Source organism: Pilimelia terevasa (assembly GCF_014647915.1).
Taxonomy (GTDB): domain Bacteria; phylum Actinomycetota; class Actinomycetes; order Mycobacteriales; family Micromonosporaceae; genus Pilimelia; species Pilimelia terevasa.
Genome location: NZ_BMQC01000001.1, coordinates 1 through 230686, shown reverse-complemented (window position 1 = coordinate 230686; position 230686 = coordinate 1). Strand labels below are relative to the sequence as shown.

Here is a 230686-nt window from a genome sequence, read left to right as displayed (position 1 = left end):
CAGGGCGAGGCCCTTCTTGACCAAGCCCAGGACACCGATGTTCAGTGCGGTCTGGACGATCCCGACGATCAGGTCCCAGACCCCGGAAAAGAGCTGCTTGATGCCGTTCCACATCCGGCCCCAGTCACCGGTGAACAAGCCGGCGAAGGTGTTCCAGATGCCCATCACGATGTCGACCGCGCCGCGGAAGACCCGCGTCACGCCGTTGATCGCGCCGACGAGGCTCTCGACCAGGATCTTGGCGATGAACGTGATGACCGGGGCGAGCTTCTCGGCCAGCCAGGTGACCACTGCGGCGATGGCGTTGATGACCGGCATCAGCGCCGGCACCAGGGCTTCGATCGCGGCCCGAAGGGGCGGCAACGCCGCTGTCACGATCTTGATGACCGCATCCAGCAGCGGTCGCAGGACCGCCATCACCAACGACAGCAACGCGGTGATCAGCGGCGCGACCGCGGACACCAGCGCACCCAGCGTCTGACCGATCAGGGTCAGCACCGGCGCCAGCGCGGTGAACGCCTCGGCCAGGAACCCGCCGACAATGCTCGCCACCTGCGTGATCAGCGGCACCAGCGCGGCCAGGATCGGTGCGAGGGCCTTGACCGCCGAGGCCAGCAACCCGCCGATCGCCGGAGCTAACGCTGCGACCACCGGGCCGAGCGCCGACAGCGCCGTACCGAGGGTGGTGATCAGTCCGCCGGAGACCACCGAGCTGAACGCGGCCACCACCTGCTGGAGGGCCGGCGCCAGTGCGGTGAACGCGGCGCCCAGCCCGCCGGCCAGGACGGTGACCAGTGGCTGCAACGCCGGTGCGACTGTGCTGATCGCCGAGGCGAGCGCGGTGAACAGCGTGGCTAGGACCGGGCCGACCGACGCGGCGAACGTGCCGATCAGCGATGCCAACGCGCCCAGCGCGGCGCCGATCGGGCCGAACGCCGGGGCGAGGGCGTCGATGCCGGTCTTGAGGCCGGTGAACATGGCCGTTAGGCCGGTTTGCAGCGCCGGCTGCGACAGCGCTTCAGCGACCGACTTGAGCAGGGTGCCGATGGCGGCCCCGGCTAGCGGCAGGATGGTCTGGAGGGTCGTGGCCAGGGTGGCGAACATCGTCGACACCGCGGGGCCGGACGTTGTCGCGATCAGGTCCATCGCCTGGTGCGCGGCCCGGAAGACGCCGACCAGCAGGGTCTGGAACACCGGCCCGTTGACCGTGTCGGCGATGCTGTTCAGCGCCGCCGAGAGGCTCGACAGGGTCGAACCGCCGGCCTCGGTAGCCGCCTTGCCGACGCCGGCGAAGATCCGCACCAGTCCGGTCAGGACACCGCCGAGGTCCGCCAGCGCGGTCAGGCCGGTGTCGATCCATGCCTTGAGCCGGCCGTCGGCCGCCGTGGCAGACAGCCAGGCGTCGAACCGGTTGGCAATGTCGACGAACCACTGCGCGAGCCGGGGCAGGTAGCCGGCGCCGACCTGGCCGAGGGTGGCCAGGATGCCCGCGTACGCGCGGGTGCCGGTCGAGGCGATGGCAATCGACGAGGACAGGTCGGCGAACATGCCGGCGAGCACGCCATTGAAGGCGCCGGACAGGGAGCGGGCGAGGGAGCCGAAGAAGCCACCGAGGTCGGTGGCGGTGCGGCGAAGGCCGGCGGAGAGCTGCGGGAGCAGCGTGGCGACGAGGTCTTTGATGGGTTGCTTGGCGACGGCCCAGAAGTTGACCGACATCGCCTTCTGTAAGGCGCCGAGCTGGGCTTTGACCTCGGGCAGGACCTTCTTGAAGTCCTTGAACACCACGACCGTGGTGGCCAGCCCGATGGCCAGACCGCCGAGGATGCCCGGCAGCACCAGCGCCGCTGGCGCGATGCTCGCCAGCGATACCGACAGCGCGGCCAGGTTGCTGGCCGCCGACAGCCCCCACCCGGCCAGGCCGGCAATCGCTAGCGCCAGCGTCCCGATCAGCGGGACCGCCTTGTCCAGGCGCATAAGCTGGCGGGCCAGATCCCGGATGTAGCCGGCGGCCAACCGCGCCCCGGACAGGGCGCCCAGCGCGGCGGCGGCCTTGGCCAACGCTCCCGTGTTGACCGTCGGGAAAATCGGCACCCGACGCGGGCGGGTCAGGTAGTCAAGGCGCTTCTCGATCACCGTGAAGGCGCCCAGGGTCAGGTCCGGATGCACCCGAACCTTGACCGGCGACACGCGACGCCGCCACCGGTCGAGCTGCCGCTCGACATCGTCGAGGGAGTCCTTGCTCAACTCCAGATCGGCAGTGGCCGCGACCAGGTCCGCCCGGATCTTGATCTTCTCGTTGTTCGCGCGGCTCTGGAGCTGCCGGACCGCGCGTGCGATGGCCTCGCGCATCCCGTCGGTGGAGATCGTGGTGTGGAACCTGATCTTGCGGGAGTCCAGCACCCGGTTCCGCTGGTTGATCTTGCGGACCTCTTGCAGGAACTCCCGGCTCGCTCCGCTCATGTCGATCGTGGTGCCGATCTCGATGCGGAGCTGCTTCTCGATCACCGACAGCTTGCGTTCGGCGTCGCGGCGGAAGTCGCCGGTATCGGGCATGACCTTGACCGACACCCGGCCGATCACCTGTCCGGCAGCCATCCGATCACCTCCGCAGACGCTGATAGATGTCGGCGACCGACACTGGTCCGTTGTGCTTGGTTTCGGGTTTGGCCGGACGCGGCCAGGCCGGTAACTTCGGCGCCTTGCCCTTGGCCCAGTGGCCGGTAGCGCGGGTGTTGACGTTGAGCGCGTCGAACAGATCCGCGGCCATATGCCGGTCCACTCCCCAGCCGAGGTGCTCCCGCCCACCGGAGGCCAGCGCCACGGTCAGGGACGTGTCGGGGAGCCTCTGCGCGAGTGCGATGATCAGCGAGGGCGCCGGCCCGCGGCCGGCGATGACCTCACCGAGGTCGACGCCGTAGTAGAACCGCAGGTCGGCGTACAGGCCCTCGCCGTAGTCGTCGATTAGTCGCGCGAGGCTGAGGCTTCCCCCGCCTGCGTGCCCTCCGCGTAGGTGGCGAAGATCTGTGCCAGCACAGCCAGGTCATCACCGACCGCGCGCAGCAGGGCGGTGGCCTGCTTCGGCGTTTGCGCCACCAGCCGAATCGCCTCCACCAGCAGCGCCTCCTGGTCGGCGTCCACGGACTCGTCGTCCATCCGCTTCTGGATGTCCACCAGCGCCGTACGCGACTTCTTCGGCAGGCGCAGTGGGTTGAGCAGCCGGACGGTCATGCCGTCAACTTCATTGATGTCGGTCGAGCCGTACTTCGCCTCCGCGGCAGCGCGGATATCGTCGAGGGTGTAGTTCGCCAACGTGGGCCTCCGTAGCAGGGGTTGTCACCGGCGAGACATCTGTGACCTCGAAGGACCGATGCCGTGCCGGACATGAGCTGGGAAAATGCGATCAGCCGTCTGAAGGATCACCGGACGTAGGCGTACCAAGTGGAGTTACGGCGTAAGTCCACGCATTGCTGCCGTCGATCATCGGCTTGACGCCAAGCGGCAGGCCGGCAAGCGTTTCGGTGTCAGCGATAGTCATGTCGTCGGCGCGGTAGATTTCGGCCTTGGGCGCATAAAAGCCGAAGTGGTTGTCGCCGTCGATGAACACGACAAGAAACGCGCACACGGTGGGCTTGGGGTTGGCCGGGACGCCGATGAGGCCGTTAGGCAGCAGCGGGGCGTTCGCGCCGTAGTACAGGCGCAGGCCGGCGGTGTCGAACTGCTGGAGGGTGAACGTTAACGTCTCGGTGCGCGCGCTGTAGTTGGTGCGCAAGCTCTTGTTCTGCAAGGTGCCGACGACGGTTGCCTCGCCACCCTCGGAGGTTACGCCGAACAAATCTTCCAGGGACGTGTGTCCGACATTGGCCCAAGGGCTCGGGGGCACCAGGATGTCGCTGGGCATCGGGGTGCTAGTCGGTGCAGTGAAGTAGTTCCCGGCTCCGACGATGAGCGTCGCCAGATCGTTAACGGGCAAGGCGGATCTCCTCAGTGGGCAGGTGGCCGCGCCATCGGCCGCCGGATGCGAATGCGGTAGGTGGTCTCATAGCGGACGACGCCGGTGGGCAGATCCGCGTACTGGACTGGGCCGGTGGCTGTGGCCCAGTCGGGCGCCCGTCGAGGCGCAGAGGTCATTTCGACGCGGGTGATGTGGCCGCGTCCGGGGACGCTGGCCTGCTGCATGGCGGCGTCACGTAGCACCACGCGGACGGCCTCGGAGAGGATCGCGGCGTCTTCGTCACCGTCGGGGTCCTCGGCGAAGCAGTGGATGTCCACGTCGGCGGAGTCGACGAATCGGGGATCGCCATCCCAGAGTCCAAACTGCGGGGCTCGGCGCACGACGACCAGCGGGAACGTCTGGTGGGCGGCGATGAGGCTGCGGATCTGAATTCCGTTCAGCTTGCGGCGCAGGACAGCCAGCAGTACGTCCTCGACAGGGCTTAGCTCGGCCAATGCCCGCACGGCTTCTGGTAGTCCGGCCATCATTTTTTGATCTGCCGGCCGCGTCGGATTGGCAAGTGGGTGGCGCGGTGAAGGATGTAAAGGCCCTCCATGGCGCCCTTGCGTTCGCCGGTCTTGGGGTCGATGTGGGCGGCGCGGCCGTACTCGATGGACAGGGCGGCCTTCTGGCCGCGTTCGTCGGAGAGGACCACGTACCAGTCGACCTTGCCGTGGTCGACCTCGATGGTGGCGTGGCCTTCGGCGCGGTGCTCTTGCAGCGCGACATCGGCGTTGGCGGCCACCTCGAACGTGATGCGTTCCAGGGCGTCTTGGACGCCAGCATTCTCGGCGAGGACTTTGCTGGTCTTGCGTCCGCCAACGCTGTGGTAGATCTTGGCCATCAGAGGCGCTCCCGAATGTCGATGGACCAGTGACGGGTGCGCCGGGTGCCGTGGTGATAGGCCGGCGGGGTGACCACGTCCCAGTCCCGGCCGCGCCAGCGCACCCGCGACCACAGGTTCACCTCTGGCAGATCGGCGGCGACGATCATGCGGGTGACGTTGATCTGCTGCTGGCCGGGGACCTCGGCGCGTGCCGAGCGCTGCGGAATGAACGCGGCGCGGACCTCGTGCGGTCCGTCGGCGTCGGCGACCACGACAGTGTTGCCCCGCTTGTCGATGGCAGTCTTGGTGCGCCAAATCAGGGCGGTCTGGCCACGGCGGCGTTGCACGCTCACCGCTGGTGCTCCTCAGGGTGGAACATTGGGAAGTGCTTGCCGCCGCCTGCGACCGGCACGGTGCCGTCGTCGGGTCGGGCCTTTGTCTGCCACGCGGTGGCGGGCACTGAGGTGAGGCGGTGGTTGCCGGCCAGGCGGGCAAGTAGAGCCTTCTCGGGGCGGGTGAAGTACGGAGTACCGGCTTCGGCGCCGAGGTCCGACCAGGTCAGCGCCTCGTCGCCGGCGCGGGAGGTCACGTAGCCGTCGGGGTTGCGCATGTACCGGGCGGCTGAGCGCAGCACCAGCGTCCGCACCAGCGCGGGCACAGTTGCGACGGGCCAGTTGCGGCCGTAGCCGCGGGCCAGGTCCGAGGCGTCGACCAGGGCGGTGCCGGCGATGCGTAGCTCGTCGTCGTCGAGGGTCCAATCCAGTCGGCCGGTCAGTTCCTTGATGGTGGCGTAGGGCTCCATCTCCATGCGTCACCTCCCTCTGGTGGGCGGGGCCGGGAGACGAGGGCTCAAGGCACAGCTCGTCTCCCGGCCCGGTTCAGGTGCGGCTACTTGGCCGCGCGGGCGTCCGCCGGCTGGCCGCTGGTCGGCGGCCACGGCGCGGCATCGGAAATGCCGGTGATCTTTGCCAGCTCGCTGTCCTTCGGCGGGTAGGTCGAGGTGCCGCCGAGGGTGAGCTTGATCGCGCGCACGAAGTGCTCTCCCTCGGAGACGATCTCGCTGTTCTTGGCCTCGTCCCAGCCGACCAGCGGGTCCTTGACTGTGCGGAAGCCGGCGTAGGTGTTGACCACGCTGCGGTCGTGCATGTAGGCGGGGTCGTAGTCGCGGACCCAGCGCAGTGCGATGGACTCGTGTGACTGGGTGGCGCCGAAGGCGATCGACTGCGGCACCGCGGGCGCGCCAGAGAGGAAAATGAACGCGGAGGTGACCATCGCGTAGGCGGCGTCCGACGGGATGGTCTTGTCCACGACGATCCGGAAGCCCCACCGGTCGGCGATGAGCGCGTTCCGCAGGGCGCTTTGCGCCTCGGCGTCGCCGACGTTCTGCGCCAGGTTCAGCTTGTCGTCGCCGAGCAGGGCGGCCTCGAAGTCGGAGCCGACCAGCAGGTAACGCTGCTCGTCGGGCACGTTGAACTTGTTGACTACGCGGCGGGCCTCGATGATGGCGCCGCGCAGGTTGCGGGCGGCCTGACCGATGACCACGTTGTACGTCTGGCTGGTGAGCGTCTTGACCGCCCGCCTACCCAGGCCGCGGGCGACGGCCTTGACCTGTGGGTTGAGCAGCTTGGCCCAATTCTTCAGGTCGAAATCGTTCTGCTCATCGGTGACCTTGACTGCCGAGTAGACGTTGCCACCGAAGGTGACCGGGATCTTGCGTTCCTTGTACTCGTCGAACTCGATCGGCTTGGACCGGTCGTTGCGCCACGCGTAGTCGTGGAACGGCAACACACCCTCGACGGGAACGCTGATGGTGTCGTTCTCGGCGCCCTTGAACTGGTCGATCCCCTGCTTCTGGAACAAGTTCGGGACGACGAGTTCCTGCTCCAGCATCCCGACCGCGGTCGCGGCGAGCTTTTGCGGTTTGACAATTTGATGTTCAGGCAACGAAGCTCCCATCTGGTTCCTAAAAAGAAGTTTATGCTCACATGACCAATCCCAGCCGGCCAGTTGCCGCATAAGGCAATCTAAGACGGCATAACTGCGCTACCTTCGGACGTAAGTCGTAGCGAGGGATCATGATCCGGACGTTCGCCCGAAGAACCACTAAACGGTCGATGGACTGGCTGGCGGGCAAGCCTGGCGTGTGGCTGGGAAGCATCGCGTTCGTGGTCCTCGCCGTTTCCGGCATGGCAATTGAGCTGGCCGACGAGACTTACCAAAAGCTCGCGCTCCTAGTCGGTGGTTGCGCTGCGCTATTTCTGGCGCTTCAGAACGCAATCCAGGCGTTGGGCATTCGACTGCTCGAACGAGACAAAGAACGCTGGCACCGAATGGCAGCCGTCGGGCTACCCCCTAGCCTCAAGGGCCTCAATCATCTCGCCAGCACCAGAGGTGCCGCCGAGCTAGCAGCATTGCAGCAAGCGATCGTGAAGGTGTGCTCAGACGTTTTCCAGCCTTCAGCACACGACGAGAACCTCACGCGCGCCACTCTCTACCTCGTGGAGGAATCGTGCTTGGCCGGCGGGCAGCTCGGGCAAGGACAACTAGAGTTGCGACACATTCGCTCCGCAAATGGCAGCGGACGACACGATAACGCCCGAGCTTGCTTTCATTGGGAACCCGAGGGGCGAAAGGACCGCTTTGCAAACTTCCTTAAAGGTGACAAAGCGGAGATAGTTAACAACATTAAAGATCTACCCAAGACACATCCTCTGGCCAGGGAGAAACGTCCCTATGAGTCCTATATGTCTCATCCTGTGAGAACCATGGATGAGACGTACGGATTCCTAACGGTTGATCATCCTAAGCCGAATGTCTTCTGTGAGGCCGACGGCGATTTCCTTAAGATCTTGGCCACGGCCCTCGGAACCGGGCTGGCCTTCGCAGACGGACTGACTGTTACATCGGCGACAAACGGCTCTAAATGGGAGGATAACAATGCCCGCGGAGGGAACGCGACGGACACCAAGTCGGCGGGTCAGTCGCCCCAGCCTCAAGAATCCGGCTCCGCACGACGAGACTGATGAGTTCCTTGAGGCGCGCATCGATGTCGTGGAGTATGCGCGCCGGCGACTGAACGCTACCGAAGGGGCCGAGAAGGGTTCGGAATCAGCCCAACGCTTAGCCCGTTCCTAGCCGGGCCGAGTGAGGTTTGCCATGAACCCTGCCCATAGCTAGCGGCGATCACCTCACCCTGTGCGTCAGCGGCGCCGCCCATAGCAGCGGGCCAGCTCACCGGGGTCGTCCGGGGTGGTGTCCTCGTCGGTCGGGTCCAGACCGCCGCGCAGGTCCGCCGGCGTGCGGTCGGCGACGAGCTTGGCCAGTTCCTTGGCGTCGGCCTCCAGCTCGGCGCGGGTGCTGCCGCGCAGCCTCCCGGCCAGGGCCTTGGGCAGCTCCTGCTCGTAGGCGACAGTCAGGCGCAGTACCTCGGCCTCCAGGTCGGCGTTGCGCTGCTTGAGGTTCGTCGCCGCATCCGGCTTGTCGTCGCCCGTCGGGGTGTCGGTGTTCTTGGCCTCCAGCTCGCGCAGCTTGGTGCGATAGCCAGCCGCTTCAGCGTTGGCCTTGCTCAGGGCCTTACGCGCCCACTCGGGGAGTTCGTCGGTACGGTCCTCGCCGTCAATGCCCGTGTCCTGCGCTACCTGGCCGGGGCCGGACCCAGGCTCACCGTCGGTCTCCGGTTTGCCGCCGTTCGCTGGCGTGCCGTTGGTCTCGGGGTTGTCGGTGTCGGCCGTGGTGGTGTCGCTCATCGGGTCACGCCTCCTGGACGCTGGTGCGCCGGGCCTCCTGGGCGCGGCGTTGCTGTTGTCGGATGTGGCGCCGCCAGGCCGACAGTGCGCGAGCGCCGGACAGACCGCGGGTGACGCGGGGCCAGTCGGCGGCATATTGGCGGTTGAGGTCGAACAGGTCTGAGCCCATCTGCTGCCGGCTGTAGAGCGGTTCGGCGTAGCAGTGGCAGTTGTCGTGGTACCGGTCTCCGTCTGCGTGGGTGGCCGAGCGGCGCGACCGGTACACCGCTCCGCGGGAGATCAACATGGCGCACCAGCCGCACGGGGTGCCGCTACGTGAGACGCGGGCGTAGCCGATGACGCGTCGGTCGGTCTCGGTCAGCGTCCACAGCTGTCCCCTGCCGCCGTCCAGAACGATCCGCTCCGCGGTCGCCGCTTGGCGGGTGCCGGCTTTCCGGTGGGCCTGGTCGCGGGCGGCGTCCACGTCATCGCCCGAAGCCGATGTGTCGGTCTTGCCGAGTTTTCGGTCGAGGTTGCCGGTGCCGAGTTGCTCCAGCGCCGTCTTGGCTTCGGCCTCGGCCGCGCGTTCGCGTTCGCGCTCGCGGCGGTCGAGGGCGGCGATTTCCTCGACGAGGATGCGGTCGGCTTCGGCGTCCTCGCCGCCTTCCTCAATCTCGATGGCGGTGTTCGCGTCGTCCCGGCCGCCCTCGTCCTCTTCTTGGTCTTGGTCCTGGTCCTGGTCCTCGTTGTCGTTGGGCTCTGGCGCTGCCGGTTTACCGGACAGGGCGTTGAATTCGCGGCGCAGCATGTCGAGGGTGACGTAGCGGGGCTCCGGCCGCCGGGGGTCGGCGACGGTGCGGCCGGTGCGCAGTGCCCGCGCCAGCCGGTAGTAGGCCATCGCGAGATCGCGGGCGCGGGCGCGGCGGGTCATCACCAGGTGGATGGCCTGCCGCAGCCACGTCGCACTGACCGCTGCGGTACGGGTCGGTGGGACGTTGGTCCACAGCCGCAGCGCGTCCGCGATGGTCTTGGCGCCGATGCGAGTCAGCGCCAGATGGAAAGCGATTGAGGCGCGGTCGGCCTCCTGCTGCCTGGCCGACGTGCTCACGCCGACTCCGACTGGCCGGGCTCGGGTTCGGGTGCGGCGCGGCGCAGTGTGCGGGCGAGCTGGAGATCCGGGTCGTCGGCTTCAAGCAGGTCTTCCCACTCGTCGAGCTCGTTGCGCGTGACACCCGGCACCCGCGCCCACAGGCCACGCTTGGGAATGCCGAGCGCGGCAGCGAGCTTGCCAAGCGCGTCAGCAGACTGCGCGAGGCTCTTGCCTTCCAGGTCCCGCCACAGCACCTCACCGGCGAAGTCGCCGGCCGCGCCGGCGTCGCCGGACAGCTCGGCGGCCAGCCGGAACACCCGCTCCCACGATTCGCCGAGCAGCGTGCGGAAGTCGGCGATCTTGCGGGCGAGCGCCGTCTCCGCGGCGAGGAGTGCCTCGGCGGAGAGGTTCGCGATCTGGCCGAGCAGGTGGTGCGGTGGGGTCTGCGAGATGGCCGACAGGTGCCGGATGCTCATATCCAGGCTGGCGATGAAGCCGGCGAGCGGGGTCTCGTCCAGGGACCCGAACTTCACGTCGGGGTCCTCAGCGAACAGGAACCGCTTGGCATTCACGTTGATCGGCAGCGGGATCGGCTGTCCGCGTTCGTCGAGGACGGGGTTGCCGTCTGCGTCGAGCTGCACCGGCGGCGCCATCCCGGTGGCGGTGCGGACCTTGAACGAGCCGTAGGTCTGGGCCACGAGCAGGTCGAAGACGGTCTGGTTGATGCGGTTCTGGAGCGGGATCATCGGCTCGACCACGCCGACGGTGCGGCCATCGAGGTCTACCGCGGCGGCGAACCGGGTCACGGGGCATTCGGTGGCGCCGTGGGCGCCGGCCTTCTGCACGGTGACCTTGGACTTGTCGGTGTAGGAGGCGAAGGTGACCCGGTACTCGTTGCGGCCGTCCCACATCCGGGCCTGGCCCGGCTTCTTGTCAGCCGGGCGGCGCACCACGGTTAGCGCGGCCTGCGGCGTGTCGTCGTTGGCCGGGTCGGCGAACAGCGCGGCGGTGCGCAGCGCCGACAGACCGCGCGTACGCACACCCGCCCTGGTCTTCTCGGTGATCGTGAAGCTGTGGCCGTAGGTCAGTGCGCCACGGTGTACCGCGGCCTGGCGGGCGTCCAGCCGGGAGCGCTGCCAGTGCTCCCACTCGGGCAGGTCCCCAGCGGTGCGGGCGCCGTCGCCGGTGCCGCGGCGGAAGCTGTCGACGAACAGGGCCTGGCCGGGGGTGTTGACCAGCAGGGGCATCCAGTTCGACACCGCCCGGCGAGCCAGCAGCCGGTACTCATCGTCGGCCTTGGCCGGCATGTACGGGTCGTCATGGCGGCCCTGCATGTAGGCGTCGATGCGCTCCAGGCGCGGCAGGTCGCGGTCCAAGACGGTCAGCAACTGCACGGCCAGCACGCGCGGGGTGGAGCTCGATTCGGGTTCGGGCATGAGCGCACCCCCATTTCAGAGGAAGTAGCCGCGGCCGGTGCGCCGCCTGGTCTTGGTGCCGCGAATACGCAGGTCGTGGAGTGCCTCGTGCGCCAAGAGCAGGGCGGCGTAGGCGTCGACCTTGCGCGGGGACTCCCGACTCTCCTTGCCAAAGGAGATGCCGTAGTTGTTGCTGCGCCGGCGGGCGTTGAGGACGTGACGGCGCAGGGCGAGGTCGCCGTCGTGGTGGAGCTTGCTGTCGAAGATCGACCGCATGAGCCGCTCGTGGGCGCGGGTGACGCGCTGCAACGACTGGCGCATGTCCCAGGCGATGGCGTTACGCCCCTCGGCGCGGACGGCGAGTCCTTCGCCATAGGTGGCGGCCCAGTCGGCGATGTGCGACTCCCACAACGCCACGTCGGCGAAGAAGCCCTGCACGGTGAAGACACGAAACGCGTCGTGGACAGCCGAGTCGACAGCGTCGCGGTCGACTTCCCAGCCGTCGCCTGCCGGTCCGTCAGGGCGTTCCCACAGCCCGAGGACGAACGCGACCATGTCGGTAGTGCGGATGGCGACCAGCGCGGTCGCGTCGTCGGTCTTGCCGCCGTCGAACCCGAGGGTGATCGGGTCGCCGGGGGCGAGCGTGGCGCCGGGAACCTCAAGCGGTGCCCACTGCGCCGGCCCATACAGGGCGTCCTCGTCGGCGACGATCTGGTTGAGCCACATCCGCCGCGACCGTGCCGGCGACAGGGTGGTGTCCAGCACCGACTTGATGATCGTTTCGACATTCAGCCAGACCGCGTCGCCGCGGATCTTCGGCAGCACGATCCGCAGCGCCTCCGGCGTCAACGGCGTCGTCGGGTGCGCTTCGATCGAGTCGTACAGGAAGCCGATGTCGGCGGCTCGGCCCTCGACGATCTTCTCGTACGCCTCGCGCATCCGCTCAGCGACCGAGTCCTCGCCCGGCAGGTAGGCGTTGGTGATCGCCAGGTAGCGCGAGTCCTTCTTCGTGGCGTTACCGTCGATCGTCTCGTACATCCGATCGCCGTTGTTGCCCCTGATCCAGTGGTGCGTCTCGTTGAGCACGACGAACGTAGACCGGCCGCCCTCCAACGCCCGGTAGGAGCTGGTGACGGCCTCCAATCGCTGCCGGCCGCCGTTGGCGCGGATCAGCTCAGCGCCGGCGGTGATGTTGTAGGTGGCGATGAAGTGCTCGCTCATCAACGCCGGGATGAGCGTCATCGTGTTGCGGGTCTGGTCCCGCGACACGGCGGCGACCTGCACCCACGCCTGCGGGTGCGCCATCCCGACCGGCTCCCCGGTGCGGTCGAGGTGCGAGAACCGCGACGGGCCGGCAAGCTCGATCAGGCACATCACCGCGGCGAGCGGGTCCTTGCCCCAGCCCTTGAGTCTTTGGAGGACACCCTTGCGGTAGATGAACCGGCCGTACTCATCGACGGCGTACCACCACAAGATGAAGCGGAGCTGCTCGGTGGTGAACCGCCACGGACCGCCGTCCTCGCCGCGCAGGTACTCGGCGCACCAGCCGACGATCTGCCAACCCAACGTGCGCTGCGGCAGCAGCCACGAGCCGTTCTCGGTGCGTGCCCAGGTGGGGCCGATGAAGGAAGGCGTCAGGGCGTCGACCGCGACAGCGTCGATGCGGCTCACCTCCCGAGCCGAGCGGCCCCGCCGCAACTGGCGACTTGCTCAAGTTGCCTACCGTGGAGTCGGCAAATCGACACGGGAGGACGAACGGTGATGTCGACAGTGGCTCAGCAGGGCTCTTGGCTGAAGCTGACCGGTTACGCCGCTCTCGCGGTGCTCAATGTCTCGCTCCTGGTTATGGAGCTCCTGCGCGATGATCCACGGTGGTGGAAGATCGGCATTTCAGTGGTCCTTCTCCTCGTAGGAGCCGGGGGTGCAGCGGGTCAAGGCCGTGCATTGAAGCGGCGGCGCACCGCCACGGGCTGACTCGCGGCGGCCGGGTGATGGGCGCAGGGACCGGACCCACGCGATGAGCTCGCGGTCGGCGTCGGTGAACGTGGGCTTGGCGCGACGGGATCGGCCGCGCCGCCACCTCACGGCAGCCCCAAATCCCGCCGATAGTCGGCGATGGCCAGCACCGAGGCGGGCTTCTCGTCGGACTCAGGGGCGTGCAGCTCGATCCGGACACGCCGACGGTCGCCTTCGGTGACCAGCAGCCGCTCCATCGCCGAGTAGATCGACTGGAGCATCTGCCCGGAGCGCTTCGTCGCCCGCTTATAGTGGCTCAGGTCGTCGCAGACGCTGAACGCGAACGCCCAGTCGGAATCCTGATAGAAGTCGGCCTGCCCCGAGGTGCGCAGCGCCTCATACAGCCGGCAGGCGATGGGGTGCCAGTCGGGGTCCGGGTCCGGCACCGTGACCGGTCGCAGCTCGCCGCGGGTCGCCGGTGCCTGCTCGCGGCCGTTGCGGTGCCGCGGTCGGGCCAGGTCGTCGTCGCGGTTCGGGATGGGTCCGCGGGCCAGTGCCATCGGTCACCTCCTTGCCGGGGTCGGCGCTCAGGTCAGACCGCTCCCCCGCTGAGGAAGTGCGCCACCAGCCATGCCAGGAAGGCCAGCAACGCGAAGCGGCGAAACTTCACCCAGCCGGAGAACTTCGGTCGGTTTCCAGGTCGGCCGATGCCGAACCACTTCCAGACGTGCTCGGACAGGGTGTCGTCGGGAGCCTTGCGGGCCAAGGCGACGCCTTCCAGCACGACGAACAGACCCAGCCAGGCCAGCCAGCCGATGGTCCAGATGTCCACGCTCAGCTCCGAGAGGTCGGGCCAGGCCCCGCCGGTGAGGGGTGATCGCGGCGGGGCCTGGCGGGCGGGCATCGCGCCTGCGGCTGCGCGCCTCGCCTATTCGAGAAGTCCTGGATGTGGGTCGTCGCGGCGGAACCTGTTGCGCTGGCGGTACCGGGCCGCGCGGGCTCGTCCGCCCTCCTGACTCGACTTGCGTCGGTGGTGCCAGGTGCACAGCGCCCGCAGGTTCGACGGGTCGTGGTTGTCACCGGGCTCGATGTGGTCGACCTCGGTCGCCGGCTCGTCGCACCGCTGCCCGGTACTACTTACAGCAGTGCAGCGGTGTCCGTCACGATGCAGGGTGCGTCGCCGCAGCATCTTCCAGTTGGGCGGAAGCCGGCCGTGCCGGTCCGATCCAATCCAGTCCGGCACAGCCGACCTCCTCTCCAACGAAGTCCCCGACGGTGTTTGCGCTATGCGCTACCGACCCGGGGTAGTCATTAAGAGTGAAAGGCAAATGGTGATATACCTTTTCCGTGACTCAGTCACCTCAAATAGATCTGGAAGAGCCCACCCGTCAACTCGGTATCAGCATTTCTCTTAAGCTCTACATATAAATACGATCCCAGGCCAGACCAATGTCAGGTTCTATGACCGGCGTCACATCAACCGACCGATCTGGGCGGAAGTTACCAGGTCAGAGTCTTCATCGCCGTCCACCTGCCGCCGCAGAACGGCCTGGAAACTGTGGCGCAATCTCCGCTGCTACGACGAGGCGGTCTCCCCTTTCAACGCTTAGGAGTCACCCCCCACCCGCCGCCGAAAAAGGTTTCTTGTGGACTTGCGCAATCGACAGCCGACCGCCTAGCGTTTGTCCCGTCACCGCAACACAGCGACAAGCAACACCAGCGCAGCGACGCAGTGACACGCAATGCGCAACACAGCAGTACGCAAGACGTACGGCTACCCGATTCGCGTTAGACCGGTACGGCCGCAGCGCACTAGATCGGGACGGACGCCAGTGGATCACAAGATCCACATACAGTCCGAGTCGGAACAACTTGCAGACATGGCAGTGGAGCGCTAGCGTAGGGAAGCACCGCGACGACCGGGACGCACAACCGTGATGGGGTGCGGTCCTGCTCGGACAGCTTGATCATTGAGAACTCCATAGTGGAAGCGGCTGATACCTCTGCGTGACGCCCCTGCGATGACCCTGCGATGCGAAGGCAGGCGAGAACGGGACCGGCGAGCGTGGTAACGGGAAACCGAATGGAGGCTCCCAGGAACGGGCCGCTAGTCGTGCCAGCGCGCACCATGCGCTGACGCACGACCCCCGCCCGCGATCCGCAGCGCCACAGCGTGGCGCCGACGGCGTCGGCTCATGACCGATCGCGGGCACGTATCTGTAAGTTGTACCGATGCGATCGGTCGGGCATCCGCCCGACCTGACGTGGGATCACCATGCGGCCGGACGACCGGGCGATGTGCCCCCACATCTGTAAGTTGTTCCGATCGCGTCGGCTGATCTGAGAAGGGGTGAACGAGTGCGACAAACGCTAGACCGCCCAATCGTGGGCAACCACGCGCCTCCGCCGTTGACACAGCCACAGCCGCACGACAACACGTCTGACTACGTGATGGCTCAGGTACGGCGTTGGTGCGAGACAGGCGAGCACCACGGGCAGGCTTTGGCGCCGGTGGTTCACCTGGAGTCCGCTCGGGAGATTGCCGCATGGTGGCAGGCGCTGGACAACGACTTCACGGCGTTCGCGTCTACCGGCACGATCAGGGACGACTTGGCGCTAGACATCCGTGCGGAGCTTTCGTCGCCGCTGAATCGAGCGTGGGACGACGACGACCGTGAGCGCAACCTCGACGCTCTGCGTGCTTTGGAGGCGTACCTCAAGGCGTGCAAGGTCACCGTGTGGTCCGTGGGTCAGAACATCGCGGGCTACCTGCCGCAGTCCGACATCTTCCGGACGCTCGACTACGCCGACGCACTTGACGAGTACCGACGCGTCCTGACCGAGGACGCACCGGAATGTGTCGCCTGGACCGACGAGTGCGAGTGCGAGTCCGACGACTCGGAGCTCTGCGAGCTCTGCGCGACGGAGGCTCTGGTGGCCGGATACCTACGCGACGACGTGCCGGACAGCGCCAACGTTCGGTACGGACATCCCGCTGCCGAGGAGCACGGGCTCGTGATCAGTGCCGAGTCGTGGGCCGGGTCTATGTCGTACTGGCTCCGCCGTGTCGAGATGACGTACGGCGAGTTCCTGCAAGAGCGGGAGTCCTGATGCACCGGCGTAGCTGGCTAGACCCGCTGGAAACTGCCGTCGTCGGCGGCAAGCCGGTCTACGTAGCGCGGATCGCGGTTTGCCAGTGCTGCATGTTGATCCACGCCAACGGTGAATGCTGCGACAGCGACGACCACGGCGGCGACGGATGCGAACCGCTCAATCTCCTTGAAGGCCAAGACATCGCACTCGGTGGGGAGCACGAACCGGGCTGCCCCAACGGGCCGGACGGACCGCGCGACACCGACTGCGCCTGCGAGATCGACAACCACTCCACGTCGTCATGCGATGGATGCGGCAGCACGCTGCACGGCGAACGCCACGCCATGACCGTATTCGAGCCCATGAGCGACGCTCAGGCCACGCCTGTAGCGCCGTCGGGGGTCGAACAGTGAGCGGGTCGACAGGCCGGGTTCGGAGCCTTGAGGCCATGGCGGCTCGGGATCTCGGCCAGCGCATCCGCGATATCGCATCCGAACTCAGGCTAGCCGCCGATGGCCTCGACATCGAGGCGGCGACCATAGCCGACATCGCGGCCGGCAATCACGACGCCGAGTACGCGTCGGTGGCGAACGCCGTCATTCAGAGGCTATGCAACCTCATGCCGAACCTTGGGCTCGGCCGACTTGCCACGCACGCCGCAACCGCCGATGTCGGGCGCGCCACGGGCGAGTAGTCCACAGGCGCACACCGTCGCCGTGCGTGGTCGACCCGATTTCCAGAGATGCCGAAACCCCTTCGGGGGTTGGGTGGGCTGGCATCCCACTCCTGACGAGGCTGCCAGAAAGAAGGCACGGAAACTGTGGCCGAAAGAGTAGTAATCGAAAAGGACGGGCACGGCATGGGCGGTTTTCTCAGCCCGCCTGGCGATCCGGCGCACACGTACCGAGTCGTCACCTACGCCGGCCCACGCAGCAACAAAGCCATCGGTTTGGCCGGACTGTCTTATGCCGCCGACGCCGCTAATTCCTGGATACCCGAACACGTTCGTCGCCACGCACAGCAGTTGATCCGCGATGCCGACCGTACGCCGTCCGAACTGTGGGTGCGGCACGTATACGGCTACTTCCGCAACATGTGGACGCACGACGGTCGTCCCTGGCAGTCGGTCAGCTCGCTGATCAGCGGGCGTCCCGTCGATGCACCAGAGGATCACCACGCGGCGTGCGTGTTCGTCCGCCAGTTCTTCCCCGACCACCAGCCGCGCACTGACCTCATCGCGGACCCCGGTAAGGGCTACGGCTCCTGTCCATGCACCAAATGCGGGCAGCGCGTGCAGTACGAGGCCCGTCATGACGTGCTCTGTGTGGTGACGACCCGCCTAACGGGCTCCGGAATCACGATCTGGTCGTACTCCTCGGTCTGCGGTGCTGGTGGAAAGCACGAGAACTGAGCGCGGGCCGAAACCCCTGCGGGGGTTGGGTGGGTTGGCATCCCACTCCTGATGAGGCTGCCCCGTGAGGACGTGAACCCTCACAACTTATCGCGTCCGTGGGGCGCCTTTTTGTTGCCCACCAACGGAAGGAAGAAGATGGGCGAGTACGGCACGTACAAGGGTCAAGAGATCAAGATCGGCACGTGTGAGGACATGCTGTATTTGCGGCCCGACCAGATCAATCTGGTAACTGGCGCCGCTGTCCTCAATCACTTGAAGGAGCTGCGGTTTCGATTTCCGTTCCCCGAGGAGGACAGCATCGAGCCGGGCGGGTTCGACGACTTCGACAGGGGCCTGTCGGTATGGGGCTACGAGGTGCCGGCCGAGGTCCGGCACTACAAGGTGCAGTTCGCTTCCAACGGCAGGGGTAAGGGCATCTTGGTGATGTTGCCGTGTCCGTACTCGCAGGAGGCCAAGGACAGCGGACTGAAGTACATGTACAACGGCTTCGGCGGTCCCGCGCGAGTCGTGCAGCAACGCATCTGGGCCGGCGTGTGGGTCACCGTGCTCGATTGTGGCGGGTGTGGTGCCCGGTTCCGCCTGCCGGACCTGGATTCGGCACAGCCGTTGATTCTGGCCCTCCTGGAGATGGCCAAGCAGGCCGGACTGGACGACCGGAAGGCCGCTGCAAAGACGCTGATTGAGGTGACACGCCGGGTTGAGGCCGGCTACTCCACTCCCGCGCCGGGCGCAGGGCGTGCCTCGCCGCGCCTGTAGCACCGAGCACAAGCGACCCCGTAATTCGGCTCTTGATGTGACGCCGAAACCCCTCCGGGGGTTGGGTGGGCTGGCATTCCACCCCTGATGAGGCTGCCATTACACAGGAGTAGTGAATGTCCGACGACGACGAGCGAATGGTGTCCATCACCTTCACTGAGACGATCGAGTACACGGCAGACATGGAGGTTGACGAGGCCCGGCGTGTCCTCGGACTCAGGGAACCGGCATTGCGCCGGGCGGTTGAGGAGGGAGCGTTGGACGACCTGTCCGAGGCCGCGATGAAGCGGCTGAAGCGTGCCGCCGAGGTGGTCAGCGAGGACGTGACCATCGACGAGGTCAGCGGTTCAGGGGATGGCTGGTGACCGGCAGGTACGTCGCGTCCATCCACGTCCCCGGCCGGCTGCCATCGCACGTCGCGGTGTTCGACAAGGCGCGGCAGGCGTGGGCTCACCTCGCCCACCGGTACGGCCAGCGGGACACAGTCTCCGGACAGGTCATGGCACAGATGATCTGGCTCGGACGGGGCGCCTTCCGGACCGACGGCCACGGAAAGGTCATCGCCCTCGACGCGACCGGCGAGGCGACCGTCTACGCGGTCAACCTGGTCTGCGGTCACCAGACGATGTCCGGCACGACCGGACCGGCACCGGCTGGCTCGGTGCTGGAGCCGCCGTCCTGGTCGGCGCTATGCGCCGGGCGCCGGTTGCCGGGCTCGTCGTGGTGCGGCGAGCACACCACCGACTGCCAGCACTGCGGCGGACCGGCCCTGAACTGGGGCGGCGCGCCGGACTGCGGCTGCCGAACCAATCGACCGAGTACCGAAGGGAAGAGGGACCTGTGATCAGTCACGCGATGGCACAGCAGATCGTGAAGGCGGAGCTCGCCGCGCAGGGTGTGCGGTACGCCTGGGTCATCACGCAGGAAGCCGACTGGGACTCCGACAAGGACGTGATGCCTGTCCGTCGGCTGCCCGACGATGAGGTGATCGAGGGACTGTCGGGCGCCACGGCCGAGGAGTTGGCGAAGGCCCGCACGGGCCAGCGGTTCCGGCTGGTCGACGACGACAAGCAGGTCTGCGGTGTCGGCACGATGTGGGCCAGCGATTTTCCCGACGACTGGACCCAGAGCGCGGCGTGCTGGGCGCCGATGGATGACTACGGGCGCGGCGGGTATGGCGCCACCGTCCTGGAGTACGTACGAGATGACCGGTGGATGGTGCTCTAGCTGGCGTCTGGCTAGGTCGGCATCTGGTCCTCGATTCTGAATCGCGTTGTGAGGGTCTAGAATGCAGTGTCCTCAGGCGGCAGGCGGACGCGTCGCGGTTCCCACAGCCCGCGCCGGCGCAGGATGCGCCGGAGCTGTCCCGGCCACAGCAGGTGGCGTCGCCAACCGAATCGGTATGTCATCGCCTCGCTGAACGCCTGAACGTATACCCAGCTCGGCGCTCCGGTTAGGGAGATTGCCGGCATGGCGTCCAGGATATTCATCTGCGCGGCGCTCTCTCGCGGCGGCTGCTGCCAGGCCGAGCGGGCGTGGTAAGCGACCTCCGCTCGAAGGCTGGCAACAAGCGCCATGTAGAGCTCGCCCATGACCCGGCTCTCCGCCGTCACCCAGCCGGTGTAGTAGCCCAGACGCTCCTTGATGTCCGCTCCTCGGACGGCAAGCTCAGCCCGGGTTGCGGGATCGTCATCGACCCGCCTGAGGATGCGGTCGGGGAACTCCGCCCATGCCATGAGGGCCTTGGTGGCCTCAGCGTACTGGTCGCGCACGCGGTCGAGGTGAACGGCGCTGCGATCCATCAGTTTGCCAGCGACCGCGGCGATCACCGAGGAGGTCAACGCCAACCCAAGCAGCAGAGCCCAAGAACCCAGGCCAGCTAGCTCCTTTCCCATCCGCACACGATAGGGCCGGAGCCTCACGCAAGCTAGCCCCAGCGGGCGTACGGGCACTGTCGACAGAGCAGGCGTGGGCGGCTCTGGTTGGTCGGATGCCACCGCCTACCGACACACGACGCCATCGCGGCGAAGGCGTTCGCGAAGCGGGACGAGACAGAAGGAAGCTGCCTCGTCCCATCACCAAGGGTAAAGGGGCGCACGGCTGCGGCTGTGCGCCCCTTCGCCGTTTGCAAGGGAAGGGAGGCCGGCGATGGCTGGCGACGACGGCAAGGTAGTCCGCTACGAACACTCCGAGGGAGGCATCGTCTACGTCCGTGCGGTCCTGGCGATTCACGCAATCGTGCAGCACCGCTATCAGCAGCGCGAAGGGCACGACCCGCGAGTGCCCGCGCTGCGCGTGTCCACCTACCTCGACGGGCAGCCCGGCTGCGAGCAGTCGCTCGTCAGGATGGGCAGCCACCGGTACAGCATTGACCAGGTGTGGGCCTGGCCCGAGGCCAGCGACGGAACGCGCTGGTGGGACCCGGACCACACCCAGTACCGGGCACGCGGGCTCCGGACTGAGCACGGGATACAGCTCAAGCGCTCCACCGAGACGGGCAAGATGCTCGCCCATCTCGCCCGCGATCTCCGCGACCGGTTCACCGTCGACCGACCGGGATGGGCGGCCGAGTCGCAGCGCCTGCGGCTGGCCAACGACATCGCCGTCAACGAGACCGAGGCCCGGCAGCACCGCGAAAGCGCCGAACGCCGTGACGCCGACGCGGCTCGTCTACGGGTCCTGTTGGAGGCGCTGCGATGAGCGATATCAACAGGCTCGACGCCGCCGCGTTGGCTGCCATCGCGGTCGACGACATCACCCGCGCCGCCCGTGACAGCGGGTTCGAGCCGACTGCGCCGACGGTCCAGGCCATGACGCTGCTCTCGCACGTGATCACCTCCCGGCTCTACGCCATCGACGGCACGGCGCCCACCGTGTACGCGGTGATCCGCGAGGTGTACGACGTGGAGCCGGACACGGTGTTCGGCTGGCTGGGTGGTGACACCGGTGGCTGAGTCGATCCCCGAAATCGCGATCCCACCCGCCGACCTGATCAAAATCCGAAAGCTGTGCCGGCTCGGCCGCGAACAAGCGGACGGGCAAGCCGAGTGGCGGCTGCGCTGGCACATTCAGAGCCTCGACTATCGGATGAGGCAGCACAGCACCTGGCACCAGGACGGCGAAGGCATCCTCCGCGGCGGCCCGGTCGGCGGCGACGGCGCCGGGCCTTCGTCAAGCCTGCGGCTGATCAATTCGGCGTTTCCGCTGCACACCATCACGATCCACGGCTACGCCTATGACCCGGCCGCGCGCAGTGAACCGTGCGAGCCGGGGCAGTTCGACGTAGAGATCATGATCCTCTACGAAGAGTGGTCCGGGCTGCCCGGACCGAACAGCGATGTCATCCACGCCGAGATCGAGTACAGCCACCCTTACGACATCGCGTTCCCGACCGAGGACCGCGCCGACGGCGCGGCGGTCCGCAAGCTCGACTCGTACAGCGTCACAGCCGAACGGGACTTCACCTGGAACCCCATCGATGACCCGTACCGGCTGAGCAACCACTAAGCGGAACCCAGCACGCCGGTGGAGAGGCTGACACACGCAGCCCTCCGCCGGCACCCCGCTAAAGAAGGAGGGATGCAGCCACGGTGAGGATTACTCCCCGGAAGGAAGAAGTCAGCCGCGTCGTCGCCATCCTGGAAAGCGACGGCTTCACCGACGCCGACCAGATGGCCAAGGCCCTGATCAAGGAAGTCGCCGACATCCTGGCAATGCGCGACTGGTACGCCCTCGTCCACACCTGGAACAGCGGCGAGCGCGGCCTGAACTGGGCGCCCTTCGCCAGCGAATCCGAAGCCCTGCGCACAGCCGCACGCGTCGGGATCGGCGGCCGGTACGGCGTCGTCAAGCTCTACAGCCCCGGCGCCCTGGTCGCCAACCACGAAGGCAAGAAAGGCTGGCCCGGCTACTGCCAGACCTGCGGCCACCCACCCTTCACCCACAGCATGGCCGGCAACGCTCGCGGCAAATGCCTCTTGGGCACCTGCGACTGCACCCGACTGGTCAAGTAGCACCCGCTTCATCGCGCCCGCAACTCTCCGGAGGATGCGGGCTTTCTGCTGTCTGCACACCCGGCCGCCCGGCAGTACGCCACGCCCGGTCTCGCCTACATACGACAACGGGGGATGCCTATATGCCAAGCCGTGCCAGGAATCAGCGAACCGAAGCCAATGCCCACGCAATGGAATTGCTGACGATCGCCGAGTTCAGGGCCGAACTGAAGATCTCAAAGTCCACTTACTACCGGTGGAAGTCACTGGGCCGAGTGCCCCGCACCATCCGCGTCGCCGATGGGAGCCCACGCCACCGCCGACGTGACATTGAGAAATGGCTTTCAGGGTTCGAGGAGGCCCCTGCCCGATGAACACCACATACGACGTTCGGATCTTCGCCATCGATGAACGCCCACGCCGAGACCGTAAGACCGGCAAGCCGGTCAGCTCCTGGCGGGTGCGCTGGCAGGTCGGCGACCGTGTCTTCCCACGAGAGTTCGCAACCAAGGCGCTGGCCGAAGGGTTCCGGTCGCGGCTGCTGACCTTTCAGCACCAGGGCGTGCCGTTCGACCTCGACAACGGATTACCGGAGCCGATGGCTCGTCAGGCTCGTGCCTGCTCCTGGTACCAGCACATGATCGCGTTCATCGACCACAAGTGGCCGGGCGCCTCAGCCAAGCATCGCCGCGGTATCGCCGAGGCGTTGGCCGCGGTGACGCCCGCGCTGCTGTCTACCGCCAAGGGTGCGCCGTCGGTGGCGGAGATCCGCGCAGCCGTCTACAGCTATGTGGCCAACACGACTCGGCGCGGCGCCGGTCCGCCTCCGGCGAAGTTCGCCGCTACAGTCGCGTGGCTAGAGGCCCATACTCTCGACATCACGGCACTGGCAGACGGCGAGATTCTGCACCGCGTCCTGGACGCCATCGGCTTGAAGAAGGACGGTACGCCGGCTGCGGCCAGCACCGTCGTCCGCAAGCGGACCATCTTCTCTCACTGCCTGCGGTATGCCGTTGAGCTGAACCGGCTTCAAACGCATCCGCTCCGGAGCGTCTCGCGTCCCCGCCCGAAAACGCGTCGGCGGGTCGAACGATCCGTCCTGGTGAACAAGAAGCAGGCCGGCAAGCTCCTCGCGGCGGTAGCCGAGAAAAACCCGGAGCTGGAGGCATTCTTCGCCTGTCTCTACCACGCCGGCCTGCGGCCGGAAGAAGCTCTGCGGCTTGAGGACAGCCACTACCGGCGGCCCACCGAGCCGGATGGGTGGGGAGAACTGCTCCTGCCCGGGGCGACGCTGCTCGTGGGCGCAGGCTGGAGCAACGACGGCAAGGCCGTTGAGGACCGGGGGCTAAAACACCGGGACGAGGACGCCACGCGTCCAGTGCCCGCCTCCCCGACGCTGTGCCGGTACCTCGACAAGCACTTGGAGGTTTTCGGGGTCGGTCCAGGGCGGCGCCTGTTCGTGGTCCGGCGGGGTGCTGGTGGCCGACTTCTGCCCGCGGGCAAGGCCCGGCCCGTGTCCCAGAGCGCTTACGGCACCGCATGGGACAAGGCCCGCAAGAGGGCGCTAACGCCGGCTGAGTACGCCTCACCGCTGGCGCGTCGCCCATACGACCTGCGCCACGCCTGCCTCACCCGCTGGATCAACCTGGGGACACCGCTGGCAGACGTAGCGGACTGGGCGGGCAACAGTCCGGGCGTTCTGCTCGCGGTGTACGCCGGCTGCATCGACGGCGAGCGCGCGACGCTGTTGAAACGGATCGCAGAAGCCGACGAAGGTGACTAAACGTCCACCCAAAGAGTGAACTGAGTCACATCCAAGCCCGATAGGAGCTTCTACAGCACCAATGTCCGGTTCTGGGTCACCACGATCGCGTCAGTTGATCTTTTCAATCGATGTCTATCGATCGATCCGGGACACACATCGGACAGAGACGCCGGGATTTCGTGGCTCCGAGTGGGACTCGGCGAGACCAACAAGATCAGCCCCTGGCCGGCATCACTGCTGGCCAGGGGCTGTTTTACCTGCTGGTGGCGGGTAGAGGATTCGAACCTCTGTAGCTTTCGCGACGGATTTACAGTCCGCTCCCATTGGCCGCTCGGGCAACCCGCCGGGCAGTGCACCCCCGCAACGCGACGGCGACCGCAAGGATAGCGGTACGTCGGGTCTGTCCCGCAACCGGGTACCGTTTCGGCGTGCCGGCGAGGGCCACCCCCGCCCGCCGCGCGCACCCCGTCCGGTCTACCCGCAGGAGTACCCATGGCAGCCAACCCGTCGTTCGACATCGTCAGCAAGGTCGACCGGCAGGAGATCGACAACGCCCTCCGGCAGGCGGAGAAGGAGCTGTCCACCCGGTTCGACTTCCGGGGTACCGGCACCGAGATCGCCTGGGCCGGCGAGGAGGCGGTGACGCTGACGTCCGAGACCGAGGACCGGGTGAAGGCCGCCCTGGAGGTCTTCCGGGAGAAGCTGGTCAAGCGGAACATCTCGCTCAAGGCCCTGGACGCGGGCGAGCCGCGCAGCTCCGGCAAGACCACGAAGATCGACTGCAAGATCGTGCAGGGGATCGACCAGGAGAAGGCCAAGGCGATCAGCAAGAAGATCCGGGACGAGGGCCCCAAGGGCGTACAGGCGCAGATCCAGGGCGACCAGCTCCGGGTGACCGGCAAGAAGAAGGACGACCTCCAGGCAGTGATCACGCTGCTCAAAGGCGCGGACCTCGACGTCGCCCTCCAGTTCACCAACTACCGCTGAGGAGGCGGAACCGGGTCGGCTGCGGCAGCCGGATGTGACGTCCTGTCCGGCTGCCCTGCGCGGTCCAGGTCGGCGTGGGCCAGGTCGGCGCGGGCGACCGGGCCGGCGCGCAGCGCCGTGATGCCCGCCGAGACCGCCACCACCGCCCCGGCGACCACGAACATCCACGTCACCCCGCTCCCCCGCTCGACCACCAGCCCGGCGAGCGCCCCGCCGATCGCGCTGCCGCCGATCGTCAGCGTCGTGGCCCAGGTGTACGCCTCGTTGCGCATGTGCGGCGGCGCCAGTCGGCCGACCAGGCTGTTCTGCACGGTCAGGGCGGGCGCGATGGCGGCGCCGCCGACGGCCAGCGCGATTCCGAGCGGCCAGATGTCCGGCATGAGGGCGCAGGCGGCGGTCGCCGCGGCGAGCAGCACGCCGTACCAGCCGTACTGGCGGGTCAGCGGCGCCGCGGGCGGGCGGACGCCGTACCAGACGCCACCGGCGGCGCTGCCGATCCCCCAGACGGCGAGCAGCACGCCCGCGGTGGTCGCGGAGTCGCCGGTCACGTGCTGGGTGGCGAACGCCGGGATGGTGACGGCCATCGCGCCGAAGGTCAGGCCGAGCAGGCCGACGGAGGCGAGCAGGGCCGGGAAGCCGGGGCTGGCCAGCGCGCCGATGCCGCGCGCGCGGGCGGCCTCGGGGTGCGGGCGCCAGCCGCGCATGACGCGGCCGCGGGCCAGGACGAGGGTGCCGACGAGGGTGCTGCCGGCGGAGACGTGGACCGCGAGGGCCGGACCGTCGAGGAGGGTGAGGCCGGCCAGCAGGAGCGGGCCGAGGATGAAGACGACCTCCAGCAGGGACGTCTCGGCCGCGAGGGCGGGGGCGCGCAGGTCGGCCCGGCCGGTGTGGGGTTCGGTGAGGTCGTTCCAGGCGCCGCGCAGGGCGGCCGTGGACGGGGGGAAGGTGCCGCCGGCCGCGGCGGCCGCCAGGAAGATCAGCGGGAGCTGGTGGGTGTCGACGGCCCAGAGCAGGGCCAGCAGGGCCAGCGGGTGGGCGATGCCGCTGGCGAGCAGGACGCGGCTGGGGCCGGCCCGGTCGGCGAGGCGGCCGAGGACCGGGCCGACGGCGGCGCCGGACAGCGCGGCCAGGCCGTCGGCGATGCCGGCCGGGGTGTAGCTGCCGGTGCTCTGGTGGATGAGCAGCAGCATGGCCAGCGGGGTCATGCCGATGCCGAGGCGGCCGAGGACGCCCGCGACGAGCAGGGTGGGGGCGCCGGGGATCCGCCAGAGGGCCAGGTACGGCCGGAGTGCCGCCACGGTGCTGTCCTCCTCGCGTCGCGTCCGAGGCGGCCGGGCGGTCAACCGGGCGCGGGGTCGCGGGCGGGACTCGGGAGGTGGCCGCATGATCGTCGGCCCGGGTGGGCCGCCGCCAGCGTATCGACGGGTAGGGGCGGCGTGAACCGGTTTGCCGGTGTGGCCGGTCACAGGCCGCCGGCGAACTGCTCCAGGCGGCGGACCCGCTCCTCCATCGGCGGGTGGGTGCGGAACAGGCGGGCGACGCCCCGCGCCGACAGCGGGTTGGCGATCATCAGGTGGGCGGTGCTGGCGAACGGGCCCGCGGGCCGCAGGGGCAGCCGGCTCGCGCCGTACTCGATTTTCCGGAGGGCGCTGGCGAGCGCCAGCGGGTCGCCGGTGAGGGCGGCGCCGGAGGCGTCGGCCTGGTACTCCCGGCTGCGGCTGACGGCGAGCTGGACGACCGAGGCGGCGAGGGGGCCGAGCAGCAGCGTGACCAGCAGGGCGACGGGGTGGGGGCGGTCGTCGTCGTCCCCGCCGCCGGAGGGCAGGAAGAGCGCCAGGTTGGCGAGTGCGGTGATGATGCCGGCGAGCGTGGCGGCGACGCTGGAGATCAGGATGTCGCGCTGGTGGACGTGGGAGAGTTCGTGGCCGAGGACGCCGCGCAGTTCGCGCCGGTCCAGGAGCTGGAGGATGCCGGCGGTGACGCAGACGGCGGCGTGGGCGGGGTCGCGGCCGGTGGCGAACGCGTTGGGCTGGAGGGCGGGGCTGACGTACAGGCGGGGCATCGGCTGGCCGGCGCGGTCGGCCAGGGCGCGGACCATCTGGTACAGCTCCGGCTGCGCGGCCTCGGTGACCGGCTCGGCGCGCATGGCCCGCAGGGCGATCCGGTCGGACCAGAAGTAGCTGGCCGCGTTCACCGCCAGCGACACGACGACGGCGAGAGCACCAGGCCGGTACCGCCGCCCAGCACGTAGCCGGCGGCGAGGATCAGGGCGGTGAGCAGGCCGAGCAGGGCCGCGGTCTTGACGCCGTTGTGGTACCGGTGCACCCGTACTCCCTCCGGTTCTCGGCGGGTCCGCCACCCACAGCAAACACCGGGTGGCTGCGAGCCCGCCGGGAACCGGCCGTGAACTGCCTGTACCTGGCGCTGCGCGGGGTCAACCCGCTGGCCGGACTGTCCGCCACCAGGTTGCCGCGCGCCGGGCCCGCCGACGGGTGACCGTCACCAGCCGGCGGCGGCCAGGTCCAGGACCCATTGCGGGGCGACGCCCGCGGCCACTGCCGCCAGCGCCGCCGCGGCCGCCACCCAGCCGGCCGCCCCGACGGGCCGGCGGCGCCCGGGCGCGGCGACCGGCGGCGGCTGGTACAGGGTCGTGGCCAGCCGCAGGTAGTAGACGAGGGCCACGACGGCGTTGGCGGCGACGAGCAGCGCCAGCCAGGTGAGGCCGCCGTCGAGCAGGGAACGGGTGACCGTGACCTTGGCGAACAGGCCCGCCAGGCCGGGCGGGAGGCCGGCCAGGCCGACCAGCGCCAGGGCCAGCGCCGCGCCGCACAGCGGGTGGGCGCGGCCCGCGCCGACGTACGCGGCGACCGAGCCGCCGTCGCCGGTGGCGCCGCGCAGCCCGACCACGGCGGCGAACGCGCCGAACTCCACGACCACGAAGAAGATGAGGTACGCCAGTGCCGCCGCGCCGGCCGCCCGGACGGCGGCGGGGTCGCGCCGGCCGGCGTCGAGGACCACGGCCAGCGGCGCGAGGACGTACCCGAGCTGGGCGACCGAGGACCAGGCGAGCAGCCGGACGACGCGGGTCTGGCGCAGCGCCGCCAGGTTCCCGAGGGTCATGGTGGCGGCGGCGAGGACCGCCAGCGTCGGCCCGGCCCACTGGCCGGGCAGGGGGCCGCGCCACAGGGCGAGCAGGGCGACGACGCCGCCGACCTTGGCGGCGGTGGACAGGTACGCGGCCACGGGCAGGGCGGCGCCGTCGTAGACCGTCGGCGCCCAGGCGTGGACGGGTACGGCCGCGACCTTGACGGCGAGGCCGGCCACCAGCAGGACGGTGCCGACGGCCGCCAGCCGGGTGTCGGCGACCGGTCCCGCGGCCAGGGCCGCCAGGTGCAGGGTGCCGCGGGTGGCGTAGAGCAGGCCCACGCCGAGCAGGGTCACCGCGGTGGCCACGACGCTGACGACGAAGTAGGTCAACGCGGCCTCCACCCCCCGCCGCCCGGCGTCGGCGTCGGCGTCGGCGGGAGGGTCGGGGTCGGCGGGGGTGGCCGCCCGGCCGCGCAGGGCCACCAGCAGGTACAGCGGCAGGGTCAGCGTCTCCACCGCCACGAGCAGCGTGACCAGGTCGGCGGCGTACCCCAGGACCACGCCGCCGGTCATCGCCGCCGTCAGCAGGAAGCACCACTCCCCCGGCGCCGCGCCGCGCGCCCGCAGCAGCGGCCCCGCCAGGGCCAGGACGCCGAGGGTGAGCAGCGCGAACAGCACCGCCACGACGGCGGCCTGCCCGGTGGCCCGGTACGCGCAGAGGTCCGCGCACAGCGTCTCGCGCGGGCCGCCGAGCCCGACCGCCGCGGCGCCCGTCGCCGTGGCCGCGGCGCCCGCGGCGGCCACGGCGACCGACGCGGCCCGCCGGCCGAGGAGCACGTCCGCCAGCAGGACGAGCACGGCGGTACCGGCGGCCAGGTACGTCGGCAGGAGCGCGACGTGGTCGAAGCTCATCGTCACTCCCCGGTGAACGGGATCAGCAGGTACCGCAGCGGCGCGTGCCCGGGCGTGAGGACCAGCGCCGGGAGCACGCCGAGCAGGAGGGTCAGGCCGACCAGCGGCGCCCAGCTCCACCAGTGGGCGGCGGCGGGGCGGGGCATCGCGGCGACCGCGGTGCCGGCCGGGCCGTGGCTGACCAGGCGCAGCATCCGCAGGAACGACGCGGCGGCCAGCGCCCCGCCGACGGCGGCGAGCGCGCCGAGGGTGCTCCAGTACGCCCCGCCCACCTGCCAGGCGGCCACGACCGCGAACGCCTCCCCCCAGAATCCCGCGAGCCCCGGGAGGCCGAGGGAGGCGACGGCGGCGAAGCCGAGCACCCCGGCCAGCGCCGGGAACCGTTCGCGGAGGCCGCCGAGGGCGGCCAGCTCACCGGTGCCGGCGCCGTCCTTCACCGCGCCGACGAGGAAGAACAGCAGGCCGGTGACGACGCCGTGCGCGACGTTGCCGAGCAGCGCGGCGTGCAGGCCGGTCTCGGTGAGGGTGGCGACGCCGAGCAGGACGAAGCCCATGTGGGCGACGCTGGAGTAGGCGACGAGCCGCTTGAGTTCGCTCTGCGCCAGGCAGACCAGCGTCCCGACGAGGATCGCGGCGGTGGCGAGCGCGGCGAGCACGCCGCGGAACTCCGCCGCCGCCTGCGGCGCCACGCCGACGGCGACCCGGACGAGGCCGTAGGTGCCGAGCTTGAGCAGGACGCCCGCGAGCAGGACGCTGCCGACGGTCGGCGCCTCGGTGTGCGCGGCGGGCAGCCAGGTGTGCAGCGGCCACAGCGGCGCCTTGACCGCGAAGGCGAGCGCCAGCAGGGCGAACGCCGCGTACTGCGCGCCCCGGCCCAGGCCGGCGCCGCCGGTGAGCACGGACAGGTCGCCGGTGCCGGCGGCCACGACGACGGTCAGCACGCCGACCAGCAGCAGGACGGAGCCGGTCAGCGTGTAGACGGCGAAGAGTCGGGCCGCCCGGCGCCGGCCGGGGCCGCCCCAGAACGCGATGACCGCGTACATCGGCAGGAGGACGACCTCGAAGAAGCAGAAGAACAGCAGCAGGTCCCAGGCGAGGAAGGTCCCCACCGCCCCGAGTTCCACCAGCAGCAGCAGCGCGGCCAGCAGCCGGCCCCCGGACGCGGGCGGGCGCCAGCACAGGTGTGCGCAGCACAGCAGGGTCAGCAGCGCGGTGAGCAGGACCAGCGGGTAGGAGATGCCGTCCACGGCCAGGTGCAAGCGCAGGTCCAGGGCCGGTACCCAGGGCAGGTCGAGGTCGTGCCAGACCGGCGGCCCGGCCGGCGGCGGCGGGCCCGGGCGGCCGAGCAGCGCGGCGGCGGCCAGCGTCAGGGCGGCGACGGCGGTGGCCAGGATCCGGGCGGCCCGGTCGCGCCGGAGGCAGGCGGCGGCCAGCGCGCCGCCGGCCGGCAGGGCGAGGACGGCGACGAGCGCCGCGGTCCCCGCGCTCACCGCGCGCCGCCCAGGGCGCCGGCCGCGACGGCGGCGACGAGCAGGCCGCCCAGGGCGATGCCGAGGGCGCGGGGCAGGGGTCCGCGGTGCCGGGCGACGACCCAGTCCCCCGCGGCCCGGACGGCGCGGCCCAGGCCGGTGACGAGGCCGCCGACGCCGACCTCGTCCGCGGTCCGCGCGGCCCCGGCCAGGGCCAGGGTCGGCCGGACCACCAGCGCCCGCTGCGCGGCGTCCACACCGAACCCGGCGGCGGCCGCCCGGGACCAGGCGCCGGGCCGGCCGGCCGGCCCCCGCCGCCAGTGCCACCACGCCAGGGCCGCCCCGGCGGCGGTCAGGGCCAGCGGCAGCGCGGCGGCGGCGTCCAGGTGGGGCGCGGCCAGCCGGATCGCCCGGCGGGCGTCGCCGTGCAGGGCGCCCAGCCCGAGCAGGGCGGCCGGGACCGCGAGCAGCAGCAGCGGCGCGCGCATCGACCACGGCGGGTCGTGGGCCCCCGCCGCGGCCGGCCCCGGCGCACCGGCGAAGGCGCGCAGCAGCAGCCGCAGGGCGTAGTACCCGGTCAGGGCGACGCCGCCGAACGCGGCCGCGGCGAACACCCGGTCCGCCCAGCCCGTGCCGGCGGCGGCGGCCAGCAGGATCAGCTCCTTGCTGAAGAACCCGGACAGCGGCGGCACCCCGGCCAGCGCCCCCAGGCCGAGGGCCGTGCACCAGAACGTCACCGGCATCGCCCGGCGCAGCCCGCCGACGAACCGGCCCGCCGCGACCGCGTGGATGACCGCGCCCGCGCCGAGGAACAGCAGCGCCTTGAAGGCGGCGTGGGTCAGCAGGTGGAACAGGGCGTTCGCCGCGGGCCCCACGGCCAGCGCGCCCATGATGTACCCGACCTGGGAGACCGTCGACCAGGCCAGGACCCGCTTGAGGTCGTCGGCGGCCGCGGCGGCGGCCGCGCCCAGCAGCACCGTCACCGCCGCGACCAGCGCCAGGACGGTGCCGGCCGGCCCGTCGAGCAGGAACGTCAGCCGGGACAGCACGTACCCGCCCGCGGCGACCATCGTGGCCGCGTGGATGAGCGCGGAGACGGGCGTCGGGCCGGCCATGGCGTCGGGCAGCCAGGTGTGCAGCGGGAACTGCGCGCTCTTGCCCAGCACCCCGGCCAGGATCAGCAGGCCGGCCGTCGGGACGACCCACGCCGGGTAGGCGGCCTCGGCGACCGCGGGAAGCGCGAAGGTACCTGCCTGGATCCCGAGCAGCGCGACCCCGAGCAGGAACCCGACGTCGGCGACCCGGGTCACCAGGAACGCCTTCACGGCGGCGCCGGGCGCCTCGGGCAGCCGCCGGTCGTGGGCGATGAGCAGGTACGAGCACAGGCCCATCACCTCCCAGCCGACCAGCAGGAGCACCAGGTCCCCGGCGACCACCACGAGCAGCATCGCCGCGGTGAACACGCTGACCTGCGCGGCGTACGGGGCGTACCGGTCGTCGCCGCGCAGGTACCCCAGCGAGTAGCCCTGGACGGCCGCGGCGACGGCCGCGACGGCGACGGCGACGTACGCGCTGTCGGCCCCCACCCACAGGTCCAGGCCGACCCGTACGCCGCCGAAGTCGGCCCAGTCCAGGTGGTGGGTCACGCCCGCCCGGACCTGCGGCGCCCCGGCCAGGTACAGCGCCAGGGCCAGCGCCGCCCCGGTGCCGGCCAGCCCGAGGGCGCCCGCGGCGCGGCGGGCCGCGGGCGGCAGGAGCAGCCCGGCCAGGCCGGCGGCCAGCGGAGCGGCGGGCAGCGCGTACCCGGCCGCGACGACGCCGGTCACCGGCCGGCCTCGACCCGGTCCAGCGGCACGTCGTCCACGGCGACGGTCGCCCGCAGGCGGTACAGCCGCAGCACGATCGCCAGGCCCACGCCCACCTCGGCGGCGGCGAGGACCACGACGAACAGGGCGAGCACCTGGCCGGCGTACGGGGTGGCGGCCGCCAGCGTCGCCCGGACGGTGACGTCGGCGGTGATGAGCAAAAGATTGACGGCGTTGAGCATCAGCTCGACGGCCATCAGCAGCAGGATCGCGTGGCGGCGGCGCAGCACCCCGGCCACGCCGAGGCCGAACAGCAGCGCGGCGGTCACGAACGGCAGGACCGGGTGCATCAGCGCCGCCCGCCCGGCCGGGACACGACGATCGCCCCCACCAGGGCCGCGAGCAGCAGCACCGACACCACCTCGAACGGCAGGACCCAGGACCGGAAGACCGCCGCGCCGAGGGCCTCGGGCGTGCCCGGCGCCGCGGGCGCGACGGCGGTCCAGCGGTACGCGTCGACCAGCAGCGCGGCCAGCCCCAGGCCGGCGGCGCCGCCGACCAGGGGGGCGGTCCAGCCCGGGCGGTCGAGGTCCGCGGCGGCGCCGACGGGCGCCCGGGTCAGCATCACCGCGAACAGCAGCAGGACCACGACCGCCCCCACGTAGATCAGCACCTGCACCCAGGCCAGGAACTCGGCGGTCAGCACGAGGTACATGCCGGCGACGGCGCCGAGGCAGAGCACCAGGTGCAGGCCGGCCCGGACGAGGCGGTCGGTGGCCACCACCCGGTGGCCGGCCGCCACGGCGACCGTCCCCAGCGCGGCGAGCAGCCAGTCCGCCGACGTCACGCGCCACCCCCGGCGGCGCCGGGCGCCGGGCGCCGGGCCGCGGCCTCCTCCTTGGCCGGTTCGCCGCGCGGGTCGTGGGCCGGCGGCGGCGGTACCGTCGCCATCCACTCCCCCAGCCGCCCCTGCTCGTGCAGCAGGTCCCGCAGGTCGTACTCGGCGTACTCGAACTCCGGCGACCAGAACAGCGCGTCGAACGGGCACACCTCGATGCAGATCCCGCAGTACATGCACAGGGAGAAGTCGATGGCGAACCGGTCCAGGGCGTTCTGCTGCCGGGGCCGGGCCGCCCCGGGGACCGCGACCTCCTCCTTGTGCGACTCGATGTAGATGCACCAGTCGGGACACTCGCGCGCGCAGAGCATGCAGACGGTGCAGTTCTCCTCCCGCAGCGCGATCACCCCGCGCGAGCGGGGCGGGAGGTCCGGCGGCACGTCGGGGTACTGCCGGGTGTCGGCGCGGCGGGTCATCGTCCGCGCGGTGACCGCCAGCCCCTGGAGCACGCCCTCGCCCGGTAGACCCATGCGGCCATCCTGCCGTGTCGCCCGGCCCCCGCGCGAGCACCCCCGGCGTCAGGTCGCGGTGACGACCGCCGCGGTGAGGACGAGCTGGCCCAGGGCGACCGGTACGAGGGCCTGCCAGCACAGCCGCTGGAGCTGGTCCTCCCGCAGCCGCGGCGTCGCCACCCGCAGCCAGATGACGGCGAAGCTGACGGCGAACACCTTGAGCAGCGTCCACAGCCAGCCCAGCGACGCGTCGGCGAACGGCCCCTTCCAGCCGCCGAGGAACAGCACGGTGGTCAACGCGGCGACCACGACGATGCCGACGTACTCGGCCAGCAGGAACAGCGCGAACCGCAGCCCGGTGTACTCGGTGAGGTAGCCGAACACCAGCTCCGAGTCGGCGATCGGCATGTCGAACGGCGGCCGGCGGATCTCGGCGAGCGCCGCGGTGAAGAACACCAACAGCGCGGGCAGTTGCCAGAGCAGCCACCAGGGCCGCCAGGCGGCGACGATGCCCGGCAGCGACAGGGTGCCGGCGGCCATCGCCACCGACGCCGCCGACAGCACCAGCGGCAGCTCGTAGCCGAGGAGCTGGGCGGCGCCGCGCAGGCCGCCGAGCAGGCTGTACTTGTTGGCCGAGGCCCAGGCCGCCATCAGCAGGGACACCACGCCGACGCCGAGGACGGCGAGGGCGAAGAACAGCCCCGCGTCCAGCGGCTGGGCCACCAGGTCGCCCGGCCCGAGCGGGATGACCAGCAGCACCACGAGGTACGGCAGCAGCGCCACGGCCGGCGCGAGCCGGAACACCGGGCCGTCCGCGCCGCGCGGGATCAGGTCCTCCTTCTGCGCGAACTTCACCCCGTCGGCGAGAAGCTGGGCCCAGCCGTGGAAGCCGCCCGCGTACATCGGGCCGAGCCGGCCCTGCATGTGCGCCATCACCTTGTGCTCGGCCTGGCCGACGACCAGCGGCAGGGTGAGGAACGCGACGACCACGAGCGCGACCCGCAGGCCCAGCTCCGCCAGGCTCATCCGCCCGGCTCCGCGTCCGGTCCCCACAGGGCGGGGTCGGGCACGCCCGGCGGCCGGGCCGGGGCGCGGCGGCCGCGCCCGGCCGCCGGCTCGCCGGGCTCCTTGGCGCCGGGCCACGCCTTGGCGACGCGGGCGGCCAGCACGAAGTCCTTGCGCAGCGGGTGGCCCTCGAACTCCGGCGGCAGCAGCAGCGGGCGCAGCCCGCCGGGGTGGTCGGCGAAGTCGACGCCGAACATCTCGTGCGTCTCCCGCTCGTGCCACGCCGCCCCGGCGTAGACGTCGACGGCGGAGTCCAGCCGGGGCGCCCCGGCGGGCAGCAGGCACCGCAGCAGCAGCCCGTGCCGCGCCGCGGTAGACCACAGGTGCGCGACGATCCGGTACCCGTCGGCGCCCTCGTCCACGGCGCCGAGCCAGTCGAAGAAGTCGCAGTCCAGCACCGCCGGGTCCCGGGCCGCCGCCAGGGCGGCGCGCCAGCGGGCCGGCGGCACGTCGACGGTCCCCCGGGCGTACGCCTGGCCGCCGGACAGCCCGACCGCCACGTCGTCGCCGCCCAGCGCGTCCGCGAGCCGCCGCGCCACCTCGTCGCCTGCCATGCCCCGATCCTAGGCCCGCCGCGGCCGCGGACCCGCGCGCCCGGTCCGCGGGCGGTCGCGCGGCGGACCCGCGGTGTCGCACCGTCCTGACAGGATGAACGTGCCTCTGGCCCCGGAGAGAGGAGTCTCCATCACCATCGTCACGACGCCGCCGATCGAGAGCACCGGATCGGGTCCCGCCGGCCCGGCCGACCGCAGCACCGCGCGGACGGCCGGCTGGGCGGGACCGGGCAGAGCGACGTAACCCCTACAGGCCCGGGAGGCGGTTGTTGCGGAACAGGTCGACGAAGAGCTGGTGGTCGGCCCGCGCGCGGACCCCGTACGCGTGGGCGAAGTCCACCAGGTGACCCACCAGGCCGGCCGGGTCGGCGCCGACCGCCGCGACGATCGCCTCCTCGGTCGAGTAGTCCACGAGGTCGTGGGCGGACTCGTCGTCGGCGACCGCGTGCATCCGGGCCACCGCCCGGCCGAGGTCGGAGACGACGCCGGCCAGCTCGTCGGGCTCGCTGACGTCCGACCAGTCCAGGTCGGCGGCGTACGGCGACACCTCGGCCACCACCTGGCCCACCCCGTCGAGCAGAGTGTGCCCGCACCACGGGTCGGCGTGCGCCTGCAGCGCCCGCTGCGACTCCGCGGTCCGGTGGCCCTGGTGCCGGAAGTAGCCGGCCACCCGGGGGTCGTCGACGTGCCGTGCGACCGCCGGGACCTGGGCCTGCTTCATGTACAGCAGGACGTCGTTCTCCAGCGCCTGGGTGTGCCCCTCCAGCAGCAGGTTGTAGGAGGGCAGCCCCGCCGAGCCGATGCCCACCCCCTTGCGCAGCTTGACGTCCTTGATCTGGGCGGCGATGGGCCGGTCGTGGCCGGTGGGCAGGGTGTCCAGGTACGCCTCGAACGCCGCCACCACCGACTTGCGCGCCGCGTCGTCGACCTCGTAGACGCCCTCGGCCATGGTGAACCGGCGCTCGTACTGGTCGATGGTGGTCTGGGCGGCCAGCAGGTCGACCCGGGTGCTCAGCCGCGCCTGCTGGAGGACCCGGCGCAGCACGCCCGTGGCGGTGTCCAGGGTGATCGACCCGATCGCCTCGTCGCCGCCGGCGGCGATCGCCGACAGCTCCCCGTGGTACGCCCGGGTGAACGCCGCGACCAGCTCGCCGATGCCGGCGTCGGAGAGCGCCTTGGCGTACCCGATCAGGGCGACGCTAGCCGCGAACCGCCGCAGGTCCCAGGTGAACGGCCCGACGTACGCCTCGTCGAAGTCGTTGACGTTGAACACCAGGACGCCGGAGGCGTTCATGTACGTGCCGAAGTTCTCGGCGTGCAGGTCGCCGTGGATCCACACCCGACCGGTGCGCGCGTCGAGGTACGCGTCGTCGGCGTAGTCGCCGGTCATGTCGGCGTAGAACAGGCAGGCGCTGCCCCGGTAGAACGCGAAGGGCGAGGCGGCCATCTTGCGGAACTTGCGGCGGAAGGCGGCGGGGTCGCGCGCCATCGGCTCGCCGAACTCGCGGACCAGGACATCGAGGATCAGGGCGGTGCGCTGCTGTTCGCTCACGACCGCCAAGCCTACTGACGCGAGGCCGCCCGCACGCCCGGATGCCGGTTCAGGCCGGCGGCGGGGGCGCCACCAGGGGCGCGGTCAGCGCCGCGGCGGTCCGGCCGGCGAGCGGGTCCGGGCGGGGCACGCCGCCGACGCCGGACTGCTCGGCGGCGATCCGCTCCTGCAGGCGCAGGATGCCGTGCAGCAGGGCCTCGGGGCGCGGCGGGCAGCCGGGCACGTACACGTCGACGGGGATGAGCTGGTCGACGCCCTTGGTGACCGAGTAGGAGTCCCAGTACGGGCCGCCGCAGTTGGCGCAGGAGCCGAAGGAGATGACGTACTTGGGCTCGGGCATCTGCGCGTACAGCCGCAGGATCGCCGGGGCCATCTTGTCGGTGACGGTGCCGGAGACCACCATCAGGTCGGCCTGGCGCGGCCCGTGGGCGAACGGGATCACGCCCAGCCGCATGAAGTCGTGCCGGCCCATGCTCGCGGCGATGAACTCGATCGCGCAGCAGGCCAGGCCGAAGTTGAAGACCCACAGCGAGTACCGCCGACCCCAGTTCAGCACGAACCGGATCGGCTCACCGAGCACCGCGGGCAACTGCACCCGCCTACCGTACCGGCGGGGGGTGCCAGCCGGCGCGGGCGAGGTCGACCCGGTCCCCGCGCAGCGGCACCCCCTCGGCGCGCAGCCGGGCCAGCGCCTGCGCCGGCTGTGAGGGCGCCACACGGCCGGCGGCGTTGACGACGCGGTGCCACGGCACGCCCCCGCCGTACCGGGCCATGATCGTGCCGACCTGCCGCGGCGACTGGCGCCCGGAGACCTCGGCGAGCGCGTCGGCCACGGCGCCGTACGTCGCCACCCGGCCCGCCGGGATGCCCTCGACCAGGCGCAGGACGGCCTCGACGTACGCGGCGGCGTCCATCAGGGGGTCGACGGGCCGGTGTACGCGCGGCCGCGGTGGAACGGCCAGCCGTAGGGCTTGCAGCCCTTCAGTCCGAGCGTCTGCTGCTGCATGACCGGCGCGAGCGCGCCCGCGCGGGGGCACCGCTCGTGGCCGCGGCCGAGCTGGTGGCCGACCTCGTGGTTGACGACGTAGTCGCGGTACTCCGCCACCGGGGCCCCGTACCCGGGGACCGCCTCCCACCAGCGGGCCATGTTGATGACGACCTTGCCGCCGATCCGGCAGTTGGTGAAGCGGCGCGTCTCCAGGCCGCCGGTGCGGCAGAGCCGCTCGGAGGTGGCCGGGGTGGCGAGCACGACGGCGAAGTCGATCGGGCTGCTGCCGCTGACCCGTTGGAACCGGCGCTCGCGGCCGGCGGTCCAGCCCCGGGCGTCGCCCAGGATCCGCTCGACCTCGCGGGCGAACGCGTCCCGGTCCTGGCCGGTGTCGGCCTCGACGCCGACGCGGTACCGCAGGACCGGCCCGCCGCCGCCGTACACCCGGGAGGTCGCGGTGGCGTAGGAGAAGGTACCGGGGCCGCTGCCGGGGAACCGGGCCGCGGCGGCAGCGGTGCTCGGCGGCGGGTCGGTGCGCTCCTGCGAGGGCGTCGCCGTACCGGTCACGTCGCGGCCGGCGACCCGGGTGCCGGGGCCGCGGGCGACGTCGACGCCGATGACCGCGGCGGCCGCGAGCAGGACGGCCAGGACCCCGAGGCGCTGCCGGCGGCGCTGCACGCGGCGCCAGCGGGCCGTCCGGTCGCGGACGCCGGGCGGCGCCTGCCGGGGGTCGTCGAAGGCCCGCAGCGCACCCTCGAACACCTGGTCCGGCGCGGGCCCGGCGTCGCGGCGCTGGGCGTCGGCGAGGACGGCCCGGCCGAGCGTGGTCAGGCGGCCGCCGCGGCCGGGGCGCCGGGCGAGCCGGCGGCCGGGCCAGGCGTTCGCCCCGTCGGGCCGGCGGGTCTCCCCGTCGGGCCGCCGGTTCTCCCCGCCGGGGGCGGCGTCGGCGTCGGCGGGCGCCACGTCGGCGGGGTCCGGGCGCCCGGCTGGTTCGGCGGGGCGCGGGCGGCGGGGCCGGCGGGAGGGCAGGACCGGGATACCGGCGACCGGGGTGGGGTCGGTCCAGGGCGCCGGGTCCGGCTGCCGCCCCGGACGGGGATCGATGGGTGTGGCCACCGTCTGCCCCCGTTCCTTCTCGTCCAGCATCACCGCTCATTCACCGCCACAATCCCACCATAGAGGGATGAAACAGGACTCAGTGAGATTTGTCCGGGAGCGCGCACTTCCAGGTTACCGAGCCGCGAGGAAGCGTCGGATCTCGCGGGCGACCCGCCCGGGTACCTCCATCATCGCCACGTGGCCGACGCCCTCCAGCATCGACAGCCGCGCGCCGGGCACGGCGTCCGCCACCCGCGGCGCCACCCGGACGTCGATGATCCGGTCCAGCGTCCCGCCGATGACCAGCGTCGGCACCGTCAGCCGGCGGGCCATCGCCCACAGCGAGCCGGGACCGGGCAGGTACGCGCGCAGGAAGGCCCAGACCAGCCCGCGCAGGGTCCGCACGTAGACCGCCGGGTAGTACGGCTCGCGGTACCGCCCGCCGACCTCGGCGACCGCCTCCGCCACCCGCTGCGGGGTCAGCCGCCCCGGGTCGCCGAAGCACGCCTCCAGCACCTGCCGGGTGAGGTCCTCCGGCGCGGTCCGGGCGAGCTGCCGGCCCGCGATCCGGCTGGCGCCGGGCAGCGCCAGCAGCGGCAGCATCGGCCCGTGGACCGTGCGCCGGGCGTCCAGGAACGGCATGGCGGGCGAGATCAGGGTCAGGGTGCGGACCAGGTCCGGGCGCAGCGCGGCGACCCGGACCGCCACGGCGCCGCCGAACGAGTTGCCCACCAGGTGGACCGGGCCGCGCCCGCCGTCGCCGATCCAGCCGACCATCCGCGCGGCCACCGACGCCACCGAGTACGCGCCGGCCGGCGGGCTGTGCCCGAAGCCCGGCAGGTCGACCGCCTCGCCGGCCAGCCGGTCGGCCAGCCGGCCGGCCAGGTCCGTCCAGTTGTGCGCCGATCCGCCCAGCCCGTGCAGGTACAGGGCCGGCTCGGCGCGGTCGTCGCGGACCGGGGTGCGGCGCAGGTACAGGGAGGCGCCGCCCCGGGTGACCAGGCTGCCCGGGTACGGCCCGGGCGGGTCCGCCGGCCGCGTCCCGCGCACCGGGTCGAACTGCACACCGCTCATCGCCGGCCCCTGTCCCGCCCGGCCCCGGCTCCCGCGTTCACAGCAGCGCGTCCAGGAGCCGGTTGACCGCCGCCATGGTGGCGCGGACCGTGGCCTGGTGCGCGTCGTCGGTCACGATCGCCGACCCCGCCAACTGCTCGACCCACCCGTCACACACCAGCAGTACCACGACGACCGCGACCTCGCAGGAACCCAGCGGGACCACCGCCGCGTGCTCGACGAAGCACCGGCCCTGCCGCCCGTCCGCGGCACCCACCAGGTCGCCGATGGCGGCGGCCGCGGCGGCGGCGCACAGCCGCGGCAGGTAGCGCTCCACGGCCGGTCCGCTGGCGGTACCCCTGGCGGACCGGCCCCCGGCCGCAAGCCGCACCTCGACGGTGGCGTCCAGGCCGGCGACCGCGAGCCCCACGTGCCCGATGCGCACCCGGGCGGCGGCGGGCGGCGCGACGAACGGGCCGCCCGCCGGGACGGGGCCGCCGGCCGGGGCGGGGGCATCGGCCGGGGCGGCGGCCGCCAGCGTCGCGCCGGCCGGGTCGAGGGTTCCGGCGGCCGGCGGCACCCGGGCCGCGCCGACGCCGGGCCGCTCCACCGCGGACCCGACCGGGACCGCACCGTCGGACGCCGGCCCGACGGGCCGCCCTGCCGGGTGCGAGTCTCCGGGCGCCCCCACGTCGTGCGGCGGCGGCTGGGCCGGCGCCGGGTGGTGCGGTGCGGGCGCCGGGTGGTGCGGTGCCGCCACTGGCGCCGGGTGGTGCGGCTCCGCGATCGGCGCCGGCCCGGCCGAGACAAGGTCGGCGGGCGCTTCGCCGGAGGCCGCCGAGGGCGCGGCGGCCGCCGGGCCGGCGCCGGCCGCGGGGGCAACCGCCGGGGTTGCCGGACCGACGCCCGGCACCGGGACGCCGCAGCCGGCAGCCGGCGGGTCGACCGGCCCACCCGGACCCGGCGTCACGTCCGAACGGCCGGCGGCCGGCGGGACTTCGCGGCGTTCGGCGGCCGGCAAGACTTCGGGACAGTCGGCGCCGGACGGGCCGGCAGACGGCAGGGCGGCAGACGGCGCGTCAGCGGGAGGCGCGGCAGAAGGAGCCGTCGCAGCCGAGGGCGCGGACGAAGGCGGGGCCGCCGGGAGCGCGGCAGCCGAGGGCGCGGCGGCGAGGTCGGTCGGCGACGCCGCGGCCGGCGGCGGGGCGGGCAGGTCCGCGTCCGCGGCGGAGCGCGCCCCCCGGGGCCGCGGCGCGCGGGCCGGTGCCGGCGGACCCCACGAGGCGGTGTCGTCCGGCGCCCGCCGCCGGCCGCGGCGGGAGGGCCGCGGCGGCTCGCCCGCCGCGTGGGCGGGCCGGCGGTCCGGCTCGGCCTGCCGCGGGACCCGGGGCGCCCCGGACGCCGGGCCGGCGGCCAGGCCCAGCCGCTCCTGGAGCATCCGGGCCACCTCGCGGCTGACGTGGGCGGCGTCGGCGCCGTCGGCGAGGTCCAGGCGCAGCAGGTGGGCGCCGCTGGGGGTGGTGCGCAGCGACGCGCCGCGCACGCCGCTGACGTCGTGCGCGGCGCCGAGGACGGCGTCCACGTCGAAGCCCTCCGGGCGCTCGCGGGGCGCGCCGGGCTCGTCGTCGCGGCGCAGGTGGGTGGCGAGGCGGGCCAGCTCCGGGGTCTGCGCGGGCGGCGCCGGGGCGCGGGCGGACAGCGGCTCGGCGTCGACCGGCACCCGGTGCGGCAGCACCCGGCCCGGGTCGCGGCCGTCAGGTGCGGCGAGCAATGTGGACGCCCCGGACGGGCCAGCCGGATGGGGGTCTCCCCCCCAGTCCCAGCGCGAGGGCGGCGGGTACGTGGTGCTCCACAGCGCGGCCGCCGAGGGGTAGCGCGCGCCGGTGCTGGCCACCGGCTCCACCGGCGGCCAGCAGCCGTTCTCCTTCGGAGTGTCCACGCCCTCCCCGCCGCCGTCGCCCGCCGCCGCGCCGGCGGGCCGCGCCCCACCGTCCACAGCCCCTGATTCATCCACCGTGCGCTCCTCGGTCACCTCCGCTGAGGCTACCGTGTGCGTGCGGCCCCTAGGAGCCACGCGAACGCCGCGCGGGCTCTACGGTGGGATGGTGCCGCGCGCGGTGCCGGGGACCCGGCGCGGTGGGTGCGCGAGGTGCGGAGGGATCGATGGGCTCGGTAGGGACGCGCGCGGAGGGACGGCCTGCCCGGCTGCCCCGGTCCGCGCGGCGCAAGCAGCTCCTGGCCGCGGCCCAGGAGGTCTTCGTCGCGCAGGGGTACCACGCCGCCGCGATGGACGACATCGCCGAACGCGCCGGGGTCTCCAAGCCGGTGCTGTACCAGCACTTCCCCGGCAAGCTGGAGCTGTACCTGGCCCTGCTGGACACCCACTGCGACGCGATCGTCGAGGGCGTGCGCGAGGCGATGCGGGTCGACTCGGACAACCGCGACCGGGTGCACGCGGCCGTCGGCGCCTACTTCGACTTCGTCGACCACGACAGCGGAGCCTTCCGGCTGGTGTTCGCCTCGGACCTGCGCAACGACCCGACCGTCCGGGAGCGGATGACGCGGGTGGAGAACGCGTGCACCTCCGCGGTCGCCGACGACATCATGGCGAACACCGGCGGCCCCCGCGGCCACGCCGAGCTGCTGGCCTCGGGCCTCGTCGGCGCGGCGGTCCAGGCGGCGCAGTTCTGGCTGGGCGGCGGCCGGGCGGTCCCGAAGGAGGCCGCCGTGGACCTGCTGGCGACGCTGGCGTGGCGCGGGATCGCCGCGTTCCCGCGCCAGGACGAGGCCGACGCCGGCTGACCCGGGCGCCGCGTGCCGGCGGTCCGCGGCTGCCGGGCCGGGTAGGCTGCGGTGAGGCTTCAGTACCGGAGACGACGAGCGGGAGGTTCCACGTGGAGGTCAAGATCGGCGTGCAGTACGCGGGTCGGGAGCTCGTCATCGAGAGCGATCAGTCGCCCGAGGACGTCGAGAAGCTGGTCACCGACGCCATCGGCGGCGACTCCGGGGTGCTCAGCCTGACCGACGAGAAGGGCCGCCGGCTGCTCGTCCCGGCGACCAAGCTGGCGTACGTGGAGATCGCCGAGGCGACGGCCCGCTCGGTCGGCTTCGCCGCCCGCTGACGTCCTCCCGGACACCCCCGACGACCGGCCCGGCGATCCGCCCGGCCGGTCGTCGCGCGTCCGGCACCGCCGGCCGCCCGAGACATGACTAATTGTCGGAAATATCGTCGGGGCCGGCCGCTGACCAGGGCGGAGCCGCCGTGGTCGGGTACGATGGACCCGCGAGCCGCCGGTGGCGGCCCACGTCCAGTGCCACCGCGACCGCGGCTCCGCCGGTGCGGCGCACCCGACCCGCCGTCATCGCGGCCGGCGTCAGGCGCGGCCACCGGCATCGAGGACGGCGCCCCGGCGCCGGACGCGGGAGACCGGCGGCACCCGCGAGCGCGGAGCGACCGGGCGGCCAGAGTCCGCCGCGCACCACGCGTCGCGTGCCGCCGCGGTGACAGACGCGGCGGCGACCGACACCCGAGCACCGACAGCGAGGCGCGGCCCGCGGAGTGATCCGCGCGCGGCCCGCCGACCCACACAGCCGCGCCCTCCGACAGCCGGGGCGCACCCACGAGAGGGCACCCCGAGAAACCCCATGACTGATCTGCACACCCACGACCGTCCCGCCAGCCCGACGTTCGCAGAACTCGGCGCGCGCCCGGAGACCGTCGAGGCACTCGCCGCGGCCGGCATCACGCACGCGTTCGCGATCCAGGAGTACGCGCTCCCGATCGCCCTGCGCGGCTCCGACCTCATCGGGCAGGCGCCCACCGGCACCGGGAAGACGCTCGGCTTCGGCATCCCCCTCATCGACCGCGTGCTGGCCCCGCACGAGGGCGGGAGCGGCGCGCCGCAGGCGCTCGTCGTCGTCCCGACCCGCGAGCTGGGCCTCCAGGTCGCCACCGACCTCGCCACGGCGGGCAAGGTGCGCGGCGTGCGGGTCCTGTCCATCTACGGCGGCGTCGCCTACGAGCCGCAGATCGAGGCCCTGACCACCGGCATCGAGATCCTCGTCGGCACGCCGGGCCGCCTGCTCGACCTGTGCAAGCAGAAGAAGCTCAAGCTCGACCAGGTCCGGCACCTCGTCCTGGACGAGGCCGACCGGATGCTCGACCTGGGCTTCCTCGACGACGTCGAGCGGATCCTGGCGATGCTGCCCGAGCAGCGGCAGACGATGCTGTTCTCGGCCACCATGCCGGACCCGATCGTCGCCCTGTCCCGCCGCTTCCTGCACCACCCGGTGACGATCCACGCCGGCCACACCGCCGAGACCGGACCGTCGCCGCTGACCACCCAGGTGGTCTACCGGACCCACTCGATGAACAAGATCGAGGTACTGGCGCGGATCCTCCAGGCGCAGGACCGCGGCCTGACCATGATCTTCACCCGGACCAAGCGGGCCGCCGACCGGGTCGCCGAGGACCTGGACTTCCGCGGCTTCGCCGCCGCCGCCGTCCACGGCGACCTCGGCCAGGGCGCCCGCGAGCGGGCGCTGCGCGCCTTCCGGACGGGCAAGATCGACGTACTGGTCGCCACCGACGTCGCGGCCCGCGGGCTGGACGTCTCCGGCGTCACCCACGTCGTCAACTACGACTGCCCCGAGGACGAGGCGACCTACACCCACCGGATCGGCCGCACCGGCCGGGCCGGGGCGACGGGCGTCGCCGTGACGTTCGTCGACTGGGAGGACGCCCCGCGCTGGACGATCATCAACCGGAACCTTGGCCTGTCCATGCCGGAGCCGCCGGAGACGTACCACACGTCGGAGTGGCTGTACGCCGACCTCGACATCCCCACCGACGTCACGGGCACCCTGCCCAGCGCCGACCGGACCCGCGCCGGCCTCTCGGCCGAGGTCGAGGAGGACCTCGGCGGCCGGCCGCCGCGCGGGCGCGACAGCGGCGGCGGGCGCGACGGCGGCCGGGGCCGTCCCGGCCGCGGGCGCGACGGCGACCGGCGCGACGGCGACCGGCGCGACGGCGGCGGCCGGGAGAGCGGCCGCGACCGCGGCGCCCGCGACGGCGGCGCCCGCGGCGGCCGGGCGGCCGACGACCGCGCGGCCGAGTCCGCGCCGCCCCCCGGGGAGAACGGCGAGTCGACCCGGTCCCCGCGGCAGCGGCGGCGCCGGCGCAACGGCGCCGACCTCGGCGCGGAGACGACCGGCGCCGAGACCGCCCGCGCGCCGCAGGGCCGCGAGGCGGCCCGCACCGACAACGGCGAGGCCGCCGACGAGGCCCGCAAGCCCGCCCGGCGCCGACGCCGGTCCGGGCGCGGGGGCGCGGGTCGGGACAGCGCCGCACCGGCCGCCGGCTGACCGTGCCGCAGTCGCTGGACGCGGCGCTGACCGAGGTCCGCGCCGCGCTGCTGCACCCCGCCCTGGTCCGGGCGGTGGCCGCCGGCCGCCGGCGCGGGCAGCCGCTCCCGGACCCGGCGCGCGCGCAGGTCCGCCCCGTCGCGCTCAAGGCCGGGGCGCGGCTCCAGGTCGTCGGCACCGACGGGGTACGCCCGCACACCCGCAACGTCGCGCCCGGGGCCGACGCCGCCGCCGCGGTCGACGCGCTGCTCGCCCAGCCCTACGGCAACTGGCACGTGGAGACCGCCGACACGGTCCTGCAGGTGCGGGTGACCAAGAAGGGCGAGGCGCAGGTGCACCGGGACGCCCGCGCGCCGGTGTCCGCGGAGCCGGCCGCGCACGACCGGGCCAGCCGCCACCTGCTGGACCCGGGCGACCCGCTGTTCGCGGTCGTCGGCGGCGGCGCGGCCAAGCGGCGCCAGGTGGACGCGTTCCTGCGGGCCCTCGACGCCACGCTGCCGGCCGAGGGGCTGCCGACGCCGCTGCGGGTGGTCGACCTCGGCTGCGGCAACGCCTACCTGACCTTCGCCGCGTACCGGTACCTGCACGCCCGCGGCATCGCCGCCGAGGTGACCGGGGTCGACGTGCGGGAGGACCAGCGGGAGCGCAACACCGCGCTGGCCGCGGCGCTCGGCTGCGCCGGGCAGGTCCGCTTCGTCGCCGGTACCATCGCCGCCGCCGACCTCGACCCCCCGCACGTCGTGCTGGCCCTGCACGCCTGCGACACGGCCACCGACGAGGCGCTCGCCCGCGCCGTGGCCTGGCAGGCGCGCTGGATCCTCGCCGCGCCCTGCTGCCACCACGACGTGGCGGCCCAGCTACGTCGCGCGCCGGCCGGGCCGCTGACCCGCGACGGGATCCTGCGCGAGCGGCTCGCCGACACGCTCACCGACGCGCTGCGGGCGGCGCTGCTGCGCGAGCGCGGCTACGCGGTCGACGTGGTCGAGTTCGTCGACTCGGCGCACACCCCGCGCAACACCCTGCTGCGCTGCCGGCGCGCCGCGGGCGCGCGCCCGGCGGAGGCGGCGGGGCTGGCGGCCGCGTACGGCGTCAACCCGGCCCTGGCCGCCATGCTGGGCGCAGCCGGAGCCGGCGGCGGGTCCGCGCCGGGGCTCAGGTGACGTTCAGCGTGAAGGGTGCCGTGCGGACGGCGCCGCCGGTGGAGAAGTCGAGGAAGGCGCGGTAGGTCCCCGGGCTCGGCGGGGACAGCCAGAACTGGACCGCGTCGGCCGCCATCGTGACGTCGGCGTGCACGTGCACGTACCCGAGGTCGCTGGTGCGGATGACGACGAGGTGGCCGTACGCGCCCAGGTACCGGTCCAGCGGGGCCGGGTCGCCGCCGCGGGTCACCCGGAACCGGACGGGCTGGATCGCGCCGGCCCGGGCGCTGCCCTCCAGCGCCACCCGGTAGCCGCCGACCGCGACCGCCGCCGCCGGGGCGGGCAGCGGCGCCGGGGCGTACGCGCCGGGGGCGGTCAGGTCCACGCCGAGCGTGACCGGCGTCTGCCGGCCGGCGGCGTCGGCGGCGATGAAGTCCGCGTAGGCGTGCCAGATCCCGGGCGCCGGCAGCCGCAGCGGAATGCTCCACGTGCCGTCGGGGGCCATCACCGGGTGCAGGTGCTGGAAGCCGGTGACGTCCCGGCGCAGGACGATGAGGTGCAGCTTGCGCTCGTGGTTGTCGATGAACCGGGTCACGGTCGCACCCGCGGCGTCCAGGATCCGGAACGTGAAGGGCCGCGCCGCGCCGGGCGGCAGGACGGTGGCGCCGGGCACGATCCGGTAGCCGACGGCGACGGCGGCCAGGCCGTTGGCGACGCCGCCGACCACGGACTCGCCGTTGACGCCCGCGGTGCCGCCGTGCCCGTGCTGGGGGGCGCCGGGCACGTCGACGTGGGAGGCGCCGACCGGCGGCGCGGTCGCGGGCTGGGTGGCGGCACGTCCGAGGCCGAAGCCGCCCAGCAGGGCGACGATCAGGCCGCCGACGATGCCGGCCATGCGCAGCGCCGCGCGGTCGGCGGGGGCCCGGGCGGCCGCGGCCGCGGCGGGCGCCGCGCTGCCGGGGTCGGCCGACGGGGGCTCGGTCGGGCCGGGCCCGGATGCTGTTGCCACGGACCGAGCGTAACCGGGCGTGGTCGTCGCGCGGCGTCGCGGTGAGGCGGTCGGCGCGGGGCGCCGGGTCCGACTCCGACGCGCGACGGCCTACTCCGTCCGCATGAGGGGTATTTGTGGCATTTTCACTACAAAGAAGATTTACGAGTCCTTTGCCAGAATTACCTCGTTAGCAGGGCGTGTCCTTTCCTACCGTGGCTGGCCGGCGCGCCGGTCGCCTCACCCTCGTCACCGCAATCGGCGCCACGCTCCTCCCGCAGCCGAGCCCCGCCGCGGCCGCCACCCCGCTCGACGTCCAGCTCCAGCGCGCCCGGCACCAGCTCGACGCCGTCGTGGAGGAGTACAACCAGATCCGCGCCGACCTGGCCTCCACCGAGACGCAGCTCGCCGAGCTGACGCCGCGGCTGGGACCGATGCGGCGCGCCGTCGAGCAGCAGCGCGGCAAGGTCGGCGCCATCGCCGCCGGGGCGTACCGCGTCGCGGCCAGCTACAAGGTCGGGATGCTGCTGACCGCCAACGGCCCGCACCAGCTCACCGACCGCATCCTGGTCGTCACCCGGCTCGCCGACAACCAGCAGAAGGCCGTCGCCAACCTGGACCAGGCCAACCACCACTACCGCAAGGCGCAGCAGGCGCTCGCCATGCTGGCAGCCTCGCAGTACAAGCAGCGCGCGCAGCTCACCGCGAAGCGCCAGCACGTCGAGGGCGAGATCTACCGGCTCCGGCAGCTCATCGACGACGCCGCGGACCGGGGCACCCCCCGGCCCGACCCGAACCGCCCGCGGGGCGGCGCCGTCGACACCGACGGGGTACCGGCGCCGGCCGGGATCACCGGGGCCGCCGGCCGCGCGGTCCGCTTCGCGTACAGCCAGATCGGCACCCCGTACCGGTTCGGCGGCTCCGGCCCCGACGGGTACGACTGCTCCGGCCTGATCAAGGCGGCCTGGACGGCCGCCGGGCGCAACCTGCCGCACAACGCGGCCGGCCAGCGCGGCGTGGTCCGCGACATCGGCCGCAGCGACCTGCGCCCCGGCGACCTGGTGTTCTACTACGGCGACCTGTCGCACGTCGCGCTCTACATCGGCGGCGGCCGGATCATCCACGCCCCGACGTACGGCGAGAATGTCCACATCGACTCGCTGACCTACGCGCCGATCCACTCGTTCGGCCGCCCGTAGCCGCCGGCACCGCACCGCGGGAGGCGGCGCTGTCCCCCGGGGCGGCGCCGCCTCCCGTCCTCAGGCCGGCGGGGCCGTGCCGGCGTCCGGCAGCGTCAGCCGGATCGTGGTGCCGGGGCCGCCGTCGGTGTCGAGCCAGACCTCGCCGCCGTGGTACTCGACGATCTTCTTGACGATCGCCAGGCCGATGCCCGTGCCGGCGTAGGACTCGCGGCCGTGCAGGCGCTGGAAGATGACGAAGACCTTGTCGGCGTACTCGGCGGGGATGCCGATGCCGTTGTCGCGCACGGTCAGCTCCCAGAGCCGGCCCGCGCGGCGCGCGCTGACCTCCACCACGGGCGGCACGTCGGGGCGCCGGAACTTCAGCGCGTTGGCCAGCAGGTTCGTCACCACCGTGGTGACCAGCGACTCCTCGCCGCGGACCGCCGGCAGGTCGCCGACGCGGATCTCGCCGCCGACCGCCTCGGCCTCGGCGCGCAGGTCGGTGCACACCCGGGCGAGCACGGCGTTGAGGTCCAGCGCCTCGAACTGGCTCGTCCGGCGCCCGATCCGGGAGAAGGCGAGCAGATCGTTAATCAGCCGCTGCATCCGCTGCGCGCCGTCCACCGCGAACGCGATGTACTGGTCGGCCTTCTCGTCGAGCTGCCCGCCGTACCGGCGCTGGAGGAGCTGGCAGAAGCTGGCCACCTTGCGCAGCGGCTCCTGCAGGTCGTGCGAGGCGACGTACGCGAACTGCTCTAGGTCCCGGTTCGAGCGGGTCAGCTCCGTGGCCTGGGCCTCCAGCCGCGCGTTGGCCTCGACCACCTGCTGCCGGGCGGCGCGGACGGCGGCGAGGTCGTCGACGATCCGGCGGCGCATGCTGTCGACGTCCGCGGCGAGCCGGTTCAGCTCGCGCGGGCCGGCCGGCGCGATGTGCCGGGCGAACTCCCCGCCGGCCACCGCGCGCACCCCCTCGCCGAGGACGGTGAGGGGGCGGATGACCCAGCGTTGCAGGAAGACCAGCAGCAGGGCCGCGCTGAACAGGACGCACACCGCCGCCGCGGTCAGCAGCAGGCTGAGCTGGTCGCTGATCCGCCGGACGGTCTCCACCGCCCGGTCGGTCTCGCTGATGAGCGCGCCGAGCAGGGCGTCCAGTTCGTTGCGCAGGTCGGTGAACTGGTTGGCCACGCGGGCCTGCAACTCGCGCTGGCCGGCGGCGGCGCCCGCGCGCTGGGTGGCGCTGACGACCGGCGCCGCGACCTCGGCCCGCCACGTCCGGTACGCCGCGTCCACCGCCGCCAGCCGCCCGACGAACGCCGCCTGCCGGTCGACCTGGCCGCGCAGGGCCGCCATCAGCCGGTCGTACTCGGCTCCGGCGTCGCGGTACTCGGCGAGTTCCCGGCTGCTGCCGGTGACGGCAAAGCCGCGCATCGCGCTGCGCTGGACGATCACACCAGAGCGCAGCGCCTCGACCGCGTTGCGGGCCGGCTTGATGGTCCGGGCCAGGGTGTCGGTGCGGTCGTGGCTGCGGTCGGCCAGGACGGTGGCGCCGACGGCCATCCCGAGCAGGAGCAGGCTGACGGCCAGGCACAGGGAGGTCAGCCGGGCCCGGAGGCTGACCTCGCCGCCGCTCACGCCTGCTCCGCGGCCGCGGCCGCGGCCAGCAGGATGGCGACGTCGTCGGCCAGCGGGCCGCCGTTGGCCCGCTCCGCCCGCCCGACCAGCCAGGCGGGCAGCGCCGGGGCCGCGACCCCGAACCGCTCGGGCTCGGCGAGGACGGCGCACAGCCCGCCGACGTCCAGCCGCTCGTCGGCGACGCCGGTGCGGCCCTCGATCAGGCCGTCGGTGTACATCAGCAGGGACCAGGCCGGCGGCAGGTCGAAGGTGAACGGGTCGGGCCGCCGCGGTACGACGCCCAGGAGCCGCCCCGAGGGCGCCGGCAGCGGGGTCGCGGCGCCGCCGTCGATGAGCAGCGGCGGCGGGTGTCCGGCGAGGCGGACCGTCGCCCGCCCGGCGTGCAGGTCGAGGGCGACCGTCGCGACGGTGGCGAAGATCTCCGGTGCCCGGCGCTCGCTCATCAGGACCTGCTCGACGGCGGGCAGCACGTCGTCGTCCGCGACGCCCGCCAGCGTCAGCGCCCGCCACGCCACGCGCAGCTCGACGCCGAGCGCCGCCTCCTCGACGCTGTGCCCGCAGACGTCGCCGACCATCAGGTGCAGCCGGTCCGGCCCGGTCTGGACGACGTCGTAGAAGTCGCCGCCGATCAGGCCCCGCTGGCGGCCCGAGCGGTAGAAGGAGCGGACGTCGATCTGGTCGGTGTCCATCAGCGGCTGGGGCAGCAGGCCGCGCTCCAGCCGGGCGGACTCGGCCTGCCGCAGGTCGGCCTCGCCGAGGCGGCGGGCGTTGTCGTCGGCCCGCTTGCGCTCGACGGCGTACCGGACGGCGCGGCTCAGCAGCACCCCGTCGACCTGGCCCTTGACCAGGTAGTCCTGGGCCCCCTCGGCGAGCGCCGCCTCGCCCAGGTGCTCGTCGTGCAGCCCGGTCAGCACGCACACGGCGGGCCGCCGCGCGAGCCCGAGCATCGAGCGCAGGCCGGCCAGCCCGTGGCTGTCGGGCAGGCCGAGGTCGAGCAGCACGCAGTCCACGTCGTTGATCCGGTCGCGCGCCTCGGCCAGGGTCGTGGCGACCGCGAGGTCGATCTGCGCGTCCACCTCGCCGAGCAGTTCCCGGACGAGGAAGGCGTCGCTGACGTCGTCCTCCACGAGCAGCACGGTCAGCCGGCGGGTCACCGGCGGCGCGGCCGCCCGCAAGGCGGTCGACGGGTCAGTCATCACGGCACGCCTCCTCTTGCGGCGGTCCTGGATCGGGCCGGGTGCGCCACGAGGGTACCGGCCCCGGCGGGCGGACAGGTCATCCTGCCGACCTGCGGCGGCGCCCGCACGGCGGAAAGCCGCGGGGCCGCGCCCCCGGTACGGGGACGTCAGCGCCACCGGAAGTGGACGAAGATCCGGCCGAAGTTCCTGGAGTCCTTCTCGACGCGGTGGTACAGCGCCTTGACCTCCTTCTGGTCGAGGAAGCGCAGCACCCGCTTCTTCAACTGGCCGGAGCCCTTCCCCGGGATGATCTCGACCAGCGGCGCCTTCCGGGCGACCGCCTCGTCGATGATCCCGCGCAGCGCGCGGTCGATCTCCTGCCCCCGGTTGAAGACGTCGTGCAGATCCAGCACCAGCTTCACGCCCCACCCCCTGCCTGCCTCGATGCTAATCCGCGCCCGGGCGCCGGCCACGGGCGGCGCGGCCCGGATCGGCGACGGGCAGGGCCGGGCGGGGGCCGGCCGGCCGACAGGCTCAGGGGACGCGGGGGCGGATCCAGCGCAGCGCGGCCGCCTTGTTCACGGCGTCGAGCCGGGAGACGGCGCCGAGCTTGGCGTAGATGTTGGTGAGGTGGCGCTTGACGGTGCCCTCGGTGATGAACAGGCGGGCGCCGATCTGGGCGTTGCTGAGGGCCTGCCCGGCCAGTTCGAGGACCTGCCGCTCGCGGGGGCTGAGGACGGTCGGCGGCGGGCCGGAGTCGCCGGGGCGGCGCAGGGGCGGCGGTACCAGCTCGTCGCGGTAGGCGACCGCGCGCACCGCGTGCATGAGCTGCTGGCGGGTGATGCTCTTGGCCAGCAGCCCGTGGGCCCCCGCCTCGATGACCTGCGTGGCCAGCAGCGGGTCGTCGTGCATGGTCAGGATCAGTACCCGGACGGTCGGGCAGACGTCGTGCAGCCGCGCGATCGTCTCCTGGACCGGCGCGAACGGCATCTCGACGTCGAGCAGGACGGCGTCGGGCCGCGCCGCGGCGGCGAGCCGGACGGCGGTCTCGCTGTCGGCGGCCTGCGCCACCACCCGCACGTCGGCCTCGATGCCGAGCAGCTCGGCCAGGCCCTCCCGGAACAGCGTGTGGTCGTCGACCAGCATGAGCCGCAGCCAGTCGGTGCCGACGTGCACGCCGGGCGCCTCGGCGAGCGTGGCGCTCATCCGTCCCCCTCGCTGAGCGGTACCGCGACCGCTACCTCGGTGCCCCCGCCGGACCGGGGCCGGATGACCAGCGTGCCGCCGCAGGCGGCAGCCCGTTCGCGCATGGAGACGATGCCGATCCCGGACGCGGGGACCGCCGCCGGGTCGAACCCGGCGCCGTCGTCGCGCACCCGCGCCAGCACCTGCCCGTCGTCGGCGGTGATGGTCACGTCGACGACGGTGGGCCGGCCGTGCCGGTGGGCGTTGCGCAGCGCCTCGCGCAGGATCAGGAACAGCTCGCCGCGGACCGGGCGGGGCAGCGGCGGCTCGCTGTCGGGCAGGTGCAGCCGGGTGGGGGCAGAGAAGCCGGCGACGTCGAGGTACGCGCGCAGCTCGTCGCCCAGCGCGCCGGTGCCCGGGTCGCGGCGCAGGGCGGCCGTCACGCCGCGGAGCTGGTCGAGGGCCGCGCGCAGGTGGGCGGCCGCCGCTTCGAGCTTGGCCTCGGCACGCGCCGGGGACGAATGCCGGAGGGCGCCGAACAGTTCGAGGTCGTGCAGTACCACCGCGAGCGTCGGGGCGATGACGTCGTGCAGCTCGCGGGCGATCCGCCGACGTTCGTCCACCTGGCAGCGGTGGAGGCGGTCGAGGAGGACGGCGACCGTGGTTTCACTCATTGACTTCCGTTTCGCGGTTCTCGTGCGCGCCCGCTGACTATTCCGCCGCGGGCGGCACGTCGGCGCCCCGGCGCGCCGGGGCGCGGCCGGGCGACCACTGCAACCGTCGTGGTCGGGGAGAGGGTTGCCATCCGGTGGACGACGGAACCGGAGCGCGCTCCGACTGCCGCCGATTCAGCAGCCGGGTGGGGGGAGCCTCCCTTCGCGGGCGCCTGCCGAGGGATGTACGGCCGGCGGATGTCCGGCTGGCGGGCGATCATGCGACATCGCTACGTATCCCCCCGCATACTGTCCGCTTTGGATACGCAGCGGTACCTCCATCGAAAGATGTGTTTACCGTGTGAGCTAGATTACAAGCAGTTGTCGTGTTGAACAGGGAACTGTCAGAAATCCGACGGTTGACTGGCGTCAGCCCGCACACCATGGCACCCCTTACGACGCGCAGCGTCCACAACGCATCACTTGCAGTCACGAAGTCGGTGCCGCGACCTCCTGGTACACCGTCATTCCACCACGCACCGCGATCTCACGCGGACAGGGCGTGCGCCGCACCGCCGCGAGACCGCCCGTCGGACCAACGCCGCGGCGACGAAAACGGCACGCGGGCGACGTGAGAGGCGTCACGCAGATCACCCCCGCCCCGCGTCCCGCGCCCGGGCCGGCCGCCGCCGCCCGGACCCCCGCCCCGCCGCCGCCGGACCCCCGCGCCCGCCGCGATGTGCACGCGCCGACGCTAGTCGGCGGGCGAAGACCCACATCAGGGACAAACGTCGAAGTCACCCGGGACCAAGGTCTGGACCTGGGCGGCCGTTCGTGACAACCTTCCCCCCACGCAACGACATGCGTGAATGTGCGGCCCCGCCGCCCGCCGCGCACGCCCCTCCGCCGCTGGCGGGGGGCGCGATGAAAGGAGCACCTCCTCATGGCCGGTCTCCGGCGCCCGCCCCTCGCGCTGACCGCCGTCGGCGCCCTCACGGCCGTCCTCGTGCCCGCGGCCGTCCTCGCCGTACCGTCCGCCGCCGCCGCCGCGCCGTACCTCGCCGAGCGCGTCTTCGTCGAGACGCAGGTCGACAGCGACGGCAACGGCCGCAAGGACCGGGTCGCGATCGACATCAACCGGCCGGCGAGCGGCAAGGTCCCCGTCGTCCTGGAGCACACCCCGTACAAGGACGGCCTCAACGACGCCGCCAACCACAACGTCGACGTCGGCAAGCTGCCGCAGGAGACCTCCTTCGTGGACGGCGAGGTGCCGCTGCGCCCCAAGCCGATCCGCAAGAGCAACCTGCGCGGCCTCATGTTCGACGAGCTGCTCGCCGACGGGTACGCCACCATCGCCGGCCAGAGCATCGGCACCTCCGGCAGCGACGGCTGCCCGACCAGCGGCGACATGCAGGAGGCGATGGGCGCCGTCGCCATCGTCGACTGGCTCAACGGCCGCGCGAAGGGCTTCAACGCCAGCGGCGGCGAGGTCCGGGCCGACTGGTCCACGGGCAAGGTGGGCATGACCGGCGTCTCGTACAACGGCACCCTGCCGAACATGGCCGCCGCCACCGGTGTCGAGGGCCTGGAGGCCATCGTGCCGATCGCCGCGATCGCCGACTGGTACGACTACTACCGGGCCAACGGCCTGGTCGTGGCGCCGGGCGGCTACCAGGGCGAGGACGCCGACATCCTGGCCAAGGCCGTCGTGAAGAAGGGCGGCGGCTGCGCGGCGCAGATCAACAAGCTCACCCAGCAGCAGGGCCGCGAGCACGGCGACTACACCCAGTTCTGGAAGGACCGGGACTTCACCGACAAGGCGTCCAAGGTCCGGGCGGCGGTCCTGGTGGGCCACGGCATGGGCGACTGGAACGTCAAGGGCACCAACTACGCCAAGTGGTACCAGGCGCTGGCCAAGGCCGACAAGCCCCGCAAGATCGTGCTGCACCGGGGCGGCCACGGGGTCCCCAACCACCCGCAGTGGCGCACGATGGTGAGCCGCTGGTGGGACCGGTACCTCAAGGGGATCGACAACGGCATCGACCGGGAGCCCCGGGCCGACGTCGACGTCGACGGCACCTGGAAGAAGTTCGCCGACTGGCCGGACCCCGGGGCCAGGGAGGTCACCTACCAGCTCGGCGCGCGCGACGGCACGAGCCCGGGTTCGCTGACCGAGTCCGAGCCGACCGGCAGGCAGCCGCAGGCCTTCACCGACCTGGGCAGGTCCGCCAAGGTGGGCACCCTCATCGCCGACGGCACCAAGCCCAAGGACGGGCGGCTGGTCTACCTGAGCGAGCCGCTGAAGGCCAACAGCCGGTTCACCGGCACCGCGCGGGTCACGCTCAACGTCGCGGTGGAGAACAAGACGGCGGCGAACCTCACCGCGGTCCTGGTCTCCTACGACAGCAGCGGCGCCGGTACGCACATCAGCCGGGGCTGGGCCGACCCGCAGAACGCGGCCAGCCTGGAGAAGGGCACGCCGCTGACGCCGGGCAAGGCCGTCACGGTGACCTTCAACCTGGAGCCGCAGGACCGGGCCATCGCCGCCGGCCGGCGGATCGGCCTGGTGATCATGTCCACGGACAGCGAGTACACGCTGCGCCCGCCGGGCGGCACCAAGCTGCGCGTCGACCCGGGCGGCTCGCTGACCGTCCGCCTCGCGAACAACTGACCCGCCCGCGAGACCGACCGATCCGCCCTTTCAACAGCACGTGAGTGTGGCCCGCGGCGTCGCCCGCGGGCCACACTCGCGTCCGGGGTACCGCGACCCGGCGCGGCGCGCACGGCGCCCCCGGGGATATTCGGCTGCCCGCGGCGGCGGGCCCGGCCGACAATCGACGGATGGAACTGGCCACCGCGCGGCTGCGGCTGCGGCGCCTCACCGACGGCGACGTCGAGGACCTCCGACTGCTCGACGGCGACCCCGAGGTGCGCCGGTTCCTCGGCGGCGCGCCGCCGACCCGCGCACAGGTCGCCGAGGCGACCCTGCCGCGGATGCGGGCGTACGACGGGACCGGGTTCGGCTACTGGGCGGCCGAGGCGGCGGGCCGGTTCGCCGGCTGGTTCGCGCTGCGGCCAGAGCCGGCCCGGCCGGGCGAGCTGGAGCTGGGGTACCGGCTCGCGCGGGCCGCGTGGGGCCGGGGGTACGCGACCGAGGGCGGCCGGGCGCTCCTGGCGCACGCCTTCGCCGACCCGGCCACCTCGGCCGTCTACGCCGAGACGATGGCGGTCAACGCCCGCTCCCGCGCCGTCCTGGCCCGGCTCGGCTTCCGGCACACCCGCACCTTCCACCCCCACTTCGACGCCCCGCTGCCCGGCAGCGAGCACGGCGAGGTCGAGTACGTCCTGACCCGCTCCCGCTGGGCCGCGCTCCCCGCCGACCGCCCCTGATCCAAGGGGCGGGGCCGGTCAGCGGGTCGTGAAGTGCCAGGGTTCGGCGAGGTCGTGGAAGGTCTCGGTCGGGACCAGCTCGACGTACCGGCTCATCTGCGCCGCCACCTCCGGCGGCGGCGGGATCCGCTCGCCGCGGCGGGCCGCGGCCTCCGAGGTGAAGTACACCGCCCGGTGGACCGTGCCGTCCCCGGCGATCGCCACCAACCCGCCGATCAGGTCCGGCCGCAGCCGGGCCAGGTGGTCGACGGTGTGCTCGCTGAGTTCGCGCAGCCGCTCGGGCGCCGTGGTGTGGCCCTGGACGACCTGGACGAAGCCGGCGCGCTCGCTCGGCCCGCCGAGGAACGTCATCGGCCGGTCGCAGTCGTGGAAGGCGGGCTCGGCCTCGAACGCCTTGGCCGTCTCCATCCACCACTGGTGCTGCTCGGGGCGGTCGCTGTTGCGCCGGGCCGCCTCGGCGGAGGCGAACCGGGCGAGGCAGAGGAAGGTCCGGTCGGCGGTCAGGCCGGCGGTGCTGCCGAGCCAGCCGGTCGCCCCCGGGGCGAGGTCGGTGGTCCACCGCCGCATCGAGTGCCGCAGGTCCTCGGCGTCCGCCACCCGTCCGATGATCACCTGTACGAACATGGCACCTCCCGCTCGCCCAGCCCGACGCCGGCCCGCCGCGGCCTCCCCGCCCGCGACGCTACGCCGGGGCGCCGGCCGCGCGCGGCGCTTTGCGCAACGCCGGGCAGGGGTTTGCGCCCGCGGGCGCCCGCCGCGCCGAACGGGCGTTTGCCCAGGTCAGCCGATTGATCCACAGCGATGTCCCGGCGGCCGCGGCCATCGCGCCGGACGCACGAAAAGATCGCCGTCCGGCTATATCGGAGATCGTCCGCCGCCGATTAGCGTCAAGCGCATCGCAGTACGTGAATACGTCTCGCGCCATTTCCGACGCGCGGGGCACCGAGGAGGTGCGGTGGAGCCGGTCGCCCGGGTACGTGCCCAGACGCCCGAGACAGGGTCGCCGACCCGGATCGCGCTGCGGCGGCTGCGCCGCGACCCGACGGCGCTGCTGTGCGCCGGTACCGTGCTGTTCTTCGTCCTCGTCGCGGTCTTCGCCCCCCTGCTCGCCGCCCTGGCCGGACAGGACCCGCTGACGCACCACTTCGAGCTGATCGACGACGGGACCAGCCTGCCGCTGGTCGGGATGACCCCCGAGCACTGGTTCGGCGTGGAGCCCCGGCTCGGCCGGGACCTGTTCGCGCGGTGGGCGTTCGGGGCGCGGCCCTCGCTGTTGGTGGCCGCCGTCGCCACCACGGTGAGCACCCTGGTCGGCGTCACCGTGGGCCTGGTCGCGGGCTTCGTCGGCGGCCGGGTCGACCGGGTGCTCTCCTGGCTGGTCGACCTCGTGCTCAGCCTGCCGTACCTGCTGTTCGCCATCGCCACCCCGGCGACCCTGATGGCGGTGGTCGGGCTGACGCCCGACGACGCGGAGCCCTCGGTGGTCTCCGAGATCCGGTTCTACTCACTGATCATCGTGCTCTCGACCTTCGGCTGGGCGGGCCTGGCCCGGCTCATCCGCGGCGAGGTGCTCTCGCTGCGCGAACGCGAGTTCATCGCCGCCGCGCGGGTCCTCGGCGTACCGACGCGCCGGGTGCTCACCCGGGAGCTGCTGCCCAACCTGGTCGCGCCGATCGTCGTGTCGGTCTCCATGGCGCTGCCCGGCTACGTCGTCGCCGAGGCGGGGCTCACCTTCCTCGGCGTCGGACTCACCGAGCCCACCCCCTCGTGGGGCGTGACGATCGCGTCCGCCGTCAGCGCGTACGAGTCCGTGCCGCACTACCTGTGGATCCCGGTGCTCAGCGTGACCGCGCTGGTGCTGGCGCTGAGCCTGCTGGGCGACGCGGTCCGCGACGCCTTCGACCCGAAGACCCGCCGGTGATCCGCCCACCCCGAAACGGAGCTGTCGTGAAGCGTTGGAAACGCACCGTCGCCGTCGTGGCCGCCGCCGCCCTCGGCACCGCCGGCTGCGGTGTCCGCACGCCCCCGTCGGCGACCCCGCAGGCGTCGGCGCCCTCGGACATCGACATCCAGACCAACAGCATCGACCCCGACGCCACCGGGCCGGCGCGGGAGGTGCCCGGCGCCCGCCAGGGCGGCGTGCTGACCGTGTACGGCCAGAACCCGCCGGACACCTTCGACCCGACCGACATCTACTTCGTGGACAGCAACGAGATCGGCAAGCTGCTGTTCCGCACGCCGACCCAGTTCGACGTGCGCGCCGGCAAGCCGGTGCTCGTACCGGACCTCACCGACGTCGGCAAGGTCTCCGACGACAAGCTGACCTGGACATTCACGTTCAAGGGCGGCAGGTACGAGGACGGCAACGACATCCGGGTCGAGGACCTGGCGTACGCGATCAAGCGCTCGTTCGCCCACGACATCTACCGCAACGGCCCCACCTACCAGCTCACCTACTTCAAGGACGGCAAGAAGTACAAGGGCCCGTACCGCGACGGCGAGGACTACGCGGGGGTCCAGACCCGCGGCGACAAGCTGATCATCAAGCTCGACAAGCCGTTCGCCGACCTGCCGTTCTACCTGTCCTTCCCGATGTTCACGCCCATCCCGAAGGCCAGCGACAGCAAGCAGGAGTACAAGAACCGGCCGCTGGCGACCGGGCCGTACCGGTTCGAGAGCTTCACCCCCGGCTCGGAGCTGAACCTGACCCGCAACCCGAACTGGGCGCCGGAGACCGACCCGGTGCGGCACCAGTACGTGGACGGCTGGCGGTTCCGCTGGGGCGCGGACCCGGTGAAGACGCAGAAGCAGGTGCTGGCCAGCAACGGCGAGGACGCCAACGCCGTCGACTACGCCAACGTGGACGCCTCCGTGCTGGCCGAGGCGACCGGCGCGCGGTCGGCGCAGTTGGTCAAGGGCGACAGCCCGTGCAGCATCGGCGTGCAGATCGACAGCCGCAAGGTGCCGCTGGCGGTGCGCCGGGCGATCGCCAAGGCGTACCCGTACGACCAGGTGCGCAAGGCCTCCGGCCTGACCGACGTCTCCGCGGAGCGGTCCTCGACCATCCTGCCGCCCAGCGTCCCCGGCTTCGCGCGGTACACCCCGGTCGAGGACCTCGACGGCACCGGCACCGGCGACCCCGAGGGCGCCCGCGCGCTGCTGAGGGAGGCGGACGCCGAGGGCTTCGCGCTGAGCTGGTACTACGACAACCAGCAGCCGCTGACCCAGCAGGTCAGCCAGGTCCGGGCCGACGCGCTGGAGCAGGCCGGCTTCACGGTCAAGCCGATCGGCGTCTCCTCGGCCGAGCTGCGGGCCAAGAAGTCCGACTACGACGCCCCGGTGAACATGGGCCAGTCCCCCGGCGGCTGGTGCTCGGACTGGCCGACCGGCGGGAGCTGGTTCCCGGTGCTGTTCCGCACGCAGAGCATCGGGGAGGGGCAGAGCTGGGGAATGTTGGGCGAGAAGAAGCTCGACAAGAAGATCAACAAGCTCGCCAAGCTGCCGGCCGAGGAGTCCGAGGAGAAGTGGGCGGCGCTCGACGAGGAGATCATGAAGAAGTACGTCTTCCTGCCCCACTACTACGACAAGACCGCGATCGTCGCGGGCAGCAACGTCGGCGGCTGCGAGGCCGACCCGACGATGGGGATGCCGTTCCTGCCGACCATGTTCCTGAAGAAGTAGCGCGTGCGCAGGTACGTACTGAGGCGGGTGGCCAGCGCCGTCGCGGTGGTGGTGGCGACCCTGCTGATCAGCTTCGTGCTGTTCTTCGTGGCGCCCAGGGACCCGGTGGGGGCCGTCTGCGGCGCGAAGTGCCCGCCGGAGCGCGCCGCGGAGATCGCCGCGAGCCTGCACCTGGACGACCCGGTGCCGAGCCAGTTCGGGCAGTACGCGTGGGGCATCGTGGCCGGGCGGACGATCACCAGCGGGGGGACCACGGTGGAGTGCGCGGTCCCCTGCCTGGGCTACTCGTACAAGCTCGGCCAGCCGGTGACCGCCCTGATCGCCGACGCCGCCCCGGTGACGTTCTCGATCGTGCTGGGCGCGGCGCTGGTGTACCTGGTCGTCGGCGTCGCCAACGGCGTCGTCGCCGCGCGGCGACGGGGCAGCGCGCTGGACCGGCTCACCGTCGGCGGGACGCTGGTGCTCAGCTCGGTCCCGTACTTCGTGGTGGCGCTCGTCTTCGCGCTGTACGTGGCCGGGCGGGTCCTGCCGCCCTCGCAGTACACCTCGCCGCTGGCCTCCCCGCTGGGCTGGGCCAGCGGCCTGCTGGCGGCGTGGATCACGCTGGGGCTGGTCAACGCCGCGGCCTACACCCGGTACTCGCGCGCCTCGATGATCGAGGCGCTGGGCGAGGACTTCGTCCGCACCGCGCGCGGCAAGGGGATCAGCGAGCGCCGGGTGGTGTACCGGCACGCCCTGCGCGCGGCGCTCGGCCCGGTCACGACGATCTTCGGCATCGACCTGGCGGCCCAGCTCACCGGCGCGATCTTCACGGAGCGGATCTTCGGCCTGCCGGGGCTGGGGACGCTGACGCTGAACGCGTTCGCGCAGAACGACATGCCGGTGATCATGGGCAGCGTGCTGGTCGGCGCCGTGCTGCTGGTGACGCTGAACCTGGCGGTCGACCTGATGTACACCGTCCTCGACCCGCGCGTCCGGCTGGGGTGAGCATGTCCTACGAGACCTCGGCCCACGACGAGCCGTACCTGGTGGTACGCGACCTGAGGGTCAGCTTCCCGACGGCGGCCGGGCCGGTGGAGGCCGTCCGCGGGCTGTCCTACTCGGTGCCGCTGGGGCGGACGCTGGCGATCGTCGGCGAGTCCGGCTCGGGCAAGAGCGTGTCGAGCCTGGCCGTGATGGGCCTGCACGACCCGCGGCGCACCCGGGTCGGCGGCTCGGTCACCCTGGGCGGCCAGGAGATCGTCGGCGCCCCGGAGTCGGCGCTGCGCAGGGTGCGCGGCGCGCGGGCCGCGATGATCTTCCAGGACCCGCTGTCGGCGCTGCACCCGTACTTCACGGTCGGCGACCAGATCGCCGAGGCGTACCGGGCGCACCACCGGGTCGGGCGCGGGCCGGCCCGGGCGCGGGCGGCGGAGCTGCTCGACCGGGTCGGCATCCCCCGCCCGCGGGCGCGGCTGGACGAGTACCCGCACCAGTTCTCCGGCGGGATGCGCCAGCGCGTCATGATCGCGATGGCGCTGGCCAACGACCCGAAACTGCTCATCGCCGACGAGCCGACGACCGCGCTGGACGTCACCGTGCAGGCCCAGATCCTGGACCTGATCGGGGACCTCCAGCAGGAGTTCGGCTCCGCGGTCGTCTTCATCACCCACGACCTGGGCGTGGTGTCCGAGGTCGCCGACGACGTGCTGGTGATGTACGCGGGCCGGGCCGTGGAGTACGGCACCGCCGACCAGGTCCTCGCCCGACCCCTGCACCCGTACGCCTGGGGCCTGCTGGAGTCGATCCCGGCCCTGACCGGCGACCCGGTCCCCCTGCGCCCGATCCCCGGGCTCCCGCCGCGCCTCACCGACCTGCCCGGCGGCTGCGCCTTCCACCCGCGCTGCGGCCAGCGCGAGCGGGTGCTCCACGGGCGCTGCGCGAGCGAGGCGCCCGACCTGGCCCCGCGCAGCAGCGAGCAGGGGCGGCTGTCCCGCTGCCACCTGTCCCACCCCGAACTGATCTTCGTGCAGGAGATCCTGCCGCGGCTGCCCTGAGGAGTTGGCATGACCCTGTCCGCCACGAGCCACCGCGCCCGCCCGCAGGTGCCCGCGGTCCCGGGTGAGCCGCTGCTCGCGCTCCGCGACGTGCGGATGCACTTCCCCGCGGCCGGCGGGACCCGCGCCGCGCCGCGCACGGTCAAGGCCGTCGACGGCGTGTCGCTGACCCTGCACGCGGGCCAGACGCTCGGGCTGGTCGGCGAGTCCGGCTGCGGCAAGTCCACCACCGCCCGGCTGATCGCGCGGCTGCTGGAGCCGACCGGCGGGCAGATCCTCTACCGGGGCGTGGACATCGCGCACCTGAGCACGCGGAAGCTGCGGCCGTACCGGCGGGAGATCCAGCTCATCTTCCAGGACCCGGTCTCGTCACTGAACCCCCGGCACACCGTCGGCACGATCATCGGTACCGCGCTGCGCACCCACCGGATCGTCCCGCCGCACCGGGAGGTCGCCCGGGTGCAGGAACTGCTGGAGATCGTCGGCCTCGACCCGGACCACCACGGGCGGTACCCGCACGAGTTCTCCGGCGGGCAGCGGCAGCGGATCGGGATCGCCCGGGCGCTCGCCGTCCGGCCGAAGGTGATCGTCGCCGACGAGCCGGTGTCCGCACTGGACGTCTCCATCCAGGCGCAGGTGATGAACCTGCTGGAGAAGCTGCGCCGGGAGTTCGGCATCGCGTTCGTCTTCATCGCCCACGACCTGGGCGTGGTACGGCAGTTCTGCGACCGGGTGGCGGTCATGTACCTCGGCAAGGTAGTGGAGAGCGGGAGCCGCGACGCGCTGTACGGCACGCCGATGCACCCGTACGCCCAGGCGCTGCTGTCGGCGGCGCCGAACCTGGCGACCACGCGCGGCGCGCCGCCGCGCGCCCGGATCCGGCTGGTCGGGGACGTGCCCAGCCCCGTCGACCCGCCCACCGGCTGCCGCTTCCGCACCCGCTGCTGGCGGGCCGAGGACCGGTGCGCCACCACCGAGCCGACCCTGACGCCGACCGCCGCCGGCCTGAACACCGCCTGCCACTTCCCCGAGCGCCTCGACCCGAGCTGGCTGGAGGTCGCCTGATCCGCGGGGCGCCCGTCGGCCGGAGACCGACGGCGGGGGCCGCCCGCTAGGCTGCCCGCGTGGACGGGGCGACGATCAGGCCGGATCTCGGGTACGCCGTCGTCCTCGCCGCGCTGGCGGTCGCCACCGCCGTCCTCGCGCGCGCGACCCGGCTCGGCGTGGGCCGGCAGATCCTCACCGCCAGCGCCCGCGCGGTGGCCCAGCTCGCCGTCGTGTCGGTGGTCATCGTCGCGGTGCTGCGGTCGGCGGGGTACACCGCCCTGTTCGTCGCCGCCATGCTGGCCATCGCCGCGGCCACCTCCGCCCGGCGGGTCGGCGAGGGCCGGCCGGCCTGGTGGGTGGCCGTGCCGCTGGCTGTGGGCACGGCCCCGGTCCTGGGCGTGCTGCTGGCCACCGGCGTGGTTCCGCGGGCGCCGGTCGCGGTGGTACCCGTGGCCGGGATCCTCATCGGCGGCGCGATGACGTCGACCTCGCTGGCCGGGCGGCGGGCGCTGGACGCGCTGGAGGACCGGTTCGGCGAGTACGAGGCGGCCCTGGCGCTGGGCCTGACCTCCCGGCACGCGGCGCTGGAGGTGTGCCGGGCGCGGGCGGCCGAGGCGCTGCTTCCCGGGCTGGACCAGACCCGCACGGTGGGCCTGGTGACGCTGCCGGGGGCGTTCGTGGGGGTCCTGCTCGGCGGCGCCTCGCCGGTGGAGGCCGGCGCCGCGCAGCTCCTGGTGCTCGTCGGCCTGCTCGCCGTGCAGACCGTCGCGGTCGCCGCGACCGTGGAGCTGGTGGCCCGCCGCCGCATCCCCTGGCGCCGCGGCTGACCGCGCCGGGTCAGCGGGGCAGGTGCGCGGCGCCCGCCGCGGACACGGCGGACACCGGTGCCGGCGTCGGCAGGGTCAGCCAGGCCGTGTCGGCCGACGGCGGACGGGGGGCGCCGAACAGGTACCCCTGGGCGAGGTCGCAGTCCAGCGCCCGGAGCCGGTCCCGCTGGGCTTCCGTCTCCACGCCCTCGGCCACGACCCGGCGGCCCAGGGCGTGCGCCATCGCCACGACGGTGCGGACGATCGCCTCGTCGCCGTCCTCCTCGTCCATGCCCTGGACGAACGACCGGTCGATCTTCACGATCTCGGCGGGCAGCATCCGCAGGTAGCTCAGCGACGAGTAGCCGGTGCCGAAGTCGTCGATGCAGATCGTGATGCCCAGCCCGTGCAGGACGCGCATCGTCGCCAGGGCGCTGTCCAGGTCCTCCATCGCGCCGGACTCGGTGATCTCCAGCCAGAGCGCGGACGCGGGCAGCCCGGTGTCGGCCAGGACCCGCCGCACGGTGTCGAGCAGGCGGTCCCCGCGGAGCTGGCGCACGGCGACGTTGACGGAGACGTGCAGTTCCGGGGCGTCCGCCGGGCGGGCCTGCCGCCACTGCTGGAGCTGCGCGGCGGCCTCGTGCAGGATCCAGTCGCCGATCGGCACGATCAGGCCGGTGTCCTCGGCGATCGGGATGAAGTCGACCGGCGACACCCGGCCGTGCACCGGGTGCTCCCAGCGCAGCAGCGCCTCGAACCCGGTCAGCCCGCCGCGCTGGAGATCCACGATGGGCTGGTAGTGCAGGGACAGTTCGCCGCGCGCGAGCGCCCCGCGCAGCGCCTGCTCCAGGTCGACGCGGTGCCGGGTGGAGGCGCGCAGCTTCTGGTCGAACAGGGCGAACGAGTTCCGGCCGGCGTCCTTGGCCTGGTACATGGCGATGTCGGCGTCGCGCAGCAGCGCCAGCGCCTCGGTCCCGCCCGCGGCCCGCACGACGCCGATCGAGGGCGTGACCACGACGTCGCCGACCGACAGCGGGAACGGCCGGGCGAACTCGGCGACGATCCGGGCCGCCAGCGACTCGGCCAGCTTGGCCGGGGCGTGCGAGGCGAGCGCCAGGACGAACTCGTCGCCGCCGATCCGGCACACCAGGTCCTCGGCGCGGACCATGCCGCTGAGCCGGCCGGCCACCGCCACGAGCAGTTCGTCGCCGACCTGGTGGCCCCAGTTGTCGTTGACCATCTTGAACCGGTCCAGGTCCAGGAACAGCAGGCTGATCTCGGCGCCGTCGGCGGCGGCGCGCGCGCTCCAGCGCGTCAGCGTCTCGGTGAGCAGTTCCCGGTTGGGCAGGTCGGTCAGGGGGTCGTGGGTGGCGCGGCGGCGCTCGGCCAGCTCCGCCTCGTGGGCGGCCTGCTGGGCCACGATCCGGGCGTCGTGGGCGCGCACGATGCGGACCAGGATCGCCACGGTCAGGATCACGGTCAGGCCGATGCGGACCAGCGAGTCCGCGCCGTTGACCGGCGGCACCCAGCTCGCGGCGACGGTCGGCACCAGCAGGACCGCGGCGATGCCGACGACGCGGCCGATGCCGAGCCGGCGCAGGACGGCCGGGTGCGGGATGGTCAGCCGGACCATGCTCGGGTGCAGCGCGGCGGCGCCGATCGCGGCGAAGCCGGCCAGGAACACGACCTCGATCTGGAGGTCGGTGACGGCCTCGGGCATCCGGCCGATCTGGCGCAGCGCGAACGCCAGGTCGCCGAACAGCATCGAGACCGCCGCGAACGTGACGAACCACAGCACCGGTTCGCGCCGGCCGTCGGCGAACAGGAGCTGCGCGGCCATGGCGAGCAGCACGACGTCGAGGATCGGGAACGCCGCGCCGAGCACGTACAGGACCGCGCCGTCGCCGGCCTGGGCCAGGATCGGGACGATCAGCAGCGACCAGGTGGCCAGGGTGGCGCCGATGCCGATGAGGACGGCGTCGGCGCGGGCCGGGTCGTTCTCGGCCGCCCGGCGGCGGGCGAGCAGGCGGCCGAAGCCGGCGAGCAGCAGCAGGTACCCCGGGACGACCGCGAGGTCGGGGGCGAACGCGGCGAGGGTGAGCTGGTGGCCGGGCGGGTTCGCCTGGCGCAGGACGGAGCCGACGACGAAGGCGCTCATCGCGCCGACGACGTACCACCAGGGGCGGGCGTCGGCGGGGCTGAGCCGGTACCGGCGCAGCCCGAGGACCACGGCGGCGATCGCGCCGGCCGAGATCACGACGAAGACGGCGAGCTGGACGGCGGGCAGCCCGGTGCAGTACGCGAGCAGGGCCAGGCCGGTCCCGCCGGCGAAGGCCCAGGACGCGCGCGCGGCAGCGGCGGACGCACCCTGCGACGACCCCATGCCGACACCTCCTCTGTGCCAGTACGCCACCTCAGCGCTCCCGACTTACTCCTTATCGGAAGATTTGCCCTGAGTTGAAGTGCTCCGGCAGGCCGGTCGGGTGCGTCGGGCGCCGTCGGCGGGACGGGCACCCGACGCGTCCGGGGGGAGGCGGTCGGTAAGCGGGACGGATCAGACAGGGGCTACCACGTAGTAACTCTGGGTGTCGACCTGGGTCAGCGCCCCGCCGAACTGCCGGGCCATCGCGGCCACGCCCTCGGGGAGCCGGCGTGCGGCGTTGAAGCCGCAGACGTCCATCGCCAGGATGCCGTCGGCGCGCTTGGCCTGGGCGCCGATGCGGATGTTGAAGCGCTGGTACAGGCCGGAGTTCTGGTACTCGGGCCGGATCAGGGTGTAGCCCAGATAGAAGATCGCCTTCCGGGCCGCGTACTGCGGGTAGCGGGCGGCGTAGAACTCCGGGCTGATCCAGGCCACGGCGTCCAGGTCGGTGGTGACGGTGGTCAGCGCGACCGGCTCGCCGTCGGACCAGGCGACGTGCTTGATGATGCGCGGGTCGGCCATCTCCTCGGCGAACTCCTCCGCCGAGAGCATGTGCCGCGCCGCCGCTGCGCGCAGCAGGGGCCCGAAGGCCGCCCGGTACAGGGCGTAGAAGTCGGCCACGCGCGCGGCCGGGAGCACCTGCTCGACGGTGATCGTGAGGCTCATCGGTCGCCTGCCCACGCCGCGGCCTCGTAGGGCGCGATGACCAGGACGCACAGCGGCCCGTCGTCGCAGACCGCGCCCCGCATGGTCAGCTCCGGCTCCGCGAACTCGTCCTCGCGGCCCCGGACCAGGTCGGCGAGGCTGGTCAGGATCGCCTTGCGGACGAACCGCTCGCTGGTGCCCTCGTGCTCGACGAACAGGCCGCCCTTGCCGTCGCGGCGCTGGACCCAGCCGATCCCCGCCCAGGCCTCCTCGCCCGGCTCGGTGGCCCACTGGGCGGCGTAGACGCAGTACATCTTGTCGCCCCACTGGCCGACCGGGACGGCGGCGGCGCCGCTGGCGTCCACCCGGGTCTGCGGCGGGACGACGCTGGAGAGCCGGATCAGGTTGTAGTGGCCGAGGTTGACCTGGACCAGGGCGTCGTGGAAGGCGGAGAGGGTGGTGCCGCCGGCACCGGTGGCGGCGACGACGGGGATGGTGGCGTAGACGGCTGAGCTCGACATGCGGAACTCCGTTCGCATCAGGGCACGCTCGTCGACCGCACGCGCGGGGCGCGGCGGGACGGGGCGGTGAGGGCCGGTGGACCGTGCGGTGGTGGCGTACGCGTGCTGCCGGTGGTGCCGGGGCCGGGGCGTGGGGACCCGGGGCGGTACGGCGCCGTGGCCTACGAGGCCAGGGCGCGCCGGTCGTTCGCTTTTCGCGACGGACGGACCCCCGCGGTCGGGGTCGGCCTTGCGGACGCACGCGGGCGGATGCCGGGGTCGTGACTGCGGAATCCGGGCACCGTGTCCGTCCCTTCACTCGGTCGTCGTGGTCGGCCTGCGCGCGGCGCGCGGAGGACCCCCCGTTGCGCGCCGGCACGCTGTGTCGTTGCTGCTAATAATATTCGCTTATCGGGCAACTGTGCGTAATCGGACTTAGGTCCGGGCTGTAGGCCACCAGTCGGCGCCAGCCACTCTCCGTGGTGGCGACGGTGAAACAGACTTATCCTTTCAAAGGTGACGCCGCCCACGCTAGAGTCAGCAGACAATTACCCACCGCAGTTTGTGGACGCACCTCCGTGCGCGGGGTCACGGTGTCGGCCACCACGTTCGGTGGCGCGGAGGCGGGCCAGCCCTTGATCATGGGAGAACACCCGGCGAACGGTGCGCCGCACCGCGAGGAGTACCCCCATGTCTGTCGCCCCGAGCAACGCCCACGCCCGCGCGAGTCAGGGCGGAGCCACCGAGATCGGCAAGTCCCCCTCGGAGTCCCGGCTGACGCTGGGCCAGATCATGGACGACCACGACACCAACCTGCTGGGCACCGTGCACGGCGGCGAGATCCTCAAGCTGGTCGACAGCGTCGCCGGGGTCGTCGCCGCGCGGCACAGCGAGGGGCCGGCGGTCACCGCGTTCATGGACGAGGTGGCGTTCCTGGCCCCGGTCCGGGTCGGCGATGTCCTGCACGTCGACGCGGTGTGCACCTGGGCGGGCCGCACCTCGATGGAGGTGTCGGTGACCGCGCGGGCCGACCGGTGGGACAGCAGCGGCCCGCAGACGACGGTGGCCACCGCGCACCTGGTGATGGTCGCGGTCGACGACGCCCGGCGGCCGCGCCCGGTCCCGCCGCTGGTGCCGCAGACCGAGGAGGAGCAGCGGCACTACCAGCAGGCCGAGATCCGCCGCCGGCACCGGCTCACGCTGCGCGAGGACCTGCGCGGCACCCAGTCGGCCGCCTGACCGGTACCCGCCCGGGCCGGTCGGCCGGGCGGCAGTGCCCAGAGGCTTCCTTTTCATCGATGTCCGTGCATATTCTGGGGCATGGCACCCCACCCCAGTGCGCACCCGGCCCGCCGCCGGGGCAACTACATCCCCCGCTCCGGCCTCGCGGGCGGACTCGCGGCGGCGCTGCTGGCCAGCGGCATCGCCGTGGCAGTCGGCCCCGCCGCCGCCTCCGCCCCGCCCCCCGCGGCGCAGATCGCCCCGCCGCCCCCGGTCAGCGGCCCGTTCGTCGAGGGCAACCGGACCGTCCGCAAGTACGACTACAGCAAGGCGATCCGCGAGTCGGTCCGCGTCGACACGAAGATCGACTCTGACGGCAACGGCAAGAACGACGTCATCGCCGTGGACATCGTCCGGCCGGCCGAGGCGGTCCGGGACAACGTGCGGATCCCGGTGATCATCGACCCGTCGCCGTACTACTCCTGCTGCGGGCGCGGCGCGGACAGCGAGAAGAAGCAGTACGGCAGCAACGGCGTGCACAACCACATGCCGCAGTTCTACGACAACTACTTCGTCGAGTACGGGTACGCCGTGGCCGCCCTGGACCTCATCGGCACGTCCCGCTCCACCGGCTGCGGCGACGTCGGGGGCCGGGACGACATCGCGTCGGCGACGCTGGTGGTCGACTGGCTCAACGGCCGCAACACCGCCACCCACGTCGGCGGCGGGGCCGCCAAGGCCGACTGGTCCACCGGCTCGGTCGGGATGCTCGGCAAGTCCTACGACGGCACCGTGCCCAACGGCGCCGCCACCACCGGCGTCGAGGGCCTGAAGACGGTCGTGCCGATCGTGGGCATCTCCTCCTGGTACAACTACACCCGGTACGCCGGCATGGTGACGAAGAAGAACTACCTGTCGTACCTGGGCACCTACGTCGGCAACAACAACGGCGTCTGCACCAGCCGGTTCAACAAGCTGGACCAGCAGGCCGAGGACGGCACCGGCAACTACAACGCGCTCTGGGCCGCCCGCGACCACGTCAAGGACGCGGCGAAGGTCCGGTCCGCCGTGTTCGTGGTGCACGGCCAGGAGGACATGAACGTCGTCCCGGTCAACTTCAGCGCGTGGTGGCAGGCGCTGGAGCAGCACCACGTGCCGCGCAAGATCTGGCTGGCCCGGTCCGACCACGCCGACCCGTTCGACTACCGGCGCAAGGAGTGGGTCCGGCAGCTCCACGAGTGGTTCGACCACTGGCTGATGGGCCTGGACAACGGCGTGATGAAGAAGCCGCTGTCCGACGTGGAGTTCGAGAACGAGACCTGGCAGCAGGACGCCTCCTGGCCGCTGGCCAGGAACGTCCCGGTCGGGCTGGCCCGCGGCGGCCTCGACGGCGCCGGTACCGGCAGCGGCACGGTCACCATCCGGGACCAGGCGGTGAGCGACGAGGACCAGGTGTCGGGCAAGCCGACCGGCGAGCAGGCGTACCGCAAGGTGTTCCTCTCGGCGCCGGTCGCCAGGGACGTGCGGATCAGCGGCCACCCCTCGGTGACCCTCACCATCAGATCGGACAAGCCGCAGACGCCGCTGGTCGCCCGGCTCGTCGACTACGGCAACCGCAAGGTGTTCGCCGGGATGGGCAAGGGCAGCGGCGAGGAGTGCTTCGGCGGCCGGATCGCCACCGACGACGGCTGCTACACGCCCCGGCCGGCCACCACCCGCAACGCCGGCTACGCCGTGTTCGGCCGCGGCTGGCTCAGTGCCGAGCACCGGCTGTCGCTGAACAGCCGGACCCCGCTGAAGACCGGCGAGTGGACCGAGGTCACCATCCCGATCATGGGTACCGACCAGCTCGTCCGCGCCGGGCACCAGCTCGGGCTGTCGCTGCTGCTCTCCGACCAGCTCAAGATGGACGGCCGCAGCCGCGGGGCCACGGTCGACATCGACCTGGCCCGGTCGCGGCTGAACCTGCCGACCGGCCAGGCGGCCGACATCCGGCCGGCGTCCGCGGTGACCGTACCGGTGACGTACGGCCCGCCGCCGGTGCTGCCCCCGACCCGGCTGCTCGCGCCGTGACGGCCGCGCGGTTCCGGTAGGCACGCGCAGGGGGGCGGGCGCGATTCGCGCCCGCCCCCCTGCGCCGCCGGGTCCCGGGACTCCGGGACGTGCCGCACCACCCGGCGGCCGGCTAGGGCGCGGGTGCCTCCGCGAGCCGCAGCACGTCGTCCAGCAGGGCCGCCGCGGTGACCTCCGCCCCCGCCCCCGGACCCTGGATCACCAGCGGCCGGTCCGGGTACCGGTCGCTGAGGATCGTCACCCGGTTGTCGCAGCCACCGCCCCCGGCCAGCGGGTCGGCCACCGCCAGCGCCTCCAGCCCGACGGTCGCGGTGCCGTCCGCGGCGAGCCGGGCCACGTACCGCAGCCGCCGGCCCGCCTGCGCCGCGGTGGCGTACCGGGCGGCCATCGGCGCGTCCAGCCCGTCCAGCGCGGCGTCGACCTCCGCCAGGCCCGCCCGGGCCAGCGCGGGCGGCAGCAGGGACTCCACCCGCACCGCCGAGGAGGGCAGCGGCGTCCCCGAGCGCCGGGCGAGGATGAGCAGCTTGCGCAGCACGTCCACCCCGGACAGGTCGACCCGCGGGTCCGGCTCGGCGTAACCGAGCTTGCGCGCCTGCCGGACCAGATCCGCGAACGACCCCTCGCCGTCGTACGCGTCCAGCAGCCAGGCCAGCGAACCGGACAGCACGCCGGCGAGGGCGTGGATCCGGTCCCCGCCGGCCCGCAGCCGGGCCAGTGCCCGCAGCAGCGGCAGCCCGGCGCCGACCGTGGCGGCGTCGCCGTACCGGTCGGCGTGCGCGTCGATCGCCCGGTACCGGGCCAGTTCGCCGCCGATGCCGGCCTTGTTCGCGGTGGCCACGGCCAGCCCCGAGCGCAGCCAGCGGGCGTGCCAGGACGCGACGTCCTCGCTCGCCGTGGCGTCCACGACGACGCCGGTCGCGCCGAGCGCCGAGGCCACGCTGTCCAGCCGCTGGACCCGGCCGTCGGGCAGGAGCTGGGCCACCACCCGCGGGTCGAGCCCGTCGGTGGCGGCGACGCGCCGCCGGGAGTTGGCCACCTGGACGAGCCGCAGGTGCGTACCGATCCCCTTGTGCCGCAGCCGGGCCAGCCGGTCGAGGAACGCGCTGCCCACGACGCCGGTACCCAGCAGGACCACGTGCGTGACCCGGGTGCGCACCGCGGGCGGGGCGGCGACCGTGCTCATCGGGCCGCGCCGGCCAGCGCCGGGGCGGCCGCGACATCCGGGAGCCCCGCCGCGCCGGCCCGGTCCAGCGCCGCGGCCAGGTCGGCGACGAGGTCGGCGGCGTCCTCGATGCCCACCGACAGCCGCAGCAGGCCGTCGCCGATCCCGGCGACCGCTCGGGCCTGCGGCGACATCGCGGCGTGGGTCATCGTCGCCGGGTGGGCGACCAGGCTCTCCACCCCGCCCAGCGACTCGGCGAGGCTGAAGCAGCGCAGGCCCTCCAGGAACGCCCGCACCGCCGGCACCCCGCCGGCCAGGTCCACGCTCACGATCGCGCCGAAGCCGGTGAACTGCCGGGCGGCGATGTCGTGGCCGGGGTGCGTGGGCAGGCCCGGGTAGTGCACCGCGGCGACGGCCGGGTGGTCCACGAGGGCCGCCACGACGGCCTCGGCGTTCTCCAGGTGGGCGCGCATCCGCGCCGGCAGGGTCCGCAGGCCGCGGCTGGTCAGGTAGCTGTCGAACGGGCTGCCGGTGACCCCCAGGCAGTTCGCCCACCAGGCGACCCGCTCGGCCAGCTCGGCGCAGCCGGCGACGACCGCGCCGCCGACGACGTCGCTGTGGCCGTTGATGTACTTGGTGGTCGAGTGGACGACCAGGTCCGCGCCCAGGGCCAGCGGCTGGGCCAGGGCCGGGGACAGGAACGTGTTGTCGGCCACGACGGTCGCGCCCGCCCGGTGCGCGGCGTCGGCGACCGCCCGGATGTCGGTGATCCGCAGCAGCGGGTTGGACGGGGTCTCCAGCCAGACGACCGTCGGCTCGTGGGCCAGGGCGCCCGCCACGGCGGCCGGGTCGGTGAAGTCGACCGTGACCAGCCGGAACAGCCCCTTGCCGGCCAGCGCGTCGAACAGCCGCCAGCTCCCGCCGTAGCAGTCGTGCGGCACCACCAGCGTGTCCCCGGGGCCCAGCAGCGCGTGCAGCGCCGTGGTGATCGCTCCCATGCCCGTCGCGGTGATGACCGCCCCCGCGCCGCCCTCCAGCGTGCTCAGCGCGTCGGCGAGCACGTCCCGGGTCGGGTTGCCGCTGCGCGTGTAGTCGTAGCGCCGCTTGTCGTCGAAGCCGGCGAAGGTGAAGTTGGTGGAGAGCACGACCGGCGGCACCACGGCGCCGAACGTCGGGTCGGTGTCGATGCCGGCGCGCACCGCGCGCGTCGTCGGGGACAGGTCGGTCATGCGGGACCTCCGGTGAACGCGGCGCGCAGCACGGCGCCGATGCGGTCGGGTTCGGTGAGAAAGGCGTCGTGGCCGGTCAACGAGCTGATGGCGGTGTACCGGACCGGGCCGGCCAGGCGGCGGGCCAGGTCGGCGACGAGGGTCGCGGGGACCAGTTGGTCCTCGACGACGGCGACCAGGAAGGTCGGGGTGCGCACGGCGGCGGCGTCCACCCGGTGCAGGTCGATGGACTCCGACAGGCAGCGGAACGCCTCCGGGGTGGTCCGCCCGGCGTACCGGGCGCCGCAGTGTTCGAGGTAGTCGGCCGAGGCCGCGCGGGCGCGGCCGTCGACGACCGCGACGGGGTCGGCGAAGCGGGCGGCGAACTCCTCGGGCGTGCGGTAGGTGAGCATGGCGAGCTGGCGGGCCAGCGCCAGGCCGGCGTCGGGCTGGCCCCCGCGCTGGCCGAGGGCGACGATCTGCCGCTGGACGGCGCGCAGCGCGCTGGCGTACGGGTGCGGCCGGTCGGCGCCGCTGATCGCGACGAGCCGGTCGAGGCGGTCGCCGTGGCGGGCCGCGAACTGCAGGCCGGTCATCGCGCCGTACGAGCTGCCGACGAACGCGGCCAGCCGCGCCACGCCCAGGTGGTCGCAGACCAGGGCCAGCGCGTCGGCCTGGTCGGCGCTGTCGACGGGGCCGTCGAGGCGGCCGTCGGCGCCCAGCCAGTCCATGGCGAGGATCTGGTGGGTGTCGGGGTCCAGCGGGCGGCCGGGGCCGATCTGGGCGTCCCACCAGCCCTTCTCCGGGTAGACGGGGCTGGCGGCGGCGTGCCGGTCGGCGGAGATCCCGCCGGCCACGACGACGACCGGGGCGCCGGGGCGGCCCTGCACCTCGGCGCGCAGGGTGACCGTGCGGCGGCCGGCGTGGCGCAGGTCCAGGTCGGCGACCAGCGCCGTGCGCCGGGCGGAGGACCGCGCGGCACGATCGTCGACCCGGGGGGCGCTGGGGGCTTCCATACTGGTCACTGCTCCGCGATGGCCGGGGGCCAAGGGCCACACCCGGCGGGGCGGTGTCAAATACCTGCGGTGATCCAGTGCACGTATCGCCTGGCGGCGGACAGCCTGGCGGCTGTCGTCTCCAGCGATCCATCTACCGGCGGACCCGACGAAGGTCCCCGCAGGAGTTGGCACCATTCCGTCGAGTTACCTCGACGGCGGCTGCCCCGGCGTCATCGGGCCTGTCCCTTAGCCGGTCTTGATGGATATCGCTGCCAAGCCTAGGTCCGGGCCGGACGCGGTGTCAATCGAAACGACAACGGTCCATGGGCGGAGCGACGGCGGCGCGCTCTCCCGGGGCGGCGTGGCCGCCCCGGGAGAGGGCGATCAGCCGACCAGCGCCGTCAGCCGGCTCAACGGCGCCATGTGCAGGTGCGCGATGACGTTGCGCGTCTTCGGGTCCGACCGGTACTTCCACGCGCCCGACTCGTAGAGGGCCAGGACGTCGCCGCGGTACAGCGCGAGGCCCTCGCTCATGCTCGGGGCCCGGAAGCAGCTCAGTTTCCCGGGATCGAGCACCGGGCCGCGCCGGGTGACGTAGATGTTGCTGCGCTTGTCGCGGCCGTACGAGGTGCTGTAGATGAACCGGTCGCCGGTGACCAGCGCCCCCTGCGTCTTCTTCGGCACCTCGGTCCTGGTGCCCCGTTCACCCAGCGTGCCGTCGTCCTTGATCGCGTAGGTGTACATGACGTCGTGATCCGCCTCGTTGAACTGCCCGGCGTAGAGGTGCCCCTCGTACGCGGACAGGAAGTCGGCGCTGTACACCCGCTCGGCCGCGCCGTCCGCGGCGACGAAGGGGAACGCCTCGGAGGCGCCCTCGCGCACCCCCTTCAGGAACGCCTCCCGCAGCTTCGCCGGGGCGTACCGCCGCACGGTCTCGCTGCCGTTCTCGCGGCGACCCTGCACGAACGCCCAGCCGCGCGCGATGGCGATGCCGCCCGCGTGCGTGGGGGCGATCCGCAGCGTGCCGACGTGCTGCCCGCTGGCGGCGTCGATGCCGATCAGCCGGGCGTCCTCGTCCCGGGCGCGGACGCCCGGACCCGGGTCGTCGCGGTAGGCGGAGACGACCAGGAGGTCCCGGCCGCCGTTCCACCCGTACCAGACCGCGACGCCCTGAGGCGTCACGGCGTCGAGCTGGCTGTCCGGTACCCGCGCGCCCTGGCGGAACAGCCCGTCGTACCGGGCCGAGCCGGACTTGCCCGGGTAGAAGGGGTCCCGGTCGTCCACCTTCTCGTCGCAGACGATGTCCTCGCGCTCCCCGCCGCCCGGCGCGGCCGGCGGCGGCGCGGCCGTGGCGGGCGCGGCGACCGCACCGCCGTACAGCAGCGCGCAGGCGAGCGCGACCCTCCCCGAGCCGCGGGTGACTGCCCCCGTGCGTGTCATGTGGTCCTCCCCGTGTGCGCGGCGCGCCGTCCGCGCCTGCGTCGACAGGAGACGATACCGACCCCCGTCGATGCGGGCGGACCCCTACAGGACGGTGTCGGCGATCTTGAGGAAGGCGTCGTTCTCGGCCGGCGTGCCGACGGTCACGCGGACGCCGTCCCCGGCGAACGGCCGCACGATCACGCCCTCGGCCTCGCAGGCCCGCGCGAACTCCACCGACCGCTCGCCCAGCGGCAGCCAGACGAAGTTCGCCTGCGTCTCGGGTACCTCCGGCAGCAGGACCCGCACGCGGTCCGCCAGCCGGGTCCGCTCCTCGATCACGAGGTCGCAGCGGCGCCGCATCTCGTCGGCCTGGCCGAGCGCGGCCAGCGCCGCGGCCTGCGCGGTCGTGCTGGACGAGAACGGCGTGACGACCTTGCGGATCGCCCCGGCGACCTCGGGCTGGGCGACCAGGAAGCCCATCCGCAGGCCCGCCAGGCCCCACGCCTTGGACAGCGTGCGCAGTACGACGACGTTGGGGCGGTCGGCGTAGGTCAGGCCGTCGGGCACGTCGGCGTCGGTGACGAACTCCCGGTACGCCTCGTCGAGCACGACCAGCACGTCGGCGGGCACCGCGTCGAGGAACCGGTCGATCTCCGCGCGGCGCAGCGCGGTACCGGTCGGGTTGTTCGGGTTGCAGAGCAGCACGAGGCGGGTCTGCGGGGTGACCGCCGCGGCCATCGCGGCCAGGTCGTGGGCGTGGGTCGCCGTGTTCGGCACGCGGACGGCGGTGGCGCCCGAGGTCGCGGCGATGATCGGGTACGCCTCGAACGAGCGCCACGCGAAGACGACCTCGTCGCCGGGCAGGCAGGTCGCGCGGACCAGCGACTCGGCCAGCGCCACCGAGCCGCAGCCGGTGGCGATGCGGTCGGCGGCGACCCCGTACCGCTCGGCGAGCGCGGCGCGCAGCGCCAGGACGCCCATGTCGGGGTAGCGGTGCGCGGTCGCGGCGGCCTCGGTCACGGCCTCCACGACGCCGGGCAGCGGACCGTAGGGCACCTCGTTGGACGCGAGCTTGATCGCCTCGGGCAGCCCCAGCTCGCGGGCGAGGTCGGCCGGGCTGCGTCCGGGGACGTAGGGCGGCAGCGCGTCGAGGTCGGGTCGGGTCAGCTTGGTCACGGGTTGCCTCCGGGTAGGTGCGGACCGGCGGCGCCGGTGCCGGGTTGCCGCGGCGCGGCGGCCACCACGACGGTCTGGGCGGCGCGGTCGTGCAGCGCCTGCCGCAGCGGCTGGTCGAGCAGCGCCACCGCGCAGCTCACGAACTGGAGCACGAAACCGATGCACCAACACCACAGGACGGTGGCGAGGCCCAGCGGGTTCCATCGCATGATCGCCCGCCGGACGCCGAGCGGCCCGGGCTGATCCAGTCGGACCACCCGGACGTGGGCCAGCCGCTTGCCGGGGGTCTGGCCGGTCTGGGCCAGCGCCGGGATCTCGTACGCCGCCCACATCGCGGCGGTGAGCACCAGGACCGCGATGAGGTACCGGCCGGCGTCGGGCGTCGCGGGCGGGTCGGCGACCTCACCGCGGCGCGAGGCCGCCCAGATCTCGCCGACCGCCGGCGCCATGACCTGGCCGAGCTTCCACAGGAACCAGGAGTTCACCACCAGGCTGAGCAGCCCGACGGCGGCGATGTCGACGAGTCGGGCGACGAGCCGGGCGCCCAGCGGCGCGATCGGCAGCCCGTGGACGAGCGCCGGCACCCCGGGCGGGAGCGGCACTCCGGCCGGGTGCGGCGGCGCGGCCGGGCCGCCCGCGGGCGGGGCCGGTGCCGGCGGCGGGGCCGGGGGTGGCGGCCCGGCCGGCGGCGGGGCGTCGGCGGGCAGGGGCGCGCCGAGCCAGCCCTCGCCGTCCCAGTAGCGCTGGGTGCTGCGGTCGGCGGGGTCGGGGTACCAGCCGGGGGGCAGGGTCACCGCGGGTCCTCGACGACGACGGTGTCGGCCAGCTTGTCGTGCAGGCACTGCCGGTACGGCTTGTCCCAGAGCTGCCAGAGGCCGTCGAGCAGGAGCAGGCCGGGCACGAAGCCGGTCGCCAGCGACGCCAGCAGCCAGCGCCGGCCGAGCATCCCGCGGGTCAGCGCGGCGCCCGGCGCCAGCGGCACGACCCGGATGCCCAGGGCGCGGCGGCCGGGGGTCTGGCCGGTCCGGCGGCACATCTCCACGTAGTAGACCCAGGACAGGCCCCCGGACAGCGCAAAAAGCACCCCGTACATCAGGACCGTGCCGACGACGAGCAGGGCCGTACCGCGCTCGTCGTCCACCTCCGCGGGGCTCAGGGCGAGCCCGAGCAGGACGGCCGCCAGCAGGACGGGCAGGAACGCGGCCATGGTCACCGCGCCCAGGACGAGAATGTCGATCAGGAACGCGCCGAGCCGCGGGCCGAACCCGGCCAGCGGCTGCCCGGCGGGGCTGCGCGGCACCGGCGGCGGGCCGTACCCGTCCGCGGGGTGCCGGGGGTCGGTCGGTTCCGTCATGCGCTCACCTTCGCCGCGTTCGGGGTCCGCCGGGACGGCGGCGGGGCAGGCCGTCGGCCCGGCCGGACGTCCGGCCGGGCCGAGGTCGCCCGTTTCTGCTGGGTTTGTCACCCAGACAGTCTTACAGGTTGCCGCGCTGGTCCTGCTCGCGCTCGATCGCCTCGAACAGCGCCTTGAAGTTGCCCTTGCCGAAGCCCAGCGAGCCGTGCCGCTCGATCAGCTCGTAGAACACCGTCGGGCGGTCCTGCTGCGGCTTGGTGAAGATCTGGAGAAGATAGCCGTCCTCGTCCCGGTCCACCAGGATCTTGCGCTTCTTCAGCTCCTCGACCGGCACGCGGACGTTGCCGATGCGCTCGCGCAGCTCCGGGTCGTCGTAGTAGGAGTCCGGGGTCGCCAGGAACTCCACGCCCGCCGCGCGCATCGCGTCGACGCTGGCCAGGATGTCGTTGGTGGCCAGGGCGATGTGCTGGGCGCCGGGGCCGCCGTAGAACTCCAGGTACTCGTCGATCTGCGACTTCTTCTTGGCGATCGCCGGCTCGTTGAGCGGGAACTTCACCTTCCGCGTACCGGAGGCCACGACCTTGCTCATCAGCGCCGAGTAGTCCGTCGCGATGTCGTCGCCGACGAACTCGGCCATGTTGATGAAGCCCATGACCCGGTTGTAGAACGAGACCCACTCGTCCATCCGGCCCAGCTCGACGTTGCCGACGATGTGGTCGACCGCCTGGAAGAACCGCTTCGGCGCGCCGGGGGCCTTGGCCACCAGCGGCTCGCGGGCCACGAAGCCGGGCAGGAACGGGCCGCTGTAGCCGGACCGGTCGACCAGCACGTGCCGGGTCTCGCCGTAGGTGGCGATCGAGGCGACGCGGACGGTGCCGTACTCGTCCTTGAGGTCCGTCGGCTCCATCAGGCCGGTCGCGCCCTGGGAGATCGCGTACGCGTAGTTGCGGTCGACGTCGGGCACCTCCAGCGCGATCTCGATGACGCCGTCGCCGTGCCGCGCGTAGTGCTGGGTGGCCTCGGAGTCGGCCCGGACGCCGCCGGCGAGGACGAACCGGACGCCGCCGGAGCTGAGCACGTACTCGGCGTGCTCCCGGTACCCCTGCTCGGGGCCGCGGTAGGCGACGAGCGTCATGCCGAACGCCGTCGAGTAGTAGTGGGCGGCCTGCTTGGCGTTGCCGACGTAGAACCGGACGTGGTCCCAGCCCTTGAGCGGGAAGGGGTCCTGCGAGATGTCGTGCGCCACGGCGCCGACGAGGTCGTCGGCGTCGACCTCGGCGTCGAGGTCGGTCACGAGATCGGTCATGGCGTGAGCCCTTTCCCTGCGGCGATGGGACCCCGAGCATGCCGAACACTGGCCGGCTGGGCAACTGGCCCCTAAGCTGCTGGTCAGCTTGTGCGCAACGGTACCCAGCACCGCGGTACCGCTGCACAATCTGACCAGCCCCGAAGGGGTCACCCGGTCATTCGACCCAGCCGCGCGGGCGGCCGAGAGGAGCGGCCGTGCCCACCGGCGCCGGCCCCACGGCGATCGATGCGCTCGACGCGCGGCTGGTCGACCTGCTCACCGCCGAGCCCCGCATCGGCGTCCTCGAACTGTCCCGGCGCCTGCGCGTGGCCCGCGGGACCGTCCAGGCGCGGCTCGACAAGCTCCAGGCCCGGGGCGTGATCAAGGGCTTCGGGCCGGAGATCGAGCCGGCCGCCCTCGGCTACCGGGTGATGGCCTTCGTGACGCTGGAGATCCGGCAGCGGTACGGGCACCACGCCGTCGCCGACCACCTGCGCGACATCCCGGAGGTGCTGGAGGCGCACACGATCTCCGGGGCCGGCGACCTGCTGTGCCGGATCGTCGCGCGCTCGAACGCCGACCTGCAGCGCGTCCTGGACCACGTGGTGGGGTACGACGGCATCGTGCGCGCCTCGACGTTCATCGCGCTGGCGGAGCGGATCCCGCTGCGCACCCTCCCGCTGGTCCAGGCCGCGGTCGGCGTGCCCCTGCCGCCCACGGAGCCGCCCGCCGACGCCGCCGGCTGAGCGGCGGACCGGGCCGCGCTGCGCCCGGCGCCGCCGGGTGCGTACGGTGCTCGGGTGTCGCGTCTCAGGTCCTGCGTCCCGTGCTGGCTGGGGCTCGCGGCGGCCGTCCTGGTCGCCCTCGCCGCGACCGGCGTCTGGAACCCGGTCGCGCCGCTGTGGCACCTGGTCGCCGGGCCGGACCTGGCCGGCGGCGGGCTGCTCTGGCAGCAGCGCCTCGACGGCGCCCCGCGCGACCTGACCCTCACCGGGGACGTCCTGGTGGCCGAGCACCGGGCGCACACCGAGGTGCGGGCGCTCGCCGACGGGCGCCGGCTGTGGCGCGACGAGGTCCCCTGGTCCGCCGTGGGCGGCGACGGCGCCGACGCGGTCGTGGTCACCGGCGACCGGTCGGGGCGCGGGTACCTGGTCCGGGACCCGGCCAGCGGGCGGCACCTGCGGGAGGAGCGCGCCGCGGTGGCCGTGTGGGCGTACCGGGACGCGGTCCTGGACCTGGCCTGCGGCGCGCCCGCCGACTGCGCGCTCACCGCCTGGCCGCCGCGGGGCAGCCGACCGCTGTGGCGGGTGCCCGTACCGGCGCCGGACTTCGCGCTGCGCGGCGACCACCCCCGCCTGCGCGCCCCCACCCCGCTCGGCGCCGAAGCGGGCGGCCCCGCGCCGATGCCGGCCCTGCTGGCGGTACCGGCGGCCGACGGCACGCACGTCGTGGACACCCTCGTCGGCCGGCTCGCCCGCACCGTGCCGCCCGCGTCCGGCGAGCGGGTCGTGGCGGCGGGCGGCCGGCTGCTGTGGCTGCGCGCCGCGGCCGAGGGCGGCGCCTGCCGCGGTACCGTCACCGCCACCGACCCGGCCGCCGACCCCGTGGCCGCGGCGCCCACCTGGCAGCGCGCCGACCTGGACCCGCGCGCCGCCCGGCCCGGCTGCGCGCCGGCCGACCCGGTCGGCGCCGGCAACGTCCTGCGCGCGGCCGATGGCGCGACGGCCGTCCTGGTCGACGCGCACGACGGCCGGGACCTGTGGCGCGGCCCCGGCGAGCCGCTGGCCGTGGACGACCGGGGGGCGCTGGTCCGCGAGGGCGGCGTCCTGCACGCCGTGGCGTTCGGCGGCGCGGGCGGGGCCGGCTGGCGCCGGCCGGTCGGCGCCGCGGCCACGGCCGTCCTGACCCCGTACGCCGCCGTCGTCGCCGACCGCGCGGCCGGGCGGGTGGCGCTCCTGCGGCCCGACACCGGCCAGGAGCTGCGCACGCTGCGCTCGGCCGCCGAGGTGGCCGCGGTCGGGGCGCACGGGGTGCTGCTGGCCGACGGCGGCGACATCGGCTACGCCCGCTACTCCCCCTGAGGCCCCGGGAGCCGCGGCCGGGATTACCCTGGCCAGTTATGAGCAACGCCGACTTCGCCCACAGCCCCCTGCTGCCGCTGGGTACCGACACCACCGAGTACCGGCTGGTCACCGACGAGGGCGTCGACGTGGTCGAGGGTCCCGGCGGCCGGCGGTTCCTGACCGTCGAGCCGGCGGCGCTCACCCTGCTCACCGCCGAGGCGATGCACGACATCGCGCACTTCCTGCGCCCCGCGCACCTGGCCCAGCTCCGCCGCATCCTGGACGACCCTGCCGCCAGCGCCAACGACAGGTTCGTGGCCCTGGACCTGCTGCGCAACGCCAACATCGCCGCCGGCGGCGTGCTGCCGATGTGCCAGGACACCGGCACCGCGATCGTCATGGGCAAGCGCGGCCGGCACGTGCTCACCGACGGCCGCGACGAGGAGGCGCTCGCCCGCGGGGTGTACGAGGCGTACACCCGGCTCAACCTGCGGTACTCCCAGCTCGCCCCGCTGACGATGTGGGACGAGAGGAACACCGGCACCAACCTGCCGGCGCAGATCGAGCTGTACGCCGAGGACCCGGGCGGGGCGCCGGACGCCTACAAGTTCCTGTTCATGGCCAAGGGCGGCGGCTCGGCGAACAAGTCCTACCTGTACCAGGAGACCAAGGCGCTGCTGAACCCCACCCGGATGATGCAGTTCCTGGAGGAGAAGCTGCGGCTGATCGGCACCGCGGCCTGCCCGCCGTACCACCTGGCCGTCGTCGTCGGCGGCACCAGCGGCGAGTTCGCGCTCAAGACCGCCAAGTACGCCTCGGCCAAGTACCTGGACAGCCTGCCGACCGCCGGCGGCATGACCGCCCACGGCTTCCGGGACCGGGAGCTGGAGGAGCAGGTGCTGGAGCTGACCCGGCAGTTCGGGATCGGGGCGCAGTTCGGCGGCCGGTACTTCTGCCACGACGTGCGCGTCGTGCGGCTGCCGCGGCACGGCGCCTCGTGCCCCGTGGCGATCGCGGTGTCGTGCTCGGCGGACCGGCAGGCCGTCGCCAAGATCACGCCGTCGGGCGTGTGGCTGGAGAAGCTGGACACCGACCCGGCCCGGTACCTGCCCGACGTGACCGACACCGCGCTCGACGGCGGACAGGTCGTCCGGGTGGACCTGAACCGGCCGATGGACGAGATCCGCGCCGAGCTGTCCCGGTACCCCGTGAAGACCCGGCTGTCGCTGACCGGCCCCCTGGTGGTCGCGCGCGACATCGCCCACGCGAAGATCGCCGAGCGGTTGGACGCCGGGCACCCGATGCCGGCGTACCTGGGCGACCACGCGGTCTACTACGCCGGCCCGGCCAAGACGCCCGAGGGCTACGCGTCCGGCTCCTTCGGCCCGACCACGGCCGGGCGGATGGACTCCTACGTGGAGAAATTCCAGGCGGCCGGCGGCTCGCTGGTGATGCTGGCCAAGGGCAACCGGTCGGCGCAGGTGACCCGGGCCTGCCGGGAGTACGGCGGCTTCTACCTCGGCTCGATCGGCGGCCCGGCCGCGCGGCTGGCGCAGGACTGCATCCGCTCGGTCGAGGTGCTGGAGTACCCCGAGCTGGGCATGGAGGCGGTCTGGAAGATCCAGGTCGAGGACTTCCCGGCGTTCATCGTCGTCGACGACAAGGGCAACGACTTCTTCGCCGCCACCGCCACCCCGACCCTGACCATCGGCCCCGGGCCGCGCTGACCGCCGCTACTCGATCCGCCGGGACTTGGGGTTGTAGAACGGCCCGGCCACGATCACCGGTTCGCCGCTGAGGTAGTACTCGGCGTCGTCGCGGGTCGCGGGCACGCCGGCCCGGAGCTGCTCGAACGCCACCAGGTGCGGCCCGGCCACGGCCCAGCCGGGCACCCAGGTGCGGACCGCCTCGGAGCGGTCCAGGGTGAAGCCGGCGCGCAGGGCGCCGGTGCGGGTGTCCAGCTCGGCGACCCGGTTCTGCGCGGTCACGACGTACAGGCTGTCGGCGTGGCTGGCGAGCAGGTGCCGGACGGCGGGCGCACCCGGTACCACCAGTTCGCGCGGCGCGCCGGGGCGGCCGGGCGGCGCCGCCGGAATCCCGGGCAGCGGGGTACCGGGCCGCAGTCCGCCGACCCCCGGCGGAATCCCCAGCAGCGCCGCGGTCGCGGGGTCCGGCCGGACCGGGACCGCGGGCGCCCGCCACCGCCACAGCGCCGGGCCGCCGGCCGCGGGGCCGACGACGACGGCACCGTCCGCGAGGGTGGCCGCCAGCACCTGCCCGCGGCCGTCGGCCATCGCCAGCGCGCCGGGGTTGTCGAGCCCCGCGGCCCGGGCGGGCCGGCCCGCGGCGAGCAGCCAGCCCTCGCCCCGCGGGCCGGGCGCGCCGGGGCGGGCGACGCGCAGGGCGACGCAGGCCGAGCGGGCGGGCGCGCAGGCCAGCGGCGTCACCGCGCCGCCGGCCGCCCAGGTGTCCCGCAGCCGCCCGGTCCGCGGGTCCCGGAACTCCACGGTCTCCGGCCCGCAGCCGCGGACGACCGCGTACCGGCCGTCGGTCGTGGTGAAGCTCTCCACCGGGCACGCGCCGGCCGGCTCCCGCCAGCGGACCGCGCCCGCCGGGTCGTAGGCCACCGTCTCGGTCCGCCCGCGGACGATCACGGTGTCCGCGGCGGTGTGCATCCCGTCGGGGGCGTAGACGCTGCCGGCGCCGTCGCGGCGCCCGGTGTACCGCGCGCCGGCGGGGACCGCCGGGCCGGGCTGGCGCCAGGCGACCGCGCCGGAGCGCACGTCGGTGGCCGTCAGCTCCCCGTCGGACCACCGGGTCACCGCCCGGCCGGCGGCCACGACCACCCCGAGCACCTGCTGCGGCCAGCGCCGCAGCGACCAGTACGGACTGGCCTGGAACCGCTGGTTGCCCGGCCCGTCGGCCTTCACCTGGTACTTGTTCGCGTACACCCGCACCTGCTCGCCGACGAACAGCGGCGCGTCGGCGAACCGCCCGTACCCCCGCAGCGGCGTCGTCGGGCCGGCCGGGTACGGGCCGCGGGCCAGCGTGAGCACCTCGGCGGGCCGCAGGGTGCGGTACGCGGCGAGCGCGCCGAGCCCGGCGAGGAGCGCGCACGCCAGGAGCACAGCCAGCGGGCCGCGGACCCGCGGGCGGCGACCGGTAGAGCCGTCGTCCATGGTGCTGCACACTACCCAGCGGCGGCACCCCCGCCGTATCCCGGACCGGCGCCGCGGGCGGGCTAGGCCGCCGGGGCGCCGGGGTCGTCCCGGCGGCGGGCCGCCGCGGCGGCGAGGTCGGCCAGCTCCTGGCGCAGGGCGCCCTCCGCGGTGCGGACGGCGAGCCCTCCGAGGACGACCTCCAGCAGCCGCGCCCGCCGGCCCTCGGCGTGCCCGTGCTGGGCGACGGTGACGAGCGTCTCGCCGAGGTGCCGGCCGCTGGTCACGGGCGTGATCGTGTAGGAGGTGCGGTAGGCGGCGCCGTCGCCGGGCGAGGTGATGACGAAGCGCCGGCCGGGGACGCACTCGTCCACCCGGTACTCCTCCGCGACCTGCTCGCCGTCGGGCATCCGGTGGGTCTCGCGCCACCGGGTGCCGACCGCGAACGGCGGCGGCGTCAGCGCCTCCACCGCGCCCGCGGTGGACAGCCACTCCCGCCGGCCCGCGACGTCGGCGAGCAGGTCCCAGACCAGCCCGTCCGGCGCGGCCACATGCTGCGTCACGGTGATCGTCGACACGCGCACCCCCTGTTACCCCTCAACCTAGCCCGCCGCCGGGGTGGGGCGGCGGGTCCCGCGCGGCGACGCGGTCATTTCCGCTGATCCAGGTCGGATCAGCGGAAACAGGGCGGCCTCGTGCCCGCACAGCGCCGGGCGGAGGCAGGCGGGGTCAGCGGGACGGCAGGACGGTGGCGGTGACCTCCCCCAGGGCCAGCACGGCGCCGTCGCGGCCCGGGGCGGTGGCGCGCACGGTGACCGTGTCGCCGTCCTCCAGGAAGGTGCGCTTGGCGTCGCCGACCGTCACCGGCTCCGCGCCGCCCCAGGTCAGCTCCAGGAAGGAGCCCGTCTGGTCCCGCTCGGGGCCGGAGACGGTGCCCGAGGCGTACAGGTCGCCGGGGCGCACCGAGGCGCCGTTGACGGTCAGGTGCGCGAGCTGCTGGGCCGGCGTCCAGTACATCGGCGCGAACGGCGGCCGCGAGACGACCGTGCCGTTCCACTCCACCTCCAGCGCCAGGTCCAGGCCCCGGTGCCCGCCGCCGGACAGGTACGGCAGCACGGCCGGGTCCTGCGCGGGCGCCGGCACCCAGGCGGCCTCCAGCGCCGCCAGGGGCGTCACCCAGGCGCTCACCGAGGTGGCGAAGCTCTTGCCGAGGAACGGGCCGAGCGGCTGGTACTCCCACGCCTGGATGTCCCGGGCCGACCAGTCGTTGACCAGCACCACCCCGAACACGTGGTCGGCGAAGTCGGCGACGCCGACCCGGTCGCCGAGGGCGGTGCCGGCGCCGACGACGAACCCGACCTCCGCCTCGATGTCCAGCCGGCCCGTGGGGCCGTAGGTCGGGACGTCGGCCGTGGGCGCCTTGCGCTGCCCGCAGGGGCGCACGACGTCGGTGCCGGAGACGACGACCGTGCCGGCGCGGCCGTGGTACCCGATCGGCAGGTGCTTCCAGTTCGGCAGCAGCGGCGGCGAACCCGGGCGGAACAGCGCGCCGACGTTGGCGGCGTGGTGCTCCGAGGAGTAGAAGTCGACGTAGTCGCCGACGGCGAAGGGCAGCAGCAGCGTGACGTCGGTCAGCGGGTACACCAGGCCGTCGAGCGTGGCGGACTCGTCGCGCAGCAGCGTGGTGATCCGGTCCCGGGCCGCGGTCCAGGCCGCCCGGCCCTGCGCGAGGTGCGCGTTGAGCGTCGGCTGCCCGAACGCGCCACCGGCGTCGATCAGGCCGGCGGCCTCGGCGCCGCCGAGGTCGAGCACCGCGTCGCCGACGCGGACGCCGACGCGCGGCGCGACCCCGCCGTAGGTGAACACCCCGTAGGGCAGGTGGTGGATGCCGAACGGTCCGGTCAGGTCAAGCACGTGCACTCCTCGGCGCGGGCGGTGGTCAGGGGATCTGGATGAGTCCGAGCCGGGCCAGGTCCTCCAGTGGCTCGGCCACGCTGCACGAGCCGTACCCGACCCACAGCGGGCGCGCGTCGGTCAGCCGGTCGGCGGCGGCGGCGACCAGCGGCTCCGGGTCGGTCGCGGCGAGCAGCGCGGCGGTCTCGTCGACCTCGGCGTCGCGCGCCGCGGCCAGCGCCGCCACGACGACGTTGAGGAAGCCGTGGTGGGTGAAGCCGGTACCGGCGTCCGTGTACCGGACGGCCCGGTGCAGCCCCGCGGTGAGCTTGAACGGCAGCTCCCGGTCCCGGCAGGCGCAGATCACGGCGGCCAGCTCCACGGGCGTGGGGAACAGCTCGGCGGCCAGCCCGCCGGTGCGGAACTTGGGCGCGACGGACACCCCGTCGGCGCGGGCCTGCGCCACCGCGTCGAGGGCGCCCAGCAGCCCGGCGGCCAGCGGAATCTCGGCATAGCCGCGTAGCTGGGGGCGGGACCGGTAGTGCCCGACCAGTGCCGCGAGGCCGGGCTGCGGGTCCTCGCCGCGCTTGGCCACCGCGACCTCGGCCTGCCGGATCTCCAGGCGCGGGTCGGCTTTCGCCAGGGCGGCCGGGAGGCCGGCGACGCCGGTGTCGCCGATCAGCCCGGCGGTCATCCGCTCCCCGTCGCCGAGCAGGTCCGCGGCGGCCGCCAGGGCGGAGGCGGGCAGCAGGAGCGGGCCGACCATCGGGGCGTACCAGGCGGCGCGGTGGGTGCGGTGGGCCGACACGGCCTCGGGCAGCGGTGCGCTGCCGGGCGGGAAGACCGCGGCGTCGTCGACGAGCCCGGCGAACAGGGCGGGGACGGCCGGCGCGGTCCCGGCGGGGCCCGGCGCGGCGGCGGGCGCGGACTGCTGCGTTGACACAGCACACAACCTAGTGGACGCTACAGAGAGCGGACAACAACGTCCGATTACCGGACAGCAGGTCACCAGATCATCGGGTCACCGGATCGCCGGTCGTCGGATCGCCGGGCCGTCCGGTCGTTGGATCCTCGGGTCGTCGGATCGCGGCCGCTCTCCCGTCCCACGCCACGGACCGCTCGGGAGGCCGACCATGCCGTACTACCGCAGCCTCGGCGAGGTGCCGCGCAAGCGGCACACGCAGTTCCGCAGGCCCGACGGCGGCCTGTACGCCGAGGAGCTGATGGGCCAGGAGGGCTTCTCCTCCGACTCGTCCCTGCTGTACCACCGCCACGCCCCCACGGCCATCGTCGCCGCCGAGGCGTACACCCCGCCGGCCTGGAGCCGCCAGCCGAACCGGCCGCTCAAGCCGCGTCACCTCGTCACCCACAAGCTGGACACCACGGGCGCCGACGCGGTCCTCGGCCGGCAGCACCTGCTGGCCAACGACGACGTCCGGCTCTCCTACGTCGTGGCCGACACCCCCTCGCCGCTGTACCGCAACGCCGTCGGCGACGAGTGCCTGTACGTCGAGGCCGGCGCCGCCCGGATCGAGACCACCTTCGGCGTCCTCGACGCCGTGGCCGGCGACTACGTCCTCATCCCCACTTCGGTCATCTTCCGGGTGGTGCCCACCGGCGACGCGCCGGTGCGCCTGTTCGTCATCGAGGCCAGCGGGCACATCGGGCCGCCGAAGCGGTTCCTGTCGGTGCGCGGCCAGTTCCTGGAGCACGCCCCGTACTGCGAGCGCGACATCCGCGGCCCGCACGAGCTGATCCACGTGGACGCCGCGGACGTGGACGTGCTCGTCCAGCACCGCCGCGGCTGGACCCGGCACACCTACGCCCGGCACCCGTTCGACGTCGTGGGCTGGGACGGGATGCAGTACCCCTGGATCTTCTCGATCCACGACTACGAGCCGATCACCGGCCGCATCCACCAGCCGCCGCCGGCCCACCAGACCTTCCAGGGGCCGAACTTCGTCATCTGCTCGTTCGTCCCGCGCAAGGTCGACTACCACCCGCTGGCGATCCCGGTGCCGTACAACCACCACAACGTCGACTCCGACGAGGTGCTGTTCTACACCGGCGGCAACTACGAGGCCCGGCGCGGCTCGGGCATCGGGCAGGGGTCGATCTCGCTGCACCCGTCCGGCTTCACCCACGGCCCGCAGCCGGGTGCGGCCGAGCGGTCGATCGGCGCCGAGTACTTCGACGAGCTGGCCGTGATGGTCGACACGTTCCGCCCCCTGGACCTGTGCGAGCCGGCGCTGGCCGTCGAGGACGAGAACTACGCCTGGACCTGGAACCGCCAGCCGTAGGCCGCGAGCACGGGGGTGGTCGGGCCGACCACCCCCGTTCGGGTTATTACCGAGTCAGGATGGATCCGCCGAACGGCGGGTTGCGTCGTACCGACATGAACAGCACTGGACCCGACGCCGCCGCGGCGTCGCACCGTCGGCGCGGCAGACGCCGACTCTTTCTCTCCGGCACGTCCCTCCTGGCGATAGGTGCCGCGTTCGCGCTGTTCACCCCCGCGATGTCCCCCAGCGCGGCCGCCCGGACCGCCCCCGCCGACCCCGCCGAACCCGCCCCCGAAGGCCCGTCGGGCACGCATCCGTGTACGGCCGACGACGCGCTGGCCGGCGGCGGTACCACCCACGCCGGGCTGACCCTCGGCCAGGTGAGGGCGCGGCTCCGCGCCGGTGCGGACGTACGGGTGGTCGGTGAGGATGGGTGGTGCACGCCGCTCACCCGGGACTACCGCCCCCAGCGCACCAACCTCTACCTGGAGAACGGCCTCGTCGTCCGCTCGTCGATGGGATGAGACCATGCGCACACGCCTGACCCGGTCCGCGGTGCTCGGCACCGCCGTCCTGACCGCCTTCCTGACCACCGGCTGCGCCGACCCCGCGGCCGCCCCCGAAGCCGCACCGGCCAGCCCGGCGCCCGGTTCGATGCCGCCGGACGGCTTCGCGCCGCCCTCGGCGGCTCCGCCGGACACCCGGGGCGGGGCGCCGGACCAGTCCGGCACGCCGTGCACGGCGGCGGAGCGGGCGGCGATGTTCCCGAAGCCGACGCCGTACGCCGGCCTCACGGTCGCCCAGCTCCAGACCAAGGTCGGCGCGAACACGCCGGTCCGGGTCATCGGCGCGGACGACCGCTGCTACACGGTCACCCTCGACCTGCGCGCGGGCCGGGTGAACGTCTACCTGACCGCCGGCAAGGTCACCGCGTCCTTCACCGAAACCGCCTAGCAGTCCCGCTCACCCGTCGATGTCGTCGTTACCCCGGTAGAACGGGGACCGAGATCGACGGGTGAGCGGGGATGACGACCCTGCGGCCGGGATGGTCGGGCTTGGCCGCCGGCCTGGAGCCGGGGCGCCTTCGCCGGACGGGCGTGGGCTAGCGGGCACGCCAGGCGAGCAGGAGCGCGGCGGCGGTTGCCGCGGCGGTCGGCCACCAGCCGGCTCCGGCCGCCCCTGCGGCGAGTGCCCCCGCCGTGAGCAGGGCGCCGGCCAGGGCTGCGAGCCGGTACCGGCCGGGGGCCGGCTGTCGACCAGACCGCCACCAGAGCACCGCCGCGGCGGCGACGACCACGAGCGCGGCGAGCGCGGCCAGCAGCCGGGCGGCCCCGTCCAGCACCGGCAGCCCCAGCAGCACCACCAGCCCGGCACCGCCGGCGGTACCGCACACGCGCCGCCCGAAGCCCGCCCCGCCCGCCGGTGCCGCGGCCGCGCCGCCGTCCGCGGCTGGATACCCGCCCCCGGACGGCGTGGCGGCGGCCCGCGGCCCGGCTCCGGACGGCGGCGCGGCCGCCGCGGGACGATCAGCCGCCGGCCGGGAGGCCGCGAATCGCCGCCCCGCCTCCGCCGAGCCCTCGCCCTTGCCACGACGGCCCGCACCGCCGCGGCCGCGGTCGGTCGCACCGCGGTCGCGGGCGGCATCGCCGTGGTCGGTCTCACCGCGGTCGTGCGTCGGCGGCGTCGGTGCGCGCGCGGCGGCCGCCTTGAGGGACGTACCGGATGCGGCGAGGCCCAGCAGGTGCTCCAGAGCCTGGTGCTGGCGGCGGAGGGCGAGGCGGCCCACGCCGGGGTCGGTGGCGAGGCTCTGCAGGTCGGGCTCGCGGTCCAGCGCCTCGGCGTACGCGCGCGCCGCCAGCTCGTACTGCCCCAGGCCCGCCGCGACCAGGCCGAGCACCAGGTGGGTGCGCGCCTGCTCCGGGGCGAGCCGGACGGCGTCCCACGCCGCCGACAGCGCGCGCGGGCCGTTGCGCGCCACCGCCAGGATGCCCGCCCCGGCGCAGAGCGCGTCCACGTCGGTCGCCCGGCCGTCGAGGATCTCGCTGCCGAGCCGCGCCGCGTCCCGGAACCGGCGCAGGTCGACCAGGGCCATCGCCCGGGTGTCGAGGACCGCGACATCGGCCGGGGCGCCCGTGAGGAACTCCAGCGCCAGCGGCGCGCGGCCGGCCGCGAGCGCGATCTGCGCCCGCAGCACCACCAGCGCCGGATCGACCTCAGCCGCGGTACCCGGGCCGCTCCGGCTCTCGACCGCCCCACCGCCGGCCGCCTCCACCTCGCCTGGCGACGCGCCCTGCACGGGGTCCGCCCCGGCTCCGCCCGCGGGCGGGGCCAGTTCGGCGAGTGCCTCGTCGTAGTGGCCGAGTGCCGCCAGCAGGAGCGCACGCTCGCGGGCCGCCGCGTCCACCGTCAGCCGCCCGCCTGCAGCAGCGCCACGGCGACCGCCGCCAGCCCCTCGGCGCGGCCGGTGAGCCCGAGGCCGTCGGTGGTGGTACCCGCGACGGTGACCGGAGCGCCGACCGCCGCGGACAGCGCCTCCTGCGCCTCGGCCCGCCGCGGTCCGATCCTGGGTCGCACACCGATGACCTGGACGGACACGTTGCCGATGGTGAAGCCCGCCGCGCGGACCCGGCGGGCGGTCTCGGCGAGCAGCGCCACGCCGGCCGCGCCGCTCCACTCGGGCCGGTCGGTCCCGTAGTTGGCGCCGAGGTCGCCGAGCCCGGCGGCCGACAGGAGCGCGTCGCACGCGGCGTGGGCGGCGACGTCGCCGTCGGAGTGGCCGGCGAGGCCGGGGGCGTCCGGCCAGTGCAGGCCGGCGACCCAGCACGACCGGTCGGGGTCGAAGGCGTGCACGTCGGTGCCGATGCCGATCCGGGGGGCGTTCACACCGGAAAGCCTACGGCGCCGCGGTCAGCAGGGCCGTGGCGAGGGCCAGGTCGTAGGGGGTGGTGATCTTGAACGCCTCCTCCGCCCCGGCCACCGCCGCGACGGGCACACCCCACGCCTCGACCAGCCCCGCGTCGTCGGTGTGCGCGGGGCCGGACCGGGCGTGCGCCTCGACGAGGACGGACCGGCGGAACCCCTGCGGGGTCTGGATCCGGCGCAGGCCGGCCCGGTCGACGACGCCCGCCAGCGCCCCGGCGACGTCGACGGCGCGCACCGTGTCCACCACGGGCAGCACGGGCACCACGGCCGGCGCGCCCGCGCGCACCGCGGCGGCGACCCGCTCGACCAGTTCCGGCGGCGTGAGCGCGCGCGCGGCGTCGTGGACGGCGACGATGTCCAGCCCCGCCGGTACGGCGGCGAGGGCGGCCGCGACCGACTCCTGCCGGCTCGCCCCGCCCTCCACGACGTACAGCGCCGGCCCGCACCGACCCCCGCCCGCGGCCGGCGCGCGCGCGGACTCGGCCACAACTGCCCTGGTCAGAGCGGGAACGGGGAGCCGGGAAGGAGCGTCGGATAGGTAACCCGGTGCCGCGGTGGCCGCCCCGGAGACATCCCCCGCTCCGGCGGCGGCCCCGCGCACCGATCCCGACGTGGACCGGACGGAGGTGACGATGGCATCGGCGAGCAGCGCGCGGACCGGGTCGACCTGGCCCCGCGGCGCCGCCACGACCACGGCCGCGACGCTGGGCGCCGCGGCGAGCCGGTGCACGGCGTGCCAGAGAATGGGTACGCCGCCCAGGGTGCGCAGTGCCTTCGGGGCTCCGGGACCGAGTCGGGTGCCGAGACCGGCTGCCGGAACGAGGACCGCGACGTCACCGCGCAGTACTGGCTGCGTGGTCACGTCGCGGTCCCGGAACGATACAGATCGACGAAGGGGCTCAGGCCTCGGTCAGGACCTTGTCGAGCAGGATCTCCGCCTCGTCCTTGGTGCTCTTCTCGGCGAGGGCGACCTCGCCGACGAGGATGTCGCGGGCCTTGGCGAGCATCCGCTTCTCGCCGGCCGACAGGCCGCGCTCGCGCTCGCGGCGCCACAGGTCGCGGACGACCTCGGCGACCTTGAGCGGGTTGCCCGAGGCCAGCTTTTCGAGGTTGGCCTTGTAGCGGCGCGACCAGTTGGTCGGCTCCTCGGTGTGCGGCGCGCGCAGCACGTCGAAGACCTTGCTCAGGCCCTCCTCGCCCACCACCTCACGCACGCCCACGATCTCGGCGTTCTCCGCGGGGACCCGGACCGTCAGGTCACCTTGCGCGACCCTGAGGACGAGGTAGAGCTTCTCCTCGCCCTTGATGACCCGGGTCTCGATTGCCTCGATGAGTGCGGCCCCGTGGTGGGGGTAAACAACGGTCTCGCCGACACTGAAAACCATAGGTTCGAAACCCCTTTCGCTGTGTCTAGGGTAACACGCTCCGAGACCGGTGTCCCCCCGCGACAGTGGTCGTATATGCAGCTCAGAGCACATGTGAGTCGCATTGCTACCGCTTGACAAGCGCACCACGACCGCGTTTCGTAACGTAGCGTAATGGATTCATCACGGTAACTGTTTACCGGGGTATATGGCTGCCGCGTGGAAAATGCAGCCATCAGTAGCAGAAACGGCCAGATGTCGGAAAAGCGGTAGGCGCCGTCTTCATCCGCATCGGCCGCACGGCGTCACCCGCTCGTCGAGCGGCGCTCCCCGTCGGCCTCCAGGAGCGCCGCGTACAGCGTGAGTCCCGGGCCGAACGCCAGCATCACCACGTACCGCGGCGGCGGCGTCTGCCTGGTCAGCGCGTCGAGGATCAGCAGGACCGTGGGCGAGGAGCAGTTGCCGTACCGGTCCAGCACCGCCCGCGAGGCCGCCAGCGCGGGCTCCGGCAGCCCCAGCTCGGCCTCCACCACCCGGAGGATGCGCGGGCCACCCGGATGGACGGCCCAGCCTCCGACGTCCGGCGCGGCGAGGCCGTGCGCGCCCAGCAGGTCCCGCACCAGCGCCGCCACGTGCACGGCCAGGACGTCGGGCACCTTCGGTGACAGGCCCATGCGGAAGCCGAGGTCGGTCACCGTCCAGGTCATGAGGTCGGCCGTCGCGGTGTCGGTGACCGACACCACGTCGCGCACCGCGTACCCCGGGCCGGCCCCGGGCATCAGCACCACCGCCGCGGCGGCGTCCGCGAACAGCGCGTGCGCCACGATCTGCTGCGCGTCGGAGGTCGCGGGCTGCGCGTGCAGGCTGGTCAGTTCGGCGCAGAGCAGCACCGCCGGGCGCTGACGGGCGCTGACGAAGTCCGCGGCGGTACCCAGGCCGGGCAGGGCCGCGTAGCAGCCCATGTGGCCGACGAACAGCCGCTGGGCCGACGGCGCCAGGCCCAACTGGTGGGCGAGCAGGATGTCCAGCCCCGGCGTGGCGTAGCCGGTGCACGAGCACACGGCCAGCAGGCCCACGTCGGCCGCCGCCAGGCCGGCGTCGGCGAGCGCCCGGCTGACCGCCGCGGCGCCCAGCGGCAGCACCTCGACCGCGAACCGGCTCATCCGCCGGCCCGTCGACCAGGAGGTGACGTCCTCCTCCAGCGGGTTCAGGACGGCCTGGCGGGTGGTCACGCCGGCGTTGGCGAAGATCCGCTCGGCCAGCGGCCGGACCCGGCCGGCGAAGTGCGCGGCGAAGAAGCCCTCCCACAGCGCGCTCTGGCGCGTCGGCGGCGGCATGGCCACCCCGATCCCGGCGATCCGGGCGGCACCATTCTGCGGGCGCGGGGGCTCCGCGGGCGGGGCGGTCACCAGCGGTCCGCCGCGTCGGGGTCCGCGTCCAGGGCGGCGGCGCCGAGCCAGTCGGCGCACACGTCGGAGGTCGGCGGCTGCAGGGCGCCGCATCGGGCGTCCCGGAACAGCCGCTCCAGCGGGTGGCCGCGGCGGGTCGCCGAGGTGCCCGCGGCGGCGAGCATCGAGGCGGTGACCTCGGCGGCGGTGTCCCCGGCCAGCAGCTTCGCCCGCCACACCCAGCGCCGGGTCGCCGCGGCGTCCGGCGCGGCGTCGACCCGGCGGGCCGCCTCCCGGACCGCCTGCCGGGCCGCGGCCGCGGCCGCGTCGGCCCGCCCCAGCCGCGCCCGCACGGCGGGCAGGTCGGCGTGCCCGGACGCGGTGACCTGCGCCGCGGCGGCGTCGACCGCCGCCCGGGCGACCCCCGCGTACACCGCGGCGTAGCTGGCCACCATCCAGTGCGGCATCAGGGCGGCGACAGCCAGGGCCAGCCCCTCGACCCCGCCGAGCAGGGCGCGCGCCGGGACGGTGACGTCGATCGCCAGGTCGTGCGAGCAGGTGGCCCGCATCCCCAGGGCGTCCCAGGTCCGCTGGACGGTGAGCCCGGGCGTGTCGGCCGGCACCAGGAACTGGCTGACCCGGTCGTCCACCCGGGCGGCGACGAGGTAGGCGTCGGCGTGGCCGGCGCCCGAGCAGAACGTCTTCGCGCCGGTGATCCGGTACCCGCCGGGGGCCGGGGCGTAGGTGGTGCGCAGGCGGGACAGGCGGGAGCCGACGCCCCGCTCGCTCATCGCCACCGCGTACCAGGCGCCCGCCGCGGCGTCCGCGAGCGCGGCGTCCCGGGCGGCCAGGGCGGCGTCGCCGACCCCCAGGTCCAGCGCGAGGTCCTCGGTGAGGGCGGCCAGCGCGCCGGTGACCGAGGCGTGCATGTTGTAGACCAGCGCCGTCGCGCCGCTGCCGCGGGCCAGCGCGTGGGCCACGTCGACATACGTGCCGAAGCCCGCGCCGCCGCCGCCGAGCCGGGCGGGCACCATGAGGCCGCCCAGCCCCGCCGCGGCCAGGTCGGCGAAGTCGGCGGCCGGGAAGCTGCCCGCCGCGTCGTGCGCCGCCGCCCGGGCCGCGAACCGGGGCGCCAGCCGCGCCGCCTCGGCGACCGGGTCAGCCACGGGGGCCGTCCCAGCGGACGCCGACGCCCTGGTAGAGCACCGCCGTGGACCGGGTCGGCACCACCCGGCCGCGGTCGTCGCCGCAGAGCAGCCAGCGCAGCGTCGGCCAGGTGGTCGGCCGGGCGCCGCGGACCCGCAGCCGGACGCCGTGCCGGGCGCACAGGGCGCCGAGGCGCCGCGGGTCGACGTACCGGGCCGGGTCGTGCAGGCCGGCCGGCACCCGCGGCAGGCGCTCGGCGACGGTCACCGTGAGGAAGCGGCTCAGCCGGGTGTCGTTGAGGGTGTCCAGGACCAGGACGCCGCTGGGGGCGAGCACCCGGCACGCCTCGCCCACCGCCGCCGGCAGGTCCGTGACGTGCTCGAACAGCTCGCCGGCGACGACGACGTCGGCGCACCCGTCGGGCAGCGGCAGCGCCGTGGCGTCGGCGAGGACAGGGCGCACGCCCCGACCGGCCGCCAGCCGCAGCGCCGAACCGGTCACGTCGACGCCCACGTGGCGGTACCCGAGGCCCGCCACGTGCGGGGCGAGCAGGCCGCCGCCGCAGCCGAGGTCGAGCAGCAGGGCGCCGGGGCGCCGGGCCGCGGGTACCAACGCCGCCCGCGCCGCGGCCAGCCAGCGCAGGACGGCGAAGGCGCCACCGGGGCGCCACCACTGGTCGGCGAGCAGGTCGTACTGCCGGGGGTCGTTGCGCCGCAGCCCCGCCCGCCGCCCGGCGGGCGAATCGACCGGGCCGTCCGCGATCGGGCCGTCCGCGATCGGGCCGTCCGCTACCGTCCGCATAGGAAAGAGACTGGCACGGATCTGTCGTGCACAACAGGTCTGGCGGGCCGGGCACCCGCGGTCTACTGTGACCGGCATGTCACGGCTGCCGTCCCGGCGGGGCACCCCCTCGCCGACGGCCCGGTCGCCGTACTCAGTTGTGCCCCGGCACGGTCGGCAGCGCCACGCCGTGTCCCGGCACGGCCGGGCAGGGTAGGCGATGCGCGGACGCGGGTGGGCGTTCCTGCGCGCCAGCCACCCTGAGCCCGCCGCCGCGGTCACCGCCCTCACGGGGCTGCTGGCGTACGGCGGCGGGCATCCGCCGGCGTCCCTGCTGCGCGTCTGCGGCGCCGTCCTGGCCAGCCAGCTCGCGGTCGGCTGGCTGAACGACGCCGTCGACGCCCGCCGCGACGCCCGGGCGGGCCGCCGGGACAAGCCGGTGGCCGCCGGCCACCTGCCGGTCCGGGCCGCCGCGCTGGCCGCGGCCGGCGCGGCGCTCGCGTGTGTGGCGCTGTCGCTGAGCACCGGCCCGCGCCCCGGCCTGGTCATGGTCGCGGCGCTGCTGAGCGCGCTGGCCTACGACTGGCCGCTGAAGGGCACGCCGGCCTCGGTCCTGCCGTACGCCTTCTCGTTCGGCGCCCTGCCGGTCTTCGTCCTGCTCGCCGCGCCCGACGGCGACCCGCCGCCGCTCTGGCTGCCCGCCGCGGGCGCCATGCTCGGCGCGGGCGCCCACTTCGCCAACGCCCTGCCCGACCTGGCCGACGACGCGCTGACCGGGGTGCGCGGGCTGCCCCAGCGGCTCGGCCCGCGCGGCGCCCGGGCGGCGGGGGCGCTTCTGCTGGCCGGCGCCACGGCGGCGCTGACGCTCGGCCCGCCCGGCCCGCCGGCCTGGTGGGGGTGGGCCGCGCTCGGCGCCGCGGCCGCCGCGCTGGCGGCCGGCGGCCTGGCCGACCGGCGCGCCGCCCGCCGCGGCAGCCGGCAGGTGTACGCCTTCCGGGCCGTCCTCGGGCTGGCGGTGCTGGATGTCGCGCTGCTCGTCGGCGGGGCCCACGCGCTCGGTTAGGGTCCGCGCTCGCGACCGATCGCGGGCCACTAGGCTGGGCTGCGGTGCATCGCCGCCCTGACCCGGGGCCGGCCCCGAACAGGAGGACCGCCGTGACGCGCTCGACCTACCGCCGGGCCGCCGCCGTGCTCGCCGCCGGCACCGCGCTCGGGCTCGCCGGCTGCTCGGCCGGCCAGGTGACCGAGACGGCCCGCAAGGTACCGGCGGTGGCGGGCGCCAACGCCACGTCCGAGGTCGGCACCGGTGAGCTGTCCGTGCGCGATGTCCAGATCATCTACGGCACGGTGAAGGGCTACCTCAAGGGCGGCGCCGCGCCGGTCGGCGGAGCGGTCTTCAACGACACGCCCGACCCCGTGACCGTGACGGTCACCGTCGACCAGGCACCCACCGGCGCCGCGGGCGCCCAGACCGTGACGGCCAACGGCGTCCAGCTCGTCAAGGCCAAGCTCACCGCGCCGCAGCCGGCGACCGGCGGGCACGGCGCCGAGGCTCCCGCGCCCGCCGAGGGGGCGGGAGCGGCCGGCCACGCCGGGGGTACCGGGGCAGGGCAGCCCGCGCCGACGGCGAGCGCGGAACCGACCCCGGCGCAGCCCACCGGCACACCGGAGCCGGGTCCTACGGCCACCGCGGCGGGCGGCACCCGGCCGGTGCCGGCGACGCCCACCGCGACGTTTCCGCTGGCGCCGTGGGGTTCGCTGACCCTCGGCGCCACCCAGGGTCAGTACCTGGAACTCGCCGGGCTCGCCGGGCCGCTCAAGGGCGGCATGTCGGTACCCCTGCGGTTCGCCTTCAGCAACGGCGTCGTCCTCACCGTCCTCGCGCCGGTCGGCTCGCCGCTGGCACCGCTGCCGCGCGAGACCGCCCACGGCGAGTCCCCGGCCCACTGACGGCCGCCGACGCCGTCCCCGACTCCGGCGGGGCCGAAGCAGCTACGCGCCCGGCCCGCCCGCGGGCCGACTGCGGGAGCCACGCCTGCCCGGGTCCGGCTGCGGCGCCGCCACCGGGCTGCGGTGCCCGGCGGTGTCGAGGGCCCGGACGCCGAACAGGACGTTGTCCTTGGAGAGGTCGATCGTCGCCGTGGTGACGTCGCCGACCGGCAGGACGTGCGTCCACTCCGGCTCGGTGGTCTCGCGCCACACCACCTCGTACCCGGCCAGGTCCGGCTCGGGGCCGCGCTGCCAGCGCAGGGTGGTGTCGTTGGTCAGCCCGGAGGTGACGATCACGACGTTGCGCGGGGTACCGGGGGCCTGGGCCAGGGACCACAGCGCGGCCGCGTTCACCCGGGCGACCCGGGCGATGTAGGGGAAGTCGCAGAACTGCGGCAGGTCGCCGTACTGGATGCCGTTCTCCACCCGGACGTCCTGGTGCTCGTGGTGGAAGTTCTCCCGCGGCTCGGTGAACCGGGCGGCCGGGTACCCCTGCTGGAGGAACGAGATGTGGTCGCTGCCGCGCAGGTAGCGGTCCCGCCGCCAGACCACCCGCACGCGCATCCCGGTGTGCGGGTTCTCCGCCACGTCCCGGACGAACCGGCCGAGCTGGCGCGACGGGCCGTCGTTCTCCCCGCCGGTGGACAGGCGCGTGGTGGCCTGCGCCGGCGTCTCGGCGGTCGGCACGCCCTCGACGAACAGCCGCACGGTGTACGGGTCGGGCGGCGTGCCGTCGAACCCCTCGCTGGCGCCGATGATGTCGTTGCTGAACATCCCCTGCACGTCGACGCCGCCGGTACGCAACTGCCGGGCGAGGTGCGCCGACCCGAACAGTCCCTGCTCCTCGCCCGCCACGACCGAGAATACGATCGTCGCCTCCACGGGGCGGGTGGCGAACACCCGGGCCAGTTCCAGCACGGCCGCGACGCCCGAGGCGTCGTCGTCGGCGCCGGGGGCGTCGCTGACCGCGTCCAGGACGTCGGAGGCGCGGGAGTCGTAGTGGCCGGACACGACGTAGGTGCGAGCGGGCGTGGCGGTACCGCGCAGGGTCGCCACGATGTTCGTGATCCGGGTCGGCTCGGGCAGCCGCGGCCCGGCCGGCTGGATGAACGACTGGAGCTCCACCGTCATCCGCCCGCCGGAGGCCGCGGCGGTCTCGCGCAGTGCCGCGTGGATCCAGTCCCGGGCGGCGCCGATGCCGCGGACCGGGTCGTCCTGGCTCGACATGGTGTGCCGGGTGCCGAAGGCGACCAGCCGCCGTACCGTCGCCTCGATCCGCGCGGGGTCCACCTCCTTGAGCAGGGCGAGCAGGGCGGGGTCGGGCTCCTGGGGGGTGAGCGGGCGCCCGGGGCCGCGGCCGGCGGCGGGCGGGGCCGCCTGGGCGGCGAGCGGGCCGGTCAGCGGCGCGGCCGCGGCGGCGGTCACCGCGCCGGCCAGCAGGGTGCGCCGGCCGGCGGAGTAGGGATGCGGGCCGAATCGACGGGAGTCCATGAATAATGGTCGCCCGGCGCCGTCCGCCGTGTCCATAGGGCGGGCCGGGCTTTCCGCCCGCGGCCGCGCCGTCGCGCCGTGGCCGGTCGGAGGGCGGCGGCCCCGTCAGAGGGGGCCGACCCGGGCCGCGGCGGCGAGGCCCTGGCGGCGGCCGGCGCGGGCGGCGGGCGCGCGCCCGCGGGTGTCCAGGGAGTTGCCGCCGAACGCCGCGCGGGCCGCCCGGTCGGGCGTGACCAGCGTGACCGCGGCGCCCCGCTCGCGCAGGGCGCGGACCTGGCGGGCGGGCGCGGCCAGCACCCCGAAACCCCAGCGCAGCGGGGCGAGTACGACCACCCGCGGGTAGCCGGCCGCCAGGTCGGCGTTGGCCGGCGAACGCACGCCCCCGTCCAGGTACGGCCTGCCCCGCAGGGTGGTCGGGGGGAACACCGTCGGCACGGCGCTGCTGGCGGCGACGGCCGCGACCAGCGGCACCCCGCTGTCCGGCCCGAAGACGGCGAACTCACCCGTGTCGGCGGCGACGGCGGTCACCCGCAGCCGGGGGTCCGGCCAGGCCGCCGGCAGGCTCCGGCCCAGGACCGCCAGGCGGTCCCGCTCGCTGACGGTCCGGGCCCGCCGGGCCAGCGCCCCGAGGCGGGCGCCGAACCGCCGGGACGTGCCGCTGGTCAGCAGGGTCCACGCCAGCACGCCGAAGCGGGCGGCGGCGACCACCCGCGGCGTCACCGGCGGCGCGGGCCCCGGCTCCGGGGCGAGCTGCCGGGCGTACCACTCGCGCAGCGGGATGTCCGAGGTGAGGTACGCGCCGACGAACGCCCCGGCCGACGTGCCGACGAACAGGTCCGCGGCGCGCAGGTCCACGCCCGCCTCGGCCAGCCCGGTCGCCACGCCGACCGACCAGGCGATCCCGGTCACCCCGCCGGCCCCGAGCACCACCGCGGTACCGGCGGGGTCGGGTGCCGCGTCGGGGGCGGGGCGGGCCATGGGCGCTCTCCCTGCTGTCGGCGCGGCGGACCAGCCGAAGATGCCCCGTGCGCCGTTTCGCCAACCGCGCAGCGTCGCCAACCGCGCAGCGTCGCCGACCACGCCGCGCCGCCGACGCCGCGTCGCCGACCGCGCCGCGGTCGGGGCGAGTCGGGGCGGCGGTCGGGCGACCGGCGGATCGGCCTTGTAGCGTGCATCATGGGTCCGAGATCAGCTCGGGGCCGCCCGCGTCGGCGGCCCGCGCGCCCGGCCCCCGCGCCCGGCGGGCGCCCCCGCCCCGGCGGGCCGCAGTGGAGGAGGTCGCCCGTGGAGCCGCTGCGCTACCTCGCGGTGCTCGTCGCCTGCCTGCTGGTGACCCTGCCGCTGGAGTTCGTCCTCGGCGCCCGCGTGCTGCGGCGCCCGCGGCGGCTCGCGCTGGTCCTGCTCGCCGCGACGGCACCCTTCGTGGTGTGGGACCTGGTGGCCCTCGCGCGCGGCCACTGGTCCTTCGCGCCGGGCCGGACCGTCGGCCTGACCGTCGCCGGGCTGCCGGTGGAGGAGCTGCTGTTCTTCGTCGTCGTACCGGTCTGCGCGCTGCTGACCTACGAGGCGCTCGGCCTGCCGCGGCGGGGGTCCCGTGACCGGTGAGTACACGCTGCTGGCCGTCGCGGCGCCGGTGGCGGTCGTCCTCCTCGAACTGGTGGTGCTGCGCACGGGGCTGCTGCGCGAGGGCCGGTACTGGGCGACCGTCGCGATCACCATGGCCTTCCAGATCCCCGTCGACGGGTGGCTGACCCACCCGCGGGCGCCGGTGGTCCTGTACAGCCCCGCGGCGATCTCCGGGGTGCGCAGCCCGTTCGACATCCCGGTGGAGGACTTCGGGTTCGGGTACGCGCTGGTCACCGCGGTCCTGCTCGCCTGGCGCTGGCAGCGGCGGGACGCCGGTGCGTGAGGACGCCGACGTGATCGGGTGGCTCGCCCGGCGGATGGTCCGGCGCGGGCTGCGCGGGATCTGGCTGCACGGCGCGGTACCGGCGGGGCCCGTCGTCTGGGCGGCCAACCACCACTGCTGGTGGGACCCGTTCGTCGCGCTGGCGGCGCTCGGCCGGCCCGGCAGCCCGATGCTCAGCCCGGCCAACGCGGCCCGGTACCGCTTCGTCCGCACCCTCGGCGGCTTCGCCGCCGACGAACCGCGCCGCGGCCTGGCGCTGCTGCGCGCCGGCCGCAGCCTCGTGGTCTACCCCGAGGGCGAGCTGCGTCCCCCCGGGCCGCCCGGCCCGCTGTCGCGCGGGGCCGCCTGGCTGGCCGACCGCGGCGGGGTGCCGCTGGTCGCCGCGGCCACCCGGATCGTGCTGCGCGGGCACCAGTCCGCCGAGGCGTACGTGCGGTTGTCGACCGTCGCCGACGCCCCGGCCGCGCGGACCCGGCCGGAGCGGCCCGCGCGGGTCGCCGCCGCGACGGCCGCCCTGGCCAGCCGGCTCGACGCCGACCTCGCCGCGCTCGACGAGCTGATCCGGCGCACCGACCCGCGGGCGCCGGTACCGGACTTCCGCCCGGCCGCCCCCGGCCGGCGCAGCACCGAGGAGTTGATCGGAGGATGGGCGCGGTGAGCCTGGACAAGCTCGTACTCGGCTTCCACGCGGTGAAGATCGCCGGAATCCTGGCCAACCTGCGCCAGTTCCCGACCCTGCGCCCGGACCCGGCGGCCGGCCCCCGGCCGCGCACCTCCCTGCTCGTCCCGGCCCGGGACGAGGAGCGCAACCTGCCGGCGACGCTGGCGGCGCTGTGCGCGCAGCCCGCCGACGAGATCCTCGTCCTCGACGACGGCTCCGCCGACGGCACGGCGGCGCTCGTGCGCGCGTGCCCCGACCCGCGCGTCGCCCTGCACACCGGCACGCCGCCGCCGGACGGCTGGATCGGCAAGAACTGGGCCTGCCACCAGCTCGCCGCCGCCGCGACCGGTGAGCGCCTGGTCTTCTGCGACGCCGACGTCACCCTGCGGCCCGGGGCGCTGGCCGCCCTGCACGCCGAGTGGGACCGCCAGGGCGCCGACGTGTTCTCCGTCTTCCCGCGGCAGGTCACCGGCACGCTCGGCGAGCGCCTGCTCGTACCGCTGATCGACGAGACGCTGCTGGCGTTCCTGCCGCACGCCCTGCTGCGCGCGCCGGTACCGGCCGCGGCCACGGCCAACGGCCAGGTGCTGGCGTTCACCCGGGCGGCCTATGCCGCCGTCGGCGGGCACGCCGCGGTCGCCGACCAGATCGTCGAGGACGTGGCGCTGGCCCGGCGCACCCGCCGCTGCGGGCTGCGGCTCGGCCTGGCGCTGGGCGGGGCCCTGGTGGGGACGCGGATGTACCGCGGGTATCGGGAGGCGGTGCGCGGCGTCGGCAAGAGCCTGCGCGCGGCGCACGGGCACCGGGACGCGGCGCTCGCGGCCACCGCCGCGTGGCACCTGGCGGCGTACACGCTGCCGTGGCTGCGCTGGGACCGCGGCGGCGCCTGGCGGGCGGCGGCCCTGCTGGGGCTGGCGGAGCGGCTGCTGGTGAACGCCAAGACCGGCCGCGGCGCGTACGCCGAGGCGGCGCTGGTACCGGTCACCGCGCCCGCCGCGCTGCCGGTGTACGCGCTGGCCCTGCGCCGGACCGCCCGCTGGAAGGGCCGCGAGTACCGGTGAACCAGCTCCCCGCGCCCCCGGGCGCGCACCTGTGGCGGTGGACCCGCGACCCGCTGGCGCTGCTGCGCGACGGCGCCGCGGCCGGCCCGGTGTTCCGGCTGCGGCTGTGGCGGCCGGCCGTCGTCGGCTACCGCCCGGACTGGAACCGCGCCGTCCTCGGCGACCTCGACACCTTCCGCAGCGCCCGCAGCCTCAGCGGGCTGACGCCGTACCTGGCCGCGGGCGTCGTCGCGGCCGACGTGCCGGGGCACACCGCCCGGCGCGACGCCCTCAACCCGCACTTCCACCGCCGGGCGCTGCTGCCGCACGAGGACCGGCTCGCCGCGGTGGTGCTGCCGCCCGACGGCCCGTTCGAGGCGCTGTCCTGGGCGGCGGGGGCGGTGCGCCGGATGCTGAACGCGGCGCTGTTCGGCGACCGGTGCGACCCGGCGCTGCTGGCCGCGTTCCTCACCCCGCTGGACCGGCCGCTGCCCTGGCCGCTGCTGCCGCGGCCGCGGCTGTTCCGCCGGATGGACGCGGCGATCGCGGCGGTCCTCGCGCGGCCGCCGGCCGGCTCGCTGGCCGCCGCGGTCGCCGGGCTGCCGGACGCCGCCGCGGAGCTGCGGGTCGCGCTGGCGGCCGGGTACGACACCACCGCGCACACCCTGGCCTGGGCGCTGTGGCACCTGGCCGGGGCGCCGCGGTGGCGCGCCGAGGAGCTGCTGCCGGCGGTGACCGACGAGATCCTGCGGCTGTACCCGGCGGGCTGGATCGGCAGCCGGCGCGCGGTCCGGGCGAGCGTGGTGGCCGGCGTGCCGGTTCCGGCGGGGACGCTCGTGCTGTACTCGCCGCTGCTCACCCACCGCGACCCGGACCAGTGGCCGGAGCCGGACGCGTTCCGTCCCGAGCGCTTCGCCGACGGCCGGCCCGCCTGGTCTTACCTGCCGTTCAGCGCGGGCCGGCGGACCTGCCTCGGCGCGCACCTGGCCCGGTTGATGCTGCGGGTGGCGCTGCGCCCGTTCTGTACCGGCGACCTGCGGGCCGCCGCCGGCGACCCGGCGCCCGCGGCGGGCATCACGCTGCGTCCGGCCGGCCCCCTGACGCTGGAGTACCGGCCGCGCCGGGCGCGCCCCGCCCGACCCGCCGACCCGCTGGCCGCGGCGGCGCCCCCGCGCTGAGCACCGTGGCCAGCACCGCCGCCAGCCGGCGCCGGCGGGGCACCACGGCCCGCCCGGCGAACACGTCGTACCGCCGCGCCACGACCTCCTCCAGGATCCCGCCGTACAACCGCCGCGCCGCCCGGATGCAGGTGCGCGACGCGCCCCGCAGCCCCTGGATACCCGGCTCGGCGGCGGCGTAGTGCTCCCGCGCCCGGTCCACCTCGGCGGCGATCAGGGCGCGGATCCGCTCGCCGGCCGGCGCCGCCGGCAGCCCGCCGGCCCGGTGCGCGGCGGCGAGGTCCGCCCGGGTGACGCCGTACCGGTCGAGGTCCGCCAGCGGCAGGTACAGCCGGCCCCGGTCCAGGTCCTCGCCGACGTCGCGGATGAAGTTGGTGAGCTGGAAGGCGAGCCCGAGCTGCCGGGCCGGCTCGCGGACGGCGGCGGGGTCGGGCGGGTCGAGGACCGGCAGCATCATGGTGCCGATCACCGCGGCCGAGCCCTCCATGTAGCCGAGCAGGTCGGCGTACGTCGGGTACGCCGTGACCTGCAGGTCCATCGCCATCGAGGCCAGGAACGCCGTGAAGTCGGCTGGGTCCTGGCCACAGCGGTCGACGGTGTCGAAGACGGCGGGCAGCAGCGGGTGCGCGCCCGCGCGACGGGCGGTGAAGGCCGCGGCCCAGGCCCGCAGGTCGGCCGGGGTGCCGGCGACGTCGACGAGGTCGTCGGCGTGGCGGGTGAAGGCGTACAGGGCGTGCACGTGCCGCCGCCGGTCCGCGGGCAGCAGGCGGGCGGCCAGGTAGTACGAGCGGCCGTGTCGCCGCATGACCTCCCGGCACCGCGCGTACGACGCGGCCAGGGTCACCGTGTCGCTCATCGCCCCCGCCCTCCGCGCCGGTACGGTACCCGTCCGCACTGCCGTGCCCATGATGCCGTGCCCAGCCGCCCGACCGCGGGTGGCCGCGGCGGCGTCCGGGGACGTGCCGCCAGCCTAGCGGCGGACGCCGCCGGCCGCCGATCTCGCGCGGGCGCCCGGGGTGTGCGGCGGGGGTGAACGTCGGAGGCCGCGGCTAGGGTCGGCGCACGGCCCGGCGCCGGGCCAGCGGAGCGCGCAGGGCGACAGCGGAGCGGGCAGGGCGACAGCGGAGCGGGCAGGGCAGCAGCGGAGCGGGGCAGGGCGGGAGTGGAGCGGTCGTGAGTGGGCAGGTGGCGGGTGAGCAGGTCACGGGAGGCAGGCCGGCGCGGGGTGCGGGCCGGCCTGCGGCGGCGCGGCAGCGGGGGGTGAAGGAGGCCCGGCCGGCGTACGAGTGCGACGCCTGCGGCCACCAGCCCCCCAAGTGGGTCGGCCGGTGCCCGGAGTGCCAGGAGTGGGGCTCCGTGGTCGAGTGCACCGTGACCGGACCGGTCGTCGCCGGCCGCGCCGTCGCCAGCCGGGCGCCGAGCGAGCCCGCCCGGCCGATCGCCACGATCAGCGCCGCGGCGGCGGCCGCCCGGCCGACCGGCGTGGACGAACTGGACCGGGTCCTGGGCGGCGGCCTCGTGCCCGGCGCCGTCGTGCTGCTGGCCGGCGAGCCGGGCGTCGGCAAGTCGACGCTGCTGCTCGACGTCGCGCAGCAGTGGGCCGCGTCCGCCGGGTCGCCGGCCCTGGTGGTCTCCGGCGAGGAGTCGGTGAGCCAGGTCCGGCTGCGGGCGGAGCGCATCGGCGCCCTGCACGATCGGCTGTACCTCGCGGCGGAGAACGACCTCGGCGCGGTCCTCGGCCACCTCGACCAGGTGCGGCCGGGCCTGCTGGTGCTGGACTCCGTCCAGACGTTCTCGGTCGCCGGCACCGACGCCACGGCCGGCGGGGTGACCCAGGTCCGCGCCGTCACCGCCGCGCTGGTGGCCGTGGCCAAGGAGCGCGGCATCGCCACCGTGCTCGTGGGCCACGTCACCAAGGACGGCAACGTCGCCGGGCCGCGGGTCCTGGAGCACCTGGTGGACGTGGTGCTGCACTTCGAGGGCGACCGGCACTCGGCGCTGCGGCTGGTCCGCGGCATGAAGAACCGGTTCGGCCCGGCCGACGAGGTGGGCTGCTTCGAGATGCACGAGGGCGGCATCACCGGCCTGCCGGACCCCTCGGGCCTGTTCCTGACCCGGTACGCCGAGGCGGTGCCCGGCACCTGCGTGACCGTGGCGATGGAGGGGCGCCGGGCCCTGGTCACCGAGGTACAGGCGCTGATCGGGGCCACCGTCGCCGGTTCGCCGCGGCGGACCGTCTCCGGCCTCGACGGCGCGCGGCTGGCGATGGTGCTCGCCGTCCTGCAGCGCCGGGCGGAGAAGCTGACCCTGCACGACCGCGAGGTCTTCGCGGCCACCGTCGGCGGGATCCGCGTCGTCGAGCCGGCCGCCGACCTGGCCGTGTCGCTGGCCGTCGCCTCCGGCGGGCTGAACCTGGCCGTCTCGCCGCGGCTGGTGGCGATCGGCGAGGTCGGCCTCACCGGCGAGGTCCGCCGGGTGGGCGCGGTGGGCCGGCGGCTGGCGGAGGCGGCCCGGCTGGGCTTCACCGCGGCGCTCGTGCCGCCTGGCTGCGGCGGCGGCGAGCAGGGGCCGGGTCCGGCGGGGCTGCGGGTCATCGAGGTCGCCGACGTCCGGGCGGCGCTGCACTGGGCGGCGCGGGTGTCCGCCGAGTGAGCCCCGCTGGCGCGCGGTCCGTAGACTGCGGGGGTGCCCACTGACCGCGACGCCCGGGGCAGCTCCGCCGCGCAGGCCAGACCTGCCGCGCAGGGTCCCGCCGCCCTGCGCGGTGACGGCGCCGCGGGCGGCGCGGACGGCGGCCGCCAGCGGGACCCCGGCAGGCGCGCCGAGGCACGTGGCACGGCCGAACGGACGGCCGTCGCCACCGGGGCGGGACTGGCGTGGGGAGCGGCCGTGACGGGCATCGGGAACATCGGCACCAGCGCGGGCGATCCCCTGCGCGCGACCCTGGCCCTGATGGCGCCGGGCACCGCCCTGCGCGACGGCCTCGAACGCATCCTGCGCGGCCGGACCGGCGCCCTGGTCGTGCTGGGCTTCGACCGCCTGGTGGAGTCCATCTGTACCGGCGGCTTCGCCCTGGACGTCGAGTTCTCCGCCACCCGGCTGCGCGAACTGTGCAAGATGGACGGCGCGGTCGTGCTGTCCAGCGACGGCACCCGCATCGTGCGCGCGGCCGTGCACCTGATGCCGGACTCGTCGATCCCGTCGGAGGAGTCCGGCACCCGGCACCGCACCGCCGAGCGGGTCGCCAAGCAGACCGGCCACCCGGTGATCTCGGTGAGCCAGTCGATGCGGATCATCGGCGTGTACGTCAACGGCCAGCGGCACGTGCTGGACGACTCGGCCGCGATCCTCTCCCGCGCCAACCAGGCGCTGGCGACGCTGGAGCGGTACAAGCTGCGGCTGGACGAGGTGTCCGGCACCCTGTCGGCGCTGGAGATCGAGGACCTGGTCACGGTCCGCGACGCGGTGGCGGTGGTCCAGCGGCTGGAGATGGTCCGCCGGATCGCCGACGAGATCGCCGGCTACGTCGTCGAACTCGGCACCGACGGCCGGCTGCTCGCGCTCCAGCTCGACGAGCTGATGGCCGGCGTGGACGCCGACCGCACCCTGGTCATCCGCGACTACCTGCCCGCCGGCCGGCGGGCCCGGACCCTGGACGAGGCGCTGGTCGAGCTGGACCTGCTCAGCTCCGCCGAGCTGATCGACCTCGTGGCGGTCGCCCGCGCGCTGGGGTACCCGGGGGCGACCGACGCGCTGGAGGCGGCGGTGAGCCCGCGCGGGTTCCGGCTGCTGGCCAAGGTGCCGCGGCTGCCGGGCGCGGTGATCGAGCGGCTGGTCGAGCACTTCGCCAGCCTCCAGCGCCTGCTCGGCGCGACGGTGGAGGACCTGCAGGCGGTCGACGGGGTGGGCGAGACCCGCGCCCGGGGCGTCCGCGAGGGGCTGTCCCGGCTGGCCGAGGCGTCCATTCTGGAGCGGTACATCTGAGCCGCCGGCTCAGGGGGAGAACGTCCAGACCAGCGTGACGTAGCCGCCGAACCAGGCGGTCCCGGCCACGGCGGCGGCCAACGCGACGGCGCGGGCGCGGGTGCCCGCGCGCGCCAGGACCGCGGCCAGCGGGAGCAGCAGCGGGAACGCCGGCAGCAGCAGCCGGGCCTTCACCGGGTAGTAGCCGGCGGTGGCCAGGACCAGGGCCAGCGACACCAGCGCGTACGTCAGGACCGGCGCGGGCGCGCGCAGCACGGCGGCGCAGACCAGCGCGACGGCCAGCACGGCGGTGACGACGGCGACGGTCACCGCCACCGACGGCGCGGTGAGCGCGCGCGCGGCGTACCGGGCGGTGTACCAGCCGCCGTCCAGCCGCGAACCCCACCGCTCCTGGACGGCGAACCAGCCGTCCCACCGCCCGAGGCGCGCGCCCACCCAGGCGAGGTAGCCGAGCCAGCCCAGCGGCGCGACGAGCACGGCGAGCACGGGCCGCCACGGCACCGCCCCGCGGCGTACCGCCCGGAGAACGTCGCCCCACCCCCGCGCAGCGCCACCTGCCCGGGAAACGCCGCCCGCCGAGGGATCGCCGCCCGCCGGAGGAGCGCCACCCGCCGGGGAAGCGCCGCCCGGGTGCGGGACGCCGGACGGCGGGGTGCGCAGGTGCTGCCAGACCGCCAGCGCGGCGGCCACCCCGACCGCCGCGATCAACGCGACCGCGGTGGACCGGGTGAGGCCGGCGGCCACGCACAGCGCCGCCGCGGTGAGCCACCGCCCGCGCAGCAGGGCGTACAGGGTGAACGCCGCCAGCGCCGTGAACAGCGACTCGCTGTACGCCATCTGCTGCACCACCGCGTGCGGCAGCGCCGCCCACAGCGCCACCAGCAGCAGGCCGACCCGCCGCCCGCGCAGCTCCCGCCCGACCAGGAAGATCCCGGCGGCGGCGGCCAGGGCGCAGAGCCCCGCGACCAGGACCCCCGCCGCGCCCGTCCCCACCCCCGGCAGCAGGGCGGCGAGCCGGACGAGGCCGGGGTACAGCGGGAAGAAGGCGAGGTTGGACAGCCGCGGCCCGCCCGCCTCCGCCGGCACGCCGTGGTCGTACCCGTCGGCGGCGATACCGGCGAACCAGGCGGCGTCGAACCGCTCCCCCAGCACCGCGCCGAGGTCGACCCCCCGCCGGTCCGCCCACACCGCGAGGGCGGCGAGCGCGGCGACGCGGACGGCGGCGTACACCAGCAGGGCGGGGCCGACCGTGCGCGAGGCGCGACGCGCGACCGCCCAGGCCCGCCCGCCGCGGGTGCCTGCGGGCGGCGCGGCCGCCCCGGCCGGGGCGCGGCGGTCCGCGGTCGCGGCCTGCTCAACCAACGTGCGCTCCCCGGTCCGGCGGAATCGGCCCACCCTACCGCGCACCTCGGCCGCCGGCCGCCCCGTCGGCGGTAGGGTGCGACCATCCCCCGCCGCAGTACCGGAAGGACCCTCCGTGAAGGTTGTCAGCGTCGTCGGCGCCCGCCCGCAGCTCGTCAAGCTGGCCCCCGTGGCCGCGGCGTTCGCCGGCACCCCGCACACGCACCGGATCGTGCACACGGGGCAGCACTACGACGCCGACCTGTCCGACGTGTTCTTCAGCGGCCTGGGCATCCCCGACCCCGACGTGCACCTGGGCATCGGCTCGGGCGACCACGGCGCGCAGACCGGCGCGATGCTGGTGGCGCTGGAGCCGGTCCTGCGCGCCGAGCGCCCCGACTGGGTGCTGGTCTACGGCGACACCAACTCGACGCTCGCCGCGACCGTGGCGGCCGTCAAGCAGCACCTGCCGGTGGCGCACCTGGAGGCGGGGCTGCGCTCGTTCAACCGGCAGATGCCCGAGGAGCACAACCGGGTCCTGACCGACCACGCCGCCGACCTGCTGCTGGCGCCGACCGCGGAGGCGATGCGGCACCTCGCGCGGGAGGGGCTGGCCGAGCGGGCGATCGCGGTGGGCGACGTCATGGTCGACGTGTGCCTGCGGGTCCGCGACGCCGTCGCCCGCGGCGAGGTGCCGCCCCCGGCGCTGCCCGAGGGCGTCGACCCGACCGGGCCGTACCTGCTGGCGACCCTGCACCGGGCGGAGAACACCGACGACCCGGAGCGGCTCGCCGGCCTGCTGGACGCCCTGGCGGCGCTGCCGGTGCCGGTGGCCCTGCTCGCCCACCCGCGGCTGGTGGCCAAGGCCGCCCAGCACGGGCTCACCGTCGGGCGGGGTGCGGTGCGGGTCGGCCGGCCGCTGCCGTACGCGGCGATGGTGGCCGCCGTCCTGGGCGCGGCCGGGGTGGTGACCGACTCGGGCGGACTCCAGAAGGAGGCGTACCTGCTCGGCCGGCCGTGCACCACGCTGCGCCCGGAGACGGAGTGGGTGGAGACGCTGACCGACGGCTGGAACCGCCTGGTACCCCAGCCGGGCGCCCTCGGCCCGCAGTGGGTCGCGGCGGCGACCCGGCCGGCACCCGTGGCCCCGCGGGCGGCGCCGTACGGCGACGGGCGGGCGGCGGTCGAGGTGGTGCGGGTGCTGGCCGAACGGGTCAAGTCCCACCCCTGAACCGGCGCCGCGCCGCTACGGCCCGGCGCTCGTCGGCGACGCCGCGCCGCTGCCCCCGGCGCTCGGCAGCGCGCGGTGGTAGTCGGCGGTGGCCAGCGCCCGCGGGTGGCGGCGGGCCAGGACGTAGCCGTACTGCGCGGCCAGGCCGTCCGCGGCCATGATCACGTCGATCCGGGCGGGCAGCGCGTCGCGGGCGGCCCGGTCGGCGAGCAGGGCCAGGGCGTGGGTGCGGGCGGCCCGCAGGCCCAGCCGGCGCAGCCCGCCGGCCAGGGCGCCGGACACGCCCCCGGACCCGGCGGGGTCGGTCCGGACGTGCCGGATCGTCAGGCCGGGCCGGTCGGCGAGGTCCCGCCACGGCCCGGTCGAGGTACTGACCAGCAGGACCCGCGCCCCCGCGTCGAGGTGCCGGCGCACCGCCGCCCGGACCAGCTCGGGGGGGTCCGGCGCGAAGGACAGGAAGACGACGTTCACCGCGCGGCCGCCCGCGCGTCGCCGACCGCGGCCAGCCGGTCGACCAGCGGCGTCAGCAGCCGGTCCCGCTGGTACCGGGCGGCCCACTCCCGCGCGGCCGCCCGCGGCCCGGGGCCGGCCGTGCGGGCGGCGTCGGCGGCGGCGCGCATCGCCGCCGCGAGCGCCTCGGGCGCCAGGCTGTCGGCGCGGAACCACAGCGGGTACCCGGCCAGCACGTCCTCGGCCGCGATGCCGGGGGCGTGCACCGAGACGACGGGCCGGCCGGCGGCCATGTACTCGAAGACCTTGCCCGAGGTGACGTACCGGGACCCGCCGGCCAGGAACACCAGCACGTCGCTGGCGGCGTACACGTCGGCGACGGCGGTCTTGGCGACCGGGCCGAGGTAGCGCAGCGCGCCGTCGGCGGAGGTGTCCGCGCCCTCGGGCAGCCCGAGCGCCTCCCGCAGCACCGGCTGCCCGGTCTGCTGGAAGCCCAGGTGCCCGTACAGGTCCAGGGTCGCCCCGGCCAGTTCCGGGGAGCGCCGGGCGAGCCGGAACGCCGCCGCGAGCGCCGCCAGCGGCATCCGGTCGGTGAGGGTGCCGAGGAAGCCCAGCCGCAGCGGCCGGCCGGCCGGTGCCGGGTCGTCGCCGACCGCCCCGAGGTCGAGCAGGTCCGGGTCCCAGCCGTTGGGGACCACGAGGGTGCGGTCGGCGGCCGCCGGGTACCGGTCCGCGTACCACTGCCGGGTCGGCTCGTTGACGAACACCGCGGCCGCCGCCCGGCCCATGATCCGCCGCTCCCACCGCACGGCCGGGTGCCCGGCCGGGTACCGGGCGGCGTCGCCGAACTGGTCCAGCGTCCACGAGTCGCGGAAGTCGACCGCGTACGGCAGCCCCCGCAGCCGGTGCAGCCCCCAGGCGGCGGCGAAGGCCGCGTACGGGTTGCCGGTGGCCAGCACGGCGTCGAACGGACGTCGGCGGTGCAGCCGCAGCCCGACCCGGACGCACGCCCGCCCCCAGGAGGCGTAGTGCTCGGGGAAGCCCAGGTTGCCCAGCCACTCGTACCGGCGCCGGGACAGCCGCGGCCGGCTCCGGCGCAGCCAGCCGAAGGCGCGCAGGTCCTTCTCCCAGGCGTAGGTGTCCAGGGCGGGCCGCAGCACCCGGACCCGCGGGTCGAGGGTGGCGAGCAGGCTGTCGTCGACCGAGCCGACCGTGTCGCGCAGGAAGCCCAGCGGCGCGGCCAGGGCGGTGACCTCCCAGCCCTGGGCGGCGAACCGGTTGGCCAGCGCCCGGGTGCGGTACACGCCACTGGCCCGCGAGGGCGGCAGGAAGAAGCCGAGGAACAGCAGGCGGCGCGCCACGCTCACACCGTACCGCCGGCCGGCAGGTGGGCGACGCTGTAGGCGATCCGCCGCCGGGCGGCCCCGGCGTCGCGGCGCAGCACCTGCTCCAGCAGCAGCACCGCGTGCGGGTCGGCGGGGACCACCGCGTCGTAGTCCTCCCGGGCCAGGTGGGCGGCGACCACGTCGACGGCGGCGTCGCGCCACAGCCGGCGGTGCACCCGGTCGACGAGCCGCCGCTGGACCGGTCCTGCGACGCGGCTGCGGTAGCGGGCGGCGGCCCGCTCGGCCGGGGCGCGCAGCGGCCCGCGGCCGGCGGCGCGGGCGAGGCCGGCGGGCACCCGCCAGAGGACGAACCGGGCGAGGCGCTGCGGCCAGTGCCGGCGCGCCAGCTCCGCCCGGGACCGCACGGTCAGGCCGGCCTCGGCCAGGGCGGCGGTCCAGGGCCCGGTCTCGTGGACGAGGACCGTGGCGGTGCCGCCGCCGGCCAGCACGGCCAGCCCCTCCGCCAGCGCGGCCGGCCGCCGCGCCTCGCCGAGCAGGATGATCAGGACCTTCACGCGCGCACCCCGGCCTGGCGCGCGCCGCGCTGCGGCGGTACCACCGGGCGGCGGCCGGCCGGCGCGGGGTCGCCGAACCAGTGGTGGTGGTGGTGGGCGGCCACGGCCGCCGGGCCGAACCGGTCGACGAGCCGGCGCCGCGCCTCGGGCAGGTCGAGCCCGGTGTCGAAGCGGTCCCGCAGCCGCCGGTACCCGGCCACGAGGGCGTCGGGGGTGTCGGTGACCTCGACCAGCTCCCCGGCGAGGTCGATGACGTCGGCCAGGGTCTCCTCCGGCCCGCCGCACCGGGTGACCACGACCGGGGTACCGGCGCCGACCGCCTCGGCGGGCGTCATCCCGAACGTCTCCCACCGGCTGGCGTGCAGCAGCAGGTCGTGGGTCCGCATGAGCCGGACCGCCTCGGCGTGCGGCACCGGGCCGACGAACGTCACCGCGTCGGCCACGCCCCGGCGCCGGGCCAGTTCGCGCAGCTCCGCCTCGCCCTCGCCGCTGCCGCCGACCAGGGTCAGGGTGAGCCGCGGGTCCTGCGCGCGGCAGACGGCCAGCGCCTCGACCAGCAGGTGCACCGCCTTGCGGGCCACGAAGGAGCCGACGTAGATCCAGCGCAGCGGCGCGCGGACCGGCGCGGCGCGCGGCGGTCCGAAGTCGACCGGGTTCGGCACCACCACGATCTTGTCGGCGTGCTGGGGGAAGGCGGCGACGAGCTGGTCGCGCAGCACCCGCCCGACGGCGAACAGCCCGGTGCAGCCGTCCAGGACCTCGCCGTACATGCGCCGGTTGTCGGCGTCGGCGAGGAGGTCGGCCAGAAAGGACATGTGCTCGGTCACGAACAGGCGCGCGCCCGCCGGCAGGTGCTGGAGCGCGGCCCACGCCGTCGGCGTGCCGACGTGCGCGTGCACCACGGGCGCGGTGATGCGCAGGCCGCCGAGGACGGCGGCGTGCTGCGCGGTCAGGTGCGCGCGGGTGGGCCGGGAGGACACCGGTACCGGGTGGTATCCGAACCGGACACCCTCGTCGTCGGTACCGGCCCAGCGCGGCATCCGGGCGCCCAGCGCGCGCTGGGCGCGCAGGGCGGCGCGCTCCCCGGCGGCGTCCAGGTTGGCGCTCCACGAGTCGAAGTGGTGTACCTCGATGTCGTCGCACCCGGCCGCCACGGCGTGCACCATGGACCGGACGAAGGTGCCGGCGTGCGGCTGGCGCAGGTTGGGGTACCAGGGCGTGAGTACGGCGACCTGCCGACGCGGCTCCGCGGCCATCCCGCTCCTCCCTGTCCACCGCCCCGCGGCACCGGCGGCGAGCGCCGGGGTACCGGGGGCGATGTCGAATCCTATCGACTGCGGTGACAGTCCACACCATTACCGAAGTCACGTTCCGGCCACCCCTGATCCCCCGGGATTCGGTCGAATGGGCGATGTGGACATACTGATAAACAGTGCTATTAGGCATATAAAGGTGTACATCCGTTTCTGGTGATATGCGGCACCGTCCGAGGGCAGGTACGCGGAAGCGCCCGGGAGCGGTGGGCTCCCGGGCGCTTCCGCGCGGCTGCGTCAGCGGGTCAGGCGGGGCACTCCACCGTCGTACCCTCGCGGGCCGAGCGCAGGATCGCCGCGCAGACCTCGACGGTGCGCAGGCCCTGGCGCAGCGTCACGATGCCGCTCTCCTTGCCGTCCACGGCGTCCCGGAACCGCTCGTGCTCCACCAGCAGCGGCTCGCGCTTCGGGATGGCGAACCGGACCATGTCGCCCTCGGCGACCCCGCGGAAGTTGCGCAGGGCCTCCCACTCGGTGTCGATCGCGGCGTTCGCGTAGAACGTCAGGTCGGCGGTCAGCGTGTCCGCGATGAAGCAGCCCCGCTCGCCGGTGACGACCGTCTGGCGCTCCTTGAGCGGGCTGAGCCAGTTCACCAGGTGGTTGACCATCAGGCCGTCGGTGAGCTGGGCGGTGGCCGACACCATGTCCTCGTGCGGCCGGCCGGAGCGGGAGACCGTCCGGGCCGACACCGCCTGGTACTCCTTGCCCGTCACCCACGCGGTCAGGTCGACGTCGTGGGTCGCGAGGTCCATCACCACGCCGACGTCGGCGATCCGGTGCGGGAACGGACCCTGCCGGCGCGTCGTCACCTGGTAGATGTCGCCGAGGTCGCCGGCCTCCAGCCGCTGCCGCAGGCTCTGGAGCGAGGGGTTGTACCGCTCGATGTGCCCGACCCCGGCCACCAGCCCGGCCGACTCGAACGCCTCGACCAGCGCGCGGGCCGCCTCCACGTTCTGCGCCAGCGGCTTCTCCACCAGCGCGCAGACGCCGGCCGCGGCCAGCGCCAGCCCCACCTCCTCGTGCAGCGCGGTCGGGCAGGCGACCATCGCGTAGTCGAGGTTCAGCGCGAGCAGCTCGTCGAGCGTGGCGACCACCGGGGCGGGCGCCAGGCCCTGCGGGTCGCCGGCCGGGTCCATGATCCCGACCAGCTCCACGCCGTCGAGCCGGGACAGGACGCGGGCGTGGTTGCGGCCCATCGCGCCGAGCCCGATGAGGCCGGCGCGCAGCGTTGTGCTCATGCGTGTACTCCTTCGCTCGTGGCTACGGTAGCGGACCGAAACCCCAGGTCAGACACTGGAGTTGACCCCGTCCGCGATCCGCGCGAGCTGGTCGGCGGTCAGGCTCGGGAAGACCGGCAGGGACACGACCTCGCGGGCGGCCCGCTCGGTCTCGGGCAGGTCCCACGGGCCGGGCTCGCCGTCGACCAGGTACGGCAGCAGCCGGTGGATCGGCGTCGGGTAGTAGACGCCGCTGCCGACGCCCTTGTCCCGGAGCCGCGCGGTGAACGCGTCCCGGTCGCCGGCCACCCGGACCGTGTACTGGTGGTACACGTGCGTGGCGCCCTCGGCCACCGGCGGGGTGGCGGCGGCGGTGATGTGCTCGTCCAGGTACGCGGCATTGGCCTGGCGCTGCTTCGTCCATCCCGAGAGCTGCTTGAGCTGCTCGCGGCCGATCGCGGCGGCCACGTCGGTGAGCCGCATGTTCGCGCCGACGATCTCGTTGGCGTACCGCTGCTCCATGCCCTGGTTGCGCAGCAGCCGCAGCGTGCGGGCGAGCTGCGCGTCCCCGGTGGTGACCATGCCGCCTTCGAGGCTGTGCATGTTCTTGGTCGGGTAGAAGCTGAAGCAGCCGGCCGTCCCCCAGGCCCCGACCGGGGTGCCGTGCAGGGCGGCGGCGTGCGCCTGGGCGGCGTCCTCGACCACGCCGAGGCCGTGCTTCGCGGCGATCTCCATGATCTTGTCCATGGCGGCCGGGTGCCCGTACAGGTGGACCGGCATGACCGCCACGGTCCGCGGGGTCACCGCCGCGGCGACGGCGGCCGGGTCCAGGCAGAAGCTGTCCGGCGCGATGTCGACGAAGACCGGGGTCGCGCCGACGAGGCGGACCGCGTTGCCGGAGGCCGCGAACGAGAACGACGGCACGATGATCTCGTCGCCGGGGCCGTAGCCCAGGGCGAGCAGGGTGAGCTGGAGCGCCGAGGTGCCCGAGTTGACGGCGACGCAGTGCCGCCCCTCGACCAGCTCGCTGAACTCCTGCTCGAACGCGGCCACCTCGGGCCCCTGGACGACCATCCCGCTGCGCAGGACGCGGACGGCGGCCTCGATCTCGGCCTCGCCGATCACCGGGCGGGCCGGCGGGATGAACTCGGTGTGCTGCCCGGACATGGGCTCTCCTCCTGCGGAAGGTCGGGAATGGGAGTCAGGACGGGTTCGTGGTGGTGCGGCCGCCCAGGGATACAACGACGGCGTCGGCGAGGGAGTCCAGGTAGGCGGGCGCGAACGGGGTGCGGACGATCGCCGCCCGCCAGTACAGCGGACCGATGATCAGGTCGATCGCCAGCCCCGGGTCGGCCGCGGCCGGCAGCTCGCCCCGGTCGACCGCCCGGCCGAGGATCCGGGCCGCGATGTCGCGCTGGTGGGTGCGCAGCGTGTCGAGCAGGGTCTCGGCGATCTGCGGGTTGCGCGCGGCCTCGGCGAGCAGGTCGGGGATGATCTGCGAGGCCAGCGGGTGGTGCAGGGCGAGCGCGAGCGCCGACAGCAGCATCCGCAGGTCGTCGCGCAGGTTACCGGTGTCGGGCAGCGGCAGCCGCCGGCCGGCCACGGCGGAGACGATCTCGATCACCATGTCGACCTTCGAGGGCCAGCGGCGGTAGATCGCGGTCTTGCCGACCCCGGCGCGGCGCGCGACGGCCTCGATGGAGAGGCGGCCGTACCCGACGTCGGCCAGCTCCTTCATCAGCGCGTCGCGGATGGCGGACGTGACCTCGTCGCGCAGCACCGCCGCGCCGGCGGGGGCGCGGCCGCTGCCGGGGGTGCGTCGGTTCTCGGTGATGGCCACGTACGCACTATAGCGTAACGACGCTACGGTTGCGTTTCGACGCTTGGATAGCCTACCTTGGTGCCAGTCGACGCACGCCCTCCCCTAGGCTGAGTTGTCGCGCCCTGCGCCCCACCAGCGACGAAGATCGGAGCGCTCCCCCATGGCCGAAACGGCGGTAACCGCCGAGCCCGACGCCGGCACCACCCCTGCCGCCATCGCCGCCCGGCACGGGCTCACCGTTGCCGGGGCGCGCCCCGGCCTCGGGGCCTACGCCCGCCAGCTCTGGGCGTACCGGCACTTCATCAGCGCGTACGCCAACGCCCGGGTGATCGCCCAGTTCTCGACCGCCAAGCTCGGCCGGATCTGGCAGGTCCTCACCCCGATCACCAACGCGCTCGTCTACTACCTGATCTTCGGCATCATCCTGAAGGCCGACGGCGGCGAGCCGAACTTCATCGGGTACCTGTGCGCGGGCGTCTTCATCTTCACCTTCACCTCCTCGGTCGTCACCGCGGGGATCCAGGCGATCAGCGGCAACCTCGGCATCATCCGGGCGCTGCACTTCCCCCGCGCGAGCCTCCCGCTGGCCCTGGCCATGGTGCAGTTCCAGCACCTCGTCGCCTCCATGCTGGTGCTGGCCGGCATCATGCTGGTCACCGGCGAGCCGCTGACCTTCGAGTGGCTGCTGGTCCTGCCGGCGCTGCTGCTCCAGTCGGTCTTCAACGCCGGGCTGGCCCTGGCCATGGCCCGGCTCGGCGCCAAGCTGACCGACCTGCGCCAGGTCATGCCGTTCATCCTGCGCACCTGGATGTACGCCTCGGCGGTCCTGTACCCGGTCACGCTGTTCAAGGACCACCTGCCGCCCTGGGCGGCCGACCTCCTCGAACTCAACCCGCTGCTGGTCTACATCGAACTCATGCGCCACGCGATGATGTCCGAGGTCAGCCTCTCCTCGCCCATCGGCCAGATCTGGGCGCTGGCGGCCGGCTGGGCGCTACTGGTCGGCGCGGGCGGCTTCATCTACTTCTGGCGCGGCGAACAGGAGTACGGACGTGGCTGAGCAGACCGCCGCCGCGGCGGCGACCGCGGCGACCACCGCCACGGGCGAGCGGATCCCCACGGTCATCGTCGACGACGTGCACATCGTGTACCGGGTCCACGGCGCCGGCACCCCGGGCACCGGCACCCCCGTCGCCGGCCTGCGCCGCCTGCTCACCGGCAAGCGGGCGCCGCAGGTGACCGAGGTGCACGCGGTCAAGGGCGTCAGCTTCACCGCGTACCGCGGCGAGGCCATCGGCCTGATCGGCTCCAACGGCTCCGGCAAGTCCACGATCCTGCGGGCCGTCGCCGGCCTGCTGCCCGTCGAGCGGGGCGCGATCTTCACCCAGGGCCAGCCGAGCCTGCTGGGCGTCAACGCCGCCCTCCAGAACGACCTGTCCGGCGAGCGCAACGTCGCGCTGGGCTGCCTGGCCATGGGCATGTCGCCGGAGGAGGTCCGCAAGCGGACCCCGGAGATCGTCCAGTTCTCGGGCATCAACGACCGGGGCAACTTCTCCGCCCTGCCCATGCGCACGTACTCCTCGGGCATGTCCGCCCGGCTGCGCTTCTCCATCGCCGCCGCCAAGAAGCACGACGTGCTGCTCATCGACGAGGCGCTGGCCACCGGCGACGCCCGGTTCCGGCGGCGCAGCGAGGGGCGGGTCCGCGAGCTGCGGGCCGAGGCGGGCACGGTGTTCCTGGTCAGCCACGCCATCGGCACGATCAAGACCACGTGCGAGCGGACCATCTGGCTGGAGAGCGGCGTGATCCGGGCCGACGGCCCGACGGCCGAGGTGTGCCGCGAGTACGAGGCGTACATGAACAAGTAGGACCGCACGTCCCGAACAGAGAGCGAGCCCATGGACGACGTTTTCGTGCACCCGAGCGCCGATGTCGAGGACGGCGCCGCGGTCGGCGCCGGTACCAAGGTCTGGCACCTCGCGCACGTGCGGTCGAGCGCGCGGGTCGGCGCCGGCTGCGTGATCGGCCGCAACGTGTACGTCGACGCCGGCGCCGTCGTCGGGGACCGGGTGAAGATCCAGAACAACGTCTCGGTGTACCAGGGCGTCACGATCGAGGACGAGGTCTTCGTCGGCCCGTGCGCGGTCTTCACCAACGACTTCCGGCCCCGGGCCCAGAACCCGACGTGGGAGATCACCCCGACGCTGGTCCGGCGCGGCGCGTCGATCGGCGCCAACGCGACGCTGGTCTGCGGCATCACGGTCGGCGAGTACGCGATGGTGGCCGCCGGCTCGGTGGTCACCAGGGACGTGGCGCCGTACCAGCTCGTCGCCGGCAACCCGGCCCGCCCGCGCGGCTGGGTGGACGCCGGGGGCGAGGTCGTCTCCCGCGACCCGGCCACCCCGCCGACCGGTCACTGACCCGGCCGGACACCGACCCGACCGGCACAAACCAGCACGGAGTGGGTACAGGGACTCCATGCAGACCTTCCTGCCGTACCCCGACTTCGCAGCCAGCGCCGCCGTCCTAGACCAGCGGCGCCTCGGCAAGCAGCGGGTCGAGGCGATCCAGGTGCTGCGCGGGCTGGTGGTCCCCGGGTACGGGTGGCGGCACCACCCGGCCGTGAAGATGTGGGCCGGCTACGAGGAGGCCCTGGTGCGGTACGGGCTCGACATGTGCGCCACGTGGACCGCCACCGGCCGGGCCGACACCTGCGCGGCGACGCTGCGTGCCGACCTGGAGGCGGCCGGCGGGCCGGCGGACGTGCGGGAACAGCGGGTACTGGCCGCGGCCGGCGAGCTGCCGCCGTGGCTGGGCGACGAGGCGTTCCACCGGAGCCACCGCGCCTCCCTGCTGGCCAAGGACCCGGAGCACTACGCCGGCCGGTTCGTCCCCCCGCCGCCCCCGATGCCCTATGTGTGGCCCGCCTCCGACCGGGCGCCCGCCCACCGGCAGCCGGCCAGGCCCGCCGCGGGTTGACCAACATCAATAGATGACCTTAACTCTCCCCATACCTCAGGGGAGGACACCGCCATGCACCGCACGCCCGCACCGCCACCCGCGCCGCCCGGGTGCGCGCCCGGCAGGTCCGCCCCCGCCCGGTCCCGGGCCGCCGGGTCCTGGGGCTCGGGGTCCGTGGCCGCCCTGGCCACCGTCGCCCTGCTCGCCGTCCTCTCCCCCGCCGCCGCGCCGCGCGGGGCCGGTACGGTCACGGCGGACGTGCCGGTCATCACGCTGGCCGCGCTCCAGGCGCACCTGGCGACCTTCACCCGGATCACCGCCGAGAACGGCGGCCACCGGCTGACGGGCTCCCCGGGCGAGGCCGCCCTCCGCAGGTACCTGGTCACCACCCTGGAGGCGGCCGGCTACGAGGTCGGCACCCAGTCCTGCCCGCCCCGGTGCAAGGGCGTCAACGTCCTCGCCGACAGCCGCACCGGCGACGCCGGCCAGGTGTACGTCTTCGGCGCGCACATCGACAGCGTGTCCACCACGCCCGGCCTCAACGACAACGCCGCGGCCGTGGCGACCGTCCTGGAGACGGCGCTGGTCGTGGCCGCGCAGAAGCCCGCCCTCGCCACGCGGGTGCGGTTCGCGTTCTGGGGCGACGAGGAGCCGGGCATGGTCGGCTCCCGGTACTACGTGAAGAACCTCGGCGACCGGAAGCCGACGGTCCGGGGCTACCTGAACTTCGAGATGGTCGGCTCCCCCAACGGCGGGTACTTCCTGAACAACCCGGCGACGCCGCTGGGCCGGCTGTTCCAGGAGTACTACGACGCCCACCAGCTCGCCACCGAGGAGAGCGTCGAGCTGGCCAAGCGCTCCGACAACGCGCCGTTCGACACCGACCGGATCCCGGCCACCGGCGTCAACGGCGGCGCCGGCGCCCGCAAGACCGAGGCGCAGGCCAGGAAGTGGGGCGGCCGGGCCGGGCAGCCGTACGACGCCTGCTACCACCGCACCTGCGACACCACCGCCAACGTGGACACGACGATGCTCACCCACACGGCGAACGCCCAGATCACGGCGCTGTACAAGCTCGCCGTCGCCCGCTGAGCGCGGCGGCCCGCCGCGCACCGGCGCCGACCCCCGGCACCGCCGGGCCGGGGGTCGCCCGGGTACTCAGCCGCCGATGACCTCGCGGCGGATGCCCGCCCAGCGCTCCGGGTCGGTGACCCGCCGGCCGTCCACGATCACCCGGACGCCGGGCAGGTCCTTGAGGCCGAGCGTGCGGTACTCGGCGTGGTCGGCCTGGACGACGACGGCCGTGACCGGCTGCCCGTGGTAGGCCGGCAGGCCGAGGGCGGCCAGCTCCTCGGGGGTGTACATCGGGTCGGACACGTACGGCTGGGCGCCGCGCGCCTTCAGCGCCGCGACGGTCGGGAAGACGCCGGAGAACGCCGTCTCCTTCACCCCGCCGCGGTAGGAGGCACCGAGCACCAGCACCTCGGCGTCGGTCAGGTCGCCGTAGGCGTCGGCGAGGAGCTGCACCGCGTACTCCGGCATCTCCGCGTTCGCCTCGCGGGCCGCGCGCACCACCGACGCGGCCGGGTCGTTCCACAGGTACAGCCGCGGGTACACCGGGATGCAGTGGCCGCCGACGGCGATGCCGGGCCGGTGGATGTGGCTGTACGGCTGGCTGTTGCAGGCGTCGATGACGGTGTCGATGTCGACGTCGATGGTGTCGGCGTACCGGGCGAACTGGTTGGCCAGCCCGATGTTGACGTCCCGGAAGGTGGTCTCGGCGAGCTTGGCCAGCTCGGCGGCCTCCGCGTTGCCCATGTCCCACACGCCGTTGGGCCGGGGCAGGTCCGCGCGGTAGTCGAAGTCGAGGACCTGCTGGTAGAAGGCGACGCCGCGGGCGGTGCCGCGCTCGTTGATCCCGCCGACGAGCTTCGGGTACCGCCGCAGGTCGGCGAAGACCCGGCCGGTGAGCACCCGCTCCGGGCTGAAGACCAGGTCGAAGTCGGTACCGGCGGTCAGGCCCGAGCCCTGCTCCAGCATCGGCGCCCAGCGGGTACGGGTGGTACCGACCGGCAGTGTCGTCTCGTAGCTGACCAGCGTGCCCGGCCGCAGGCCCTTGGCGATGGCCTGGGTGGCCGCGTCCATCCAGCCGAAGTCCGGTACCCCGTCGGCGTCCACGAACAGCGGCACCACCACGACGACCGCCTCGGCGGCGGCGACCGCGGCGGCGGTGTCGGTGGTGGCCGTCATCAGCCCCGCCTCGACGGCGCGCTTGAGCTGGACGTCGAGGTCGGCCTCGCCCGGGAAGGGCGCGGTGCCCTCGTTGACCATGGCGACGACCCGCTCGGAGACGTCCGCGCCGGTCACCTCGTGGCCCTTGGCGGCGAACTGCACGGCCAGCGGCAGCCCGATCTTTCCGAGCGCGACGACACAGATCTTCATGGTTACTTTCCTCCTCGGGACCGGCTGAGCAGCCGGCGGACCACCCGGCCGGGCGTGACCGGCGCGATCGCGACGACCAAGCGGCCGTGGTGGTTGGCGGTGAGCGTGACGACGTACAGGCGGGCGCCCCGGCGGTGCACGACCCGCCGGGTGCCCATGCCGCGGGGGGCGCGCAGGCCGGCCGTGCCCGTGCGGCCGTCCGCGGTGACGCTAGCCTCAACGACTCGCACCGCGCCGAGGTGGGTCGATTCATCAAAAAAGTCCGCAAAACGGAAGGTGCCCCGGACCCGGGTGCCGGCCTCGTCCGCCTCGACCCGGACCGCGGCCGCGGCGTCCCCGGCGGCCATCCGCAGCGCGCCGGAGGGCAGGTAGGCCAGCTCCCGGCGGGTGCTGTGCGCGTGTACCGTGAGCCGCCCGCCGCTCCCGCCGACCCAGGTCAGGCCGACGGTGTCCAGCCGGGCCAGCCAGTCGGCGGCCATCGCCGGACTCAGCGCGAAGACCTCGTCGGGCAGGCCGAGCCGGGGGTCGCGGAACCCGGGGTAGGCCACGAACTGGCGCCCGCCGTCGCTGACCAGCGGCGGGTCGGCCTCCTCCTGCTGGGTGCGCAGGAAGTCGGTGAGCTGGTCCAGCGTCGCCCGCTGGGCGTAGGCGATCCGCACCCGCTCGGCCACGAACAGCCGCTCGGCCAGGCCCGGGGTGAGGTAGTCGTCGGCGAGCCGGCGGACCTCGGCCTGGATCCGCTCCCGGGCGGCGCGGTCCAGCGCAACGAAGTCCCGGCCGACCAGCTTGGCGACCTCCCAGCGGAAGTGCCGCAGCAGCACCGCGTCCCGCCGCGGCCCGGCCGGGATCAGCTCGGCAACGAAGTCCATCAGCCGCGCCACGCAGCCCAGCAGCGTGTCCGGGCGGCGCGGGGTGAAGGTGATGTTGCTGAAGTCCAGCCGGCGCACGGCGTAGTAGCAGGCGTAGTCGGCCACGACGGCGACCCGCTCCGCCCGCACCAGCGCCTCCAGCGTGAACGGCTGGTCGCTGAGCATCGCCATGTCGGTCGGGAAGCGCAGCTTGTACCGGTCGATCAGCGCCCGGCGGAACAGCTTGGTGTTGGCCAGCGACCAGGGCAGCGCCGAGTCGTACAGGTCCACGTCGTCGGCGTTCTGGCTGAAGATTTGCTGGTCCACGTACCGGCCGTTGACGCCCACGACCCGGCCGAGGGTCACGTCCGCGCCGCTGCGGTCGGCCATCTGCACCAGCCGGCGCAGCGCCTGCGGCCCCAGGTAGTCGTCGGCGCCGACGAAGAAGACGTACCGGCCGGTGGCCACGTCCAGCGCCCGGTTGCTCGGCTCCGCCGGCCCGCCGGAGTTGGCCTGGTGGATCACCGTGAACAGGCCCGGGTACCGGGCCGCGTACCGCTCCAGCTCCGCCCCGCTGCCGTCGGTGGAGCCGTCGTCGACCGCGACGACCTCCAGCTTGTCCCGGCCGATGCTCTGCGTGACCAGCGACTCCAGGCAGCGGGTCAGGTACGGCATCGTGTTGTACACCGCCACCACGACCGTCACCTCGGGCCGCGGCACCCCCTCGTCGGTCAAGACGCGACCTCGCCTGTCCGGTCCGCGCCGCCGTCGGGGACGAGCCGCCGGTACAGGTCGTCGAGCACGTCCACCTGCGCGCGCCACGTCCACGCCTCCAGCAGGCCCGGGGTGTCGTACGCGGCCCGGTACCGCTGCGGGTCGGCCAGCACCGACTTCACCGCGCGCACGTAGTCGGAGGTGTCCTCGGCGCGGAACACCTCGCCCTGGCCGGTGGCCTCGACCGTACCGGCCATCGTCTTCACGTCGCTGACCACCAGCGGCAGCCGGCCCTGCGAGTACTCGAAGAACTTGGTGATCAGCGCGATCTCGTGGTTGGGCCAGTGGTGGATCGGGATGACGCCCACGTCGGCGCCGGCCAGGTAGGGCACCACGTGCCAGTGCGCCACGTACGGCAGGACGTGCAGCCGGTCCCCGGCGCCCAGCTCCTCGGCCCGCTTGATCAGGCCCTTGACGTAGCCGCGCAGCGGGTGGGGCACCACCAGCGCCGTGTGCACGCCGGGCAGCGACGGCAGCGCCTCGACCATGGTGTCGAGGCCGCGCTGGACCGCGCCGCCGCCGCTGTACACCAGCAGCGGGGTGTCGGCGGCCAGGCCGCAGTCGGCGCGCAGGTCCGGTACCGGGCCGCCGTCGGCCGGGCCGTGCTCCGGGGCCGGGGCGTTGAGCACGACCGCGGGCAGCTCCGGGAGGTCGTGGGCCTCCCGGAGCATCTCGGCCAGGGTCGGCGAGACCGTCATCACGGCGTCGGCGTACGGCGCGTACTCCCGCTCGGTGGCCATGTTGCCGAGCTGCCACCGCCCGTTGTCCTGCCAGGGCTTGACCCCGGGCAGGAACTCGTGGGCGTCCCAGACGATCTTGATGTCCCGGCCGCGGGCCCTGGCGCGGATCTTGGCGCGGGCCGCGATGCCGATCGTGCGGAAGTCGTTCGCGTGGATCAGGTCCGGGTCCAGTTTGTCCACCGTCGCGGCGAACGCCCGCTCGTAGTCCCACAGGCCCGGCTCCAGCCGGCGCCACGCGCCGTCCTTGAGCATCCGCTGCCAGAACATGGTGTACGCGCGGTCCCACGGGTTGCGCAGCTTGCGCCGGGACCGCGCCCGGTTCAGCATCCCGGTGCGCAGCCAGACCCACTTGCGCTGGACCCGCCAGGCCAGCCGCGCGGCCCGCAGGCGGCGCCGGGCCGCGGCGAGGGCGGCCGGCGGCGTGCCCTCGCGCGCGGCGATGTCGAGCTGCGCGGCCTTCACCGTCAGGTCGGCGTTCCAGGCCGCGAGGCTGGCGGCGCGGTACTGGGCGATGCCGTTGGGCGGGTAGGCGAGCGGGTACCGCAGCCAGGCCCGCCGGAACTCGTGCCGGCGCCGCGCCATGACGGGCTCCATCGGCAGCAGCCGGACCGTCGCCCCGCCGAGCTTCCACTCCTGCGCGGGGCCGTTGAGCGCGCGCCCCAGCAGGAAGACCTCCCAGCCCCGCTCGGCCGCGGACCGGGCCGTCTTCTGCACCCGGGAGTCGCCGAGGACCCCGTTGTCCACCAGCATGACCACTCGTCCGCGCCGGGCTGGTTCGTGGTGCTCCATGGGTCCGATGCCGCCTTCCCGCGCGGTCGTTCGCACTCGACCCCGGCGAGTCTACGACAGCGTTGATACGCACCCGGATCGGCGTCGGCGCCGCCGCGGGCGGCGGCTCCGGCCCCGTGAAGTGGATCACTGCGGGACCGCGGAGCGGCGCGGGCGGCCGGTACGCGGCCCGGCGCGTCAGCTCACGCGGAGGGTGACCGGGGCGCTGAGCTTGGTACCGACGCGGGCGATCACCTCGTAGGTGCCCGCCGGCATCGCCCCGACCGGCATCCCGCCCGCGCACTTGGCGCCCTGCGTACTGGACCGGCCGTTCCAGGTCACCATGTACTCCAGCCGCTCGCCCGGGTGCAGGCTGCGCACGTCGGGCAGCGGGCGCGACACCACGCAGTGGTCCGAGGACCACAGCGTCTCCGCGCCCCGGACGATCCGCAGCTCCTGCGCGTCGGCGCCGACGTCGCGCGCGCACATCGCCGTCGCCGCGTTCTGTACCACCAGCCGGATCGCCAGCGGCGCGCCGCCGCCGGCGACCTGCCGCGCGGGCACCGGCTGGACGCTCAGGTCGCTGTCGGCGCAGGCCGGCGCGCGCAGCCCGGGGGCCGCGGGCGCGCCCCCCGGCACCTGGGCCACGGCGGGTGTCGGCTGGGCGGCCGGCCCGGAGCTGCCCGTCGTGCCCGAGCTGCCGGTGGTGCCGGAGCTGCCGCCGGAGGTCGGGCCGGGCTCCGGGGAGTCCGCGGGCGCGTCGCCCGGGCCGAGGTCGCCGCCCGCGCCGGGCGCCTCCGGCGAGGCGGCGCCGCCGGCCTGCCGGGTCGGCGGGCCGTCGTCGCCCAGGACCGCGCACGCCGCGTACGGCACGAACGCCAGGGCCAGCAGCCCGACGAGCACGACGACGCGCCGCCGCCAGTAGATGGCGGAGGGCAGCGGACCCACGGTCAAGCGCATGATGCCCCCACCGTAACCGCGCGACGCCACGCCCACCGGTCCGACGCGCCGGCCGGGCGGTCCTCCCCGGCACCCCGGGCGGTCCCTCCCCGGCACCCCGGGCAGCGCCCGCGCGGGCGGTCCGGCGCGGTGAGAGGATCCACCGATGCCGACGGTCGCCGACGAGGCCCTGCACTGGTTCGACCGGCACGCCCGGGACCTGCCCTGGCGCGCGCCCGGGGTGACCGGCTGGGGCGTCCTGGTCAGCGAGGTCATGCTCCAGCAGACCCCGGTCCGCCGGGTCCTGCCCGCCTGGCGCGAGTGGCTGGCGCGCTGGCCGACGCCCGCGGCGCTCGCCGCCGCGCCCGTCGCCGACGCGATCCGGGCCTGGGGCCGGCTGGGGTACCCGCGCCGGGCGATGCGGCTGCACGCGTGCGCGGTGGCCGTCACCCGCGAGCACGGCGGGGTGGTGCCGGCCGACCTGGACACCCTGCTCGCCCTGCCCGGCGTGGGCACCTACACCGCGCGGGCGGTCGCGGCGTTCGCCTACGGCCGGCGGCACCCCGTCGTCGACACCAACGTCCGCCGGTTCGTCGCCCGGTGTGTCGGCGGCGCCGCCGACGGCGGCCCGGCGACCACCCGCGCCGACCTGGCGGCGACCGAGGCGCTGCTGCCCGCGGAGCCGGCGCGGGCGGCCCGGGTGAGCGCGGCGTTCATGGAGCTCGGCGCCGTCGTGTGCACCGCCCGCGGCCCCGACTGCCCCGCCTGCCCGGTCCGGGGGCGCTGCGCCTGGGCGGCGGCGGGACGCCCGCTGCCGACCGGACCGACCCGGCGCCCCCAGGCGTACGCCGGCACCGACCGGCAGGTGCGCGGCCTGCTGCTCGCGGTCCTGCGCGAGTCCGCCGGCCCGGTGCCGCGCGGCCGACTGGACGCCGTGTGGTCCGACCCGGTCCAGCGCGACCGGGCGCTGGCCAGCCTGCTCGCCGACGGCCTGGTCACGACCCCGCTCCCGGACACCTACGCCCTGCCACAGTGACGGGCGGCCGGGCGGTCTCCCGCCTGGCCGCCCGTCGCGGCATCGCACTCCTGCGTCGCGGTGCTACGGCGTCAGGACGCCTCCTCGATCGGGGGCGTGCCACCGCCGCCGCCGGCCGCGGCCGCGTCGGTGGCCAGGTTCTCGGGCACGGTCTCCGGGACCGGCGCCGTCTTCTCGGCGCCGCGGAAGACCAGCTTGGCCTTCTCCACCTGCTCCGGGTCGCCCTCGCAGTCCACGATGACGATCTGGCCGGGGCGCAGTTCGTTGAACAGGATCCGCTCCGAGAGCGTGTCCTCCAGGTCGCGCTGGATCGTCCGGCGCAGCGGCCGGGCGCCCAGCACCGGGTCGAAGCCCTTCACCGCCAGGTACTTCTTGGCGCTCGCGGTCAGCTCCAGGCCCATGTCCTTGTTCTTGAGCTGGGTCTCGATCCGGGCGATCATGATGTCCACGATCTGGAGGATCTCGTCCTGGCCGAGCTGCGGGAAGACGATCGTGTCGTCGATCCGGTTGAGGAACTCGGGGCGGAAGTGCTGCTTCAGCTCGTCGGTGACCTTGGTCTTCATCCGCTCGTAGCTGGCCTCGGACGCCTCGGACTGCTGGAAGCCCAGCGACACCGCCTTGGCGACGTCGCGGGTGCCCAGGTTGGTCGTCAGGACGATGACCGTGTTCTTGAAGTCCACGATCCGGCCCTGGCCGTCGGTCAGGCGGCCGTCCTCCAGGATCTGCAGCAGCGTGTTGAAGACGTCCGGGTGGGCCTTCTCGATCTCGTCGAACAGGATGACCGAGAACGGGCGCCGCCGGACCTTCTCCGTGAGCTGTCCGCCCTCGTCGTAGCCCACGTACCCGGGAGGCGCGCCCACGAGCCGGGACACCGTGTACCGGTCGTGGAACTCCGACATGTCGAGCTGGATCAGCGCCTCCTCGGAGCCGAACAGGAACTCCGCCAGCGCCTTGGTCAGCTCGGTCTTACCGACGCCCGAGGGGCCGGCGAAGATGAACGAGCCCGACGGGCGCTTCGGGTCCTTGAGGCCGGCCCGGGTGCGGCGGATGGCCTTCGAGACCGCCTTGACGGCGTCGGACTGGCCGACGATCCGCTTGTGCAGCTCGTCCTCCATGCGCAGGAGGCGGGCGGTCTCCTCCTCGGTCAGCTTGTAGACCGGGATGCCGGTCCAGTTCGCCAGGACCTCGGCGATCTGCTCGTCGTCGACCTCGCTGACGACGTCGAGGTCGCCGGCCTTCCACTCCTTCTCGCGCTGCGTCTTCTGGCCCAGTAGCTGCTTCTCGTCGTCGCGGAGCTGCGCGGCCTTCTCGAAGTCCTGCGCGTCGATCGCGGACTCCTTCTCCCGGCGGACGTTGGCGATCTTCTCGTCGAAGTCGCGCAGGTCCGGCGGCGCGGTCATCCGGCGGATCCGCATCCGGGCGCCGGCCTCGTCGATGAGGTCGATCGCCTTGTCCGGCAGGAACCGGTCGGAGATGTACCGGTCGGCCAGGTTCGCCGCCGCGACCAGCGCCGCGTCGGTGATGGTGATCCGGTGGTGCGCCTCGTACCGGTCGCGCAGGCCCTTGAGCATCTCGATCGTGTGGGCCACGGACGGCTCGGGCACGTTGATCGGCTGGAAGCGGCGCTCCAGCGCGGCGTCCTTCTCGACGTACTTGCGGTACTCGTCCAGCGTGGTCGCGCCGATCGTCTGGAGCTCGCCGCGGGCCAGCATCGGCTTGAGGATGCTGGCGGCATCGATCGCGCCCTCGGCGGCGCCCGCCCCGACGAGGGTGTGGATCTCGTCGATGAACAGGATGATGTCGCCGCGCGTACGGATCTCCTTGAGGACCTTCTTCAGCCGCTCCTCGAAGTCGCCCCGGTACCGCGACCCGGCGACCAGCGCGCCCAGGTCGAGGGTGTAGAGCTGCTTGTCCTTGAGCGTCTCCGGCACCTCGCCCTTGATGATCTTCTGGGCGAGACCCTCCACGACGGTCGTCTTGCCGACGCCGGGCTCGCCGATCAGCACGGGGTTGTTCTTGGTGCGGCGGGACAGCACCTGCATGACCCGCTCGATCTCCTTCTCCCGGCCGATGACCGGGTCCAGCTTGCCCTCGCGGGCCGACTGGGTGAGGTTGCGACCGAACTGGTCGAGCACGAGGCTCGTCGAGGGCGCCCCGGCCTCGCCGGTGGCCGCGCCGGCCGCGGCCGGCTCCTTGCCGCCCTGGTAGCCGGACAGGAGCTGGATGACCTGCTGGCGGACCCGGTTGAGGTCGGCGCCGAGCTTGACCAGCACCTGGGCGGCCACACCCTCGCCCTCGCGGATCAGCCCGAGCAGGATGTGCTCCGTGCCGATGTAGTTGTGGCCGAGCTGGAGGGCCTCCCGCAGGGACAGCTCCAGCACCTTCTTGGCCCGCGGGGTGAACGGGATGTGCCCGCTCGGCGCCTGCTGGCCCTGGCCGATGATCTCCTCGACCTGCTGGCGGACGCCCTCCAGCGAGATGCCGAGGCTCTCCAGGGCCTTGGCGGCCACACCCTCGCCCTCGTGGATCAGCCCGAGCAGGATGTGCTCCGTGCCGATGTAGTTGTGGTTGAGCATCCGGGCCTCTTCCTGGGCCAGGACGACAACGCGCCGCGCTCGGTCGGTGAACCGCTCGAACATCCCTCGTGCTCCTCACGTGCCGTGCCGAACGCCGCGTGCTTCGGCGCTGCTCACACCGAACCTCTCGGCGCGGTCCGCGCCGACTCCGTACCCGGCGCCCCCGGGATACGGGACCGGCCGGGTGACCCCCGGCCGCCCCGCCTTCCCCGGCGGGTGCCGCGTCCGCTGGTGACGTCGGCGCTGTGCTCGTTCACTCTATCGCCGTTGGCCGACGGCGCCGGCCACACGAACGCGCTACCTGCGGATCCGGCGCCGTTGCCGGACCTCGGATCGGACGTTTTCCCTAACCGCGCGCCCGCGCCGCGGCTTCCCAGCGGCGCGGCTGTACGCGCACAGCGAAATTACCCCGTGCGGCACCGGCACCGCAGCCTGTTGTCCACAGGGCTGTGGACGACGGGCGCCGCCGCCCCGCCGGGCGCGCCGGGCGGACACGCCGCGGGCGGCCCCGCGCCGAAGCGCCGGGCCGCCCGCGGACACACGGTCTGGCGGCTGCTAGCGGCCGGCCTTCGCGTTGTACTCCTCGACGATCTCCGCGGGGATCCGGCCCCGGTCGGAGATGTCCTTGCCTTCCTTCTTGGCCCACGCACGAATGGCCTTGTTCTGCTCGCGGTCCGACGGCGGCACCGCCCGACCCCGGGCCGCGCGGCCGCCGACGACGACGCCGCCGCGGCCGATGCGGGTGCCGTTGGCGATGTAGTTCGCCAGGGCGTCCCGCATCTTGGCGGCGTTCTGCTTCGAGAGGTCGATCTCGTACTGCACGCCGTCGAGCGCGAACTTGACCGTCTCGTCGGCGTCGCCGCCGTCCAGGTCGTCGACGAGCTTGTGAATGATCTGCTTTGCCACTACGGCTACCTTTCCCAGGGACCATGCGGGTGCACTAGGCTCCCGGCGCTCAGCGCGCTAGGTAATTCCCGACACATTTTTCCGTGCCGGCGGACGTTCTCGGTGAACCACGTGCGTGAAAAATCGATCACGGTGGAGCAGGTACGCCCACCGCGCCGATCGTCCCGGACCGCGCTCACGCGATTCGCCGCGCCCCGCCGCAATACCGCCTGTCCCAAACCGGGGGTGCAGCGGCCGCGAAGCGCAGGCGCCACGAAGCACTGTTCCCCGCGAAGCACAGTCGGCAATCCCGATCGTCGAGCGCGTGATGCCTGCACAATATCCTAAAAGCCGGCGCGTCCGTCAATGGCGTCGGCTACATAGTTCAGGTGACCACTCGCAGTGGCCTACTCCGCCCGCACCAGGGGGAACAGGATGGTTTCCCGAATACCGAGCCCGGTCAGTGCCATCAACAGCCGGTCGATTCCCATTCCCATCCCGCCGGCGGGCGGCATTCCGTACTCCATGGCCCGCAGGAAGTCCTCGTCCAGCCGCATGGCCTCGTCGTCGCCCCGGGCCGCCAGCCCGGCCTGCTGCTGGAACCGTTCCCGCTGCTCCACCGGATCAACCAGCTCGGAGTAGGCGGTGGCCAGTTCCATCCCGCCGAGGACGTACAGGTCCCACTTCTCGGTGACCCCGGGAACCGACCGGTGGGCGCGGGTGAGCGGACTCGTCTCGGCCGGGTAGTCCCGGACGAACGTCGGCGCGTGCAGCGTCGGCGTCACGAGGAGTTCGAACAGCTCCTCGGCGAGCTTGCCCGGACCCCACTTCGGATCGACGGCCAATTCGTGCCGGGCGGCGTACCGCGCCAGCTCGGCCATCGGCGTCGCCACCGTGACCTCCTCGCCGAGGGCGGCCGAGAGGGACCCGTACAGCGTCGTCTCGGCCCACTGGCCGCCGAGGTCGTACTCGGTGCCGTCGGCGTGGACGACGACGTGAGATCCGTTCAACGCATAGGCCGCTGCCTGCACCAACGTCCGCGTGAGGGTCGCCATCGTGTGGTAATCGCCGTACGCCTCGTACGCCTCCAGCATCGCGAACTCCGGCGAATGCGTGGAGTCCACGCCCTCGTTGCGGAAGTTTCGGTTGATCTCAAAAACGCGCTCCAGGCCGCCCACGACGCACCGCTTGAGGAATAGCTCCGGGGCGATCCGCAGATAAAGATCCGTGTCGAGCGCATTGCTGTGCGTGACAAATGGCCGGGCTGCGGCGCCGCCGTGCAGCGTTTGCAGCATCGGCGTCTCGACCTCGACGAAATCACGCGTGTGCAGGACCTCGCGCAGCGTGCGGGTCACGGCCGCGCGGGCGCGGACGATCTCCCGGGCGGCCGGGCGCACGATCAGGTCGACGTACCGCTGCCGGACCCGCGCCTCCTCGCCCAGCGGCCGGTGCGCCACCGGCAGCGGGCGCAGCGCCTTGGCCGCCATCTCCCAACGGTCGGCCAGCACCGACAGCTCACCGCGCCGACTGGAGATCACCTCGCCGGTGACGGCGACGAGGTCGCCCAGGTCGACCAGCTTCTTCCAGGCCGCCAGCGCGTCGGCGCCGAGCCGGTCCAGGGAGAGCATCGCCTGGAGTTCGGCACCGTCGCCCGCCCGCAGCGTGGCAAAGCACAGCTTGCCGGTATTGCGGACGAAGATGACCCGGCCGGCGACGGAGACGGTGTCGCCGCTGGCGGTGTCGGTCGCCAGGTCGGCGTACCGCCGCCGGACCTCGGCCAGCTCGGCCGTCCGAGCGACGGCCACCGGGTACGGGTCCACGCCGTCGGCGAGGAGCTGCTCCCGCTTGGCGCGCCGGACCCGCATCTGCTCCGGCAGGTCGTCATCGGCGGCCGGGTGCTGCACCTGCTCACTCACGTTCGTTCCTCGCACACTCGGCGTCGACGGACCTCCGAGCGTACCCACCGGTTCGCCGGAGACCGGGGGCGGGCTTGCCGGCGGCCCGGCCACATCGGAGCGTCAGGCCGGGTGGTTGCGCTCGTACACCATGCGCAGGCCGATCAGCGTGATGTTCGGCTCGTGGTGGGTGAGGGTGCGGCACTCGTCCAGCACGACCGGCGCGAGGCCGCCCGTGGCGATGACCGCGCGCAGTTCGCCCAGCTCGGCGGCCATCCGCTCGACGATGCGGTCGACCAGGCCGGCGTACCCGTAGTACATGCCGGCCTGGAGGCACTCGACGGTGTTCTTGCCGATGACCGACCCGGGCGCGGCCGGCTCGACCTTGCGAAGCTGGGCCGCGCGGGAGGCCAGCGCGTCGAACGAGATCTGGATGCCGGGGCTGAACGCGCCGCCGAGGAACTCCCCGCGGGCGCTCACGACGTCGAAGGTGTTGGTCGTGCCGATGTCCACCACGATCGAGGGCCCGCCGAAGAGCTGGTGGGCGGCCAGGGTGTTGACGACGCGGTCGGTGCCCACCTCCTTCGGGTTGTCGATCATCAGCTTGACGCCGGTCCGCACGCCGGGCTCGACCACGAGCGTCGGCACGTCCGGGTAGTAGCGGTCGAACATCCGGCGCAGCGCCCGCAGCGCCGAGGGGACCGTCGAGCAGGCGGAGACACCGGTGATCTCCACGGCGTCGCTGGCGAGCAGCCCCCGGTACAGCAGGCTCAGCTCGTCGGGCGTGGCGTCGGGGTCGGTCTTGACCCGCCACGAGTGCACCAGGCGCTCGCCGTCGAACGTGGCGAGCACGGTGTTGGTGTTGCCGATGTCGATGCAGAGCAGCACTCAGACTCCTCGGGGGCGCAGGTCCAACGCGATGTCCAGGATCGGCGACGAGTGGGTGAGCCCGCCGACGGACAGGTAGTCGACGCCGGTCTCCGCGTACGCCCGGGCGGTCTCCAGCACCAGGCCGCCGGTCGCCTCCAGCTCGGCGCGGTCGCCGACGGCGGCGACCACCTCGCGCAGGCGCTCCGGCGGCAGGTTGTCCACGAGCAGGAAGTCGGCGCCGGCCTCGACCGCCTCCACCGCCTCGGCGACGCTGGTGACCTCGACCTGTACCGGCACCTCGGGGAACGTGGCCCGGACCCGGCGGTACGCCTCGCCGACGCCGCCCGCGGCCAGCTTGTGGTTGTCCTTGACCATGGCGACGTCGTACAGCCCCAGCCGCTTGTTGGTCCCGCCGCCGGCCCGGACCGCGTACTTCTCCAGCGCGCGCAGGCCGGGCGTGGTCTTGCGGGTGTCCAGCACCTGCGCCTTCGTACCGGCCAGCGCCCGCGCCCAGCGGCGGGTGTGGGTGGCGACGCCGGAGATCCGGCACAGCAGGTTCAGCGCGCTGCGCTCGGCGCCCAGCAGCGCGCGGGTGGGGCCGGTCACCGTCGCCAGGATGTCGCCGCGGGCGACCTCGGCGCCGTCGGCCGCGTGCAGCGCGACGGCCACCTCGGGCGAGACCGCCTCGAACACCGCGGCGGCCACGGCGAGCCCGGCCACCACGCCGGGGGCGCGCGCCACGACCTCGGCCGCGTCCCGCTGGTCGGCCGGGATCGTCGACTCGCTGGTCACGTCGCGCCACGGCACGCCCAGGTCCTCGTCGAGCGCGGCGGCGACCACCCGGGCGACCTGCGCCGGGTCCAGCCCGGCCGCGGCCAGCGCGGCGGCCGTCGCCGGGCGCAGCGGGCCGCCGGGCGCGGCGCCCTCGGCCGGACGGTCGGCGGCCGCCCCCGCGGCGGGGTCGGCGGGCGGCGCGGCGGCCGCCTCCGCCCCGGGCTCGGCCGGCGGCAGCGGCCGCCACCGGGTGCGGTGGGTACCGGTGCCGTCGAGGTCGGCCACGAGGTGCCCGCGCCACCGGTCGTCGGCCTCGGGGAAGTCCTCGCGCCAGTGGCAGCCGCGGGTCTCCTGCCGGGCGGCGGCCGCGTCGACCAGCAGAGACGCGACGGTGACCAGGTTGGCCATCTCCCAGGTCGCCGTCCGGGGCGCGGCGGTGTCGGCGGCCAGCCCGGCCAGCACCCGCGCGGTCGCGGCCAGGGTGTCGGCCGAGCGCAGGACCCCGGCGCCGCGGGTCATGGCCCGCTGGAGATCGCCGCGGCCCTCGGCGGCGACCGCCCAGGCCGGCGTGTCGGCCGGCACCGGTACCGGCTCCGCCCGCGCCGGCAGGCCGCGGGCGATGTCCTGCGCGATGCGGCGGGCGAACACGAGCCCCTCCAGCAGCGAGTTGGACGCCAGCCGGTTGGCCCCGTGCACGCCGGTGCAGGCGACCTCCCCGCAGGCGTACAGGCCCGCGATCGAGGTCCGGCCGGTGAGGTCGGTGACGACGCCGCCGGAGGCGTAGTGCGCGGCGGGCGTGACCGGGATCAGGTCGTGCGCCGGGTCGACCCCGGCGGCCAGGCAGGAGGCGACGATCGTGGGGAACCGGCCGCGCAGGTAGGCGCCGCCCAGGTGCCGGGCGTCGAGGTACACGTGCGCGGTGCCCGCGGCGAGCAGCGCGCGGTGGATGCCCTTGGCCACCACGTCCCGGGGGGCCAGCTCGGCCAGTTCGTGCTGGCCCACCATGAACCGCCGCCCGGCCCCGTCCACCAGGTGCGCGCCCTCGCCGCGCAGGGCCTCGGAGACGAGCGCCTGCTGGGCCACGACGGCGGCGGGCGCGCCGGGCTCCGGCGCGGCGCCGGTGTCCCCGGCGCCGCGCCCGACGGCCAGCGCCGTCGGGTGGAACTGGACGAACTCGATGTCCGCGACGGCCGCCCCCGCGCGCAGCGCGAGCGCGACGCCGTCGCCGGTCGACACGGTCGGGTTGGTGGTCGCCGCGAACACCTGGCCCATCCCGCCGGTGGCCAGGACGACGGCGCGGGCCAGGACCGCCCCCACCCCGTCCTCGGTGCCCTCCCCCAGCACGTGCAGGGTGATGCCGCACGCCCGGCCGTCGTCGGCGCGCAGCAGGTCCAGGACGAGGGCGTGCTCGACCAGCCGGATCCACGGGTCCCGCCGGACCGCCTCGTGCAGCGCCCACTGGATCTCCGCGCCGGTGGCGTCGCCCCCGGCGTGCACGATCCGGTCGGCGTGGTGGCCGCCCTCGCGGGTGAGCATGAGCGAGCCGTCCGGGTGCCGGTCGAACCGGGCCCCCCAGCGCATCAGCTCGCGGACCCGCTCGGGCCCCTCCTCGACCAGCACCCGCACCGCGGCCGGGTCGCAGAGCCCGACCCCGGCGACGAGGGTGTCGGCGGCGTGCGCGGCCGGCGTGTCGCGCGGGTCCAGCACCGCGGCGATGCCCCCCTGCGCCCAGCGGGTCGACCCGTCGTCGATGTTCACCTTGGTGACGACCGTCACGTGCAGGCCGGCCTCGCGCAGGTGCAGGGCGGCGGTCAGCCCGGCGATCCCCGAGCCCACCACGACCACGTCGGTCGTCTCGGACCAGCCCGGCGCGGGGGCGGCCAGGCGGACGGGCAGGACGGGCAGGGACGGCCTCATCCGCCCATTCAACCCGGGCGCGCCGGGCGGCCGGTACGGCGGGTCGGGCATCAGCGCTCGGGGAGGCCCTTGACGCCGACGCCGCGCAGCGACCGCGTGAAGCTGCCGGCGTTGACGTACAGGTAGCAGCGCACGCCCCGGTTGCCGGAGGTCCAGTCGTCCTCGGTGTTCGGCACGGCCACGGTGCCGGTGCGGTACCGCAGGTTGGCGTCGTTGGGCACCTTGGCGTACGCGGCCACGACGGCCCGGCAGCGGGTGTGCAGCTTCTCCCAGTCGTCGCCGGACTTCGGGTAGGCCAGGCTGGCGGGGGCGGCGAAGACGCCGACGAACTCGCTGTTGTGCTTCGCCGTACAGCCCATCGGCGCCATCCGGCTGATCGCGCCGGCCGCCGTCGCGGTGACCTGGTAGCAGGTCAGGTCCAGCGGCGAGGGCGACTCCAGGGCGCCCTCCAGGGACTCGCTGCGGTCGACCAGCTCGCCGAAGTCCTCGACGTTGGCGACCTGGCCCAGCTCGCAGCGGTACCAGCGGGCGCCGCCGGCCCAGGCCGGGCTGGACGGCACGGTGACGCCCAGCCACAGCCGCCCGTACCGGAAGTCCCGGCCCAGGTACGCGCGGGCGGCCTGGTCGCAGACGGCGTACGCGGCGGCGTGGGCGGGCGAGGAGCGGGTCGGCGGGGCGGCGGTGCCGGCGGCGTCGCCGGTGAAGGTGCCGACCTGCACGGTCTCGGTGCGGTGCGGGCGGGTGCAGGGCACCGGCGCGTACGAGTCGCGCGGGCCGGAGTCGGCGAAGCTGGCGTGGCAGGTGCCGGCCTTGGGCGTGAACGTGGTCAGCGTCGGCAGCGCCGGCCAGTCGTCGACGAGCGTGCCGTCCACGCCGGCCGGGAGGCCGCTGCCGCAGCCGGCGAGCGCGAGCAGGAGCGCCACGGCGGCACCGCCGCCGCGCAGCCGTCCGACGCGCATCGCTCCCCTTCCCCCGCCGGGCCTCACCTCAGACGGTAGCCGCCAGGTCGCCGCGGCGCAGGTTCCCGGGCATCCCGGGAGCGGCGCCGGCCGGGTCGGCGCCGAGTTCCAGGATCCGGTTGTCGGCGTCGACGTGGACCACCGCGGGCCGGTAGGCGCGCGCGGCGGCGTCGTCGAACTGGGCGTACGAGATCATGATCACCAGGTCGCCGGGGTGCACCAGGTGGGCGGCGGCGCCGTTGATCCCGATGACGCCGCTGCCGCGGACGCCGGGGATCACGTACGTCTCCAGCCGGGCGCCGTTGGTGACGTCGACGATCGCCACCTGCTCGCCGGCGAGCAGGTCGGCGGCGTCCATGAGGTCCTCGTCGATGGTGACCGAGCCGACGTAGTGCAGGTCCGCCTGGGTGACGGTCGCCCGGTGGATCTTGGACTTGAGCATGGTGCGGAGCATGGTGGTTCTCCCGTCAGCGGCGCGGAGCCAGGTCGAGGGGGACGTTGTCGATCAGCCGGGTGCCGCCGACGCGGGCGGCGACGAGCAGTCTGGCCGGTCCGGCCGGCGGCGCCGGACCCAGGTCCGGGTCGGTGAGCGCCAGGTAGTCCAGGGCCGCGGCCGGGGTCGCGTCGAGCACGGCGCGGGCCGCGGCGAGCACCCCGTCGCCGCCGCCGCCCGCGGCCCCGGCATCGATGCCCGCGCGCAGGGCGCCGGACAGGCAGCGGGCGGCCCGGCGGTCCTCGGCGCCGAGGTACCGGTTGCGGCTGGACAGCGCGAGCCCGTCGGGCTCCCGGACCGTCGGCACGCCGACGACCTTCACCGGCAGGTCCAGGTCGGCGACCATCCGCCGGATGACGGTGAGCTGCTGGTAGTCCTTCTCCCCGAACAGCGCCCGGTGCGGCCGGGTGAGCTGGAGCAGTTTGCAGACCACGGTCAGCACCCCGGTGAAGAAACCGGGCCGGCTGGCGCCCTCCAGCACGTCGCCGGGCGGGCCGGCGGTGACGGCGGTGGCGGGCCGGCCGGCCGGGTACAGCTCGGCCGCGTTCGGGGCGAAGACCAGGTCCGCGCCCTCCCGGGCGCAGATGGCGACGTCGGCGTCGAGGGTGCGCGGGTACCGGTCGAAGTCCTCGCCGGGGCCGAACTGGAGCGGGTTGACGAACACCGTCGCCACCACGTGGTCGGCCCCGGCCCGGGCGGCCCGCAGGAGGGCGGCGTGGCCCTCGTGCAGGGCGCCCATGGTCATCACCACCGCCACGGTGCCCGGCAGGGCGGCGCGGGCGGCGGCCAGGTCGGCGCGGCGGTGCGCGAGCCGGGTCACCGGTCGCCCCCGGAGTTCACGGGCGCCGCGGAGGCGGGCTCGGTCACGGCCCCCGCGGCCGGCGCGGTCACGGCTTGCGCGGCGGCCGGTGGAGTCGCAGGGGGTGCGGGGGTGGCGGTGGCTGCGGAGGCCCCCGGCGCTGCGGGGGTCGGGGGCGGGTCGGCGAGGGCGGCGCGCAGGGCGGCGGCGGCCGCCGGGTCGCGGTCGGCGGCGGTGCGGTCGGCGGTCCGGCGGGCCAGGGCGCGGTACGCCGGGGCGAGCGCCGGTGCCGTGCGGTCCAGGTCGGCCAGGTGCGCCCGGACGGTCGCGGCGTCGCCGCGGGCGACGGGGCCGGTCAGCGCGGCGTCGCCGTGGGCCAGGACGTTGTCCAGCGCCGCCCGCAGCAGCGGGGCCAGCAGCGTCGCCGGATCGGCGACGCCGGCCCGGCGGGCCAGCTCGACGGCGTCGTTGACGAGGGTGACCAGGTGGTTGGCGCCGTGGGCGAGCGCCGCGTGGTACCGCACCCGGTCGGCCTCGGCGATCCACTCGATCCGGCCGCCCAGGTCGTCGACGAGGCGCGCGGCGAGCGCGGCGGCACCGGCGGAGGCGGTGACGCCGAAGGTCACGCCGGCCCGGAGCCGCCCCGCGTCGGCGGGGTCGCCGGTGAGGGTCATCGCCGGGTGCAGCGCCAGCGCGTCGGCCCCCCGGGCGAGGACCGGGGCCAGCACGGCGGTGCCGTGGGCGCCGGACAGGTGGGCCACGACCTGTCCGGGCCGGACCGCGGGGGCGACCAGCGCGACCACGTCGGCGAGCGCGCCGTCGGGGACGGCCAGCACCAGCAGGTCGACCGCGCGCGCGGCGACGGCCGCGGGCGCCAGGACGGCGGGCGCGGGCGCCAGGACGGCGGGCGCGGGCGCCAGGACGGCGGGCGCGGGCGGCGCCGCGGCCCGGCCGGCGGAGTCAGGGTGCGCCGCGGCCAGGTCGGCGGCAGGCCGGGGCACAGCCGGATCGGCGGCGGGCCGCGGCACGGCCAGGTCGGCGGCGAGGCGGTGGGCGGCGGCCGGGGTGCGGCTGGCGACGGCGACGATCTCGTGGCCCGCGGCGGTCAGCGCGGCGGCGAGGGCGCGGCCGGCGCGGCCGGCGCCGATGACGCCGATCCGGGTCGGGGCGGGCGCCGCGGGGCGGAGCCGGGCGGCCCGGACGCGGGGCAGGCGGAGCGGTGCGCTCATGTCGTGATCCAGTCCTCGCAGGGGTACCGGTCAGCGCCAGTATGCGCCCGCCCCGATCGGATCCCACCCCCGCTGTGACCAATATCCCCAGCGGCGTTACGGGCGTTTTGCGGCCCATTCCTCCGCGAGGATCGCGTAGATCACCTCGTCGCTCCACTCGCCCCGGTGCCGCTCGTTGGCCACCAGGTGGGCCTCGCGCCGCATCCCCAGCCGCTCCAGCACCCGCGCGGAGGGGGCGTTTCCGCCGTACATCCGGGCGTACACCCGGTGGATCCCCGCCTCCCCGAACGCCAGGTCCAGCAGCGCCGCCGCGGCCTCGGTGGCGTACCCGCGCCCGCCGTGCTCGGGCAGGAACATGTACCCCAGCTCGGCGCCGCGGTGCTCGCGGCTGCGGTAGAACAGCAGCACCTCGCCGAGGTAGGTGCCCTCGGGCAGCGTGACGGCCAGCTCCAGCGCGTCGCCCTCGTCGGCGAACTGGTGGCCCTGGCGCACCTTGCGCTCCCACTGCGCCGCCGCCTCCGCCTCGTCCCGGGGGCCGAAGGGCAGGTACCGCGTCACGTCCTCCCGGGACTGGATGTCCAGCACGTGCGCCCGGTCCGCGGCCCCGTACGGCCGTACGACCAGCCGCGGCGTCCGCAGCGTCGTGACCATCACCATGGGCCGACGATACTGCGGGCGCGGCACCGGCCGGTACCGTGGCGGCGCGGGCGAGGGGGCGGCAGGTGGACACACGCGGGTGGCGGGCGGCGATGGCCGACGCGCTGTACGGCCCGGCCGGCTTCTTCGTCCGCGGCGCGCCCGCCGACCACTTCCGCACCAGCGCGCACGCGTCCCCGCTGTTCGCCGCGGCCCTGGCCCGGGTGGCCGAGGCGGTGGACGGGGCGCTGGCCGCGCCGGCCCGGTTCGACCTGGTGGACGTCGGCGCCGGCCGGGGCGAGCTGCTCGCCGCCCTGCTGGACCGCCTGCCCGCCGGACTGCGCCGCCGGGTGCGCCCGGTCGCCGTCGAGCTGGCGCCCCGGCCGGCCGGCCTGCCGCCCGGCGTCGCCTGGCGGGACACCGTGCCCGCGGACCTCACCGGCCTCCTGCTGGCCACCGAGTGGCTGGACAACGTACCCCTGGACCTGGCCCGCGGCGGCCGCTACCGCACCGTGGCCGGCGGCGACGGCGGCCGGCTGGGCGCGGCGGACGCGCGGTGGTGCGCCCGCTGGTGGCCGGGCCCCGCGCCGGTGGTGGAGATCGGGCGGCCCCGCGACGAGGCGTGGGCGGCGGCCGTCGCCGCGGTGGCCCGCGGCGCGGCGCTGACCGTCGACTACGGACACACCCGGGCCGACCGGCCGGCCGGCGGCACACTCACCGGGTACCGCCGGGGGCGGCAGGTGCCGCCGGTGCCCGACGGCACCTGCGACCTCACGGCGCACGTCGCCGTCGACGCGGCGGCGGAGGCGGCCGGGCGGCCGTACCACCTGGTCTCCCAGCGCGCGGCGCTGCGCGCGCTGGGCGTCGACGCCGCCCGCCCGCCGCTGGAACTGGCCGGCCGCGACCCGGCCGCGTACCTGGCCGGGCTCGCCGCGGCCGGCGAGGCCGCAGAGCTGCTCTCCCCCGCCTCCCTCGGCGCCCACCACGTCCTGCTGCACCCCCGCGGCCTGCCGCCCGGCGCGCTGCGCGGCCTGCTCGGCGGACCGGAGACCCGCTGACCGCGGCGCGCGGGTCGGCCCGGCGCCGCGGCGGGTGGGAGGATGGCGCCCGTGGAGCGGGAGATGGTGGTGGGTACGCAGGGCGGCGTCGCGGCCGCGGACATGGTGCTCAACATCGGGCCGCAGCACCCGTCCACCCACGGCGTCCTGCGGCTGCGGCTGACCGTCGACGGTGAGCGGGTCACCTCCTGCGAGCCGATCGTCGGGTACATGCACCGCGGGGCGGAGAAGCTGTTCGAGGTCCGCGACTACCGGCAGATCCTGGTGCTGGCCAACCGGCACGACTGGCTCAGCGCGTTCAGCAACGAACTCGGGGTCGCGCTGGCCGTCGAGCGGCTGATGGGCATCGAGGTGCCCGAGCGGGCCACCTGGCTGCGCACCGCCCTGGCCGAGCTGAACCGCGTGCTCAACCACCTGATGTTCCTCGGCTCGTACCCGCTGGAGATCGGCGCGATCACTCCGGTCTTCTACGCCTTCCGCGAGCGCGAGACCCTCCAGGAGGTGATGGAGGAGGCCTGCGGCGGGCGGATGCACTACATGTTCAACCGCGTCGGCGGGCTCAAGGAGGAGGTGCCCGCCGGCTGGACCGGCCGGGCGCGGGCCGCGATCGACCTGGTCCGCCGCCGGCTGCCCGACCTGGACCGGCTGATCCGGCGCAACGAGATCTTCCTGGCCCGCACGGTCGGCGTCGGCGTGCTGCCGGCGGCCACGGCCGCGGCCTACGGCGCCTCCGGGCCGGTGGCGCGGGCGTCGGGCCTGGATATCGACCTGCGCCGCGACGAGCCGTACCTGGCGTACGGGTCGCTGGACGTCCCCGTCGTGACCCGGGCGGCCGGCGACTGCCACGCGCGCTTCGAGGTCCTGCTCGACCAGGTGTACGCCTCGCTCGACCTGGCGCAGACCTGCCTGGACCGGGTCGACCGGACCCCGGGGCCGGTGAACGTCCGCCTACCGAAGGTCGTCAAGGCCCCCGAGGGCCACACCTACGCCTGGACCGAGAACCCGCTCGGCGTCAACGGCTACTACCTGGTCTCCCGCGGGGAGAAGACGCCGTACCGGCTGAAGCTGCGGACCGCGTCCTACGCCAACGTGCAGGCGCTGGCGACGCTCATCCCGGGCTGCCTCGTCCCCGACCTGATCGCGATCCTCGGCTCGATGTTCTTCGTCGTGGGCGACATCGACAAGTAGGCGCCGCCGGCCCGCGGCGGCGGGTCACCAGATGTCGTCGGCGCGGTACACCCGGACGGTGTGGCCGCGGGGCCCCTCCGGGTAGCCGCGCTCGGCGGCGTGGCGGGCCTCCTCGGCGAACCGGTACGGCTGGCGCGGGTCGTCGTCCCGCACGCCGTCGTGCCGCGGGTCGCCGTGCCGCGGGTCGCCCTGCCACGGGTCGCCCGGCCGCCGCTCGTCCCGCCGCGGATCGTCCTGCCGCGGGGCGTCGGGGTACCGGTCGGCGTCGGGCCGGACCGGCGCGGTGTACCTGCCGGCATCGGCGTCGGCGTGGCGGGCCGCGTCGGCGAACCGCTGCGGGTCGGGCTGGCGGAAGTCGGCGCGCGGGGACTCCGCGCCGTAGCGGGACCCGTCGCGGTAGCGGGAGCCGTCGCCGAAGCGGGCGGTGTCGGGGTACCGGGACCACTCGGTGTTGCGGTCGACCTCGGCGTACCGCGACAGCGGCACGTCGTACCGCCCGCCCGCGGGACCGGCGTCGACGGGTCGGGCACCGTCGCTCTCGGCCCCGCTCCGGCGGGACGGGGCGGACCCGTCTTCGTCCCGCCGCGCGACCTCCCGGCCGGGCGACGCGTGCCGGGCCGCCCCCTGCCGATCGGCGGCGTGCCGTGCGTCCCCGCGCCCGGCCGACTCGTGCCAGGCGGCGTCGTAGACAGTCCCGTGCCCCACCGCTCCAGCCGGGACGGTCCCGTGCCGGGCAGTCTCAGCCTGGGCGGTCCCGTGCCGGGCCGGGTCAGGCCGGGCGGTCTCGTGCGGGGTGGGCGCGGCGGCCAGGCGCGGGTCGACCGGGTGGCCGGGCGCGTACCAGCCCGTCGGCGGCAGGGCCGCCTGGCGCGGCTCGGACCCGCCGCGCCGGGCCTCCCCGTACGCGGCTCGCTCCGGACGGGCGGTGTCGGCGTCCCCCGACGCGGGGAGGATCTGGGTGCGGCCGTCGTAGGCGGGAATCTCGTCCCAGCCCGTCGGCGCGTCCACCGACCAGTGGGCGGCGCGCGGCGCGGCCGGCTGCCGGGGCCGGTCCGCCGCGGCGGCGCGCGGGTGCGGCGCGGCGGCGCGGGCCGGGGCGGGGCGGGTCCAGTCGCTGTCCTCGGGCTCGCGGGGCGGCGCGGCGTACTGCCAGTCCCCGTCGCGGTGCTCGATCACCGGGTGGGCGGGGTACCCGTCAGCCGACGCCGCCGGCCTGCTCCCGGCCGGCCGGGACGGTACCGGCCGGGCCTCGATCTGCCGGGGCTCGACCGGGGGCTCCACGGCCTCGGCGGGCAGCGCCTGCGCCCAGTCGCTCTCCAGCCGCTGCACCTGGGCGCGCAGCTCGGCTACGTCCTCGACCGCGCCGTGGTGCCGCTCGACTAGCGCCTTGTGCACCGCGCGGACCGCCGTCTTGATGTCCTCGCGCAGGTCCTCGCGCAGCGCGTCGCTCTCGTCGAAGATGGCCTCCTCGACCTGCTCCTGCGTCGACGGGCCGCCGCGCGCGATGCTCGACAGGCCGATGAGGACCACGGCGAGGACGGCCAGGACGGCGGCGAGGCGGATGGCGCCGTCGCCGTCCGAGAAGAGGATCAGGAGCGCGGCGACCGGGGCGGTCGCGACGCCGGCCCAGAACAGGGAGGACCTGGCGCCGCCGCGCGTGGCTGAGAAGTCGACGCTGGGCATGGCCACGACGCTACGGACGCCCCGGCCCGGTTGGGAATGCGCCGGTACCGTTCCGGCACGGTCGGCGCGCGGTCCCGGACCGGCCGGCGTGAACCGGCCCCCGGCTGGCCGACAGCGCAACGGCGCAGGTCAGCCCGGATCGCCACCGCGCAGGTAGTCGACGAAGGCGGCGCGCAGCAGGGGCTCGCGGTCGCCGTAGTCGTGGCCGGTGAACTCGCGCCAGAGCGCGACCGCGTCGTCGACCGAGGCCGGGTACGCGCCGAGCGAGCCGTCCAGCCCCTCGGCGGCGCTGGCGTGCGGGAGGTGCCGGATCACGGACCAGAAGAACGTGAGGTCGTGGCGCGCGCGGCCGCGGGCGAACGCCCGCTGGCGCAGCTCCTCCGTCGACAGCGCCTCCAGCGCCGCGAGGTCGGCCCCGGCGGGGTGCGCCTTGCCGTCTGGCGCCTTACCGTCTGGCGCCTTGCCGTCTGCTCCGGTCATGCCGCCAGCCTACCGGCGCCGGCGTGGTCAGCCGCGGTGCAGGCGGCCGCTGCCGGCGGTGTCCGCGAACAGGCCGGGCCGCCACCCGCTCAGCGGGCTGGGGCGGCCGTACCGCTCCACGAGCCGGGTCACCGCGAGGCCGAGCAGCAGGGTGCCGGCGGCGAGCAGGTACGGCGGCGGGGTGACCAGGGCGCCGACGGCGGCGACGAGGCCGGTGGCCAGCAGCGTGCCGGCCACGCCGCCGCGCCGGCCGTACGCGCTCACGCCGGCCAGCAGGGCGATGCCGAGCGCCAGGCCAGTCCAGCGCAGGGCGGGCTCGGTGCCGGCGGCCGTACCGTGGAACGCCGTCAGCACCACCCCGCCCGCCGCGGCCAGCGCGGTCGAGCCGGCGAGCGCCAGCGCGACGACGACGGCGGCGGCACCGCCGCGGCGCAGCGCCGGGTCGCGGACGGGCCGGTACCGCCCGATCAGCCGGCGGAACCCGCGCGTGGCGCCGAGGAGCCCGAGCAGCAGCGCCGCGGTCCCCACGGCGGCGGCCAGCGGCACGGCGTCGGGGGCGGCGCGGTAGGCGCCCTGCGGCAGGACCGGCGCGGTGCGGCTGGCGACCAGGGCGAACGCGCCCAGTGCCCCGACCGCCGTGGCGGCCCAGCCGGGGACGTGCAGGAGCCCGACGAGCAGGCCGAGGACGAGGCCGCCGGCCAGCGCCGCCGCTCCCGCGGTGGTCAGGGCGTCCACCGTGCCCCGGTCCCCCTGCTCGGCGACGTGGATGCCGGCCGCGACGGCCACCGGCCCGATCGCCAGGTTCACCGCCCCGGCGCGCAGGCTCAGGTCGGCGGCGAGGGCCAGTAGGCCGAGGCCGGCGACGGTGACGAGCAGGTCGGCCAGGGCGGCGCCGGAGAACAGGGACGCGTCGCGGCGGTACAGCAGTGCGCCGACCGCCGCGAGCGCCACCAGGAGCAGGCCCTCCCACACCAGGTGGACCCGCATCCGGTCGCGTCCCGGCTCGCCCTCCTCGGGGTCGTCGAAGACGCGGTCCAGGACCTCCGCCGGTACCGCGGTGATCCGCCGCGCGGGCGGGGCCGGGTCCCGGAAGTCCCGGAGCCGGTCGTAGCCGCCCGCCGCCGGGGCGGGATCGTCGTAGACGACCTGTTCGCCGGAGTGGGGACGGATGTCCGAGTACGACAGGTCCTCGTGTCCGTACGCCATCGTGACCTCCGTTCACGTCAGCCGCGACGGTACCCCGGTCCGCGCCGGGGCCGGATCAACGAGGAGGGCGGGACGGCCCCTCGTCGGCACGCATCGGTGCGGTCGGCCGAGGGGCGCTCGGACCACCGGCGGCCAGGGGCGGCCGAGCGGTTGCCATCGACGTCCGCAAATCCGATGGTCGCGGACGCCCGCCGGTGGGGGTGCGGGTCAGTCCTGCGGCGGGTCGGGGTCGTCGTCGCGGGGCGGGACGCGGCACGCCCGCTCCAGCCACAGTCCGCCGGCCACCAGCAGCAGCGAGGCGACGACCCCGGCCACGGCGATCGGCAGGTCGGCGGTCCGCGCCTCGGTGCTGCCGGCGCGCTGCTGCTCGACGGCCAGCCAGGTCAGCGCGCCGCCGTACATCCCGGCGAACACCGCGCCGGTCAGCGAGGACGCCTTGGCCAGGACCGCGAACCGCGCCACCAGCAGCGGCGCGACCGGCTCCCGGCCGGGCCGCCCGGCGAGGCGGCCGCGGGTCTGGGTGGCGAGCGTCGCGGTGACCAGGGCGAGGACGGCGCCGCACGCCGCGGGCGCCCAGGGCAGCCGGGGCAGGTCGCCGTAGAACCGGCTGATCAGCAGCCAGGTCAGCGCGAGCGGGATCACCCCGGCGAGGACCAGCGTCGACCCGCGCGTCGGCTCCAGGCGCGGCCGGCGCTGGTGCTCGGGCGGGGCCTGGCCGGGTGGGGCCTGGCCGGGTGGGGTCTGGCCGGGTGGGGTCGCGGGACCGCCGTCGGGGTCCCGGGGCTCGGGGGCGCTCATCGCCCCTCACTGTAGGCGCCGGGGGCGGGCGGCTCCACCCTCGGCCGGGTGGCTAGCCCTCCAGCGGGAGGTCCGGTCGGCCCTTCACGTCGGGCACGTCGCCGAGAACCGGCTCGACCTGGAGCAGGTCGGTCACCCAGCCGTGGCCGGGCAGCTCGCCGTACGGCTGGATGTCGATCCACGGGCGCAGCACGAACGCCCGCAGGTGCGCCCGCGGGTGCGGCAGCGTCAGCACCGGGTCGTCGCGGAGCACGGGCCGGTCGGCGTCGTCCCACACCGCGACGACGTCGACGTCGAGGCTGCGCGGCCCGTACCGCCGCGCCGGGTCGCGCCTCCGGTCGGCCGCCGCCTCCAGGCGGTGGGCGCGGTCGAGCCAGAACTCCGGCGGTACGCCGTCGGCGGCCACCAGCGCGGCGGCGTTGAGGTAGGCGGGCTGGTCGGCGTCGCCCCAGGGCGGCGTCTCGTAGACGCCGGAGGCCAGCAGCAGGACGTCGGACAGCCCAGCGACGGCGCCCCGCAGGTGCCCGATCCGGTCGCCGAGGTTGCTGCCGAGGCTGAGTACCGCGCGGCTCACGGCAGGTCGGCCCGGGTCCGCCGGACGGTGACCGCGACGTCGGCGAAGGACAGCGGGATGGGCGCCGCGGGCTTGTGCACGGTGACCGTCGCGGCGGCGACCCGCGGGTCGGCGAGGCAGGCGACGACCAGCCGGGCGGCGAGGGTCTCGATCAGGTCCACGGGCGCGCCGCCGACGATCCCGGCGAGGCCGGTGGCCAGGGCGCCGTAGTCCACGGTGTCGGCGAGGTCGTCGCTGCGGCCGGCGGCGGCGAGGTCCACCTCCAGCTCGGCGTCCACGACGAAGTCCTGGCCGGCGGCGCGCTCGTGGGCGAAGACGCCGTGGTGGCCGCGCACGGTCAGCCCGCGCAGCGTGATCCGGTCCGTCACCGCCCACCTCCGACCAGTCGGGGGCGGCCGGTGGCCGCCCAGACGGCGAGGGCGTCGACCGTGGCGCGGACCGCGTGCACGCGGACGCCCCAGGCGCCGGCCGCCACCGCCAGTACCGAGGTGGCCAGTGTCGCCGCCTCGCGGTCGGCGGGCGCGCGCGGGGCGCCGTCGGCACCGGCCAGCAGCGCGCCCAGGTACGACTTGCGGCTGGCCCCGAACAGGACCGGGAAGCCGAGCGCGGCCAGCGTGTCCAGGTGCGCCGCCAGCGCCCAGTTGTGCGGCGGCAGCTTGGCGAAGCCCAGCCCGGGGTCCAGGATGAGCTGCCCGGCCGCCACGCCGGCCCCGAGCGCGGCCTCGACGCGCGCGGCCAGCTCGCGGCGCACATCGGCGACGACGTCCCCGTAGGCCGCCAGGCGGGACATGTCGCGGGAGTGCCCCCGCCAGTGCATGAGGACCCACGGGCAGCCGGCCGCGGCGACGACGCCGGCCATGGCCGGGTCGGCGAGGCCGCCGGAGACGTCGTTGACCAGGACCGCGCCGGCCGCCAGGGCGGCGTCGGCGACGCGCGCGCGGGTGGTGTCGACGCTGACCGGGACCCCGGCCGCGGCCAGTTCCCGGATCACCGGCAGGACCCGGGCGCACTCGGTCGCCGGGTCCACCCGCGCGGCGCCCGGCCGCGTGGACTCGCCCCCGACATCCACGAAGTCCGCACCCTCGGCGCGCAGCGCGACGCCGTGCGCGACCGCGGCCGCCACCGACGCGTAGCGCCCGCCGTCGGAGAACGAGTCCGGCGTGACGTTGAGCACGCCCATCACCACCGGCCCCGGCACCACCGCATCCACCGCACCGACGCTACGCGGCCGCGCTCCGGGCGGCGGCACCCCCCTGACGCATCGACGATCAAGAGGTCGGGGCGGCGTGTCGTCGGCGTGTCCGGTCGCTAAGTCCGTGATCGCCTGCTTCGGCCGGCCGCCCGGTTCCTGCCCCGCTGGGGCGTTCCGCCTGGTGGGAAGGGTCTCAGGCGCATCACGAGGCCCAGTGAGAACGGTCTTCTTAGGTTGTTCTAAAGGGGGGCGACCCGTACGCTCTGCGAATGGGAGACATCAAGCGTCCGGGCAATGCCAAATAAGTAGAAAGTCGGGCGTATCAGTACAGACTTGCTCACCATAGGTGGCGAGACGAGAAACGGAGTGTTATGAGCGCCAGCGAACTCGTGCACGCGGTGTGGTCCGTCGGCGACCCGCGCGAGGCACTGCTCGCGCTCCACGCCGCGGCACCGCCCAAGGGCATCAACACCGAGGGCGTCGTCAGCTTCTTCGCCAGCAAGGTCGCCCCGATCCTGCTCGCCATCCTCGGCGTCATCTTCATCGGCCGGGCCAGCCGCGGTGAGATCAGCAAGGTGCTCACGAGTTCGGCGATCGCCATCGTCGGGCTCGGCTTCATCGCCGGCGCCGCGACGATGTTCTTCGTCGGCGAGTACCTCATCGGCCTGATGTTCAAGTAGGTCGCTGCGATGCGGCTGCGTACCGACGACGACATCTACCGGGCCCGCCTGGTCTACCTCGGCCCGCCCGGCTACACCCTGCCCGTGCACCTGCCCTATGCGCAGTACGGACTGTTCATCCTCCTCGTTCCCGCGTACATGTTCGTCTCCTGGCTGCTCACGCAGGAGATCGAACTGTTCCCCGCCTGGCCGATCGCGCTGGCGATCGTCACCACCTCGTTCGTCTTCCGCCACGTCGACCCGGACCGCCCCGCGCGCGCGGTGATCCGCACGGCGCTGACGGACTGGCGGCGGACCCGCGAACCGGCGGTGGAGCAGCGCGACCCCCGCCTGGTCGCGAACCGGATTCGAGTGCGGCAGGAGCTGATGTGAGCGATTCCACGCCCGACCCGCGCGGTACCGACGAGGACCGGGTGATCGAGGGCGACCTGGTGACCAGCCCCGCGCACGGCGCGGTGGCGGTCTTCCAGGCCGTCGGCAGCGATCGCGTCCGGCCGCCGCTGGCCCCTCCGCGGTCCGACGTCGACCGGCCGTCCAGGCTGGACATCGAGTCGCCGTTCCTCGACCTGTTCGTCGACGGCGAGTCCGACGCCGGCCGGGGGCCGGCTCCCCGTGACGCCGCCGACCCGGCGCCGGCCGGCCCGCCCGCCGCGGCCGGCGCCCGGGGCCGGGCCGTGGAGCGGCGCCCCGCGCGGCCGGGCGGCGCCTGGTCGACGCCGCCGGCCCCGGGGTCGGAGTCCCGCACCCCGCCCGCGCGGCGCGAACCGCGCCCCGGCCGCGAGCCCGCCGACCGGCCGCGGGCGGACGACCGCCAGCCGCCCGGGGCCGCCGCGCCGCGCGAGCGCCACCCCCGCCGCGCACCGCTACCCCACCGCGCACCTCCGCGCCGCCGCGCACCGCCGCGCCGCCGCGCAAGGACCGGGACGGTGGCCGGGGCGCCCACCCACCGGTGGAGGGCGACCCGCCCGGCCGGCCGGCGCCCGCCCGGGCGCGGGACGCCCGCACCGCGCGCGACGGCGCGTCCACGCTGCCCGCGCGCGAGCCGCGCGGTGCCGACGGGGCCCGGCGCGCGCCCCGGACGCCGGACGCCGGGCCGGGCCGGGCGCGGGACCGCGCCCAGGACCGCGCGCGGACCTCGGCCGGTGACGCCGGGCGCACCTCCGCGGCGGAGGCCGTGGGTCGGATCCGCGCCGCCCGCGCCCCGGAGATCACCACTGGTCCGGGCCTGCCCGAACTGGTCGACCTCGCCCCCGCCGGCCCCGTCCGCGCCGACGACTCGGCGCCGGAGCTGGTCGAGCAGGCGCCCGGCGTCTTCGCCGTCAGCGCCCCGCCCCCGGCGCCGGCCGGCCCCCCGCTGCGTGTGCCGGCCGAAACCGGGCCGCCGCCACCGGCGGCCGCGCCGGCCGACGGCCGCCCGGCCCCGGACCGCCCGGCGAAGCGGCCCGAGCGCGCGCGCGGCCGCACCCGGTCCGCCCGCCGCACGCCCGACCCCTCGATCCGCCGCCCCGCCCCGCGCAAGCTGCGCATCCGGGACCGGGACCCGGCCGTCGACCTGGCGATCACCGAGATCGCCGGGCACCTGACGTTCACCCCGCACACGGTCACGGCCTGGTACTGGCTGCCCGAGGTGCGCTGGGCGTTCCGGCCCGACGCCGAGCGGGAGGCGCTGCTGGCGGCGATCTCCGAGCAGTACGCCGGCCTGGCCGGCTTCCGGCTGCACCTGCGGCGCACGACGCGGCCGTTCCCCGCCGACGAGTGGGCCCGCACCGTCGACGCGCACACCCCCGCGCCGCTGCCGGCCGCGCCCGGCGCCACCTCGTGGCCCGACCACCTCGTGGCCGCCCAGCGGCACCTGCTGTCGGTCAACCACGCCGAGGGGCAGACGTTCCTCGGCGTCACCTTCCACCGCCGGTCCCTCGGCGACTCGCTGGGCGAGAAGCTGCTCCGGGCGTTCGGCCGCGGGGTCGCCGACTCCGAGCGGCGCCGGATGAGCCGGACCGTCGAGCAGTTCGACGAGGTTCTCGGCGCGTTCGGGATGCGCGGGCGCCGGGTGACGGCACAGGAGCTGGAGTGGCTGCTGTACCGCTCGGTCGCCCTGTGCATGGCGCCGCCCGGCGCGCTGTCGCCGGTCTCCGGGGGCGAGTGGGACAACACCGACATGCTCGGGCTGACCGAGCAGATCGAGCGGTACCGCACGCCGTACGGCAGCACGGTCAAGCTGGTCAACCGGATGACGGGCGAGGAGCGGCACGTCGCCGTCCTGACCGTCGGCCGGATGGAGCCGCTGGAGATCCCCGAGCGGCACGAGCCGTGGCTGCACTTCCACGAACGGCTCCCGTGGCCGATGGAGCTGTCCAGCCGGATCGACATCCTCGGGCCGAACGACTCGTTCAAGAACCTCGAACACCGGCTGCGGATGATCCGCTCCCAGCAGCAGGACTACGCCGAGCACGGCATCGACGCGCCGCCGGAGCTGGAGCGGCTGGCCAAGCGGGCGCTGCACATCGGCGACGACATGACCACCGGCCTCCCCGTGGAGTCGGCCCGCGCGCACGGCTGGCACCGGATCGCCGTCGGCGGCCGCTCGCGCGAGGAGTGCCTGGAGCGGGCCCGGCGCCTGATGCAGCTCTACTCCCGCGAGCTGCGGCTCTCGCTCCAGCACCCCAAGCAGCAGGACTGGCTGGCGCGGGAGTTCATCCCGGGCGAGCCGGTGGCCAACACCGGCTACCTGCGCCGGATGCCGGTCAAGCTGCTCGCCGCCGCGCTCCCCCAGGCGGCCAGCACCGTCGGCGACCGGCGCGGCGACCTCATCGGGCGCACGGCCGGCACCTGCCGGCGGCCGGTCTTCCTCGACCTGCACTTCCCGATGGAGGTCCGCGAGCGGTCCGGGCTGGGCGTGTTCGTCGCCGAGCCCGGCGGCGGCAAGTCGACCCTGCTCGGCGCCCTGGGCTACCTCGCCGCCCGGCGCGGCGTGCAGGTCACGCTGCTGGACCCGTCCGGCCCGCTGGCCCGGCTGGCGGACATGCCGGAGCTGCGGCCGTACAGCCGGGTGCTCAACCTGACGGGCTCCGAGCAGGGCACGCTGGCGCCGTACTCGCTGATCCCCACGCCGAACCGGTCGGAGTTCGGGGTCGGGGCCGGCGGGGACCGCGAGTTCGAGATCGCCGTCTCCAACGCCCGCGCCGAGCGCCGGATGCTGGTACAGGACATCTGCATGATGCTGGTGCCGCCGCAGGTCGCCCGGGAGTCCTCCACCGCGACGCTGCTGCGGCACGCCGCCCGGCAGGTCCCCGCCGAGGAGACCTCCACGCTGGACGACGTGGTGACGTGCCTGCGCCAGGGGGACGACGACTCGCGCGAGCTGGCGAACCTGCTGCTCGACACGGCCGAGATGCCGCTGGCGATGCTGTTCTTCGGGCGCCAGCCCCCGGGGCTGCTGGGAGCCGACGCCGCGCTGACGGTGATCACCATGGCCGGGCTGCGGCTGCCCGACCTGAAGATCGAGCGGGAGTACTGGTCGGCGGAGGAGGCGCTGGCACTGCCGATGCTGCACACCGCCCACCGGCTGGCGGTCCGGCGCTGCTACGGCGGGTCGATGGCCGCCCGCAAGCTGGTCGGCCTCGACGAGGCCCACTTCATGGAGGGCTGGCGGTCGGGGCGCTCCTTCCTGGTCCGGCTGGCCCGCGACTCCCGGAAGTGGAACCTCGCCGCCCTGGTGGCCTCGCAGAACCCGCGCGACATCCTGGGCCTCGACGTGCAGAACCTCGTCTCCACCGTGTTCGTCGGCCGGATCGCCGAGGACAGCGAGATCGCCGCCGAGGCGCTGCGCCTGCTGCGGGTGCCGGTGGGCGACGGGTACGAGGCGACGCTGGCCTCGCTGTCACAGGTCGACGCGTCCTCCTCGGCCCGGTTGGGATTCCGCGAGTTCGTCATGCGCGACACCGACGGCCGGGTGCAGAAGGTCCGCGTCGACGTGTCGTACGTGGAGGGCCTGCTGTCGCACCTGGACACCACTCCGGCGGCCGCCGTGGCCGCGCCGGGGCTCCTGCCCGAACCGGTGCCGGCGCTCACCGGCGCCGACGAGGAGGAATGAGCGTGACGAGGGCTGTGGGACCCCCGGGTTCGAGGCTGGCCGGCGCGCTGCTCGCGGTGCTGGTGGCGGCGCTGACCTGCCTGGCCCCGGCGGCGGCCCCGGCCGCGGCCGCCGCGCGCCCGGCTGCCGACCTGTGCACGGTCGCCCAGTGGCAGAACGACTTCCGCGGCTGCGCAGCCAAGCTCAAGGACCTGCCGGCGCAGGCGTGCGACAAGGCGCCGGTACCCGACAGCCCGGACTCCGGCGTCTCGGGCTGGTTCGGCTCCCGGCCGGCCTCGGCCGGGCGGGGCGGGCCGCAGGGCATGTACAGCCAGTACGCCTACGCCGGCTACGAGTTCCCCAAGGTCGGCGCCGACTGCATCCCGGACCTGCTGGACATGCAGACGGAGAACAAGATCGCGAACGTCGAGTTCATGGGCGCCTCGATGATCGTCGGCGCGTCCAACGCGCTCCGCGAGCGGGCGTGGGACCCGCGCAGCATGTGGAGCTGGGCGGACCCGATGGTCGACGGGGCGACGAAGGCGATCTACCGGAAAGTCTTCAGCGTCTTCGGCATCCTCACTCTCTGCATTGTCGGCCTCTACCTGCTGTGGCGTTCGCGCCAGTCGGACATGAGCAGCGCGATGACGACGGCCGGCTGGGCGCTGCTGGTGATGATCGCGGTCACCGCCGTCGCCGCCTGGCCGGTGAAGTCCGCGAACCTCGCCGACGCCACGCTGATCGGGTCGCTCGGGGTCGTGCACGAGGCGGTCGGGCCGCGCCCGGTCTCCCTGCCCGCCTGCGACGACGCGGACCCTGACGCGTGCCGGGACCACCGGGCGCCCGCCGTGCGCGCCTCCGACACGGTGACCGAGTCGATGCTCTACAAGAACTGGCTGCGCGGGCTGCTGGGCTCGGCCGACTCCCTCACCGCCAGGAAGTACGGCCTGGCGCTGTACGACGCCAAGGTGTTCAGCTGGGACGAGGCCGAGAAGGTGCGGGCGAACCCGTCGACCCGCGACTCGACCATCGCGGCGAAGAACACCCAGTGGCGCAAGGTCGTCGGCCAGATCAAGGCCGAGGACCCGGAGGCGTACCAGTACCTGACCGGGGCCAAGGGCATGGACCGCATCGGCGCCGGGTTCATCGCACTGCTGGCCGCCCTCCTGTTCGCGATGTTCGACCTGACCGCCTCGCTGCTGGTGCTGCTCGGCTTCCTGCTGTTCCGCTGGGCCGTGATCGCCGCCCCGCTGCTGGGGACGATCGGCCTGCTGCGGCCGGCCGGCGCGGGGATGCGGCGCCTGGCCAACGCCGTCGTCGCTGCCGTGTTCAACATCGCCATCTTCGGCACGGGCGCCGCGATCTACCTGTTCGCGGTCGACATGATCATGAATACCGCGTCGCTGCCGGGCTGGCTCCAGGTCGCGCTCGTCTGGCTCTGCGGCGTCGTCGGCTGGCTGCTGCTGCGGCCGTACCGGCGGATCACCGAGCTGGGCGGCAAGGACCCGAGCCGGGTGCTGGCCAACGCGGGGAGCTGGCATCGCCGGCTGTTCCACGGCGACGAGCAGCGGCGGTCCCTGGTGGTCAACCAGGTCGCCGTCGCCCACACCAGCATCCGCCCGGAGACCCGGACCGACTCCGCGGGCCTGGCGCCGACCGCGGCGGAGGCCAGCCAGGCCGCGGCGCCGGCCACACCGGCCCGGCCGGCCGGCGGCACCGTGCGCCCGGAGACCGGCCCGTCCCCGCAGCGGCGCCGCGAGAGCACCGTGCCGGCCGGCTGGTCCGTCCCGGACACCGCGGACGAGCCGTCGACGGTGACCGTGTTCCGGCCCGGTACCGGCGATGTCGAGGTACCGGCGGGCGCGCCGCGCACCCGCGCCGAGGCCCGGTGACGCCGTGCGGATGATCGGTCAGCTCGCCGCCCGGCTCCTGCGCTCCCGGTACGGAATCGCCGCCTGCCTCGCGGCGGTCGTCGTCGGCGTCCTGGCCACCACCTCGTTCGTGGCCCCCGCCGACGACCTGACCCCGGAGCCCGCGGTCGCCCCCATCACCACCGTGCACCCCAGCGTCGGCGACGACGGGGAGAGCGCGCCGCCGACGCCGACGCTGGCGGCACTGCCGGGGGCGAGTCCGCCGGACGCGGTGGCCCGGCGGTTCGCCGCCGCCTGGCTGAGCGGCGCGCGGACGCCCGCCGGGTGGCAGGGCCGGCTCGGCCCGCTCGTCACCGCCGACCTGGCCGACCGCCTCGCCGACGCCGACCCGGGCAGCGTGCCCGCCACGGCGCTGGCCGACGGCGGCGGCGTGACCGCGCTCGGCGCGGAGCTGGCCGAGGCGACCGTCCCGACCGCGGCGGGCCTGCTGCGCCTGCGCCTGCGGGCCGCCGACGGCCGGTGGCTCGTCGACGCCGTGGACTGGGAGCAGGCGTGACCCGCCCCTGGCGCCGGCCCGGGCTGGCCGTCGGCCTCACCGGCGGGCTGCTGCTCACCTGCTGCGGCGGCGGCGTCGGCGCGGCCCTGTTCGGCGGGTCCGGCGGCGGCCGGTCCTCGCTGGCCGCGGCGGCCCAGGGCTGCGGCGAGGGCGGCCTTCTGGCACCCACCGGCCGGCTGCCCTCGGTCCGGGGCCTCGGCGCCGACCAGCTCGCCAACGCCGCAGTGATCATCCGGGTGGGCCGGCAGCTCGGCATCCCGCCCCGCGGCTGGGTGGTCGGGGTGGCCACCGCCATGCAGGAGTCGCGGCTGAGCAACCTCGGCCACCTCGGCGCGGCCAACGACCACGACTCGATCGGCCTGTTCCAGCAGCGGCCCAGCATGGGCTGGGGCACCCCGCAGCAGCTCCGCGACCCGGCGTACACCGCCCGCAAGTTCTTCCTGCGCCTGCAACTGGTCGGCGGGTGGCAGGGCATGGCGCTGACCGCCGCGGCCCAGAAGGTGCAGCGCAGCGCGTACCCGGACGCCTACGCCAAGCACGAGTCGCTGGCCACCGACGTGGTCAACGCGCTCGCCGACGGCGCCGCCCGGGCGGCGGCCGGGGCGACCGGCGCGCTGGCCTGCGCGAAGACCGGCCAGGTGGCGGCGTCGGGCTGGACCCTGCCGGCGCGGGCGGGCGTGGTGTCGGGATTCCGCACCGCGCAGCGGCCCGGCCACCACGGCATCGACCTCGGGGCGCGCCGGTACGCGCCGGTACGCGCGGCGGCCGGGGGCGTGGTCACCCACCTGGAGTGCGACAACGACGCGCGGCGCGCGTACTGGTGCGACCAGGACGGCTCGCCGGGCACCCCGGGCTGCGGCTGGTACCTGGAGATCACCCACGCCGACAAGGTGGTGACCCGGTACTGCCACCTGCTGCGCCGGCCCGCCGTCCACGTCGGCCAGACCGTCGCGGCGGGACACCTGCTCGGCCAGGTCGGGACCAGCGGCAACTCCTCCGGTCCACACCTGCACTTCGAGGTCCACCTGCAGGGCGACCGCAGCCGCTTCGGCGCGGTCGACCCGGTCGAGTTCCTGCGCCACCGCGGCGTGACGATGGGCTGACGATGAGCGCGCAGTGGTCCGACCCGTTCGCCGACGCGGCGGGCTGGGTACCCCGGCCGCCGCCGGCCATCGTCCCCCGGCCCGCCGCGGCGCAGCGCTCCCTGCGCGGCTGGCGCGTGCTCACCGGGGTGCCGGGCCACGGCTGGCGCGGCGACCTGCGCGCCGACAACGCCGTCGTCCAGGGCAGCCGCACGCTGGTCCCGGTGCTGCCGGAGGCCGAGTGGTACCGCGCGGAGACCGACCGGGTGGAGGTGTTCGCGCCGCTGGTACCGGTCGAGCGGGTGTGGGTGGAGACCGTCGCCGCGGCGGACACCCCGACGCCGATCTCCCGGCTGGTGTCGCTGGATCAGCCGCCGCCGCGCGCGCCGGTGCCGGTGCTGGACGCCGGCACCGTCGCGGGGCGGCGCCTGGCGTGGCGGCACGAGGACCGGTTCGTGCGGGACCTGCGGGCGGTGTCCGAGATCCACGACGGGACCGAGGGCGAGGTGTGCGTGCGGGTGGCCGCGGAGCTGGACTGGTACCGCTGGGCGTGGAGCGGCGCCCCGCCGAAGACCCGCGCCCTGGCCGTGTCGACGCTCTGGCTGGAGTGACGCAGTCCCGGGTCAGAGCTTCTCGGCGCGGCAGACCTGCCAGCCACCGTCGCTGACCAGGCCGAACCGCCACGTGTCGACCCGCCGGCTGCGGACCTGGCTGTCGAAGACCCCCATCACGGAGACGTCGGTCTCGACCGTGACCCGGCCCGGACCCTCCGGTGTGGTCGCCAGGGCCCCCCAGGTGATCTGCACCCGCCCGTCCGGGAACTCGCGCTCCCGGTCGATCGCCTCGTCGCGCAGGTCCTCCACGGCCGCCAGGCCGCCCACCTGCGGGCAGGCGAGGTCCCGCGCGGCGTCGATGCTGCGGTCGACCAGCAGGGCGCGCAGGTAGTTGTCGACGGTGGCGTCGGGCGTATCGGTGCGCGGCGTGGTGGCGTCGGCGTACAGGACGACGCCGAGGCCGACGCCGCCGGCCAGCAGGAGGATCACACTGCCGGCGCCGACGCCGAGCCACAGCCGCTGCCGGCTCCACCGGCCGTCGGCCGGGTCGGCCGGTGCGTCCGCCGCGGGCGGGACCGGCCGCGGCCCGGCCGCCGATGTGGACGGTCCGGGCGGGGCGCCGGGGTCCGCCGGGCGCGGTCGGGGGGCCGGCCCGGGCCGGGCCGCGGCGGGCGGCTGCCCGCCGCCGGGGCCGCCGTCGGAGCGCTGGATGTCCACCCGTCGAGGGTACTGGCTGCCCGGCCGACGGCGCGCCACCCGGCGCCTGCGCGCAGGTAACGCCCGGCGGGCGGTTGCCACCGGGGCGGGTGAACTGTCCCCCGTACGGCGTGCCCCGTAAGACCCACACGCGTTGGTAGGACAAAAACCGCATTCCGTACAGGTGGCTCCTGATCGGAGTGCCTTCCCCTCGACGGCCGAAGGACGTGCCATGATCCCCCGCGCCCCGCACACCCCCCACCTGCGCGCACGCGCCTGGGCCACCGCGACGGCCGTCGCGGCCGGCGTCTGCCTCGTCGTCGCCGGCACCCCCGGCGACCCGCCGCGGACGGACGACGCCGCCGACGCCACCGGCCCGCCCGGCGCGGCCGTGGCGTTCGCCTCCCCGCTGGGCCTGGACGCGCGCGCCCGCGCCGTCGGCGGTACCGGGGCGGCAGCCGCCCGGCAGCCGGTCGGCGCGGTCGCGCTCACCTTCGACGACGGCCCCGGGCCGGCCACGGAGGCCGTCCTCACGGTCCTGGCCAAGCACGACGTGCGGGCGACGTTCTTCATGCTGGGCGACCGGGTGTCGTGGCGCGGGTTCACCGCGCAGCGCGTCGCCGCCGAGGGCCACCAGGTGGCCAACCACTCGTGGAACCACGCCGACATGAGCACGCTGTCGAGCTGGGACGTGCGCTGGCAGGTCGAGAACACCCGCTCGCTGATCAAGGGGTACACGGGGATCACGACGACGGTGTTCCGGTTCCCGTACGGCAAGATGGACGACCGCACCCGGGGCATCGTCAGCGGCCTGGGCCTGCGGGTCGTGCGCTGGGACGTCGACCCGCGCGACTTCGAGCAGCCCTCCGCCGACACGCTGGTGGAGCGGGTCGTCACGCGGGTCCAGCCCGGCCGGGTCAATGTGGTCCTGCTGCACGACGGCGGCGGCGACCGGCAGCAGACGATCGCCGCGCTGGACCGGATGATCCCGCACCTGCGCGAGCAGGGGTACGCCTTCGTCCTGGTGTGACACGACCAGCGGAGGGCCGGGCGGACGCCACTTATCCAGTGATGTACTGACATAAGGTGACGACGACAGGGCGAGCGTCGCGCCACCCTCGGCGGTCGCCCGATTCGCGTACGGAGGCAGTCCGTGAGTCCACCCACCCGTCCGGCCCCCTGGGGCGCCGGACTCATCGCCGCCGGCCTCGTCGCCGGCAGCCTCGCCGCCGTCGGCGCGCCGGCCGCCGCGGCGCCCGCGGCCACCCACCCGGGCGCCCCGGCCGCGGCGGCGCCGCCCAAACAGGCGCCGGTCGACACCCTCGACGTGCAGGACATGCGCCTGCTCGCCGAGGCGGAGGCCACCAAGACCACGCACGTCGACCTCATGGTCGTGACCGACAAGGGCCGCACCGCGCGGGTGGCCCACCGCCTGCGGCGGCTCGGCGGGCGGGTCGCGGCCCGCAGCGACGCCCTGGGGTACCTGCACGTCCGCGTGCCGACCGACGCCGCGCTGCGGGCGGCGGCGCTGCCCGGCGTGGCCGCCGTCGACCTCAACGAACGCCTGGGCAGCCCCGAGCCGGCCCGGCCCGCCGCCGCGGGCCCCCGCCGGTCCAACCGGCCGGCGCCGTCGGCGCCCGGCGCCGACACCGGTGCCGACAACCCGTTCCTGCCCGTCGGCGAGACCGGCGTGACGGCGCTGCGCCGCACCGACCCGCGGTTCGACGGGCGCGGCGTCACCATCGGCATCCTCGACTCGGGCGTGGCCGTCGACCACCCGGCCCTGGCCCGGACGACCACCGGCGAGCGCAAGATCGTCGACTGGTTCACGGCGACGGCGCCGCTCGTCGAGGGCGACGGCACCTGGCTGCCGATGCTCACCACCGTCACCGGCCCCCGCTTCACCGCGGCCGGGCGGACCTGGACCGGCCCGGCGGGCAGCTACCGCTTCGGCACCTTCGTGGAGGCCCAGACCGACGGCCCGGACTGCGAGAACTGCGGCGACGCCAACCGCGACGGCGACACCGACGACATCTTCGGCGTGCTGTACGACCCGGCGTCCCACGACATCCGGGTCGACAACGACCTGGACCGGGACTTCGCCGACGGCCCCGCGCTGCGGCCGTACAGGGAGCGGTACCAGGTCGAGTACTTCGGCACCGACCGCCCGGCGACGCCCGTGGCCGACCGGATGCCGTTCGTGGTCGAGTACCGCGAGGACGTCGACCTGTCCCCCGCCGGCCGGGACGAGGTGGCCGACTTCGTCAACATCGGCATCGTGGACGGCTCCCACGGCACCCACGTCGCCGGCATCGCCGCCGGCAACGACCTGATGGGCAACGCCGCCTTCGACGGCGCCGCCCCGGGCGCGAAGATCGTGTCCGCGCGGGCGTGCACGTTCTCCGGCGGCTGTACCGCGGCCGCGCTGACCGACGGCCTGGTCGAGCTGGTGACCCGCCGCGGCGTGGACGTCGTGAACATCTCCATCGGCGGGCTGCCGGCGCTCAACGACGGGCGCAACGCCCGCGCGCTGCTGTACAACCGGGTCATCACCGACTACGGCGTCCAGTTGTTCATCTCGGCCGGCAACTCGGGCCCGGGCCTGAACACCGTCGGCGACCCGTCGGTGGCGGACCTGGCCGTGTCCGTCGGCGCGAGCGTCAGCCGGGCCACCTGGCTGCACAACTACGGCGCGGTGGTCCGGGCGGAGTACGGGATGTTCCCGTTCTCCTCCCGCGGCCCGCGCGAGGACGGCGGCCTCAAGCCGGAGATCGTCGCGCCGGGCGCCGCCGTGTCGGCCACGCCGCTGTGGCAGGACGGCGCGCCGGTGCCGGAGGCCGGGTACGCGCTGCCGGTCGGGTACGCGATGTTCAACGGCACGTCGATGGCCGCGCCGCAGACCACCGGCGCCGCCGCGGCGCTGCTGTCGGCGGCGCGGGCCCGCGGGGTCGCGGTGACGCCGGCCGCGCTGCGCCGGGCGCTGGCCGGCACCGCCCGCCCGCTGCCCGACCAGCCGACGTACGTGCAGGGCCACGGGCTCGTCGACGTCCCGGCCGCCTGGCGGCAACTGCGCTCGGCCCCGCAGGCGCGGCAGTACACCGTGGACGCGCCGGTCTGCACGCCGCTGTCGGAGAACCTCGCCGTGCCGCACCGCGGCGCCGGGCTGTACAACCGGTGCGCCCCGGCCGCCGGCGGGCACCGGGCGGGCCAGGAGAAGCAGTACCGGATCACGCTGACCCGGACCACCGGCCGGGCCGGCGCGGTCCGGCACCGGCTGACCTGGGCCGGCAACGACGGGACCTTCAGCGGCCCCGACGACGTCCTGCTGGCCCGCGGCCGGCCGACGGCGGTCACGGTGACGGCCCGGCCGCGGGCGGGCGTGCACAGCGCCATCCTGCGCGTCGACGACCCGCGGACCGCGCTGCTGGACGCCGAGGTGTCGGCGGTGGTCGCCGCCCCGCAGGCCCGGCTGACGGCCCCGGCGTACCGGCGCACGGTGCAAGCGGTCACCGGGCGCAGCGTGGCCCGCAGCTACGTGGTCGAGGTGCCGGCCGGGGCCGAGGCGCTGGAGCTGCACCTGTCGGGCATCGCGACCGGCTCGCAGACCCGGTTCATCGCCACCAACCCGTACGGGGTGCCGATCGACAGCTCGTCGAGTCTCCAGTGCTACACCAACTTCTCCGACGCCGCCGAGTGCAACCCGGTCCGCCGCTCCTACGCGGCCCCGATGCCGGGGCTGTGGGAGGTGACGGTGGAGTCGCGCCGGACGACGCCGGTGCTGGCCAACCCGTTCACGCTCACCGCCGCGGCCCTGGGCGTCGACGTGGACCCCGCGGTGCTGACGGTGCCGTCGGTGGCCGCCGGGGGCGAGGTGCCGGTGCACTGGTCGCTGACGAACCGGTTCGCCGAGACCACGGTCACCGGGCGCGGCGGGCCGCTGGGCAGCCTGCTGCGCCGCCGGCCGAGCATCGCCGACGGTGCGGAGCAGACGTACGCGCTGGACGTGCCCGCGGGGGCGCGCCGGCTGACCGTCACGATCGGCAACCCGGCCGACCTGGGCGCCGACCTGGACCTCGGGCTGCTGCGCGACGGGGCGCTGGTGGGGGTGTCCGCCGACGGGGACTCGGAGGAGTCGGTGACGCTGGCCGACCCGGCGGCGGGTCGGTACACGGTGATCGTGCAGGGGTACGCGGTGCCGGCGGGGACGACGGCGTACGACTACCTGGACGCGTTCTACGCCCCGGTGCTGGGGACGCTGGCGCCCGCCGCGCGGCCCCGGCACCTGCCGGGCGGCGAGTCGGCGGAGCTGACCGGCGTGCTGCGGGCCGGCGCGGCCCCGGGCGCCGGCCGCAAGCTGACCGGGGAGCTGGACCTGGTCACCGAGTTCGGCACGGTGGTCGGGCGCGGCACGGTCGTGGTCGACGCCGTGACCTGAGGGTCCGCCGGCACGGACGAGCCCGCCCCGGGGTACGCCGGGGCGGGCTCGTCCGTCGTGCGGGCGGGGTCAGCCGACCTGGCGCTGGGCGCCGGCCAGCTTCCAGAACACCAGGGCGATGGCGCTGCTGGCGTGGCCCATGGAGGTCTCGCCGACGTTGGTCATGTTGTCGCAGCGGGCGTGGTAGCAGGGGTCGGCGTCGTCGCCGATGCCGCTGACCTTGATCCCGGCGTTCTTGAACGGCGAGTGGTCGGTGCTGCCCGCCCAGTTGATCGACCGGGTCTGGAGCTTCTTCGCGTCGAAGTACTGCTTCCAGATCGGGGTGATGTCGGGCGAGTCGCTGTAGATGCCCCAGCTCTTGATGTTCTTCTGGCCCACCATGTCGAAGTTCAGGTACGTCTTGATCTTCTTCTTCTCGTCGGCCGACAGGCTCTTGACGTAGTGCGAGGAGCCGACCAGGCCGACCTCCTCGGCGCCCCACCAGCCGAACCGCATCCGACTGGTCGGCTTGAGCTGCGCCCGGGCGACGGTGAGCGCGTTCTCCAGGACCGCCGCGCTGCCGGAGCCGTCGTCGTTGATGCCGGGGCCGGCGGGCACGGAGTCGAGGTGGGCGCCGATCATCACGACGTTGTCCGGGTCGCCCTGCGGCCACTCGGCGACGACGTTGTAGCCGGTCGCGCCGCCCTGGGTGAAGCTCTGGACGTTGACGGTGAAGCCGGCCGCCTTCAACGTCCGCTCCACGTAGTCGACCGAGGCCTTGTAGCCGGGGCGGCCGTGCGCGCGGGTGCCGCCGTTCTGCTCGGCGACCTTGTTCAGTTCGGTCAGGTGGACCAGCGCGGCGGAGCCGGGGATCTCCGGCGGGTCCGCCGCGACCAGGTCGGCCGCGGCGGGGACGGTCCGGGCCTGCGCCGGGGTGGTGCCGGCGACGCCGACCACCACGGCGACGGCGGTGGCGCCGGCCAGGAGGCTGGTGGGTACCCGCATGAGGGACTCCTCGGGGTGGGGTGCGGTCATGTGATCTTGCGTTCTCCGCACCCTACGTCGCATCGACACATGTCGAAAGAACTATCTGATCACAGGACGGGGCGACAACTGCTCCCACCAGGTGAAATCAGGCGCGCCGGGGGCTGTCCAGGGCCCGCGCGAGGTCGGACCAGATGTCCGCCGGGTCCTCCAGGCCGACCGACAGGCGCAGCAGCCCCGGGGCCGGCGCGGCGTCGCCGGAGACCGGCCGGTGGGTCAGCGACGCCGGGTGCTGGATCAACGTGTCCACACCGCCCAGCGACACCGCGTGCGTGATCACCTTGCACCGGCCGGCCACCGCCGCCGCCTCGGCCAGGCCGCCGGCCACCTCGAACGCCAGGACCGCGCCGGGGCCCGACATCTGGCGCCCGACGAGCCCGTCGGGGTCGCCGGTGGACAGACCGGGGTAGTGCACGGCCGAGACCCGGGGGTGGGTGGTCAGCCAGGACGCCACCTCCTGCGCCGTCTCCTGCGCGGCGCGGACCCGCACGTGCAGCGTCTGGAGGCCGCGGTGCAGCAGGTACGCGGCCAGCGGGTGGACCAGCGCGCCGGTGACCGCCCGGACCCGGCGCAGCGCCCCCGCCCACTGCGCGTCGCACGCCACCACTCCGCCGAGCGCGTCGCCGTGCCCGCCGATGAACTTCGTCGCCGAGTGCAGGACCAGGTCGGCGCCGTGCCGGGCCGGCCGTTGCAGGACCGGCGTGGCGAACGTGTTGTCGACCAGCAGCGGGACCCCACCCGCCTGCGCCCGGACCCGGTCCAGGTCGCAGAGCCGCAGGTCGGGGTTCGCCGGGGTCTCCACCAGCACCAGGCCGGTGTCGGGGCGCAGCGCCGCGGCCACGCCGTCGGCCGCGGCCCAGGTGACCCGGGTGCCGAGCAGGCCGCTGGCCAGCAGGTGGTCCGAGCCGCCGTACAACGGGCGCACGGCCACCACGTGCGGCCGGCCCTCCTGGACGCAGGCGAGCAGGACCGCGGTCAGCGCGGCCATGCCCGAGGCGAACGCGACCGCCTCCGGGCAGTCCTCCAGCCCGGCCAGCGCCTCCTCGAACCGGGCGACCGTGGGGTTCCACAGCCGCTGGTACACCGGGCTGTCGCCGCCGACGAGCGCGCCGCCGGTGGCGAGGTTCTCGTAGCTGTCGCCGCCGGCCGCGACCGCGGGCAGCGGGTACGTCGTCGAGAGGTCGATGGGCGGTACGTGCGCCGGTACGGTCGCCAGGTCGGCACGGCCCCCGCGGACGGCGGCGGTGTCGGAGAAGATGCGGTCCCACATGGCGGTGATGATGGTTTCCTGCCGGCGGTACCGCAACCGCTCCGCAGATCGTGCGGTACCACTCCCGATACACCGCACATCGACCGGCGCGGATGCGGCAGAATGCCGGCCATGCCGAACACCCTGGACCCCGTCGACCGGCACCTGGTCCGCCTGCTGTCGCAGGACGCCCGGACCTCCAACGCGGCCCTGGCCGCGGCCGTCGGCATCGCCCCGTCCACCTGCCTGGCCCGGGTGCGCGGGCTGCGCGAGCGCGGGATCATCCGCGGGTACCACGCCGACATCGATCCCGCGGCCCTCGGCCGGCCGCTGCAGGCGCTCATCGCGGTCCGGCTGGCCAACCACGCGCGGGACCAGGTGGCCCAGTTCCGCACGCGCGCCCCGCGACTTCCGGGCGTCATCGCCGTTTACCACGTCACGGGCCCCACCGACTACCTGCTCCACGTCACCGTCGCCGACGCGGGCGCGCTGCGCGACTTCGTCACCGACGCGCTGCTGGCCGAGCCGTACGTGGCCCACGCCGAGACCAGCCTGATCTTCGAGTACCAGCGCGGCACGCCCCCGCTCTGACCGGCCGGTCGGTCCGACGTTTCCGCGGCGGGTCCCGACGGCGCCGGCGGAAGTCAAGACCCCCGTCCGGGCTGATCTGCGCCCGGCGTGGCCGAACGGACCGTGACCGAGGTCCACTCGGCGGCCGGCGCCGCCCGCCGACCCCGGCCGCCGCGGGGCGCCCGGGTGACCGCGCACGGGGGAACGCCAGAGTTCACCGGCGGATCCCGCAACGGCGCCGCCGCGGGGCCCGTTCCCTACAGCGATCGTGCCGGCCGGCCCCCGCAGGCCGTGCCGTTTTCCATGGCAGTCAGGGAGTCCCATAAACATGAAGAAGATCAACAAGCGCTCCGCCGTCATCGCCGGTGCCGCCGCCGTCGCCGTCGGGCTCGGCGGCGTGGCCTTCGCCGCGTGGACCGCCGACAGCACCGGCAGCGGTACCACCAGCGCCGCCGGCACCCTCACGGGCGTCACCGTCAACAACGTGACGATCACCGGGACGCTGCGGCCGGGCACCGACGCCGACGTGGATGTCGCCGTCACCAACCCGGCCGGCAACGGCCAGGTGCGGATCCTGAGCGTCGTCCGCGACGGCACCATCACCGCCGACGCGGCCCACGCCGCGGCCGGCTGCGCCGGGGCGGCCACGGGCGTCACCTTCACCGACACCACGCTGGCCACCCCGCAGACGGTCAACGACGGCGCGGCGGCCACCGTCGCGATCGCCAACGCCGTGCTGATGTCCAACGACTCGCACAACTCCTGCCAGGGCGCGACGTTCACGATCCCGCTGAAGGTCAGCGCCGAGACCACCGGTAGCTGACCCGGCAGACGTGGGCCGGCCGGCACGTCCCCCGCCGGTCGGCCCACCCACCCCTCGGACCGTGAGGACCCGCGCATGTCCCTGAGCCGCACCCGCGTCACCCTCGCCTCCGGCGTCCTGCTCGGCACCCTCGCCGCCACCGCGGCCTGGGCGCAGTGGTTCACCAGCGGGCGGACGACGGCCATCTCGCAGGCGGAGAGCATCAGCTTCTCGGTGGACGCCGTCACCATCACCGGACCGCCCCTGCGCCCCGGCGGCGCCGGGGGCCTGCGGATCCGCCTGACCAACCACAAGCCGTTCGCCGTCCGGGTCGTGATGGTCCTGGCCGACGGGCCGGTGACGGTCGACGCCGCGCACCCCGGCTGCGTCCGCACCGGCGTCAGCCTGGTGTCGCCGATCTACACGAGCTGGCTGCTCGCCCCGCGCCAGACCAAGGAGTTCGCCACCTCCAACAAGGTGCGGATGACCAACGGGTCGGACAACGGCTGCCAGGGGGCGATGTTCCACGTCCCGCTGCGGGCCACGGCGACGACGGCCTGAGGTGGGGGTGACCGCCGCGCCCCGCCGCCGCGCCCGCTCCCGGGTCGCGGCGGTGGCGGCCGTGACCGCGGCGACCGCGACCGCGGCCGCCACCGGGACCGCGTTCGGCGCCTGGACGACCCCGGCCGGCGGCGGCTCCGGCACCGCCGCGGCGGGCACGCTCGGGACCCCGCCCACCGTGACGGCGACCGCGCAGCCCGGCCGCGCGGTCCGGGTGACCTGGACGGCGGTCACCCCGGCCCCCGGCGGGTACCGGGTCGAGCGCCGCCGGTCCAACGGGGACTGGGAGGCCGCCGGCCCCGGCTGCGCGTCCCCCGGCGCCGCGAGCGCGACCTGCACCGATGCGGCCGTGCCGCCGGGCCAGTGGTTCTACCGCGTGGCCGCCCGCCAGGGCGCGTGGCTCGGCACCCCCGCCGCGACCACCGCCCCGGTCGCGGTCAACGGCGCGCCCGCCAACCAGGCCGGCGAGGCGGCGGACGACGGTGCCGGACGGCACCCGACACCGTCCACCCCCACCCCGGCGACCACTCCCGTGACCGCCCCCGTCACCACGCCCGGCGCGACGCCGGCCCCGACCGCCACCGCCCCGCCGGAGCCCACCCCGCCGCCGAGCGCACCACCCTCCTGATCGGGTTCGCCCGGCACGTCGCGTCCGACCACATTGTCGTTACCTGCCGCGCGCCCGCGCCCGCTGCTGCCGGCGCTCGCCGGCATGGCCGCGTACCAGGTCCGCTTCTTCGCCGCGCTCGACCTGACCGACGTCGCGGTGGGCACCGTGGCCACCGCCACCGGTACCCCGGTCTGCGCCGGGCTGGCCGCGGCCGGCGGCGGGCGACCCGCGCCGTCGCGGCGGTGGTGCCTGCCTGGCCCTGCTGGAGCCGGCGGCGGCCGCGGTCCTCGGCCTGGCGCTGCTCGGCGAGCCCATGACCTGGGGCACCGCGGCCGGACTGACGCGGCGGCGCGGCGCCGCCGGCACCACTGTGGGCAGGGTGACGGACGCCTGGTCGGCGCCGCCGTGCGCGCACCGGGCGTATCGTCTGCGCTACCGTCTACCCGGGCGAGGGAGGCTACCCGAGTGAGGGAGGTGCCAGGCGGTTGACGACGCGACTGGACGAGGCCGCCACGCTGCACCGCCAGGCCACGGCGACCGCCGCGGCCGTGGCCGGCCTGCTCGACCGCCCCCCGCCGGCCGCGCCGCCGGCCACCGACCTGCCGGGCCTGGCCGCCCGGCTCGCGCGGGCCGCCGCCGCGCTGGCCCCCGACTGGCTGGGCGCGCCCCTGGTCGAGACGTTCCACGCCGACTTCGGCACCGCGCCCCGCCCCCGGTACGTGCGCGTCGGCGTCGGCCGCCCGCGCGGCGACGCCCAGTTCCCCGTCGTCGTGCCGCTGCTCGGCGAGGGCCACCTGGCCGTCGACCGGGACGCCGCCGACCCGCGGGTGGCCGGCCTGCTGCGCGCCCTGCTGCTGCGCCTGCTCGCCGCCGCGCCCGCCGGCACCCTCCTCGTGCGCACCGCCGACCCGGCCGGCGGCGGCCTGTTCGCGCCGTTCGCCTCCCTCACCGACGCCGGCATCCTGGCGCCGCCCGCTACCGACGCCCACGCCCTGCGCGCCGTCCTGGCCGAGGCCGAGCAGTGGATCGCCCCGGCCCGCGGCCGCCGCCCCCGGCACGACCGGACGCTCCTGCTGGTCGTCGCCGGCCTGCCCGACGGCTTCACGCGCGCCGACCTGGGCCGGATCGGCGCGCTGGCCCAGCACGGCCCGGAGGCCGGCCTGCACCTGGTCGTCGCCGGCTGGCCGCCCGCGCCGACCGCCGCCGACCCCGCCGCCCGGCCGCTGCCGCGCGCCACCCAGCTCGCCGTCGGCGACAGCTTCGCCCTGGTCGGCGACCCGCCGGGCGGCCTGTTCGGCGTACCGGCGCCCGGCGCGGCACCGCCGGCCGGCTCGACGGGCCTGAACGCGCCGGTCGTGCTGGACCCCGACCCCCCGGCCGCCCTCGTCGCCCGGCTGTGCGCGGCGGCCGGCGTCGCCGGCAGCGGCGCCATGCGGCTGGCCGACCTGCTGCCCGTCGAGGACACCGCGCACGTGGCCACCGACGGCCTGGTCACCATGGTCGGCGCCGACGGGGACCGCCCGGTCGAGCTGCGCCTCGGGGACCTGACCCCGCACTGGCTGATCGGCGGGCGGCGCGGCGCGGGCCGCTCGGCGTTCCTGCTCAACGTCGTCCACGGCCTGGCGGCCCGGTACCGGGCCGAGGAGCTGGAGCTGTACGTCGTCGACCTCGGGGACGGCGGCGTCGCCGCCGAGGTCGCGCCCGGCGAGGACGGCTGGCTGCCGCAGGTCCGCGTGGTGGGCGTGGCCGCCGACCGGGAGTACGGGCTTGCCGTCCTGCGCGAACTGACCGGCGAGCTGCACCGCCGCGCGCGGGCCTGCGAGGCGCTGGATGTCCCGGGGTACGCCCAGCTCCGCGCCGACGGGCCGCGCCTGCCGCGGCTGGTCTGCGTCGTGGACGACTTCCCCCGCCTGGTCGCCGACGACGACCGGCTCACCGCCGACGCGTGGGCGCTGCTCGACGACCTCGCCCGGCGGGGCCGGACGTACGGGGTACACCTGGTGCTGGCCGGCGCCGACCTGCGCGCCCTGCCGGCGCTCGCCAACGCGCGCGACTCGCTGGGCGGCCAGTTCCCCGTCCGGGTGGCGCTGCCCGGCGGCAGCGACGTGCTGGACCCGACCAACGAGGCCGCCGCCGCCCTCGCGCTGGGTACCGCGGTGGTGAACACGGCCGGCGGCTTCGGCGGCCCCCGCGGCGCCACCCGCGGCCACGAGCGGACCGTCCGCTTCCCCGACCCGTACGCGAGCCGGGCGACGCTGACGGCCCGGCGCCGCCGCGGCTTCACCACGCGCGGCCCCGGGACCGGCCCCCCGGCGGTGTTCCACGGCGGGGCCGTGCCGCGCCTGGCCGACGACCCGACGTACCGGGCGGCCCTGGTCGGCCAGGTCACCCGGCCGGCCGTGCTGCTCGGGCACACGGTCGCGCTGCCCCGGGCCACCGCCGCGTTCCCGCTGGACAAGTCCGCCGGCCGGCACCTGGCGATCGTGTCCCCGGGCGGTGACGGCGCCCGCCTCCTGGACACCGCCGCCCGGTCGCTGGCCATCCCCGACCGGCCGACCCGGTTCGTGGTCTGCGCCGCCGAAGTGGAGGGCGCGCCCGCGGCGGACCTGCTGGCCAAGGAGCTGGCCGGCACCCACGAGGTGGACCTGGTGGACGCGGGCGGGCTGCGGTACGCGGTCGACGGTCCCGCCCACGTGATCGTCTTCGGCATGGACGCCCTGCTCGACACCGACCAGCTTCCCCGCGAGGCGCTGCGCGACCTGCTGCACGGCGGCCCGGCCCGCGGGGTGCACGTGGTGTCCTGGTGGCGCAGCGCCCGCCGGCTCAGCGACGCCCTCGGCGCGCGGGGCCGGGACGACCTGGCCGGGCTGGTGTTCCTGGACGTGTCCAACATCGACGTCGCGGCGCTGACCGGCCAGCCGCTGGACTGGCGGTACCGGCCGCAGCGGGCGCTGCTGTTCGACCGGCACGCCGACCGGGCCAGCGTCATCGTGCCGTTCGCCGCGGCGGAGGGGGCGCGATGAGCCAGGACGTGTGGGGCGAGTATGTTGCCGCCGCCCAGGAGCTGGACCTGCTGCAACGCGCCGGTACCGACGGCTCCGGCCCCGGACCCGACACGGTGCGCACCGAGCTGGTGACGCTGCGGACCCGACTGGTGACCCAGCGCGCGCGCCTGGCGGCGGCCGCACCGGGCACGGATCTCGCACCGGCCCCGGCGGAGGCGCACGCGGCCGTGGCGGCGGTGGGCACCGACCCGACCCGCGCCCTGACCGCCCTGCGCCAGGCCGCCGCCCTCACCGACGCCGCCGACGCGCTGGTGGCCACGGCCGCTCCGGCACCCGGCGGGCCGCTGTCCGGGCCGTGGCGGCGCAACCTGCTGGTGTACGGGCCGTTCGCGGGTGTGGCGTTCGCGGTCAACCTGGCGCTGTACGCGGCGTCGGGCAGCACCACCTCGGGCCTCGCGCTGCTGTGGATGACCGGGATGGCCGGCCTGGCGTACGGCCTCGGCTGGCTGGTGATCGGCCTGGTGGCCGGCGTCGGGGTGGGAGTGCGCTCGGCGACACTCGACCGCACGCCGGCCGTGGGCGGCGCGGTCTGCGCGGTACCGCTGCTCCTGGCCGCCGCCGCCCTCCTCTGACGCCGGGCCGGCGCGCCTGCGCCCGACCCACCAGCCTCAGTGGCGCACGAGCGTCCGGGACGCTCTATACCATCTTTCCGGCAGACGCCGCAGCGGCCGGGGTCAGCACTTCTTCCAGTCGAGACCGATCTCCGTGGCCACGTCGCCGGGCTTCGCACCCAGGGTCACCCTGCTCGAACTGTCCCGGGCCGCGTTGCGGGCATCGGCGGAGAGGCGCATTCGCGCCGCGAGCGCCTGGGAACTGCCGCACTCACTCCACACCGGCGACCTGACCTCGTCGGAGTAGGCGTAGTTGGCATCCGTCGGACCCTCCAAGCTGGAGGTGCCGTCGGCTGGAGACGGGATGCCGGCGAAGGTGTAGCCAGTGGCCGGCTTGGCGGTGGTGCCGGCGGCCAGCCTGGCATGACCACGCGACGCGAGAGAGGTGACGGCGAAGCTCCAGCCCGACGGGTAGTCCAGACGCAGACTCACCACGCACTCCTTCGAGTCGGCGTCCCGCCACGTGCTGGCGCCGTCCGCCACGACCTGGCCGACCTCGACGAAGAAGTCGCGGTACCGCAGATCCAACCCCGTACCCCCCGCAGACATATCGACAGACGCGCCACCCGGCACACAGCCGGGACCTGCAAACACCACGTCCGAGATCCGCACCTCCGGGCCGTCCTGCCGCGACACCGCCACCGCGGGGGCCACCAGACTGCCGACAACCAGACTGACAGTGATCGAGGTGATGCCAAAACCCATGAGCACACGCTTCATAACCAGGTCCCCCGTCGTTGGTGTACGGACATGCGGGCGCCAGAAGTGGGAGGAAGCTCTACCCTGGCCACTCACCGAGCGGGGTGCGGGAACCCCGTGGGCGCACGCTACCAGTGCCGCGCGCTCCACCACCCCGCGCCGAAGGTGTCGGATCACCGACAGAGCCGGTTCGACACACCGCCATCCAGCCTGCGGTCAGTGAGCTTCCTGACCGGCGATCAGGGCGTCGAACGTGGACGACGCCGCGGCGTGAGGTCGACCTCCCAGGCGGGTGCGACAGGTGACCGCCGCTCAGCGGTGCAGGATCAGGGACATCGCCTCGGCGCGGGACTTCGCGTCCTCCTTGAACAGTCCCCGGACCGCGGAGGTGATCGTCCGCGCGCCCGCCTTGCGGATGCCGCGCATCTCCATGCACAGGTGGGCGCACTCCAGGACGACGATCACGCCGCGGGCGGCGAGCTGTTGCAGCAGCAGGTCGGCGACCTGCGAGGTGAGGCGCTCCTGGACCTGTGGCCGGCGGGCGTACACGTCCACGAGGCGCGCCAGCTTGGACAGCCCGGTGATCCGGCCGTCGTCGCCGGGGATGTAGCCGATGTGGGCCACGCCCCGGAACGGCAGCAGGTGGTGCTCGCACACCGAGCCGACCTCGATGTCGCGGACCATGACCAGCTCGTCGTGGTCCGCCTCGAACGTCGTGGTCAGCACCCGGGCGGGGTCCACGCGCAGCCCGGCGAACAGCTCGGCGTACGCGCGGGCGACCCGGCCCGGGGTGTGGACCAGGCCGTCCCGGTCCGGGTCCTCGCCGACCGCGATCAGGATCTCGCGGACGGCCGCCTCGATGCGCGGCAGGTCGACGGCGTCGCCGACCGGCCCGCCGGTCAGCCGGCCGTCGACCAGCCGCGCCGCGATGTGGTCGAGCGCGGGGCGGTCACCGGCGTCCGCGCCGGTCAGGACAGTCCCTCGGTGCCGCTCGGCCCGACCGGCCCGGAGCCGGCGCCCGGCTCGGTCGGCAGCGACGGCGGCTCGGCGATCCGGGTCTCCGGGTCGGCCGCACGGGCCTCGGCGTCCTCGGCGGTGGCCGCCGGGATCGCCACCGGCGGCAGGGTCGACCGCTTGCGCTTGCCGTTGCCGCTGTACGGGGCCATCGGCGGACGCTTGGCGACGCGCTCGCAGATCCGCGCCATGTCGGCCGTGGAGATGGTCTCCTTCTCCATCAGCTCCACGACGATGTCGTCGAGGACGTCCCGGTACTCGACCAGGATCTCCCACGCCTCGTCGTGGGCCAGCTCGATCAGGCCCCGCACCTCGGCGTCGATCTCGGCGGCCACCGCGTCGGAGTAGTCCCGCTCGTGGCCGTACGTGCGGCCCAGGAACGGTTCGTCGCCCGTGGTGCCGTACTTGATCGCGCCGAGCTTGCTGCTCATGCCGTACTGGGTGATCATCGCCCGGGCCAGGTTGGTGGCCTTCTCGATGTCGTTGCCGGCGCCGGTGGTGGGCTCGTGGAAGACGAGCTCCTCGGCGGCCCGGCCGCCCAGCGCGTACGCCAGCGTGTCGATCATCTCGGCCCGCGTCTGGGTGTACTTGTCCTCGGTCGGCAGGACCAGCGTGTGGCCCAGCGAGCGCCCGCGGGACAGGATCGTCACCTTGTGCACGGGCGCGGAGTGCGGCAGCGCCCAGGCGACGAGCGCGTGCCCGCCCTCGTGGTACGCGGTGATCCGCTTCTCGTTCTCGCTCATCACCCGGCTGCGCCGCTGCGGACCCGCGACCACCCGGTCGATCGACTCCTCCAGGAACTCGTTGCCGATCGCCCGCTTGTCGTTGCGGGCGGCCAGCAGCGCGGCCTCGTTGATGACGTTGGCCAGGTCGGCGCCGGTGAAGCCGGGCGTGCGGCGGGCCACGCTGTCCAGGTCGACGTCCGGGGTGAACGGCTTGCCCTTGGAGTGGACCCGCAGGATCGCCTTGCGGCCCTCCATGTCGGGCGAGTCGACGGCGATCTGCCGGTCGAAGCGGCCGGGGCGCAGCAGCGCCGGGTCCAGGATGTCGGGGCGGTTCGTGGCGGCGATGAGGATCACGCCGCCCTTGGCGTCGAAGCCGTCCATCTCGACCAGGAGCTGGTTGAGGGTCTGCTCGCGCTCGTCGTGGCCGCCGCCCATGCCGGCGCCGCGGTGCCGGCCGACGGCGTCGATCTCGTCCACGAAGACGATCGCCGGGGCGTTGCTCTTGGCCTGCTCGAACAGGTCGCGGACGCGGGAGGCGCCGACGCCGACGAACATCTCGACGAAGTCCGAACCGGAGATCGAGTAGAACGGCACGCCGGCCTCGCCCGCCACGGCGCGGGCCAGCAGCGTCTTGCCCGTACCGGGCGGGCCGAACAGCAGCACGCCCTTCGGGATCTTGGCGCCGAGGGCCTGGTACTTGGCCGGGTTCTGGAGGAAGTCCTTGATCTCGTGCAGCTCCTCGACCGCCTCGTCGGCACCGGCCACGTCCGCGAACGTGGTCTTGGGCATGTCCTTGGAGACCATCTTGGCCTTGGACTTGCCGAAGTTGAGGACCCGCGAGCCGCCGCCCTGCATCTGCGACATGAAGAAGAACAGCAGCAGGACGAGGAACACGATCGGCAGGAGGTTGAGCAGCAGGCTGACGAGGATGCTGTCCTCGCTGCGCTGGGTGTCCCACTCCTTGACCCGGCCGGCCTTACCCGCGTCCTCCACCTTGTGGAAGATGTCGCTGGCGGCGCCGCTGGGGTAGTGCGCCTGGATCCGGGTCGTCTTGACCTTGCCGTAGGTCGCCTCGGCCTCCAGATCGAGCTGGACGACCTGCTCCTTGTCCTGGATCAACGCCTTCTTGACCTGGGCGGTGGACAGCTTGTCCTGCATCTGGGAGGTCGTGACCTCGTGGTAACTCGGCCCGCTGGTGAGGAAGGAGCTGAGCAAGACCGCACCGACGATCACCAGGATGATCCAGACCACCGGCCGGCGGAAGAAACGCGTACGTTCCATGCTGTTGTCGAGCGCGGGGCGCCCGGATCCTCCTGATCGACGTCCGTCACACGACGCGGAGTCCCCGTCGGCCCGCCGCCGCCCCGGAGCGCGCGGACGGCGCGACGCAGGGTGACGACGTACCGCGGCGGCTCCGCGCGGCGGGCCGGCCATGGTAGACGACCGGCTATTCGACGTTACACCGTCATCCGGCGACCGGTGGCGGGGGCGTCTAGGCGGGGGCCGAAATGCCGGCGGCTCAGCCGCGCTGGTAGACCTCGGGGCGCAGCACCCCGACGAAGGGCACCTCGCGGTACCGCTCCGCGTAGTCGAGCCCGTAGCCCACGACGAACTCGTTGGGCAGGTCGAAGCCGACGTACCGCACCGGCACCTCCACCCGCACGGCGTCGGGCTTGCGGAACAGCGCGACCACGTCCACCCGGGCGGCGTTGCGCGACTCCAGGTACCGCAGCAGCCAGGACAGCGTGAGCCCGGAGTCGACGATGTCCTCGACCACGACGACGCGGCGGCCGGCGATGTCCCGGTCCAGGTCCTTCATGATGCGGACCACGCCCGAGGAGGCCGTCCCGTGCCCGTACGAGGAGACGGCCATGAACTCCAGCTCGGCCGGCGGGCCGAGCCGCCCGAGGGCGCGGGAGAAGTCCGCCATGAACATCAGCGCGCCCTTGAGCACGCAGACGAGCAGCAGGCCGTCGGTGGCGTCGGCGTGGTCGGCGGCGACCTTGGCCGCCAGTGCGCGGACCTTCTCCTGGATCTCCTCCTCGGTGATGATCACGCGGTCGATGTCGGCGTCGTACCAGGAGCCGTCAGCCATGGCTCTAGGGTGCCGCATTCCCCACGCCCGCGCGCGCCGGGACCCCCCCTTCCCGATCCGCCCGATTCGCGGCTTAGCGCCGTCGTTCAATGGGCAGATCGCCCTTGTCCGTCGCCCGCCGCGCCCCCCGGATAGGCCGAACGGCTGGATCCCACCGACCACTCATCCGCACGGCCCGCCGCAACGTATCTCCCGGTGGCCGCAGTCGCGCGGCCCGGAAAGGTGGGCGCGAACGTGAGTACGAGCAGCTTCGGGGAAGTCGGCCTGCGGGTCGCCCCCGTCCGGTGGCCCGCCACCGGACTACAGTCCGCGCGCCGGGCCGCCGGCCGCCTGGCCGCCGACCTGCGGCGCTGGGCCGGGACCCCGCCGCCGGAGGCCGCACCGCCGCTGTCGGAGAGCCAGCGGCACCTGGCCACCGCGCTGGAGGCGGCCCTGGCCGGGATGCGCGAGCGCACCGGCCACCGGGGCACCCGGCAGGCCTACGACGCCGCCGACGTCCTCGCCCCGCTCCTCGTGCTGGGCCGGACCGCCGAGGAGCCGGTCTGCTGGGAGGTCCCGGACGGCCTGTACGTCAACGGGCACCCCGAGGCGCTGGCCCACATCTTCCTCGCCCTGCTCGGCAACGCCGCCCGGCACGCGCCGGGGGCGGCCGTCACCGTCGGCGGCGAGCGCGTCGGCGGGTACGTCCGGCTCACGGTCGCCAACCCGTGCGCGGAGGGCGCCGAGCCCGGGATGGGCCTGCGGCTGTGCGCGCGCATGGTGGTGGCCGAGGGCGGGCGGATGCAGGTCCAGCCCGGTACCGACGGCGCCCCGGCGACGTGGCGGGTGCTGGTCGACCTGCCCGCCTCGCACACCCCGCCGCGCTGAGCCCCGGCTTCCGCGGTCAGCCCGGCCCGGCGGCGGGGCCGGCGTCGCGGGGGGTCACGGTGAGCAGGCCGGCCGTACGGCGGGCGGCCAGCGCGCCGGGCAGGTGCAGCGGGCCCTGGCCCCGCCAGTCGGTGACCAGGGCGTCCAGGGCGGCGAGGTGCCGCTGGGCCAGCGCCCCGCCGGGCGCGCCGGCCGCGCGCGCCCACGCCCGCAGGACCCTGGTGCGGACCGCCGCGGGCAGTCCCGCCAGCACCTCGACCCGCAGCGCCGGGCCGTCGGCCGCGGACTCCAGCGCCGCGGCCGCGAGGTCGTCGAGTGCCGCGTTGTCCGCCGCCGCCAGCGCGGCCGTCCGGGCCAGGTTGGCCACCACGCCCTCGCCCAGCGCGGCCACGAGCGCCGGCAGCGCCCCGGCGCGGACGCGGCTGCGCGCGTACGCCGGGTCGGCGTTGTGCGGGTCGCGCCACGGGGACAGCGCCAGCTCCGCGCAGGCGCGGGCCGCGGTGGCCCGGGGCAGGCCCAGCAGCGGGCGCAGCAGGAGCACGCCGCCGTACCGCCGGCACTCCGGCATCCCGGCCAGGCCGCGCGGCCCGCCGCCGCGGGCGAGCGCCAGCAGGACGGTCTCCGCCTGGTCGTCGCGGGTGTGGCCGAGCAGGACCGCGGCGGCGCCGTGCCGGGACGCGGCCGCGGCGAGCGCGGCGTAGCGGGCGGTCCGGGCCGCCGCCTCCGGGCCGCCCGGCCCGGCCACGGTGACCGCGACGGCCTCGGCCGGGTGCAGGCCGGCGCCGCCGGCCCACCGGGCTACCCCGGCCGCCCGCGCCGCCGCGCCGTCCTGGAGGCCGTGGTCCACCGTGACCAGGCCGGCCCGCAGCCCCGACCGCGGCGCGACGAAGGCCGCCGCCGCCGCCAGGGCCAGCGAGTCGGCGCCGCCGGAGCAGGCGACGAGGACCAGCGCGCCGGGGGGAAGCCGCGCCCGGCGCAGCCCGGCCCGGACCGCCACCCGGACGGCGGCGACCGCCGGCGGCGGCCCGGTCACGCCTGGGCGGTGTCGTGCACCCGCCGCACCCAGCGCTGCGGGTCCGTCACCTCGGCGAGGCGCGGCAGGGTGTCGGGCGAGGCGAACACGCGGTTGAACCCGGCCATGCCGACCCGGCCGACGACCTCGTGCACGAACACCCGGCCCTCCGCGTACTGCCGCAGCTTCGTCTCGATCCCGAGCAGCCGGCGCATCGTCTTCGCCAGCGGGCTGCCCGCCCGGCGCCGTGCGTCGAACCGCTGCCGGATCGTCCCCACGGTCGGAATGACCTCGGGGCCCACCTCGTCCATGACGAACTCCGCGTGCCCCTCCAGCAGGGTCATCAGCGCGGTGAGCCGGTCCAGGACCACCTGCTGGGCGGGCGTGGTGACCAGGTCGACCAGCGAACCCCGGCCGCCCTCGCGGACGGCGTCGGCGAGGCCCGCGACCCCGCGGCGCAGGCGCTCGCGCAGCTCCGCCGGGTCCCCCGAGGCGGCGACGAACGCGCGCACCTCGGACAGGAAGTGCGCGCGCAGCCACGGTACGGCGGTGAACTGGGTCCGGTGGGTGACCTCGTGCAGGCACACCCAGAGCCGGAAGTCGCGCGGGTCGGCGCCGAGGCGGCGCTCGACGTCCACGATGTTCGGCGCCACGAGCAGGAGCTGGCCCGGGTCGGCGGCGAAGACCTCGTACTGCCCCAGGACCCGCCCGGACAGGTACGCCAGCACCGTCCCGGCCTGCACCCCGGTCAGCCGGGCGCCGACGGCGGTGGCCAGCGGTCCGGGGTCGCGCGCGGCGGTGAGCTGGCCGACCAGGGGGCCGATGACGGCCCGCAGGCCCTCGACGTTGGCCCGCGCCCAGTCGGGGCGGTCGACGACCCGCACCGGCGGGTGCGCCACCGCGGCCGTCAGGCCGGTGAACGCGGCCACGTGGGCCGCCGCCTCGTCGGTGAGCGCGCGCAGGGCCGCGACGACCGCCCGCGCCTCCGGCAGGCTGACCCGGGGGCCAGTGCGCCCCAGCGCTCCGGCCGTGCCGGCGGCCACGTCCCAGTCCACGAGCTGACCCATGCGCCCACCGTACCCGCGCCGCGGGGACCCGGCCGGGCTCAGCGGCAGCCGCAGCCGGCGAGGGTCGCGGCCAGCGCGTCCAGCGCCGCCTCGGTCTCCCAGAACGGCAGCGTGGCGTTGTTCGCCACCGCGGCGAAGGCCAGCGCGCGGCCGTCGGCGGTGGTGACGACGCCGGCCATCGCGTTGACGTCGCGCAGCGTGCCGGTCTTGGCGCGGACCACGCCGATCCCCGGGCGCCCGGTGCCGGCCGGCGCCTGGAACCGCCGCGTCAGCGTCCCCGACCACCCGGCCACCGGCAGCCCGTCGTACAGCCCGGACAGCGCCGGCCGGCGGGTGTCGCCGGCCTTGGCCACGAGCCGGGCGAGCTGGAGCGCGCTGATCCGGTTGGCGCGGGACAGCCCGCTGCCGTCGGCGATGAGGCGGTCGTCGGGCGGCAGCCCGAACTCGGCGAGCACCCGGTTGAGCGCGGTGCCGGCACCGGCGAACGAGGCCGGCTGGTCCCGGGCGAGCGCCACCTGGCGGGCCAGCGCCTCGGCGACGACGTTCTCGCTGTCGGCGAGCATGATGTCGACCAGCCGCTGGACCGGCGGCGAGAGCACCGTGCCGAGGACGGCGCCGGGCGCCGGGGCGGCCGGCGTGGCGGGCGCCGGGGCGGCCGACGGCTTCGCCGGGGCGGTGCCGCGCACGACCGTGCCGACGCCCAGCAGCCGCGCGAACGCCCGCCCGGCCGCCAAGTCGGGCTCCGTGCTGCGCGGCGTCGGCGGGGTGTCCCGAGGCCGGACCCGGCCGGCGTCCAGCATCAGCGCGCTGACCGCCCCGCCGTGCCCGCCCGTGGGGATGTCGCTGTCCCACTCCGGCCCGTAGAGCGGGCCGGTGAACAGCGTCGCGTCCACCACGACCCGGCGCGGGCGCGTGTCGCCCAGGGCAGCGCGGACCTCGCGGGCGAGGGTGTCCAGGCGGGCGGTCGACGGGTACGTGCCGCCGCCGTCCACGCTGAGCGTGGGGTCGCCGCCGCCGACGAGGACGACGTCGCCCGGCTCGGTACCGGCAACCGCGCGGGTGGCCAGCCGGTACGCGGGGCCGCGGGCGCCGAGGACCGCGAACGCCGTGACGAGCTTCATGGTCGACGCCGGTACCAGGGACGTCCCGGCCAACTGCCCGTACAGCACCTGCCCGCCGCCCAGGTCGAGCACGGAGACGCCGAGCTGCCCGCCGACCGCGGACCGCCCGAGTACGGCGTCGAGGGCGGCCTGGACCCCGGCGGCGGTCGGCGGTGTACCGGCGACCGCGCCCAGCACGGGCGGGGCGGCGGGCTCGGCGGGGACGGCGGCGCTGGGCGCCGGGCGCGCCGGCCCGACGAGCCCGTCGAGCACGCCGACCCGCCAGCCGACCAGGCCCAGGCCGACGACCACCACGAGGGCGGCCGCGAGCAGGACGGCGCGCCGCCGCTGCCGCCCCGGCGCGGAACCGGGCGCCGCCCCGGACCCCGGGACGCCGGCCACCGCGCTGCCGGGAGGGGCGGTGTCAGGGGCGGCCGTGTCGGAGGCGGCCGTGTCGGGACCGGTGCTGCCCGGGGTGGCGGTGTCCGGGGTGGCGGTGTCCGGGGTGGCGGTGTCCGGGGTGGCGGTGCCTGGGGCGGCGGTGCCCGGGGTGGCGACCTGGGGCCGTGTGCCACCGGGTGCGGGGGCGCCGCCCTGGGCCGCGGCCGCCGCGAGCGCCGCCTGCCGGGCCGCGGCGACGGAGGTCAGGATCGGCTGGGTGGCGTCCGTCGCGTCGGTCGCCGGCTGCGCGGCAGACGCGGCGGTGCCCGGTGCGGGCGCGGTCGACGCAGTGGTGGGGACGGATGCCGTGTCCGGTGCGGACCCGGCGGTCAACGGGGTGGAGACCGACGCCGCGTCCCCCGGTGCCGGAATCCCCGACGCGGGGGGCGCGAGCGCCGGGGGTGCGGTGGCGCCGGGCGGAGAGCCGAGGGGCGGGGCGGACGCACCGGCTCCGCTCGCCGCCGCCATCCGCGCGGCGACGACGGCGCCCGGCCCGAACACCGGCGGCGGCGACCCGGCCGGCGCCGCGGGCGGCCGGCCCGCCGACCCGGGCGGTGCTCCCGCCGCGGACGCCGGCGGTGCCGCGGCTTCCAGGGGCGCGGCCGGCGGCGGTGCAGCGGTCGGCAGCGGGGGGACGGCGGAGGTGGCCGGGGTCGGGGGGACGGGCGGCGGCGGCCACGGCACGGCCGCGGCGGTCGCCGGCCAGCTCGTCGCGGGCGGCCGGAGCATCGATGGCGGTGCCGCGGGCGGCGGCACCGACCCGACCGCCTCCTCAGGCGCGGACACCGCGGGCGCCGCGGCCGGCGGAACGGGCGCGACCGGCGGCAGGGGAGCGACCGGCGGCAGGGCGACCGTCACCCCCGGGTCGTCGCCGGGCGCCTCGCCCCCGGCGGGTCCCGGCGCGACGGGATCACCCGGCGGCGCGACGTCGGGTCGCGCCGGCTGTCCCCCGTCCGTGGACGACGGCTCCCCTGCCGGTTCCGCCGCGGCGGGCGCGTCCGTACCGGACTCCGGTCGCGGCGCGGCTTCCTCGTCCGTGGACGCTCCCCCGACACCGGGCCGCGCAGGTGCGGCGGGGGGCCATCCGCCCGGTGCGGCCTCCGCGCCGGGTCGGCCGTCCGGGTGCTCCCCCCTCGGTTTCTCGGGTGGATTCTGCGTACTGGGTGCCGGAGTTACGCCAAATTCGGCAGAATCGTCCTGTGAATCTCGCCTCCCCACCCAACCCTCCTCACCCGTCCGCCCGTGTCCTACGGGACACTACTCACAGCCGGCCAACGGCGGCGACGGAGAACGGTTACGAGGAGCGTGGAATGGACTTCGACGTCACGGTCGAGATCCCTAAGGGTCACCGCAACAAGTACGAAGTCGACCACGTCACCGGTCGGATCCGCCTGGACCGCACGCTGTTCACGTCCACCCAGTATCCCGCGGACTACGGCTTCGTCGACAACACGCTCGGGGAGGACGGCGACCCGCTCGACGCGCTGATCCTCATCCAGGAGCCGACGTTCCCGGGCTGCCTGGTGCGCTGTCGCGCGATCGGCATGTTCCGGATGACGGACGAGAAGGGCGGCGACGACAAGCTGCTCTGCGTCCCGGCCGACGACCCGCGGCAGGAGCACCTGCGCGACATCCACCACGTCGCCGAGTTCGACCGGCTGGAGATCCAGCACTTCTTCGAGGTGTACAAGGACCTGGAGCCCGGCAAGTCCGTCGAGGGCGCCACCTGGGTCGGCCGCACCGAGGCCGAGGCCGAGATCATGAACTCGCGCAAGCGGTTCGCCGAGGCGGAGGCGCAGGCCGCCGCCGGCAACGGCACCGCCGCGCACTGAATCGACCGTCGACCGGGACGCCGCGGCACGCCGCCGCGCCGTCCCGGTCGACGCGCTCCGGTCAGCCCGCGAGGTTGCGCACGCGCGCGTAGAGGTCCAGCACGGCGCAGGCCAGCGGCACCACGGCGACCAGCGACGCCGTGTCGAGCAGGTCGGCGAGGCGGCCGAGGTACGGCGAGGCGGGGCGCACCGCGTACACCCCGCCGGCGACCGCCACCCCGAGCGCCGCCAGGACCGCGACGACGGTCAGTCCGGCCAGCCCGCGCGTCCCGGCCGCCCCCGCCACCGCCAAGGCCGCCGCCGCCAGCGCCGCCAGGCCCGCGACCAGTACCGGCACCCGCTGCCCGGCCGCCGCAAATAGCCGCGCCCGCAGCAGCAGCGCCACTCCCGCGACCGCGACGAGCGCCCGGGCCGCGGGCCCGCCCGCCGCCACGAGTACCGCGGCGGCCGCCGTACACAGCAGCGCGTGGCCCGCCAGCATCCCCGTCAGCAGCGCCGCGGTCCGCGCGACGGCCCCGCCGACCGCGGCGGGGTCCGGCGCCCCGTCCGCGACCGCGCCGTCCGCCGGCCCGGCCGGCGGCGGCAGCGGCAGCCGGCCCAGCCGGATGGCCAGCAGCGGCAGCAGCCCGACCCCGCACACCGCGACCGCCAGCAGCACGGCGGCGACCGACGTCGCCGCGCCCTGGTACCCCGCCGCCCCGGCCAGCCCCGCGCCGACCCCGGCCGTCAGCCCGGCGACCCCCGAGCGCGGCCCGGCCGCCGCGCCGGCCAGCCCCGCGACGGCCGCGACCGCGGCGGCGACGCCGCCGACGAGCAGTTGCGGCGCGCCCAGCCAGCCGAGGAGGGGCAGCGGGCCGACGGCGTTGTCCGCGCCGAGGGCGAGCGCCGCCCCGAGGAACGCGTACGGCAGCGCCCAGCCGGCCAGTACCGCCCCCGGGCCCGCGTCGCCGTGGGCGCGCGCGGCGACGGTACCGCCCACGGTCAGCGCCGCCGCGGCGGCCAGCAGCAGGTACGGCAGCGCCGTCGGCGTCACCCCGCGGTGGGCCAGGACCAGCAGCGGCACCGCCAGCAGCCCGCTCGCGGCGATCCGGCACCAGGTGCGGGTGCGCGTGCCGTCCCAGTCGGGGCCCTGCCGGCGGGCGGCGTCGGCGATCACCTCGGCCACGTCGTCGCTCTCCGGCGCCGGCCAGCGCAGCCCGGCGGGCACGAGGTGCAGCAGCGCGCCGTCGCGGACCCCCTGCGCGGCGAGCGTCGACGCGGGGCTCAGCGCCTCGCCGGCGGTGCGGCGCAGCAGCCAGCCACCGTGCCGTTCGCCCTCGTCGGCCAGCTCGGCGCCGGCGAGCCGGAGCAGGGCGGGCAGCAGGGCCGCCAGCGGCACGTCGGCCGGCAGCGCCAGGTCGAGCTGGCGGTGCGGGGCGCGGACGGTGAGCCGGACCAGGCCGACGGTCGCCGTCCGTCCAGTCTGGTCGGCGGTCACGGCGTCCACCCTCCCCGGCACGGCCTGCGCGGACAAGGGCACTGTACCTACGATGGCCGGACCCGGCGGCCCCCTCCCGGCGGGCGCTGGAGGAGCCGTGGGCCCGACCGTCGTACGCCGCCAGCCGCGCCGGCCGGCGCCGGAGATCCCGACCGGGCCGCTGGCACTGGACCCGCCGCCGGAGATCCCGCGGGAGGCCGGCGGGCGGTGGCAGCAGGTCCTGACGGCGCTGCCGATGCTGGGCGGCACCGCGGCGATGGCGATGATGTTCGGCCGGGACGGCGGCGCCTACGCGTACGTGGTCGGCGGGATCTTCGGCCTGTCGTCGCTGGCGATGCTGGCGACCTCGTGGACCGGCGGGTCCTCGCCGCGCCGGGCCGAGCTGATGCAGGCCCGCCGCGACTACCTGCGCCACCTGGCCGGCGTCCGCCGCCAGGTGCGCCGGGCCGCCCACCGGCAGCGCGTCGGCCAGCTCTACCGGCACCCGGACCCGGCCCGGCTGTGGTCCACGGTCGACAGCCACCGGCTGTGGGAGCGGCGGCGCGGCGACGGCGACTTCGGCGTCGTCCGGGTCGCGGTGGGTCCGCAGGCCCTGGCCACCCCGCTGGTGGCGCCGGCCACCCGCCCGCCGGAGGACCTGGAGCCGATGACGGCGGGGGCGCTGCGGCGCTTCCTGGACACCCACGCGGTCGTCCCGGACCTGCCGGTCGCCGTGGCGCTGCGCGGCTTCGCCCGGGTTTACGTGCGGCAGGAGGCGGCGGCCCCCGCCGACACGGCGGTGGCGCTCGTCCGCGGCGTGCTGCTCCAGCTCGTCACCTTCCACGCGCCGGAGGACCTGCTGCTCGCCGTCTGCGCCGGGCCGCGGCGGCGCGCGGAGTGGGAGTGGGTGAAGTGGCTGCCGCACGCCGGGCACCCGCGGCGCGCCGACGCCCTGGGCCCCGTCCGCCTGGTCGCCGCCACGGCCCCGGCGCTGGAGGCGCTGCTCGGCGACCTGGTCGCGCAGCGGCCGCGCTTCGCCCCCGGCCAGCCGCCGGCCGAGGGCCCCCACCTGGTGGTGCTGGTCGACGGCGGGGATCTTGACGGCGCGGCGCACCTGGCGGCCGAGGGCGGCCTGGCGGGGGTCACGCTGCTCGACCTGGACCGGCCGCCGCCGACCCGGCGCGACCGCGGCGCCCTGGCACTCACGCTGGCGGCCGACGGCGCGCTGCGCACCGCGGCGGCCGACGGCGAGACGGTCGTCGGCCGCGCCGACCGGGTCAGCCGGGCGGAGGCCGAGGCGCTCGCGCGGCGGCTGGCCGGCCGGCGGCTGGCGGCCCCGGCGGCGGCCGGCGGGGAGCCGCTGGCCGCCGACCTGGGCCTGGCCGAGCTGCTGCGCCTGGGCGACCCGGACGCCCTCGATGTCGCGCGGGAGTGGGCGCAGCGACCGCCGCGGGAGCTGCTGCGGGTGCCGATCGGGGTGGGCGCCGACGGTACCGGGGTGGAGCTGGACATCAAGGAGTCCGCCCAGGACGGCATGGGGCCGCACGGGCTGCTCGTCGGCGCCACCGGTTCGGGCAAGTCGGAGCTGCTGCGCACGCTGGTGCTGGCGCTGGCCGTCCGGCACTCGTCCGAGGTGCTCAACTTCGTGCTGGTGGACTTCAAGGGCGGGGCCACGTTCGCGTCGCTGGACCGGCTGCCGCACACCGCCGCCGTCATCACCAACCTCGCCGACGAGCTGCCCCTGGTCGACCGGATGGTGGACGCGCTCAACGGCGAACTCGTCCGGCGCCAGGAGCTGCTGCGCCGCTCGGGCAACCACAGCAGCGTCCGCGACTACGCCCGGGCCCGCGCGGGCGGGGAGCCGCTGGCGCCGCTGCCGACGCTGTTCCTGGTCTGCGACGAGTTCTCGGAGCTGCTCAGCGCCAAACCGGACTTCATCGACCTGTTCGTCCAGATCGGCCGGGTCGGCCGGTCGCTGGGGGTCCACCTGCTGCTGGCCAGCCAGCGGCTGGAGGAGGGCCGGCTGCGCGGGCTCGACACCCACCTGTCGTACCGGATCGGGCTGCGCACCTTCTCCCCGCTGGAGTCGCGGGCCGTCCTCGGCGTGCCGGACGCGTACACGCTGCCGCGCTCGCCCGGCCACGGCTACCTGCGCTTCGGGACGGAGCCGCTGGTGCGGTTCCGCGCCGCGTACGCGTCGGGGCCCTACGCCCGGCCCCGCCCGCCGGGCGCCGACGGCGGGGGCGGGCCGCGGCCGCGGGAGTTCACCACCCACCTGGTCCCGGCCGCGGAGCCGGCGGCCGCCCCGGCCGCGCCGGTCGACCCCCGGGCCGACAGCCTCCTGGACATCCTGGTCGACCGCCTGGCCGGGCAGGGCCCGCCGGCCCACCAGGTGTGGCTGCCGCCGCTGGCGGCGGCGCCGACCCTCGACGAGATCCTCGGTCCGCCGACGCCCTACGGCGACCGCGGGCTGACCGTCGGCAACCCGCAGTTGCACGGCGCCCTGCAGGTGCCGGTCGCGGTCGTGGACCGGCCGTACGAGCAGCGCCGCGACCTGCTCTGGCTGGCGCTGGACGGCGCCGCGGGCCACGTCGCCGTCGTGGGCGCGCCGCAGTCCGGCAAGACGCACGCGCTGCGCGCGCTCGTCTGCGGCCTGGCGCTGACCCACACCCCGGCCGAGGCGCAGGTGTACTGCCTGGACTTCGGCGGCGGCGGCCTCGGGGCGGTCCGGGAACTGCCGCACGTCGGCGGCGTGGCGGGCCGGCGGGACGCGGCGGCGGTCCGGCGGACCGTCGGCGAGCTGGCGACGCTGCTGGCCGAGCGCGAGCGCCGGTTCGCCGCCGCCGGCATCGGCTCGATGCGCGACTTCCGGGCCCGGCGCCCGGCCGACGACCCGTACGGCGACGTGTTCCTGGTGGTCGACGGCTGGGCGACGGTCCGCGCGGAGTTCGACGACCTGGAGCCGGTGATCACGGATCTGGCCACCCGCGGGCTGTCGTACGGCGTCCACGTCGCCGCGTCGGCCACCCGCTGGCTGGACTTCCGGCCCGGCATCCGGGACCTGTTCGGCTCGCGGGTGGAGCTGCGGCTGGGCGAGCCCGGCGACTCGGCCGTCTCCCGCCGGGCCGCGGCCGACGTCCCCGCGCGCGCCCCGGGGCGCGGCCTCACCGCCGAGGGCCGGCACCTGCTGACGGTGCGGCCGGAGGTCGCCGGGCACGACGGGCCGGCGGGGCTGGCGCGGGCCGTCCGGGCCCACTGGCCGGGGCCGGCGGCGCCGCCGGTGCGGCTGCTGCCCGCGGTGGTGCCGTACGGGGAGCTGGACGTGACCGCCGGGCCGGGCCTGACGCTGCCGGTCGGCGTGGCCGAGGCGGATCTGCGCCCGGTCGGCGTGGACTTCGCCGCGTCCCCGCACCTACTGGTCTTCGGCGACACCGAGTCGGGCAAGTCGTCGTTCCTGCGGGCGCTGGCCACGACGGTCACCCGGCGGTGCACGCCGGAGGAGGCCCGGCTGGTCCTGGTCGACTACCGGCGCAGCCTGCTGGGCGCGGTCGCCTCCGCGCACCTCATCGGGTACGGCAGCGCCGCGGCGCCGACCGCGGAGCTGATCGAGTCCGTCGCCGGGTACATGCGCCGCCGGCTGCCCGGCCCGGACGTCACCCCGGCCCAGCTCCGCGACCGCTCCTGGTGGACGGGTCCGGAGTGCTTCGTGCTGGTCGACGACTACGACCTGGTCGTCGCCGGGCCGGCCAACCCGCTGCTGCCGCTGCTGGAGTTCCTGCCGCAGGCCCGCGACATCGGCCTGCACCTGGTCCTGGCGCGGCGCACCGGCGGCGCGGCGCGGGCGCTGTACGAACCGGTGGTGCAGCGGCTGCGGGAGCTGTCCTCGCCGGGGCTGCTGCTGTCCGGCGACCGGGAGGAGGGCCCGCTGGTCGGCGCCGTGCGGGCGACGCCGCAGCCGCCGGGGCGGGGCTGGCTGGTGACCCGCCAGCACGGCCCGCGGTTGGTCCAGATCGGCCACCTGCCGCCCGGGGACTGCCCGGCCTCCACCGCGCGCTAATCCCGACATACCGGGACAAGTAACGATAAGCTAACGGGCACTGTGTCGTCGTGGACGGCACGATCCAGGTGGGTCCGCCCCGGCGGCCCGAGATTCCCCGAGGATCGCCGCGTTGCCCGCATCGCACCACCGCCGACGGATCGGCCGTCCCGCGGCGCTGCTCCTGAGCGCTGCCGCCGCCCTCCTGGGCGCCCAGCCCGCCGCCCCCGCGCGCACCGCGCCGCCCGCGGCCGCTGTCCCGCCCGCGCCCGCCGTCGCGGCGCGCGCTCCGGGGGCCGCGACGGGCGCCGTTCCCGCGGCGACCGGTGTGGACGGTCCCGGCGGGGCCGGCGGCGCGCCCGCCGCGGGCGCCGACGGCGGGCAGGCGCGCCGCGAGCAGTGGCAGCTCGGCGCCCTGCGCGCCCGCGCCGCCTGGCGGTACGCGACCGGGTCCGGCGTGACCGTGGCCGTCGTCGACTCCGGCGTGGACGCCGGCCACCCCGACCTCGCCGGCCGGGTCCTGCCCGGGCTCGACCTGGTCGACGACGCCCGCGACGGCCGGTACGACGCCGTCGGCCACGGCACCACCGTCGCCGGCCTGATCGCCGGCCGCGCCGACGACGGCGACGGGGTGGTCGGGCTGGCACCGGGGGCCACCATCCTGCCGGTGCGGGTGCTGGACGCCGACAACCGGTACGACGACGCGGGCGTGGTGGCGCAGGGGGTGCGGTGGGCCGTCGACCGGGGCGCCCGGGTGGTCAACATCTCGCTCGGCGGCGGGGGCGGCAGCGAGGCCCTGGCCGCGGCCGTCCGGTACGCCGCCGACCGGGACGTCGTGGTCGTCGCCTGTACCGGCAACCTCGGCCCCGGCGCGCCGGCCGACGTGTGGTTCCCCGCCCGGTACCCCGGGGTGGTCGCCGTGTCCGGCCTCAACCGCGACCTGGCCACCGCCTGGCGCAGCGCGGTCACCGGCCCGGCGACGGCGCTCGCGGCGCCCGCGACGTCGCTGGTCGGCGCCCGCCCCGGCGGCTACTGGACCGTCCAGGGCACCAGCTTCGCCGCGCCCCTGGTCGCGGCGACCGCGGCGCTGGTCCGCTCCCGCTGGCCGGACCTGCCCGCCCACCAGGTCGTGGCCCGGCTGCTGCGCACCGCCGAGGACCTGGGCCCGGCGGGCCGCGACGCGACGTACGGGTACGGCGCCGTCGACCCGCTGGCGGCCTTGACCCGCTGGGTGGCTCCGGTGGCCGCGAACCCGCTGGACAGCGGCGGCGCCGCGGTACCGCCGCGGGGCGCCCCGACGGCCCGGCTGGCGGGCGCGCCCGCGCCGGCCGGCGACGCGCCACCGGCCGACCCGCGGCTGCCGGTCCTGACGCTCGGCGTCCTGGCCCTGGTCACCGCGGCCCTGCGGGCGGCGGCCCGCCGGGCCCTGGTCACCGCGGCCCTGCGGGCGGCGGCCCGCCGCGCGGCGGCCCCGCTCCCGGCCGAACACTGACCACCTGCCGCGCACCGACTCCCTGCCGCGCACTGAACGACCTGCCGAGCACCGGTAAACCTGCCGCGCACCGGCGACCGTCGGACGGCACCGGCGACCGAGGCGGGGCGCTGCCCACCCGGCCGCTCCGGACGGCGGCGGGGCTCAGGCGCAGCGGCCGGTCCGGGTGCGGTCGGTCGCGGTGCGCCCGACCTCGGCCACCCCGGCGGCCTCGGTGGCGCTGACGGCGAAGCCGGTGTTGCGGTCGTCCGCCGCCGCCGCGAAGATCACGCCGAGGACCCGGCTGTCGGCCGTCACCAGCGGGCCGCCCGAGTTGCCGCTGCGGACCAGCGCGCGGATCGTGTACACCTGCCGGGTCACCCGGCGGTCGTCGTAGATGTCCGGCCCGGTGATCTGCCGCAGGTCGCGGATGCGCGCCGCCTGCGCGTTGAACGGCCCGTCCAGCGGGAAGCCCAGCACCACGGCGTTCTGGCCGGTCTCCGCCGCCTGCCGGACGAACGGCAGGACCGGCGCCCGCAGCCCCGGCACCCGCAGGACGGCCAGGTCGCGGCCCGGGTCGTAGACGACGACGGTGGCGTCGTGCCGGTCGCCGTCCAGCTCGACGCGGACCCGCTCGGTGCCGGCCACCACGTGTGCGTTGGTCATCACCCGCTCCGCGGCGTACACGAACCCGGAGCCCTCGATCCGCCGCGAACAGGTCGGGGCGTTGCCGAGGACCTTCACCATCGACCGCTTGCCCGTGGCCACCGCGACCGACCGGGCCAGCGCCGGGTCGGGCGCGGCCACCTCGGTGACCCGGGTCGCGTCCAGCCCCTCGAAGACGTCCGGGAAGCCGCGCGTGTCGACGCTCTGGCGCAGCCGCTGGGACATCGCCTTGGCCGGCTCCGGCACGACGGCGTCGATCCCGTCCAGCACCTTCGAGGTCCGCACCGCCGCGGCCACCCACGGCAGCGACGAGACGCCCAGCGGTACCGCCACCAGCCACACCACGAGCACCATGGCGACCAGCGAGATGCCGGCCCCGCCGATGTCGTCGGCCATCCGGCCGTACCGGTGCTGGATGCCCTTGCGCAGCCGGGTGCCCAGGATGCCGGCCGCGGCCTGGCCGATCACCGCCAGTCCGAACACCGCAGCGAGCGCCACCGTGACCTTGAACGTCGGATCGATGACCTGGTTGGCCAGCCACGGGCCGACCTGGAGGCCGACGACCGCCCCGCCGAAGAAGCCGGTGAAGGAGAGTGCGCCCGTGACGAAGCCCTGGCGGTAGCCGCTGAAGGCGAACGCCAGCATCAACAGGATCAGCAGATAGTCGAGCGGGGACACCCCATCAGGGTACGGGTGGCTCCCACCCGGAGCCCACAACGCGCGGTCCGGCTGGCGCGTCGGACGGGTCAAGATCGATGATCCGCTCGGCCGACCAGGGCACCGCCCAGCCGCCCAGCTCCAGCAGGCGGGAGAGCACACCGGCGGTAAAGCCCCAGACCCGCATCCCGGCGACGTCGAACCCCGGACCGACCCAGCCGCCGGGGTGGCGCACCTGGCTGCGGCGGGCCGGGTCGACCAGGTCGGCGACGCGGACCCGGGCCACCCGGGCCACCTCGCTGACCTGGACGGCGTGCAGGTCGTGCGGCGCGCGCCACCAGGCCAGCACGGGGCTGACCACGAAGTCGCTGACCGGGATCCACAGGGCCGGCAGGGTGGCCAGCACGGTCACGGTCCCGGGCCGCAGCCCCACCTCCTCGGTCGCCTCGCGCAGCGCGGTGGCGGCGGCGTCGGCGTCGGCGGGCTCCGCCGCGCCGCCCGGGAAGGCCGGCTGGCCGGCGTGGGTCCGCATGGTGCGCGGCCGCTGGATGATCAGTACGTCCGGCTCGCCGGTGGCGTCCTGCCCGAACAGCACGAGGACGGCGCCGACCCGCCCGCCCGGCTCGGGCCGGTGCAGCCGCGTGAAGTCCCCGGCGCGGGCCTGCCGGGCACGGCTGAGCAGCGGCTCCCACCACGCGGGGAGCGCGGTCACGGCCGGGCCCCGAGGTGGGTGGCCGCCAGCGACGCCAGGGTCGCCTCGGTCAGCGGCGCCTGGTGCAGGTACCGGGGCCGGCCGTCGGCGGGGAGCAGGACCGTGGCGGGCAGTCCGACGGCGCCGAGGGCCCGCTGGAGGGCGCCGGTGCGGTCGACGAGCTGCGGGAACCGCACCCCCAGGTCGCGGCCGAGGTCGCCGGCCCAGTCCGGGTTGTCGCTGGTGACCACGCCGAGGACCCGCACGCCGGGCGTCCGGTCGGCGAACCGCTGGAACACCGGCAGCTCCGCCCGGCACGGCGGACACCAGGTGGCCCACAGGTTCACCACGAGCGGGCCGGCGAGCGCGCCGGTGGCGACGGCGGCCCCGCCGGTCAGGCACGGCAGCGCCAGCGCGGGCAGCCCCCGCTCCCCCGCGCGGGCGGCCCCGGCCCCACCGGTACTACCCGGCGCGGCCGACGGAGCGCCGGGTGACGCGGCCGACAGGGCGCCGCCGGCCGACGTGGGCGACAGGACGAGGCGGGGCGGGGGTGACAGGGCGGCGCAGTCCGCGAACGGCGGGGGCGGCGGCGCGGCGGCGCGGGGACCGCGGTCCGCGCAGCCGGCGGCGAGCGCGAGCGCCGCCAGCCCGGCGAGCCCGGCCGCCAGCCCGGCGCGGCGGCGGCTCACCCGCCCACCGCGGCGGCCGGCCCAGCGGGCGCGGCCGGGTCGGTGGGCGCGGCCGGGTCGGCGGGCGCGGCCGGGTCAGCGCGGCCGGCTCCCGCCGGTGCGGGGACGAGGTCGGGGTCGACTCCGGCGAGCGCGGCCAGCTCCCGCGCGCGGGGTCCCTTGAGCAGCTTCGCCGCGGCCGCCGGTGCGGTCGGGCCGGCGCCGTACGCCGGGCAGAGCGCGGCCAGCAGGCAGGCGCCGCAGGCCGGCTTGCGCGCCTGGCAGACCCGGCGGCCGTGGAAGATGATCCGGTGCGACAGCATCGTCCAGTCGCGCCGCTCGACGAGGGCGCCGACCGCGTGTTCGATCTTCACCGGGTCGGTCTCGTCGGTCCAGCCCCAGCGGCGCGCGGCCAGCCGCTGGAAGTGGGTGTCGACCGTGAGTCCCGGTACGCCGAACGCGTTGCCGAGGATCACGTTGGCCGTCTTGCGGCCGATCCCGGGCAGCCGGACGAGGGCCTCCAGGGTCCGCGGCACCTCGCCGCCGTGCCGCTCGACCAGGGCCTGGCCGAGCCTGAGCAGCGAGTCGGTCTTGTTCCGGAAGAAGCCGGTGGGCCGGATCAGCTCCTCGACCTCGGCGCGGTCGGCGGCGGCGTAGTCGGCGGCGGTGCGGTAGCGGGCGAACAGCGCCGGGGTCACGGCGTTGACCCGCTCGTCGGTGCACTGGGCGGACAGGATGGTGGCCACGGCGAGCTGGAGCGGGTCGGCGTGGTCCAGCTCGCAGTGCGCGTCCGGGTGGGCGTCGGCGAGGAGTCGGGAGATCCGCCTGGCCCGCCGCTTCAGCCCCAGCGCCGTCTCCCGGCGAGCGGCGGGCGCCGCGGCCGCCGGCGGCGCGGGGGCAGGCGGCGCGGTCGCGGGCCGTGCGGCAGCGGGCGGTACGGGGGTGGGCGGCACGGGGCCAGGCAGCACGGGGCTAGGCAGCACGGGGGCAGGCGGTACGGGGGCGGCGGTGGGGCGGGAGCGGCTCACCGATCGAGCGTACGTCCCGCGGCCGACACCCCCGCTCCCCGACAGGGACAGGGGGCGCCGGCCTGGTCCGCTGGACCCGACCGGCGCCCCCTGCGCCGCTCCTGCGTACTCAGCCGCCGATGACGACGCCCGAGTTGTACCGCCACAGCGAGTCGACGACCGGCGCGAACCAGATCCGCGAGCTGCACCGGCGGGTCGCCGAGGACGGCACGCCCGTGCAGGTGGCCGGCGCCGCGCCCGGGTCGCCGGCCGACAGCGTGCCGACGGCGTACACCTTGCTCCAGTCAGCGGTCAGGTCGAAGATCGGACCGCCGCTGTCGCCGTTGCCGCCCGCGCTCTGCCCGAGGACGTGCTCCGCGCGCGTCATCGGGGCGAACCAGCCGGTACCGACCCAGATCCAGTTGTTGGTGTTGACGACGCGGATGTCGCAGCGCGCCCCGGAGTACGAGCCGGAGGTGCACACCCACTGGCCGGCGTAGCTGTAGTGGTAGCCGGTCACGGGCTTGGAGAACTCGCCGACGCCGACGCCGCCGTCGTAGATCCGGCCGCCGGCCGAGGTCGGCAGGCGCAGCGTGTCCTCGGTGGCGCGGTCGTCGGTGACCGTGCCGATGAGGTTGGCGTTGGTGCCGGTGCGGATCTGCTGGCCGTTGTTGCCGCAGTGGCCGGCGGTCAGGATCGAGGTCGCGCCGGTGGCGTTGGACCGGATCCCGAAGCCGGTGGAGCAGCCGCCGCCGGTGCTGGCGTTGCGCATCCGGGCGCCGCCCCAGAACGGCGCGGTGTCGTCGACCCGCGAGTACAGCGGCTCGGCGGACGCCGTCTCGGTGGTGACCTGGAGGGCGACCTGCTGTCCGGCCTGCCGCAGCGCGCGGTCCAGCGTGACCCGGCCCGCGGCCGCCTGGCCGGCGACGGCGACCTGGAGCGCCCGGCCGTCGGCGGGGATGGAGACCTCGCGCAGGTCGGCGCCGTGGCGGCGCATGGCCAGTCGGGCGGCGTCCTCCAACTGCCGCAGCGAGTGGCGGGCCGACTTGACGTCGACCTTGGCCGTGGCCCGCCCCTGGGCGGCCGCCTTCTTGACACTGGCCGGGACGGTGCCCTTCCAGTACAGAACGACCTTGTTCGCCGGGACGTCCATCGCCAGGCCCGTGAAGCCGGCCTTCGCGCGGCCGGCGGCGCGCAGCCGGTCCGCCACGGCGTGCAGCCGGTTCTGGGTCTCCATGACCTGGTTCCAGGACCTCATGCCGGCCGGCGGCGCGTCGGTCGGTACGGCGGTCGAGGTCAGCGGCACGGCCTTGTTCGTCGGCGCCGCCTGGGCACCGACGGGGGCCACCGTGACCACCAGCGCCGTCGCGGCGACCGCCGCCGCGGCCCGTCGCCGGCCCACCAGAGTGCGATTCATGAGTCTCCTCATCGTCGTGGTTACCCGGCGGGTCGCCGGGAGCCCGGCCGACGCGGATCCGGCGGGCACACGACAGTTGTAACAAAAGCGATCAAGTACTGCTCAATTAGAACGTTCGCCGCATCGGGGATCACACCACCGCGAATAAACACCATCTGATTCGGCGGCAAGGACGGCCCGTTCGTGCGGTAACCACTTCGGAAATCGACCGGTACCGCTGCCCGCGCAGGGTCGGCTGCGGACGGGCGGCTCAGCCGCGGACGGCCGGCCGGCAGCGCGAAAGCGGGGTCAGCCGCGCACGGGCGGCACGATGCGGCCGGCGACGTCCAGCCGCGCGCCGGTCCGCGGGAAGTCGCGGGTCGACAGCGTCCGCAGCAGGTCGGCGCCCCGGCCCTGGTCCGGGGCGGGCCGACCGGCGCTCATCGCCGTACCGACGAACTCGCCGCCGCGCCAGGTCCCGTCGCGGCGCAGGGTCACCCGCAGCACCCCGCCCACGCCGCTGATCCCGCCCTCGGCCAGGACGCCGCCGCCGGCCGCGAAGTTGCCCAGGCTGTAGGCGATCAGGCGGCCGCGGTAGAACTCCATGCCGCGCAGGACGTGCGGGCCGTGCCCGACCACCAGGTCGGCCCCCGCGTCCACGACCGCGCGGGCGAAGGCCATCGGGTCGCCGCGGTTCTCGCCCGCGAAGTGCTCCTCGCCGGGGCGCACGGCCGCGCGGTCGGCGCCTTCGGCGCCCATGTGCGCCTGGACCACCACCACGTCCGCGCGGGCGACGGCCCGCCGGACGACCGCGGTCGCCTCGTCCAGCCGCAGCAGGTTGTTGGACCACGCGTGCACCGCGAAGCCGACCACGGCCACCCGCAGGTCCCGCACCTCGACCACGGTGACCTCGTCGGCGGCGCCGGTGTAGCGCAGGCCGTGCCGGTCCAGCGCGCGCCGGGTGTTGCGCACGCCGGCCTCGCCGAAGTCGTTGGTGTGGTTGTTCGCCTGGTTGAGCAGGTGGAAGCCCGCGTCCCGCAGGTGCGCGGCGTAGGCCGGCGGGGCGCGGAACTGCACACAGTCCCCCGGCCCGGCCGCCTCGCGCGCCGCCCCGCCGGACGCCGCGCGGGCCGGGGCGGGGGGACCACACTTGCCGACGCCGGTGTCGTCGGTGAGCGGCTGCTCCAGGTTGCCCATCGCCAGGTCGGCGGCCAGGGCCGGGCGGACGTCGGCGAACAGGCCGGCGCCCTCGCGCGCGGGCAGGCGGCGCGGCGCGTTGCCCAGGAGTACGTCGCCGGTGGCCGCCAGCGTCACCGTGCCCGGCTCCGGGGCCTGGTCGACGGCGCCCGCCCGGCCGCCGGCCGCCAGCGTCGTGGGGGCGGGCACGGCGGCGGCCTGCCAGCGGGCCTCCTGCGGCGCCCGCCCGGCGACGGCCGCGCCGAGGACCCCGACCAGCAGCGCCCCGGCGGCGAGCGCGGCGATCCGGCCGGGCCGCCGGCGGCGGACGTCGGCGTGCCGGCCGCGCGGGCTGACGAAGGGCCACTCACCGGTGGCGGGCCGGTGCCGCGCGCCGGGGACGCGCACCGCGCGCACGCCGGGGTCGCCCCCCGGCGTGCGCGGCGGCTCGGCGGTATCCATGGCCTTCGCACCCTACTCCCGGGCCGACCACGCCCGACAGTCCCCAAAGGACCAGCGCCGTCGATCCCCGGCGCGCCGTTCACGATCCCGCGCCGTCACTGTCGGTAGTCACCCCGTGTGATCAGGTAGTGATCCGCGCCGCGCCCGGCCGCGGGCGGCCACAGGGGCGCGGAACTGTGAATAAGGCTCGGGGGTCGCCCCCAAAGGTGGGACGGATGTGCCTAGACTGACCACGCGACAGGGGAGTGGCGCGGCGGCCGGTGCGCACGGTCGGTGTCCGCCCCCCGCGGCCGAGCGGCGCCTCCGGGTACCGCTCGCACAGGTCGGCGGCGCGTCTCGCGCGCCCGTCGGCACAGCAGGTAGCGGCCCGAGCGGGAGCGCGGATTCTGGAGAGGTTCGGCGATGGACGAGGTACTGGCCCGCAGCGGAATCTTCCAGGGCGTCGATCAGGAGGCGGCCGAGGCGCTCGCCAAGGAGATGGAGACCGTCGACGTCCGCAAGGGCGAGATCCTGTTCAACGAGAGCGAGCAGGGTGACAGTCTGTACATCGTCATCACCGGCAAGATCAAGCTCGGCCGCCGCGCGGCGGACGGCCGGCAGAACCTGATCTCGGTGATGGGGCCCTCGGACATGCTCGGCGAGCTGTCGCTGTTCGACCCCGGCCCGCGCACCGCCACCGCCACCGCCGTCACCGACACCCGGCTGGCCCGCCTGCGCAAGGCCTCGCTGCGCCCGTGGCTGGCCGACCGCCCGGAGATCGCCGAGCAGCTCCTGCGCGTGCTCGCCCGCCGCCTGCGCCGGACCAACGACGCGCTGGCCGACCTGATCTTCACGGACGTACCCGGCCGCGTCGCCAAGAACCTGCTCCAGATGGCGAGCCGGTTCGGCACCCGCGACGGCGGCGTCCTGCGGGTCACCCACGACCTCACGCAGGAGGAGCTGGCCCAGCTCGTCGGCGCCTCGCGGGAGACCGTCAACAAGGCGCTGGCCGACTTCGCCTCGCGCGGCTGGCTGCGCCTGGACGGCAAAAGCGTGATCATCCTCGACCCCGAGCGCCTCGCCCGCCGCGCCCGCGTCTGACGCACCCGCCCGGCCCGCACCGGCCGGGGCCGCCGGATCAGCGGGAGGGCCGGAGCAGGCGGATCAGCGGAAGGGCCAGAGCAGGCGGCGCAGGGAGTTGCCGCCGCCGGTCGGCGTGCCGTCGCTCGTCGCCCGCGGCGCCGGGGCGGTACCGCGGGCGCGCACCCGCGCCTTGCCGTAGCCCAGGACGGTCCGCCCGGCGTCGGGCTTCGCGTCGTCGTCGCCGGGCAGGCGCAGCGCGATCAGCGTGTCCCGCAGTTGCTGGGCCGACGGGCGGTGGGTCGGCTCGTTGTCCATCCCGGAGCGCAGCACGTCCAGCAGCGGCGAGGGGACCCCGGGCAGGTCGGGGATCGGCTGGCTGAACAGGTCCATCAACGTCAGCAGCCCCGGGTTGCCGGCCTCGCCCCAGCGCGGCGGGCGCCCCTGCATGACCGCGTACAGCGTCGCGCACAGCGCGTAGATGTCGACGGCCGGCGTCGGCCGGCTGTGCCGGAACATCTCCGGCGAGGCGTACGCCGGGGTCATCACCTCGACGGTGACGGCGGTGTCCCGGGCCTCGGCCAGCACGGCCAGGCCGAAGTCGGCGAGGACGGCGGAGTTGAAGTACGAGTGCAGGAGGTTCGCCGGCTTGATGTCGCGGTGCAGCACTCCGCACTCGTGGGCGTAGACGAGCGCGTCGGCGATGCGGATGCCCAGGTCGCGGGCCTCGACGGCGGTCAACTGCGCGTTGTTCATCCGGTCCAGGTAGGAGCCGTCGCAGAGTTCCATGATCAGGTACGGGTGGCCCTCGCCCGTGACGCCGACGTCGAACAGGTCCACCACGTGCGGGTGCGAGCTGAGCCGGCCCGAGGCGCGGGCCTCGCGGAAGAAGCGCCGCCGGTCGCGGTCGTTGTCCAGCCGGTGGTTCTCCACCTTGACGGCGACCTCGCGCCCGACCGAGTCCTGGACCGCGCGGTAGACGGTCGCGTAGCCGCCCCGCGCGAGCAGCGAGAACTCAGACAATCCCGGAACGCTGGGCGCCCGGAATCCGGGCGCGCGGGAGCTGGACGGTCCGTCGGTCACAGGGAGAACCGTACGCTACGGCGCCGCGACACGCGCTCGCCCACGTGACCGAAAAGGAACCCCACAAGCAGACAAATCCCCCAGCCGCGCCGCCCCTTTCGCCTACCTGTGACCAGCCTGTTACCGGGTCACCCGCTCCAGCACGGCGTCCGCCAGCGGCCGCGCGCCGACCTGCTCGGTGGCGTACGCCAGCCGCACCGCCTCGCGCGCCGCCGCCGCCGCCTCGGCCCCCTCGCCGCGGGCGGCCAGCACCTCGGCCAGCGTCGCCGTCGCCACCACGCCGCTGCGCACGTCCTCGCCCGGGGCCGCCAGCGCCGACCGCGCCCAGGACAGCGCCTCGGCCGACCGGCCCGCCCCGAGCAGGGCCGCCGCGTACCCGGCCTGCGCCTCGCGCCGGGAGTACAGCAGCGACGGCGCGTCCCCCGCCTGCGCCACGGGCGCCAGCAGCCGGACGGCCGTCCCCGGGTCCCCGGCCGCCAGCCGCGCGCCGGCCAGCAGCGCCCGCGGCCCGACCTGCGCCGCCGGCAGCGCCTCCGTCGGACCGGCGACGCGCAGCGCCGCGTGCGCCTCGGCCGCCGCGCCGTCGGCGTCCCCGCCGTCGAGGGCGACGAGCCCGCGCAGCGTGTACGCCATGCCCAGCAGCAGCGGGTGCCCCAGCCGGTCGCCGTACCGCAGCGCTTCGGCCAGCAGGTCGGTGGCGTGCGCCGGCTCCCCCAGGCCCCGCGCGATCGCCCCGCGGACCACCAGCGCGAACCCGCGCCCCCAGTCGTCGCGGACGTTGGCGAAGTCGCGGAACGCCGCCCGCGCCTCCCGGTCCGCCTCGGCCAGCTCGCCCAGCTCGGCGGCCGCGAACGCCGTCACCGCGCGCAGTGTGCCGACCGCCCAGCCGTCGCCGACCCGCTCGCCGGCCGGCAGGAACAGCCGCGCCAGCCGCTGCGCCTCGGTCAGCCGGCCCTCAAGCAGCCGGGTGAACGCCGTCGTCCCCCGCAGCCACGCCTGGCCGACCGGGTCCTCCAGTGCGGCGTACAGAGTGGACGCCCGGGCCAGCGCCGCTTCCGCGCCGGTGAAGTCCGCCCGCGCCGTCTCCACCCAGCACAGGTTCTGCAGCGACCACGCCTGGCTGCGGGAGTCCCCGGCCTCGACGGCCAGCTCGTAGGCGGCGGTGAACCGCGCCCCCGCCTCGGCCAGCCGGCCGGCCACGTAGTCGAGCATCCCCAGCCGCCGCATCGCCTCGGTCCGCGGCGCCTGCGCCCCGACCGCCGCGGCCACCTCGCACGCCTCGCGCCACACGTCGGCGGCGCGCTCCGCGTCGCCGCCGGTGCGGTACGCCCGCCCCGCCAGCAGCAGCGCCTGCGCCCGGTCGACGCCCTCCACCTCGTCGCCGATGAGCTTCTCGACCACGGCCAGCGCCTCGTCCACGCGCTGGCGCTGGAACAGCGCGCGGGCGTACACGAGCTGGTCGGCGACCGGCAGCGGGCCGCCGGCCAGGACCATCGCCCGCTCGGCGTAGGCCACCGCCGGCCCCGGCTCGCCGCGGCCCACCGCACGGGCCGCCGCCCGGGTCAGCGCGGCCACGCCCAGCGGGCGGACCTGGCGGGCGGCGGCGTCCGCGCGCAGCCCCACCTCGTCGGCCAGCGCGCCCGCCCGCTCGACGTGGTGGGCCACGAACGCGTCCCGGTCGTCGGCGCGCGCGGCCGCGTCGGCGCCGCGGGGCAGGCCCTCCGCCGCGGCCCAGCGCGCCAGGTAGGCGTGCCGGGCGGCCAGGTCGGCCTTGCCGATGCCGGCGTACGCGGCCTCGCGCATCAACGGCGTCAGGAACGCGAAGCCCTCCTTGACCCGGTGCAGCATCCGGCGGGTGAGCAGGTCCTCGATCGCCCGCTCGCCGTCGGCGCCCGACCACGGCCGGCCCGCGCGGCGCTGGCGCAGCGCCCCCAACACGTCGGTGGGGACCGTGTCGCCGATGACCGCCGCGTCGCGCAGCACCGAGCGGGCGTCGGCCGGCAGGGCGTCGATCCGGGCGGCGAGGACCGCCGCGAGCCCGCGGGAGAGCAGCCGGGTGCCCAGCGAACCCGGCGTCAGCCGCCACACCGGCCGGCTCTCCGCGCCCGCCGGCCCCTCGGTCAGGGCCCCGCGCTCGACCAGCAGCGTCACCATCTCGGCCAGGTAGAACGGGTTGCCCTGGGCGGTCGCCAGCACGGCGTCGGTGTCGGTCTGCGGCAGCCGGCCGCCGCCGAGGTACGCCGACAGCAGCCGGGCGGCGTCCGCGCCCCGCAGCGGCGGCAGCGCCAGCACCTCGGCCTCGGCCAGGCCGGTCAGGGCGCCCGCGGTGCGGACCAGCTCGGGCCGCCCGAGCAGGATGCCCAGCACCGGGCCGGACAGCGCGGAGAACGTCACGCCCAGCGCGGCGACCGCCTCCGGGGTGGCGTCGTGCAGATCGTCCACGATGACCACCAGCGGACCCTGGTCGGCGAGCGCGGTCAGCAGGGTGCCGACGGCGTTGGCGGCCTGCGCCGTCCCGTCGTCGACGACCTTGATGGTGCCCGGCCGCTCCTCGTCCGGCCCCAGGCCGGCGGACTCCCCCAGCCCAAGCAGGGCCAGCAGCGGCTCCGTCGGCAGGGCGACCTCCCGGCCGGGGCGCCGCACGAACCGGTCCAGCCGCTCCTCGACGGTCGCCCGCGCGTGCGGCCCCGTCGGCAGGACGGACAGCCCGAGCGCCTCCTTCACCAGGTCGGCCAGGGGCGCCAGGCGCCGCCGCTCGCCGAAGGCCGCGCAGCGCACCGCCAGCACCCGCGGCGGCCGCCCCGCGTACGGCCCCGGGCCGGGCTCGAACTCCGAGGCCAGCCGCCGGGCCTCCGCGGCGAGCCGGCTCTTGCCGGTACCGGCCTCGGCGGTCATGAGCACCACCTGCGGCTCGCCCCGGTCGACCATCTCGGCGAGCCGGCCCTCGAACCGGCCCAGCTCCGCCTCCCGCCCGACGAACGGCGCCTCGTCGCCCAGGCCGGGGCGGGTACCGGGGGCATCGTGCATCCCGAGCAGCTCGTACGCCTCGACCGGTGCCCGCTTGCCCTTGAGGCGCAGCGGGCGGAGCTGCCGCCAGGACGCGACGTGCCGGGTGGCGGTCGCGGTACCGGCGCCCGCGTACACCGTCCCGACGGCCGCGGCGTCCGACAGCCGGGCCGCCGTGTTCACGGTGTCGCCGATGACCGTGTACTCCAGGGCCGCCTGCACCCCGGCCACGACCTCGCCGGTGTTCAGCCCGACCCGCAGCCCCAGCGGGGCGCCGCCGCCGCGCTCGTCGTCCAGCACCCGGCGCACCGAACCCTGCATCGACAGCGCGGCCCGCACGGCCCGCTCGGCGTCGTCCTCGTGCGCCACCGGCGCGCCGAAGACCGCCATGATCCCGTCGCCGGTCAGCTTGTCGACGTGGCCGCCGTACGTCTTGACCGCGCCGGCCAGGGCCGCGAGCACCCGGTCGGTGACCGCGCCGACCCGCTCGGGGTCGACCTCCTCCGACCACGAGGTGAAGTCCGACAGGTCGCCGAAGAGCACGGTCACCACCCGGCGCTCGGTCACCGGCAGGGTCGCCGCGACGGTCAGCGCGAGACCGCAGTGGTGGCAGTAGTGCGCCCCCGGTACCGCGACGGTGCCGCAGCGCGGGCACGTCATGGAGCCGGCTCGGGCGGCGGCGCCGGTGCGGCCGCCAGGTGGTCGAGCTGGGCGCGGGCGGACCAGGTGGCGGCGGTCCGCAGGAGCGGCGGGACGTCGGCGTACACCGCGTCCACCACCGCCTCCGGCGTGTCCGCCCCGGCGGCGACGGCGGCGCGGACCTGCGCCAGCCGGGCGCGCCGGTGCGCGGTGTAGTGGGCGGCGGCGGCCGCGGTGTCGGCCAGCGCCGGCCCGTGCCCGGTCAGGGCGGGCACTCCCGGGTACGCCGCCAGCGCCGCGAGGCTGTCCAGGTAGTCCCCGAGGTGGCCGTCCGGCCAGGCGACGACGGTGGTGCCGCGGCCGAGGATCGTGTCGCCGGTCGCCACCACGCGCTCGCCCGCGCAGCTCAGGACGAAGCAGCGGGAGTCTGCGGTGTGCCCCGGGGTGTCGCGGACCTCGACGTCGATGCCGTCGAGCCGGTACCGCACCCGGTCGCCGGTGCCGTCGGCGCGCGCCGCCCGCGCCCCGGGCGCGCCCGGGTCGGGCTGGGCTCCCGGGTCGGCGGCCGGGACCACGAGCGCGGCGCCGGACCGGGCCAGGAAGGCGGGCAGGCCCGCGCGGTGGTCGGCGTGGGCGTGGGTGAGCAGGACGTGGGCGACGGGGCCGGTCGCCAGCACGGCGGCGACGTGGCCCTCGTCGAGCGGCCCGGGATCGACGACCGTGGCCGGGGCGCCCGGCGCGGCGCGCAGCACCCAGGTGTTGGTGCCGTCGAGCGTCATCGGGCCGGGGTTGGGGGCGCGGACCAGCGTGACCCAGCTCGGCAGCCGCGGCGCCACCGCGGCCGCGGGCGCCGTCAGCCGCACCGGTGGCCCCGTCATGCCGCCGATCCTACGGCCCGCGGCGCCGCTGGCCCACCGGCGATGCCGGCCGCGGACACCCGCCCGCAGCCGACACCGCGACGGGGCAGGTCAGTCGGCGACCTCGACGATCATCTCGATCTCGACCGGGACGCCCAGCGGCAGTTCGGCGACGCCGACGGCGCTGCGGGCGTGCGCGCCGGCCGGGCCGAACACCTCCCCGAGCAGCACCGACGCGCCGTTGACCACGGCCGGCTGCTGGGTGAAGCCTTCGGCCGAGGCGACGAAACCGACGATCTTGACAACCCGGACGACCTTGTCGAGGCCCACCAGCGCGTCGACGGCGGCCAGGCCGTTGAGGGCGCACCGGCGCGCCATCGCGGCGCCCTCCTCGGCGTCCACCTCCCGGCCGAGCTTGCCGGTCGGGCAGGCCCCGTCGACCATGGGGAGCTGGCCGGAGACGTACACGTGCGCGCCCGAGCGCACGGCGGGCTGGTAGGCGGCCAGCGGCGGTACGACCTTGGGCAGGGTCAGGCCCAGCCGCTCCAGGTTCGCGTACGGGTCCGGGGCGCTCACGCGGCACCGCCCCGGGGCCGCTTCAGGTAGGCGACGAGCTGCTCCGGGTTCGGCCCCGGTACGACGGCGACCAGCTCCCAGCCGTCCTCCCCCCAGGTGTCGAGGATCTGCTTGGTCGCATGGACGAGCAGCGGAACGGTGGAGTACTCCCACTTCTGCATGGGCGCACCTTACCGGCGCGCGTGCGCCGCCCGCGCGCCGCCGACGCACTACGCTGGCGGATGGCGCGGCAGGAGTGCCCGGGCCGCTCCCGCCCCCCGTGGGGCCGGCGGCCCGAGTGGGGCCACACGTCCAGCGGGGCTGCGTGCCGGGAAGGCCACGCGCCCGGGAGAGCCAGATGCCCAGGGGGGCCAGATGACCGACCGGACCGCCGCCGAGCCGGACGAACCGACCGGCGCGGCGCCCGCGGACCCTGCCCCGGCCGCACCCGACTCCCCCACCCCGGCCGCACCGCACACGGGCCCCGAGCCGAGCCCGACACCCGTGCCGGCCACCGCCCCCGAGCCGGACACCGCACCGCGCGGCGCACCTTCGCCCAGCGCCGTGCCCGAGCCCAGCGCTATGCCCGAGCCCGGCGCCATGCCCGAGCCCGGCGCCATGCCCGAGCCCGGCGCCATGTCCACGCCGGGCGCCGTGCCTAAGCCCAGCGCCATGCCCGAGCCCGGCGGCGCACCCGAGCCCGCGGCCGCGCCCGAGTCCGACAGCGCGGCGACGCCGGAGCCTGACGCCCCCGGAGCCGCCGCCGTATCGCGGGGCAGGCACGCCGCCGACCGCGCCGACGCGCCGCGGACGCCCCCGCGGGCGATGCCGCTGAGCGGGATCGCGGGCACCGACGCCAAGCTCGGCCCCGAGGAGCCCCGACCCTGGATCAAGCCCCCGGTCCTGCCGCCCCCGCCGGTCCCGCCGCCGACCGGGCTGGTCAAGCCCCGTTCGTGGCGACTCAAGCGGCGCTCCCGGCAGGAGGAGCCGCCGGAGGAGCCGGCGCAGTGGCCGCCGCCGACCCCGACCGGCGCGCCGCGCCCGGTACCGTCGCCGTTCCCGCCGCCCGCCCGGGCACGGCCGACACCGGCGCCGCCGCCACCGGCGTCCCCCGTACCCGCCCCACCGGCCGGGCCGGCCGCCGCGCCCGAGCCGGGGTCGGAGTCGCCGGCCGGGCCGCCCGCGGACCCCGGCCCGGCGCCGTACGAAGACGACGACGGCGACGAAGCACCGCGGACCTGGCGCCGGCTGGGCCGCCGGGGCGTCGTGCTGACCGTCGCCGCCACCGTCCTCCTGCTGTGCGCCGGGGGCGCGCTGACGACCTGGCTGGTCACCCGCACCCCCGACAGCCGGGGGGCGAACGGCCCGGTCGAGGCGGCCACCCAGTTCCTGGACGCGGCCTACGTCACCCGCGACGGCGCCCGGACCCGCGCGCTCACCTGCCCGGACCTGCGCGACCGCGCCGCCGTGGCCGGCCGGGTCCAGCAGATCACCGACGCGCTCAAGGCGTACGACCAGCCGACCGTCAGCTTCGCCCCGCCGGCGGTGGACGTCGGCGCGCGGGCGGACAAGGCCGACGTGACCACCACGCTGACCGTGTCCAGCGCCGACGAGCGCGCGGCGACCCAGCCGCTGCGCCTGACGGTCGTCCGCGACAACGGCTGGTTCGTCTGCGAGGTCCGGGCCGGTCCCTGAGCGGCCTGCGGGCCGGCGGCGCCCGGACCGGATACCCTCGCCAGCGTGCGTGTGGACACGGTCGAACCCCGCTGGCCGGCCCGCCTCCAGGTGGTGACCGGCAAGGGCGGCACGGGCAAGACGACCGTCGCCGCGGCCCTCGCCCTGGCCCTGGCGGCCGGTGGGCGGCGGACGCTGCTGGTCGAGGTCGAGGGCCGGCAGGGCCTGGCGCCGCTGTTCGGCGTGCCGCCGCTGCCGTACGAGGAGCGGACCGTCGCCCGGCTCCCCGACGGCGGCGAGGTGCGGGCGCTCGCGGTGGACGCCGAGGAGGCGCTGCTGGAGTACCTGTCGATGTTCTACAAGCTCGGCGCCGCCGGCCGCGCGCTGGGCAAGATCGGCGCGATCGACTTCGCCACCACGATCGCCCCCGGCCTGCGCGACGTCCTGCTGACCGGCAAGGTCAAGGAGGCCACCACCCGGGCCGTCGACGGCCACCGGGCGTACCACGCCGTCGTCCTCGACGCCCCGCCCACCGGCCGGATCGGCCGCTTCCTCAACGTCACCGCCGAGACCGCGCGGCTGACCCGCGTCGGCCCGATCAAGTCCCAGAGCGACGGCGTCGCCGCCCTGCTGCGGTCCCCGATCACCGCGGTCCACGTGGTGACGCTGCTGGAGGAGATGCCGGTCCAGGAGACCGCCGACGCGCTGGCCGAGCTGACCGGCCTCGGCATCCGCACCGGGAAGGTGATCGTCAACCGGACCCGCCCCGACATCCTGCCCGACGGCCGGCTCACCGGCGCCGAGCTGCGCCGCGGGCTGGCCGCCGCCGACCTGCCGGCCGACCGGGCCACCGTCGCCGCCCTGCAGGCCGAGGCCGAGACCCACCGCGCCCGCCGCGCCCTGGAGACCGCCCTGCACGCCGAACTCGCGGCGCTGCACCGGCCGCTGGTGAGCCTGCCGCAGCTCCCCGGCGAGATCGACCTGCCCGCCCTGCACACGCTCGCCGCCCACCTGGCCGCGCCCGACCCGACGTGACCTGCCGCCCGCCGCGACCCTGCCGCCCGCCGGTACGGCGCGACCTCCGGCCGCGACCCGGCGGGACCGCCCGGCGGGCGGCGACCGGCCGGCGGGCGGCGCGGCGGATAGGGTCGGGGGGTGGTGTCGGGTGAGCGGCCGTGGGGCGCGGGCGAGCTGGACGTGGACGCGCTGCTGGCCGATCCGGGCGTCCGGATCGTCGTCTGCTGCGGCTCCGGCGGGGTGGGCAAGACGACCACGGCGGCGGCGCTCGCCGTCCGGGCGGCGGAGCGGCACGGGCGGCGCACGGTCGTCCTGACCATCGACCCGGCCCGCCGGCTGGCCCAGGCGCTCGGCCTGCGCGAGCTGGACAACACCCCCCGCCCGGTGGCCGGCGTCGACGCCGCGGCCGGGGGCGAGCTGCACGCGATGATGCTGGACATGAAGCGCACCTTCGACGAGGTGGTGCGCGCGCACACCGACGCCCGGCGCGCCGACGAGATCTTCGCCAACCCGTTCTACCAGGCCATGAGCTCGACCTTCTCGGGCACGCAGGAGTACATGGCGATGGAAAAGCTCGGCCAGCTCCGCGCCGGGGACGCCTGGGACCTCATCGTCGTGGACACGCCGCCGTCCCGGTCGGCCCTGGACTTCCTGGACGCGCCCGCGCGGCTGTCCCGGTTCCTCGACGGCCGGATGCTCAAGCTGCTCATGGCACCCGCCCGGGCCGGCGGGCGGAGCCTGTTCAGCCTGGTGACCGCCTCGATGGGGATCTTCGCGCGGGCCGTGCAGAAGGTCCTCGGGGCGCAGTTGCTGACGGACCTGTCCGGGTTCGTGGCGGCGCTGGACTCGACCTTCGGCGGCTTCCGGCAGCGGGCCGAGCGCACCTACCAGGTACTCCAGGACGCGGAGACCGCCTTCCTGGTGGTCGCCGCCCCGGAGCCGGACGCGCTGCGCGAGGCGGGCTACTTCGCGGGCCGGCTGCGCGCCGACCGGATGCCGCTGGCCGGCTTGGTCCTCAACCGGGTGCACGACACCGACCTGCCGGGGCTGTCCGCCGCCGCCGCGTCCGCCGCGGCGGACGCGCTGCCCGCGGCGCACGCGCTGACCGCGGGTGCCCTGCGGGTGCACGCGGCCCGGATGCGGGTCCGCGACCGCGAGCGCCGCACCGCGGACCGCTTCGCCGCGGAGTTCCCCGACGTCCCGACCGTCGCCGTACCGGCGCAGCCCACCGACGTCCACGACCTCGACGGGCTGCGCCGGATCGGCGAGCACCTCGCCGTACCGGTCCGCGCCGGCTGACCCGGGTCAGCCGACCGGAACGAGTTCCTTCTCCGCGGCGCGGTCCCCGGCGTGCTCCCCGGCCCCGCCGTCGACGCCGGCCAGTTCGGTCTCGGCGTGCTTGGCCAGCTCCGCCTCGAAGGCGCGCCGCCAGCTCGTGACGTTCGGCCGCTGCCGCAACAGCGCACGGCGTTCCCGCTCGGTCTTGCCGCCCCAGACCCCGAACTCGATGCGGTTGTCGAGTGCGTCCGCCAGGCACTCGTACTGCACCGGGCAGGAGCGGCAGATCCGCTTCGCGACGTTCTGCTCCGCCCCCTGGACGAACAGTGCGTCCGGGTCTCCGTTACGGCAGGCGGCCAGACTGGGCCAGTCCATGATCATGCCCATCAGTGCACGTCCCCCTTTGTCGCGTTCCCCCATGTCACCCCGCACGCCCGCGACCGCGCGCCCGTACCGTCGCGGCGACCCCCCGCCGCCGACGGCGCGGTCGACAACCCGCCATCGCTTGCCCGCCTCGCGCGGGCGCTGTGTGACACTCGCCGGACCATCATGCTCCGTAGTCGTCCGATTACGCAACGTTGTCTACTAAATCAACTTCTCCGGTCGTGCGGGGCGTTCACCCGGAGGCGCCGATTCGTCGACAGCGCCGTGAGCAGGGACGACGCCGTGCAGCGCGCGCGTCCAGCCATCCGCTGCCGCGTACCCCGAGTCCCACTAGCCAAACCGGCACCACGGCGACTACACGGACAAAGTAAGACTTTACGGGTACATCAATACGATAGTGAGTCAAGCGCACCCAGGGAGACGCGTGTACAACACAACGAGAACTGCGTACGAAGGAAATGGCTCACCCCCAGGTGCCGAAACAGCCGCGCAAATCGGCCAGCCACCTGAGGGCCGGGGTGGACCTGGTCACGTACGCTGTCCCGCGTGAAATTGTTCCGGGGCAGCGATGACCGTCGACGCGAGGCCACTGCGCGCGAGAACATCCCCGACCAGGCCCGACGGACCGCCGCGGGCGGCGGCGCGGGTCCGGTCGACGGCGACGGGATCCCCCGCCAGCGGCGCCTCGACGCGGTGCAGGACATGCTGCGCTTCGACCAGGTCAAGCAGATCCTCACCGACGGCAAGCTGGTCGACAACCTGCGCCCGGACAACCGCAGCATGACCGGCAAGGCCGTCACCCTCGGCATCGCCGGCCTGCTGGCCGGCCTGGTCGTGGCCGCCGCGGCGTTCCCCGGCGCCGCGATGAGCGGCCTGGCCGCCAAGGCCGGCGCCGAGACCTTCGACAAGCTCCCCAGCGAGCTGACCGTCAAGCAGGCCCCCCAGATCACCTACGTCTACGCCAACGACGGCAAGACCCTCCTGGCGACGATGTACGACGAGAACCGCAGCGACACCAGGCTCGCGAACATGTCCCCGCTCGTCCTCAAGGCGATCATCGCCGCGGAGGACCACCAGTTCTACGAGCACAACGGCGTCGACCCCAAGGGCATCGCGCGCGCCCTCGTCGTCAACAACAAGGGCGACTCGCAGCAGGGCGGCTCGACGCTCACGATGCAGTACGTCCGCCAGGCCATCTCCTACTCCGCCGAGAGCCCCGCCGAGGTCGTCGCCGCCACCGAGAACACCCCGGCGCGCAAGCTGCGCGAGATGCGCTACGCCATGTCGCTGGAGAAGAAGATCAGCAAGGACGAGATCCTGGAGCGGTACCTCAATATCGCGCCTTTCGGAAACGGGACGTACGGCGTATTCGCCGCTTCCAAGGTCTATTTCGAGAAGGCGCCCAAGGACCTGACGATCGACGAGGCCGCGATGCTCGCGGGGATGGTCAAGGCACCCTCGGCCTTCAACCCGACCACCGCCACCGGCAAGCCCCAGGCCGAGGCCCGCCGCAACTACGTCATCGACCAGATGGTCGCCACCGGCGCCATCACCGCCGACGACGCCACCAAGGCCAAGGCGGTCCCGCTCGTCGTCAAGGGCAAGCGCACCCCGAACGGCTGCGTCGCGACGAAGGAGAACCACTGGGGCTTCTTCTGCGACTACTTCTACCGCTGGTGGCTGGATCAGCCGGCGTTCGGCGAGACCGCGTACGACCGCGAGCGGACCCTGATGTCGCGCGGCTACCGGGTGGTCAGCTCGCTGGACCCCAAGGTCCAGGAGGTCACCAAGAAGGCGGTCGAGCGCCACTACCCCACCGGCCGGCGGCACGCGCTCATGCTGGCCTCCGTCGAGCCGGGCACCGGCCGGGTGCGGGCCCTGGCGACGAACCGCAACTACAAGCTCGACGACCCCCGCAAGCCCAAGAACGGCGAGTCCACCAACCCGGCCAAGCGCCGGGCGGGCATCCGCGGCACGTACCCCAACACGACCAACCCGCTGGTCACCGGCGGCGGCGACATCATGGGGTACCAGGCGGGGTCGACGTTCAAGATGTTCACCATGGCGGCGGCCCTGGAGAAGGGCTACCCCCTCTCGTACACCATCAACGCCACCTCCCCCGTGGTCACCCAGTACCCGCAGGACTCAGGACCAGCCGCCTGCGGCGGCCGTTGGTGCCCGCGCAACGCGAATCCGAAATGGATGAACGGCAACCGGAACATGTGGAGCGGGTTCGGACGGTCGGTCAACACCTACTTCGTCCGGCTGGAGGAGAAGATCGGCGCGGACGCCGTCGTGGAGATGGCCAAGCGCCTGGGCATCAAGTTCCGGGAGCCCAAAGACCTGGAAATGGCCACGACGCAGAGCCAGGCCGAGTCGTGGGGCGCCTTCACCCTCGGCGTGTCGCTTACCACGCCGCTGGACCTCGCGTCGGCCTACGCCACGCTCGCGGCGGACGGCAAGTACTGCGAGCCGACCCCTGTGCAGGAGATCGTCGACTCGGCCGGCAACAAGATCAGAGCCGGTGAGCCCCGGTGCGAGCAGCGGATCAAGCCCGAGACCGCCCGCGCGACCCTCGACGCGGCCCGTTGCCCGATCGGCGACAGCTCCTCGACCGACCGCTGTGACGGCGGCACCGCCAGCTACGTGCGCGGCACCGTGGGCAAGCCGGTCGCCGGCAAGACCGGCACCACCGACGGCGACCGCACCGCCACCCTGGCCCTGACCTCCCGCCAGCTCACCACCGTCGGCACCATGGCCGACCCGGACTGGGCACAGACGTCCGCGAGTATGCGCCCGGAGGCGGTCAACATGGCCGTCTCCCAGTCAATGCGCGACGCACTGTCCGACCAGCCGCGGATGGACTTCGAGACGCCGGGTTCCAACTCGGCGGAAGGTGACCAGCGCCGCATCCCCAACGTGGCCTGCCGCAGCGTCGAGGAGGCCCGCAGCCGCCTGAAGAGCGCCGGTTTCCAGGTGGAGATCGCCGGCCCGCCCGGCGTCCCCTCCTCGTGCGCTGCGGGATCGGCGGCCTCCACCGATCCCCGGTGGGTCGCCCCGAAGGGCAGCACCATCCTGATCCAGGTCTCGTCCGGCAAGCCGAAAGCCACCAGGCCACCTGCTGCCCCGCGCGCCGCCGCTCCGCCCCCGGCAAGCGGTTCGCCCCGGATACCCACGTCTCCGGGGCTGCGATGACACCCGCTGCTCGGGTGGACTGACGCCGCGCGGGCCGCGGTGGCGACTGTGGTCCCCGACTGTCCGGTATCAGGTGTAGTGGTGACCGGGGCGGACCTCGCCCTCAGACCAGCACTCGAGCCCGCTGGAGGTCGAGCGCAGGTGGAGGCTGCCACGGAATGAGTGGCGCTTACATGAGCTGGCGGCGCACCTCCGCGGCGACCCTGGACCCCTCCGCCTGACCGGCGACCGCGGCCTGGGCGGCCTTCATCGCGGCGCCCATCGCCTTTGGCCCCGCGAAGTCGCCGTCCGCCAGCGCGCCGGCCACCAGGCGGGTCAGCTCGTCGTCGGAGAGCTGGGCCGGCAGGTACCGCTCCAGGATCTCGCCCTCCGCCCGCTCCTTCGCCGCCTGCTCGGCCCGGCCGGCGTCATCGAACGCGGTCGCCGCCTCCCGGCGCTTCTTCGCCTCCTTGGTCAGCACGGCCAGCACCTCGTCGTCGGACAGCTCCTTCGCTGCCGGACCGGCCACCTCCGCGGCCTGGACCGCGGCCAGCGCCATCCGCAGCGTCGAGGTCGTCAACGTGTCGCGGGCCTTCATCGCCGTCCGCAGGTCCGAGTTGAGGGAGTCCTTCAGATTGCCCATGGCACGCAAAACTACTCTGGTGTCCATGCGTATGTCCGCCGCCGTCCCCCGGTCCCCACTCGGCCGCCTCCTGGGCGGGCTCGCGCTGGCCGGCGCCGGCACGCTGGCCTACGCCTCGCTGGTCGAGCGCCGGTGGTACGCGCTGCGCCGGTTCGACGTACCTCTCCTCGCCACCGACGCCGAGCCGCTGCGCATCCTGCACCTGTCCGACCTGCACCTGACGCCGGGGCAGCAGCACCGGGCGGAGTGGGTGGCGTCGCTAGTGGGCACCGACCCCGACCTCGTGGTCGTGACCGGCGACAACATGGGCCACCCGGACAGCCTGAACGCCGTCGTCGGGGCGCTGCGCCCGCTGTTCGCGCTGCCGGGCGCGTTCGTCTTCGGCTCCAACGACTACACCGGCCCGGTGTGGAAGAACCCGCTGGGCTACTTCCGGTCCGAGCGGGAGTACCGGCACGGTGCCGACCTCCCGCACGAGGAGCTGCGCGAACTCCTCACCAGCGTCGGCTGGGCCGACCTCAACAACGCCCGCACCGTCCTCACCGCCGGCGGGCGGCGCGTCGAGCTGGCCGGCGTCGACGACCCGCACATCCAGCGCGACGACTGGCCGGCCGTCGCCGGGCCGGTGGCGCCGGACGCGGACGTACACATCGCGCTCGCCCACTCCCCCGAGCCCGCGCTGCTGGATCTGATGGCCGCGGACGGCTTCACGCTGATGCTGGCCGGCCACACCCACGGCGGCCAGGTGTGCGTACCGGGAGTCGGGGCGCTGGTCACCAACTGCGGGCTGCCCCGGCGCATGGCCAAGGGCCTGCACCGCTGGCCGGGCTCGGACGCCTGGCTGCACGTGTCCGCGGGCGTGGGCACGCACCCGACGGCACCGGTCCGGTTCGCCTGCCGGCCGGAGGCATCGCTGCTCACGCTGATCCCGCGCTGACAGCCCGGGCGGCGACGGGCCGGATGCCGGTGTGCGGGTCGGGACGAGGGTGGGCTACGATATCGCGGCACCTGTTGAGGGGTGCGGCACGATCATGCGACACGTACGTGTACCACCGGGGTATGGCGCAGCTTGGTAGCGCGCTTCGTTCGGGACGAAGAGGCCGTCGGTTCAAATCCGGCTACCCCGACCAAAGAAACAGCAGCTCAGGGCCGGTTCCCATCGTGGGAGACCGGCCCTGAATCGCTTCTGCGTCCATCTGGGGAGCAGCCTGGGGAGCAGAGCCCACGAATCGGCGCCGCCGGGGCTACCCGGGAGCCTCGTCCGTCCCTACGGCATCCGACCCGGGAGCGGACAGAAGCCGGTCGAGGACCGCGACGGGAGAGCGCTCACTGATGGCGCGGCGGTCGTCTAGGGCTCGCTCCCAGACCGCCGTGAGCCCGTCCAGGAGCCTGCGCCGCATGGTGGCCGTGACGTGGGAGTACCGGGCTTGCACAGAACCGTCCTCATGCCCCATGCGCTCATCCATCAACTTCGGTGGCGCGCCCAGCTCCTCCATCATCGTCTTGTGACTGTGCCGCAGCCCGTGCGGAGTCAACCCACGGGCGATAGGCGTCCAGCACGCGTCCGCCCGTGCTGCCGCACCCCTCCCCCGCACCGGTACGCCGGGCCAGGGCTCAGCCAGAATCGGCACCGGATGCGAGTCGCTTGCCGAACGCCTCGGATAGTCACCGGATGCGGAGGGCTGAAACAGCCAGGTGGCGAATCCGCTCCGGCGCCAATGAGCGGCCAGCTCCCCTGACCAACCGGAACGGACGTAACCGAGGTCAGCGATCGCTGTCGTGACCTTCGTGGCAGTCGCCGGCGGCACGGTGCCGGGCCGGTTGAGCACGTTCGACACGGTGCCAGTGGACACATCGGCCCGGCGTGCCACGTCAACCAACTTCGGGCCGGGCCGTCGCGCGGCGCCGTTCGCGGCACGATGTCCACGGAACACGTACCGCCGTCCGTGGCACTTACATTGCTGAGGCGACCGCTCCGCGATCTGCCCGCGCAGCAACTCGCCCAGCCAGTCCGGCGCGTCGATGGTCCGGTGAGAATCGTCCTTTGGCGGACATCGGTGCATCTCACCTGTGTCGAGTTCGTAGAGCTGCGATTCGACGCGAACGGACCGTGGTCGCACGAATTGCGTTTCGAGTCCGACCACTTCTCCCCACCGCATACCGGTGAAGCCCATCAGGACGATAGCCACGAACTCATCGTCGCGGCCCGCCAGTAGCGCCGCCCGCTCGGCAATCAACAACACGCCGAGCCCGTCAGTAATGACCTTCTCAGGTCCCCGGTTCCGAGACCGACCGGCCCGCTTGCCTCTACCGCGGCGTTTCGCGGCAGGATTCGACTCCCGCAGCCCCTCCCCGATCGCATCCTCAAAAATCAGATGGAGTGTCGACCGCCAGGTCTTGACGCTCGCTGGCGCGTACGGCACGGCCCGCTCCCGCTTCTCCCACGCGTCCACCTCAAGTGCAGAAATCTCTGCCATCGGGCGGCCACCGAATGTCGGCAGAAGGTGTTCCTCGATGTGGCGGCGGTAGTTCTGCATCGTGGAGGCCGCAAGGTCCTGAGCGGCGTACCAGCGGCTTGCGTACTGAGCGAACGTCTCCCGACCCATCGCCGGGTCACGACGAGTACCAGAGTCAAAATTTGACTGAGCCGCATCGGCGGCCTTCTTGGCGTCGCGCTTTGTGCGATATCTGATCGTCACGCCGGCGGCGTCCTCAACCGTGCGGCGCACACCCGGTGCAATGTTGTATCGCGCACGCCAGTAGTCGCCGCGTTTTTCGGCGTATCCCACTCATTTCCTCCGTTGGTACGTGCCGGCGCCCGGGGCGTTGATGCCCGGGCGCCGGGTTCTAGGCGGCTTGTGCGTTCTGGGTTTGTGCTTGTCGGGTCCGGCGTGGTATGCGTGCGCGGAGTTCGACGACGGGGGCCACTTTCATGACGGTTCTCGGCTTGCGGGTGGCGCCGATACCGGTGCGGGTGGGCTGGTGTTCGGGCCGGACTTCGAAGGTGGTGATGATTTCGGTGATGTGTTGGTCGGTGAAGCGATAGCTTCCGCCGATCCAGGCGTAGGGGATGCGTCGTTTGCGTGCTTGTTCTTTGAGCCACCATTCCGAACAGCCGATGAGTTTCGCGGCGGCGGCGGGTCGGTGGGTCTGCGGCCTGCCGCCGCCGGTTCGGTTCATCGGTCCTCCCGGGTGGGGCGCGGTTCGGCGTCGAGGTAGACGCGGGCGTGGGTGGAGGTTGTTCGGTCGGTGTAGGTCCGGCTGACGGTGTGGATGTCGAGGACTTCGGCCAGCACGGGCAGGGCGGCGGCGATGTCAGCGGGGGTTCCGTGGAGTCTGATTCGCACGGTGGGGTCCTTTCGGGACGGAGGCACCTCGGGCGGTGGGTACGGCGGCGGTGTATGTGAGGGCATGGTGAACGGCCCGCTCAGCGGCTCGGTGGGCCAAGATTTGTGGCGGGTTGGTGGTGTTGGGTGGGTGGATCTGGCTCAGGGCCGCTGAGCGGGCCGTTCCGCCGGTGTCGTCGCGTGCGGTTTGGGCGGTGTCGGTTGTGTGGGGGTGAGCCGTACCAGCCGTACCAGCCGTATCAGTGCAGGTCAGGGCTGGTACGGGTTGGTGGGGTGGTACGGGTTAAGCCGTACCAGTGAGATCATCCGGCGTCGTCGGGTCGGTTCGGTTGGTGTGTTTGGTGGTGAGGTCGCGGGCGTCTTGGTACGGCTTGAGCCGTACCACGTCGTTAACCCGTACCGCCTCTGAGCTGCTGTGATACGGCTGGTACGGCTGGTACGGCTCAGGGTCGGTCGACGGTTCGGGTGCGGGGCAGTACCGCCGCCACGGGTCGATGAAGTCGCACCGCGCGTAGCCCTTGGCCTGGCCGATGGGCGGGGCGAACCGGATGGTCGTTGAGCTGATCTCGTAGTGCCGCAGCAGCGCGGCGAGTTTGATCGGGGTGAGCCCGCCGGGGCCGGACTCGGCCCACGGCGCTTCGGGATCACGGTTGAGTCGTTCGAGCAGGATGTTCGTCGGGATCGCGTCTGCCTTCCCGAACGCGGTGCGGCAGTCGGCCAGTAGCCGCACGCGGTCGGAGGTGATGGTGTTGCCGTCGCGTTCGGCGTTGAGGACCTCGGCGGCCCGCCGGGCGCGTGCGGGCCAGTGACCCCCGGCGAGGTCCGCGATGGCCATCAGCGGTTCCCATGTGTCGGCGGCCCGGTCTTCGAGCGGCATGTCCGGCTCCGCCGCCTCCAGGACGGCCAGGTTCGCCCCGGCCCAGGCCGCCAGATCGGCGGCTAGGGCTTTCAGCGGCGGCCCGTCGCGGCGGACCCGGTACGGGGCGACCTTCTCGCTGCCGGTGCGGCGGCGCATACGGATCACGACCGCACGGTCTTCGATGGTGTCGGGCATCGCCCCGATGCCGGCTAGGGCCGCCATGGCGAAGGTCGGGATCTGTTCCAGCTTGCGGGCGGTGTGGTCCCACCGGATAGCCGGCCGGTTACGCTGGTGCCCGGCGTTGAGCAGCCCCCGCAGATCCTCGTTGGCCCCGTCCCCGGTGAAGATGGTGTCCGCCTCATCCACCAACAAGGTAGGTGGGCTGTCGGACCCGCTCGCCCGATACACCGCCGCAGGTGAGGCATTGACCGTGATCAACGGCTGGTGGGAACAGCCTTCCACGATGTCGAGCAGCCGCGACTTCCCACACCGCTTTTCCGGCGCCCGGATCACCAGCCGCGGTGCGTGCGCCCAGGCCGCTTGGGCGTGGGTGGCGGCGATCCACAGGACCACTCCGTCGACGGCTTCGACGGTGGGGAGGACGACGTAGCGGGTCAGGATCGCGTGCAGCCGGTCCAGCAGCACCGCCCCATCCGGGGAGCACACCGCGGTCGGGGACTTCTCGGGTGGGGTCATCAGCAGCACCCCTGCCGCCACCACGCGGTGTCGGCCGGCTCATGCCACCCCACCGGCTGATGACATGCGGGCTGGCCATCCATGACGTGGGCGAGCTGCCGGGCGGCCAAGGCCAAGCGCCGCCGCGCCCGCTGCGATTCGGGGGTGGTCATGACAGGGATGGTGAAGTCGCACCGGGCGGCGGTCATCGCGGCCCGCACCACCTCGAACATGGCCGTACTGACCACCCACGGGTCTTCTACGTCCTCGGGCGTGCTGTCCCATCCGGCAGGCTGCTCGGTCGGCGGGAGTGCGTCGGTGGCGCGGGCCAGGTCCCGGGCATGCAGAGCGAGCAGCTCCTGTACGAACTCCTCACCGGCCGGTGGGGTGTCGGCTTCGGTGTACCGGTATCCGGCGACCGACAGCGCGGCACCGATCGTCCGCCAGACCTCAAGGTCGACAGCGATTCGCAGGTCGTACAGGCGGTCGGGTGTGATGGTGCTGGTCACAGGGCTACTCCTTCATCTTTGAAGCCACCAGTGATGGCGTTACGGATGTCGCGTTCGGGCTGGCCTACTGCCCGCCCGGCAGCGGTCAGGGCGGCGGTGGCGTCGTGGGCGGTAACCGCGGCGGCGGCGACCATCCGGGCCACCCCGCGGGCGGCGCCGTAGAGAGTCGTACGTCGGCGGCCCGCCGGTGCTCTGGCCACGGCGTCGAGGTGTGCGCTTAGGAGGCGGTGAGGAGATGAGATGCCCCCGCCCCCGGTAACGCGGCTGGTCGGCGTTGGTGGGACCGGCGCGGCCGTGGAGGCGGGGACGCACGGACGGCGTTGGCAGGCATCGAGCAGCAGCGGGGGCATCTCATCCACACCCCGACCCGGCACCCACCGATACGGGCGTCCGGTGCGCGGGTGGACCGAGGGCGGGGCCACGACGTAGCCGCCTTCCCCGCGGATGTCGACCCCGGCAGCCACCTTGGACTGGCTGTTCAACACGGGGACACCGGGATGCCGGTAGTACAGGTGCAGACCACCGGAACCGGTCACCACATGCGCTGTGGGTGGCATCAGGGCCGGGTCGACCCGGCCGCCGTGACGGGGGTCGATGTCGACCACCACCAGCCCCGCCCGCGCCCCAGTGGCCAGAGCCAGCAGCCCACCGGGCAGCACAGCGAACAGCGCCCGGACCCGCTCAGGGTCGGTGGTGGCCGCGTAGGGACCATGACAAGTCAGACAGCCGCAGGCTGTCCGATCATGCTCCGGCCCCACCAACCGACATCGCCCACAGTTACCCACCGGCCGTTTCCGGCGGCCCAGCAGGAACACCGGCCACCCCCGTCCGGCGTAGCCCAAAGCAGCGTTGAGCAGGTCATACATGCCGTGGTACCTCCGATCTCAGACGGCAATATCGAGCGGCAGCGGCCGATCGGCAGGTGCCGGCGAGGCCGTCACCGGCCGTCCCTTCGGCCGGTGGTGGCGTCGTGGTGGATGCGGCGGGCGTAGTTCCACACCGCCCGGCCGAGGCGTAGTCGCTGGCCGGCCCCGCGGCAGCGGCGGCAGGGTCGCAGGGTGCGGGTGATCAGGTGGGGACGCGCCCCGGTCCCGGAGCAGGCGCGGCAGGTTCCGAAGGGCAGGAGCCAGCAGGCCAGCGCGTAGCCGGCGGCGATCATGGTTGCGATCAGGGCGAGGGTCATCGAAAGCGCCTCCCGGAAGGGTTTTCAAGGGGTGTTCGGGCAGCCGCGACCCGCGACCTGCACGCGTTTGCGCAGGCCGCACGGTGTCGGTGAGGGTTGCGGGGTAGGTCGCGTTGCCGCGACCTACCCCGCTGCCGCGACCGGTGCCGCTACCCGGCCTCAGACCCGCTGTCGGTGTCTGGTGGGGTGTCGCGGTCGGCGATCAGGTCGCGTAGTGCGGCGAGTCGGTAGCCCTTGAGTGCCCGCCCGCCGATCTTGACGTCGGTGGAGACCACACCTTGCGCACGTGCCAGCTCGGACAGCGCCTCACCGGTCATGGTCGGGTAGGCCTCGGGCCACCGCTGCACCAACGCCGCCGCGGCGGCCGTCCACTGCTGACCGTTACGCGCCGCCACCGCGGTCAGGTCGGCGAGTAGATCGCGGGCCTTGGCCGTGGCGGCGGTGTCCCCGACGACGGTGCCGCCGCGCAGGGCGGTGGCGCGGGCCACGATCGCGGCGGCGGCCTTGGCGTCGGGGAAGTGCGACCGGACCGACGTCGGCTCGGCCAGCCCGGTCAACACACCCCACCCGGCATCCACCCCGGGCCGGTAGACGGTGCCGGTGACACCGCGCCGGTAGGCGCCGGTCCCCAGGATCATGTCGTTAGCCACCTGGTCAGGGACGGCCAGACACCACCGGATCCCGATGTTGCGCGTGATCCCCGTCGGCAGGGAGTCCTTGTCCGGGATTTGGGTGATGATCACGACCGTGATCCCCAACGCGCCCGACCCCGCTTGACCAGCCGTTCGGCCGCCGCCGCAGCGTCCTTGCCGACGATCGGGTCGCCGAACAGCTCGTGCGCCTCATCGATGGTGATCACGATGGGGTGCAGCCCTGACCCCGGCTTACGGGCCAGCTCCGGGGTGACTTTGCGTTCGGGGGCTTCGCCGCGTTCGTAGGCGGCCTTGATCCGCTTGCCCCGCCGTTCGGCTTCGGCCAGTCCCCAGTTGAGGATGGCCAGACCGGCGGCGAAATCCTCGTCCCCCAGGCCGCAGACGTAGGTGGAGCACAGCGGCGCCATGTCCAGGAAGTCACCGGTTCCCTTGTACTCGGCGATCTTCATCTCAACTGTCGGGTCCAGGGCGGCGATGGTGACGATGGTGCGGGCGGCGAACGACTTCCCCGACCCCGGCCGGCCACCGACCAGGAAGTTGTTGGCGAACAGCGTCGCCGACACCGGCCGTTGCCGCTGATCGGTTCCGAACTCCGCCGCCTCAAAGTACGAGGTCGTGGTGTTGGCCTCGGCCAGCGACCACGCGGGCTGTCCCATCTTCGACGCCGGCCGGTAGCCGACCCACAGGTCCAGTTGTCCGGCGTGATCGGGGCCGGCGGTCGGCCACACCTGATCCACCGGCAGCCGCAGGGCGCTGGACAGCGCGCCGCGGCGTTCGAGGACCTTGACGGCTTCGAGGCCGGCGGGGAGGTTGACCCGGGCCAGCCAGCCCGGCCCGTCGCGGTGGATGCCGGGGTGCATGAACTCCACCGCGCCGCGTTCTTTGAGCCCTGGCAGGGACAGTGCCACTAGGGCGTCGCGCACCATGTCGGCGGTCAGGCGGGTGAACCGCGGCCCGTTAGACAGCCGGTCAGTGATCGGCGCATCCGCCGGCCGCCCGGCACGCGCGGCCAGCGGCACCAGCGCGGCTAGGGTGGCCCACCAGCCCCACTCGGGCACCACGCCGGAGGCGGCAAGCGATGTGGCGCCGATCCCGAACGTCATCGCGCCCAGGCCCAGCGCCCACCAGCGGCCGCGGGACTCCTTGGACCGGGTGCGGTTGAGGGCCTGCCAGGTGAACGCGTCGCCCTTGTCCGCGGCGTGCTGCCGCAACTCGAAATTTCCGCGCTCGGCGGTCGCCCAGGCAAGTAGCCCGCCGGCGGCCCGCATCGTCCCCACGGGTGCGTAGAACAGGGTCTTGGCCAGGTACTTCGGGGACCGCACCCCATGAAACGCCACCGTGTAAGCGGCCACATCAGCGGCGCGGGCGAGTATCTGGCGGCGCTGGCGGGCCGAGCGCAGCCACGCGGGCACCACCGGTGGCCGGTCGGCGCTGGTGGCGGTGCGCCAGCCACCAGCGAACGCCGCCCCATCAGCCGCCGCCTCCGTGTCTGCTCCGGTGTCACCGTGGTCGGGGTCGACCTGGTGGCCGTCAGCATCAACGGTCACCGACTCGGCGTCCGCGGGCAGCGGACTGTCGTCCTGGTCGGGGGTGCTGTTGATCAGCCGCAGGCGCGGCGGGTTCACCTCGGTACTCATCGACGTCCCTCCGCAATATCAACAACATGGGCAAGCCGCTGCACCACCGCCGGCACCAACTCCCGGCGCGGCATAGTGGGCGCTTCGATCTCCTTGGCGGCGAACACCTCCGTCGCCCGCACCCCCGCCACCACCGCGGCGAACAGCCGCCGTAGGAGGGTCAAAGTGCGGTTGAGGTGGGCGTTTACGCCGGTCAGATAGTTGATGCGGGCTTGTAGGCCGGGGCAGACCCCGCACGGCTGGTCAGACAACGCGCCTCCTGGCAAGGGGTGGAAAGTGCGCGGCGCGGTCCCCCAGAGCCAGGGACCGCGCCGCCGCGCAACACTCAAGAGATGGACAGGGGGTTGGGGGCTACTTGGTGAGGGCGCCCAGGAACGTCCCGACCGCGGTGAACACCGACTTCACCGTGCCGGCCGCGCCGGTCGGGTTGCTGAACACGTAGAACGCGCCGACCACCATCGCGGTCAGGCCGAACAGCTTCGACTTCATGACAGGCATCTCCTCAGTGATCAGAACGGGGGCTCACCGTCGGCGGACCCGCCACCACCAGCGGCGGGGTTCGGATGGATCAGGCGGCGATCAGGGCGGCGACGGCCAGCCAGCCGACGTGCCACGACTGATCCAGCGCATACGCGCCGGTTCCTAGACAGGGGTTGTCATCACGACCGGCCCGGGGTGCGCCCAGGGCCACGAACCGGGCCGATCCGGTGCGTACGGCCAGCCACAGCAGCGGGGTGCGCCGGTCGGCGATGTAGTGCGACACCGCCGACACCAGCAACGCCACGGTCACCCGTGCGGGGTCCAGGTCCAGGCCGCACCGCCACGCCACCGCCGCCACCGCCACAACGGCGGTGAGGGTGTAGGTGGCCACATGCACCGCGCACGACAACCGGCCCGCCCAGCCCGGGGCCCCTTTGGTGCGCGCCTGGTGATCGGTCTGCACCCAGTGATCGGCCACCATGTGCGCGGCATACACGGCGGCGAACACCGCCGCGAACGTGACAGCGGTGCTCATCGGTTGCTGCCGAAGTGGAACGTGCCCTCGACGCGGCCGGCGGTGTACTGGCCGTGGTTCTCCTCGATCACGACCTTGTCCGTCTCGACCCGCTCACCGCGGCCGGTGGGGATGTCGGCGGGGGTGGTCGTGCCGGTGAACGTGAACCCACCCGGGCCGCCGAAGGTGAACGTCCCCTCCGCGTGCGCGGCGACCTGGCCGTGGTTGGTTCCGATGGTCACCGTCGGCCGGTGGCCGGCACCGCCGCCGGGGTTGCCGGCCGGCCGGGTGGCGTTGGTGACGCCCATCCGGTCGAGCATGTCCATGGCGCCTTGGACCCGGGCGGCGACGTCGGCGGGCATCTGGTCGCCTCGGAACGTGCCCTGCGGGGTCACCACCCGACCCACGACCGTCGCGTCCGGCCCGAACGCGACCGGACCCGACCTCACCTCGCCCGGGGTGGCGTCGACTGCCTCACCGGACACGGCGGGGGTGGCCTGCGCGCGGGCCTGACCGGCCAGCGTGTCCCACTGCCTGACCTCGGCGCGGGCACGGTCCCGGTCGACCGGATGCGCGGTCGGGTCGGTGGCGGCGGCGCGCCAGGCGTCGGCGCGCTGGGCGTAGTAGGCGCCCGGATCCTCCGCTGCGGCCGGGGCAGTACCCGCCGCCGCGGTCGGGGTGACGTTCGGCGCCGCGGTGGGGGCGGCGCCGGCCGCCGACACGGCCGTGGTGGTGGTGCGGTTGCGGTTGCCGGGGCAGCGACGGCCGCCCTGGGCGTGACTCCTGCACATACGTTTCTCCCGTGAGTTGAGGGGTTGTCCGCCGGGGGTGGCGGCCACCGCACGACACCCGCCCCAAGTCGGGCGGGCGGGTGTCGCACGGAAGCCGTCAGCCGACCTGCGTTAGGTCGGGGACGGGACGGCCGTTGACCTGCTTGGGCCAGTGCCGTTGCACGGTTTTCAGCGAGACACCCAGCGCGGCGGCGGCGTCTTTCTGCTTGATCCCAGGACGCCGTTTCACCAGCCGCGCGACCCGCACCGCGGTCGGCGATGTCCGCTCCGATGTCCGCGGAACATCGCGCGGCCTGTCCGCCCCGCTGTCCGCTGCACTGCCCCGCGCCATGTCCACCGCGGCGTCCGGCGGCGTGTCCTGCGCGATGTCCGCTGAGGTGTCCGGCCGGATGTCCTCCGTCGTGTCCGCTCCGGTGCCCGGCCCGATGTCCGGCCCGGTGTCCGGTGCGGTGTCTCTTGTCGTGTCCGCTGCGGTGGCGGTGTGCTGCCGGTTGTCCACCCAGGTCCGGGCGCGGGCCAGACCGGCACGTAGGGCGGTGACGGCTTGGTCGGCGATGTCCTGGGTGGCGGCGTCCAGCTCGGCGGGGTGCTGCCACCAGGTGGCCCGGTCCACGCGGCGGCGTACCTCGGCGATCACCTCGTCATCGGCGGTCAGCGACAGCCGCGCCAGCCGCCGCCCGTATCGGCGGGCGGTCTTGGGGTCGGCGTGGCGGCGTTGATACTCGATGCGGGTCATCCGGGCCACCAGCCGATCCCGGTCCACCGACACCGCGTCCCGAGCTCCCGGCTCGATCGCCCCGACCGCCAGTAGCAGCCGTCGGGGTGTCCACCGCCACGACGTACGCCCTAGTTCCTCGGTGGTCCCGTCAGCGGTCATCCCGAGCCACCACTGGCCCACGGCCAGCAGCGGAATCGCGATCCGTAACGCGGCTTCGGTGGCGGTGTCACCGGCCAGGGACACCACGCACGCCTCCGCCACCGCGACCGCCCACGCAAACCGGCCATGCTTACCCGGATGCCCATGGACGTGTTGGTGGCGTTGGGCGCGCAGCATGGCCGATGCCATCAGGGATGGTGAACACGAACAGCGCCGGCACCGCGAACGCCGCACCCAGATCGAGGGCGCCGGTGGAGACTTCCCACATGCCCTCGGCCGACCACGCCAGCGTCAGGACCAAGGCCACACCATCGACCCACCGGTCCGGCCGCCCGGACCGGGCACGCCGCACCACCGCCGCCAGGGCCAGCAGCAGGACGGTTGCCGCGCCAGCGGCCAGGACAACGGGGTCGCGGTTGGCGGCCAGCCAATCGGCCCAGCCGGTCAGCATGTCCGCCACCGGCCGCCCCCACACCGGTGCGGGAGCCACGGGGGGCGGGGCATCAGGACGCCTCCCGCAGGCCGCCCTGGTGGGCGCAGGCCAGGCCGCAGCCGCACACCCGCCCCGGGTCCAGGCGCGCCTTCACATACAGCCGCGCCCCCGACCACTCACAAGTCGTCCTGCACCAGGCGGTGCCGCTGTCGGTCTCTTTGACGACCGGGGTGTCCAGACCACCGGCGATCGCTTCCACGACCCGGATCCGGGCCGGCTCGGGCAGGTCCGTCCACAGGTAGAACGACACCGACGCCTGCGGCAACCGCACCGGCAGACCCCGCAGCACATCCGCGATCCGCACCAAGTCATCAGCGACCTGCACACCCGTACGGAAGTCCGCCGGGTACTGGTCAACGTCCATCACTTGTCTCCTCCAGGCAAAAGGCAGGGACGGCGCGTCACAGCGCCGTCCCCACACAAAAGATCGAATAGAAACGCCAGCCACCAGCCGCCAGCCGGCGGCGGCGGCGGTTATCGGGTCGCGGTACGGGCCTGAGATGCCCCCGCCGCCGCGGTGGTCAGCGGCCGGGCCGGCAGCGCCCCCGACGGCGGGCGGCGTCGCGGGATGTGGGCCTGCACCCGGATCGGCGCCGCCTCCGTGGCGGCCTTGGCGGCGGCGCGGCGGCGGGTGTGCCACGCCACCGCGCACACCAGCCCTGTCAGCCCGGCGACCACCGCCAAGGTGGCCTGGGGCCACCACAGCGCCGTGACGACGGGCACGGACAGCACGGTGCGGGCCATCGCCCGCTGCCAGCGGGGCCACAGCACCGGCACCGCCGTCTCACCCCACATCGGGGCGCCGGAAAACCACCGCCACCCGAAGACCACAGCGACCGCCAGCAGCGGCGCCACCACCTTCGACGCCAACTGCCAGACCAGCCACGCCACCCCGAACAGCAGCCCACCCAGCAACGCCACCGGCCCCGGCAACGCCGAAGACTTCGACGCGCACATCAGCAGGCCGTCCCTTCCGCGCAGTCCAGACACTCACCCAGCGACCGCGGAATGTAGTAACCACACACCGACCCACACGTCGAACACGTACGACGGGCTGCCAGGGCGGCGTCGATCGCACGGCGCTGCGCCGGAGTCGCGGTGCGTTTGGGAAGCGCCCGGTCGACGCGGTACAGGTTCGCCACCCGCACCCCACCCACCCCGCGCCACCGGATTTGTGCGGCCACGTCCTGACCGCCAGGGCGAAGGCCGTCGGCGCGTAGCTGCCGGACCGTGGCGTAACCGGCCGGGGCACCCCGCCACCAGAAGGTCGGCAGGCCGTACCGCTCGCCGTCGGGGTCATGGAACCGGGCAGCAATCCGACCCATCAGCCGGCCCCGCCACGGCGAGCAAGGCGGCGGACCGTCCGGTCCGCGGCACCGCGCCACCACCACACATCCACCCGATGCATCACCACCGCCGACACCAGCGAGGCCAGCACCGCGGCGGTGAGGACGGCCGTCACGCCGCCACCCCTGACGAGACGGCGGACACGCGGCGGCGGATCGTCAGGCGGTGGCCGCACACCCACAGCCACGGATAGTCCGGGCCGGTGCCGTCAGTGACCACCCGCACATGCCGACCCGCCAGCGTCGCCGTAGCGACCTTCTCCCACCGCAGCGACGGCGTACGCACCTCATCACCCGGACGCAGCTCCACCGCCGCCACCAACATGCGGACCTTGACGGCCATCACGCGGCCCACGAGGTGACGGCGTGGCGGCCGGCGGCCTGGGCGGCGGCTTCCCGCAGCACCCGATCCCGCCCGCCGCAACCTGCGATGATCCAACTCCGACGGCGCGTCGGTGCGGGCCATCGCGCACTCAGCATCCACCACCTCCAGCTCCGCCGCGATCAGCGGCCACTCGGTCTCGATCGCGGCCAGGTCATCCGTTGTCGGCCCCTCCACGGGGGCCAGATCCAGCGGCGCAGCCAGCGTCAGCCGGCCACGGCCCGTACTCTTGTGCATGTTCATCGTTTGTCCCTTTCGGTGAGCAACACAGAGCGGGCCGACGCGCCAACGTCAACCCGCAGCCAAACCCCCTCCGGGCCTCAGACCCGACGGGAAGCGGCAGCCCGGCCGGTGCATCAACACCCGCCAGGGCACCGCTCACTGAGCCCGTACGACGACGGGCACCCTCAGCCCGGACGGGCTGGGGGATCAGACGAGGCACCCATGAGCCCCCGCCTACGGCCACCTTTTTGCAGCGCTCAGCGCGACACGCCACGCGTGCCGGCCTCGCCGGGGAGGTGTGCGACCCCATGTAGTTGTCAAAGATCAAGTCGCCGTTGGCCATTGGTGAGCGGTGCGACAAGTCACGCACCGCTCACCCGCGCCAGCGACGGCAGCAGCAGGCGGAGCTGTTATCCTTGTGTCCTGCGGTCCTTGTAAGGACTTGCGAGAACCATAAGGGTGCCAGGGGACATCCGTCAACACCTTGTAAGGACTTAAGCTGTGCGTGTCTCAAGAGGGAGGGCCGATGGCGACCAAGTACGACCGGGTGGTTGACCTGCTGCGCACGCGGATCGAGGATGGCACGTACCCCGCCGGTACCCGGCTACCTGCGGAAACGGCACTAGCCGAGGAAATCGGCTTCACCGTCCAAGTGGTCCGGCGCGCGCTCAGCGAGCTACAAGCGGAAGGCTTGATCGACCGAATCCACGGTCGGGGGACGTGGGTACGGCAGCAGCGCCGGCCCGTCGAGCGGACCACGGAACGGTACGTCTGGGAGAAGCAGCGTGTTCACGCGTCCGAGGAGGAACGCGCCAGCACGGGGGCAACCGAGCGTGATGCCGGGCTGGAAGTGCATGACCTCCTGTTCGAGGCGGAGTACGCGGAGGTTGAGGCCCCGGCAGACCTTGCTGCAACCTTCGAGGTGAGCACCAGCACCAAGCTCCTGCGCCGGACCTATCGCACCCGCACGCACGGGGACGCCCCGTTCAACGTCAGCACGTCGTACTTGCCGCTTGACCTGGTGGCGGCCAACCCGGCCCTACTGGATTCGACCAGGGAGCCATGGCCTGGGGGCACTCAGCACCAACTCTTTACCGTCGGTGTGGAGGTGGACCGGATCATCGACAAGGTGACGGCACGTCCGCCACGCGCCGACGAGGTAGCCGCACTTGACCTCCCGGCAGGTGTCGCCGTGCTGGTCCTCCGGAAGGTGTCGATCGACATCACCGGCCGCGTGGTCGAGGTGGCGGATGTCGTGCTTCCCGGTGACCGCACCCAGCTCGTTTACACCACCCAGCTTCCGCGATGGTCCGCATGAACACGATCAGCGTCATCACGGCTTGTCATGGGCCGAGCGTGCCCTACCTCGCGGCGGCGTACGACTCCCTCCGGCGGCAGGTGCTCCCGGCTGGTTGGGGGTGGGAATGGTGCGTCCAGGAGGACGGCCAGACCGGTTCAGTTGCGGAGGTGTTGCCGCAAGATGAGCGGATCAAGCCGGGACAGGGGAGGCCCGGCGGAGCCGGCATTACCCGCAACATGGCCCTTGCTCGCTCGGCCGGACAGCTCGTCAAAGTGCTGGACGCTGATGATCTGTTGACCGATGGTGCTCTTGCCCGTGACATCGCCGTATTGAGCGCAGACGGTTCGATCGGATGGGTGGTGTCAAGCGTGCTCGATTTGCTGCCCGACGGTCAAACCGTGAGTTGGGAGCGCGCCGACCCGGCAGGTGGCCCGTTGCGCGGTAGCGAAGTGATCGACTACTTCGTCAAGAACGGATACCGCCTTCCTATCCATCCAGCCACCATGTGCATACGTCGGTCCCTAGCCCTCGCGCTGGGCGGATGGATGGCGCTGCCGGGGGGTGAGGACACCGGGCTCCTCCTGGCGGCGTGCGCTCTCACCGACGGGTATTTCAACGCAGAGCCGGGCCTCTTGTACAGGAAGCACCCGGACCAGATCACACAGCACGCGGGATTCACCGAGCCTGAGGAGTGGGTTACCCGCATGAGCCTGATCGAGGCACGCGCCGCCGCACTTTCCGACGGTGCAATAGGCCGGCGGTAAAGATGTCGGCCTTCACCGCCTGATCTGGTCCCCAAGGAGAGTCCGGTAACATTGCTTCGATCGGTCCACAGTGGTACCGGATCCGGTAGTGGATCCTGCCGGTGGCCAGGTCAAGTGCGGCGATCATGTGCCGCACCCCCTGGTCGCGGGTGTACGTGGCCCGCAGCCGCAACGGCCGGCCGGTCTTGCGCCAGCCGCGGCCGGGGCGCGGTTGCAAGTTCAACGGCCCGAACTCGTCGGCGCAGATCACCCGCCCACCGGCGGGTGGCCGGTCGTAAAGGTCCAGCACACGGCGCATCTTGGCGGTGAAGTCAGGATCGTTGCTGGCCTTCCACGTCTTGCTGGCCTGCCACGACACCCCACCGGCATGCAGGATCCGACGCACGGTCTCGGCGCTGATCGCCTCTATACGGCCGGACCGGGTCAGGTAGTCACGCAGCTTGGACAGCGACCAGCAGGAGAACGGCTGGCCCAGGAAACGGGGGTCACACCCGGCGATGGCGCAGATCCACGCACGGGTCTGCTCATCGATCCCTCGCGGTACGACCCAGCCGCTGCAACCCGCTGACCCTCAGCCATCGTGATCTCACGGACGAACACCTCCGGGCGCCTGCTTGCCACCGATCTCCCACCACCGACCAACACGTCAGCACACAGGATGCCGGAACCCGTCCGGCTACCAGATGTGCCCGTTCAACGTTCATAGACGGGGCACTAGTGACCTTGCGCCCAACTTTCAGTGCTTCGTCGCGCGTGCAACCTCTCGGCGAGGTCACCGGCCGGCTCAAAGGCGTACCTTTTCCCGAGCCGCGTCTGCGCCAATAGTCCACCGTCTACTAAAGCGCCGAGGTCATTCCGCGCGGTCTGAGGAGATATACGGTGCGAAAGCTGGTGGGACTGGACGGTGTACCGTGCGTGCGGATTGTTAATGGCATGCTGAAGAAGAGCGATCTGACGCGCATTGAAGTCCTGATCCAAGCGGAGAGTGTCTCGGAGCGACTTTACTTCGATCATCTTCTTGGCAAGGTACTCATGTAGATCGTCGATAGCTCTCCGCAGGACCTTTAGATTGTAGGCATAGAAGTATGTGAGATCGTTCTCGTCTTGCTCGGTATGCAAGAAGGAACGGGCATACTGTGATGGCGCCTTCTTCAGGATCTTCGAGACGCTCAGAAATTCAGTAAGCCAGTAACCTTGATTGAGCATCGACCAGTAAAAGAGCGCCCTAGCGGTCCTGCCGTTTCCATCCTCGAACGGGTGCTCGTAGCCAAGCATGAAATGAATCGTGATGGCGCGAAGTACGCCAGGCAGATAGCCTCCCGCGTCAGCTTCATTTGCAAACTCACAAAGTCTCTGCACGCGTTCGGGTAGCTTCTCTGCTGGCGGGGGGCGGTGAAGCTCATGGTCTGCCTCGTCCCACACCGAGACCCGCACCTCGTCAGGCCTTTGAAATCGACCTGCGGCCGTCGGATCGTCTAAGGTTCCATCGGTCACAATGCGATGAATTTCGCATATCAGCTCAATGGTCAACGGTTCGGTGCGTAGTTGTCCGATGCGCTGCATGGCATGAAAGTTGTTAAGAATCATGCGCTCACTGCGATCACGGGGGTCCCGACCGCTGCGAATCATCTCTCGGGCGACTTTGCGGGAGGTTGAAGCGCCTTCGAGTTGACTAGAAGTAATGGCCTCCTCGATCAGCTGACTTACAAGATAGCGATCTCGAGTGCTGGGATTTGTTACCTCCTCAGCCTGGCGAATCTGTCCACTCGCATTTGTCGCGACGAAGTCGATCTCTCTCAAGACTTCATCAGGCAGAGCAAATGTAAACGGCCTATCCGAGATATCTGTCAGCGACAGCTTGCGACTCATGCCTATCCGAGCAATCTTGGTCGCCCACCACCACGCCTCAGGAGTTAGCCCATCCGGGGGGTTCTTGTATCGGAGTTCGTCCCATGGAAGGTAAGGCGCACTAGCAACACCACGCGAGATGAATCCGATCACCCTGGGGCCAAACTCCTTGTCGGAGAGAACCTTGCTCATGCCCTCCCGCCCGGGAGGCGGCATCGGCGTCTTCATGCTCCCCCTTGTGGTCGGCGCGACCTACGCGCACGTGGCTGCTGCTAGCTGCGCCAAAGTTAGCAGCAACCGCTCCGGCTGACGGCGAGCTGGGCCTAGTTGTTGCTAACTGCACCCAAGTTAGGCGGCGGAACCTCGCTATCAGCCGCAGCGGCGTCTTGCCTGGTCGGGAGCGTCGGGTCTGCTGCACCAACTGGTGACACCTGAGCTGGCTTGCCGTTGAGGCGGGCTGGAAGGATGCCACCGTGCCCAAGCCCTACCCCCGAGAGTTCCGTGACGACGTCGTGCGGGTCGCCCGCG

214 protein-coding genes, 2 tRNA genes, 7 pseudogenes and 1 riboswitch (1 of these 224 cut by a window edge) are annotated in these 230686 nt (G+C 74.6%); of the genes and pseudogenes, 82 read left to right on the top strand and 141 right to left on the bottom strand.

The features are described 5' to 3' along the window. The 8 genes from IEY75_RS20675 to IEY75_RS01065 form a co-directional block, all read right to left on the bottom strand. Positions 1-2805, bottom strand: the 5' portion of a protein-coding gene (locus tag IEY75_RS20675) for a phage tail protein (protein WP_229789258.1). Its footprint begins 744 nt before the window's first position; the window shows 2805 of its 3549 coding nt (coding positions 1-2805); it begins with the start codon at positions 2803-2805; its stop codon lies off the left edge, out of view. 156 nt (positions 2806-2961) lie between these two features. Further along, positions 2962-3309, bottom strand: coding sequence for a phage tail assembly protein (locus tag IEY75_RS01095; protein ID WP_189112244.1), 348 nt, complete (start codon positions 3307-3309; stop codon positions 2962-2964). A gap of 91 nt (positions 3310-3400) precedes the next feature. Beyond that, positions 3401-3970, bottom strand: coding sequence for a phage tail tube protein (locus IEY75_RS01090; RefSeq protein WP_229789257.1), 570 nt, complete (start codon positions 3968-3970; stop codon positions 3401-3403). 11 nt (positions 3971-3981) lie between these two features. After that, a complete protein-coding gene (locus IEY75_RS01085; RefSeq protein ID WP_189112243.1) occupies positions 3982-4476 on the bottom strand; it encodes a hypothetical protein in 495 nt (164 codons plus the stop codon). Beyond that, positions 4476-4835, bottom strand: a complete 360-nt coding sequence (locus IEY75_RS01080; protein WP_189112242.1) for a DUF5403 family protein — start codon at positions 4833-4835, stop codon at positions 4476-4478. Before IEY75_RS01080 ends, IEY75_RS01085 begins: the two co-directional genes overlap by 1 nt. Then, positions 4835-5170 (bottom strand): phage head-tail adapter protein, encoded by a 336-nt coding sequence (locus tag IEY75_RS01075; RefSeq protein ID WP_189112241.1) that lies wholly within the window; start codon positions 5168-5170, stop codon positions 4835-4837. The genes IEY75_RS01080 and IEY75_RS01075 overlap by 1 nt, the downstream gene beginning before the upstream one ends. Next, positions 5167-5625, bottom strand: a complete 459-nt coding sequence (locus tag IEY75_RS01070) for a hypothetical protein (protein WP_229789256.1) — start codon at positions 5623-5625, stop codon at positions 5167-5169. The genes IEY75_RS01075 and IEY75_RS01070 overlap by 4 nt, the downstream gene beginning before the upstream one ends. 80 nt (positions 5626-5705) lie before the next feature. Continuing rightward, positions 5706-6833 (bottom strand): phage major capsid protein, encoded by a 1128-nt coding sequence (locus IEY75_RS01065; RefSeq protein WP_229789255.1) that lies wholly within the window; start codon positions 6831-6833, stop codon positions 5706-5708. A gap of 59 nt (positions 6834-6892) precedes the next feature. Here IEY75_RS01065 and IEY75_RS01060 point away from each other — a divergent pair, with 59 nt between their 5' ends. Further along, positions 6893-7840, top strand: coding sequence for a GAF domain-containing protein (locus IEY75_RS01060; RefSeq protein ID WP_189112240.1), 948 nt, complete (start codon positions 6893-6895; stop codon positions 7838-7840). Between the two features lie 177 nt (positions 7841-8017). On the opposite strand, the gene IEY75_RS01055 is transcribed toward IEY75_RS01060, so the two are convergent. The 7 genes from IEY75_RS01055 to IEY75_RS01025 form a co-directional block, all read right to left on the bottom strand. Next, positions 8018-8563 carry a hypothetical protein gene (locus IEY75_RS01055; protein WP_189112239.1) on the bottom strand — a complete coding sequence of 182 codons (546 nt, stop codon included), beginning with the start codon at positions 8561-8563 and terminating at the stop codon, positions 8018-8020. 4 nt (positions 8564-8567) lie between these two features. Next, on the bottom strand, positions 8568-9650 hold the full coding sequence (locus tag IEY75_RS01050; protein ID WP_189112238.1) for a VG15 protein: 1083 nt from the start codon (positions 9648-9650) through the stop codon (positions 8568-8570). After that, positions 9647-11068, bottom strand: a complete 1422-nt coding sequence (locus IEY75_RS01045) for a phage portal protein (protein WP_189112237.1) — start codon at positions 11066-11068, stop codon at positions 9647-9649. The genes IEY75_RS01050 and IEY75_RS01045 overlap by 4 nt, the downstream gene beginning before the upstream one ends. A 15-nt stretch (positions 11069-11083) precedes the next feature. Then, the gene (locus tag IEY75_RS01040) at positions 11084-12718 is read right to left on the bottom strand and encodes a terminase large subunit domain-containing protein (RefSeq protein ID WP_189112236.1); all 1635 of its coding nucleotides are present in this window, start codon (positions 12716-12718) and stop codon (positions 11084-11086) included. A gap of 410 nt (positions 12719-13128) precedes the next feature. Further along, entirely contained in the window at positions 13129-13563 is a 435-nt protein-coding gene (locus tag IEY75_RS01035; RefSeq protein WP_189112235.1) for a phage terminase small subunit, read from the bottom strand. Positions 13564-13595: 32 nt separating this feature from the next. Further along, on the bottom strand, positions 13596-13835 hold the full coding sequence (locus IEY75_RS01030; protein ID WP_189112234.1) for a hypothetical protein: 240 nt from the start codon (positions 13833-13835) through the stop codon (positions 13596-13598). 96 nt (positions 13836-13931) lie between these two features. Beyond that, complete coding sequence (locus IEY75_RS01025) at positions 13932-14246, bottom strand: HNH endonuclease (protein WP_189112233.1); 315 nt, start codon at positions 14244-14246, stop codon at positions 13932-13934. A gap of 1268 nt (positions 14247-15514) precedes the next feature. Here IEY75_RS01025 and IEY75_RS01020 point away from each other — a divergent pair. The 8 genes from IEY75_RS01020 to IEY75_RS00985 all read left to right on the top strand — a co-directional run bounded on the left by IEY75_RS01020 (position 15515) and on the right by IEY75_RS00985 (position 19493). Continuing rightward, positions 15515-16114 (top strand): hypothetical protein, encoded by a 600-nt coding sequence (locus IEY75_RS01020; protein ID WP_189112232.1) that lies wholly within the window; start codon positions 15515-15517, stop codon positions 16112-16114. Further along, positions 16114-16509, top strand: coding sequence for a hypothetical protein (locus IEY75_RS01015; protein WP_189112231.1), 396 nt, complete (start codon positions 16114-16116; stop codon positions 16507-16509). Before IEY75_RS01020 ends, IEY75_RS01015 begins: the two co-directional genes overlap by 1 nt. A 35-nt stretch (positions 16510-16544) precedes the next feature. Then, complete coding sequence (locus IEY75_RS01010) at positions 16545-16790, top strand: hypothetical protein (RefSeq protein WP_189112230.1); 246 nt, start codon at positions 16545-16547, stop codon at positions 16788-16790. A gap of 165 nt (positions 16791-16955) precedes the next feature. Then, the gene (locus IEY75_RS01005) at positions 16956-17507 is read left to right on the top strand and encodes a hypothetical protein (protein ID WP_189112229.1); all 552 of its coding nucleotides are present in this window, start codon (positions 16956-16958) and stop codon (positions 17505-17507) included. Between the two features lie 138 nt (positions 17508-17645). Next, complete coding sequence (locus IEY75_RS01000) at positions 17646-18266, top strand: hypothetical protein (protein ID WP_189112228.1); 621 nt, start codon at positions 17646-17648, stop codon at positions 18264-18266. 116 nt (positions 18267-18382) lie between these two features. After that, positions 18383-18631 (top strand): hypothetical protein, encoded by a 249-nt coding sequence (locus tag IEY75_RS00995; protein WP_189112227.1) that lies wholly within the window; start codon positions 18383-18385, stop codon positions 18629-18631. Continuing rightward, positions 18628-19110: a hypothetical protein gene (locus IEY75_RS00990; RefSeq protein ID WP_189112226.1), complete on the top strand. Its 483-nt coding sequence runs from the start codon at positions 18628-18630 to the stop codon at positions 19108-19110. The genes IEY75_RS00995 and IEY75_RS00990 overlap by 4 nt, the downstream gene beginning before the upstream one ends. Beyond that, the gene (locus tag IEY75_RS00985) at positions 19107-19493 is read left to right on the top strand and encodes a hypothetical protein (protein ID WP_229789254.1); all 387 of its coding nucleotides are present in this window, start codon (positions 19107-19109) and stop codon (positions 19491-19493) included. The genes IEY75_RS00990 and IEY75_RS00985 overlap by 4 nt, the downstream gene beginning before the upstream one ends. 56 nt (positions 19494-19549) lie before the next feature. Here the strand turns inward: IEY75_RS00985 and IEY75_RS00980 are convergent, their stop codons facing one another. After that, on the bottom strand, positions 19550-20161 hold the full coding sequence (locus tag IEY75_RS00980; protein ID WP_189112224.1) for a hypothetical protein: 612 nt from the start codon (positions 20159-20161) through the stop codon (positions 19550-19552). A 253-nt stretch (positions 20162-20414) separates the two neighbouring features. On the opposite strand from IEY75_RS00980, the gene IEY75_RS00975 reads away from it, so the two are divergent. The 5 genes from IEY75_RS00975 (at position 20415) to IEY75_RS00955 (ending at position 24041) form a co-directional block, all read left to right on the top strand. After that, the gene (locus IEY75_RS00975) at positions 20415-20966 is read left to right on the top strand and encodes a hypothetical protein (RefSeq protein ID WP_189112223.1); all 552 of its coding nucleotides are present in this window, start codon (positions 20415-20417) and stop codon (positions 20964-20966) included. Continuing rightward, entirely contained in the window at positions 20963-21220 is a 258-nt protein-coding gene (locus IEY75_RS00970) for a hypothetical protein (RefSeq protein WP_189112222.1), read from the top strand. Before IEY75_RS00975 ends, IEY75_RS00970 begins: the two co-directional genes overlap by 4 nt. Beyond that, the gene (locus IEY75_RS00965) at positions 21213-21773 is read left to right on the top strand and encodes a hypothetical protein (protein WP_189112221.1); all 561 of its coding nucleotides are present in this window, start codon (positions 21213-21215) and stop codon (positions 21771-21773) included. Before IEY75_RS00970 ends, IEY75_RS00965 begins: the two co-directional genes overlap by 8 nt. Before the next feature lie 83 nt (positions 21774-21856). Further along, positions 21857-22279, top strand: coding sequence for a hypothetical protein (locus IEY75_RS00960; RefSeq protein ID WP_189112220.1), 423 nt, complete (start codon positions 21857-21859; stop codon positions 22277-22279). A 349-nt stretch (positions 22280-22628) separates the two neighbouring features. After that, entirely contained in the window at positions 22629-24041 is a 1413-nt protein-coding gene (locus IEY75_RS00955) for a tyrosine-type recombinase/integrase (protein ID WP_189112219.1), read from the top strand. Between the two features lie 243 nt (positions 24042-24284). Here IEY75_RS00955 and IEY75_RS00950 read toward each other — a convergent pair. Further along, positions 24285-24368, bottom strand: a tRNA-Tyr gene (locus tag IEY75_RS00950). A 147-nt stretch (positions 24369-24515) separates the two neighbouring features. Here IEY75_RS00950 and IEY75_RS00945 point away from each other — a divergent pair. Beyond that, positions 24516-25010: a YajQ family cyclic di-GMP-binding protein gene (locus tag IEY75_RS00945; RefSeq protein WP_189112218.1), complete on the top strand. Its 495-nt coding sequence runs from the start codon at positions 24516-24518 to the stop codon at positions 25008-25010. Here IEY75_RS00945 and IEY75_RS00940 read toward each other — a convergent pair. The 16 genes and pseudogenes from IEY75_RS00940 to IEY75_RS00865 form a co-directional block, all read right to left on the bottom strand. Further along, the gene (locus IEY75_RS00940) at positions 25001-26308 is read right to left on the bottom strand and encodes an MFS transporter (RefSeq protein WP_189112217.1); all 1308 of its coding nucleotides are present in this window, start codon (positions 26306-26308) and stop codon (positions 25001-25003) included. The genes IEY75_RS00945 and IEY75_RS00940 overlap by 10 nt on opposite strands. A gap of 164 nt (positions 26309-26472) precedes the next feature. After that, positions 26473-27335 (bottom strand): annotated as a pseudogene (htpX, locus tag IEY75_RS00935) (zinc metalloprotease HtpX). Positions 27336-27509: 174 nt separating this feature from the next. Further along, positions 27510-29009, bottom strand: coding sequence for an NADH-quinone oxidoreductase subunit N (locus tag IEY75_RS00930; RefSeq protein WP_189112216.1), 1500 nt, complete (start codon positions 29007-29009; stop codon positions 27510-27512). A 2-nt stretch (positions 29010-29011) separates the two neighbouring features. Then, positions 29012-30499 (bottom strand): complex I subunit 4 family protein, encoded by a 1488-nt coding sequence (locus tag IEY75_RS00925; protein WP_189112215.1) that lies wholly within the window; start codon positions 30497-30499, stop codon positions 29012-29014. After that, complete coding sequence (locus IEY75_RS00920) at positions 30496-32304, bottom strand: NADH-quinone oxidoreductase subunit 5 family protein (RefSeq protein ID WP_189112214.1); 1809 nt, start codon at positions 32302-32304, stop codon at positions 30496-30498. Before IEY75_RS00920 ends, IEY75_RS00925 begins: the two co-directional genes overlap by 4 nt. Further along, positions 32301-32633 carry an NADH-quinone oxidoreductase subunit NuoK gene (gene nuoK, locus IEY75_RS00915; protein ID WP_189112213.1) on the bottom strand — a complete coding sequence of 111 codons (333 nt, stop codon included), beginning with the start codon at positions 32631-32633 and terminating at the stop codon, positions 32301-32303. The genes IEY75_RS00920 and nuoK overlap by 4 nt, the downstream gene beginning before the upstream one ends. Further along, a complete protein-coding gene (locus IEY75_RS00910; protein ID WP_189112212.1) occupies positions 32633-33130 on the bottom strand; it encodes an NADH-quinone oxidoreductase subunit J family protein in 498 nt (165 codons plus the stop codon). The genes nuoK and IEY75_RS00910 overlap by 1 nt, the downstream gene beginning before the upstream one ends. Further along, positions 33045-33651, bottom strand: a pseudogene (locus IEY75_RS00905) (NuoI/complex I 23 kDa subunit family protein); the annotation flags it as partial. The pseudogene IEY75_RS00905 and the gene IEY75_RS00910, both read right to left, overlap by 86 nt. A 48-nt stretch (positions 33652-33699) precedes the next feature. Then, the gene (locus tag IEY75_RS00900; RefSeq protein WP_189112210.1) at positions 33700-34659 is read right to left on the bottom strand and encodes a complex I subunit 1/NuoH family protein; all 960 of its coding nucleotides are present in this window, start codon (positions 34657-34659) and stop codon (positions 33700-33702) included. Next, the gene (locus IEY75_RS00895; protein WP_189112209.1) at positions 34656-35252 is read right to left on the bottom strand and encodes an NADH-quinone oxidoreductase subunit C; all 597 of its coding nucleotides are present in this window, start codon (positions 35250-35252) and stop codon (positions 34656-34658) included. The genes IEY75_RS00900 and IEY75_RS00895 overlap by 4 nt, the downstream gene beginning before the upstream one ends. A gap of 247 nt (positions 35253-35499) precedes the next feature. Beyond that, complete coding sequence (locus IEY75_RS00890; RefSeq protein ID WP_189112582.1) at positions 35500-36741, bottom strand: DUF2252 domain-containing protein; 1242 nt, start codon at positions 36739-36741, stop codon at positions 35500-35502. Positions 36742-36853: 112 nt separating this feature from the next. Continuing rightward, positions 36854-37399, bottom strand: coding sequence for an NADH-quinone oxidoreductase subunit B (locus IEY75_RS00885; protein WP_189112208.1), 546 nt, complete (start codon positions 37397-37399; stop codon positions 36854-36856). Between the two features lie 4 nt (positions 37400-37403). After that, a complete protein-coding gene (locus IEY75_RS00880; RefSeq protein WP_189112207.1) occupies positions 37404-37718 on the bottom strand; it encodes an MGMT family protein in 315 nt (104 codons plus the stop codon). Further along, positions 37718-38938 carry a DUF3152 domain-containing protein gene (locus tag IEY75_RS21180; protein WP_268244314.1) on the bottom strand — a complete coding sequence of 407 codons (1221 nt, stop codon included), beginning with the start codon at positions 38936-38938 and terminating at the stop codon, positions 37718-37720. The genes IEY75_RS00880 and IEY75_RS21180 overlap by 1 nt, the downstream gene beginning before the upstream one ends. 84 nt (positions 38939-39022) lie before the next feature. After that, positions 39023-39964, bottom strand: coding sequence for an alpha/beta fold hydrolase (locus tag IEY75_RS00870; protein ID WP_189112206.1), 942 nt, complete (start codon positions 39962-39964; stop codon positions 39023-39025). A gap of 37 nt (positions 39965-40001) precedes the next feature. Next, positions 40002-41957, bottom strand: a complete 1956-nt coding sequence (locus IEY75_RS00865) for a hypothetical protein (protein ID WP_189112205.1) — start codon at positions 41955-41957, stop codon at positions 40002-40004. A gap of 149 nt (positions 41958-42106) precedes the next feature. Between IEY75_RS00865 and IEY75_RS00860 the strand changes: the two genes are divergently transcribed. From IEY75_RS00860 to IEY75_RS00845, 4 genes are all read left to right on the top strand, one after another. Continuing rightward, positions 42107-42745, top strand: a complete 639-nt coding sequence (locus IEY75_RS00860; RefSeq protein ID WP_189112204.1) for a TetR/AcrR family transcriptional regulator — start codon at positions 42107-42109, stop codon at positions 42743-42745. 92 nt (positions 42746-42837) lie between these two features. After that, on the top strand, positions 42838-43065 hold the full coding sequence (locus tag IEY75_RS00855) for a DUF3107 domain-containing protein (RefSeq protein WP_189112203.1): 228 nt from the start codon (positions 42838-42840) through the stop codon (positions 43063-43065). 523 nt (positions 43066-43588) lie between these two features. Then, the gene (locus IEY75_RS00850; protein WP_189112202.1) at positions 43589-45307 is read left to right on the top strand and encodes a DEAD/DEAH box helicase; all 1719 of its coding nucleotides are present in this window, start codon (positions 43589-43591) and stop codon (positions 45305-45307) included. A gap of 2 nt (positions 45308-45309) precedes the next feature. Continuing rightward, complete coding sequence (locus IEY75_RS00845; RefSeq protein WP_189112201.1) at positions 45310-46467, top strand: class I SAM-dependent methyltransferase; 1158 nt, start codon at positions 45310-45312, stop codon at positions 46465-46467. Here the strand turns inward: IEY75_RS00845 and IEY75_RS00840 are convergent. Then, positions 46460-47455, bottom strand: a complete 996-nt coding sequence (locus IEY75_RS00840; protein ID WP_189112200.1) for a DUF8832 domain-containing protein — start codon at positions 47453-47455, stop codon at positions 46460-46462. The genes IEY75_RS00845 and IEY75_RS00840 overlap by 8 nt on opposite strands. Positions 47456-47649: 194 nt before the next feature. On the opposite strand from IEY75_RS00840, the gene IEY75_RS00835 reads away from it, so the two are divergent. Further along, positions 47650-48633, top strand: coding sequence for a C40 family peptidase (locus IEY75_RS00835; RefSeq protein WP_189112199.1), 984 nt, complete (start codon positions 47650-47652; stop codon positions 48631-48633). 60 nt (positions 48634-48693) lie between these two features. Here the strand turns inward: IEY75_RS00835 and IEY75_RS00830 are convergent, their stop codons facing one another. The 5 genes from IEY75_RS00830 to IEY75_RS00810 all read right to left on the bottom strand — a co-directional run bounded on the left by IEY75_RS00830 (position 48694) and on the right by IEY75_RS00810 (position 53284). After that, the gene (locus IEY75_RS00830; protein WP_189112198.1) at positions 48694-50247 is read right to left on the bottom strand and encodes a sensor histidine kinase; all 1554 of its coding nucleotides are present in this window, start codon (positions 50245-50247) and stop codon (positions 48694-48696) included. Further along, positions 50244-51443, bottom strand: a complete 1200-nt coding sequence (locus IEY75_RS00825; RefSeq protein ID WP_189112197.1) for a PP2C family protein-serine/threonine phosphatase — start codon at positions 51441-51443, stop codon at positions 50244-50246. Before IEY75_RS00825 ends, IEY75_RS00830 begins: the two co-directional genes overlap by 4 nt. A 149-nt stretch (positions 51444-51592) precedes the next feature. Next, positions 51593-51847: a Smr/MutS family protein gene (locus IEY75_RS00820; protein WP_189112196.1), complete on the bottom strand. Its 255-nt coding sequence runs from the start codon at positions 51845-51847 to the stop codon at positions 51593-51595. 112 nt (positions 51848-51959) lie between these two features. Further along, positions 51960-52631: a response regulator transcription factor gene (locus IEY75_RS00815; RefSeq protein ID WP_189112195.1), complete on the bottom strand. Its 672-nt coding sequence runs from the start codon at positions 52629-52631 to the stop codon at positions 51960-51962. Next, positions 52628-53284: a sensor histidine kinase gene (locus tag IEY75_RS00810; RefSeq protein ID WP_189112194.1), complete on the bottom strand. Its 657-nt coding sequence runs from the start codon at positions 53282-53284 to the stop codon at positions 52628-52630. Before IEY75_RS00810 ends, IEY75_RS00815 begins: the two co-directional genes overlap by 4 nt. A 922-nt stretch (positions 53285-54206) precedes the next feature. Here IEY75_RS00810 and IEY75_RS00805 point away from each other — a divergent pair. Together IEY75_RS00805 and IEY75_RS00800 are read left to right on the top strand one after the other, a co-directional pair. Continuing rightward, entirely contained in the window at positions 54207-55934 is a 1728-nt protein-coding gene (locus IEY75_RS00805; protein ID WP_189112193.1) for a CocE/NonD family hydrolase, read from the top strand. A 170-nt stretch (positions 55935-56104) separates the two neighbouring features. After that, the gene (locus tag IEY75_RS00800) at positions 56105-56653 is read left to right on the top strand and encodes a GNAT family N-acetyltransferase (RefSeq protein ID WP_189112192.1); all 549 of its coding nucleotides are present in this window, start codon (positions 56105-56107) and stop codon (positions 56651-56653) included. An 18-nt stretch (positions 56654-56671) separates the two neighbouring features. Here the strand turns inward: IEY75_RS00800 and IEY75_RS00795 are convergent, their stop codons facing one another. After that, positions 56672-57277 (bottom strand): hypothetical protein, encoded by a 606-nt coding sequence (locus tag IEY75_RS00795; RefSeq protein WP_189112191.1) that lies wholly within the window; start codon positions 57275-57277, stop codon positions 56672-56674. A 331-nt stretch (positions 57278-57608) separates the two neighbouring features. Here IEY75_RS00795 and IEY75_RS00790 point away from each other — a divergent pair, with 331 nt between their 5' ends. The 6 genes from IEY75_RS00790 to IEY75_RS00765 are packed head-to-tail and all read left to right on the top strand — an operon-like array spanning position 57609 to position 64244. After that, complete coding sequence (locus IEY75_RS00790; RefSeq protein WP_229789253.1) at positions 57609-58574, top strand: ABC transporter permease; 966 nt, start codon at positions 57609-57611, stop codon at positions 58572-58574. 26 nt (positions 58575-58600) lie between these two features. Next, positions 58601-60334, top strand: a complete 1734-nt coding sequence (locus tag IEY75_RS00785; RefSeq protein WP_189112189.1) for an ABC transporter substrate-binding protein — start codon at positions 58601-58603, stop codon at positions 60332-60334. 3 nt (positions 60335-60337) lie between these two features. Next, positions 60338-61321 carry an ABC transporter permease gene (locus IEY75_RS00780; RefSeq protein WP_189112188.1) on the top strand — a complete coding sequence of 328 codons (984 nt, stop codon included), beginning with the start codon at positions 60338-60340 and terminating at the stop codon, positions 61319-61321. Positions 61322-61323: 2 nt separating this feature from the next. Continuing rightward, positions 61324-62370, top strand: a complete 1047-nt coding sequence (locus IEY75_RS00775) for an ABC transporter ATP-binding protein (RefSeq protein WP_189112187.1) — start codon at positions 61324-61326, stop codon at positions 62368-62370. Positions 62371-62379: 9 nt separating this feature from the next. Further along, positions 62380-63435 carry an ABC transporter ATP-binding protein gene (locus tag IEY75_RS00770; RefSeq protein ID WP_189112186.1) on the top strand — a complete coding sequence of 352 codons (1056 nt, stop codon included), beginning with the start codon at positions 62380-62382 and terminating at the stop codon, positions 63433-63435. 59 nt (positions 63436-63494) lie between these two features. Beyond that, positions 63495-64244 (top strand): ABC transporter permease, encoded by a 750-nt coding sequence (locus IEY75_RS00765; protein WP_229789252.1) that lies wholly within the window; start codon positions 63495-63497, stop codon positions 64242-64244. 10 nt (positions 64245-64254) lie between these two features. Here the strand turns inward: IEY75_RS00765 and IEY75_RS00760 are convergent, their stop codons facing one another. The 3 genes from IEY75_RS00760 to IEY75_RS00750 form a co-directional block, all read right to left on the bottom strand. Next, positions 64255-66606 (bottom strand): putative bifunctional diguanylate cyclase/phosphodiesterase, encoded by a 2352-nt coding sequence (locus IEY75_RS00760; protein ID WP_189112185.1) that lies wholly within the window; start codon positions 66604-66606, stop codon positions 64255-64257. A gap of 171 nt (positions 66607-66777) precedes the next feature. Further along, on the bottom strand, positions 66778-67311 hold the full coding sequence (locus IEY75_RS00755; protein WP_189112184.1) for a hypothetical protein: 534 nt from the start codon (positions 67309-67311) through the stop codon (positions 66778-66780). Further along, positions 67308-67811 (bottom strand): pyruvoyl-dependent arginine decarboxylase, encoded by a 504-nt coding sequence (locus IEY75_RS00750; protein WP_189112183.1) that lies wholly within the window; start codon positions 67809-67811, stop codon positions 67308-67310. The genes IEY75_RS00755 and IEY75_RS00750 overlap by 4 nt, the downstream gene beginning before the upstream one ends. A gap of 669 nt (positions 67812-68480) precedes the next feature. Here IEY75_RS00750 and IEY75_RS00745 point away from each other — a divergent pair. Both IEY75_RS00745 and IEY75_RS00740 read left to right on the top strand, forming a co-directional pair. Beyond that, on the top strand, positions 68481-69029 hold the full coding sequence (locus IEY75_RS00745; protein WP_189112182.1) for an acyl-CoA thioesterase: 549 nt from the start codon (positions 68481-68483) through the stop codon (positions 69027-69029). 81 nt (positions 69030-69110) lie between these two features. Further along, entirely contained in the window at positions 69111-71084 is a 1974-nt protein-coding gene (locus IEY75_RS00740) for a CocE/NonD family hydrolase (RefSeq protein ID WP_189112181.1), read from the top strand. A gap of 112 nt (positions 71085-71196) precedes the next feature. Here IEY75_RS00740 and IEY75_RS00735 read toward each other — a convergent pair whose 3' ends face one another. The 8 genes from IEY75_RS00735 to hppD all read right to left on the bottom strand — a co-directional run bounded on the left by IEY75_RS00735 (position 71197) and on the right by hppD (position 79710). Continuing rightward, positions 71197-72267, bottom strand: coding sequence for a homoserine dehydrogenase family protein (locus IEY75_RS00735; protein WP_189112180.1), 1071 nt, complete (start codon positions 72265-72267; stop codon positions 71197-71199). Next, the gene (gene metB / locus IEY75_RS00730; protein ID WP_189112179.1) at positions 72264-73475 is read right to left on the bottom strand and encodes a cystathionine gamma-synthase; all 1212 of its coding nucleotides are present in this window, start codon (positions 73473-73475) and stop codon (positions 72264-72266) included. The genes IEY75_RS00735 and metB overlap by 4 nt, the downstream gene beginning before the upstream one ends. Next, on the bottom strand, positions 73472-74470 hold the full coding sequence (gene metX / locus IEY75_RS00725; protein ID WP_189112579.1) for a homoserine O-succinyltransferase MetX: 999 nt from the start codon (positions 74468-74470) through the stop codon (positions 73472-73474). The genes metB and metX overlap by 4 nt, the downstream gene beginning before the upstream one ends. A gap of 126 nt (positions 74471-74596) precedes the next feature. Next, a riboswitch (SAM riboswitch) is annotated at positions 74597-74718 on the bottom strand. A 118-nt stretch (positions 74719-74836) separates the two neighbouring features. Continuing rightward, positions 74837-75892, bottom strand: a complete 1056-nt coding sequence (locus IEY75_RS00720) for a hypothetical protein (protein ID WP_189112178.1) — start codon at positions 75890-75892, stop codon at positions 74837-74839. A gap of 84 nt (positions 75893-75976) precedes the next feature. Then, complete coding sequence (hisC, locus tag IEY75_RS00715; protein ID WP_189112177.1) at positions 75977-77050, bottom strand: histidinol-phosphate transaminase; 1074 nt, start codon at positions 77048-77050, stop codon at positions 75977-75979. Beyond that, positions 77047-77844 (bottom strand): RDD family protein, encoded by a 798-nt coding sequence (locus IEY75_RS00710; protein WP_189112176.1) that lies wholly within the window; start codon positions 77842-77844, stop codon positions 77047-77049. Before IEY75_RS00710 ends, hisC begins: the two co-directional genes overlap by 4 nt. Further along, the gene (locus IEY75_RS00705) at positions 77841-78404 is read right to left on the bottom strand and encodes an RDD family protein (RefSeq protein ID WP_189112175.1); all 564 of its coding nucleotides are present in this window, start codon (positions 78402-78404) and stop codon (positions 77841-77843) included. The genes IEY75_RS00710 and IEY75_RS00705 overlap by 4 nt, the downstream gene beginning before the upstream one ends. 121 nt (positions 78405-78525) lie before the next feature. Continuing rightward, positions 78526-79710 (bottom strand): 4-hydroxyphenylpyruvate dioxygenase, encoded by a 1185-nt coding sequence (gene hppD / locus IEY75_RS00700; RefSeq protein ID WP_189112174.1) that lies wholly within the window; start codon positions 79708-79710, stop codon positions 78526-78528. A gap of 197 nt (positions 79711-79907) precedes the next feature. On the opposite strand from hppD, the gene IEY75_RS00695 reads away from it, so the two are divergent. The 3 genes from IEY75_RS00695 to IEY75_RS00685 are packed head-to-tail and all read left to right on the top strand — an operon-like array spanning position 79908 to position 83482. Continuing rightward, entirely contained in the window at positions 79908-80438 is a 531-nt protein-coding gene (locus tag IEY75_RS00695; protein ID WP_229789251.1) for an Lrp/AsnC family transcriptional regulator, read from the top strand. Between the two features lie 54 nt (positions 80439-80492). Next, positions 80493-81773: a PQQ-binding-like beta-propeller repeat protein gene (locus IEY75_RS00690; protein WP_189112173.1), complete on the top strand. Its 1281-nt coding sequence runs from the start codon at positions 80493-80495 to the stop codon at positions 81771-81773. A gap of 38 nt (positions 81774-81811) precedes the next feature. Next, positions 81812-83482, top strand: a complete 1671-nt coding sequence (locus IEY75_RS00685) for a fumarate hydratase (RefSeq protein ID WP_189112172.1) — start codon at positions 81812-81814, stop codon at positions 83480-83482. Between the two features lie 6 nt (positions 83483-83488). On the opposite strand, the gene IEY75_RS00680 is transcribed toward IEY75_RS00685, so the two are convergent. The 4 genes from IEY75_RS00680 to IEY75_RS00665 form a co-directional block, all read right to left on the bottom strand. Beyond that, positions 83489-84934, bottom strand: a complete 1446-nt coding sequence (locus IEY75_RS00680; protein ID WP_189112171.1) for an outer membrane protein assembly factor BamB family protein — start codon at positions 84932-84934, stop codon at positions 83489-83491. 62 nt (positions 84935-84996) lie between these two features. Next, a complete protein-coding gene (locus IEY75_RS00675; protein WP_229789250.1) occupies positions 84997-85476 on the bottom strand; it encodes an SRPBCC family protein in 480 nt (159 codons plus the stop codon). A 166-nt stretch (positions 85477-85642) separates the two neighbouring features. Continuing rightward, the gene (fahA, locus tag IEY75_RS00670) at positions 85643-86827 is read right to left on the bottom strand and encodes a fumarylacetoacetase (RefSeq protein ID WP_229789249.1); all 1185 of its coding nucleotides are present in this window, start codon (positions 86825-86827) and stop codon (positions 85643-85645) included. Positions 86828-86852: 25 nt separating this feature from the next. Beyond that, complete coding sequence (locus IEY75_RS00665) at positions 86853-87749, bottom strand: hypothetical protein (RefSeq protein WP_189112169.1); 897 nt, start codon at positions 87747-87749, stop codon at positions 86853-86855. A 190-nt stretch (positions 87750-87939) separates the two neighbouring features. Between IEY75_RS00665 and IEY75_RS00660 the strand changes: the two genes are divergently transcribed. From IEY75_RS00660 to IEY75_RS00650, 3 genes are all read left to right on the top strand, one after another. After that, positions 87940-89106: a homogentisate 1,2-dioxygenase gene (locus IEY75_RS00660; protein ID WP_189112168.1), complete on the top strand. Its 1167-nt coding sequence runs from the start codon at positions 87940-87942 to the stop codon at positions 89104-89106. Positions 89107-89201: 95 nt separating this feature from the next. Beyond that, positions 89202-89612: a hypothetical protein gene (locus tag IEY75_RS00655; protein ID WP_189112167.1), complete on the top strand. Its 411-nt coding sequence runs from the start codon at positions 89202-89204 to the stop codon at positions 89610-89612. Positions 89613-89616: 4 nt separating this feature from the next. Beyond that, entirely contained in the window at positions 89617-90042 is a 426-nt protein-coding gene (locus tag IEY75_RS00650) for a hypothetical protein (RefSeq protein WP_189112166.1), read from the top strand. 148 nt (positions 90043-90190) lie between these two features. On the opposite strand, the gene IEY75_RS00645 is transcribed toward IEY75_RS00650, so the two are convergent. The 7 genes from IEY75_RS00645 to IEY75_RS00615 form a co-directional block, all read right to left on the bottom strand. Then, positions 90191-91492 (bottom strand): tetratricopeptide repeat protein, encoded by a 1302-nt coding sequence (locus IEY75_RS00645; RefSeq protein WP_189112165.1) that lies wholly within the window; start codon positions 91490-91492, stop codon positions 90191-90193. A 2-nt stretch (positions 91493-91494) separates the two neighbouring features. Then, entirely contained in the window at positions 91495-91971 is a 477-nt protein-coding gene (gene ispF / locus IEY75_RS00640; RefSeq protein WP_189112164.1) for a 2-C-methyl-D-erythritol 2,4-cyclodiphosphate synthase, read from the bottom strand. A gap of 10 nt (positions 91972-91981) precedes the next feature. Continuing rightward, positions 91982-92872 carry an IspD/TarI family cytidylyltransferase gene (locus tag IEY75_RS00635; RefSeq protein WP_189112163.1) on the bottom strand — a complete coding sequence of 297 codons (891 nt, stop codon included), beginning with the start codon at positions 92870-92872 and terminating at the stop codon, positions 91982-91984. 37 nt (positions 92873-92909) lie between these two features. Further along, positions 92910-93395 (bottom strand): CarD family transcriptional regulator, encoded by a 486-nt coding sequence (locus IEY75_RS00630; protein ID WP_116068121.1) that lies wholly within the window; start codon positions 93393-93395, stop codon positions 92910-92912. A gap of 284 nt (positions 93396-93679) precedes the next feature. Beyond that, on the bottom strand, positions 93680-94783 hold the full coding sequence (locus IEY75_RS00625; protein ID WP_268244312.1) for a type III polyketide synthase: 1104 nt from the start codon (positions 94781-94783) through the stop codon (positions 93680-93682). After that, positions 94780-95928 (bottom strand): acyl-CoA dehydrogenase family protein, encoded by a 1149-nt coding sequence (locus IEY75_RS00620; protein WP_189112161.1) that lies wholly within the window; start codon positions 95926-95928, stop codon positions 94780-94782. Before IEY75_RS00620 ends, IEY75_RS00625 begins: the two co-directional genes overlap by 4 nt. Continuing rightward, positions 95921-96709 carry a class I SAM-dependent methyltransferase gene (locus IEY75_RS00615; protein ID WP_189112160.1) on the bottom strand — a complete coding sequence of 263 codons (789 nt, stop codon included), beginning with the start codon at positions 96707-96709 and terminating at the stop codon, positions 95921-95923. Before IEY75_RS00615 ends, IEY75_RS00620 begins: the two co-directional genes overlap by 8 nt. A gap of 199 nt (positions 96710-96908) precedes the next feature. On the opposite strand from IEY75_RS00615, the gene IEY75_RS00610 reads away from it, so the two are divergent. Together IEY75_RS00610 and IEY75_RS00605 are read left to right on the top strand one after the other, a co-directional pair. Then, positions 96909-97751, top strand: coding sequence for a UbiA family prenyltransferase (locus IEY75_RS00610; protein ID WP_189112159.1), 843 nt, complete (start codon positions 96909-96911; stop codon positions 97749-97751). 92 nt (positions 97752-97843) lie between these two features. Further along, a complete protein-coding gene (locus tag IEY75_RS00605) occupies positions 97844-98638 on the top strand; it encodes a hypothetical protein (protein ID WP_189112158.1) in 795 nt (264 codons plus the stop codon). 42 nt (positions 98639-98680) lie between these two features. On the opposite strand, the gene IEY75_RS00600 is transcribed toward IEY75_RS00605, so the two are convergent. Next, positions 98681-100168, bottom strand: a complete 1488-nt coding sequence (locus tag IEY75_RS00600) for a M20/M25/M40 family metallo-hydrolase (RefSeq protein ID WP_189112157.1) — start codon at positions 100166-100168, stop codon at positions 98681-98683. Positions 100169-100273: 105 nt separating this feature from the next. Next, positions 100274-101146 carry a patatin-like phospholipase family protein gene (locus IEY75_RS00595; protein ID WP_189112156.1) on the bottom strand — a complete coding sequence of 291 codons (873 nt, stop codon included), beginning with the start codon at positions 101144-101146 and terminating at the stop codon, positions 100274-100276. 306 nt (positions 101147-101452) lie between these two features. Here IEY75_RS00595 and IEY75_RS00590 point away from each other — a divergent pair, with 306 nt between their 5' ends. From IEY75_RS00590 to IEY75_RS00570, 5 genes are read left to right on the top strand one after another with little or no spacing between them, the layout of a single operon-like run. Further along, the gene (locus tag IEY75_RS00590) at positions 101453-101773 is read left to right on the top strand and encodes a lycopene cyclase domain-containing protein (protein WP_229789248.1); all 321 of its coding nucleotides are present in this window, start codon (positions 101453-101455) and stop codon (positions 101771-101773) included. Then, a complete protein-coding gene (locus tag IEY75_RS00585) occupies positions 101763-102077 on the top strand; it encodes a lycopene cyclase domain-containing protein (protein WP_189112154.1) in 315 nt (104 codons plus the stop codon). The genes IEY75_RS00590 and IEY75_RS00585 overlap by 11 nt, the downstream gene beginning before the upstream one ends. Then, positions 102070-102735, top strand: a complete 666-nt coding sequence (locus tag IEY75_RS00580; RefSeq protein WP_189112153.1) for a lysophospholipid acyltransferase family protein — start codon at positions 102070-102072, stop codon at positions 102733-102735. The genes IEY75_RS00585 and IEY75_RS00580 overlap by 8 nt, the downstream gene beginning before the upstream one ends. Beyond that, a complete protein-coding gene (locus tag IEY75_RS00575; protein ID WP_229789247.1) occupies positions 102732-103799 on the top strand; it encodes a glycosyltransferase family 2 protein in 1068 nt (355 codons plus the stop codon). Before IEY75_RS00580 ends, IEY75_RS00575 begins: the two co-directional genes overlap by 4 nt. Further along, the gene (locus tag IEY75_RS00570) at positions 103796-104956 is read left to right on the top strand and encodes a cytochrome P450 (RefSeq protein WP_189112151.1); all 1161 of its coding nucleotides are present in this window, start codon (positions 103796-103798) and stop codon (positions 104954-104956) included. Before IEY75_RS00575 ends, IEY75_RS00570 begins: the two co-directional genes overlap by 4 nt. Here the strand turns inward: IEY75_RS00570 and IEY75_RS00565 are convergent. Beyond that, entirely contained in the window at positions 104853-105812 is a 960-nt protein-coding gene (locus IEY75_RS00565) for a phytoene/squalene synthase family protein (RefSeq protein ID WP_189112150.1), read from the bottom strand. The two genes, IEY75_RS00570 and IEY75_RS00565, sit on opposite strands and share 104 nt — an antisense overlap. 404 nt (positions 105813-106216) lie before the next feature. Between IEY75_RS00565 and radA the strand changes: the two genes are divergently transcribed. Beyond that, positions 106217-107608 (top strand): DNA repair protein RadA, encoded by a 1392-nt coding sequence (gene radA / locus IEY75_RS00560; protein WP_189112576.1) that lies wholly within the window; start codon positions 106217-106219, stop codon positions 107606-107608. Positions 107609-107827: 219 nt separating this feature from the next. Next, entirely contained in the window at positions 107828-108940 is a 1113-nt protein-coding gene (disA, locus tag IEY75_RS00555) for a DNA integrity scanning diadenylate cyclase DisA (RefSeq protein ID WP_189112575.1), read from the top strand. Positions 108941-108949: 9 nt separating this feature from the next. Here the strand turns inward: disA and IEY75_RS00550 are convergent, their stop codons facing one another. Next, complete coding sequence (locus IEY75_RS00550) at positions 108950-110335, bottom strand: putative hexosyltransferase (protein WP_189112149.1); 1386 nt, start codon at positions 110333-110335, stop codon at positions 108950-108952. An 82-nt stretch (positions 110336-110417) separates the two neighbouring features. Between IEY75_RS00550 and wecB the strand changes: the two genes are divergently transcribed. Next, the gene (gene wecB / locus IEY75_RS00545; protein ID WP_189112148.1) at positions 110418-111512 is read left to right on the top strand and encodes a non-hydrolyzing UDP-N-acetylglucosamine 2-epimerase; all 1095 of its coding nucleotides are present in this window, start codon (positions 110418-110420) and stop codon (positions 111510-111512) included. Between the two features lie 15 nt (positions 111513-111527). On the opposite strand, the gene IEY75_RS00540 is transcribed toward wecB, so the two are convergent. The 7 genes from IEY75_RS00540 to IEY75_RS00510 form a co-directional block, all read right to left on the bottom strand. Then, complete coding sequence (locus IEY75_RS00540; RefSeq protein ID WP_189112147.1) at positions 111528-111983, bottom strand: hypothetical protein; 456 nt, start codon at positions 111981-111983, stop codon at positions 111528-111530. After that, complete coding sequence (locus IEY75_RS00535; RefSeq protein WP_229789246.1) at positions 111980-113323, bottom strand: glycosyltransferase; 1344 nt, start codon at positions 113321-113323, stop codon at positions 111980-111982. Before IEY75_RS00535 ends, IEY75_RS00540 begins: the two co-directional genes overlap by 4 nt. A gap of 2 nt (positions 113324-113325) precedes the next feature. Next, positions 113326-113862: a hypothetical protein gene (locus tag IEY75_RS00530; RefSeq protein WP_189112145.1), complete on the bottom strand. Its 537-nt coding sequence runs from the start codon at positions 113860-113862 to the stop codon at positions 113326-113328. After that, entirely contained in the window at positions 113859-115118 is a 1260-nt protein-coding gene (locus IEY75_RS00525) for a glycosyltransferase (RefSeq protein ID WP_229789245.1), read from the bottom strand. The genes IEY75_RS00530 and IEY75_RS00525 overlap by 4 nt, the downstream gene beginning before the upstream one ends. Before the next feature lie 302 nt (positions 115119-115420). Continuing rightward, positions 115421-116413: a Gfo/Idh/MocA family protein gene (locus IEY75_RS00520; RefSeq protein ID WP_189112144.1), complete on the bottom strand. Its 993-nt coding sequence runs from the start codon at positions 116411-116413 to the stop codon at positions 115421-115423. Between the two features lie 48 nt (positions 116414-116461). Next, complete coding sequence (locus tag IEY75_RS00515) at positions 116462-117559, bottom strand: DegT/DnrJ/EryC1/StrS family aminotransferase (protein WP_189112143.1); 1098 nt, start codon at positions 117557-117559, stop codon at positions 116462-116464. 34 nt (positions 117560-117593) lie between these two features. Then, positions 117594-118172 carry a TetR/AcrR family transcriptional regulator gene (locus IEY75_RS00510; protein ID WP_189112573.1) on the bottom strand — a complete coding sequence of 193 codons (579 nt, stop codon included), beginning with the start codon at positions 118170-118172 and terminating at the stop codon, positions 117594-117596. A gap of 202 nt (positions 118173-118374) precedes the next feature. On the opposite strand from IEY75_RS00510, the gene IEY75_RS00505 reads away from it, so the two are divergent. From IEY75_RS00505 to IEY75_RS00485, 5 genes are read left to right on the top strand one after another with little or no spacing between them, the layout of a single operon-like run. Further along, positions 118375-119274, top strand: coding sequence for an ABC transporter permease (locus tag IEY75_RS00505; protein ID WP_189112142.1), 900 nt, complete (start codon positions 118375-118377; stop codon positions 119272-119274). Continuing rightward, positions 119267-120082 (top strand): ABC transporter ATP-binding protein, encoded by an 816-nt coding sequence (locus IEY75_RS00500; RefSeq protein WP_189112141.1) that lies wholly within the window; start codon positions 119267-119269, stop codon positions 120080-120082. The genes IEY75_RS00505 and IEY75_RS00500 overlap by 8 nt, the downstream gene beginning before the upstream one ends. A 30-nt stretch (positions 120083-120112) precedes the next feature. After that, a complete protein-coding gene (locus IEY75_RS00495) occupies positions 120113-120634 on the top strand; it encodes an acyltransferase (RefSeq protein WP_189112140.1) in 522 nt (173 codons plus the stop codon). 58 nt (positions 120635-120692) lie between these two features. Then, positions 120693-121193, top strand: a complete 501-nt coding sequence (locus tag IEY75_RS00490; protein ID WP_189112139.1) for an MSMEG_6728 family protein — start codon at positions 120693-120695, stop codon at positions 121191-121193. 54 nt (positions 121194-121247) lie between these two features. Beyond that, complete coding sequence (locus tag IEY75_RS00485) at positions 121248-122267, top strand: M28 family peptidase (protein ID WP_189112138.1); 1020 nt, start codon at positions 121248-121250, stop codon at positions 122265-122267. A gap of 66 nt (positions 122268-122333) precedes the next feature. Here the strand turns inward: IEY75_RS00485 and IEY75_RS00480 are convergent, their stop codons facing one another. The 4 genes from IEY75_RS00480 to IEY75_RS00465 all read right to left on the bottom strand — a co-directional run bounded on the left by IEY75_RS00480 (position 122334) and on the right by IEY75_RS00465 (position 127707). Then, positions 122334-123617 carry a nucleotide sugar dehydrogenase gene (locus tag IEY75_RS00480; RefSeq protein ID WP_189112137.1) on the bottom strand — a complete coding sequence of 428 codons (1284 nt, stop codon included), beginning with the start codon at positions 123615-123617 and terminating at the stop codon, positions 122334-122336. Positions 123618-123619: 2 nt separating this feature from the next. Beyond that, entirely contained in the window at positions 123620-125185 is a 1566-nt protein-coding gene (locus IEY75_RS00475; protein ID WP_189112572.1) for a glycosyltransferase family 2 protein, read from the bottom strand. Positions 125186-125196: 11 nt separating this feature from the next. Beyond that, the gene (locus tag IEY75_RS00470; RefSeq protein WP_189112136.1) at positions 125197-126729 is read right to left on the bottom strand and encodes a glycosyltransferase family 4 protein; all 1533 of its coding nucleotides are present in this window, start codon (positions 126727-126729) and stop codon (positions 125197-125199) included. A gap of 216 nt (positions 126730-126945) precedes the next feature. Next, the gene (locus tag IEY75_RS00465; RefSeq protein WP_189112135.1) at positions 126946-127707 is read right to left on the bottom strand and encodes a hypothetical protein; all 762 of its coding nucleotides are present in this window, start codon (positions 127705-127707) and stop codon (positions 126946-126948) included. A 145-nt stretch (positions 127708-127852) separates the two neighbouring features. On the opposite strand from IEY75_RS00465, the gene IEY75_RS00460 reads away from it, so the two are divergent. Next, a complete protein-coding gene (locus IEY75_RS00460) occupies positions 127853-128722 on the top strand; it encodes an HhH-GPD family protein (RefSeq protein WP_189112134.1) in 870 nt (289 codons plus the stop codon). Positions 128723-128793: 71 nt separating this feature from the next. Here the strand turns inward: IEY75_RS00460 and IEY75_RS00455 are convergent, their stop codons facing one another. The 11 genes and pseudogenes from IEY75_RS00455 to IEY75_RS00410 all read right to left on the bottom strand — a co-directional run bounded on the left by IEY75_RS00455 (position 128794) and on the right by IEY75_RS00410 (position 141776). Continuing rightward, a complete protein-coding gene (locus IEY75_RS00455; RefSeq protein ID WP_229789244.1) occupies positions 128794-131361 on the bottom strand; it encodes an ATP-dependent Clp protease ATP-binding subunit in 2568 nt (855 codons plus the stop codon). A 492-nt stretch (positions 131362-131853) separates the two neighbouring features. Continuing rightward, positions 131854-132204: a histone-like nucleoid-structuring protein Lsr2 gene (locus IEY75_RS00450; protein WP_189112133.1), complete on the bottom strand. Its 351-nt coding sequence runs from the start codon at positions 132202-132204 to the stop codon at positions 131854-131856. A gap of 386 nt (positions 132205-132590) precedes the next feature. Continuing rightward, positions 132591-134048 carry a lysine--tRNA ligase gene (gene lysS, locus IEY75_RS00445; RefSeq protein WP_189112571.1) on the bottom strand — a complete coding sequence of 486 codons (1458 nt, stop codon included), beginning with the start codon at positions 134046-134048 and terminating at the stop codon, positions 132591-132593. Positions 134049-134201: 153 nt separating this feature from the next. Further along, positions 134202-134966 carry a type III pantothenate kinase gene (locus tag IEY75_RS00440; protein WP_189112132.1) on the bottom strand — a complete coding sequence of 255 codons (765 nt, stop codon included), beginning with the start codon at positions 134964-134966 and terminating at the stop codon, positions 134202-134204. Further along, the gene (gene nadC, locus IEY75_RS20665; protein WP_229789288.1) at positions 134967-135851 is read right to left on the bottom strand and encodes a carboxylating nicotinate-nucleotide diphosphorylase; all 885 of its coding nucleotides are present in this window, start codon (positions 135849-135851) and stop codon (positions 134967-134969) included. A 146-nt stretch (positions 135852-135997) separates the two neighbouring features. Beyond that, positions 135998-137639, bottom strand: a pseudogene (locus IEY75_RS20660) (L-aspartate oxidase); the annotation flags it as partial. A gap of 50 nt (positions 137640-137689) precedes the next feature. Further along, positions 137690-138598: a septum formation family protein gene (locus tag IEY75_RS00430; protein ID WP_189112130.1), complete on the bottom strand. Its 909-nt coding sequence runs from the start codon at positions 138596-138598 to the stop codon at positions 137690-137692. A gap of 28 nt (positions 138599-138626) precedes the next feature. Next, positions 138627-139052, bottom strand: a complete 426-nt coding sequence (gene panD, locus IEY75_RS00425) for an aspartate 1-decarboxylase (RefSeq protein ID WP_189112129.1) — start codon at positions 139050-139052, stop codon at positions 138627-138629. A gap of 13 nt (positions 139053-139065) precedes the next feature. Beyond that, a complete protein-coding gene (gene panC, locus IEY75_RS00420) occupies positions 139066-139911 on the bottom strand; it encodes a pantoate--beta-alanine ligase (protein WP_189112128.1) in 846 nt (281 codons plus the stop codon). Beyond that, positions 139908-141119 carry a Rossmann-like and DUF2520 domain-containing protein gene (locus IEY75_RS00415; RefSeq protein ID WP_189112127.1) on the bottom strand — a complete coding sequence of 404 codons (1212 nt, stop codon included), beginning with the start codon at positions 141117-141119 and terminating at the stop codon, positions 139908-139910. The genes panC and IEY75_RS00415 overlap by 4 nt, the downstream gene beginning before the upstream one ends. A gap of 96 nt (positions 141120-141215) precedes the next feature. Further along, the gene (locus tag IEY75_RS00410) at positions 141216-141776 is read right to left on the bottom strand and encodes a GNAT family N-acetyltransferase (RefSeq protein WP_189112126.1); all 561 of its coding nucleotides are present in this window, start codon (positions 141774-141776) and stop codon (positions 141216-141218) included. A gap of 92 nt (positions 141777-141868) precedes the next feature. Here IEY75_RS00410 and IEY75_RS00405 point away from each other — a divergent pair, with 92 nt between their 5' ends. Both IEY75_RS00405 and IEY75_RS00400 read left to right on the top strand, forming a co-directional pair. After that, entirely contained in the window at positions 141869-142813 is a 945-nt protein-coding gene (locus tag IEY75_RS00405; protein ID WP_189112570.1) for an SAM-dependent methyltransferase, read from the top strand. A gap of 42 nt (positions 142814-142855) precedes the next feature. Beyond that, positions 142856-144001 carry an NADH-quinone oxidoreductase subunit D gene (locus IEY75_RS00400; protein ID WP_189112125.1) on the top strand — a complete coding sequence of 382 codons (1146 nt, stop codon included), beginning with the start codon at positions 142856-142858 and terminating at the stop codon, positions 143999-144001. Positions 144002-144025: 24 nt separating this feature from the next. Here IEY75_RS00400 and IEY75_RS00395 read toward each other — a convergent pair whose 3' ends face one another. The 7 genes from IEY75_RS00395 to folP form a co-directional block, all read right to left on the bottom strand. Beyond that, positions 144026-145684, bottom strand: a complete 1659-nt coding sequence (locus IEY75_RS00395) for a hypothetical protein (RefSeq protein WP_189112124.1) — start codon at positions 145682-145684, stop codon at positions 144026-144028. Positions 145685-145813: 129 nt separating this feature from the next. Continuing rightward, complete coding sequence (locus tag IEY75_RS00390) at positions 145814-146164, bottom strand: hypothetical protein (RefSeq protein WP_229789242.1); 351 nt, start codon at positions 146162-146164, stop codon at positions 145814-145816. Positions 146165-146191: 27 nt separating this feature from the next. Next, a complete protein-coding gene (locus tag IEY75_RS00385; RefSeq protein ID WP_189112123.1) occupies positions 146192-147370 on the bottom strand; it encodes an ABC transporter permease in 1179 nt (392 codons plus the stop codon). Between the two features lie 207 nt (positions 147371-147577). Further along, a complete protein-coding gene (locus tag IEY75_RS00380) occupies positions 147578-148168 on the bottom strand; it encodes a DUF3180 domain-containing protein (protein ID WP_189112122.1) in 591 nt (196 codons plus the stop codon). A 52-nt stretch (positions 148169-148220) separates the two neighbouring features. Next, complete coding sequence (gene folK, locus IEY75_RS00375) at positions 148221-148742, bottom strand: 2-amino-4-hydroxy-6-hydroxymethyldihydropteridine diphosphokinase (protein WP_189112121.1); 522 nt, start codon at positions 148740-148742, stop codon at positions 148221-148223. Continuing rightward, positions 148739-149110: a dihydroneopterin aldolase gene (folB, locus tag IEY75_RS00370; RefSeq protein ID WP_189112120.1), complete on the bottom strand. Its 372-nt coding sequence runs from the start codon at positions 149108-149110 to the stop codon at positions 148739-148741. The genes folK and folB overlap by 4 nt, the downstream gene beginning before the upstream one ends. Then, on the bottom strand, positions 149107-149922 hold the full coding sequence (gene folP / locus IEY75_RS00365; protein ID WP_189112568.1) for a dihydropteroate synthase: 816 nt from the start codon (positions 149920-149922) through the stop codon (positions 149107-149109). Before folP ends, folB begins: the two co-directional genes overlap by 4 nt. A gap of 383 nt (positions 149923-150305) precedes the next feature. On the opposite strand from folP, the gene IEY75_RS00360 reads away from it, so the two are divergent. The 7 genes and pseudogenes from IEY75_RS00360 to IEY75_RS00330 all read left to right on the top strand — a co-directional run bounded on the left by IEY75_RS00360 (position 150306) and on the right by IEY75_RS00330 (position 158806). Further along, positions 150306-150614, top strand: a complete 309-nt coding sequence (locus tag IEY75_RS00360; protein WP_229789241.1) for a hypothetical protein — start codon at positions 150306-150308, stop codon at positions 150612-150614. Positions 150615-150623: 9 nt separating this feature from the next. Then, complete coding sequence (locus IEY75_RS00355; RefSeq protein WP_189112119.1) at positions 150624-150986, top strand: hypothetical protein; 363 nt, start codon at positions 150624-150626, stop codon at positions 150984-150986. Between the two features lie 973 nt (positions 150987-151959). After that, positions 151960-154707: pseudogene (locus IEY75_RS00350) on the top strand (ATP-binding protein); the annotation flags it as partial. Positions 154708-154709: 2 nt separating this feature from the next. After that, positions 154710-156578, top strand: a complete 1869-nt coding sequence (locus IEY75_RS00345; protein ID WP_229789239.1) for an MFS transporter — start codon at positions 154710-154712, stop codon at positions 156576-156578. 10 nt (positions 156579-156588) lie between these two features. Next, positions 156589-157113: a hypothetical protein gene (locus tag IEY75_RS00340; protein WP_229789286.1), complete on the top strand. Its 525-nt coding sequence runs from the start codon at positions 156589-156591 to the stop codon at positions 157111-157113. Continuing rightward, entirely contained in the window at positions 157110-158216 is a 1107-nt protein-coding gene (locus tag IEY75_RS00335) for a M23 family metallopeptidase (RefSeq protein WP_229789238.1), read from the top strand. Before IEY75_RS00340 ends, IEY75_RS00335 begins: the two co-directional genes overlap by 4 nt. A gap of 2 nt (positions 158217-158218) precedes the next feature. Then, the gene (locus tag IEY75_RS00330; protein WP_189112116.1) at positions 158219-158806 is read left to right on the top strand and encodes a hypothetical protein; all 588 of its coding nucleotides are present in this window, start codon (positions 158219-158221) and stop codon (positions 158804-158806) included. 12 nt (positions 158807-158818) lie between these two features. Here IEY75_RS00330 and IEY75_RS00325 read toward each other — a convergent pair whose 3' ends face one another. Beyond that, a complete protein-coding gene (locus tag IEY75_RS00325) occupies positions 158819-159466 on the bottom strand; it encodes a hypothetical protein (RefSeq protein WP_189112115.1) in 648 nt (215 codons plus the stop codon). A gap of 211 nt (positions 159467-159677) precedes the next feature. Here IEY75_RS00325 and IEY75_RS00320 point away from each other — a divergent pair, with 211 nt between their 5' ends. Together IEY75_RS00320 and IEY75_RS00315 are read left to right on the top strand one after the other, a co-directional pair. Continuing rightward, positions 159678-160475 (top strand): polysaccharide deacetylase family protein, encoded by a 798-nt coding sequence (locus IEY75_RS00320; RefSeq protein ID WP_189112114.1) that lies wholly within the window; start codon positions 159678-159680, stop codon positions 160473-160475. Between the two features lie 123 nt (positions 160476-160598). Further along, on the top strand, positions 160599-163880 hold the full coding sequence (locus IEY75_RS00315; protein ID WP_229789237.1) for a S8 family serine peptidase: 3282 nt from the start codon (positions 160599-160601) through the stop codon (positions 163878-163880). 69 nt (positions 163881-163949) lie between these two features. Here the strand turns inward: IEY75_RS00315 and IEY75_RS00310 are convergent, their stop codons facing one another. Both IEY75_RS00310 and IEY75_RS00305 read right to left on the bottom strand, forming a co-directional pair. Beyond that, on the bottom strand, positions 163950-164894 hold the full coding sequence (locus tag IEY75_RS00310; protein ID WP_229789236.1) for a M28 family peptidase: 945 nt from the start codon (positions 164892-164894) through the stop codon (positions 163950-163952). A gap of 97 nt (positions 164895-164991) precedes the next feature. Then, the gene (locus IEY75_RS00305; RefSeq protein WP_189112113.1) at positions 164992-166173 is read right to left on the bottom strand and encodes a trans-sulfuration enzyme family protein; all 1182 of its coding nucleotides are present in this window, start codon (positions 166171-166173) and stop codon (positions 164992-164994) included. Positions 166174-166275: 102 nt separating this feature from the next. On the opposite strand from IEY75_RS00305, the gene IEY75_RS00300 reads away from it, so the two are divergent. The 6 genes from IEY75_RS00300 to IEY75_RS00275 all read left to right on the top strand — a co-directional run bounded on the left by IEY75_RS00300 (position 166276) and on the right by IEY75_RS00275 (position 172332). Further along, positions 166276-166743: an Lrp/AsnC family transcriptional regulator gene (locus IEY75_RS00300; RefSeq protein ID WP_229789235.1), complete on the top strand. Its 468-nt coding sequence runs from the start codon at positions 166276-166278 to the stop codon at positions 166741-166743. Between the two features lie 307 nt (positions 166744-167050). Continuing rightward, positions 167051-167545 (top strand): hypothetical protein, encoded by a 495-nt coding sequence (locus IEY75_RS00295; protein WP_189112111.1) that lies wholly within the window; start codon positions 167051-167053, stop codon positions 167543-167545. 75 nt (positions 167546-167620) lie between these two features. Continuing rightward, positions 167621-168085, top strand: coding sequence for a hypothetical protein (locus tag IEY75_RS00290; protein ID WP_189112110.1), 465 nt, complete (start codon positions 167621-167623; stop codon positions 168083-168085). A gap of 7 nt (positions 168086-168092) precedes the next feature. Beyond that, on the top strand, positions 168093-168713 hold the full coding sequence (locus tag IEY75_RS00285; protein WP_189112109.1) for a hypothetical protein: 621 nt from the start codon (positions 168093-168095) through the stop codon (positions 168711-168713). Between the two features lie 467 nt (positions 168714-169180). Continuing rightward, on the top strand, positions 169181-171718 hold the full coding sequence (locus IEY75_RS00280; RefSeq protein ID WP_189112108.1) for an FtsK/SpoIIIE domain-containing protein: 2538 nt from the start codon (positions 169181-169183) through the stop codon (positions 171716-171718). Further along, a complete protein-coding gene (locus IEY75_RS00275; RefSeq protein ID WP_189112107.1) occupies positions 171715-172332 on the top strand; it encodes a hypothetical protein in 618 nt (205 codons plus the stop codon). The genes IEY75_RS00280 and IEY75_RS00275 overlap by 4 nt, the downstream gene beginning before the upstream one ends. A 102-nt stretch (positions 172333-172434) precedes the next feature. On the opposite strand, the gene IEY75_RS00270 is transcribed toward IEY75_RS00275, so the two are convergent. From IEY75_RS00270 to hpt, 4 genes are all read right to left on the bottom strand, one after another. Beyond that, complete coding sequence (locus IEY75_RS00270) at positions 172435-173091, bottom strand: DUF4360 domain-containing protein (protein WP_189112106.1); 657 nt, start codon at positions 173089-173091, stop codon at positions 172435-172437. A 291-nt stretch (positions 173092-173382) separates the two neighbouring features. Next, positions 173383-174042 (bottom strand): GTP cyclohydrolase I FolE, encoded by a 660-nt coding sequence (gene folE, locus IEY75_RS00265; protein WP_229789285.1) that lies wholly within the window; start codon positions 174040-174042, stop codon positions 173383-173385. Then, positions 174039-176090: an ATP-dependent zinc metalloprotease FtsH gene (gene ftsH, locus IEY75_RS00260; RefSeq protein WP_189112105.1), complete on the bottom strand. Its 2052-nt coding sequence runs from the start codon at positions 176088-176090 to the stop codon at positions 174039-174041. The genes folE and ftsH overlap by 4 nt, the downstream gene beginning before the upstream one ends. A 238-nt stretch (positions 176091-176328) precedes the next feature. After that, positions 176329-176904, bottom strand: coding sequence for a hypoxanthine phosphoribosyltransferase (hpt, locus tag IEY75_RS00255; RefSeq protein WP_189112104.1), 576 nt, complete (start codon positions 176902-176904; stop codon positions 176329-176331). Between the two features lie 234 nt (positions 176905-177138). Between hpt and IEY75_RS00250 the strand changes: the two genes are divergently transcribed. Continuing rightward, on the top strand, positions 177139-177771 hold the full coding sequence (locus IEY75_RS00250) for an ATP-binding protein (protein WP_189112103.1): 633 nt from the start codon (positions 177139-177141) through the stop codon (positions 177769-177771). A gap of 16 nt (positions 177772-177787) precedes the next feature. Here the strand turns inward: IEY75_RS00250 and tilS are convergent, their stop codons facing one another. Genes tilS through dacB form a run of 3 tightly spaced genes read right to left on the bottom strand, consistent with a single transcriptional unit; the run spans position 177788 to position 182249 of the window. Beyond that, positions 177788-178804 carry a tRNA lysidine(34) synthetase TilS gene (gene tilS / locus IEY75_RS00245; protein WP_189112102.1) on the bottom strand — a complete coding sequence of 339 codons (1017 nt, stop codon included), beginning with the start codon at positions 178802-178804 and terminating at the stop codon, positions 177788-177790. Continuing rightward, positions 178801-179850: an Rv3626c family coenzyme F420 biosynthesis-associated protein gene (locus IEY75_RS00240; RefSeq protein WP_189112101.1), complete on the bottom strand. Its 1050-nt coding sequence runs from the start codon at positions 179848-179850 to the stop codon at positions 178801-178803. Before IEY75_RS00240 ends, tilS begins: the two co-directional genes overlap by 4 nt. Before the next feature lie 38 nt (positions 179851-179888). Then, positions 179889-182249: a D-alanyl-D-alanine carboxypeptidase/D-alanyl-D-alanine endopeptidase gene (gene dacB, locus IEY75_RS21535; RefSeq protein ID WP_229789234.1), complete on the bottom strand. Its 2361-nt coding sequence runs from the start codon at positions 182247-182249 to the stop codon at positions 179889-179891. A 452-nt stretch (positions 182250-182701) separates the two neighbouring features. On the opposite strand from dacB, the gene IEY75_RS00230 reads away from it, so the two are divergent. Then, a complete protein-coding gene (locus IEY75_RS00230) occupies positions 182702-183223 on the top strand; it encodes an inorganic diphosphatase (RefSeq protein ID WP_189112100.1) in 522 nt (173 codons plus the stop codon). 61 nt (positions 183224-183284) lie between these two features. Here IEY75_RS00230 and eccD read toward each other — a convergent pair whose 3' ends face one another. Next, entirely contained in the window at positions 183285-184736 is a 1452-nt protein-coding gene (eccD, locus tag IEY75_RS00225) for a type VII secretion integral membrane protein EccD (RefSeq protein ID WP_229789233.1), read from the bottom strand. Positions 184737-184797: 61 nt separating this feature from the next. Between eccD and eccCa the strand changes: the two genes are divergently transcribed. After that, positions 184798-188736, top strand: coding sequence for a type VII secretion protein EccCa (eccCa, locus tag IEY75_RS00220; RefSeq protein WP_189112099.1), 3939 nt, complete (start codon positions 184798-184800; stop codon positions 188734-188736). A 112-nt stretch (positions 188737-188848) separates the two neighbouring features. Next, positions 188849-190207: a type VII secretion-associated serine protease mycosin gene (gene mycP, locus IEY75_RS00215; RefSeq protein ID WP_373290175.1), complete on the top strand. Its 1359-nt coding sequence runs from the start codon at positions 188849-188851 to the stop codon at positions 190205-190207. Positions 190208-190351: 144 nt separating this feature from the next. On the opposite strand, the gene IEY75_RS00210 is transcribed toward mycP, so the two are convergent. The 6 genes and pseudogenes from IEY75_RS00210 to IEY75_RS00185 form a co-directional block, all read right to left on the bottom strand. Then, a complete protein-coding gene (locus IEY75_RS00210) occupies positions 190352-191530 on the bottom strand; it encodes a MarP family serine protease (RefSeq protein WP_189112098.1) in 1179 nt (392 codons plus the stop codon). Between the two features lie 4 nt (positions 191531-191534). Further along, the gene (locus IEY75_RS00205) at positions 191535-192221 is read right to left on the bottom strand and encodes an NUDIX hydrolase (RefSeq protein ID WP_189112097.1); all 687 of its coding nucleotides are present in this window, start codon (positions 192219-192221) and stop codon (positions 191535-191537) included. Next, positions 192218-192889 carry a TlpA family protein disulfide reductase gene (locus IEY75_RS00200; RefSeq protein ID WP_189112096.1) on the bottom strand — a complete coding sequence of 224 codons (672 nt, stop codon included), beginning with the start codon at positions 192887-192889 and terminating at the stop codon, positions 192218-192220. The genes IEY75_RS00205 and IEY75_RS00200 overlap by 4 nt, the downstream gene beginning before the upstream one ends. A gap of 77 nt (positions 192890-192966) precedes the next feature. After that, positions 192967-193716 (bottom strand): annotated as a pseudogene (gene nth / locus IEY75_RS00195) (endonuclease III); the annotation flags it as partial. Between the two features lie 289 nt (positions 193717-194005). Further along, the gene (locus tag IEY75_RS21175; protein WP_189112095.1) at positions 194006-195292 is read right to left on the bottom strand and encodes an alpha-lytic protease prodomain-containing protein; all 1287 of its coding nucleotides are present in this window, start codon (positions 195290-195292) and stop codon (positions 194006-194008) included. A gap of 288 nt (positions 195293-195580) precedes the next feature. Next, positions 195581-196909: a CapA family protein gene (locus IEY75_RS00185; RefSeq protein WP_189112094.1), complete on the bottom strand. Its 1329-nt coding sequence runs from the start codon at positions 196907-196909 to the stop codon at positions 195581-195583. Between the two features lie 402 nt (positions 196910-197311). Here IEY75_RS00185 and IEY75_RS00180 point away from each other — a divergent pair, with 402 nt between their 5' ends. Then, positions 197312-197989, top strand: coding sequence for a Crp/Fnr family transcriptional regulator (locus IEY75_RS00180; protein ID WP_189112093.1), 678 nt, complete (start codon positions 197312-197314; stop codon positions 197987-197989). A 75-nt stretch (positions 197990-198064) separates the two neighbouring features. Here IEY75_RS00180 and IEY75_RS00175 read toward each other — a convergent pair. The 5 genes and pseudogenes from IEY75_RS00175 to sp36 all read right to left on the bottom strand — a co-directional run. Further along, a pseudogene (locus tag IEY75_RS00175) lies at positions 198065-199051 on the bottom strand (serine/threonine-protein kinase); the annotation flags it as partial. A gap of 120 nt (positions 199052-199171) precedes the next feature. Next, a complete protein-coding gene (locus IEY75_RS00170) occupies positions 199172-202717 on the bottom strand; it encodes an adenylate/guanylate cyclase domain-containing protein (RefSeq protein WP_189112091.1) in 3546 nt (1181 codons plus the stop codon). Continuing rightward, positions 202714-203574, bottom strand: coding sequence for an MBL fold metallo-hydrolase (locus tag IEY75_RS00165; RefSeq protein WP_189112090.1), 861 nt, complete (start codon positions 203572-203574; stop codon positions 202714-202716). Before IEY75_RS00165 ends, IEY75_RS00170 begins: the two co-directional genes overlap by 4 nt. 90 nt (positions 203575-203664) lie before the next feature. Continuing rightward, entirely contained in the window at positions 203665-204129 is a 465-nt protein-coding gene (locus IEY75_RS00160) for a RidA family protein (RefSeq protein ID WP_229789230.1), read from the bottom strand. Beyond that, the gene (gene sp36, locus IEY75_RS00155; RefSeq protein WP_189112089.1) at positions 204126-204290 is read right to left on the bottom strand and encodes a Sp36 family protein; all 165 of its coding nucleotides are present in this window, start codon (positions 204288-204290) and stop codon (positions 204126-204128) included. Before sp36 ends, IEY75_RS00160 begins: the two co-directional genes overlap by 4 nt. 193 nt (positions 204291-204483) lie before the next feature. On the opposite strand from sp36, the gene IEY75_RS00150 reads away from it, so the two are divergent. The 3 genes from IEY75_RS00150 (at position 204484) to bagB (ending at position 208098) form a co-directional block, all read left to right on the top strand. Next, positions 204484-205803 carry an Rv0361 family membrane protein gene (locus tag IEY75_RS00150; protein ID WP_189112088.1) on the top strand — a complete coding sequence of 440 codons (1320 nt, stop codon included), beginning with the start codon at positions 204484-204486 and terminating at the stop codon, positions 205801-205803. A 45-nt stretch (positions 205804-205848) separates the two neighbouring features. Further along, positions 205849-206817 (top strand): ATPase BagA, encoded by a 969-nt coding sequence (gene bagA / locus IEY75_RS00145; RefSeq protein WP_189112087.1) that lies wholly within the window; start codon positions 205849-205851, stop codon positions 206815-206817. 123 nt (positions 206818-206940) lie between these two features. Beyond that, on the top strand, positions 206941-208098 hold the full coding sequence (gene bagB / locus IEY75_RS00140; RefSeq protein ID WP_189112557.1) for an ArsA family ATPase: 1158 nt from the start codon (positions 206941-206943) through the stop codon (positions 208096-208098). A 6-nt stretch (positions 208099-208104) separates the two neighbouring features. Here bagB and IEY75_RS00135 read toward each other — a convergent pair whose 3' ends face one another. Beyond that, on the bottom strand, positions 208105-208464 hold the full coding sequence (locus IEY75_RS00135) for a WhiB family transcriptional regulator (protein WP_189112086.1): 360 nt from the start codon (positions 208462-208464) through the stop codon (positions 208105-208107). 756 nt (positions 208465-209220) lie between these two features. On the opposite strand from IEY75_RS00135, the gene IEY75_RS00130 reads away from it, so the two are divergent. Then, positions 209221-211656, top strand: coding sequence for a transglycosylase domain-containing protein (locus IEY75_RS00130; RefSeq protein ID WP_373290189.1), 2436 nt, complete (start codon positions 209221-209223; stop codon positions 211654-211656). Positions 211657-211825: 169 nt separating this feature from the next. On the opposite strand, the gene IEY75_RS00125 is transcribed toward IEY75_RS00130, so the two are convergent. Continuing rightward, on the bottom strand, positions 211826-212278 hold the full coding sequence (locus IEY75_RS00125) for a GatB/YqeY domain-containing protein (protein WP_189112085.1): 453 nt from the start codon (positions 212276-212278) through the stop codon (positions 211826-211828). Between the two features lie 25 nt (positions 212279-212303). Here IEY75_RS00125 and IEY75_RS00120 point away from each other — a divergent pair, with 25 nt between their 5' ends. Then, entirely contained in the window at positions 212304-213215 is a 912-nt protein-coding gene (locus tag IEY75_RS00120; protein ID WP_373290173.1) for a metallophosphoesterase, read from the top strand. A gap of 116 nt (positions 213216-213331) precedes the next feature. Beyond that, a tRNA-Pro gene (locus IEY75_RS00115) sits at positions 213332-213408 on the top strand. A 114-nt stretch (positions 213409-213522) separates the two neighbouring features. Here IEY75_RS00115 and IEY75_RS00110 read toward each other — a convergent pair. The 21 genes and pseudogenes from IEY75_RS00110 to IEY75_RS00020 form a co-directional block, all read right to left on the bottom strand. Continuing rightward, on the bottom strand, positions 213523-215067 hold the full coding sequence (locus IEY75_RS00110; RefSeq protein ID WP_189112083.1) for a tyrosine-type recombinase/integrase: 1545 nt from the start codon (positions 215065-215067) through the stop codon (positions 213523-213525). Between the two features lie 58 nt (positions 215068-215125). Then, the gene (locus IEY75_RS00105; protein WP_189112082.1) at positions 215126-215458 is read right to left on the bottom strand and encodes a DNA-binding protein; all 333 of its coding nucleotides are present in this window, start codon (positions 215456-215458) and stop codon (positions 215126-215128) included. Then, positions 215455-215625: a hypothetical protein gene (locus IEY75_RS00100; protein ID WP_189112081.1), complete on the bottom strand. Its 171-nt coding sequence runs from the start codon at positions 215623-215625 to the stop codon at positions 215455-215457. Before IEY75_RS00100 ends, IEY75_RS00105 begins: the two co-directional genes overlap by 4 nt. Positions 215626-215908: 283 nt before the next feature. Beyond that, positions 215909-217129 carry a DUF3631 domain-containing protein gene (locus IEY75_RS00095; RefSeq protein ID WP_229789229.1) on the bottom strand — a complete coding sequence of 407 codons (1221 nt, stop codon included), beginning with the start codon at positions 217127-217129 and terminating at the stop codon, positions 215909-215911. Between the two features lie 50 nt (positions 217130-217179). Further along, positions 217180-217668, bottom strand: a complete 489-nt coding sequence (locus IEY75_RS00090; protein ID WP_189112080.1) for a hypothetical protein — start codon at positions 217666-217668, stop codon at positions 217180-217182. Continuing rightward, a complete protein-coding gene (locus IEY75_RS21375; protein WP_308425657.1) occupies positions 217665-217868 on the bottom strand; it encodes a hypothetical protein in 204 nt (67 codons plus the stop codon). The genes IEY75_RS00090 and IEY75_RS21375 overlap by 4 nt, the downstream gene beginning before the upstream one ends. Positions 217869-218021: 153 nt before the next feature. Continuing rightward, a pseudogene (locus tag IEY75_RS21370) lies at positions 218022-218534 on the bottom strand (bifunctional DNA primase/polymerase); the annotation flags it as partial. Positions 218535-218605: 71 nt separating this feature from the next. Continuing rightward, entirely contained in the window at positions 218606-218851 is a 246-nt protein-coding gene (locus IEY75_RS00080; protein WP_189112078.1) for a hypothetical protein, read from the bottom strand. A gap of 149 nt (positions 218852-219000) precedes the next feature. Further along, positions 219001-219594, bottom strand: coding sequence for a hypothetical protein (locus tag IEY75_RS00075; RefSeq protein WP_189112077.1), 594 nt, complete (start codon positions 219592-219594; stop codon positions 219001-219003). After that, the gene (locus IEY75_RS00070) at positions 219591-221141 is read right to left on the bottom strand and encodes a hypothetical protein (protein ID WP_189112076.1); all 1551 of its coding nucleotides are present in this window, start codon (positions 221139-221141) and stop codon (positions 219591-219593) included. Before IEY75_RS00070 ends, IEY75_RS00075 begins: the two co-directional genes overlap by 4 nt. Then, a complete protein-coding gene (locus tag IEY75_RS00065) occupies positions 221138-221392 on the bottom strand; it encodes a hypothetical protein (RefSeq protein ID WP_189112075.1) in 255 nt (84 codons plus the stop codon). The genes IEY75_RS00070 and IEY75_RS00065 overlap by 4 nt, the downstream gene beginning before the upstream one ends. A gap of 100 nt (positions 221393-221492) precedes the next feature. After that, positions 221493-221630 (bottom strand): hypothetical protein, encoded by a 138-nt coding sequence (locus IEY75_RS00060; RefSeq protein WP_189112627.1) that lies wholly within the window; start codon positions 221628-221630, stop codon positions 221493-221495. A 79-nt stretch (positions 221631-221709) separates the two neighbouring features. After that, positions 221710-222156, bottom strand: coding sequence for a DUF3307 domain-containing protein (locus IEY75_RS00055; protein WP_189112074.1), 447 nt, complete (start codon positions 222154-222156; stop codon positions 221710-221712). Further along, complete coding sequence (locus tag IEY75_RS00050) at positions 222153-222926, bottom strand: hypothetical protein (protein ID WP_189112073.1); 774 nt, start codon at positions 222924-222926, stop codon at positions 222153-222155. The genes IEY75_RS00055 and IEY75_RS00050 overlap by 4 nt, the downstream gene beginning before the upstream one ends. 97 nt (positions 222927-223023) lie before the next feature. Continuing rightward, complete coding sequence (locus IEY75_RS00045) at positions 223024-223887, bottom strand: hypothetical protein (RefSeq protein WP_189112072.1); 864 nt, start codon at positions 223885-223887, stop codon at positions 223024-223026. Between the two features lie 46 nt (positions 223888-223933). Further along, positions 223934-224263, bottom strand: coding sequence for a hypothetical protein (locus tag IEY75_RS00040; protein ID WP_189112071.1), 330 nt, complete (start codon positions 224261-224263; stop codon positions 223934-223936). A 43-nt stretch (positions 224264-224306) separates the two neighbouring features. After that, on the bottom strand, positions 224307-224660 hold the full coding sequence (locus IEY75_RS00035) for a hypothetical protein (RefSeq protein ID WP_189112070.1): 354 nt from the start codon (positions 224658-224660) through the stop codon (positions 224307-224309). A gap of 110 nt (positions 224661-224770) precedes the next feature. After that, positions 224771-225217 carry a hypothetical protein gene (locus IEY75_RS00030; protein ID WP_229789228.1) on the bottom strand — a complete coding sequence of 149 codons (447 nt, stop codon included), beginning with the start codon at positions 225215-225217 and terminating at the stop codon, positions 224771-224773. 35 nt (positions 225218-225252) lie between these two features. Beyond that, positions 225253-225621: an RRQRL motif-containing zinc-binding protein gene (locus IEY75_RS20640; RefSeq protein WP_229789227.1), complete on the bottom strand. Its 369-nt coding sequence runs from the start codon at positions 225619-225621 to the stop codon at positions 225253-225255. Beyond that, complete coding sequence (locus tag IEY75_RS00025) at positions 225621-225758, bottom strand: hypothetical protein (RefSeq protein ID WP_189112068.1); 138 nt, start codon at positions 225756-225758, stop codon at positions 225621-225623. The genes IEY75_RS20640 and IEY75_RS00025 overlap by 1 nt, the downstream gene beginning before the upstream one ends. Then, positions 225755-226267: a DUF6284 family protein gene (locus IEY75_RS00020; RefSeq protein ID WP_189112067.1), complete on the bottom strand. Its 513-nt coding sequence runs from the start codon at positions 226265-226267 to the stop codon at positions 225755-225757. Before IEY75_RS00020 ends, IEY75_RS00025 begins: the two co-directional genes overlap by 4 nt. Before the next feature lie 505 nt (positions 226268-226772). On the opposite strand from IEY75_RS00020, the gene IEY75_RS00015 reads away from it, so the two are divergent. Beyond that, the gene (locus IEY75_RS00015; RefSeq protein WP_189112066.1) at positions 226773-227564 is read left to right on the top strand and encodes a GntR family transcriptional regulator; all 792 of its coding nucleotides are present in this window, start codon (positions 226773-226775) and stop codon (positions 227562-227564) included. Further along, positions 227561-228310, top strand: coding sequence for a glycosyltransferase (locus IEY75_RS00010; RefSeq protein ID WP_189112065.1), 750 nt, complete (start codon positions 227561-227563; stop codon positions 228308-228310). The genes IEY75_RS00015 and IEY75_RS00010 overlap by 4 nt, the downstream gene beginning before the upstream one ends. 714 nt (positions 228311-229024) lie before the next feature. Here IEY75_RS00010 and IEY75_RS00005 read toward each other — a convergent pair. Continuing rightward, positions 229025-230350: a Fic family protein gene (locus tag IEY75_RS00005; RefSeq protein WP_229789226.1), complete on the bottom strand. Its 1326-nt coding sequence runs from the start codon at positions 230348-230350 to the stop codon at positions 229025-229027. Positions 230351-230686 lie beyond the last annotated feature (336 nt).

Coding starts and splice junctions, on each gene's coding strand:
- IEY75_RS00685 (WP_189112172.1), top strand. CDS start 81,812: ATGAGCAACGCCGACTTCGCCCACAGCCCCCTGCTGCCGCTGGGTACC.
- IEY75_RS00305 (WP_189112113.1), bottom strand. CDS start 166,173: ATGTGGGACCGCATCTTCTCCGACACCGCCGCCGTCCGCGGGGGCCGT.
- IEY75_RS00775 (WP_189112187.1), top strand. CDS start 61,324: ATGTCCTACGAGACCTCGGCCCACGACGAGCCGTACCTGGTGGTACGC.
- IEY75_RS00050 (WP_189112073.1), bottom strand. CDS start 222,926: ATGTGCAGGAGTCACGCCCAGGGCGGCCGTCGCTGCCCCGGCAACCGC.
- metX (WP_189112579.1), bottom strand. CDS start 74,470: ATGGAAGCCCCCAGCGCCCCCCGGGTCGACGATCGTGCCGCGCGGTCC.
- IEY75_RS00655 (WP_189112167.1), top strand. CDS start 89,202: ATGAACAGCACTGGACCCGACGCCGCCGCGGCGTCGCACCGTCGGCGC.
- IEY75_RS00330 (WP_189112116.1), top strand. CDS start 158,219: ATGAGCGCGCAGTGGTCCGACCCGTTCGCCGACGCGGCGGGCTGGGTA.
- IEY75_RS00405 (WP_189112570.1), top strand. CDS start 141,869: ATGGCCGACGCGCTGTACGGCCCGGCCGGCTTCTTCGTCCGCGGCGCG.
- IEY75_RS00495 (WP_189112140.1), top strand. CDS start 120,113: ATGGACGACGTTTTCGTGCACCCGAGCGCCGATGTCGAGGACGGCGCC.
- hpt (WP_189112104.1), bottom strand. CDS start 176,904: ATGGCTGACGGCTCCTGGTACGACGCCGACATCGACCGCGTGATCATC.
- IEY75_RS00385 (WP_189112123.1), bottom strand. CDS start 147,370: ATGGCGTACGGACACGAGGACCTGTCGTACTCGGACATCCGTCCCCAC.
- IEY75_RS00465 (WP_189112135.1), bottom strand. CDS start 127,707: ATGCGCTTGACCGTGGGTCCGCTGCCCTCCGCCATCTACTGGCGGCGG.
- IEY75_RS00390 (WP_229789242.1), bottom strand. CDS start 146,164: ATGACCGGAGCAGACGGCAAGGCGCCAGACGGTAAGGCGCCAGACGGC.
- IEY75_RS00080 (WP_189112078.1), bottom strand. CDS start 218,851: ATGACCCTCGCCCTGATCGCAACCATGATCGCCGCCGGCTACGCGCTG.
- IEY75_RS00755 (WP_189112184.1), bottom strand. CDS start 67,311: ATGAGCCTCACGATCACCGTCGAGCAGGTGCTCCCGGCCGCGCGCGTG.
- IEY75_RS00615 (WP_189112160.1), bottom strand. CDS start 96,709: ATGCGGACGGTAGCGGACGGCCCGATCGCGGACGGCCCGATCGCGGAC.
- IEY75_RS00850 (WP_189112202.1), top strand. CDS start 43,589: ATGACTGATCTGCACACCCACGACCGTCCCGCCAGCCCGACGTTCGCA.
- IEY75_RS00945 (WP_189112218.1), top strand. CDS start 24,516: ATGGCAGCCAACCCGTCGTTCGACATCGTCAGCAAGGTCGACCGGCAG.
- IEY75_RS00720 (WP_189112178.1), bottom strand. CDS start 75,892: ATGACACGCACGGGGGCAGTCACCCGCGGCTCGGGGAGGGTCGCGCTC.
- lysS (WP_189112571.1), bottom strand. CDS start 134,048: ATGCGGGTCCGGCGCGCCAAGCGGGAGCAGCTCCTCGCCGACGGCGTG.
- IEY75_RS00525 (WP_229789245.1), bottom strand. CDS start 115,118: ATGGCCGCGGAGCCGCGTCGGCAGGTCGCCGTACTCACGCCCTGGTAC.
- IEY75_RS00995 (WP_189112227.1), top strand. CDS start 18,383: ATGTCCGACGACGACGAGCGAATGGTGTCCATCACCTTCACTGAGACG.
- IEY75_RS00415 (WP_189112127.1), bottom strand. CDS start 141,119: ATGAGCGCACCGCTCCGCCTGCCCCGCGTCCGGGCCGCCCGGCTCCGC.
- IEY75_RS00800 (WP_189112192.1), top strand. CDS start 56,105: ATGGAACTGGCCACCGCGCGGCTGCGGCTGCGGCGCCTCACCGACGGC.
- IEY75_RS00005 (WP_229789226.1), bottom strand. CDS start 230,350: ATGAGCAAGGTTCTCTCCGACAAGGAGTTTGGCCCCAGGGTGATCGGA.
- IEY75_RS00310 (WP_229789236.1), bottom strand. CDS start 164,894: ATGACCGCACCCCACCCCGAGGAGTCCCTCATGCGGGTACCCACCAGC.
- IEY75_RS00870 (WP_189112206.1), bottom strand. CDS start 39,964: ATGAGCGGTGTGCAGTTCGACCCGGTGCGCGGGACGCGGCCGGCGGAC.
- IEY75_RS01070 (WP_229789256.1), bottom strand. CDS start 5,625: ATGGAGATGGAGCCCTACGCCACCATCAAGGAACTGACCGGCCGACTG.
- metB (WP_189112179.1), bottom strand. CDS start 73,475: ATGACCGACCTGTCCCCGACGACGCGCGCGGTGCGCGCCGGCATCGAC.
- IEY75_RS01055 (WP_189112239.1), bottom strand. CDS start 8,563: ATGAGCGACACCACCACGGCCGACACCGACAACCCCGAGACCAACGGC.
- IEY75_RS00020 (WP_189112067.1), bottom strand. CDS start 226,267: ATGAACATGCACAAGAGTACGGGCCGTGGCCGGCTGACGCTGGCTGCG.
- IEY75_RS00485 (WP_189112138.1), top strand. CDS start 121,248: ATGCACCGCACGCCCGCACCGCCACCCGCGCCGCCCGGGTGCGCGCCC.
- IEY75_RS00340 (WP_229789286.1), top strand. CDS start 156,589: ATGATCGGTCAGCTCGCCGCCCGGCTCCTGCGCTCCCGGTACGGAATC.
- IEY75_RS00565 (WP_189112150.1), bottom strand. CDS start 105,812: ATGAGCGACACGGTGACCCTGGCCGCGTCGTACGCGCGGTGCCGGGAG.
- IEY75_RS00105 (WP_189112082.1), bottom strand. CDS start 215,458: ATGAACCGAACCGGCGGCGGCAGGCCGCAGACCCACCGACCCGCCGCC.
- IEY75_RS00610 (WP_189112159.1), top strand. CDS start 96,909: ATGCGCGGACGCGGGTGGGCGTTCCTGCGCGCCAGCCACCCTGAGCCC.
- IEY75_RS00055 (WP_189112074.1), bottom strand. CDS start 222,156: ATGAGCACCGCTGTCACGTTCGCGGCGGTGTTCGCCGCCGTGTATGCC.
- sp36 (WP_189112089.1), bottom strand. CDS start 204,290: ATGCAGAAGTGGGAGTACTCCACCGTTCCGCTGCTCGTCCATGCGACC.
- IEY75_RS00015 (WP_189112066.1), top strand. CDS start 226,773: ATGGCGACCAAGTACGACCGGGTGGTTGACCTGCTGCGCACGCGGATC.
- IEY75_RS01005 (WP_189112229.1), top strand. CDS start 16,956: ATGGGCGGTTTTCTCAGCCCGCCTGGCGATCCGGCGCACACGTACCGA.
- IEY75_RS00505 (WP_189112142.1), top strand. CDS start 118,375: ATGGCCGAAACGGCGGTAACCGCCGAGCCCGACGCCGGCACCACCCCT.
- IEY75_RS00410 (WP_189112126.1), bottom strand. CDS start 141,776: ATGGTGATGGTCACGACGCTGCGGACGCCGCGGCTGGTCGTACGGCCG.
- IEY75_RS00740 (WP_189112181.1), top strand. CDS start 69,111: ATGGCACCCCACCCCAGTGCGCACCCGGCCCGCCGCCGGGGCAACTAC.
- IEY75_RS00630 (WP_116068121.1), bottom strand. CDS start 93,395: ATGGTTTTCAGTGTCGGCGAGACCGTTGTTTACCCCCACCACGGGGCC.
- IEY75_RS00295 (WP_189112111.1), top strand. CDS start 167,051: ATGAAGAAGATCAACAAGCGCTCCGCCGTCATCGCCGGTGCCGCCGCC.
- IEY75_RS00810 (WP_189112194.1), bottom strand. CDS start 53,284: ATGAGTGAAACCACGGTCGCCGTCCTCCTCGACCGCCTCCACCGCTGC.
- IEY75_RS00595 (WP_189112156.1), bottom strand. CDS start 101,146: ATGGCCCGCCCCGCCCCCGACGCGGCACCCGACCCCGCCGGTACCGCG.
- IEY75_RS00900 (WP_189112210.1), bottom strand. CDS start 34,659: ATGAGCCTGGCGGAGCTGGGCCTGCGGGTCGCGCTCGTGGTCGTCGCG.
- IEY75_RS00455 (WP_229789244.1), bottom strand. CDS start 131,361: ATGTTCGAGCGGTTCACCGACCGAGCGCGGCGCGTTGTCGTCCTGGCC.
- IEY75_RS00355 (WP_189112119.1), top strand. CDS start 150,624: ATGCGGCTGCGTACCGACGACGACATCTACCGGGCCCGCCTGGTCTAC.
- IEY75_RS00520 (WP_189112144.1), bottom strand. CDS start 116,413: ATGAGCACAACGCTGCGCGCCGGCCTCATCGGGCTCGGCGCGATGGGC.
- folP (WP_189112568.1), bottom strand. CDS start 149,922: ATGGGCGTGCTCAACGTCACGCCGGACTCGTTCTCCGACGGCGGGCGC.
- IEY75_RS00750 (WP_189112183.1), bottom strand. CDS start 67,811: ATGTCGAGCTCAGCCGTCTACGCCACCATCCCCGTCGTCGCCGCCACC.
- IEY75_RS00760 (WP_189112185.1), bottom strand. CDS start 66,606: ATGGGGTCGTCGCAGGGTGCGTCCGCCGCTGCCGCGCGCGCGTCCTGG.
- IEY75_RS01080 (WP_189112242.1), bottom strand. CDS start 4,835: ATGGCCAAGATCTACCACAGCGTTGGCGGACGCAAGACCAGCAAAGTC.
- IEY75_RS01015 (WP_189112231.1), top strand. CDS start 16,114: ATGCACCGGCGTAGCTGGCTAGACCCGCTGGAAACTGCCGTCGTCGGC.
- IEY75_RS01065 (WP_229789255.1), bottom strand. CDS start 6,833: ATGCGGCAACTGGCCGGCTGGGATTGGTCATGTGAGCATAAACTTCTT.
- IEY75_RS00980 (WP_189112224.1), bottom strand. CDS start 20,161: ATGGGAAAGGAGCTAGCTGGCCTGGGTTCTTGGGCTCTGCTGCTTGGG.
- IEY75_RS21175 (WP_189112095.1), bottom strand. CDS start 195,292: ATGAATCGCACTCTGGTGGGCCGGCGACGGGCCGCGGCGGCGGTCGCC.
- IEY75_RS00180 (WP_189112093.1), top strand. CDS start 197,312: ATGGACGAGGTACTGGCCCGCAGCGGAATCTTCCAGGGCGTCGATCAG.
- IEY75_RS00745 (WP_189112182.1), top strand. CDS start 68,481: ATGTCTGTCGCCCCGAGCAACGCCCACGCCCGCGCGAGTCAGGGCGGA.
- hppD (WP_189112174.1), bottom strand. CDS start 79,710: ATGACCGATCTCGTGACCGACCTCGACGCCGAGGTCGACGCCGACGAC.
- nuoK (WP_189112213.1), bottom strand. CDS start 32,633: ATGCACCCGGTCCTGCCGTTCGTGACCGCCGCGCTGCTGTTCGGCCTC.
- IEY75_RS00185 (WP_189112094.1), bottom strand. CDS start 196,909: ATGGATACCGCCGAGCCGCCGCGCACGCCGGGGGGCGACCCCGGCGTG.
- IEY75_RS01000 (WP_189112228.1), top strand. CDS start 17,646: ATGGGCGAGTACGGCACGTACAAGGGTCAAGAGATCAAGATCGGCACG.
- IEY75_RS01060 (WP_189112240.1), top strand. CDS start 6,893: ATGATCCGGACGTTCGCCCGAAGAACCACTAAACGGTCGATGGACTGG.
- IEY75_RS00880 (WP_189112207.1), bottom strand. CDS start 37,718: ATGGACGCCGCCGCGTACGTCGAGGCCGTCCTGCGCCTGGTCGAGGGC.
- IEY75_RS00035 (WP_189112070.1), bottom strand. CDS start 224,660: ATGGACGTTGACCAGTACCCGGCGGACTTCCGTACGGGTGTGCAGGTC.
- IEY75_RS00955 (WP_189112219.1), top strand. CDS start 22,629: ATGAACACCACATACGACGTTCGGATCTTCGCCATCGATGAACGCCCA.
- IEY75_RS00290 (WP_189112110.1), top strand. CDS start 167,621: ATGTCCCTGAGCCGCACCCGCGTCACCCTCGCCTCCGGCGTCCTGCTC.
- IEY75_RS00120 (WP_373290173.1), top strand. CDS start 212,304: ATGCGTATGTCCGCCGCCGTCCCCCGGTCCCCACTCGGCCGCCTCCTG.
- IEY75_RS00070 (WP_189112076.1), bottom strand. CDS start 221,141: ATGAGTACCGAGGTGAACCCGCCGCGCCTGCGGCTGATCAACAGCACC.
- ftsH (WP_189112105.1), bottom strand. CDS start 176,090: ATGGAACGTACGCGTTTCTTCCGCCGGCCGGTGGTCTGGATCATCCTG.
- IEY75_RS00860 (WP_189112204.1), top strand. CDS start 42,107: ATGGGCTCGGTAGGGACGCGCGCGGAGGGACGGCCTGCCCGGCTGCCC.
- IEY75_RS01035 (WP_189112235.1), bottom strand. CDS start 13,563: ATGGCACTGGCCCGCGGACCCATCCCGAACCGCGACGACGACCTGGCC.
- IEY75_RS00060 (WP_189112627.1), bottom strand. CDS start 221,630: ATGAAGTCGAAGCTGTTCGGCCTGACCGCGATGGTGGTCGGCGCGTTC.
- IEY75_RS00010 (WP_189112065.1), top strand. CDS start 227,561: ATGAACACGATCAGCGTCATCACGGCTTGTCATGGGCCGAGCGTGCCC.
- IEY75_RS00230 (WP_189112100.1), top strand. CDS start 182,702: ATGGACTTCGACGTCACGGTCGAGATCCCTAAGGGTCACCGCAACAAG.
- IEY75_RS00460 (WP_189112134.1), top strand. CDS start 127,853: ATGCCGACGGTCGCCGACGAGGCCCTGCACTGGTTCGACCGGCACGCC.
- IEY75_RS21180 (WP_268244314.1), bottom strand. CDS start 38,938: ATGCTGGACGAGAAGGAACGGGGGCAGACGGTGGCCACACCCATCGAT.
- IEY75_RS00970 (WP_189112222.1), top strand. CDS start 20,963: ATGAGCGATATCAACAGGCTCGACGCCGCCGCGTTGGCTGCCATCGCG.
- IEY75_RS00795 (WP_189112191.1), bottom strand. CDS start 57,277: ATGTTCGTACAGGTGATCATCGGACGGGTGGCGGACGCCGAGGACCTG.
- IEY75_RS00275 (WP_189112107.1), top strand. CDS start 171,715: ATGAGCCAGGACGTGTGGGGCGAGTATGTTGCCGCCGCCCAGGAGCTG.
- IEY75_RS00805 (WP_189112193.1), top strand. CDS start 54,207: ATGGCCGGTCTCCGGCGCCCGCCCCTCGCGCTGACCGCCGTCGGCGCC.
- IEY75_RS00270 (WP_189112106.1), bottom strand. CDS start 173,091: ATGAAGCGTGTGCTCATGGGTTTTGGCATCACCTCGATCACTGTCAGT.
- IEY75_RS00600 (WP_189112157.1), bottom strand. CDS start 100,168: ATGGACTCCCGTCGATTCGGCCCGCATCCCTACTCCGCCGGCCGGCGC.
- IEY75_RS00470 (WP_189112136.1), bottom strand. CDS start 126,729: ATGCTGGTGGACAACGGGGTCCTCGGCGACTCCCGGGTGCAGAAGACG.
- IEY75_RS00125 (WP_189112085.1), bottom strand. CDS start 212,278: ATGGGCAATCTGAAGGACTCCCTCAACTCGGACCTGCGGACGGCGATG.
- IEY75_RS00240 (WP_189112101.1), bottom strand. CDS start 179,850: ATGGGTCAGCTCGTGGACTGGGACGTGGCCGCCGGCACGGCCGGAGCG.
- IEY75_RS00895 (WP_189112209.1), bottom strand. CDS start 35,252: ATGGCAGGCGACGAGGTGGCGCGGCGGCTCGCGGACGCGCTGGGCGGC.
- IEY75_RS00490 (WP_189112139.1), top strand. CDS start 120,693: ATGCAGACCTTCCTGCCGTACCCCGACTTCGCAGCCAGCGCCGCCGTC.
- IEY75_RS00150 (WP_189112088.1), top strand. CDS start 204,484: ATGACCGACCGGACCGCCGCCGAGCCGGACGAACCGACCGGCGCGGCG.
- IEY75_RS00395 (WP_189112124.1), bottom strand. CDS start 145,684: ATGCCCAGCGTCGACTTCTCAGCCACGCGCGGCGGCGCCAGGTCCTCC.
- IEY75_RS00890 (WP_189112582.1), bottom strand. CDS start 36,741: ATGGCGCGCGACCCCGCCGCCTTCCGCCGCAAGTTCCGCAAGATGGCC.
- IEY75_RS00705 (WP_189112175.1), bottom strand. CDS start 78,404: ATGACGGAACCGACCGACCCCCGGCACCCCGCGGACGGGTACGGCCCG.
- IEY75_RS00735 (WP_189112180.1), bottom strand. CDS start 72,267: ATGAGCACGGTCGCCGCCCCGCCCGCGGTGCGCACCCGGGTCACGCAC.
- IEY75_RS00975 (WP_189112223.1), top strand. CDS start 20,415: ATGGCTGGCGACGACGGCAAGGTAGTCCGCTACGAACACTCCGAGGGA.
- IEY75_RS01085 (WP_189112243.1), bottom strand. CDS start 4,476: ATGGCCGGACTACCAGAAGCCGTGCGGGCATTGGCCGAGCTAAGCCCT.
- IEY75_RS01010 (WP_189112230.1), top strand. CDS start 16,545: ATGGCGGCTCGGGATCTCGGCCAGCGCATCCGCGATATCGCATCCGAA.
- IEY75_RS00930 (WP_189112216.1), bottom strand. CDS start 29,009: ATGAGCTTCGACCACGTCGCGCTCCTGCCGACGTACCTGGCCGCCGGT.
- IEY75_RS00320 (WP_189112114.1), top strand. CDS start 159,678: ATGATCCCCCGCGCCCCGCACACCCCCCACCTGCGCGCACGCGCCTGG.
- IEY75_RS00135 (WP_189112086.1), bottom strand. CDS start 208,464: ATGGGCATGATCATGGACTGGCCCAGTCTGGCCGCCTGCCGTAACGGA.
- IEY75_RS20640 (WP_229789227.1), bottom strand. CDS start 225,621: ATGGGTCGGATTGCTGCCCGGTTCCATGACCCCGACGGCGAGCGGTAC.
- IEY75_RS00515 (WP_189112143.1), bottom strand. CDS start 117,559: ATGTCCGGGCAGCACACCGAGTTCATCCCGCCGGCCCGCCCGGTGATC.
- IEY75_RS00300 (WP_229789235.1), top strand. CDS start 166,276: ATGCCGGCCATGCCGAACACCCTGGACCCCGTCGACCGGCACCTGGTC.
- IEY75_RS00380 (WP_189112122.1), bottom strand. CDS start 148,168: ATGAGCGCCCCCGAGCCCCGGGACCCCGACGGCGGTCCCGCGACCCCA.
- IEY75_RS00660 (WP_189112168.1), top strand. CDS start 87,940: ATGCCGTACTACCGCAGCCTCGGCGAGGTGCCGCGCAAGCGGCACACG.
- IEY75_RS00770 (WP_189112186.1), top strand. CDS start 62,380: ATGACCCTGTCCGCCACGAGCCACCGCGCCCGCCCGCAGGTGCCCGCG.
- IEY75_RS00430 (WP_189112130.1), bottom strand. CDS start 138,598: ATGCGCGTCGGACGGCTGCGCGGCGGCGGTGCCGCCGTGGCGCTCCTG.
- IEY75_RS00400 (WP_189112125.1), top strand. CDS start 142,856: ATGGCGCCCGTGGAGCGGGAGATGGTGGTGGGTACGCAGGGCGGCGTC.
- IEY75_RS00360 (WP_229789241.1), top strand. CDS start 150,306: ATGAGCGCCAGCGAACTCGTGCACGCGGTGTGGTCCGTCGGCGACCCG.
- IEY75_RS00170 (WP_189112091.1), bottom strand. CDS start 202,717: ATGACGTGCCCGCGCTGCGGCACCGTCGCGGTACCGGGGGCGCACTAC.
- IEY75_RS00815 (WP_189112195.1), bottom strand. CDS start 52,631: ATGAGCGCCACGCTCGCCGAGGCGCCCGGCGTGCACGTCGGCACCGAC.
- panD (WP_189112129.1), bottom strand. CDS start 139,052: ATGCTCCGCACCATGCTCAAGTCCAAGATCCACCGGGCGACCGTCACC.
- IEY75_RS00165 (WP_189112090.1), bottom strand. CDS start 203,574: ATGACGGGGCCACCGGTGCGGCTGACGGCGCCCGCGGCCGCGGTGGCG.
- IEY75_RS00825 (WP_189112197.1), bottom strand. CDS start 51,443: ATGACTGACCCGTCGACCGCCTTGCGGGCGGCCGCGCCGCCGGTGACC.
- IEY75_RS01045 (WP_189112237.1), bottom strand. CDS start 11,068: ATGCCCGAACCCGAATCGAGCTCCACCCCGCGCGTGCTGGCCGTGCAG.
- IEY75_RS00480 (WP_189112137.1), bottom strand. CDS start 123,617: ATGAAGATCTGTGTCGTCGCGCTCGGAAAGATCGGGCTGCCGCTGGCC.
- IEY75_RS00650 (WP_189112166.1), top strand. CDS start 89,617: ATGCGCACACGCCTGACCCGGTCCGCGGTGCTCGGCACCGCCGTCCTG.
- IEY75_RS00680 (WP_189112171.1), bottom strand. CDS start 84,934: ATGGACGACGGCTCTACCGGTCGCCGCCCGCGGGTCCGCGGCCCGCTG.